Here is a 230686-nt window from a genome sequence, read left to right as displayed (position 1 = left end):
CAAGCCAAGCATGATATCCACGTTAGCAAGGCCTAAATCTGCATCCAGCAACAACACAGCTTTTTTCTTCTGTGCCAATGCAATTGCCAGGTTCACCGATACATTCGTTTTTCCAACGCCTCCTTTCCCTGCGGTTACAGCTATCACCATAACCGGCTTAGTTTGGACAAAACGGCTATATTCATTATCCTGGGTATTTATTTTTTGATCTTTTGGCATAAAAAATATCTCTGTCCTTATGATTGCTAATCTTTTATCTGCTCAGCTTTCTGCCTAATATATTTTAGAAGTACGCTTGGTGTCCCATCTGTCAACAAAAGCTCACCATAAGCAAATAAAACACCATTAACCAAGACATGCACAGGTTTATTGAACAATTCATCAAGTTTAACTACATCACCTTGATCTAATTGTAAAATATCCTGCATCCTCATCTCAGTACCTGCTGCTTTGATCGTAATGGGAACAGAACTTTTCGACAGCCATTCCTGTTTTTTTACATCTTTGCCAGATATTTTTTTTTGAAATGAATTTCTATATTTTTCTGGCTTTTTATTTTCCTTAACTGAAAAATTATTTGACTTTACTGGGCGAAGTAAAGCATCAATTTCATCCTGGGTGAGTATATCTTTGCTATTCATGGTTGATTTTTATTCCAACATTTAACATACTTTTTTTGATGCAAATGACATGCCAGATCTGAGATAAACTTACCCCTGAAATTATATGGACTGGTTAAGTATTGATTTATTAGCTTATGTTACGCAGCTTCGTCTTTTTTGTATCTTTGGACGCATTTTGGAATTTCAAATGCTCATTTACTCCATCCATGTAAACTGCGCTTTAAAATTCCAAAATGCGTCCAAGTCTTCTAAAAAATACTGTGCTGCGTAACATAAGTTATTGAGTCAAATTATTGACGTCAAGTTGGCCGCCAAATTTTTCCCGGCATTTGTCCTTAGCCATTTTTCTACATTTATCAGGACAATCCCGCTCTTCCGACGTCAGACATACTGAGGAAATACAATTATCCTGATATTGTTCAACACAAATCGTTTCATCATATTGCTCTGCTCCTAATATCGTTGTGGGAAGATTTGCAGCGTAAATAGTAGCAGTGAATAGCATTAGAACTGAAAAAAACACTAAGGGGCTAATAAAAAGAGTCATTTTGCTCTCCTTGTAAATTTATCCATATTACTAGCAGTATAGCCAAAGAATATGGCAGAATCTCAATCTTTAATCATTTTAAAGGACTGAAATGCGTAGCCAGAAACGCAGTTTCACAAGCTTTAGCAAGGCAACTCAATCACAAGGCCGAGGCCTCAGACCAGAAAGAGAAGATCAACTTGAGTCATGTTTTGACAAGAGAAGTGAGCATGGTTTTTTAGCCCGAGGCCAAGGCTTAAGTTATAATGATTGTTGCTTAAATAATCAGGGTTATCTTATAGAAACCAACCGCTTAAATCACTTTTTAAGTTTTGACACCGACACAGGGCTTGTCGTTTGTCAAGCTGCTGTCAGTTTTGCTGATTTATTTTCACTCCATCCTGGATTTATTCCCCCAGTTATTCCCGGAACAGTGCACGTAACTCTTGCAGGCGGCATAGCTAATGATGTTCATGGTAAAAATAATCCAGTTGCCGGTTGCTTTTCGGATCATGTAGAGTGGTTTAACCTTCAAACCGGCCATCAATCAAGACGTTGCAGTCGTGAAGAAAATTCTGAATTATTCTTTGCCACCATCGCAGGACTCGGATTAACAGGTATCATTACTCGCATCGGCGTAAAATTACGTCCTGGCTCACAATATGTGAATGTAAATAAAACCTCTTTTACCGAGCTTCCTTTCCTTCTTGAGCAAATGATAGAAGATAAAACACGGGTGGATTATCAGGCTGCGTGGGTTGATTTACTCAATACACCGCGTGCTTTGCTTTTCCAGGCTCAGGAAACACAGGATACATGCGAAGATAAGTTTAAAACCTTTTCCCTGCCCAAACTGCCGGTTCGACTTATCTACCCTTGGTTTATGAAACAATTCAACTGCTGGTATTTCAAAAGAAAAATCAAAAGAACATGCCAGACAGTAATTGAATACAATAATCCTCTTGATAAAATCAAACACTGGAACAGACTTTACGGTCAAAAAGGGTTTATTCAATTTCAAGGTGTATTTGATGAAAAAGATGCCTATAAAACCATCCAGCATCTATTGGAAATTATCCGTACCCATAAAGCCACCCCTACCCTTGCAGTTTTAAAATTACTGGATCGCCATGGCTCTGGACTATTATCCTTTTGTCAGCCTGGATTTACTTTGGCGATTGATTTCATTCATGATCAGTCAGCCAGAAATGCCATAACAGCGATGAATCAATTTTTATGCGATACTGGTGGAAAGGTTTATCTAGCTAAGGATTTATTATTAAATCCGGAGCAATTTCAACACATGTATCCGAAACATGAAGAGTTTTCCAACATTCTGAAAGAATATCGAAGTCCCATGCAATCCGATCTGGGAAGGCGTTTGGGAATTTTAAAGTGAGCCACCATAATGAAAAAACGTCAATGGATTATACTTGGAGCTACTTCTATTATTGCACAGAAGTTTGCTCATATTGCCGCACAGGAAAAACAGGCACTTCTTCTCATTGGTCGCAAGGAAAACCAATTGCAGATCATTGCCTCTGACATTCAATTACGTTACAAGATTCCTTGTGATATTTTAGTTCTTGATTTAAGCTCGGATATCGATCTTTTGCTTCACCTTTTGGAGAATGGCAAAAAAGAGTTTGATTTATTCATAGCTCATAGTGAAATAGATAATAACGATAATTTGACACCTGCCATCATTGAGCGAATGTTGAAAACCAATGTTTTAAGTACCTGTCAAATTATCCATAGTTATCTTAGTCGCCGTCAAAAAAAACACCGATTAATTTTTCTCAGCTCTGTAGCTGCTCATCGAGGTCGTATGAAAAACAGCCTCTATGGGGGAAGTAAAGCTGCGATAGAAGTCTATTTGGAAGGACTGCAACAGGGGGCAAAACCAAATCAATTCATCACCATTATCAGACTTGGGTTTATTGATACCCGACAAACCTATGGTCAGAAAGGTGTTTTTTATGCGGCAAAACCTGAAAATTGCGCAAAGGCTTGCTGGAAGGCCATGAATGCAGGCAAGAAATTCATTTATTATCCTCATTTCTGGCGGCTAATTATGACCATTATAGGAGGTCTTCCATTCTTTCTTTACCAAAGAATGAGAAAAATATGAATCGCAAGTGCTCAGGACTGAGCACTTGCCCCTTACCAATAAATAGCCCATACAAAGATCTTACCTATCCTATCTGCCTATCGAAAAATTTTTATTGTAGGGAATACAGGTTTAATTAAACCAAAAAATTGCAAAATATACACAATTAAAAGAATAACAACCAATATATTTAACAAACTTTTTATTGCCGGCGGCATCGGAATATAGGCATTAATCAACCACATCACGACCCCCACAATAACGATCAAGGCGATCAAATTAAGTAATTCAGCCATAGTTCGCTCCTTTTTAATGATCCGTCATTAAAAGCATAGCATTATAACTGTATAAAAATATAAACAACTGGAAACCAAAGCATTTTATCGAGACAAACCATTCAATGAGACGTCGCAATTTCCTAAAATTAGCAGCAAAGAGGCTATCATGAAAACAGCACTCAAACTTTCTGTTTTCCTTTAACCATGGATTTTATCTGTGCAAGTCGTATCTCAAGATCCTCAGGAACAGGTCCCCCTCCCTGCGCCATATCATCGCGCCCCCCGCCTTTACCGCAAAGATGTCTGACGAAATGAGCAGCGCTCGGCACCTGTCCCAAAACAGCTTTATTAATACCAGCAATAACATTGATTTTAGAATCATCAATGGAATATAAGATAATGACCGAAGAAGCCAGCTTAGACTTTAATTGATCAAGCAGAGCTCTCATTGCCTTCATGTCCATACCTTCCATATGTTTTACCAGTAATTCAATACCCTCTATTTTCTCTATTTCAGCCGTCAGATCTTCTCCGGATTTATGCGCTATTTTTTCTCTCAACTGAGATATTTCTTTTTCCATACGTTTATTGCTCTGAATAAGCTGAGTGACTTTCTGATGAGCTTGTGATGGCGATGTTTTCAACGAGCTGGCAATGTCTTCCAATACATCCTGCTGCTGATCGAACCATTGTAAGGCATAGCGGCCCGTTACCATTTCCAACCGTCTTATGCCGCTGGCAATACCGTACTCACTAATGATTTTAAAAAGCCCAATATCCCCTGTACGTCTTGCATGTGTACCGCCGCACAATTCCTTGGAAAATTCCCCCATGGTCAATACCCGCACTTCATCGCTGTATTTCTCACCAAATAAAGCTACCGCTCCGCTTTGTTTTGCATCCTCAATCTTCATGATTTCTGTTTGTACTTCTTCGTTATCGCGAATTTTCTCATTGACCAGATCTTCAATAGCACGAATTTGGCTCTTCGATAAGGTTTCAAAATGAGAAAAATCAAAGCGTGCCCGCTCAGCATCCACCAGTGAACCCTTTTGCTGTATATGTGGCCCAAGTATGTTTTTTAATGCGGCATGAAGTAAATGGGTTGCTGTATGATTTAATCGAATGGCATTACGCCGCTCGCTGTCTACTTGCGCATAAACATCCTGATGAAGCGTTAATTCACCTTCTACTACTTCTCCATGATGAACAATGGCCTGTCCTATATGTTGTGTATCTTCTACTCTAAAAGTCATATGATCATTGGAAATGTATCCCTTATCTCCTACCTGACCACCACTTTCAGCATAAAAAGGTGTGTGATCAAGAACAACGGCACCCTTACTGTTTTTGGGTAACTTATCGATGATTTTTCCATCAACAAGCAATGCGATAATTTTGGAGTGCAGGCTTTCTTTCTCATAACCATGAAAGGTTGAATCCTTCTCCAATTGAGGCGACTGGGAATAATCTACGTTAAACTGGCTTGCTGATTGAGACATCTTCCGTTGCTGCTGCATGCATTCGTTAAAGCCTTCCATATCAACTTCAAGACCCTGCTCACGTGCGATATCTGCCGTTAAATCAACTGGGAAACCATAAGTATCGTATAATTTAAAGGCCAACTGGCCTGGAATTTTTTTCCCGGAAAGCTCTTCAATTCCTTCCTGTAATAAACGCAAGCCTTGATCCAGAGTTCTATTAAACTGATTTTCTTCCTGATCCAAAATCCGCACAATCTGTGCTTTGTGCGTATTTAATTCAGGATAGGCATCCCCCATCACCTCGATTAAAGGCTCTAGCAACTGACTAAAAAAAGGAGAGGATATGCCCAGTTTATGACCATGACGAATCGCACGCCGGATAATACGTCTCAAGACATAACCTCGGCCCTCATTGCCTGGTATCACACCATCACAAATCAAAAAGGCACAAGCACGGATATGATCAGCAATGACTTTTAATGAAGGGTGCTCTAGGGAAACGCCGGGAGCTAAACGAGCAATGAACCTAATAATATGCTGGAACAAATCAATATGATAGTTATTGTGCACACCCTGTACAACTGCAGCAATACGCTCAAGCCCCATTCCGGTATCCACCGATGGTTTAGGTAAAGGATGCAGTTTACCTTCTTTATCCCGATTATATTGCATAAAAACCAGATTCCAGATTTCTATATAACGATCTCCATCTTCATCTTCACTCCCTGGAGGGCCGCCAGGTATCTCAGGCCCATGATCATAAAAAATTTCCGTGCAAGGACCACAGGGGCCTGTATCGCCCATGGACCAGAAATTATCTTTCTCGCCGCAACGGGAAAAACGTTCTGGAGAAACACCCATTTCCTTTAACCAAAGCTCGGCTGCCTCATCATCATCTTGATAAACCGTGACCCATAATCGCTCGGGTGGCAGCTTTAAAATCTTGGTTAAAAATTCCCAGGCATATTGAATGGCTTCTCGTTTAAAATAGTCGCCAAAACTGAAATTACCCAGCATTTCAAAAAAGGTATGGTGTCTTGCCGTATAGCCTACATTCTCCAAATCATTATGTTTTCCACCGGCACGTAAACAACGCTGGGAACTCACCGCACGCTTATAAGACTTTGACTCCAGACCTAAAAAAACCTCTTTAAACTGCACCATACCGGCATTAGTGAATAACAAGGTAGGATCATTTACGGGAACCAGGGAGCTGGAAGGCACTACCTGGTGTCCATGTTTTACAAAAAAATCAAAAAAGGCTTGTCTAATTTCAGAACTTTTCATAATGGCAACTTTCTAACTTATAAATATCAGGCTAAAAATCTAACTGGTCGGCTTAACTTCACAAACCACCTGTTGAATAATATCTGAAGGAAATCCACGGTAAAGCAAAAATCGCTTCATTTTTTGCAATTGAACAAAATCAAGTTCAATATCCTTGTTTTTTTTATACCAGACTTTCAGAGCACAGCCTAACCAATCCATCTCTTCATCAAGCAAAAGATCGTCAAGCAGCTCAGAGTCAACCTGCTTCGACTGCAATTCCTGCTTAATTTTTTGCGGGCCATATCCCTGACGCATTCTTAAATTCAAGACAGCTTCAATAAAACGCTTTTCATTTTGTAAACCCAAGTGCTGGCATTTAGCAAGTGCATCATCTGCCTCTTCTCGAGTATAGCCTTTCTGCATCAATTTATGGATTAACTCTTGTGCACCATGCTCACGCCTGGCTAACAGGCGCGCTGCATTATCAAAAGCCTTAATCATCCACTAACTCTGCGGACTCCTGAACAGTGGAAAGGGGTTTGGTCAGGAGTTGTTCGCGGATTTTCTGTTCAATGGTTGCCGTTATCTGCGGGTTCTCCTTAAGATAAACACGTACATTTTCCTTGCCCTGCCCAATTTTTTCCTGATTATAACTGTACCAGGCCCCGGCCTTTTCAATTAGGTTCAATTGTACACCTAAATTAATAATTTCACTCTCCCGGGAAATTCCTTCATTATAAAGAATATCAAAATCAGTGGTTTTGAAAGGAGGAGCCACTTTATTTTTCACCACTTTCACTCGCGTTTCATTACCATAAATTTCTTCGCCTTTTTTAATGGAGCCTGTTCGACGGATATCCAAACGTACGGAAGCATAAAATTTAAGTGCATTACCTCCCGTCGTGGTTTCAGGATTTCCAAACATTACACCAATTTTCATACGAATCTGGTTGATAAATACAACCAAAGTATTTGAGCGTTTAATATTTGCGGTCAGTTTGCGCAGAGCCTGAGACATTAAGCGTGCCTGCAAACCCACGTGAGCATCTCCCATTTCTCCTTCAATCTCGGCTTTGGGTGTCAAGGCGGCTACTGAATCAACGATCACCACATCCACAGCAGAAGAACGTACAAGCATATCGGTAATTTCCAAAGCCTGCTCTCCGGTGTCTGGCTGCGATACTAACAAATCATCTACATTCACACCAAGTTTTGCTGCATAACTAGGGTCCAGCGCATGCTCAGCATCCACAAAAGCAGCGGTACCCCCTTTCTTCTGACATTCTGCGATAACCTGCAAGGTTAACGTGGTTTTTCCTGAAGATTCAGGACCATAAATCTCAACGACTCTTCCTCTTGGCAATCCACCTATACCGAGAGCAATATCCAGACCTAGCGAGCCGGTAGAAATGGCTTCAATATCGCGACTGACCGTGCTGTCTCCCATACGCATCACAGAGCCTTTACCGAATTGTCGTTCTATTTGTGCGAGTGCGGCAGTTAAAGCTTTTTGTTTATTCTCTTCCATCATTTCAACCCAATCTGTTTTAATAAGAACAAAAAATTATCCCACAGATACAGGCAGGCAGCAAATTGAATTTATATAGTCTGCGACTTATGAAAAAAGCCAAGATCAAGGCATAAAATGTTTTCAGAAAAAGGGATATTTATACGAAATAAACGATTGAATTTAAAAATTTTTTTATAACCCCAGTTCGGAGTTTTATAAAAAAAGATTGGGTTTCGTAAGTTAGGGCCAGTTTTGCGATATATTCAAATTTAAAATTTCTGTAAAGCCAAGTTACGGTGTTTAAATTTACGGTATAATAATTATATCATATTGATCATCCTCCATAAGAGATATAGACTTGAAACTCAAGCAATTTGGCCACATATATGCTAGACTAAATTTATAAATAACCAGGAGTTAGCCAGAATGAACCGCAATAACATTACCATATTAAATCAACAAAAAGAGTCCGTGCTCGCAACCAATAAGGTTCTGCGCAACACCTATCTTTTATTGAGCATGACATTTTTCTTTTCTGCCTTTTGTGCTTATCTATCTTTTGCTTTCGCAGTAAAACCACTGAATCCATTGTTTATGATAGTTGGCGCTTATGGCTTGATGTTTTTAACACATGCCTTACGAAACAGTGCACTTGGATTAATCAGCGTATTTGCCTTTACAGGTTTTATGGGATACACCTTAGGGCCTTTACTCAGCTTTTACATTGCTAATTTTTCCAATGGCCCACAATTGATAACCACAGCGCTTGGCGGAACAGGCATGATTTTCTTTGCCTTATCCGGATACGCTTTAACAACAAGAAAAGATTTCAGTTTTTTGGGTGGTTTTCTTTTTGTAGGTGTAATGATCGCCTTGCTAGCCATGATCGCAGGTATATTCTTTAATATTCCTGCTCTCCATTTGGCAGTCTCTGCCGCTTTCGTGCTGATTTCCTCTGGATTAATTCTCTTTCAAACCAGTGAAATTATTCATGGTGGAGAAACCAACTACATTTCCGCTACGGTGACATTATTTGTATCCATCTATAATCTTTTTGTCAGCCTGCTGAATCTGTTAAGTGCATTTTCAGGACGTGACTAAAAACATTGTTCATTTTATATAATCCCGGCCATTGCCGGGATTTTTTTTATTTGTAAAAGTATTTCCAGAACTTTATATGTGTCGCTTTATACCCAACATGATAATATTTTGTTAATAACTACAAAATAAAATTCTTTATGTACGTAATTAAATCTTTTTTATTTGAGGGTATAAAAATGAAAGCAAAATTTGAAAATTTCTTCTTTAGCCGAAGGAAACCCAGTTCTTGCATTAAGATGCCAAAAATTAACACAGGCGCAATTAGTATAGAGCATGGTGGATGTTTTGGTGGAGTCGGTGTAAAAGTTACGAAGCCGCATCTTACTGTCAATGATGAAAAAATAGCTCAAGATATGGCTGAAAAAAATACTTATACTTTTAAAGTTTGAGTTGAATGAAGAGCGTCAAAGCTCACATAGTTCAGACTTAATTTAACGTATCTATGAAATTTTATATTCAATGACCTTACTGAAAAAATACAAAAGTCCGGACATTTCTCCTATACTGAAGGAATTTGTCATAAGTCGTATTTATTTCTGCTGCCAGCTGGCTTTCTTTCTGAACAAGGCTGGCAAATCCTCTAATGATTTATTTATCTTTCTGCTCAACTTAAAGGAAGGCTGCTCTGTTTGATAATAAATACCAAGAGGAACCGGGAAATCGGGAAAATGTAATTGAGATAGGCACATGGCTTTGTTCCAATCTGACCGATCATGCACGTCATTCTCTGTATCTTTCCTGGCGCCAATGTAAAATTGCCCGTTAATCCATTTCAGGCAGTGTTCATTATCTTCCCCAAAGGTAAAGGGTTTACCTTCTTCCAGAAGGATCGTATTAGCTGCTCGATTTGCTTTCACCGTAAAAGCATCAAAAATGCCCTTATTAAAAATATTACAATCCTGATAAATTTCAATAAAAGAACAGCCTTGGTGGGCATGCGCCTCCTTCAAGACAGAGGCCAAGTGATTGGGATCCTTATCCACTGCTCTTGCTATAAAAGTCGCTCCTGCTGCCAATGCTAAAGCTAATGGATGAACAGGTTGACTGCTTACTCCATAAGGAGAAGTCTTTGTAATTTGTCCCGGTTGGGAAGTCGGTGAAAACTGGCCTTTGGTCAATCCATACACCTGATTATTGAAAAGCAGAATTTTGATATTCACATTGCGACGCAAACAATGAATTAAATGATTGCCACCAATACTTAAAGCGTCACCATCACCGGTAATCACCCATACACTGAGATCATCCCGCATGGCCTTTAAACCTGTAGCCACAGCCGTAGCTCGCCCGTGAATGGTATGAAAACCATAAGCATTCATATAATAAGGTAAGCGTCCGGCACAGCCAATTCCGGAAACAAAGACATGCTGCTCGGGAGGTAAACCAATTTCGGGTAAAGCCTTTTGCAGTGCTGCTAAAATAGCGTAATCACCACAACCTGGACACCAGCGCACCTCATTGTCGTTACTGAAATCTTCTCGCTTATAACTGGCATTCATGTCCGACTTCCACTTTGATGGCATTGATTAAATAATTTATCGTAAAAGACTGGCCGTTGCATTGATTGATAGACTTTGCGTCGATAAGATATTCTGCTCTTAACAATTGACAAAGATGGCCGGAATTCAGTTCCGCAACAATAATCTTGCTATAACGGGATAAAACAACTCCCAAGTCATCAGGTAAAGGATTTAATTGTCTTAAATGTAAAAGAGCAATTGGCAAATCAGATGACAGACATTGTTCAACGGCAGCTTTCAGAGCACCATAGGTACTTCCCCAGCCGATAAGCAATATCGATGCTTTCTCGTCCCCCTCAATGATTAAAGGAGGATAATCTCGACTTATTCCTTTAATTTTACTTGCACGTAAAGAGACCATTTTCTGATGATTTTCAGCCTCATAACTGACTTTCCCATCTTCACCTTGTTTTTCCAGACCACCTAACTGATAAATAAAGCCGGGAGTACCGGGAACATTCCAGCTACGGCTTAACACCTCATCCCTCTGATAAGGTTTGTTAAAACGATTAAAATGAAGAACAGGCAGGTTTAAATCAGCCGTATCAGGGATTTTCCAAGGCTCAGCTGCATTAGCCAGATAAGCATCCAGTAAAACCACCACAGGTGTCATGTATTTAACTGCCATTGTAAAGGCTTCGAGAATAATATTAAAACAATCGGCAGGTGACTGTGCCGCTAATACAGGTAAAGGTGCTTCCCCATGCCTGCCATAAAGTGCCTGACGCAAGTCACTTTGACCTGTTTTGGTCGGCAGTCCAGTAGAAGCCCCTGCTCTTTGCACATCAACAAGGACCAAGGGCAATTCGCCGATCACAGCAAGTCCGAGACTCTCACTTTTTAAATCAAAGCCAGGCCCAGATGTGCAGGACAATGCCAGTTTACCCCCATAAGCAGCCCCTAAACATGAGCAAAGTGCGGCGATTTCATCTTCGGCTTGCAGCAATTGGACACCATATTCAGTCAATTTGGCACATTCCTGTAAAATAGCAGAAGCTGGAGTAATAGGATAACCTGAAACCAGCAATGAGGTCTGGCATCCGACAGCGACCGTAGCAGCGGCCAGTGCTACCGCTTCAACACCCGTGATTTGCCGATAATCTCCGGGAACGCGATTAACCTGCCCCAACATATAATTCTTGCGGCTTAGCTCAAGTGTAGCGGCATAATTATAACCGGCCATCATGGCCTGCTCATTCGCTTTGGCCATAACCGGCTTATCTTGAAATTTATGAGTTATAAAACTCAAACAATGTTCCGTGGGCAAATCAAATAACCACAATACCAAGCCAAGCACATAAAAATTTTTACATTTTTGCGCTTGCGATTTAGCCAATTCCAAACCAGAAACAGCCTGAGTTGAAAGGGTCATTAAAGGTAAAGAGATGATATGATAGTGTTCGGCATTTTTATTAAGGAAATCTTCATCAAGACCGGCCTTTTTCCAATCTTTAACCTTAAAACTGTCTTCATTGATCAAAAGCAATCCGCCTTGATCCAGATAAGCTAGGGAATGCTTTAATGCAGCCGGATTAAGAGCGACTAATACATCCAATGACTCACCAGCCGTAAAAATGGCCTTTTCAGACATGGCAAGTTGAAAACCGGAGACGCCAGCAACAGTACCTGCAGGCGCACGAATTTCTGCAGGAAAATCCGGCAAAGTACGCACATCATGGCCTGTAAGGGCAGCGGTGATGGTAAGTTGCTCACCAATGAGTTGCATACCATCGCCTGAGTCACCGGTAATACGAATAACAATCGCTTCAGTAGTCGCCATCATGTCTTGCTTCCAGCATCAATTGCCGCATGTCTTTCACGGCCTGTTTTAATCCACTGAACAATGCCCGCGCGATAATAGAATGGCCAATGTTCAATTCATGAAACACCGATATTGCAGCTATGGGTTTTACATTATGATAATGCAAGCCATGTCCTGCGTTGACAATTAATTTTTGAGCATGAGCGTATTCCGCCGCATTTTTTAAACGTTGTAATTCCTTGTTACGCTCTTCAGTAGTGGACGCTTCAGCATAACAACCGGTATGAAGTTCAATAACAGGCGCTCCAACCTCTTTAGCCGCATCGATCTGTTCTATCTCAGGATCAATAAACAATGAGACTTCACTCCCAATGGCCTGCAAACGTTGAACTGCTTTTCTGATGCTCTCTCGATGAGTTATCACATCCAGACCACCTTCTGTCGTTAATTCCTCTCGTTTTTCAGGAACCAGACAACTATGCTCAGGTTTTATATCTTCTGCAAATTCAAGCATAGCATTTGTTGCCGCTAATTCCAGGTTCATACGTGTTTGTAATATTGCTTTAATCAATCTTACATCACGAGGCTGGATATGGCGAAGATCTTCACGCATATGTAAAGTAATACCATCAGCACCGGCCTCTTCGGCTTCAATGGCTGCCTGTACAGGATCAGGATACTTTGTGCCTCGAGCCTGTCGCAGCGTTGCAATATGATCAATATTTACACCCAGTAAAATCTCTTTCATGTTTTCACCCAGCCAACAATGGAACAAATGTCAATAAAAGTCTACCTATGATTGAAACAAGGCTCGAGACTTAATTTCCCGGCCATCAAACAAATGAGAAATCGCCTTACGCATAATATATTTAGCAATTCTTAGCGTCTCAGCACACTCTAAGTTATTTTCCGCTAACGCCAAAAGATAACTCCCATCAATACCTTGGGCAGCAGGGTAAAATCCTTCTCCTGCGACATATTGATAAAAAGATCCTGGTTTTATGGCTTTTAGCGTACCAGCTTCTTCAGCAAAAGAGACAGCATAACCACAAGCTTCCAGTAGTATCCATTCAAATCGCCTTAACACGGCCTCTAAAGCCATTTTATCCTGAATACAAGTTAATGACATCAATGTTTGCTGATAGGCGTCATAAAGCTTTATAGCAGGATCTAAAGGTTTTAAGGCATGATAAAGCAACTCATTAACATAAAGCCCGGAAAATAAAGCTTGACCTTGTAATTCCAGAATTGGGCCTGAGAATTCAATGCGGCGGGCATAATACCATTCTCTACGCTCATCAATAGACAGCCATAATGGCACAAACGCTTGTAGTATGGATTTCTTCTTTGCTGCTCGCCATCCTTTGCAAAGGCAAGAAATCACGCCCTGCTCACGTGTAAAGAAAGTGGCCTGCACACTGCTATCGCCTGATGCGCGTTTAAAAAGAAGCCATCCGTTAAGCATTGCTAATGATCAAACCCTAACTGTTTCAGCATCCCTTTATCCTCAGTCCACCCTGATTTCACTTTACACCAGCATTGTAGAAAAACTTTTTTGTCCAGTAGTTTTTCCATATCTAGGCGGGCACTAGTTGCTATGTCTTTCAGCTTCTGACCTTTATCACCGATAATCATACGCTTGTGATTAGCCTTATCGACCAGAATTAAAGCATGGATTCGTATCAAATCCCCTTCATCTTTAAAAGATTCAATATCAACGGTTGTGGAATACGGTAATTCCTGGCCGCAAAGACGAAAGATTTTTTCACGCAACAATTCAGCGCAAAGAAATTTAACAGGACGGTCAGTAAACTGATCCTCAGCAAAAAAATGCGGCCCCTCAGGCAAATAGACTTTTAATTGTTCCTGCAATTTATCCACCTGGATGCCTGTTTTAGCCGATATTGGAATAATTGCATGAAAGTCGTGACATTGTTGCATTCTGTCCAGGAAAGGCAATAATTGAGATTTATCAGCGATTTTATCCACTTTATTTATCGCCAGAAAACAAGGAGCATCGGATTGCTTAATCAAGCGCAAGACATATTCGTCTTCTTCTGTCCAATGCGTGCCTTCCACAATAAAGACAATCACATCCACATCTTTTAAGGTGCTGATCGCCGATTTGTTCATTATGCGGTTCATGGCTTTTCTGGCATGCTGATGAATACCTGGTGTATCAACATACACATATTGGTAGGCTTCATCCGTATGAACACCAATAATGTTATGTCTTGTGGTTTGAGGTTTTTTAGAAGTAATGCTCAGTTTTTGCTGTAAAATGCGATTGAGCAGGGTTGATTTCCCGACATTTGGTCGGCCGACCAGAGCAATGTATCCACAATAACTTGTCATCACTTACCTTGTTTATTTTTCATACATATTAACATGCGCAGAAGCTCTCTTACAAAGAAAAATATCCATCTATTAAAAAAATAGCAAACCTGGACCCACATTATCCAGCACTTTATTGTATAAGACATACTTCTCCTTAGACCACCAGAGATCGTCAACGGATGTAAAGAAAAACTTGAATTGAAAAATATGTCCGCAACGCTTAATATAATTTAATAATTAAAGGATAACTTTTATGAAAACGAAAGGATTTTCTCTCATTGAACTATTGATTGTCATGGTTATTGCCGGTATTCTCGTCAGCATTGCTTACCCTGCTTATCGAGAATATATCACGCGGGCAAGGCGCAGTGACGGCCAAGCAGCGTTGCTTGATCTGGCCAGTCGTATGGAACGTTATTATTCTGAAGAAAACACCTATCAGACAGCGACGATAGGAACAGGAAATCCAACCGATGTTGCTGCCGATAACTTATCTCCTGAAGGTTGGTACACCTTGGTCATTAACGCTACTGCAAATACCTATACTCTTCAGGCTGTTCCTCGAAATGCTCAGGCAACCAATGATACTCGCTGTCAGACCTTAACATTGAATAACCAGGGTGTTAAAGGCATTGCCAATGGACCGTCAGGCGCGCCTACCGGAACCGCAGAGCAATGTTGGTGATAATATTGGCACAATATGAAACTAGATTAAACAACCCAGATCCTTTATAATAAATAAAAGGCATTATAAAAGGCAAATCATATGGCTCAAGAAGTTCTTCAATTAAAGACAGCCTCCAAAAAACAAGTTCAACTCAGTGCAGAACAGCTTTCCAATTGGACATCCACAGTCACTCTGGGTCGTTTTGGTTTGAGGAATGCAGAAGATGTGATTAAATTTTTAAATTCTCCAGCAGGAGAAACGGTAAAAGCCGAAATCGGTGCTGAATTAGCCCTTATTGCGGCAATTCAAGAGGAACGTCGGATAGAAATTCAGGATGAGCAACTTTTCCATCGCAGGCTCTTAGCCTTTTTGCTTCTCAGTTTGTTGGCTTATCGAGAAGCCAAGGCTCAAGCAGTCAATGAAGAAATCATGGAGCAACTCGATAAACGTCTGCATCAGACTCCTCACTCAGAAGCCAAATCAAGCTCTGCATATGATCAGGCTGTCAACGACATTCTTGAGGCTTATGAAGCGGAACTTAAATACTTGCAGGAAGAGCAGAAATTGTATGAAAAAGATGAGGAGGATTTAGCAAAAGATCTGGAAGAGCATCAGCTACAACTGTCTGATCTGCAAACTAAACATGATATTTATAATCAAGTCTTATCCGATCTGGAAACTGAGTTTTCTCAATTGGAAGCTGATTTGGCCATTGCTGCCCCTCTTCCGCTTACTCAAGAGCAAGATCGTGCAAAAAACGAGGCTATCACTAAACTTCAGGGTGAACTTGACAAGATCGCCACAGAAATTAGCAAAAAAACGAATCAAATTACGACGTTGATAGCAGAAGGAAAAGAAAAAGAGGTTAAAACAGCCCTGCACGAGCTGGATGGACTACATTTCAGAGAAGCTTTTCTGACGGATTTGTTAGATGTATCTCAATATAAAAAGCACTTATTTGACGCAAACGGAGAATTGACAAATTCTCTGACAAAGGCTGATTTTGTTCTGAAACGAGATAAGAAAATCGTAGAACATGAAGGTCAGTACTACCTCATCAACGCTGATCAGGATATTCATACTTTAAGCCAGGATGATAAAAAAGAAGCAGCAGAGGAATATCAAAAATCCAAGGGCGCGGATGTCAGCGTTAAAAAAATGGTCATTGAGAACATGGAGTTTGAGCGCGAACATTATGATAAAAAATCAGATTCATTGGAAGAACGCGGAAAACAGATTAATGAATATAAGACTCTGATTAACAATCAGCTAAACCAGGTTCAAGCCGCCCTCTCAATAGTCCGGCAAAGATTGGAGAATCCTGAAAGTTTAATGGACTCACCTTCTCCTGCCCTGTCCAGAAGGCCATCGGTTACTCCTGTACCTACAGTAGTACCCTCTCACTCTTACAGAAAGGTTACTGAGTTTTTACATGGTAATAATGCAAAAAAAATTACGCGTGATCAGCTCTATCAATTCAACAAAAATTTACCGCCAAAACAACAATATCTCATAAATAACGCGCTTACAGCAATCCCGATAAATGCACCTATCCCTCATATCACGATGATTATGATGTTGCGTCACCTTGAGCGATTTGGTGTTGACGCTACCCCTGTCATGACCAATATTTCTAACCCTCGGGAACAACAAGCATTGGCAGCATCAGAGCTACCGCAGGAAAAAGAAAAGAAAGCTCAACAACAGCAGGATTTAACGCCACAGGATGAGCCGAAGAAAGAATACCCAAACCCTTTTAAAATGACACCTTATAAACATTAGGCCACACTGTGGCATCTAAGATATTTTGACCGCTGGCTGCTGTTGAGTGATGCAATGGATTCCTCCACCGCCAGCAAAAATATCCAATGCATTGATCTGAGTAATCTTATATTCAGGATAAAATGCACTGAAAAACTCGAGTGCCGCTTGATCAAAGTCCTTGTAACCAAACTCAGGAATGACCAAGCCTTTATTGGCGTGATAAAAATTGATGTAGGAAAGCGTTAAACGCTCACCTTTCAGATAAGTAGCTGGCGGTTGTTGAATAGTATAAACTTCCAGGGAACGATCATTGGCATCTCTTGCTGACTTTAATATATTTAAATTTTCTTGCAATATCTCGTAATTAGGATCTGTCTTATCCTCTGTGATTAAACAGAGAACCTTTCCTGGCGCAAGAAAACAGGCAATCTCATCCACATGTCCATTGGTGTCGTCACCTATTAAGCCCTTATTCAGCCAAATGATTTTACTTACACTTAAATAATCTGATAAATATTGTTCAATTTCAGTCTGTGATAACTGAGAATTTCGATTTTTATTCAACAAGCATTCGCGAGTAGTTAATAACGTCCCTTCACCATCCACATGAAAAGACCCGCCTTCCATCACTAAAGGAGCACGAAAATAATCTGCCTGACTTTCTTTTATAACAGCCCTGGCAATTTGTTGATCAAGGTGATAATCGGAGTAATTTTCCCCCCAGGCATTATATATCCAATCTACTCCTGCCAGTTTATTCTTTTCATCGATTAAAAAAGTAGGTCCTGCGTCCCGCATCCAGGAATCGTTGATGGGGAGTGGAAAATACTGGACAGTATTTTTACAATACTTTTTGGCATTTTCTAAATCTTCTGGATTTACAATCATCCAAACAGGTTCATATTGAGCAATCGCTGAAGCAACATTTGCATAGGCCTTTCGAGCCGACTCCAAACCGATAGCTGCCCAGGTTTGCAAATGACAGGGCCAAGCCATCCAACAGCGTGTATGATGATGCCATTCTGCTGGCATTTTAAAGCCATGTTGATTGGGTCGCATTACAGGTATCCTTTATTTTGTTTACTGTCAAAATAGGTCTGCTGGGTAAAAATACTTCTTAATTCATTTAAATAGAATTGAATTTTATCGTTGGGCAAATCAGCATTAAGCAACTGTTTTTCATAAGATTGCAAAAGCCGCTTGCTGTCATAGTTAGCGAAACTTAATACATTCGTTATTGTATCACCACTGATGAGATCAGTGATTTCAAAATCATCCCCGCCCTTTAATTTCACATCCATGGAATTGGTATCGCCAAATAAATTATGTAAATTTCCTAAAATTTCCTGATAGGCACCAACCAGAAAAAAACCCAAATGGTAAGGCTTGTTTTCATCATAAACAGGCAGCCGTAATGTATTATTATAAACCGTGTTTCCAGTATATTGCTTAATTGTGCCGTCTGAATCACAGGTCAGATCCTGTAATATAGCGTGCATTTCAGGATTTGGAGTTAATTGAGAAATAGGGAGGACAGGAAAAATCTGTCCGATAGCCCAAGCATCGGGTATGGATTGAAAAAAAGAAAGATTACAAAAAATCTTAGTGGCCAATCGCTCATTAATGGCAGCAATAAGTTCATTGTCACCAGGATTGGACTCATCAAGCTTTTGCTGGATTTCCAAACAAATATTAGTGTACAACTGCTCTACTTTTGCCTTTTCCTTTAAATGAAGAAGGCCATGTTTAAACATTGAATATGCCTCTGTTAAGGAATGCGTGGCATAATGATAAATCTCACTGGCAGGGCTTTCTGCAAGTGCCTGGTAAGTATCCCAAATTTCATGGATAACATGCGAATCGTCCGGCTCAATACGTGGTAATTCTCTGGTTTTTTTCACAGCTTCCAAGTCAGTTATATTGGTTATTAAAACGGCATGGTGGGCTGTTAACGCTCGACCTGATTCCGAAATAATATCAGGTTCAGGCATGTCTGTTTCCTGGCACAGATAACGAAGTGCCAGAAGAATATGGGTTGCATATTCATGGATGCTGTAATTCATTGAACAATCCGTATTGGAATGTGTTCCTTCATAATCGACAGCAAGTCCACCCCCTACATCAATAGTGGAAATGGGTGCTCCAAGACATCTTAATTCAACGTAATAACGGGCCACTTCCTGCATACATTGGCGCAAGTCTTGTATATTGGCAATTTGTGAACCCAAGTGACAGTGCATTAATTGTAAATAATGAAGTGAATTTCTTTCTTTTAGTTGCTCGACAACATCAAGAACCTGAGCAGCATTCAAACCAAACTTGGATTTTACGCCCCCTGTGTTTTCCCACTTTCCTGCGCTTTTAGTGATCAAACGTACTCGAATGCCGATTTTAGGTTGTACGGCTAATTTTTCCGCCTCTTGTAAAAGGGTTTGCAATTCTGAATGCTTTTCAATAACGATAAACACCTCATGGCCCATTTGTTGGGCAATGAGTGCTGTCCGAATATAACTACTGTCTTTATAGCCATTACAAATGATGGTTGACTGTTTTTGTCCTAACAACCCTATAACAGCCATCAATTCAGGCTTGCTGCCCGCTTCAAGACCAATGGTATGTTCAGGTGCCCGCATCAGCTCTCTCAGTACGGACTGCTGCTGATTTACTTTAATAGGATAAACCAGTTTATATTTTCCCTTATATTCTGTCTCAACAATGGCCTTGTAAAAGGCTTCATATAAGCGAGAAACACGATCCTGCAAAATATCAGTGAAACGGATCAGAAGCGGTAATTGTAAGCCCGCTCGCCCTGCTGCATTCACAATTTTTTGCAATTCAACGCCTTTTGACGTTGAATTTGTCGAAACTTCAATATTGCCTTGTGGATTAATGGAAAAATAACCTTCACCCCAGTGACTTATATTGTATAAATCATTATCATTAACAGCATCAAAACTCATAAAAACAACCTAACTCAAATACGAACCAACTCATGATAAGTCTCTGGCTCTCGTTGTGAAGCAAAAGGGAAAAGACGTCCCCATAACTGTCGTTGACTAAAATCTAATTCTGTAACTAACACAGCGGGTTTATTTCGTGGAGCTTGTGCCAAAATTTCACCCATAGGATTGCTAATAAAACTTGAGCCATAAAACTCAAGTCCATCTTCGCAGCCAATACGGTTAACAGCAATAATGAAGGTATTGCTCATGATCCCTTGTGCCACCATAACCTTCTGCCACATAGGTTGACTGTCAAAACCCGGAGCAGTAGGTTCTGCACCTATAGCCGTTGGATAAACAATAACCTCAGCCCCCTTCAACCCATAAATTCTTGATAACTCCGGAAACCATTGATCATAACAGGTAGGTAAAGCGAATGAATACCCTGCTATTGTATGAACAGGATAATCTGAATTCCCTGGTTTAAAATAGCAGTCTTCATGATACTTTTCACCACTTGGTATATGTTGTTTACGTGTAACCGCTATCAGTTCTCCTGAGGGACTAAAAGCGACTGCCGTATTATACCCTGCTTTTTCAAACAGCGAAGCAGTGATGCATACCTTTGCTTCTTTAGCCATTTTACTGACAAACTTTGCCGTTGGTCCTGTTGCAACATCTTCCTTATAAAGAGATCCATCGACATCCGGTCTTGTACAAAAATAAGGACTTAAAGTTAATTCTTGTAAACAGACCAGTTCAGCCCCTTGTTGGCTTGCTGAAAGGATACCAGCAGCAAGTCTCTCTTGATGCTCGTCTTTATTTTCAGACCATTTTTCCTGTACTAAGCCCACCATCAATTTATTGTTAAGCATTAAAAACCTCAGCCAAAGGATAAATCAATTATAAAATTGCCTTTTACGACTTATTTACTAACAAATCAAGAGATTTTTAACCAATTTTTATTTCAGGTGATCAGGAACCATGAAATGCTATAGTCAAACCTGTCTCTTTGCCTCCATTTTTGTGAGAAATACAGAATCAAGTCAGGGAAATTTCAGTTTAAGAAAAATGAAGCATCCTTTGATAGAACCTTTGCTGGTATTGAAGTTTAATGATGTTTTTCTCTCGGGATAAATATCGGGGATAAATATAACTTGCGTCATTAAGCTAACTCTTCTAAGATTCATAATTAACGTCAGCTCGACGTTAGATTACTTCGTTTTGCATCACAAAAGGTATAAAATACCTGTAGTGTCACTCACGTTAATTAAAGCTTGGGAAGCAAACATGAGCATTGATAAATTTCTTAACTGTCCATCTGTCATTATTTCTCTGGATATTGATGATATATTGCTGGATCGATTGAAGCAAATCGCTAATGCCGGATTTTCAGCAGTGGAAATAAATTGCTCTGAACCTGGTATATTAAGCAAAGTGATCAAAACCTTCCCTGATTTACAAATCGGAGCAGGTAATATTGTAAATACACAACAGCTTGAAAACTGTTATCAAGCTGGCGTAAATTTTGCTACAAGCCCGGGTTTTTTACCAGCCATTGCACAGACAGCAAGTATATATTCTTTCAATTATCTTCCCGGTGTAGCCACTTTATCTGAAGCCATGCAAGTTATGGCTCTAGGTTATCGACAAGTCAGGCCCTTCCCAGCCGATCTTTCTTTTTGTAACTTGTTAAACAAATGCTTACCCGATATTCGTCAATATCCGGCTGAAATTGAATGGGAAGAAGCCGAGCATTTCTTTAATCTCCCTTCGGTCGCGGCCGTGAGTATTCATAACCCCGAACTCAAGCAACTCAATGTTTTATCGAGCAGTGTTTTTGCATAGGTCAATTAACAACAGCGCAGCACCAATACAAATAGCACTATCAGCAAGATTAAAAATGGGCCAATAGTAACTTTTATAATAGACCTGGATAAAGTCGATAACATAGCCTGAAAACGCCCGATCCAATAAATTACCCAAAGCTCCTCCCAGAATCAAACTAATAGCAGATAATTGTAACTGTGCAGATTTTGGCGTGCGCAAGATCCAAACCACCAATGCGATACTGACAATGGTACTGAATGCGGCAAAAAACCAACGGTGCCAATCACCCGCATCACTTAAAAAGCTAAATGCTGCTCCAGTATTAAAAGCTAAAGTTATATTCAAACCAGGAAAAATAGCCAAAGGATGGTATGGCATTAATGTGGTGGTAACAAAATATTTACTGGCCTGATCAAAAAAAATAACCATACCAACTAACAAAAACCAAGGCCATTTTTTCATGCGAATTGCCTCTGTTCATCATGCCCGCTGATATTACCGGCACAGCGTGTACATAATTCTGGATGCGCGGGATCCTGACCAATATCTGCTCTCCTGTGCCAACAGCGTGCACATTTCCCATGTTCGCTAGACATCACTTCGATCGCAATCCCATGCTCTTTAATCCACTCAAGTTCAGAAGGTTTTTGTTCCAGTGGTAACACATAAGCTTCAGAAGTCATTAGTAAAAACCGTAACTCATCTTTCAGCCCTGCGAGCTTTGGCAAAATTGTTGCATCTGCATATAGCCTTACTTTTGCTGCTAATGCCGAGCCTATCTTGCCTTCCTGTCGTTTTTGCTCTAAAGCTTTATTTACTACATCACGAATAGATTGCAATTGTTGCCAATACTCCATATCCACCTTTGGCAGATCAGGCCAATTCTGGTACCAACGCTCAAGAAAAACCGATTCAGATTTATCACCTGGTATAAACGACCAAATTTCTTCCGCCGTAAACGATAAAATGGGAGCCAACCAACGAGTTAAAGCTTGCGTAATATGATACATTGCTGTTTGACAGGAACGACGAGCCCTGGAATTTTCAGGTGTTGTATATTGTCTGTCTTTAATAATATCAAGATAAAAACTTCCCATATCCACGGCACAGAAATTATGGATTTTTTGGTAAATAATATGGAATTGATAATCTGCATAGGCTTGAAGAATTTCATCCTGCAGCATCTGACACCGCTTTATCGCCCAACAATCCAATTCAACAAGTTCGGAGCCCTTAAGAGCATTAACCTGAGGATTAAAATCAAACAAATTAGCCAGCAAAAACCGAGCCGTGTTACGGATACGACGGTAAGCATCGGCATTTCGTTTAATAATCTCGTCAGAAATACTAACCTCATGCCGATAATCGGTAGAAGATACCCATAAACGAAGAATATCCGCACCGTATTGATTAACCAGTTTATCCAAAGAAACATAGTTTCCTTTAGATTTGGATAATTTTTTTCCCTCCGCGTCAACAGTATAGCCATGAGTCAGCACTGTTTTATAAGGGGATTCATCATACATGGCGACTGAAGTGGTTAAAGATGAATTAAACCAGCCTCGGTGCTGATCCGAGCCTTCAAAATAAACATCAGCAGGGAAAGAAAGTCGGGGATTCTGTTTCAATACGCTGAAGTGTGAAACTCCTGAATCCAGCCATACATCCATCGTATCATTAATTTTTTCATAATGTTCAGCTTCTTCACTCATTAGCTCAGATGCATCAAGCTCAAACCAAGCATCAATACCTGACTGTTCTACTCGTTTCGCAATCTGTTCGATCAATTCCAGCGTATCCGGATGTAATTCTCTGGTTTTTTTATGAACAAACAATGGCATGGGTGTTCCCCAGGCTCTTTGTCTTGATATACACCAATCAGGCCTATTTTCCACCATAGAGAGAATACGTGCCTTACCCCACTCTGGAAGCCAGTTCACTTCATCAATTTTTTTTATTAATGATGTTCGTAATCCATTTTTATCCATGGCAATAAACCACTGGGGAGTTGCCAGAAAAATCATCGGCGTTTTGTGTCGCCAGCAATGTGGATAACTATGCTTTAAGGTTTCATAATGAAGTAGTACGTTATTAGCGGTCAATATATCAATGATTTGATCATTGGCCTTAAGAACGGGTATCCCTGCCAATTGAGGGACATCTTCAGCATAGCAGCCATTAACCAATACAGGATTGATTAGGGGTAACTGGTAAGCCTGGCCTACCAGATAATCATCCGGGCCATGTGCAGGTGCGGTATGCACGCAACCTGTTCCAGCTTCTGTGGTTACATGTGTACCCAGAACTACAGGAACTTGACGTTCAGCAAAAGGATGCTGTAGTTTTATATTTTCAAACACAGCACCCGTCGTTTCAGCTATAAAATTATATTGCAAAATACCATAACGACCCATCACTGTTTCCACCAGGTCGCTGGCAACCAGATAATAATGTGCTCCTGTATCAATCAAAGTATACTTAATTTCTGGATGCAGACAGACAGCCTCATTAGCTGGTAATGTCCAGGGTGTCGTTGTCCAAATGGGCAAAATAATGGGTTTAACTTTTGCTTCTATACTACAGGCATGAAGGAACTCCTGCGGATTGACAACTTGAAAAGCCACGTCAATGGAAGGTGATATTTTGTCTTCGTAATCCACTTCTGCTTCAGCCAATGCAGAGCCACACTCAATGCACCAATGGACAGGTTTAAATCCTTGATGAATATGACCTTTGTCAATCATCATGCCTAAGGCTCGAATGATATTCGCTTCATATTGATAGTCCATGGTTACATAAGGATTATACCAGTCACCAAAAACACCAAGGCGTTGAAATTCTTCACGCTGTATATCAATTTGGCTGGCCGCATATTCCCGACATTTCGCACGAAATTCTTTCGCACTGACCTTACCACCAGCCTTTCCTATTTTTTTTTCCACATTCAATTCAATAGGTAAACCATGACAATCCCATCCCGGAACAAAGGGAGCATCATAACCACTAAGGGATTTTGATTTAACAATGATATCTTTTAGAATTTTATTTAAAGCGTGTCCACAATGAAGATGCCCATTAGCGTACGGCGGACCATCATGTAAAATAAACTGTTCACAACCAGCCCTTAATTGACGAATTTGCTCGTAGATATTTTTCTTTTGCCAATCTGCCAGCATTTGTGGCTCACGATGAGCAAGATTTGCCTTCATAGGAAAAGCGGTTTTCGGTAAATTTAAAGTATCTTTATATTCTGTCATCAGTGTCTACTCTAATATCTTAATTAATACGATTCCAAACAATATTTGCATGCAACTCATTGCCAATTTTAAAAATAATTGCCTTAAGCTAGGGCATTATTTAATGCTGATGTGGCGGTGTAAAACATTACTCACTCATATTACGCAGCATCGTCATTTTTGCATCTTTGGACACATTTTGGAATTTCAAATACTCATTTACTCCATGTAAACTGCGCGCTTTAAAATTCCAAAATGCGTCATAAATCTTCTAAAAAATACTGTACTGCGTAACATGAGTTATTCATGAAAATAGTGTTTCGCTTCGGTAATATCCTTATGGATCTGTTGAATTAAGTCATCTATAGAATTGAATTTAACTTCATTGCGCAATTTGTGCAAGAAAAACACCTCTAATAATTCCCCATACAGCTCTTCGTCGAAATCCATTAAATGAATTTCAAGAATATTCTTTGTGCCATCTACTGTTGGCCTACTTCCTATATTAGCGACACCATTCAACCAGTGATGATTATTTTTGACTTTAACACAAAACACTCCTTTTAAAGGCAAAGAACGCCGATGCAAGGCAAGATTGGCGGTTGGAATTCCCCATTGCCGACCACGAGCATCACCTTTTATGACGCGACCGCACATACTGTAGGGACGGCCTAACAGCTGTCGGGCAATACCTAATTCTCCGGTTTTTAGCGCTTCTCTTATTTTGGTTGAGCTAACACGTAACTCATCAACTATAAAATCCGGAAATAAACTCACCGTACAAAAATATTCAACACCCAAATTTTTTAACAATGAAAAGTTACCTTCTCTCTGATAACCAAAACAGAAATCTTCCCCAGTTAATAAATATTTACAATTCAAGGCTTCAAACAAATAACGACGGGCAAATAATTCAGCTCTCATTTGTGCCAAATGTTTATCAAATTTAAGACAGCAAACAATATCCACTCCTGACTGAGTAAGAAAATGCAACTTTTCCCGTAAACTACTTAACCTTGCCGGCGCTTTTTCACCTTGAAAAAACTCTCCTGGCTGAGGCTCGAATAAAACCACGACAAGCGGAAGTTTCAGTTCATCGGCTTTTTGTCTCAATAAAGCAAGTAATGCCTGATGTCCTAGATGTACACCATCGAAATTACCAATTGTTACTACAGAACCTTTTGTCAGATTTGCTATATCCTTAACACCACGCAACAGTTTCATCTATATTTATAATATTAAAAAGTTAAAAAATTATACCGATTTTTAATGATAAATGCGAAAAAAAGTCCATATTAACAAGAGAGATATATTTTTTGCTCTCAGTGGCAGAAATCTTATATATGTCAGGTGATGGCAGGGATCTGTTGACATTTTGTTTTCGTAATGTCGCTCAAATGCCTACGTACCTCGACTTTACTATAGAGAAATTGCCAACAAGCTCTAATTCCATAGATTACTACCTTAAAAATTTAAACCGTTTTGGTGGACACCAAAATGACAAATATTTATCCCATCATGTAAAAAATCCTGGAACTCAGAACATCAGTCCTTTTTCATCAAAGTAAGTGACTACAGCATTTCCTTTTTAAATGCAATTTTGCTTTTGATTAACCATTCGTATTACTTGTTAATCTGCCACTTCATAACAATTTGGCTTCACAGATTTACTCTCTTTAACTCACTATAGGGGAAGTAAATTTCATGAAAATGGCTTATTTATTTATATCGGGTCGAACAATCAACACGTCACACTCAGCACCGTGTAAAATAGCATTTGCCGTTGAACCAAGTAATAAGGATAAGCCATGCTTCCCATGACTACCGGTTACGATTAAATCTACTTTTTGTTCTTTCGCGACCCGTAATACTTCATTTTTGGTAGAACCGAATTCCAACAGGCGATGTTTTTTATCCACACCCAGTTTATCAGCAAGCGCATTAAGTTCCTTTTCTGCCTGTTCCCGAATAGATATCTCTACTTCTGCAAAACCCGCAAAACCCGGATAGGCATAAGCAGGAATAGGTTCAACCACATGAACCAGCCATAACTCTGCGTGATTTTCATCCGCAATTTTTTTCGCTTTTGCTGCAGCCTTAACTCCTACTTCATCGAAGTCTGTGGCAAACAATACTTTTTTATACATCGTTATCTCCTTAACATTAAAAAACTAAAATCATCCTAAACGCTTAAGCTCTGAAAGAGGTCTAACCCACGGATGAAATTTTACAAGTGCATAAGGCAAGTGATGAATATCATTTTTAGCCTGATTTAAATTTTCGTATTCACCCAAAGTTAAAATATACCAATGGCCATTTTTATCTGTTCTTTGGTAAATTTTGGTTTTTTTCGACAAATGATATTTTTCTACAAAATTTTTAATCGTGGACCTTCGGATTGCCGCTACCAGCTGAATTGTGTATCGCTTATTTTGTCTGGCTTTAATTTTCTTTGTATTTTTTGAAGGAAAACTCGTAGCCGCACCTTTGCTCCCATGAAACAGAGGAGTTTTCGTCAGCGATGATAATTGGATTTTATTGCTTGAGCTCTTTTCCTGAGATGGTTTTTTGGCAATATTGATCTTAGGAATGTAGATGACTTTATCTACTAAAGCTGATTTTGGAACAAACTCATTTTCCTCGATACTGCTAATTGAACTTTGAAGAGGCGGCGCTGGAGTTAATGGCTGAAAAGATGCAAAGTCCTTCCAATAAGGCATCGCACTTTTTAATGGCTTTTGCAGGTTTTGTAGCTTCATTGAAGACTCATTCTCAACCACCAGTTCACCCGAGATAGGTTTTGAAAATATGTTTCTGAATGTTTCTGATAAATAGCTCCCATTGGTTAAAGTATAAGTAATGCCAAGGATAGCCAAGGCCAAACAGACAGCCAAACTGGTACGTGCCAATATTGTTTTATTCAAGGAGTTCTTCTGGATTCCGTTCATGTATTGATTTAAATGGCCATTAATTTTTGCAAAATCTCCAGCCGAGGATTTATAGATTTTTTGAAATACTTCTTCGGAAAACAGACTCTCATCAAAGCCTTCTCTCTGTGCTCTATGCAACACATAGGTTTTTGTTTCATTTTCATTTAGTCCTCCTAGTTCAATGGTATGAACCAGGTTATTAAATTCTTTATTGACCAAGTGGTTAAGGGAGGAAACAATAGAATAATCTGCTGCTAAACAAAGGTGAAAATAGCCATGATTTCCCTGATCTCTTATAGCGGCCAAAACTTCTGCCATCCAACTTTCAGGAAGATAATGTGCATTATCAATCATTAATACGACATGGGCTTTCTGTGCATTAATCTGGACCACAATGGAAGAAATGTCACCTTGTTTTAAATTAAACTCTCGGATCATTTCCTGCTTTAAATCTTCCATATCCATGGATACAGTGGCTTTTATCATCATAACGTGAAAATTATGATCAAAACTTAACTGTAATAAAGACAGAAAAGAAGATTTACCAGCCTCTTTTTCACCCAACACGACCATCAGAACATTGTTAAATAAAGTTAAATGGTGAATGAAATCTATTTTTGATAACCAGGACACAGGTTTAAACAGATGATTTGCTTTCATATGATTAGAATCATGTTTAAATGGTCCCTCATTCATACTCTATTCTCCTTGGACAGCGGCTTTTAATGCCTGATTTAACTGTTTTTCTGTGACCTCTGAAAATAAAAAACAGTTTCCTGGACTTTTCACTAATACAAACTGTAATTTATTGTATTTGATTTTTTTATCCAATGACATCATTTCACATAATTCAGTTAAATGAATGTCTTTGGGAATTTTATGTGGCAATCCAGCATTGATCAGCATATCCTCTAGCTGTTTTAAAAAATCATAAGTGGCATAACCTAATTGACAGGACAGCAGACTGGCACAGTACAGTCCAATTGCAACAGCTTCACCGTGTAACCAACGTTGATATTTTGTCTGAGCTTCCAAAGCATGGGCAAATGTGTGACCAAGATTTAACAATGCCCTTATTTCCCGTTCTTTCTCGTCCTGCTCCACAAACCTCACCTTAATTTTACAACACTCAGCTATCAAATTCCCCAGGGATTCCATGTTTTCTGTGGTTAATCCTTTTCTTAATAGCCGGCTTAAATCATCAAAAAATGCATCTCCCGATAGCAATGCATATTTTATGACCTCAGCAAGACCGGCTCTAAATTCTCTGGCCGGCAAAGTTTTTAAGGTCGCTATATCAATCAAAACGGCAGAGGGTTGATAAAAACTACCAATTAAATTTTTGCCCAAGGGGTGATTAATGGCAGTCTTTCCGCCAACGGATGCATCGACTTGTGCCAACAGGGTCGTAGGTATTTGTATAAAGAAAACACCCCTTTGATAAGTAGCGGCAGCAAAACCAGTAATATCACCAATGACACCTCCTCCCAGAGCAATCAATGTTGTATCACGATGATGTTTTTTCTCAATTAATGCATCGTAAATGATATTAAGACTTTGTTGGTTCTTATATTGCTCGCCATCCTTTAATATCACTACATCGCATTGAACATCAACCAATGCTTTTTGCAGCAAAGACAGATACAAAGGTGCAACCATTTCATTTGTTACAATTAAGGCTTGAGTGGAAACAACGTACTGACGTAACAAGTCAACATCCTGTAAGCCTTTAGTGGTAATCAGTATAGGGTAGCTGGACCCTTCAAGATCAACGTCAATACGATGAGTAATATCAAACTTCGCCATAAAGATATTTTATAATATTATTTGCTACAGCTTTAACGGTCAGCTTATCGGTTTCAAAACTGACATCCGCTAATTCTTCATAAAACGGTTCCCTCTCATCACGTAAATCTTCCAGGCGCTCCTCCAGATTCTCTGTTTGCAGTAAAGGCCTTTTCGTATCTCGTTTCGTCCGTTCAAATTGCTGCTGTATAGAGGTTTTCAAATAAATCACAGTCCCACGCCCTGCCAAGGCATTGCGGTTTTCAGGGGTCATAACGACTCCTCCTCCTGTAGCAAGAACAATATTGTTCTTCTGGGTAAGTTCGTCAATGACTTTCTGTTCACGTTTTCTAAATCCTTCTTCACCCTCAATATCAAAAATCCAGGATATGTCTGCTCCGGCTCGCTGCTCAATGACTTCATCAGAATCATAAAAATCCAGTTTGAGCTCTTTTGCCAAAGTACGGCCTATAGTACTTTTACCCGCACCCATTGGCCCAATAAGAAAGATATTTCGTACTTTAACTATGCTCATTTTTTACTACAACCCTCTATATATATGCCATCTGGAATCAGCAAGGCATTCTATTACATGTTCAAGACAGAAAACCTATTTTACATAGGTTCTCACCGGCTTTCCAAATTTATCCAGTTCTACGCGGCTGTGAGCCACATGTTGCTGCCCTTCAATACTGGTAATTGACAGAGCGTTGGTAATTATCTTAGGAGTAATGAAAATGAGCAACTCCTCATTAGACACAGAAGTTGATCGGCTCCTGAATAAATTACCCACTACAGGCAATTCGCCCAAGAACGGAACGCGTGTAATCGAGTTATTCTTGTCTCTCCTATAAATACCGCCAAGAACAATGGTCTGTCCGTTATTAACCAACACATTCGTTTCGATTGAACGAGTCAAAATAATAGGTACACCCTGAACTCGCCGCCCGGAATCTGAATCCTGGTTTATTTCAAGTTCCATCACCAGTTTATTATCCGGAGTAATTTGTGGCGTCACTTTTAAGCTTAACACAGCTTTCTTAAATGCGACTGCTGTAGCACCACTGGAAGTTGCTTCCTGATAGGGAATATCTTCCCCTGATTCAATAATAGCCGACTTCTGGTTAGTCGTCATTAATCGAGGACTGGCAACAATTTCAGCCCTTCCCTCACTTTCCAGGGCTGACAATTCCAGATCCAGTAAAATATTATCACCTAATTTAGCAAGCGCGATACCAATGGATGCCGGATTAGCATCGACTGGCAAGGCGGCTAGATCAACATTCAAACGACGATTAAGTGGCGTTACATCAGCAGGATCGATGCCCTGAGCTAGCTGGTTAGCGCCATCCAGTGTACCGCTTAAATGGGTCGGTCTGGATATGCCAAAGCGAATACCCAAATCCTGGGTACAGTCTTTAGTGACATTAACAATCCGAGCTTCAATCAAAACCTGCTTAACGGGGACATCCAGCTGAGCAATTAGCTCGCGAATACGTTCAATCTGAACAGCCGTCTCCTGAATTAAAATCGTATTGGTTCGCTCGTCAACACTTACCTTACCTCTTTCAGTAAGCAAAGAAGTCTCTTTATCCTTTAATAAAGTGGCAATCTCGGCCGCTTTTGCATACTTAATTTGAATCAGTTCTGAACGAAGCGGGGCTAATACCTGCAATTCTTTCTGGCTCTCCAACTCCGCCTTTTCTCTTTGCTCAAGCCTGGCTTTGGTGTCAATCAACATTACATTGCCTCTTTGACCGGTCTTGATTTGATTTTGTAGATATATCGATCCAGTTCTTCCCGATCATCATTGCAACCGTTGATAAATATCAACGAGCTTATCAATACGATAAGGCCTATAAATTTGAATTGAATACGGCTAATGATCATTGTGCTCGATACCGATAAATTTTGGCTGTCATTTCCATCACCAGCTCATTTCCCGAACCTTCTTTTTTATCTTTGGCAGAAGCGCTTTTCAGCACAAAATCATGCATAGTTACAATTCGTCCCATTTGTGCTACTCGACTTAAAAAGACGGCAATCTGATGATAGTTACCAACCACTTTTATTTTTATTGGTAATTCAACATAAAAATCATGTTCAATTTCCTCCTGAGGTGCAAACAACTCAAACTTTAAGCCCGCAGAAATTCCTGTCTTGGAGATATCTTCCAGTAAAGCAGGCATTTCATGCTTGGCTGGCAACCGCTTCAACATGTTTCCAAATTTTTCCTGCATTATTTTTAATTGATTTCGATATTGATGAAGACTTGCTGCCTGGTGTTGCTTTAGCTCAAATTTAGCTCTCAATGTTTTTTCTTCTTTAGTCAAAGTCTCATATTGTTCAAAATTGGCTTTCACAATAAGCCAGTATCCTAAAGCTACAACGATGATGATCACCAGACCTATCATACCGAATTTAACCGGCTTCGGCCATTGACCTATATTCTCCAGTGTCAATTCATTCAAGTTAATATTATTCATAACGATTTATATTATCCTGTCACCTTGTTATCAGGTTTTAATACAAAACTTAATCTAAACTCATTTTCCTGCACAATTTCCTGAGATTTTTGTTCAGCAGTTGGTTTTTTTATTTCAGTTAATATAGGATTTCGAATCCACTGATTGCGTTCAATATTCCTCATTAGTTCAGAAATGTTGGTGTTCGATTGGGCATAACCCCAAACAGTAACAATGTCTTCCTTTCGTTCCATTTGGGTAATATAAACACCTTCAGGCATAACTTTTATAAGTTCGTCAAATAAGTGAACAGTAAGAATACGGGTAGATTGAAGGTTTTGCACAATAAGCATGCGAGAAATAAGTGCTTCACGAATCTGCTTTAAATTTTTTATTTCTGCAATTTGTTTATCCAATCTGGTAATTTCATCTTTTAAACGCTGGTTACGCGAAATCTGGTTTTCTACAATAGACTTTGCATAATAATTCAAAATAAAAACAATAAATGCAGCAACCACCAGCCCTAACACCAGCATGGTAGTAAACCATTTCTTTTCCTGCTCTCTTTTAAGCTCCCGCCAGGGAAGTAAATTAATCTCTGTCATAATTCACTCTATTGACCTCAGTGCCAATCCACAAGCAACAAGCAATGCAGGCGCCTCCTTATTGAGGACTTCCGAGTTAAGCATTTTACCCAATTGCATATGTTTAAAGGGATTTGCAATGGTCGTAGGTACTCCTAATTGTTGCTGGATAAGATCAACCAGTCCTTCCTGCCGTGCCAATCCACCTGCAAGAAGAATATGATCCACAAAACCATGGTTGCTGGTAGAATAAAAAAACTGCAAGGTACGTTTAACCTGTAACAGCATCATTTCCTGAAAAGGCTCCAGTACCGTTTCCTTGTAATCTTCGAGCAGCTGATTTTGCATGTAGGCTTCCAGAGCCTGTTCATAGGTCATTTCATATCGCTGTGCCAATGATTCAATGAGAAGCCGGGCACCAAATTCCTCTTCACGGGAAAACACCGTTTTCATTCCATGCAAAACAAATAAATGCGTGTAGTTGGCTCCTACATCAATCACAGCAATAACTTTATCTACCCCTTCCGCCGGAAGATCAGGGGCTATTAACTGTACTGCCCGTTCGACAGCATAAGATTCAACATCAACTATTTTAGCCTCAAGACCTGCCTGGGTAAGTACCTCAGCTCGATTACTTACATTTTCCGCTCGGGATGCGACAATCAACACATCAAGCATGGTGGAATTTTTTGCTGAAGGCCCAAGGATTTCAAAATCAATATTAATTTCATCTATAGGGTAAGGGATATATTTATCAGCTTCCATGACGACCAGTTCTTCCATCTCCTCGTCATTTAAGCCTTCATTGATTTGTATTACCTTATTAATGACAGCGGAGTCAGGTACCGCTGCAGCCGCTAGTTTAGTGGAAAATTTTGCGCGAGAAGTTGCTCTTTTAATGCATCCAGCTACCGCATCAACATCCTTAATTACATTCGCTTCTACCGCTTTTTCGGGCAAAAGTTCGCTGGCATAAGCATTCAACTGATAATTCGGAGCCTCACCAGAAATCTCCAGGATCTTAACGGAAGTTGAGCTGACGTCTATACCCAATATTGATTTCTTTTTAGGCTTAAGCAATTTGAGCACGCCACTCGTCTCCTGTGTATTTAAAATCTATTTCTAATGATAACCCACTAATTTAACATATATTTTACAATAGTAACGTAAGCCACTTTAAAATGGAAATATTTTGTTAAAAACTCATGTTACGCAGCGCAGTATTTTTACATGATTTTGCCCTTGTTTCTCTGAGAGAAAGTATTGCACTGAAACCAATCTTTAAATATAGTCATTTATCAAGGTGTAAAATCTGATGTCATTTTTTTATTAAAAGGAGTTAAAAAATGTTGCCCAGTCTGTCAACCGTCTTAAATTCACTCGTTACCGTTATTATCCGATATCATGACAGCCAACGTGTCAAACCCTTGGTGCTTTCCCGAAAATCCGAAGATTTTCATGAAAAAGCCAATGAATTGCTTAAAGAACCTACAGACTCCTTAGTAGGTCTGTTAACGAATTATATCAATCAGTGCACCACTGATATCAACTATCCCGAACGCAAAGATTTTTTAATGTTTATTCTGTATCAAGTTGAATACCTGAATAATGTACTTACGAGTGAAGAAAGTTTTGATACGAAAAAACTTAAAGACACCCATGAACATCTGTCTCAATTACTTATTGATGCCCGCCAACTGCTTAATACCTCCAAAGGAACATCTTATACGGTAAGCTGGGGACATAATAAAACGCTGCTTGATGGATTATATGGTACTTACAGTTTTTGCAATTCAGGTACCATTTTAAAAGAAGAGTTATTGAAAAGATTACACTTACGCATAACGTCCGATGATGAAGAAATAAAACAAACCAGCCAAAGCTTATGCAATGATTTTAATAATATGTTAGTAGCAAAAGAAAAAAATGTTCTGGAAAAAAAGTTGAAGGAAAGCGAGGACAAAAATCAACAATTAACATTGGAAAATGAGAAACTGGAAGAGGAAAAATCACAGTCCGAAAAAAGAATGGAGGTCATAGAGAAAGAGTTAAAGGAAACCAAAGACAAAAATCAACAATTAACGTTGGAGAAAGAGAACCTGGAAGAAAGCATAAGCTCCCAAAAAAGTGAATCACGCAGGTTAAGTCATGAAAATCAGCAGTTGCGACAGGAAAATACTCGGCTTAAAAATGACGCGCCAAAAAATACCTCTTCTATTAATCCGCTTATGCCTAATCTTTTTTTAGGTAATCCCTGGAGCAAACCTTACTTCTTAGGCAGAGATATAGCACAACTTGAATTCGACTCAGATGAGGAAAAAAAAAGCCCTGAACAACTACTTGTTGACTAATAAATAATCTTTCTGTTCTCATGTTAATTATTTAAAGACCATAATGTACAAATAGCACGTATAGTGTATTGAAACAATAACTGTAAAATCCTGCGAGTTTTTCAGAAGGCCTGATTGGAAAAACTCGCAATATCTGAGAAAATCCTTGTATAATTGTTGATTAATTTAAATAAGGTCAGCCTGATTGATTATGAAAAAGCCAACGTACTTCTGGCGTAAGGGGATATGGGCTCTGCTGAGTCTTTTTTTTCTTTTTATCGTTTGTCTAAGTGGAATATATCTCTATCTGACAAGCCAATTGCCCGATGTGGAATCTTTAAAAACTGTCCAATTACAAGTTCCTTTACGAATATACACCAAAGACGGTTTGCTCATTCAGGAATATGGTGAAAAAAGACGTATTCCAGTCAGTTACGAAAACATCCCTCCCACACTAATACATGCAGTACTGGCTACAGAAGATCAGCGCTTTTTTGATCATCCCGGTGTTGATGTTTTAGGATTGGGACGAGCAGCCATTCGCATGTTGCAAACAGGAACTCGTTCTCAAGGGGGCAGCACCATTACCATGCAGGTGGCACGTAACTTCTTTCTGACGCGTAAAAAAACCTTTTTAAGAAAATTTAATGAAATTTTACTGGCTATTAAAATTGACAGGGAACTTAGCAAAGAAAAAATACTGGAACTTTATCTTAATAAAATCTATCTGGGTAACCGTGCTTATGGAGTAGGAGCCGCAGCCATGGTGTATTATGGCAAGGAACTCAATGATCTTAATCTTGCACAACTGGCCATGATTGCCGGACTACCCCAGGCCCCCTCAACACAAAACCCCATTGCCAACCCCCTGGCCGCCAAAAAACGCCGTGATCATGTGTTGGAGCGCTTATTGGAAGAAAAATATATCAGTGAAGAACAATATCATGAGGCCATAAACCAGCCTATTACCGCTAAATATCATGGCACGACAATTGATATTAATGCGCCCTATGTGGCTGAAATGATTCGTCAGTCTCTGGTGGATCATTTTGGAGAAGAAGCTTATACCAAGGGATATAAAGTTTACACCACCATCGATGGTAAGTTACAGGAAGCAGCCAACCAGGTTGTTGAAAATCATTTAATAGCCTATAGCCGACGCCATGGCTATAAAGGGCCGGTAGCCAATATTGGTGAAAAAGACAGCCGATCTGCAGAAACGCGCCATAAAATTCTGGCACAATATCCAATAATGAATCATTTAATACCGGCTATTATCACAGCCGTTGAGGATAAAACAACGACTGCGGCTATCGGTAATGGTGAAAGCATCATTATCCCTTGGAGTGGTTTATCCTGGGCAAAGCCTGCCTTAAAAAACGGCTGGGTAGGTCAGTCTCCAACCAAAGCCGAACAAATTGTTTCTGTGGGCGATGTCGTTTATGTCCGTAAAGTTGGTGATACTTGGGAATTGACACAGATTCCCCAGGTGGAAGCCGCCTTAGTTGCACTTGATCCTAAAAATGGTGCAATCAGAACATTGGTCGGGGGTTTTAATTTTCAAAAGAGTAAATTCAACCGAGCCACCCAAATGAATCGTCAACCTGGCTCCAGTATAAAACCCTTTATCTATGCCGCCGCCTTAAATAAAGGTTACACACTTGCCAGTCTAATCAATGATGCCCCTATCGTGGTGGACGATCCCAGCCAGGCAAACTTATGGCGGCCACATAATGCTAACCGAACATTCAACGGCCCTACTCGCCTGAAAGAAGGTTTAATTCGTTCACGCAATATGGTATCCATTCGAATTCTTGATGATATCGGTATTGATTATGTCATCGATTTTCTGACTCAGTTCGGCTTCCAAAAAGACACTCTTCCTCATTCTCTCTCTTTAGCCTTGGGTAGCTTGTCTGTCAGTCCAATGGATCTGACCGCGGCATATGCCATTTTTGCAAATGGAGGTTTTAAGGTGGAGCCTTATTTAATCGATCGTATCACTGACAGCGAAGATAAAGTCTTGCTGCAAGCTAAGCCGAGCATTGCCTGCGATCCTTGTGATGACAGTAATGATCCATCTTCACTGGCTCCACGAGTCATTCCTGAAAGTATTGCCTTTTTAATGAACACTGCTCTCAGAGATGTCATACAGCATGGTACAGGCCGAGGAGCAAAAGCGCTGAATCGCAACGACATTGCCGGAAAAACAGGGACTACCAATGATCAGGTGGACGCATGGTTTGCAGGTTTTAATCCAGATTTAGTGGTTACTGCCTGGGTTGGTTTCAATACACCGCAGTCCCTGCACGAATATGCCGCCAGTCTTGCCTTACCTCTTTGGGTTGATTATATGAAAATAGCTCTTAAGGATCTGCCGGAGAAAGAATTAAAGCAACCCGATGACGTGATTGCCGTTCGTATCGATCCTAAAAGTGGACTTTTAGCCAGACCGGAGCAGGAAAACGCGATAATTGAATATTTTCGCGAAGAAAATGTACCTGCTGAAGAAAATCTATCCTCAGCAAATTATAAAAATCCACAACAGGCAGGAGTTATTGAAAATTTATTTTAACCCGGCTTTTCCTGGCGTGTCGTCACGAAATTATTTGAGCAAAAATTTGGCTAATTTTGCAGCCAAAAAATCTCATAACGACACACTCTAGAGCACTGAATGATTTAAATATGTACAAATTAAATTTGATTATTGACGAATCAGAAATATTAATTCTGTCTCTAAGTTCTGCGGCATGTCCGCAGAATCCAGTGATGTTGAGAGATTTCTAGATCCCAAAGACGAACTACGGGACGTAGAAAGTGTATATCAATCAATGAAATTGACTCCTTCTAAGTCAAATATTGGCTATACACTTTTAAATCATTCGGTGTGCTCTAGTCAAGATTAAGTTTTTTTAATCGATAACGAAGTGTCCGAAAGCTTATCCCTAATAAACGAGCGGCTGCTGTACGATTCCATTTTGTTTTTTCCAATGCATTTAATATAATCTCTTTTTCCTGTTCAAGCAGAAAGCCATCCAGACTTTCTGCATCTTCAACCAGTGTAGGAGAAATTTGTGTGCTTTTTTTAGGTATATGCAAGTCTTCTTCATGAATGGTTTCACCTTCACACATAGCCAAAGCACGTTCCAAAATATTTTCCAACTCTCGCACATTTCTGGGATAGTTATACTGCTGTAATTTTTTAATACAGTTTTGTGCCAGTTTTACTGGCTTTCTATTTTGATTTTTACATAGCTTTTTCAATATATGCTCAGAAAGAGCAGGAATGTCAGATATTCTTTCCTGCAAAGTAGGTACACGAAGTTCGATGACATTAACTCGATAATATAAATCTTGGCGAAAACGTCCTGACTCAATCTCAGTCAGCAAATTTTTGTGGCTGGCACTGAGTATACGAACATCTACAGAAATTTCATTTAATTCCCCCACAGGTTTTATGGCTTTCTCCTGAATAGCGCGCAACAATTTAACTTGCATTGATAAAGGCAACTCTGCGATTTCATCAAGAAACAAAGTCCCTCCATGGGCTGCGACAAATAAACCTCGCTTATCACTGACTGCTCCTGTAAAACTTCCCTTTTTATGGCCAAAAAATTCTGATTCCATTAATTCAGTAGGTATGGCTCCACAGTTCACGGGAATAAAAGGCTTATCACTTCTAGGGCCATTGGCATGAATCAATTGGGCAACCAATTCTTTACCTACTCCCGACTCCCCCTGAATAAAAACAGGTGCCTGGCTGCGGGCTAACTTGCGTATATTATGGCGTAAATTCTGCATAACAGCGCTGTCACCCACCAATTTCCCACCATCCAGCACCTCGGTTTGATTTTTTTGCTGCATGGATAAAGCTGTTTTGACCAAATCTTTCAGCATAGGCAAATCAATAGGCTTTGAAACATAATCAAAGGCTCCTGCTTTAAGAGCATTCACAGCACCTTCAACATTCCCGTAAGCCGTGATAACAGCTGCAGGAATTTGCAGGTTATGCTTTTGAATGTGTTTGACAATTTCAATACCATCACCATCCGGTAAACGCATATCGGTAAGCACCAGGTCATAGTGAGGATTGTTATCGATAAAATTAATTCCTTGCTGATAATTTTCCGCACAATCACAGTCTAAGCCCATACGAGAAAGTGTAAGTGAAAGCAACTCACGCATATCGGGCTCATCATCTACAACCAGTATTTTGTTTTTTTTCATATTAACAACTCGTTATAATTATTCACAATTATAGCAAAACAGCATCCTTCCTCTATTCCATGAAGTAAGGTCAAGCGTGCCTGATTAATTTCACATAAATCTCTGGCAATAAATAACCCCATTCCCGTACCCGAACGTACTGTCGTAAAAAATGGTTCAAATATTTCATTTTCTATTTCTTTCGGTATACCAGAGCCTTTATCACATACAGACAGCATTGTTTCTCTTGCTGACTGGGAGACATTTATTTTAATCGTAACATTTCCTTCTTTGTCACGACCATGCTGCATGGCATTTTCACAGAGAATAACCAGTACTTGTTCCAGCTGACTTTTATCAAAAATTAAAACAGGCTTGTTGTTTTTTGGTGATTTGACAATAAATTGACACGCATTGTTCTGGGAAAAATTCCTCTTAAACTGAGGTAGAAAAGCATTTAAATTGATGGCTTGAGGCTTCGCCTGTTCTCTTCTTGATAACTGAAGAACATTTTTTATAACACCGTTCATTCTCTGACAATTATTAATAATCATCTGCTTTAAATGAACATCTTCGGAAGATAATTCACTGGTATCCCCTAATAATTGTATAGCGTGGGCTATTGTCCCCAGGGGATTACGTAATTCATGGGCAATACTGGCAGAAAACCGCCCCAAAGAGGCCAATTTAAGTTGTTGGGCTTCTTGAGCAACTTCCATCATATTGTCAAGAATAATTAATACCGCTGGATGATTTCCAATTGTGGTTGAAAAAAAATGAACTTTTAAATAAGGCTCTTTTAACGTGGTCTGTCCTATTTTTTCCTTGTGATCCGATTTTTTTAAAAAAAATGAAAATTTTTTATTCAGTTCTAAAGACAAGTCTTTCAGCATTCTGATGTCTTTTTCAGAAGGAATATTGAAAAATTCTTTGGCTGAAGAATTAATCAATTTAATATGACGGTTAATATCCACATAGATGATACCTGAGTGTAATCGCTCAACAATATACTCATTGATTCGTTGCAATCCTGCCAACTCATGGCTTCGATGTTGAGCCAGAGTCTCGCTGACACGAACCCAGTTTGCCAGATACCAAGCGGTCAGTGCTGTGGCAAAAAAGCCGGCACCATAAATACCGCTGTAAAAAAAAGTTTCCAGTTCCTTTTGAGGAGTATTTACATATTCAATCATGCTACCGAACAACAATATACAACTGGCCAGTGCAGCGAAATAAATTGCCCGCCTTCCAGGAACCAAAATACTTAATGCTGCAATGATGACATTTAATAAAATACCAAAACCCGATTGAATCACACCAAGAATGGTCAGCAAACAGGCTATGACAAGCACATCTACGGTACCAGACAACAGAACCTGGAATTCAAAACCTACAATTCTCTTAAGCCACAAGTAGAAAAAAACCAACCCGCAAAAAAAATAAAATCCCAGCAATACATAGTAAGCAAAAGGTAAGATATAAGCAGGAGAATGATAAAGAAAAATAGCCCAAAAAAGAATGATATTGATTAGTCGATAAATATTGTAAATCAATAGCATGCGCCATCGTCGGGTTAAACGATGTTGCTTTATAGGATGAAATGTCTTCATGTCATTTTTATTTTTCTGGTTCACTTTAACTTATTGTTTTTTTAATTTATTTTTACATCAATAAAGATGCATATTTCCCTCATCACTCTTTTTATTCATTCTAGAAAAACAGGCAATATTCAACTAAAATATAGGATAATAGTTGATCATTCGCCAATATACTCATGGCGATAAGGTTTTAGCCATGAACAGCAAACTGGATAAAATTGCCAATCCTCTTAATTTTTATAAAAATCCCATAGATGTTGACAAGGATAAAGAATTAACCATAGGTGAAAAGATAAAAGTCCTGCAAAATTGGCTGGATGATATTAATTTGCGCCAAATTGCTGAGGCCGAGAACATGCCTTCCTATCATCCTTCACGATATCATATGGCAGAAATTGAGCAATTGTTACGTCAATATCAAAATAAAGCATAAAATTATAGAGTATAAAATGACTCATGATACCGGAATCTCGGATGACGTACACAGAGGCTTTAGTTATACTATGCAGAAACCCCTGTGTGTAAAACTAAAATTAACTCATGCAAGCAAGTTTGTTATTTGAGCAATTAATCGCAAAGCATCATTTGTCCCCCACTCAAATGCAGAGCGTCATTCAATCCTGCATGTCAGGTGAATTAACCGATGTCCAGATTGCCACCTTTCTGGCTCTTATGCGCAGTAAAGGAGAGACTGTTGAAGAATTAACAGCCGCAGCAAGCGCAATGCGCTCATTTGCTCATTACCTTGAACTTGGTGATTATTTGATTGATATTGTAGGAACAGGAGGCGATCAGAAAAATACATTTAATGTATCCACAGCCTGTGGTTTTGTTGTGGCCGCATCCGGTGTAAAAGTTGCCAAGCACGGTAATCGTTCGGTCTCAAGCCAGAGCGGTAGCGCTGATCTTTTGGAAAGGGCAGGGTTTAAACTTCATTTGGATGACGAAGCCGTCAAAACATGCATTGCTCAGTGCAATATTGCTTTTCTCTATGGGCCACAGTACCATCCAGCCATGCAGAACGTGCGAACCGCTCGTCAACAACTGGGCATCAGAACCATATTCAATTTGTTAGGCCCCCTGCTTAACCCTGCTCAGGTCAAACGACAAATTCTGGGGGTTTATGCTCGAAAATGGATGCAGCCTCTTGCCGATGTCTTGGTGAATCTTGGCTCTGAAAGAATATTGGTTATTCATTCACAGGATGGAATGGATGAAATCAGTATAGCTGCAGAAACTGATGTTCTTGAATATCATAATGAACATTTTTATCAGTGGTCTTTAAATCCTGCCGACTATGACATTCGGCACCAAAATTTAGATGGTATTACTGTCCGTTCATCTTCTGAAAGCCTGGATATGATCTGGTCCGTTCTGAGTGGAAAAAAGAATGCCGCACGAGACATGGTATTACTGAATTCTGCCGCAGCAATATATTGTGCCCATGATCATCTGAGCTTTAAGGATGCGCTGGAAAAAGCCGCATTAGCTATTGACAGCGGCAAGGCCGCAGAACATTTCAAAAAACTTCAACAATTAACCGTGAAGCTAGCAAAATGAACAATCAATATCAAAGCATTTTACAGAATATTGCCAAACATAAAGCCATAGAAGTCAGTGAAGCAAAGAAAAAACATCCTGTTGCTATGCTAAAACAGCAAAAAATCAGCAAACCCAGGGATTTTTTAGCAGCCTTGAGTGATAAATCCACGCCTGCCATCATTGCAGAAATTAAACGTGCTTCACCCAGCAAAGGTCTTATTCGTGAAGATTTCAATGTTGGGCAAATAGCTGAAATTTATGAAGCCAATGGAGCAAGATGTCTTTCCGTCCTTACTGACATTGATTTTTTTCAAGGACATCCTGATTTTCTGGCTATTGCTAAATCACACTGTTCCCTGCCAATTTTACGCAAGGATTTTATCATTGACAGCTATCAAATCCATGAAAGCCTGTATCTGCAGGCTGATTGTATCCTGTTGATTGCTGCTATACTGGATAATGTTCAGTTACATGATTATTGTCAATTGGCTCAGGAACTCGGTCTTGCCGTGTTGGTCGAAAGTCATACAAAAGACGAACTCGAACGCGCTCTAAATTTACCTACCCCACTCATGGGCATTAATAATCGCAGCCTCCATCATTTCACTACGGATCTGAAACACAGTATCGAATTGAGTCAAATGATACCCAAAGACAAATTGATTATCGCTGAAAGTGGAATCAACAGTTATCGTGATGTACAACTGCTGCAACAGCATGGCATTCACATTTTTTTAATTGGTGAAAGTCTTATGAGAGCGGAGAATATTGGGAATCAACTGCAATGTTTCATTAAAGGAAGTCCGGAACCTCATACTCCCTAGCAAGTCTTTATTTGTTTATTCTTCGTTAAAAATGCACCACATTAAATACGGTTTTTTCTATATTACATCTTGCCCCGCCAGAAAAAATTTGTTTTAATCATACAGGTCTAACGACACTCGCATGGAAAACGCTTAAACAGCAAAATTGAATTTAGCAAGTACTATCTAATGGAATGAATGGATGATGTCAGGGGATTTGGCAATATTTTTTTCAAAACAAATGTTATGGCAGGCAATGCTGGTTTCACTACCTGTTGTCTCCGTCAGCTTAATTTGCGGTTTATTCATATCTGTTCTACAGGCCGCTACGCAAATTCAGGATTCCACCTTAAGTTTTATACCTAAACTTTTAGCTGCTGTGCTTATGTTAATGTTTTGCAGCGGATGGATGTTGCATCAGTTAACTGAATATGCTCGTCAAATGATCACTCATATCCCCGAGGTTCTGAGATGATCATACACTTAAGCTGGCTTATTACAATTTATCTGATTGCTATCAGACTCGGTACGGTCCTATTGTTTACCCCTATTCAGGCCATCAAAAGTTTACCGATACGTGCGCGACTTTTCCTGGTGTTTATTTTTGCTCTCTTTATCTCACTGCAAACTGAGGCGATCCACTATGATCCTGCAATGTCCATAGTGATCAGCGGATTATGCGAATTTGCCAATGGCCTTATTCTATCCCTTAGTATTTATGCCATTTTTTCCATTTTTCAGATGGCTGGCCAATTTATTGACAATCAAATGGGGCTCAATGCAGCCACCTTGTTTAATCCTTTGGAACATGGGCATGAATCCATTACAGCACGTTTATTATCCATGCTAGCAGTCTTGATATTTTTTACCACAGAAGGCCACCATCGATTAATGGAGGGATTGGTTTATTCCTTTAGAAAGATCCCTCCAGGACAAATGATCCTTTTTGATGGCTTCAAACCTGTGCTTCAGCAATTTAGCCTGATGTTTTCATTATCCTTTACCATTGCTTCTCCCGCTGCGCGCCATGGAAGGCTGAAAGCCGAGGCGCGTAGTCCGCGATAGGCTGCGATTTTTTTAAACAGCCCGAAGGGATGTTAAAAAAATCTTTCTGCAGCCGTTAAGTCATTGGTGAAGGCGTACGCTTTGCTCGTTCAGAGCAAACGTACCGTAAACAGGACGCTCGCGGCCCAAACACTTCGCGCGTTGGCGAGTCGATTTTGGGGACTTGGATGTCCCAAAATCTTTCATGAGGTAGCGCGACTCTTGTGTGGTTATTAGCCTTTTGGCGATCGAGCTTATTGGTTCAGTTTTAACACGCAGCATGCCGCAAATGAATGTTTATTTTCTAACCGTCCCTGTAAGAATTTTATTAGGCATCGTTTTGTTAATTTTACTACTTCAATTTTTTAGCCCTCTTTTATCAAATCTATTTAATCAATTGTTTCGACATTGGCAGGGAATTATCCAATGAGTGAAAAAACAGAAAAAGCTTCGCCATTTAAATTAAAAAAAGCAAAAGAACGGGGGCAAGTGGCTAAAAGCAATGAGTTGAATACTATTCTGACTCTTTTTATTTTCTGCCTTCTCTCTTTAGCTCTCTGGCAACAGTTGTTTAATGATTTATTAGCATTATTTAAAAAAATCATTATCTCCTCTTTCGATTTTCATTACTCCATTACCCATATACATGGCCTGTTTTATGCTTTGTATTCTTCTCTGCTCTCTCATTGGCTTCCTTTTGCTTTGGCAATTGCTCTTAGCATAATTCTGTCTACGATTGGCCAAACCGGATTCGTCTGGTCCGTCAAGCCCCTGGTACCTGATTTCAGACGACTCAACCCTGTCATGGGTATGAAACGTATTTTTTCAGTTCGCTTATTTTTTGATCTATCTAAAAATGTAACCCGGCTGCCTGTTGTGTTGATAACAGCCGTGATCATTTTATATTGCTCTTTATCGAAGCTTATCTATCTGATTTATCTATCTCCGCAAAAAGCCGCCCCGGAAATTCTACATTTAATACTAAAGATTCTGTTTCATATTTTACTGGGGCTTTCTGTCATTGCCTGTCTTGATGCTCTCTATACACATTGGAAATATCGACGTGATCAACGCATGAGCAAGCAGGAAATAAGAGATGAATACAAACAAAGGGAAGGCGATCCCAAAATCAAACGAAAAATAAAACAGTCGCAACAGCAAATGAGAGAAAAGATGATTTCCTTAAATCAGGTGAAACAGGCTGATGTGATTGTCACTAATCCTACATCCCTTGCGATTGCTCTAAAATACGAGCGGGGTCTTATGCCAGCACCTAAAGTGTTATGTAAAGGACAAGGGGAAATTGCGCTACAAATTAGAAAAATTGCTCTACAAAATCAAATACCCATTATTGAACATGTCTTACTAGCCCGAACTCTTTTTCGAGAGATCCACCTTAATCATAGCCTTAAGCCCATTCATTTTGCCATGGCAGCCGAAGTATTTCGTGAAGTCTATCGTTTAAAAGGAAAAACGTATGGCAACAAATCCTAAACCAATTCACAGTGAAGAATTTATCGTAATCGCAGCCATCGGTATTTTGCTTATTTTGTTTATACCCATACCTCCTGCTTTACTTGATGTCTTGTTAGTTATAAATTTCAGCTGGGCTTTGGCCATTTTACTTCTCACCTTTTACACAGATAAGCCTTTAAGCTTTTCCACTTTTCCAGCTTTATTGCTAATTTCAACGCTATTTCGTCTGGCTTTAAATATTTCAGCCACACGTCTTATTCTTTCAGATGGGCATGCGGGACAAATCATCCAATCCATTGGCCATTATGTCATCCATGACAATTATGTGATGGGATTAGTGGTGTTTTTAATTCTTATTATTGTTCAATTTATCGTAGTCACAAACGGTTCCCAGAGGGTTGCTGAAGTTGCTGCCCGTTTTATACTCGACAGCATGCCGGGAAAACAGATGAGCATTGATGCTGATCTGAATATGGGGCTGATACCACAGGAGGAAGCTAAAAAAAGACGTGCGCAACTGGAAAAAGAAGCCAATTTTTACGGTGCAATGGACGGTGCAAGTAAATTTGTCAAGGGCGATGCTATTGCAGGAATTCTAATTATACTGGTTGATATTATTGGAGGATTTGCTATTGGTATTGCACAAAAAGGACTGAGTCTGACTCAATCCATCCAGACTTATACTTTATTGACTGTGGGTGATGGTCTAATCACTCAAATTCCAGCCTTAATTATTTCAACAGCTACCGGTATTATTGTTACTCGAGCAGCAACCGATGCAGAGTTGGGCAGTGAAGTCATACGGCAAATTGCTGCCTATCCTAAAACCCTGGTTATGGTTTGCCTTGGCTTGTCTGGCCTTTTGTTTTTAAAAGGAATCCCCATCCTCCCCGTTATCAGTATTCTGGCTGTTCTTGCGCTGTTAACCTGGTATGCCTTTAGAGCAAAACATCAGGAAAATGATGAGCCGGCGGAAAAATCCATTTATGAAAAAATCAAAATTTATCCGGTCGAAATTGTATTAAATCCCGAATTATACAATCAATTACAGACTCAGGAATTTGAAATCCTGAGTCACATCAATGAAATGCGTGAACGGATTGCTTTTGATCTTGGTTTTGTGCTGCCTGAAATCAAATTTCGAGCAGATCCCAAAATAGGCTACCCTTTTTACGGTATTGCCATTGAAGGACATGTCTCCTCTCGATACCATCAATTACATGTGGACAAAAGACTCGCCTTAAATATTCACAATGGCTCAAATCAAAATCTCGTTAAAAGCGGTGGAATAGAAGTTCGGGATCCTGGTTATAGTCTTCCTGCGGTCTGGATTAGTGTAAATCAATGCACAAATGCAGAAAAAGAAGGCTTTAAACTCAATCACCCATTATCTGTCCTCATGACACATTTAAATGAAACCATCCTCCAACATATGGCTGAATTACTGAGCAGAGATGAAACTGAGCGTTTACTATCTCAGGTCGAGATTAAAAAAATGGCTGATGAATTGGTTCCCGGTTTATTGCCTTTGAGCCATGTCCAGCGTATCCTGCAAAATCTTCTTCAGGAAAAAGTATCAATTCGTTATATTCGCCAGATCCTTGAAGTATTACTTGAGCATGCAAAAAATCTTAATGATCTCACACAATTAACGGAGCTTGTGCGCTCAAGATTAGCATTGTCTATCTGCCAAAAACTCCTCTCAGCACAGAATAAACTTTATGTATTAACGCTTGAGTTATCTTTAGAACAAAAACTAAACCAGAGTATCCACCAGAATATCTTCAGTCCTGAACCAGAAATCACAGAGAAAATATTGACATCACTGATGCAACAGGTGGAACAAATGCTTAACGAACGTAAACGTCCTATCCTGCTTTGCTCTGCAATACTCAGAAAACATTTAAAAAATTTAACTCACCGAATTTTACCTCATCTTACAGTTTTAGGTATGAACGAAATCCCCGTCAATATACAAGTGGAATCATTTGGAATCATTAAATAAGGAATTGTTATGTTGAATGCAATCAGCGCGGCCCAGGTGGCCATGAATCAAGATCAGTTAAAAATGCAGGCAGTCAGTCAAAACATCAGTAATATGCAAACACCGGCATATCAAAGATTTATTCTTACCGAAAGTGGCTTTGATGAACACCTAGCTGCAAATATTGAGAATATATCAAAAAAAATGCGCCAAAATCATCTCCAGGAACAAGGCACATTAACACAGACTCACCGGCCTCTTGATGTTGCCATTTCCGGGAGAGGTTATTTTCAGGTTCAAACAGAAAACGGTGTCTTTTATACTCGAAGAGGTGATTTCCACATTAATGAACGTGGTGAATTAACCACCGCTTCTTCCGCTCTGGTATTGGGTAAAAATGGACCTGTTCACATTGATGAGGGTGATTTCATTATTGATCGAACGGGCCATCTATTTATCGATAAACAAAAAATTGATCAGCTAAACGTGGTTGATTTTAAAAATGATTCTTCATTGAGCTATGCCGGACATGGCCTTTATCAATGCAACACCGCACCAGAACCTGTAAACAGCGCTACTTATATTCTACAAGGCTTTGTTGAACAGTCTAATGTAAAATCCATAGATGAAATGACGGAAATGCTAAAAATTTCACGTCATTTTGAAGCATCTCAGAAAATCATGCGCATGGCTGATGCATTAATTTCCTCCGCTGTCAATCAACTGGGAGAGGGTAATGTCTGACGCTATATCTATTGCAGCAAGCGGTTTAAAAACCGAGTCTTATTTCATTGACAAAATTGCCAATGATATGGCTAATCTGAATACAGCTTCCTACAAGGCAACTCTATTGTCCTTTGAAGACATGGTCTATGAAAACATTCATGGAGATCATCCCCTGTTTACCAACACCCATAGCATCAAAATAGGTTTAGGCAGTGCGATAACGAAATCAGAAAAAGATTTTTCCATGGAACCATTAAAACCATCAAATAACTGGCATGATATAGCGATTAACGGCGCTGGTTTTTATCAGGTCATTACGCCTGAAGGGAACATGGCTTTTTCACGCCATTCAACGCTTACTATCGATGCTGATCGCTATTTATGCACTCACGATGGATTAAGATTAACAGATAACATTCAAATTCCTGAAGATTTTGAAAAAATCACCATTAAAGCCAACGGTGATGTTGAGGCCCAAGTGCCAGACGATTCAGAGCCGCAACATCTCGGCTCCATCAGGTTGGCTAAATTTATTAATCCGGAAGCTTTAACACCTGTCGGTGCAGGATTATACACCAAGCCTGAGGAAGTCGCTGAACCTATCATAGATGCCCCTGGCAGCAGTGGTATTGGTGAGTTGGCGCAACACCAGATTGAAAGTTCAAACGTGGATATGGTCAATTCACTCATGCAGCTTACCCTTGCTCAAAGAATTTATCAACTCAATGCCAAGGCAGTTCAGATTGCCGATGAACTGGAAAAACTGACCAATGAATTACGTGGCTAGAATTTTATTTTTTATGATTATGGTTCAGAGCGCTTTTTCACAGATTAACATGCGCTTTCGAGCACATATTCCCCCTCATGCCTCAACGCTAGGTGATCTTGTTCTCATTTCACCTCCGCATGAAAAAATGGCTAATCTCTCACTGGAAAGCCATCCTCAAGCAGGACAGATTTTAGACAAGAACACAATTTTAAAATGGATTCATCAAAAAAGCAGCGAACAACAGGTAAGATGGTTAGGAAAAACTACGATTCGGATTGGATGCAACATCAAAACCAAAGGTAAGCGCCTGGCTAAAATGGCTGAAAAGGCCTTAATACATCGTCTCAGTAATGCATCTTTTCACCACATTCAACTTAAACGTTTAAATGCAGTTTCAGATAGCGAACAAACCCTCGATTGCTTTAAAACTGTTATTCACTTAAGAAAGCTGCTGGCTAAAAAAATAGGCGTCTGGTTATACGGCAAAAATGAAAAACATCTTGTGTGGTTCCAGGTAAAAGCGCGGAAGGAAGCCTGGATTGCAAAACGCAGTATAAAAGCCAATGAAGTTCTTTCTTTAAAGGATTTTGATCGCCAGTCTATCAATATTGCTGGTTCAGATAGTTTTCCGGTGGACAAAATACCACAGGATTATTGGTTAACTCATAGCATTAATGCGCATGATGTATTGCTTGAAAAGCATATTGCACCTCTACCGCAAATCATTCAAGGAGAAAGTGTAAAAGTCCTTATCAAGAAACCCGGTTTAAACATTTACATGCAGGCTTTAGCTGAGCATAACGGCTACCTTGGTGAAATGATTAAGCTAAAAAACATAAAAAGCGATAAATCATTTTATGCCTATGTAACAGGCATAAAGCAAGTTGAGATCAGATTATGAAAAGACATCACTCATTTTGCAGGTTTCTAAATGCAACGGGACAAATAATTTTATTCAATGTCTTTATTCTTGCCACTCATCCAGCCAAGGCGATAAGTCTTTTTAATGATTATTATTATCGCTCTTTGATTGCAGATAAAAAAGCCAACATGCCTGGGGATTTACTCACAGTGATTGTTCTGGAAACCTCCAATGCACAAAGCAGCGCTGATCTTGCTTCTGGAAAAGACATCAAAGTAGCTCTTGAAGCCGGCTACAATCACAAAGAAGAAGAAATGAATTTCAGCTTATCAGGAAAAGGAAAAACAACAGCGAAAACCGGACGAAATGGAAAAATCAAAGCCTCACTTACGGTTCAAATCAAGCAAAACCTGGCAAACAATACCTATCTGGTCGAAGGAGTGCAAGCCATAAAAATCAATGGTGAATTACAGACCATTTTGCTTAGTGGTATTGTTCGCAAAGAAGACATCACGCCACAAAACACCATTCTATCTACACGATTGGCAAATGCTCATATTACTTACCAGGGACAAGGTTCTGTGTCTAATTCTCAAGACAGGAATTATATCTATAAAATACTTTCTTTTGCGGGGTTGGTTTGATGTTCAAATGTTGCCTCCCTTTTGTATTTTTATTGTTATTTTTTCCCCTTCATGCTGAGGTGCGACTAAAATCTTTGACTCATATTTCAGGGTTACAGGAAAATACGCTTACTGGATATGGATTGGTTATTGGATTGGCAGGCTCAGGAGATTCAAGGCGCAATAAAGACACCACTCAAGCTATTGCCAACTTGCTGCAATCTTTTGGTGTCAATCTGAGCCCCAGCGAAATTAATAGCCGTAATTCTGCTACAGTGATTGTGACCACAAAGCTTCCGCCCTTGGTTCATCAAGGGGATAAAATTGATGTGAATGTCAGCTCATTAGGTGACGCACGTAGTCTGTTAGGTGGTACATTACTGGTCACACCTCTTAAAGGAGCAGATGATCAGATTTATGCCTTGGCACAAGGTCCGATTTCCATCGGCGGCTTTAAATATGATCTATTTGGAAATGTTATTCAGAAAAATCATCCCACCACAGGAATGATTCCTGGTGGAGCTGTTGTCGAAAAATCTTTGTACACAGATTTAACGGACAAATCAGGTATTTTCCATCTAATCCTAAACCGCCCTGATTTCACGACTGCCGATTTAATTGAAGTCTCGATCAATCAAAAGTTTGGGATCAATACTGCTTTAGCTCGCAGTGCACAAGACATCGAGATCCATCCCCCACAGCAATACAGTAAACGTTTAATACGATTTATCAGTCAATTGGAAAATATTGTCCTGACACCCGATAACATTCCTACCATTGTGGTTAACGAACGAACTGGAGTCGTGATTGCGGGAGCCGATGTCAAGTTGGATGCAGTTACAATTTCTCATGGTAACTTACATATAGCCATTTCAACCGAATATAACGTTTCTCAGCCTACCCTGATTCGCAACGTAGGTCCGCAGGTTCATACAAGTATTACCCCATCAACCAATATTCAGGTGCGTGAGTCTAACGCCAATACTGTGCAATTGAAAAAAGAAGCTACGGTGGCTGATTTAATAGCGGCATTAAATAAGGTGAAAACTTCTACTCGAGACATTATTTCCATCCTGGAAAGCCTTCAGCGTGCCGGAGCACTACATGCTGAATTAATTATTCAATAAGGAGAAAGCGTTGGATACGGATAATACTGTTCAATTGATCAAATTGGCTCTTGATGCCTGTGATATGCGTCAAATTGCCTTAGCCAGTAATATGGCCAATATCCATACCCAGAACTATCAGGCTATAAGCGTCAATTTTGAAGAGCAATTAGACAAGGGTTCAGCACTTAAAAAGCTGGATTTATCGTCAATTAAACCTTTCTATCAGACAGAAGATATTAAGCTTTCTCCCGACTCTCTTTTGGCTGAGGGACTTAAAAACATGACACATTATCGTGCACTTATGCGAGGCCTTAATCAAAAATTATCCATATTGAAAATCGCTTTACACGGGAACAGTTCATCATGAGTTACAATCAGGTTTATCATATTGCTGCCGCGGGCATGGAGATCGAAAAACTGCGCTTTGAGATAGCTGCCCACAACATTAGTAATCAATACACTCTACGAAATATCGATGGCTCCTCTTTCCAACCGAAACAGCTTATTGTCTCGGCTCTTCCTTTCGATTCCATTTTAACGGAAAGCCTAAAAGGCAGCGTCGCCAAGGTAGACATCGTACCTGAAAATCTTCCTCCCAATAAAGTTTACCAACCCAATCATCCTGAAGCCGATCAAGAAGGCTACATTAACTATCCAGGATTAAGCACCGTGGATGAAATGACTACTCTTTTACGCGCCTCACGCACTTATGAGGCAAATATAAAAATCATGAACATGGCAAAAAGCATGTATATGCAAGCCTTAAGCATTGGAGAAGAGCGATGAATCTTAATGGTATTGAACCCGTGAATTTTTCTTCTGAAATAAAAACCATAGAATCAGTCCAGTATGAACAGGGGAATTTTGCTCAATGGTTAATCGATAAACTAGGAGAAACCAACCAACAACTTAAAGAAGCAGATAGTGCCTTACAGGAATTGGCTAGCGGAAAAAGTCAAAACATTCATCAAACCATGCTCACACTCGAGCAGGCCAAATTGTCCATGCAAATGATGGAACAAATTCGTAATCGAATCTTCTCTGCCTGGCAGGAATTTATGAAGGAGCAGATATAAGTGAAAGTACTCATCCATTGGTTTTTTCACCTGTCTTTGAAAGAACGCATTATTTTCAGCAGTTTTTTTATCATCATTCTTTTTTTTACACTCGCTTTGATAGGATGGACAATACATCAACCATACTCTGTATTATTTAAACAGTTAGATGCACAAGATGCGGCACAGATGATTGAGAAGTTAGAACAAGCCAATATTTCATACCAGCTAAGCAATGAAGGCCGTGATATCCTGGTGAAACAAAATGAGGTGAATCAAACTCGCCTGAAGTTAATGAGCGCTAACCTGCAAATTAAAGGAAATATTGGATTTGAGCTTTTTGATCAAAATGATTTTGGCATGACAGATTTTTCCAGAAAAATCAATTATCAACGCGCTTTGCAAGGTGAGCTGGAGCGTACCATTTCTTCTTTGGAAGAAGTTCGCCAGGCTCGTGTGCATTTGGTAATGCCAGAAGAACATCTTTTTCAGGAAGATACGAGAAAACCACAGGCAGCAGTCACATTAAAACTAGATCATGCCTTATCCCAACAACAAGTACTCAGCATTCAACGATTAATTGCCGCCAGCGTCCCGCAACTGAATCAACAGGATGTAATCATCGTTGATCAAAACAGCAACGATCTGACAGAGTTGGATGAAAAAGACACCAAAAATCATTTAATGTTGAAAAAAAGCCTTGAGCAATACCTGAATCAGAAAGTACAGAAACTACTTGTACGTATTTTTCCTGAACATCAAATTGCTGTTTCCGTAGATATAAGCATTAATTACGATGAGTTACAACGGGAATCCATCATTCCTCAACAGGAAGGGAGAATAACGCACGAAAAAGAAGTTCGCCATGCTATTCAGGATAAGATGAAAAAAAGCAAGTGGGATGAAGATATCAGCCTGGAAAAAAGTGTCCAGTTCGGAACACAAAAAGAATATTTCAAGCGAGCATCGGGCTCTATTGAATATATCAGTATCAGTGTCGCCCTTCCTGCAGACACAAAACCTCAAGAGATACAGCAGATAGAAAAATTAATTAAAAATACGATAGGCTTCAATAGCCAACGCGGAGACAGCATCAGTGTCGCAGCTCTCATTCCGCCACCCTCAACAAAGAGTAGAAATTTGCCAAGAAAAATAGTTGAGCACAAGAAAGAATCCCGAGAATTATTTCTCCCTATTTCGGGAAGTTTATTGCTTCTGTGTTTTATCGTCATTGTTTTGAGACAAATACAATATCGCAGAAACCGTCATTTGCTTCTCAAAGATTTAATATTATGGCTGCAAGAGAATTAAATCATGAAAAATCTTCTACTGGAAATAGCTCGATTACCTAAAAAACACCAATTATGGATTATTAAGCATTTGCCTGATGAATTACGTAAAGGATTGGTTAAAAAGAAAGGTTTATTACTTTTAAAGCAGGCAAGAAATTTTACCAAAATCAAAGCAAAACAGCAAGTTAGTTTACCTGTTTACAGCGGCTCCCGCCTAAGAAATTTTTAAAAAGCGGTATTAGCTCAGTTTTTATAGGGCAAGCGCAAGCGCTGAAATTAGATTCAGTCTAAAAAACAATCAATTTACAAGGTAGTTCAAATCCAATCCGGTATATAATAACAAAAAGATGCTTGCAGCATTATGATGAATTAGGCGCTAATGATGCCTTATGTCCAAACGCTAAAGCAGACCATAAGTCCTCAATACTATTGATAAAAAAATCAAAAAATAATGCTCGTTTTCTTTCCCATAACGAGCGCTTAGTATGCAATCTTGCAAGTGCTTTTTTAAATAGTTTACAGCCAAGCTGCTGCAGCTGATCAACAAAAAAAGCAAGCATCATCAAATGAGCAAATACGGTGCTCAAATGTTTATTACCATGACCAAAATTGTGCTCAAACTGATATCCTTGATTTTTTAATGTATTAAACGTTTCATTTTCTATCTTATGTCGTGCCCGTCCTCCTCTCATAATTTTGTAAGCATTCTTTTCAGTTAAGGGAATATTGGTTACCCAAACCCAACGCTGTTTTTTACCATTATCATGCACCTCCCAATACTCTAAAACGTTCACTATACAATCAAGGTGAGTATCATTAATTGCAATTTGATTTGACCAACTAAAACGATGAGTTATTTTGCCTTCTCTCACTTCATGAGTAGCTCGAGGCAATGCATTAAACTCTTCAAACAAATGTTTATGATCCCCTTCTTTGGCAACCAGGATGAACCAATGATCATCATCACATAAGCGTTTGATGAATGGAGCATTTGAAAACAGACCATCCCCTGTAAAAATTAGCTTTAAATGAGGGTGCTCGCGTTTCAGATCATTAAGAAAACGCAGGGCCGCATTACGTTCACAGTCGTTTTTATTGGCACCATCTGTTTTCATAATCGGCTCTGGGGCAAAAGGAATCACCACTTTATGGTCTGGATGAACTATGGCTGCTGATAGCATTTGATGGTAGTAACTAATTCGTCCATTTTTATGATGCCGCTGACAACAGTTATCACAGTGCACATCATCTGAATTGAAATAACCTGTTCCATCCAATGGCATCAAATAGCGGTTCTCATAGTATTTGAATAGCTCTAAATGCTTACTTCTCTGGCATTGCGCAAAGAGACGTCGATAAGTGGGTCGGAGTAAGGTTGGCTCAATTTCATCTAAACGCTTTCTCATCTGAGTATCTGAAGGCACTGCTTTAATACCAAAAATATGCTCGAGATTATGGCTAATCATATCCTCTCGATGGTGACGATCAAACTGTAACAGAGAGGGATATTTCAAACTGAATAAAGCATAGCCCGACATTAACGTATCAACTAAACTGATGGGTCTTTGGCGTTTTTTTACTTCTTTAATCGATGCGAAACTTGTTTTAACTGTTTCAACCAAATCTTTGCAACTCAACATCAGATGTCAACTTTAAAATTAAAAATGACATTTTAAATCATAGACTTCGCGAAAAATATCTTTTTAGACAATTAAAACAACTTATTTACAGCGGGTTCCGGCTTCGCCGGGAACCGCTGACCTGTTTACTTGCCAGAAATGTGTAAATCGTTAAACAAAACATCTGAGTTATTTACTGCCATTATACTTTATGAAGGTCAGTTTTCATGGGCTGAGGATTTTTTAAAACAGCACCCTCATCAGGAGGAACAAGTGAGAATCTATCTTGCCGGCAAAGTTAAGGACATTAAGCCAACTGTCCGGCAAACGGTTTTTCAACAGTGGACTAAAAAAACATCTTTTGCTGAGTTCATCGAGGTATCTCATGGCTAATGTACTCCATAATATTATTGTTGTTAGCTCTAAAGAAGATGTAAACCAACAAGCCATTGAAAAACGTCATGGAACCAAAGAAGAATGCAAATGCAAATCCGAATTAGCTCATCTGAAAAATGAATATTTTCAAATGGGATACGAACAGGGGCGAGAAAAAGGTATTACCGAAGGAATCTCATTAGAAAAACGCAATAAGCATGCAGAAAAAAACAACTTAACCACATTATTAAAATCTCTGATTAAGCAAGTACCTTCCGAAATTTCTTCTCTAAGAGAAGATTTAAGGCAGGATATTGCTCATATTGTGTTAAGCATTGTGCAGCCCATTTTTGTACAACGTCAGTTAGACAGAAGTTGGCTATTTAACAGATTAATCAAATACTTACTCAGTTAAATCATCGGCAAGAGGTTGAGCTTATTTTGCATCCTGAAGATATAGAACAATTACAAGCCCATAAAATTCATTTAAAAACAGCCCACCTCAGATCTTTAAAAATTTGTTCTGATGATCAGATCTTTTCAGGAGGCTGCCGTATTAAAACTCAGCATGGTCTGTTTGAAATAAGCATTGAGAAGCAGCTTCAGCAATTAAGAGAGAAACTCATGAACATTCAACCTGGGGAGTATAATGTCTGATGTATGCACGTCACTTCAGTCTGTCGAACGACTTGGAACGATAGAACAGGTGAATGGACTTCATTATGTAGCCAGTGGTCCACCACAAGTCTTTATTGGAGAATTATGTGAAATCACTAACCATCAACACCAACCTTTAATGACAGCCGAAGTGACTGGATTTAATCATGGCAAAGTCTATCTGATGCCTCATAGCCACCGGCCTGTTTGCATGGGCTATCCCGTACGCGCAATAGGTAAAGCTTTACAAATCAAGGTTAGCTCCGCTCTTTTAGGACGGATTGTCAACGCCTTTTGCCAACCTATCGATCATCAAGGCCTTATAAAATCCGGTGAATCAGTGGCTATTCACCGTCCGCCGATGAGCCCTTTGCACCGTTTGCCTGTATCAGAACAAGTAAAGACTGGAATTCATGCCATAGACAGCCTTATGCCAGTCGGACGAGGTCAGCGAATAGGTATTTTTGCAGGTAGCGGTGTTGGAAAAAGTTCACTTCTTACTATGATGATTCAACACATGCAAAACGACATCAATGTCATTACATTTATTGGTGAACGAGGACGGGAAGTCAACGATTTCATTTATCATCATTTATCCGTTGAAGAAACAGCCAAAAAAACCATTGTTGTTGCTGCCTGCAGCGATGAATCGGCTATAATCCGCCGCCAGGCTGTTTATACAGCAACAGCTATTGCTGAATATTTTTGCCAGAAAGGTAAAAACGTCGGTCTTTTTGTAGACTCAATGACTCGATTTGCAATGGCTCAGCGCGAAATTGGCTTAAGTTTAGGAGAACCTCCTACAGCAAGAGGTTACACGCCAAGCTGTTTTTCCAGCCTTCCAGGCCTTATAGAAAGAGCAGGACATTTTCAGGATCAAGGCAGTATTACTGGCATTTACACTGTTTTAGTTGAAGGAGATGATCTTAATGAACCTGTCGCAGACAACATGCGAGCTTTACTGGATGGACATATTGTCTTAAGTCGGCAATTGGCTCAACAAGGATGTTATCCCGCTATTTCCATTACCGAAAGTGTGTCGCGTCTGCAAAATCAGTTATTCAATCAAGAAGAAACAAAAATTGCACAAGATATTTTTTCAATATTCAGCTTATATCAGCAGCACCTTGAATTGATTGAGTTAGGAGCCTGGCAAAAAGGACAGAACTCCCGGCTGGATTATGCCATTGAACGTATAGAAGCTCTAAAAAGCATCATTCACCAGGGAAACAGTCTCCCTCTGCCCCACACTGACTTATGGAAGAAATTAATGGAAATTATATCATGAGCAAAAACATTCAGGCCATTCAATTTAAAATTGATTTTAAATTAAAAGATGTTCAACAAAAACAAATTACAATAATGAAGGAGATTGAAAATATTCATAAAACCATTGACAAAAAAACGGTAAAATTAAACAATACGGACAAGCTTTCCGCGACGATTGTCCCGGAAGTTGAAATTGCAAGAATGAGTTTTTTTGTCCAGCTTCAACAGGAAATAGCTGTATTAATAAAACAGCTACAGGAATTAAAAAAGGAAAAAGCAAGGCTCGATAACATGGAACTACGTTTAAAAACGGAACAGAAGTTAATTGAAAATTATGCCAATCGCCAATATCAGAAAGAACAACAGCAGCAAATTCGTCAGCAATATTTAGAACTTGATGAATGGATAGTTCAACAGGGGGCAACTTATGAAAGTTGAACTCTTACCTGTTCAGATTCAAGCCAAATCACTCGACGTAATCAAGGGTCAAGACTGTTTCTCTTCTTTCGAAAGCTTTTTAAAATCGCCGGCTGGTCAAATGACAGAAGATCAGTACCATCTAACCCAACAGGATTATCTGGAACAATCTTCCTTAAATTTTCAGTGGCAAAAACCATCTCAATATCATTATGATCAAAGACAAAATTTTATCGAAACAAAAGCGAACAAAGATGATTTTTTAGGAATCGATTTGGTTCAGGATTTAAAAAACGATATTTCCCTCAACTTTACAATAAAAGAAGTATCAAACCGCACTGAAGAATTTCAATCGCAGGAGCTACTTGGATTCATCAAAAAACAATTACCGACCATTTCTTTATTGAATTTAAGAACCAGCGAAATAAAGGAGAAAACACTTGTAAAACCAGAGCAATCAGCAGAACCTATAAAAAATTCAATAAAATTTCATCATCAAAAATTCCATCTTTATCTTTGCGAGAATACCGTTGAACTCAGCTTTCATTGTGAAAACATATCCAAAGAAGAACTTACTCATCTTATAGCCTCTATAAAATTCATCCTACTGAAAAAAGGATTACAACTCACGGTTTTAAAAATTAATGGAGTAAAACAATGACCGACGCCATTGAATCAACCAGCAGTACTTCCATCAATCAGGCTGACTATTTAAAGCTGTTTATGCAGGAGCTGACCTATCAGGATCCGTTAAAACCCGTGGATAATAAAGAGTTTATGGCTCAAATGGCTCAATTTTCCATGCTTCAGGAGGCACAAGCCAGTAAAGAGTTATTAAGCTAGCTCTTGGGCATGACCAGTGCAAATCAGGCATTAAATTTATTAGGAAAAAAAGTAAAAATAAAAAACAGTAATGAAGAAGGTTATGTCACTAATGTCCTTTTTTCAGATAACGATCCTCCCCGTCTCTCCATTGGCATGAAAGGAGCGAAGGTCGAGCAAGTCATTCTTAATGACATCGAAGAAGTGTTAAGCCAGGAAAGTTTCTTATGAACAGCATCTATTACACAAGTCTCACAGGCATGATGGCAGCAAGTTTCGGCTTGCAAAACACCTCTAATAACGTCTCCAACATACAAAGTCCAGGTTTCAAACGCAGCGATGTTTTCTACTCTTCCCTGGGATATGATGAACAATTTGGTGGTCTTGGCTCAGGTGTCACCATCGGCGGAAAGGCCATAAATTTCAGTGAGGGGAAATATCTTCCAACCAACAATGCCACTGATTTGGCCATCATTGGTCAGGGATTTTTTATTGTGCGTTTGAAAAACGGCGAGTTTCTTTATACGCGGGATGGAGAGTTTGTATTTAATGAGAGTGGCATTTTAATTGATCGTCACAGCGGAGGCATCGTTCAGGGCTATAATTCCGCTGGACATCTGACTCCCATTTATGCCAAGGGACCGGAAACTGCTGTAGGAAAAATCACCCATCATGTCTATTTGAAAGGTAAATGGGTTATTGAAAAACAGGATTCAAGTGAAAAAGGTGACAACGATCCAACGCCTCCGGATCCATCGGATTCCATGGAGGATAAAAATCAATACAAAAACATTAAATTTGATGTGACCAGCATTTACGATAAACAAGGCAACGCACATCAGGTTACGCTTGAATTTAAAGCCAGCGAATACCCTGCAGACGGTACTGAGTGGACACTGATTAGCGCCACTTGTAATGATGCCGAGATTTATTTTGAGCCCGAGCAGTTGATTCGCTTTTCCAGTAAAGATGATGGTAATGCACAGGAAGAATATTCCTCCTTAAGATTTACTTTAAATGGCAGCCAGACGATTAACGTTCACTTGGGAACATATATGAGTGGCGCTGACTCTTCTGTCATAACAAAAGATAAAACCATGGTTAACGTACCGGATGCAGATACCATTGAGGTAAACGAGCAGGATGGCTACGGTGCAGGCCAGCAAATCGATTTCTTTTTTGATGATAACGGACAAATCACCTATCAGTATGATAATGGAGAGAAACTTGAAGGGATATATATTGCCTTGGCACGTTTTGATGAGACGGAAACCACACTTATGCAAACAAGAGATAACTTATTCAAAGCAAAAAACAACAAAGGATTGCATATAGACAGACCAAATAAAAAAGGCCTGGGCAGTATTCAACAAAAACAACTGGAAACCTCCAACGTCGATCCCACCAATGAGTTTGCCAATATCGTGGTTCTGCAGCGAATGTTTCAGGCCTGCTCTCAAATCATGGATATTGACAAACAACTTATTGAAGAATTAAGCGGCCGAAAATGAATCCTTATCGATTGATCACTTCTGAGGAATTGTCTTATTTAAGCATGAATATTAAACAAAATATTCAGTGCTGGAATGACAGTTATGCCCTTTTGCCAGCTCAAGTTGAGTTTTCCCGCACGTGGCCAAAAAATGAGCTTTATTCGTATGCTTTTATAAAAGATGATGAATTGTGCCTGGCAGTGGCCACTGAATCATTTATCCCCATGATATCTGGAGCACTGTTTGACGCAAGGGAAACAGAATTTCAAAAAACGTCTGAATGTTTCAGTTTGAAGCTCATCCAGCACATCACTGGCTATGAAGTAAAATCTGCCAGAATCCCTGCAAATATTCCAGCCAGTTGGCAATATCATGGTCACTGCACTCTTGCTTTAAAACTTAGTTGTTTAGATCTCGAATCTATTCTTTTACTTAATCCAGAATGGGTGTATCAGCAACTGCCAAAAGGCAAATCCAGCGATAAAGTATTGTGGAAAATCAATGAGGCACTGAGTGAAGAACTGCTTGAGGGTGTAGTGCTGCTATCAAATTGTGTTTTACCTTTAAAAAAGCTCAAATCATTAAAACCCGGTGATCTGCTTCTTACCGATCACAAAAAAGAGCAACCTCTTCGCTTAATTCTAAAGAAGCAACCGATTGCTGAGGCTTTTTTGGGACAAAAACAAGGCAAGAAATCCATAAAAATTCGGAGTATTTTATGACAACTACAGCAATGAGATTTCAGTATGAAGAACAACAGAATTCGCAAGAAACTGTGCAAAAAGAACCTGATTTTGCTTCTTTTATTGACAGCATTAATGTTGAGTGTGAAATTCGCGTGGGAACTTTAAATATAAATGTTGGTGATTTAAAACATCTGGCCCAGGGGCAGATTCTTCAATTAAACGAAAAAACATCTGAGTCTGTCGATATCCTGCTTAATAAAAAAATCATAGCCCGAGGTGAGCTTGTCTGCTGTAATGAATATTTTGGTATTAAAATAACGGAAGTATCATGAAATCCAGTTTATTCTTTATGACTTTCGTAAATAAACCGCTAGCTATGGATTTGTCTGCAACAAAAGCGACGAGCCAACCAGCTATTTTTTCCTATCTGATCCTTATATTATTGTTTTGCTGCCCAATATCATACGCAGGAGCAAACGTCTCATCTTTTCCAATTCAATTCGATGAAAATTATATCGCTCCTGCCCTGCAAATTTTTGTCGGTCTTTCCGTACTGAGTCTCGCTCCCGGTATTTTAATGATGCTCACCTCCTTCACTCGTAACATTGTGGTGCTTTCCATATTACGAATGGCATTGGGATTGCAGCAAACGCCGCCTAATTCTGTTTTAATCAGTCTGGCTTTATTTCTCACGTTTTTTACGATGATGCCCATCATAAACACTATTTATCACAATGCCTGGCAACCTTTGCAAAATCAGCAAATGAGCATTGAAACAGCTATATACAAGGCAACTATTCCTCTTAAAAAATTCATGCTCAATCAAACCAGAGAAAAAGATTTAATCTTATTAAGTAAAATGGCACATGAGCCAACGCCAACCCAGAAAGAAGATGTAAAATTTTATACACTTGTTCCTGCCTTCATGCTGAGCGAACTGCAAACCGCTTTTCAAATCGGATTTATGATTTTTTTACCCTTTCTTCTAATTGACTTAATTGTATCTGGCATATTAATGACGCTCGGTATGATGATGGTGCCACCCATGAGTATTTCCTTGCCGGCCAAAATTCTTGTTTTTGTCCTTATTAATGGCTAGGATTTGGTAATTCAAGCTTTAGCAGGCAGTGTGCGTTTATAGGAATGAAATGAATAAATCAGTAGAGCAGACATTGGAGCGCTATTTGTGCTTTCTTCAACAAGATCCGGAAAACATCAATCTTCTGCTTGATATCATTAAATGTTATGTAAAGATAAAAAATTACACACAAGCACTATATTATTGCGAACAAATAAGGAAGAGTAAGCCCTTTTTAGCGCTTTTAACTGAAGGAAATATCTATTTTAAGCAAAAAAAATATCATATGGCTTATAGGCTTTATAAAGATGCCTTCAAGCTGGAGGATAATTTTTCCATTCGCTATCATTTAAGTCTGACATTCTTTCATTTACAAAAGCTGGATGAAGCTTTAAATATTTTGACGCCACTCATTCAGGAGCATCACACCGAAGCTCTCGTTCTGGCGGCAAGAATTTTTTATCAAAATAAACAACCCGCAGCAGCTCTTTTGCATCTTGATGAAATATTGACAAAAAACTCACGGAATGCTGATGCTCTGGCCTTTAAGGCTTTTATTCTATTTGAACAAGAACAAATGGATAAGGCAGGTGAATTGGCTGAACAAGCATTGAGACACAATCCTTATCTTTATGAAGCAAAACTGGTAAAACTACTATTGCATCAGAATCTCAGTCATGAACAATTAAACGATGTTCACTTCTTACTTGGTATGCATCCACATGAGCCTCGCTTATGGTTTATGCAGGGACTCATTTTCTTTTCACAATTTAAAATTAAAGAGGCTGAACATTCATTACAACAGGCGATAAATCTTTATCCAGAATATTACGACGCTCATATTTCATTATACTGGTGCCAATTATTACAGGATAAAAATAAGGATGCTTTTGTTTCTTGTCAAAAAGCCATTGAAATAATGCCGCAAGCTGCGGAAGGATGGGGTGCATTGGCTCTTTTTCATGCCCTTCAAGATAAATTTGATATGGCTAACCATTATCTTAAAAAATCACAGCAGCTCCTGGCGTCTAATTTAATGGTAGAAATGGCTGAGCTTATCATCCTGAAAAAGCACAATCCTCTCCTGGCACAAAAAAAATTCAATGAACTCTTTGCCAATGACATCCACAACTATAAAAAAATATTTGAATATTTATTATCAAAAGCCCCACAAGTCCATTAAATGAAGCTTAGAGAAATATGATAACGCGATTCCGCCAAGTATTCACAGAGTTATCCACAGAATTTGTGGGTAAAAACAGAAAATTTTTTAACCGAAGTAAGGTTTTGAGTCTTATTGATGCTGATGTTTTAGGAATGGCCTGTGCAAATCCGCGAGAACAAGTGTGAACGATAAATAAACTTATCCACAAGTAGAGCCCATTTAAATTTTGCAGGAAGCTAAGACACTATATCAGAAAATTCAATGAAAAACAGACTTGATTTTTATTTTTTTATTCATCCAAAATGAACCCAATCAAAATGATAAAAACATGATATCTTCAAAACATTCTTTTGCTTTAATAGTGGTATCTGCAACTTCCCCCAAAATAAGAAATATAAAATTTAATGATCGTTATAAAGATGCATATTTCTTTGGCTCAGGATTATTTTTCACGGAAAGTAAAGTTGATTTATTTTCAGGTAAATTTTGACGAACCTTCATTAGCGCAACAATTTCAATAGAGCAAAGCTTACCCGGTGGATGACCATGATTATACCATTCTTCAGGCTGTATCTGGCGCTTTTTAGGTATATCGATAGCTTCTAATGGAGCGGGTTTTTTATCCTCACATAAGGATTGAATGTTTTCCTTTACTCCTGTATTCAATAAATTTTGTTTTTCTCGATAAATGTTTTCTTTTTGCTTATTCATGGATTGGTGCATTTCCCCGAAAGCCAGATAATCCTGTTTGCGCTTTCTGTAATGATGAACAGCAAGACCTGCAGCTATCACTAGCCCCACTGCCAGAACAGCAGCTATAGCAAAAGGTCCTGCTGAAACAATAAGCGCACCCATGCCTACACCCATGACACCGGCAGCAATTTCCAGTCCTAAACCCGTAACACCCAATATGCCAGCATAAGCACATAAAAAACTGCCCATAGAACTTAAAGCAGTATACATTTTTTCTTTTTTAGTGATGTAATCGGCAGAGCTTGTCTCTGCCCCTTTTGCTTTTTGATACTGAGTCGGGTTATTTAATTCCTTTAGCATGACTTGCAGTTCATCTTTATCTTCCCTAGAAAGTTCTTTTTTCTTAGAAAGTTGTTCATGTCGTATTTCAATATTGCGAATATAGGCCAATTCAATTTGTAGATTTTCAAATTCTTCTCTGGCTTTTTTCTCAGCCTGATTTTTTTTGTAATTGGCATAAGCAATGATTCCAAAGCCAATTAAAGCAACTCCCGCAAAAGCAATATTAAGACCTAGTGCTACAGCCGCGCTGGCGCCTGTAGTTAAACCGGTATACGCAAAGGATTCTGAGATTTCCGCAACAGAAGCTGATGGGCAAAAAGACTCCAGCAAAGCACCAACAAAACTTTTTCTTTTCAAACGCGAGACATGGTTTTTACGAATAGATAAAGCCTGATCAAGATGTTTTTTTTGATAACCCGGTTTAAGTTTTAGCAATGCATTATAAATGGCATCATTTTTTAATTGAGCAGCCAGAATAAGAGGAGTTTCCTGAGCGTTATTTTCCTCATTAAGCAGTGTATGGGCTTTGGTTTGAGATTTTTTAAGGTTTTCTAATTTTTCAGTACGATCTTTATCTTTCCAGGTTTTTTTATTTTGCACTCTGTCTTTAGCGGCAGTCGAAATACCTAACATTTCATATACAAGTTCATAATAACCTTTTTTCACTGCCAGATGTAAAGCTGTATCACCGTCATTGTTCTTAAGTTCAATATCAATCCCTTTGGCAAGCAAATATTTAACAAGTTTTAAATCTCCCTTTATAACTGCATAATGCAGCAAGGAATAATTTGAATCATCCATATTATTTAACTCATCAAGCAATCCTTCAATATTTTTTAATGCATCAATATCATTATTTAAGATCGCTTTTTTTAAATCTGGTCAAGTCCAAAAAGTGCTGTAAATTCCCATTAATTCAGCCTATCAAGTTAGTACGTTATTTAGTCAAAGCATTCATCCCTACAACATTAGACTTTCCGGCTTCATTCTCAGCCAGCCAGTCATTAAATTCGTCCATATTAAGATAACGCCTTGATTGCCACTGCTCGTTTTGTTCAGCTAATAAAGCGCCAATCAGCCGCCATGCAGAATCATCATTAGGAAATATCCTTATCACTCGTTCTCGGCGCCTGATTTCCTCGTTAATTCGCTCTTGCATGTTGGTGGTGCGAAGTCGCTTCCTGTATTTCTCCGGCAACGCCATAACTACCATGGCATCGTCAAAAGCCTCCTCAAGGCAGGTAACTGATTTTGGTGCTTTTTTCTCAAAGGCATCAATAAAATCATCGCGTCTACGCCTGGCTTCTTCCATATCAGGTGCCTGAAAAACAAGCTTTGCCTTTTCAGCAACATCTTTGCGGTGTCTGACAGAGCAGTGCCCGAGGATGTTGCGCATCAAGTGAACTTGGCATCGTTGCCAGGTTGCACCTTGAAAGTGCTTTCTAGCCGCTTCCACAAGCCCTGCATGCTGGTCTGACACAACATACATCACGCCTTTTAGCCCACGAGATTTTAGCCATTTAAACGCTTCATCCCATGTAGCATAGCTCTCAGTGTCACCAATGCGAAGGCCCAGTATTTCACGGTAGCCATCACTTCTGATACCCGAGATGGTCAAGGCTGCTCGAGACACGACTCTGTCACCATCACGACACTTGATAAACATCGCATCAACCATGATAAATGGGTAGTTGTCACCATCAAACCGACGCTCGTTGAAGGCTCTGACTCTTGCATCAAGACCAGAACACAGTTGACTGACGGTTGACTTTGAAAAACTAGCACCGCAAAGTTCTTCAGTAATGTTATTAACTTTTCTGGTTGATACGCCATTAACAACCATTTCCATCAGAGCCAATACAAAAGCCTGCTCACTGCGTTGATAGCGCTTAAAAATATCGGTAGAAAAAGAGCCATCACGTGTCTGCGGCACTTGAAGAGTGACTGGTCCCACACGAGTGTATAGTTGTCTTGGACGGTAACCGTTACGATAGCCTATACGTTCACCTGAACGTTCATGCTTGTCTGCTCCCAGACTTTCTGACACCTGTGCCTCCAATACCTGATTCAATACACCTTTCAACAAGCTTTGCGAGCCCATCCTGGCTTGATAAAAGTTCTGGAAGCAATTCCTTTCCAACTGTAATATTGTAATCCGTCATCGCTAATCTCCTTCGATAGTTATTGTTTTTCACAACTCAATAGTACCGAATTTTAGCGATGACTCCACTCCTAAAAAGTCAACCTGAATTTACAGCAGTTTACGGACATAACCTTAAATCTTCCCTCATAAGGAATCCTTAATATCGAAACCAGTTAATAAAAAATTATAAAAAATAAGGATTAAGACAATATTAATAAGACTGATTTAAGTCGAATAAAATTTACACAGATCAATAGAAAAAACCATTCACTGCAAAAAAAGACCTAGCAGAAACTCTTCATCAAGTAAGCACTCTCTTTTGTTCTTTACAAAAAAGTAACATATCTTTACATTCTTAAGGTTTCCTTAAGTTTTAAGTGTTATCTTTTTAACAGTTTTAAGCTGATGGGAGATTTTTCATGGGAAAGCCTAATAAAAGTAATGACTGCCAACTTTACATACAATCCCGCATTCCGACGGAAAAGGATTCCCATTTACTGGAAAAGACCGATGCGGCTTATGTTGTGACACACGACTATAAACTGTTCTATGTCACAAAAGCTGATATTAAAAAATCTGGCACGGATAAGATAAACAAAAAAAATAAAGCTAAAATTGAAATTCAAGAAATAAATGACGCTGACACTCATCAAATTATAGAACAACTTAAGTATACATCTCATTTTGAGAAAGAAGAAACTACTCGTGCCTGCGATGGCTTAACAGCAAAACAATTAAGCACTATTTCAGCCAATAGCGAGCATGTTCATCGACCAGGTTATGTCAAACAATTGGTTCATTGTTTTAAAAAAGTACAGTTAAAGGATCAGTTTTCTGTAAAGGATAGAGAATTCTACATGGAAGCAATAAAATATTTTGGGGACTTTATTCAACATGTACAGAAAGATATTGTTGATCAAAATTTAGATATCTCTCATTTTTTAATGCCTGAAGATGCGGATGTCATTGTGAATGGATATGAGCAATTGCAGCGCTTACTGCCCACAAATGGCGAAAATGTTCGTTTTCGATCAGCAACATCTGGCATTACTTCGTTTTACAGTAAAATTCTTGATTTCAATAATGATTTTCGAACAAATAAAGCATGTAAACACATAATGGATGAAATTAAAACCAAAATGAACATCCAAGTAAAACCTGATCAAGGAACGCGCAGGCAGAAAATATTAATCGCTCATTTAAAATCTGAATGTGAGAAATACAAAAAACACTTAAATATAGAGATGCGCAGAACACCTGATGACAGCAATCCAAGGGATGAAGCTGTGGATACTTCTCTTGCTGCAAAAAAGTTTAATAAGGTACAAGGCTTAATTACTACTCTTAATGATAATACACAAAGTGCTACAGCCAGAATCACCAGATTTACAGATGATTTTAATACATATAAAGACCAATTTAAAAAACACAGGGACGGTCCTTTTATACGATTTATTAAAAACGTAGGTTTCGCGCTTTCCTCCTTCTTTTTTGGAGCAGGTTTATTCTATTCAAAATTCAGGAAAGGATCTTACGATTTTACTCAGTCCCATGGAGAAGTTCTTAACGAAAAATTACAGAATCAATTGGATAATTACAAAGAACCTGAATTTGTACAATTTTATTAATATTCTTACAGAGAGGCTGGAGTCATCCAGCTTCTCTGTGGAAGAAATTTATTGCCAAAGCTGTTCCACACCTTTATCGAGATAATAACGGCCAGCTAGCTACCGATTCATAAACCGACTCCTGGCCAGTATTTGTTGACTTCACTAAATGAAAATCCTTTACCTGCCATTCTACAGGTTCTATTTTTGTGGAAGTATGGTCATAATGACAGCGGCGCGCAACAGTGATATGAGGAATAAAAATACGCTTTTCCGATGTATATCCGATTTCCTTTAGTTTAAGTTTTAAGTGATTAAACAGTTGAATCAATTCCTTGGGAGCGTTTTCTGTGCCCAGCCAAAGTAAATGAGCATGACGCCATTGATTTAATCGGGAGATTTGCAGTTTGAAGGGTTTAATATGCAATTGATCCGCTATTTTTTGAGCTTGTTCTAAATACTTAGCGTCAACAGCTCCTAAGTAAATTAAAGTGATATGCAGCTTCGAAGCCTGAATAAATTTGCAATCTGCGATTTTAATAGCGTTAACGGCCGCTTTATACAGCCTCCCTGCTGTCTTATCATCTGGCCATAAGGCAAAAAAATATCGCGCAGATTTTTGTTCAGACATAGCACTTCCTTATTTTTAAATAACCTCAACTCAACGTAAGAATCATGCCTGAGCGAGAGGAGCAAATACCATTTATCGAAGTTTAGGCGTGAGGCTTACGTTGACTTAAGGTTAAACACATTCTATATTGTTTTCTTTTTCCTCGTTTTTCTCCATTAGTGTTTGAACCTGCTGATAAACTTTACTGTACAGCTCTGCTGTGGTTTGATGTCTGCCGCCTAATCCAAAAAAACAAGATCCTTTTGTAGCTTGGTTCTTATACCTCAGCTGATTCTGAGTATATTGTAAAATTTCATCACATTTTTCCTTTGAAGAAATGTACCTAAAATACTGTTTAATCTTTTCAACAATAAGCCCTGCACTTTCAGAGTATTTTTTACCATCCACTTTTTTCCCACCTCCGTGAAGAATATACTTAGGGTGTTCCTCCAAAGCAGATAATATTCTCAATAGATCCGTATCATATTCCTGATAATCTATTTGTTCACAGTTCTCCCGTAACACGTAGCCTTTTTTTATTACTGTTTTGTACTCTATTGCTGTTTGCTCTTTCCCAAGACATGCTTTAGCCTTATCGATCAATTGCTTATCTTTTAATTGATCATAAACTTCAAGTACATCTTTTAGATCCTTTCTATCTTTTGTATATACTGACACCACTTGAAAGTCATTATTGCTTGAAGATACCGTAATTTCTACCTTGTGAGAAATCCCCTGTTTAACCATTTCGACCAACAATGCCCAAGCCTCATCTATTTCCTTTGCGCCTTTAGGAAAATATAAGGTCCATTTACCTTCATTTTGCGTTTCATTCCTGTCATGTTGTTTCTCAATAGAGACATATCCCAGATGAATATCATCTTTATCACTTAATATAGAGGGTTTAACAGAGTTTATAAGCTCTTCTTCTGAAGTTATCCGGGTCTCAGAAACAATTGAAGCTTTAAAATTACCATCTTTATCGAAAGAAAAATGATAAGGTTTGGCCATGATTATAACTCCCAAAGAAAAGTTAAACAGAATAATATCGTTAAAATCAAGACATTATCGGTATGATGTTTTTTGCAACACTATATCATAAAAGAAAACATCACTGAATAAGTGAGAGAGGCTGATAACAGGAGTTTCAATAAATTTGGAGTACTTCCATATCTAACGGATTCGGCATTTATTAAACTATCATACCCACGCAAATACTTATTTTTAATACTCAGCCATAGATACTCAGTAATTTTTTGGCAAAAGAGTAAATACTCATCTACTTTTAAAAGGGTCATAGGAATTTTTATCTACATGATAGTTGACTTTCAATTTGTGCAAGGATGAGCCATGCAGTCACTTTATCTTAATCATATTTTTAATCCCTCCAGTATTGCCGTTATTGGTGCAAGCAGTAAGAAACAGTCCATTGGCTATCTGATCTTACGCAATTTAATAACGGAAAAATTTCAAGGCAAAATCTATGCAGTCAATCCAAGTCATGAACAAGTACAAAATAAAAAGTCATATCCTACAGTATTGGATATTGGAGAACCCGTTGATTTAGCCATTATCACTGCTCCAGCCAAGGCCATGCCGGAAATCATTAAACAATGTGGGGAGGCTCGCGTTAAAAGTGCCATTGTCATTTCGGCAGGTTTTAGTGAAACCGGTAAAGAGGGAAAAAAACTGGAAATGGAGATATTAGATATCGCCAAAAAATACAATGTCCGTATCCTTGGACCCAATTGTCTTGGAGTTATCTCGACACAACATGCCCTCAATGCCACTTTTTCCGAGCAGATGGCTAAAAAGGGAAATATCTCCTTTATCTCACAGTCCGGAGCCATTTTTGCCATCATTCTTGATTGGGCTTACTCACACGATATAGGATTTTCCAAACTTATCTCCCTGGGAAACGCTTCAGATATTGGTTTTGGCGAGTTACTGGATTATTTGTCTCTTGATCCGCAAACTGCGAGCATTTTACTTTATATTGAAGGGATACAGAACGCCAGACAATTTTTAAGCGGACTTCGAGTCGCAGCGCGATTAAAGCCGGTCATTGTGATTAAATCGGGACGTAAAAAAGCCGGCCAAAAAGCGGCTCAATCCCACACAGCGGCTATCGTCGGTAGTGACGATGTTTTCGACGCTGCCCTGCAGCGTGCCGGTGTCGTACGTGTATTTACCATCGAGCAGTTTTTTTCCGCCTCTCAATTATTATCGGCTAATCTGGAAATAAAAGGAAATCGGCTGGGGATCATTACCAATGGTGGAGGACCAGGAGTAATGGCCGCAGATCATGCCGCTACGCTTAATATTAAAATACCTTCCTTATCGGAAGATACTACAAATAAACTCAACCAACTGTTACCATCAAACTGGTCACATAACAATCCAATTGACGTTTTAGGAGATGCCACCCCTGAGCGTTTCGCTGATGTGTTATCAATTTGTCTTAAAGATAATAATTTCGACGGTTTGCTAACCATGTTAACACCTATTGCCATGTCCAAACCCGTAGATGTTGCAAGTGCCGTCATTCAAAGCATAGAAAAAAACAAAGCAGAAAAACCCGTTATTGCCGCATGGCTGGGAGAAAGAAAAGTTGCTCCGGCCTGGGAGCTGTTTTCCAAGCATAATATTCCTTATTTTCAAACGCCTGAGGCAGCCATCGAAGGATTTTCTTATCTTGCCCGCTATTATCAAAGCCAACAATTTCTATTGCAGGTTCCTGAAACTTTATCTTCAACAAAACACGTCGATATGGATGGAGCCCATTTAATCATTGAAACAGCGCTTTCACAAAATCGAAAACTGTTATCAAGTCTGGAATCAAAAGCCATCCTCTCTGCTTTTGATATTCCGGTCAATCCCACCTATTTAGCGCATGATCATAATGAAGCGCTTATTATAGCCGAAACCATTGGTTTACCAGTGGCCATGAAAATTCACTCTCCTGATATTACGCATAAAAAAGATGTTGATGGTGTTTTTCTCAATATAAAAAACGCTCAGGAGGTACGCAAGGTATTTCATCAACTCATTGAAAACATTAAACAAAATAAACCTGATGCTAAAATCGAAGGCATTACCATTGAGCCCATGAGCATAAGAGCAAATGCGCGTGAGTTACTGCTGGGTCTTCTTCATGATGAAACATTTGGTCCAGTCGTTACTTTTGGTGCCGGAGGAACATTTGTTGAGATTCTACAAGACAGAGCCATTGAATTACCGCCGGTAAATACCTTCATCTGCAAAAGATTAATTGAGAAAACTCGAGTATCAAAACTACTTGACGAATACCGAAACATGCCGGCCGTAGATAAAACTGCTCTCATGAAAGCCATTATACGGGTGTGTGACATAGCCTGTGAACTGCCTGAAATTAAAGAATTGGATATTAATCCTCTGATTTCTGATGAGAACGGTGTTCTTGTTCTCGATGCACGAATTGTAGTGGACTTTCCCAGAGTTTCCCGCAGAACTTACAATCATATGGCCATTCATCCTTATCCAAGACATTTGGTTCATGATTGGCAATTAGCAGATGGTACGGATGTCACTATTCGTCCCATTCGCCCTGAAGATGCAAAAATTGAACATGAATTTGTTCGTAACCTAGGTGAAGAATCCAAATATTTTCGCTTTTTTCAAATGTTACATGAATTGACTCCGGAAATGCTGATCCGCTTTACTCAGATTGATTATGATCGAGAAATGGCTTTTATTGCTGTTATTGAGCAAAATGAAAAAAGGGTTAATATCGGAGTGGCTCGTTATGTGATTTTATCGGACGGTATAACCTGCGAATATGCTATTGTCGTAGCTGATTCATGGCAAAATAAAGGTGTAGGAGGCTCCCATTTGATGAATCATTTGATAGAAGAAGCAACCAGCAAAGGACTCAAGCAAATGTACGGAGAGATTTTGAAAAAAAATGAAAACATGATAGAACTTGCCGAAAATTTAGGTTTCACCATAAAACCACATAAGGAGGACTGACGTGGTCAAGCAAATTGCGACACACCAGTTAAGCAACCATTTTTAACAACCTCATTTCCTTTTCGAATTGATTTGGGCTTTTATAACCAATTGTTGAGTGAAGCCGAAAATCATTATAAAAAACGGTGATGTAATTTAATACATCCCGGTGTGCCTCAGAACGCGTCTGATAATGTTTCCATTGCACTCGTTCTTGCTTCAAGCTACCAAAAAAGCTCTCTGCAACCGCATTATCCCAACAATCACCTTTTCTGCTCATGCTGCCAGTACACTTCCAGTCGTTGAGTAATTTACGGTACTCATTGCTGGCATATTGAGAGCCTCTATCTGAATGCACAATTAAGCCAGGTTTTGGTTTACGTTGCCATAAAGCCATTTTCAGGGCATCACAAACTAAATCTGCCTTCATCCTTGAACTCATACTCCAGCCAACAACTTTCCTGGAGAACAAATCAATAACCACTGTCAGATATAACCAACCCTCTTGTGTTGACAGGTAAGTAATATCCGATACATAAGCTCGGTCTGGCGCACTGGGCGAAAAATCACGGCTCAGAACATTTTCAAAAACCGGTTTTTTATGTCTGCTATTGGTCGTTATCTTATATTTTTTTCTGTACCGAACCATAACGCCCGCTTCTTTCATCAGGCTCTGAGTTTTACGCCGACCAACCGGATATCCTAGAGCATTTAGCGCTTTTCTCATGCGTCTACTGCCAAATGTATAAGTACTTTTCTCCGCGATGTCTTTCACAAAATCAATCATCTCCTGATGTAATGGATCGCTCGGTTTACCGTGTCGATTTCGACGGTATCGATAATATCCTGAACGCAAAACGCCCAGTAATAGACACATCTTGTCTATTGGCCAGACCTTCTCATGTTGGGCGATAAACGAATATTTCACTTCGTTTCCTGAGCAAAGAAGGCCGCCGCCTTTTTTAAAATCTCCTTTTCCATCTTCAGCCGACGGTTTTCTTCTCGTAGCTGGCGAATCTCAAGCTGTTCAGCCGTTAATTTCCCGTTACCCCTGAATGCATTCCCTTGATCTGATTCATGTTCTTTTATCCACCGACTAAGCATATTGGGATGAATTGATAAACTGCGAGAGGCCTCAGCTCGACTGTAACCTTGATCTTTTACAAGGCTTATCGCATCAAGTTTAAATTCTTGTGAAAATTTTCTTCTAATTGTCATCTTTTTTACTCCAGTTAAGCTTATTATCTCTTAACTGCTGTGTCCGAATCCATTAAACCACGTCAGACTCCTCTATTGTCATTTCAATAAAATCATTGAAATGATCAACAGGTAAACATCGAGGTTTGCCCACCCTTCTTACCTGTATATTTTTCGCAATTGCTCAATTAAATTCTTTGCGAAGGCTGGTCGGGAGAGAGCTCATGACTTTCTCAGCCAAATCAGGTCCTAATTTATGCTTTATAAATTTCATACAAGCTGTTACAGCTTCTTTGGTGTTGACATTCAACTGATTCAATTCCGTTGAAAATGGTTCAATAAATTCTTCCAATGCTTTCGCTTTGGAAATGGGATGAGAAGGATTCCAGCCTTCATAATATACGCCTTTTAAAACCAGCGGTAATTGTGAGGCAAGATGAGCTGAAATCTCTGGAGGTAATTCATCTCTTAAAGAATGTAAGACAACACGTAAAACGGAATAGCACTGTGACTCGTCTCTAAAATGCCCAAAATCTCTGCATTCATGTAACCATTCATAAGTTTTATTGACGGATGATGTTATAGATGAAATTTGCATGATACGTTCCTCCTGTTCACTTTCCTTAACGAGAGACAAAACATGCCTCATTTTTCCACATACACTTCTTGCTAATAAAATATAGTGCCTGTTTAAATTTTAATCCAAATTATTTGTAGAGATGGCAAAAATCAATAAATTCATATAAAAAAATTTAATCATTTAATACTCACTTAATATTAAAATTATACAATCCATCGTCAGATTAAAAAATTTTCATCCTTGAGGTAAGACATGACATATAAAACCATAGCAAGCGTAAATCAAAAGGGGCAATTAGAATTAAAAGATGGGAAACTGGAAAAAATTGGTGACCATATTTTTGCTTATCATGCCGTATTAGCTCTTTGTGATAAAAAGATAGTATCAGAAGTAAACAAGGATTTTTTTATTTCAGAATTACCTGGTTCGGGTTTTTACAGCCAATATAAAGTAACTTTCTCTGCCGATAAAACTCCTCAAGTTGCTGAAGAACTGGAAAAAATATTTCCGGGCATTGAAATTAGCGGAAAAGAAAAAATGAATATAGATAGCCACGTTAATTCTCAACTAGTGACCATTTAAAAAAGAGGATGAGTCCACTAGACAGGTTTTCCTGGGCCAACGAGTTCTTTTTCCCATTGTGCGCATTCTGACCCTGCCTTATAGGTTGATTGTAAAAACATATACAAGTCTTCTTCAGGGTTTTCAGATTTTTGCACATCAGCATAATCAAGGACAAATAAACCCATGGAACTGTCCCATCGTGCAGCGGAAGGTTTAATCAGACTCTGCTCAATTCCCTTTGGCTGGGGATAAGTAAATGAATAATATGCCGGACGAGGGTAGTTTTCATTTCCACTCCACCATCCCACTTCAATCTGGGTTTCATTCATTGCATTTCGACGAATATATTCGGCATTGATTCCTGTGGCAGGAACAGGAACTCCCTGGTAACGCGCATCTCGCAAATCAAAAGTGCCCCACATCAAACCAACAGGCGGCGTTTTGCCGCTAAATTTCGCATGATATCGTTGCATGACTCGATATGAACTTACCAGGATTCGCCACCATGCATTAGCAAGTGCCTGGCTGTAAGTCCTTTGTTTTACGTCTTTATTAAAAGGGATAGGATCAGAAACTTCCTGTGGCATAAGATTTATTTCTATTTTTATACCAGCTTCCGACAATAGCTTAAACAATGACTGGGTAAATTCAGCCACAGACATGGAGCACAGCTTAAATTCACTCATGGATTGCCAGCTGGTCGTACATATAATTTTATGGGCAATTAAATCAATATCCACTGCAAAGATTCCTGGGTCATATTGAATCGGGCCAGTTGTGAGGCCACGGCTGCTTATCCAAAGTGGAACATTTGCCCATTGCGGTTCAAAGGGAGTGGTTAATTTTAATTTCCCTATCAACTGCAAGCCCATATGCAATAAGTGTGCTGTTGGCAGAAAATCCTTATAAGACAGTTCCGGCCATGGTTCATAGTTAAATTCGTCCATGAGGGTCCTTCTGCAATACATTACTAGTAATATAGTCATACAATTAAAAATTGTAAAAGGTGCCCACACTCCGCAGTAGATCCTAAGCTGAAAATATACCCTACTTCGGAACATGGATAGCCATATTTCTTATCAAATTTCTTATTCAAATTTTTTCCTGATCCAAACTTGTTTTTTTGACTCAGATGTTTTAGCGTAAAAAATACGCTTTAGGACAGGGTATATTTCCTAAATGAAGGAAAGGACGTATTTACAATTAATCAATCATAAACCTCGGCAACTTTTGTTCAGAAAAACAAGGTTTTGTGGGTATGAATAAAAATGCACATGGATATGCCTGGTTTATATTTCTGCTTTCCGCGGCTTTTTGTGCTTATGAGTTTGTGTTAAGGGTTAAAATAAGTCCCTTATCTAATCAATTGCTAACTGAGTTTAATACCTCTGCGAATGCCTTGGGTTTATTATCGTCGGCCTTTTTTTATGGCTATGCCCCTGTTCAACTTCTATCGGGACCTTTGATTCAGCGGTATGGACCAAGAAAAATATTAATTTTATCATTAACCATTTGTACGGTATCTACACTTTTTTTTGCAATAGCCTATCATTTCGCAATTCTTTTTTTCTTACGCTTTCTGGTTGGCTTAGGAAGCGGTTTTGCTTTTGTTGGTGCCTATATATTGATTGCAAACTGGTTTCCTTCCCGCCAATGGCCTTTCCTATATGGCTTGCTGCAATTTATGAGTTGTCTTGGAGCGATGTATGGACAACAGCTACTGGCTTTTTTTTCGGTTGGTATGAGCTGGCGGAGACTAAGTCTTATCATTGGATATAGTGGTCTTGGGCTTATGCTTCTTTTTTACTTCTTTCTCAAAAATCATTCCAAATATCAAGAGTCTCCCTCTTTAAAAGCAGGGAATAAACTCCGATTTCTCTCCCAATTAAAGCGGGTAGCTCAAAATCCCAGCTCCTATCCCATTGCTCTATATGCTTTTTTTACCTGGGGACCTATTACCATCTCGGCCACATTATGGGGACCGGCTTTTCTGGCAGAAAAATTATTAATAAGCCTCACAGAAGCCAGTTATTTATTTTCTTATACCTGGTTAGGAATTGCCTTAGGCAGTCCATTTATCGGTTATTGGGCGACACGGGTCCCATATCCAAAATATCTCATGCTCAGTTGCTCAGCCTTAGGCTTTACTGCTTCCTTCTTTTTACTGAATCAATATATTTACAGTATCGGCTTGTACAAGTTCATTTTATTTTTTCTAGGTTTTTCAACTGCTGCTCAACCGATTAGTTTCGTTAAAATTCAACAAACAAATCCTGAGCATTGTCGGGGTACTTCCGTGGGATTTAATAATACAGCCGTGATCCTCTCAGGCGCTTTTTTACAGCCACTCTCCAGTTTTCTGATTGAACACTCACATCGTTTAAATCAGGCCAATTATTCATATAATTATACCTTAGATAACTATCATAACGGGCTTGTGCTGATGCCTGTCTGTTTTCTTATCAGTTTTATTCTCGCCGCCTGTTTTATCAAAGAACCACTACGCCTCAAAAACACAGTTGATCAGAGCCTCAAGCCTTAAATTTTCCTTGAAAAAAGATCTAAACTAAAAATCAAATTAAAGAAACTTGCAACATCTATAAGAGAGTGAGAAACTCCACAAAGATAAATCACTCATGAGTAAATCAGCAAGGAGCGATTATGGACTACTCTATATCAACAGAAAGTTTGTTGAAGGAACATAATATCACCATCAGGCAAACAGAATTGCTTATCAATGGAATATTTCAGCCATCTGTATCCGAAAAAACTTTTGATACATTATCACCTATTACCGGAGAGGTAATCACATCCGTGGCACTTGCTGAAAAAGAAGACGTTGATAAAGCAGTAAAAGCCGCAAGAGAAGCCCTGGAAAATGGCCCATGGAGTAAAATGGATGCCCGTCAACGAGGAAAGATTTTACTGAAATGGGCTGACCTGATTGAAAAACACCAGGAAGAACTGGCAAAACTTGAAGTCCTGGATAATGGTAAACCACTCAATGAAGCTGTAGGCTATGATATCCCTGCTGCAGCCAGCACCATTCGTTATTTTGCGGGATGGGCAGATAAAATTGAAGGCAAGACCATTCCTGTTTCAGGGAATTTTTTTACTTACACTCAAAAAGAACCTGTAGGCGTATGTGGTTTAATCATCCCATGGAATTTCCCTCTGGCAATGGCTGCATGGAAATTGGGCCCTTGTCTTGCTGCAGGATGTACCGCCCTCTTAAAGCCAGCAGAACAAACTCCTTTAACAGCTTTACGTGCGGGTGAACTGGCTCTGGAAGCCGGCCTTCCTGCGGGGGTATTGAACATATTACCGGGATTTGGAGGAGATAGCACCGGAGAAGCTATTGTTAAACATCCTGGAATTGACAAGCTGGCATTTACCGGGGAAGCCCGAACTGCACAACTTATCAAACAGGCCACTGCCCATTCGATGAAACGTCTTTCCTTTGAATTGGGAGGTAAAAGCCCAAACATTATTTTTGATGATGTCGATATCGATGAAGTTGTCGAAGGGGCGATTGGAGCCATTTTCCTGAACCAGGGACAAAATTGTTGTGCTGGAAGCCGCACTTTTGTTCAGAAAAATATTTACAATGATTTCGTCACCAAATTTGCGGAAAAAGCAAAAGAACGACGCATCGGTAATCCTTTTAAATCAACTATTGAACATGGCTCGCAAATCGATAAAGCGCAGTTTGACAGGATTATGCACTATATTCAATTAGGAAAAGAACAGGGTGCAAATTGCATTGCCGGTGGGCATCGCCATGGGGAAAAAGGTTATTTTATAGAGCCCACTGTTTTCAGTCATGTCAAAGATTCCATGGCCATCGCCCAAGAAGAAATTTTTGGCCCAGTTGCCAGCTTACTTTCTTTTGAAACCATGGATGAAGTCATCCAGCGAGCAAATAACACTTCTTTTGGACTTGCAGGTGCCGTTTGGACAAACAATATCGATATCGCTTATACAATTGCTCAAAAGGTTAAAGCAGGGACAGTATGGATCAATTGTTACAACATCGTTGATCCTGCCGCTCCTTTTGGAGGCTTTAAGCAGTCAGGAACAGGCCGTGAGCTTGGTGAGCAAGCGCTCGATTTATACACAGAAACAAAAACTGTTACCATGCTAAAAAGGATGATTTGATGCAACATTTTATCAGTGATAACGCTTCTCCTGCTCATCCGGAAGTTATGAACGCTTTAATGGAGGTGAATTCAGGTTATGAAGTGGCTTACGGGCAGGACCGTATCACAGAAAAGGCAAAACAGCTTTTTCGAAAGCATTTTGGTGAATGTCAGGTTTTTTTTATGTCAACAGGCACTGCTTGTAATGTCATTGCCCTAAAATCTATCCTTGAATCCCATGAGGCCGTGATATGCGCAGATAGTGCCCATCTCTATAAAGATGAATGTGGCGCTCCTGAAGCACTTCTGGGAGTTAAGCTGCTGACAGTAAAAACACCTCAAGGCAAATTAACTCCTGAGAATATTTCGCCTTTATTGCTGGATAGAAATATGGTTCACCGTGTACAGCCTAAAGCGGTTTCCATTTCTCAATGCACTGAATGGGGTACCGTATATTCCATTGAGGAATTAAACCGCTTATCTGAATTTTGCCATAAACATGGATTATTATTACATGTTGACGGAGCAAGGCTGGCTAATGCAGCTTGCCATTTAAACACTTCTTTAAGAGAGATATGCCTTAATGGAAAGATTGATTTATTATCTTTTGGCGGAACTAAAAATGGCTTGATGGGCGCTGAAGCACTGATTATATTTAATGCCAGCCTGGCTGGAAAAACACCCTTTATTCAAAAGCAGTTCATGCAGTTAAGCTCCAAAATGCGCTATCTTTCTGCACAGTTTATTGCCTTGCTTAACGATAATCTCTGGCAGAAAAATGCTGACAGAGCTAACCAAATGGCAACGTTGCTGGCTGAGCAGACTCATCATGATGTAGATATCATCATGCCAGTCGAAACCAATGTCATTTTTGCCCGGTTACCCAAAGAAGTTATTTCTCCTCTACAGACAGCTTTTCCTTTTGCTGTTTGGAATTCCGAAAAAAACATTGTACGCTGGATGACATCTTTTGATACACAAGAGCAAACTGTCATGGCATTTGCTAAAAAAATAAAAGAGGTCATAAATGACTACAGTTAAACAGGCCTATGCTGAATTATTAAAAGATTTAGTGTCCTTTGACTCCATATCAAATAAAAGCAATTTACCATGCATTGATTTTCTTAGTCATTATCTGAGCGAGCGACGATTTCGCACACAAATGTTTTTCAATGAGGATAAAACAAAAGCCAATCTTGTTGCTGCCATTGGTCCAGATATCAGCGGCGGACTTATGCTTGCCGGACATACCGATGTTGTACCTGTTGACCGCCAACGATGGGATTTTAATCCTTTCGAACTTATTGAAATGAAAGGAAGGCTCATTGGCCGAGGTACGTCCGACATGAAGGGTTTTATTGCTCTCGTCTGTGATGTGATTGACTCGGTTTCTCTGAATCAGCTAAAAAAACCCTTATATCTTGTTTTCACTTATGATGAAGAAGTAGGTTGTTTTGGTGCGAAATCACTACAGAAGGAATTGTTTAAATACGCGCAATATATAGACTTTGCCTTAATAGGCGAACCTACTAACTCATCACTGGTAAATACTCATAAAGGCATGCAGGCTACAAAAACACAATTTATGGGTAAACCCGCTCATTCCAGCGCCCCCCATTTAGGGAGCAACGCTATTATGGCAGCTTCTGCCTTTTTACAGCAGCTACCCTCATTCCTGCCTAAAGAGGAAAATTCTGCCTTTACACCAGCTTATACTACTTTTAATGCAGGAATGATTAAAGGAGGAAGCGCAGTTAATATTATTGCTGAACACTGTCAGCTTGATTGGGAATGCCGCCCTCTGCCCGGAATACAAGAGAAAGAAATTGCTCATATCATGGATAAGCTTACTGAAGAGGTTAGATCTTCGTCAAAAGTGGATGTTCATCATCACATCATATCTTTTGTACCAGGCTTGACCACCAAAAATAACCAACAAAGCATTGAGTTCGTAAAACAATTTTTACCTGAAAGTATAAAAGTGACCACTGCACCTTTTGTAACGGAAGCAGGGATATTTGAGCAAGCCTCCATTCCTACTATCGTCTTTGGTCCTGGTGAGCTTGAACAAGCTCACCAGCCTAATGAATCGGTTTCCATTGAGGCAATGGAAAATTATCGCCAGTTTTTGTTTGATTTGATTCAACATCATTGCCATTAACCATGTATTCAGGAGTAGAAAGTATGCGTTTTTTCAGTGATAAGGAGTTTGAAAACCGTTTAACTAAAGCAAGACAAGCCATTGAGTCAAAAGGTTTCGATGCCTGTATTATTACCAACCCGGAAAATATTTATTATTTGACTGGTCTTAATCATCAAGGTTATTTTGCTTATACCTCATTAATTTTACCCGTTAATCAAGAACCGGTGCTTATCATGCGTAGGATGGAAGAAAAGATCGTTAAAGACATGGTCATTCCAAGTGTCAGATTTTTTCCTTATAACGATGGTATTGATCCCCTACCGAAAGCCAGCAATACCGGGGAAGATCTAACCTTATCTGCTTATAAAGAAGGTGCAGAATCCGGTGGTTTGATGCCATCTAGTATGAGTCTTGGTATATCGGTTCGTGATGAAGATGAAAAAGACATGGATTACACCAATCCTGCGAAAGTCACCTGTAAGGCCTTAAAAGAGCTGAGACTTGAATCGTCAAGAGTGGCTTTTGAAAAAAACAGTTCCTTTCTTCCCTATCGAATTGCAGAAGGTTTTGTTCAGGACATGCCGAACATCACCTGGTTTGATGCTGAAAATTTAATTAATGATTGTCGTGCCGTTCTTTCAGCACAAGAAATTGAATGTGCAAAAGTTGCTGGTAAAATCTCAGATGCCATGATTTTAAGTGGCATTGCCATGGCTGGTGAAAACGTTCCCAATAAAAACGTTGCCGCTCAGGTCTTTTCTGCCATGGTTCAGCGCGGCGGTACTTATCCCGCCTTTGTCCCTCTTATCCGTTCCACACGTACGCTCAATCATGAGCACGGCACCTGGGATGACGATGTTTTACAATATGGCGATCATCTTTTTCTTGAAATGTCTGGCTGTCACTGGCGATACCATGCGCCTGTAGGCAGATTAATACACATTGGTAAAGCTTCTTCTGGTGCTGAAAAAGCGACTAAAGTATGTGTTGAAGCAGAATATAATGTTGTTGATACCATTAGGCCTGGCGTTACCGCGAATGAAGTCTACCAGGTATGGAAAAAGACCATCGACAAATATGGCTTTGAGCATTATCATCGCCATCACTGCGGCTACATGGTTGGTATTGGCTTCCCACCCAGTTGGTCGGGTTCCGGTGTTCCACGCAGCTTAAGAAATGGTTCAGACATGATCATTAAAGAAGGCATGGTGTTTCATTTACTTTCATGGCTGATGCGGACAGGAAAAGGCGATGCTTTCGTATCCGATTCCGTGGTAGTAACCAAAAACGGCTGTGAGTTTTTAACCAATGCTCCCAGAGAATTGATGATTAGATAACGTATTTGATATAAAAATATTTGTATTTTTTATGTTGTTAAGAAATCTTATCCCGTAAAAAATTTTTTACGGGATAAGATTAAAAATTTCACTCAATTATTCAAGTGTCGTGCTTCGTTTTCAGCCTGTTCCTCTTTTGTATCCAACATATTCCTTACCGTGTTCTATAAAACTTTTAATAATTGATAACACCATTTTCATATCTCTCGGTGAGAAGCTATAATATTCATATGTCTTATCTATAAATACAAACTCATGAAACTGAATGAAACATCCGTTAAAAAACTATGTGGTGAGGCAAAAGAAGCCGTCGTATTTGGCTTCGGCAAATATCAATATAAAGAATTATGTGAAGAAATTAATAAGCTCGGAATAAAAGCTGTTCATTCTGATGATTATGAATATAAACATGAAGTAGATAAAAACGCTCCATACAGTCCTTTTAGATATTTTAAGTTTATATTAAATGATCTGCTCATAGAAAACTACAAAAGACAACAAAAAGGCGAGCCTATTATTCCCTTATTTTTCGTTGTAGGGCTTAATGAGAATGAATACGATAAAAAACAAATTGCTGAAAGACAGGATCATTATGATAAATGGGTGACCCTTACAGAATTACGAAGATGTTATAAGCTTGTTTCTGAATTTGGAGATGAAATCACCGATATAGCCAAGAATACATTTCAATTTGTCAAACTGGTTTCCAAAGAAAACACATATCAATTACAGGCAGTAGATCCTTTCTGGCGAGATGAACAATGGAAAGCTGCGTGGGAAGAACGTAAAAAAAATCCGGATGTACCTAGAAATACACCACATAAACATATTTTTTGGCGAGAAACATTTGAAAAACTACTTAAAGAGTCTTCCCCAATAAAAGACTCTTCACCAAACGAGCCCTCACATTATAAAAAAACTTAAACATACTCCTTAAAACAATTCTTATGCTTTATCTGCTAATACAGTTAAAACCAAGTCAGTAACAGCATTATCAATAACCCAACGGCAAACAATAAAAACAATAACAGCTGCTTAGTTAATTTCTCCGAATGTAGCTGGGGAATTAAATCTGCAGCACCTATATATAAAAAATTACCAGCAGCAAAGGGCAATAATAAACTGACATTAACATTCCCGGAAAGTAGATAAGCCAATACAGCTCCAATTGGAAAAGTCAGCGCTGAAATCATATTGAACAGAAGTGCTTTTTTGCTGCTCCAGCCACTGTGGACCAATATGCCAAAATCACCCAGTTCCTGGGGTATTTCATGTGCTACGGCAATAAGCCAAATGATCATGCCAAACCTGGCATCAATCAAAAAAGCTGAACCAATGGTAAGACCACCAATAAAATTATGGAAACCGTCAGCAAAAAGAATAAGATAACTCACCGGTTGATGCTTTAAAGAAGAACGATGGCAGTGATGCCAGTTCAAGAACTGCTCTAAAATAAAAAAAAGAACAAACCCTGAAACCAGGGCAATATAGATGATTTTCTCATTTCCCAGCTTGTCAACAGCTTGCGGAAGCAGATGAAAAAATGCGCCGCCTATGAGCGTACCTGCGGCAAGACTCACCATAGGCTGTATGATCTTATGAAATAAATGCTCAGGTAAAATGAGAGCAAACCCTCCAACCAGAGCGATGACACTCATCATGAAACTGAAAATGAGAGTCAAAACCAGGGTTGACATTGGTTCCATCCGGTTATTTTTCCCATCTAGCTGGGAACGTTGGACGCACTGCCTAATTCCTCCATCTCTATTGTTATATTATTTGAAGCAGATGGATAGAGACAATGTCCTAAACTTCTGCCAATTTTAGGTGCACAACATATACCAAGGCAAGCGCCAACGAGCATTGAAGCAGGAATACTCACTAACCACCCCACTTCTGCTTCATTGGAAAGCGCAGCCGTGTTTTTTAAGATAAAATAAAGACCTACATGTAAACCCGTGAGCAGCATACTCGTCATGCAACCGGAAAATTTTGCATAAGGCTCTCGGCGAAAAGCGTCTTCACAATCATCTATGTTTTCTTTTCGTACCTTCATTTTTTCTTCATATTTTTGTGTTTCCTCGTTTATTTTTACTTGAAGTTTTGAATTTAAAAACTTCCTGACAATAGCAGCAACCTCCTCTGAACGAAAAAAATCTGGTGAGTTTAAGAACTGCGGAGGTAATTTAAAAAAAAGGTTGGGATTTGTTTCTTTTATTTTTTTAGCAGTCAGCACCTGCAGGCTCCGAATTTCCTCAGTGTTGCTTTTAGAAACAATTTTAGGCATATTTTTCTCACTTAAACATTACATTTACTCATAATGAACAGACTGTATTATTTTATAACTTAATCTGCCATTTGATCCGATAATTTTTGACTGATTTTTTGATGTATATGATCAAACCCACGATTGCTCATGATCAATACAGCATCGCCTTCTTCTGCCTCTTTGCAAACGGCTTCAGTAATTTCATCGGTGCTCGACAATAAATAGGAATTGCTCAGATCCTGAATAGACTCAGCAAAAGAAAATTCTGCCGGGCGCAGGATAAATGCCCGATCAACCAAAGCAAATACTTTAACTGTATCTGCTGCGTGAATGCCCGTGCGCATGGTGTAAGAAGCAAACTCCAATACCAACAGAATGCGTCGATGCCTTTTACTCGCTTTTAAGGCTTCAATGGTTTTAGTAATAGCGGTAGGATGATGAGCAAAATCGTCGTATACGGTAATTCCACGACAAGTGGCCTTAATTTCCAGACGCCGCTTAACTGGTGTGTAACTTTCCAATGCCCTTGCTGCTCTTTCTGGAGCCACTCCCGCACAAGCGCTGGCAGCGATGGCAGCCAGTGCATTTTCAACATTGAATCGACCAATCAAAGACCAGTTAATTTCAGTTACTTTTTTACCGTGATGAAAAACAGAAAAAGATTGTCCGGCCACATCCATGAGTTGAGCAGACCATTCAGCCTCTGTTGAATCACTCACACATTCTTCTATCCGGCAATAACGGCCTTTTTTAAGTACCTGGTTCAAGGCTTGATCGTCACGTGGTTTGATAAGCAGACCACTCGGCGGAATAGTGCGCATAAAATAATGAAATTGTTGCTGAATCGCAGCAAGATCAGCATAAATATCAGCATGATCAAACTCAAGATTGTTGATAATAGCAATTTGCGGCCTATAATGCATAAATTTTGGACGTTTATCAAAAAAAGCACTGTCATATTCATCCGCTTCTATGACAAACCATTGGCCAGAACCGAAACTGGCGCTGGTATTAAAATTAGCCGCCACACCACCAATTAAAAATCCTGGATTCATACCAGCATGATGTAATATCCAGGCTAACATGGCTGTGGTGGTTGTTTTCCCATGGGTTCCGGCTACCGCTATCACCTTATAACGCGTAAGAATATTTTCAGCTAACCATTGAGGGCCCGAAATATAATCTGCTCTTTGCTCTAAAATGGCTTCAAGAAGCGGCATCCCTCGCTTGATAGCATTGCCGATGATCACACGATCGGCTTTCAAAGCCACCTCGCTGACTTCATAACCTTCAATCCATTCGATACCTTTTGCAGCAAGCAAATCGCTGACTGGAGGATAACAGTTGGCATCACTGCCGGTTACTTTAAAGCCCGCTTCTTGGGCCAGCACGGCCAAGGCACTCATAAAAGTACCGCCTAATCCAAGAATATGCAAATGCGTCATGATGATCTTATCGCCATAAAGAAACAGTTAATATATTCAAAGCCAGTAATCCTACACTGGCTAAAAGAGATTGCATAGTCGAAATATTTAAAGAGTGTCGATAAATATGTGCTGTGATCATAAACTGCCAAACAGAAAGTCCAACCGTTGCAAACAAATAAACCGTACCTAACAATAAAACAAAAGGGTTTTGCATATTTGTTTTAGCTAAAAAAGGCATCAATATTAATAAAGGGATAGCAAAAATATGGATCATGAAATGGGTCGCCCATAAAGATGTGATGGTTTGCACCAACCGCTTAGGAAAAGAAAACAGCTTTAACAGGATATAAGTATAAATCAGATAGGACAACAACAGACTTACACCAGCCAATATTGTAATTAGAGGAGAAAATATAGGCTTTGCAGCAGCAAACTGCCACTGAAAAACGATTAGAATGAAGAACAGAAATCCTGTAAGCACCATTAAAAAGAATGAATATGGAGTATTTTCGGGTGATGTGCGAAACAAGCACAAATGCCAATAGCACCGAACGATTTTTGTTAACATAAAAAATCTCTGTTATTCATTGTGATGATTAGATTTTAGAACCAGTATAAACACATCACAAATCCTATTTACGGATTTATCCTGGCTTTCTTTTAATAATACTTACTTGTTGCACAACAGGTTTTTGCCATGGTCCAGAAATTTTATAAGTATAGGCGCTGATTTTCTGCATACCGTGCTTGATAATTTTATTGGCTATCCAAGCAGCAATACCTGCAACAGGACCTCCTGCGATAGTGGCAACCACCGGCAAACTGGCTGCAATATGAGGGGAAATTTTCAATTCAAGATCATATAAGCGCTTTTTCAAATCCAACTCACCTCTCATGCTGGCATAAGCCACAGGACCATCAATGTAGCTGTCTTTCGTTCGCATATTTCCGTTGGCTATAAGAAAATGTCCTTTAAAAACATCAAAACTATAACCTTTTTGAGATAAATCGCTGAAATCCAGTTTCAGGCGTCTTGGAATGGTTTGCAAGCTTAATATACTCAACAATTTCCCCAAGCCAAGTTTTTCCTCTGTTTCCTGACTGAGATTAGTAATACGACCATCTTTCAGATAAATACTCATCTGTCCTTTAATGGAGGCTAACGTAAAATCAAGCATGGAACCTGGCCAGGTTCCATTAAAATCGACTTCACCATGATCAGCTTCCACAACAGGATCGATTTTGAAGTGCTCCAGGGATCTTGCCAAATCAGAAATCAAAAGTTTGCCATTGACACTTGTCTGACTTTTACTGGAATTCTTCTCCCACTCGCCTGTCACATTCAACTGGTAGCCAGGGGCGGTAATTTTACCGTAATCAAGCAACCATTTTTTCTCAGTAGAATGACTTTTAATGGTTATATTTCCTAAATTGAGATCATCTAATAAAAAATCATCGATGCGTAAATTAAGATGGGGTATCTGGCTGGGATGAAGGTTTAATTTGGAGGCAGATGATGTTTTTAAACCCGGTGAAGCTAATTGCAAACGCTTAAAATAGCCTGACAAGAGGTAATCACGTGGCTGAAATCTTAAATCAGCCATTATTTTTGGCTGTTTAATAAAAATAGACCAGTCTTTTGCATTCAGTTTTGAAGCCTTAAAATACAATTGACTAAAGGTATTATCAAATAAAACGGCTTTTCCAACATGCAAATCGATAAAATTTAAATAAGGAAAAATCGTAAGATCAGTGTTTTTCTCCGATACTGAAGACAGCACTTTACTCCACTGCTCCAGATCCAAAACGGGTACACTGCCAAGAACACGAACACCCTGCTGACTTTGTTTCAGCGCATGTCCGCTCCCCAGACGCATCTCTCCTGAATACAGAGAAAGCCGTCCATTTTTTTCCTCAAACCACATGTCCGTGCTCAAACGGGCATCATAGTTCAGTCGCAAACGCATGGCCTTTTTGGGATTAAAGTCAACATCAACCATTAAAGGAGCATTTTTATCACTGGTTTTACCCAAAGGAGAGGGAAGATCAATGGCAAGCCCTTTCAGGGAGGATCTCATGTGAAGATGATCCAGATCATTTGGATCATCGGTCAATTTTAAATGCGTTGTTGCCGATATCCTTCCTTGTAAAAAATTTAATATAGGCAATTGATACTGTTTACGCAATTCTTTAGCGGTAATATGATTCTCTATCATCACTGAAGTGTAAGGCTTAGGCGTTTTAGTAGAGCGAATCGACATCTTGAACGGATAACCTAAAGCTTTTCCTTTAAAAGTGCTTTTGGTTACGCCTTCTTCATCAAAATCAAGTTGCCCAGATAAATTATTTAACTTAAGCTTTCCAAGCGAATGGTAAAAAGAAACTGAGTTATCTAAAAAATGGATGTTGCCGCGCGCTAAAATCTTATCATTTTCAGGATATAAAGGAATCTGTAATTTTAAATCCAGATTTAACAATCCATAAATCTTTAACATTTTCATCATGGACAACCTTTTCTGTAAGGGAGAGTTCATGACAAAATCAATCGTTTTTTGAGCCGACCCTTCTGTTTTTCCATGAATAAGCAGCATTTCTTTATCATGGCCAATATCATCAACGTTCAAGTTGATTTCCTTAACAGGCATGCCTTGTATATCCGCATTAATGATATCAGCCTCCAGTAAACGTTTATTGACTCTTAAATAAGCATCAATGTCATGAACAAAAGGCCATTTTGAATTAAAGCGTAGTTCCGCACCGCTTAAGTGACTTTGAATCTTAAATACGCCAGATTGATCATCAAAAGGAAAATCAGATGGCTTACCATGAAAAATTACCTGCCCACTTCCTTGTGCGATACGCTTAATATCCTTTTTTAACCAAGCGGCCAATTTTGGCTTAAGATGCTGTTCTGGCAAATAATGAAGCCATTTCTCTATATTTTTTGCCGAAAAATCTGTGACCAGATGAGCATATCCTAATGAATCGCTGGACAAATCATCCAGTACCCCCTGCATGCTCAATGTCAAGTCGGGTCGGTTTAGTACGAATCTCGCAATACTCAACCTTAAACCATGACTTAGATTTTTCCAGTCAAATTCCCCATTTAGAATGGAAAAAATCTGCCCTGGATATCCCTGAAAAGCAATTAAGGCATTTTCACTGTCAAGGGCTAAATGGCCACTGTCAGGCTGCCAATGAATCACTCCTGACAAATGATTTGAGCCCGGAACTGAGCCATGGGCATGCCAGCCCAGTTTCTCAAAATGACTTAAGAAATAGTTGACCTGATGATTTGCAAAATGGATCTGTGTGTCATGAAGCTCGCCATGTGTTTGTATTTTTGATAAAAAACGCAAGGACGGCCTCCAATGGGTAATTTCAGGTAACAGAGATTCTATGATCAGTGATTTAATATAAAACTGGTAGGATTGATTTTGATTATCATAAATCAACTGAAACTGATTTTCAGGCCAGCGAACTCCGGCATAACGCAATTGAAGATGATCAGCAGATAATTGCCAGCCTGAGTCTTTTGCCTTCCAGGCTATATTTCCTTTTATCGATTGAATAAGCTGCTGTTTGTTCTGATTTTTTAATTGCCAGGCCAGATGCCTAAAATGCAGTTGGCTTTGTATTGTGGCAATTTGGCCTCTGGCTATACTCATCCAGATATTGATATTACCCTTTCCTGCTTCAAAACGCTGAGCTGCCTTTGGAAAAATATCTTGCAATTGAGCAGGAAGTATATTTTTAAGGCTAACAAAAATCTCCCCCTTAGTGCGATGAATATGATTTGGATGAAAATACAGATCAGCTAAAAGTTTAAAATGGCTTTCTGATGTTTGCTCAAGTCTGGCTTGTCCTTCTGCCTTATAATGACCAGAATGATTCACGATTTTTAAATTAAAATCATCAATCGGAATTAATGTGCCATCAGAAAAATGCAGGGATAAAGAGACTTGTTTAATAACAAGTCTCTGCTGTAAAGCTAACAAGGAAATATAATGCTGAATAACTTCTGGTGTAAATTGATGAGTATTTAATTCGGAAGCAGACAAACCCTCAATACGCCATTTCCCTTTATCTTCATACAAAGCAAAATGAGCATCCTCTATATACAAAACACCTGGCTGAATTTGCCAATGCCATAATGAACTAAAAAGATTAATGCCAACAAATAATTTATCAAGCCGAGGCGACTCATCTTTTCCGCCGTTAACTACGACTTGTTTTAATTTGATCACTGGTTCAAACCAGTACCAGCCTGTTTCCATTTGACCAATTTTTACCGGTCGACCAATAACTGTGGACAGGCGCTGTTCTATTTGAGATTTATATTGGCTGGCCCATGGGGTCAAGGCACGAAAAATGCTTGAAAATACGGCAAGGATGATGATAGCACTTGCCAGAATTAGCCAGCTTCTTTTGATAATTTTATTCACCGGAAGTGATCGATGATGTTTCAATGCTCTTACTATACCATTGCTTTGGCCAATACTCATCATTTTCCTTATGTTTCCTGTGCTCTAACCGTTTTTCGAACATTTAAGTCCGCATTCTGATTAGAAACCGCATCCTGCGAGTCTTAGCATTAAACCAGAGACAGATAAGAAGTCTTTTTTACCATCCTTTTACAACCTGAATACCATAGATGTATTTAAGCCCTAGCTATAATTGATACTGATTTTCATTTAATTTTTTTTGCACATCTTCTTTTTTTATATTATTTCTTTGAAAAAAAGAAGACATACGTTTTAATCGATTCTCCTTTTTTTCAACACTTTTTTCCTCTGGTTTACAAGCATCAAATAATTTCCTGTATTTTTTTTGTGTCTCTTCGCTGACTAAAGATTCTAGTTTAGTGAGAGAATCAATGAGGTAAGGAGGCGCTTTTCTGTTTTTAATCAAATCATGATAATGCGTATCAATATCTTTCACAATGACTCTACCCACTTCCTGAATACATTTATCATTTAAAGAATTAGTAGCACTTTTACTTGCTGATACTATGTTTTCGATCAATTTCAATAACGCTGCTTGCAACAATTGCTCGTTTCCATCAAGCGCATGAAAATGCAAATTATCTCTAATACCTTGAATTGATTTTTTTAAATTGGGTGAAATATCTTTAATGGAAAGAAGTGTGACAGCAATAGGTCCTGTTTTACCAAAATTTTTTATCGCAAATTCAAAATCAGAAAGCCCAATGGCAATTATTTTTTCCGTTTTTTCAGCTTGTTTCTCACGTATTTGCCCTTTGACAGATGCATTAATCCACATTGTAAATGCAGAAAATTTATCCAAATTATTTGTTAACTTATCCTCATGCCGGTCAGACCATGCGCACTGCAGTTTATAGGTGACGGCAACAGCGATAAGATCCCGTACGATTTGCTGTTCTTCCGGAGTCAAATGAACACTTTGTTTTTTCCAGAATTCCTTCCAGGCAGGATTATTTTCAATAGGTGCAAAAAAAAACTCAATAACATCATTTTTCAGATATTGAATATTTTCCTTATTAACTACAGGCTGCCATTTTTCAAATTTTTTGCCAAACTCTTCCAGTAAAACAGGAGATTGAAAAATGTCTTCTAAACTTTTTGTCATATCCTTAGAGAAAAAAAGACGTGCTTTTTTTGTTTCAAAAACCTCACCGATATGTTTAAGATGATCGTTTTGTACAGTAGTTATCAACGCTTCGATAATTTTATCGCTGTTATTGACAAGAAATTCCTGGGCAGACATCGCATCTCCTTTTCCGTATTTCTCGACCATTATAACGACTTATGATTTTTTATCTATTCCATGAGGCAAAGAGAGCATATCATCCATGCCTATCTACAGGACAAAAAGTTTAATATATTTTTGATGTATTAAGATGTTCTTAAGACTGCACTGATATGCTTATAATATGATTTATTTCAGTAAAAGATAAACTCAATGTATGGTTTTTATAAAAAAAAGACAGAAGAAAGGGAGATAAACAATGAATTACATGAGGCTATATTAAACAGAGATGTCGCAACCTGCCTACAAATTATTCAATCTCCAGAAACCAGTGTTGATATCTTAAATCAGCAATCTCTCAATAACACACCTGCCATGCTTGCCTTAAAAACAGGGCTCATTGAAGTCGCTTGTGCCTTAATAGAAGATGAGCGCGTGGATATAGAATGCCAGGACAAAAGAGGCTTTTCACTATTGCATTTTGCTTGCTTTTTAAGAGAAGACGCCTTGATTATTGCCTTATTAAATCGAAACGCCTGGGGTGAGGCCATTGATGAAGAAAGCCCATGGCCAGACAAAAGCTTTAGTTTTAGAAAATCAGCTCTCAGAAATACTCATCCCTTTTATTTATATAAACTTGAGCAGGTAATTTACTATTTTCCTGAAGAAATTATCGACTCGGATGGCTTTAGCACCTTTCCATTGATTTTAACGGATCTTTTATTTCATGTGGACAAATTATGTCTTAATTATGCCATTAAAGAAAAAGAAGATTTTATCGAAGCAGATGAGATTCCAGCTACCTCATATCGTTTTGCCAAATATGCAGAAATAGGTTTACAAGATTTTTTTGCCATGAGAAATAGAAAGCCAGTTAACGAAGAAATACTGCAATCTTTACAGTCTTTACAGAAAGATAATCAGCTGACTCGGCGCCCAGTGTAATACTGGAGTCCTAATCTGAGGATGTGCTCAAGCCTCATAATCTTTCTTTTCGCTTCTGGCAAAAGTTTAAAAAATATGTCCATGGGATCTATAGTTTTTTCTCAGGTTTTTCCCTCAGTGTTTTTTCCTTTGATGGCAGAGAACTGTGGAAAAAAGTAGGTAATAAAGGGGCATGTTTTGATTTTTTGTTTTGAGCATCCATTGTTCTGGCAGCCTGATATTTTTGTATTTTGTAATTTTTTAACAATCGGGCACATTGCTCTTTTACTTTACTGCCGATGAAATGCTCCACTTTTCCTACAGAATTCATGAGAAAATCAGCCGTTTTTACATCTCTGAAACGAACAAGATGGTGTATATTTATATCCATTAATATGGCTTCCGACAATTTTTTAAGACAATATTTATCTACCTTTGATTTTGCCTGTTTACTTGAAAGAAGCATATCATCGACAAGCTTTACTAATCCCTCTTGTAATATTTCTTCACTTTCACTAATCGCTTTAAAATGGATATTTCTCCTGATACTCTGAAGCTGTTCCATTAATTTTGGATAGATTTCCTGTTTTGATAGCATGGATAATTTCTGATTTTCATCGCCTATATTCAGCAAGCCTGTTTTAAAATCAGTAAGAGCATTTTCAATCATTCTCCTGGTTTTTTGTAATTGTTTTTCTTTTATCTCATTATTTACTGTTCCATTAATCCACATAGTAAAGCAGGACACTTTATCAATCTGATTTCGATCTGACATTCTTACAGCATTCTCTATTGCCCATAAACATTGTATTTTATAAGCGACCCCTACTGCGATTAAATCCCGGATTTCCTTTTGCTGTTCTTTTGGAATAAGTTTTTTTTGCTCCTGCCAGAACTCTTGCCATTCCTCACTTTGTTCAAGAGGTTTGAAAAAATATTCAACTAACTTTTTTAGATACCTGATATTTTTTTTATTAACTACAGGTTCCCATTGATCAAATTTTTTTCAAAACCAGCAAGCACCTCATTATTTTGAAAGATTTTTGTCAATTCATCTGAAATAGCAATATCAAAAAACAAACGACCATAATGCCCTGTAAATACTTTACCAATATGTTCTAATTTTTTTCTTTCTACAGCCTCATTTAAAGAGTCTATGATTATATTGCTATGACTTTTAAGACGTTTCTGAGCATCATCCATTGCCTTCTCCTTTAATATCCCTTTTTCCTAATTCACATACAGATTGAATATTAATAATTCAATAAGAACAAATATTAAATTATAAGCTCAAATTTAAGTATAGTTTATTGTTCATTGTTCTCAGGGAAAGGAATTTATTGAAGCTCTCAAATGAGATAAATAATCCTAGCTGATATGACTTTTTCCATTAATTTGGCACACAAAGATGATGATCAGTGATTTGATGCGAGATGATATACTGAGGTTTACTCTTAATCTGAAGATTTATCTAGTTTGCGCAGAAAAGCCAGCTTTTCCGCAATTTTGCTTTCCATGCCTCGAGCAACCGGTTTATACCAGCCTGGCTCTTTTACTCCTTCAGGAAAATAATTTTCTCCGGCAGCATAACCATACGGCTCATCATGAGCATAGCGATAATTTTTTCCATAACCAAGCTTTTTCATAAGCTTTGTTGGAGCATTGCGTAAATGGATCGGAACCTCACGTGATTTATCTTTTCTCACAAAGGCCATGGCCTGATTAAATGCCATATAGCCAGCATTGCTTTTTGCGGCTACTGCCAGATAAATAACAGCTTGTGCTAATGCCAGTTCACCCTCTGGAGAACCAAGCCTGTCATAGGTCTCTGCGGCCTCGTTGGCAATCTGCATGGCACGCGGATCACTTAATCCAATATCCTCCCAAGCCATGCGGATAATACGTCTGGATAAATAATGAGGATCGACTCCGCCATCAAGCATGCGGCATAGCCAATAAAGAGCTGCATCAGGGTTTGATCCACGAACCGACTTATGCAAAGCGGAAATTTGATCATAAAATTGCTCTCCCCCTTTATCAAAGCGTCTGGCAGAACTGCTGAGAATGTTTTCCATAGCCTCATGGTTGATATGCCTTGTATTTAATGCCTCAGCAGCTATTGCCGTTTGTTCTATAAGATTTAAAAGCCTTCGCGCATCACCATCGGCAAAAGAAATCAGCACCTTTAGCGCATCAGTTTCGAAGCTCAAATGAGGCAGGTATGTTTGTTGAGCGCGGGTGAATAAGTTTAACAATTCATTATCAGTTAAAGGTTTTAATACATACACCTGAGCGCGTGACAGTAAGGCTGTATTGACTTCAAAAGAAGGATTTTCAGTTGTAGCGCCAATAAAAGTAATCAATCCTGATTCCGTGTAAGGAAGGAGTGCGTCCTGTTGTGCCTTATTAAAGCGATGGATTTCATCAATAAACAGGATCGTACCTTGTTGATGCTTGAGGTTCACCTTTGCTTTCTCAACCGCCGACCGAATATCCTTGACCCCGGAGAAAACAGCAGATAAAGCGATCCAGTCACAATCAAAAGCCTGAGCGGTAAGCCTTGCGAGTGTGGTTTTACCCACTCCGGGAGGCCCCCACAAGATCATTGAATGAAGTTTTCCAGTCTGGAATGCTACGCGCAAAGGTTTACCTTCGGCAAGTAAATGTTGCTGGCCGATTACATCTTCAAGAGATGACGGTCTTAGTGCTTCTGCCAAAGGCTCTTCCGGCAGATTATTGATTAGGCTCATTGTTTAATGACATCCACCCCTTTAGGTGGTTTAAATTTAAATAATTTTTGTGCCAGCTGCGGATTAATTTTAACGCCATTAAAACGTACCTTAGTAATCTGGCCTAACTGATCGTACAAATCCAGCCTCTGTAAGCTCTCTCCCTTGAAAATCATTTTCACGCGTTGAAAGCCGTTTCCAGGTTGTTTTGCTTTCATATCAAAATGTTGCGTTTTTTCTTTTTCATTCAGCTTCACGTCAAAATCACGGGCAACGGTATCATCATAACCGCTTAAAAATAATGCAGCCGTTCCCCCAAGGCTTTTTTTCTGCTTTTTCACCGTGACTTGTTCCAGATCAACATCATAAACCCACATTCGCTCCCCATCCGCGACAACCAGCTGTGGCATAGGAGATTTTGTATCCCAGCGAAAACGGCCGGGGCGGGATAAGGCCATTGTTCCTGAGGACTGAGATACCTGACGATTTTTAGCATTAACAACTTGGCTGAATGAAGCAGTCATTGTACGAATATCGTTTAATTTTTTTTGCAAAATATCCGCTGCAGTTTCACTATAACCACATTTAACAGCAGCAAGAAAGAAAATGATGATCCATTTTTTCATGATTAATCCTCAGTTACCGATGACACTAAAATTTCTCTGACACCTCCTTCCAGAGGCCCTACAATTCCAGTACGTTCCATTTCTTCGACTAAACGTGCAGCGCGATTATACCCTATTTTCAACCGACGCTGGACCGCAGATATACTGGCTTTTCGAGATTGAAGCACAAATTCAACGGCTTCATCATAGAGAGGATCGGCATCTTCTGTGGCTTGCCCTCCTTCTTCTTCAAAACCACTCTCAAAACCGTCGGTTTGCATCTGAGTAATTTCTTCCATATAGTCAGGCTCGCCTCTGGCACGCCAGTCATCAGCAATACGATGCACTTCTTTATCATCCACAAAAGCGCCATGCACTCTTAAAGGCGCACCACTTCCAGGAGCCAGATACAGCATGTCCCCGTGTCCAAGTAATTGTTCTGCTCCTTGTTGATCCAGTATAGTACGTGAATCAATTTTTGAGGACACCTGAAAAGACATCCGTGTAGGGATATTGGATTTGATTAAACCCGTTAAAACATCTACCGAGGGTCTTTGCGTGGCCAGAATAAGATGAATACCAGCAGCTCTGGCCTTCTGTGCAATACGGGCAATAAGCTGTTCCACTTTCTTGCCTACCACCATCATCATATCGGCAAGCTCATCAATAATAACCACAATATAAGGCAGTTTTTCCAGAAGCGGTACGCTTTCATTCATGGATGTACCTGCTTTCCACAAGGGATCGGTGAGTGGCTCACCCTGTGCTATTGCTTCACCGATTTTGGCATTAAATCCTGACAGATTTCTCACCCCCAAGGCTGCCATTAAACGATATCGCCGCTCCATCTCACCCACACACCAACGCAAAGCACTGGCCGCTTCTTTCATATCCGTCACTACAGGCGTTAACAGATGAGGAATACCATCATAAACCGATAACTCCAGCATTTTTGGATCAACCATGATTAAGCGAACCTGTTCGGGTGTTGCCTTAAACAGTAGACTCAGAATCATGGCATTTATTCCTACTGATTTTCCGGAACCCGTGGTTCCCGCTACCAGTAAATGAGGCATTTTGGCCAGATCCACTACCATGGGATGTCCGGCAATATCAACACCCAAGGCCAAACTTATCGGGGAATGGGCCTGTTGATACACGTCGGCAGACAATACATCCGATAAACGAACGATCTCACGATGTTGGTTAGGCAGCTCAAGCCCAACCACCGTTTTGCCTGGGATCACTTCAACAACTCGCACTGAAACTACAGACATGGAACGAGCCAGGTCTTTTGAAAGATTAGTTAATTTACTGACCTTTACGCCTGCCGCCAGCTGTAATTCAAAACGGGTAATTACAGGGCCAGGATGAACAGCTACTACATCCGCCTGTATGCCGAAATCAATCAAATGCTGCTCAAGTTCACGCGATAAACTTTCCAGTTCCTGATGCGTATAACCACCCATCGGTTTCCCGGGAGTTCCTTTATCAAGCAGGTTTAAACTGGGCATTATGCCCGAAGCCGAAGCTTTTTTTACAGCCTTTTTTTCCTTAGGTAGCTTCTGCTCTATTTTTGATTCATCAACAATGGAAACAGATGATTTCTTTTCCTTTCTCTTTTTTTCTCGTTTTTGAGACACATTCATGGGAGAGATGGATTTTTCTCTTTTTTTCATGTATTGAGCAAAAGAGCGTATTTTTAACAAGCCATAAGTCAGTCCTTTCAGCATAAAACGTAAAATTCGTAAAAAATAAAATCCAGTCAATTCAACTAAACGCACCCAGGATAAGCCGGTCAACCAGGTGACTCCCACAAGCAGCATAGCCATTAATAATAAATTTGCACCCTCAAAATTAAAGGCATGCGTTAACCCTTCTGACATTTTTAAACCGACAATACCTCCGGCACTGTGAATTTCATTGACATCCTTTACCTGCGGCTCCAGACCTAATAAGCCACATCCTCCGAGCATAAGCATGATAAAGCCGAAAAACCGCAACGTAAGAACCAGTTTGTTGATGATTTTCAGACGTCGATGATCCTTAAGGATAACCCAGGCCATGTATGCAAAGCAGACAGGAATCAGATAAGCCAGAAAACCAAACATAAAAAATAAAGTATCAGCAATGTATGAACCAACCTGCCCACCGGCATTCGTTATACTTGATGAGCGACTGATATGAGTCCATCCAGGATCACTGACTTTGTAAGTGGTAAGTGATAATAAAACAAAAAGAGCGCAGGTCAGAATGAAGATAAAACCACCCTCAATAAGACGCTTGATCAAAAAGTTCGGCAAGGCATTTTTGGGGCTGCCCGCCTGATTGCCCGAATGTTGTTTTCCCATAAGACTGTTAAAAATGTTAATTTTGTCATAATATTTGCCATCATATTAACATAAAATATAAGGAAGGCAGATACAATGAGCAAAAGCAATCATCACCGCTTAATTATTTTAGGCTCAGGCCCTGCTGGTTATACGGCGGCAGTATATGCTGCACGCGCCAATTTAAATCCAGTCGTCATCACCGGTATGCAGCCAGGTGGGCAATTAACCACCACCACAGACGTTGATAACTGGCCGGGAGATGTTGAAGGCTTACAAGGTCCTGCATTAATGGAGCGCATGCAGCAACACGCAGAGCGTTTTCAAACCAAGGTTATTTTTGATCATATTAATCATGCTGACCTCAGTGTCCGTCCTTTTAAATTGGAGGGGGATAATGAAAATTATACCTGCGATGCTCTGATCATCGCCACTGGAGCCTCGGCACGCTACCTCGGCCTTGAGTCAGAAAAAGCCTATCAAGGAAGAGGCGTTTCCGCCTGCGCCACCTGTGACGGCTTTTTTTATAGAAACAAAAAAGTCTGTGTGATTGGAGGAGGAAATACGGCAGTAGAAGAAGCGCTTTATCTTTCCAATTTAGCCTCAGAGGTAACTCTTATTCACCGTCGAGATAGTTTACGCGCAGAAAAAATTCTACAGGACAAATTATTTGAAAAGGAACGTAACGGCAACATTAATATCATATGGGATCATACGCTTCAGGAAGTTTTAGGCGATGAAATGAAAGTGACTGGCGCAGTTATTCGCCATACAAAAAGCGATGAAACTCAAACACTCAATGTTGACGGTGTTTTTATTGCCATTGGCCACACTCCCAATACAGAATTATTTAAAAATCAACTGGATATGAATGACGGCTATATCAAAATTCGTTCAGGCTTAAACGGCATGGCTACCGCTACCAACGTTCCTGGCGTATTCGCATGCGGTGATGTCGCTGATCATGTCTACAGGCAAGCGGTTACTTCAGCTGGATTTGGCTGCATGGCTGCCCTTGATGCTGAAAAATATCTGGATGAAACGGCAAAATAGTTTTTTTCTCATATAAAAATATGATGTGTTTATACATATGTAAAACTTAGTAATAAATGACAGGAGACCACCATCAAAAACCCTGTTTTACTGAGCGCAGAGAATTATACCTTTCCTGATCCTGAATACTATGATAAACAGGGATTGCTTGCTATTGGCGGAGATTTATCACCTCAACGGTTAATTCAAGCCTATTCACAGGGTATTTTTCCCTGGTTTGAACCTGGAAGTCCGATTCTCTGGTGGTCTCCTGATCCCCGCCTGATTTTATGGCCCAATAATTTCCGCATCTCACGAAGCCTCAGACAAACACTAAAAAAACCTTTTCAACTCACAGTCGATAATGCTTTTAAAGAAGTCATCATCGCCTGCGCCACCAATAAGGAACGGTTGAACAATACCTGGATAACACCAGCTATGATTGAAGCTTACGAGAAGTTACATCAAATGGGTTATGCGCATTCTTTTGAAGTCTGGTTAAATGATGAGCTTGTCGGCGGATTATACGGGGTAAGCTTAGGTCATGCTTTTTTTGGCGAATCCATGTTTCATAAAGAAAGAGACGCCTCAAAAGTCGCTATGTATTTTTTATGTTCTGTCATGAAAAGCTGGCAATTTGATTTTATTGATTGTCAATTGCCAACTGCTCATTTGCAACGCATGGGAGCAGAAACCGTCCCAAGAAAACAGTTTCTTGATTTATTACGGCGAACCTTGCGATATCCGAACAAACAGGAAAAATGGGTTTATTCATCACACAACACAATCCCACGGTAAGTATTTTCCAATATGTCAAGATAGAATGAAGTTTTTAAGCTGAAAAGAGCATTTATCGGGAAAATGTGGACCACAGTGTTTTCAGCAAAAAAGACACGAGCCCTGTACATATCAGCTGGAGCAATTGCCATTTACCTCATTTTAGTGCAATATAAGCAGCAATTTTCTATAATAAACATATTTTTAATCTATTCCCTTTTTGAGAGACCTATGGCAAAAGAAGATCATATTGAAATGCAAGGTACAGTTATTGAAACACTGCCTAATACCATGTTTCGTGTAGAGCTGGAGAATGGCCACATTGTTACTGCTCATATTTCTGGTCGCATGCGCAAAAATTACATTCGAATTCTTACCGGTGATAAGGTTAAGGTAGAGCTTACACCGTATGATTTAACCAAAGGCCGTATTACCTTCCGTGATAAGGGTTAATCTTGGTTTATATGCAATCCGCCATTTTTTAGCAAAAGTTTTTTTCCATATCTTTGAACAGTTGCATTGAAAGTTTTTCAAGTTTAAGGCCATCAAGGAAGATGGTACACCTGTAACTCTTTACTCATGTTAAGCAACTTCGCCTTTTTTGCATCTTTGTACGCATTTTGAAATTCAAATACTCTTTTTCTCCATGTAAACTGCGCTTTAAGATTCCAAAATGCATACAAATTTTCTAAAAAATACTATGCTGCGAAATATGAACTCTTTATCAAGCTTGCTCATTCACTGTAGCTATTATCTCTATCTAACGGTTGTACGTTTTGAGCGGCTATCTCTTTTGAAATATGGAGTAAAAATTGACTATCTTTTTATAAAATGATGACAAAACTCCTCAGCTGTCTCCTCAGAATCTCTACATTTTAATAAGGATAAAGGATCATTATGTCCAAACCCAAATAAACGGTTGGAAGAAATGACTTTTCTATTCTTCCAATGGTTAACCCTTTCCACAGACCTTTTTTCCTTTTTAAGAGAGTAATGCAATGATGCCTTTTCCGGAATCACACCATCAAGAACTTCATTACTATCTTTACTGTGCTTTGAAGGCTTTATCACAATGTATTCTTTATATTTATCAGGAATCTCAATGAAATAAGGCGCAACCTCTAACTCAAAATTAGAAAGATATAATTTAAGTGAAGTCCATTTTTGTTTCTTCGTTTCCCTTTCTCGCTCTAACTGATAATGTTTAAGATTAGAGAAACTCGAAAAAGAACGTCCATTGAATATTTTAATCGGCATCCCCTGTTTAAAATATAAATAACTGATTAAAGTTAAGACAGCCGCACCTAATGAATGCCCAACCAGAGATATATTTTTCTCGGAAACTCCCATATTTCTTAAACGTTCAACCTGAGCAATAGCATCGTACACAAGATCAATCTGGCTTTTTAATGCGCCGGAACTTCTGATAACGTTCCTAAAATTAAAGGCAACCACATTTTGCTTAAGTTTTCGAGAGTGACGAACCAAATCTTTATACAAATCTTGCATGCACATGTCATTGCCTACGGCAAAAATAACAAATTTTTGTTGGTCAATTGGCTGTCGCTGTTGTTCGATATGTAAAAACTCTGCCGTTTCTAAAAGGGCTCCGTCAAAATTTTCTATTTCGTGATGTTGGAATGAGATATCCGAAGCCTTGCTTAATTCATTTTTTATTGCCGCTTCAATCGCATAAGTTTCCTCTAAGAAAAAAAAATCATTTTTGAGGTTTTGTGCAGGTAATACCTGCTTACTGACAGTAGAACCCATAAAAAAACAAAACATTTCGCGCAACCATGTTTTTGGGTTGCGCTTGCTTCCGAAACCGAAATAATATTCAGCAGCCTCGTGTATCGTGTTTTTTTTAACAATATATTTCATAACAACTAACCTGTTAAATTAATCGCATATATACAAAAACGCATATTATACACAAATTAACTACAAAATTTCTTCCATAGCGTATTCCTATTTATTTAAAGCCAGGTTTATCTCTTTACCGATCTTTTGAAATTACCAATGTATTTCCTATAATTTAAACAAATAGATTTATTTTTTTTCAACAATGACCAAGTCCAAGCAAGAAACCATTAGTAACCTCGAGGATGAACTTTGGGATGTGGAAACGGTAACCGCAGTAGCTGAAGCCAGGAAAGCTAAGCGAGAAATGAAAGGTGATTCAATGAACCTTTTCATATTGAAAGTTGATCATCCTGAAAGTGACAATGAACTGGCGGCATTTATCAATGAACTGAAAAATAAAATCACGGACATTCCAAATGGAACACGCATTCAGTTAGCAGTACAAAGTGGTGAACACTGGTATCCGGTGGATATAGAAATTAATAACCAAAATTTAAGTGTACTTATACCTGAAGCAGGATTTTCACCTAGCACAGCAAATGCCACCAGTCTGATTTTAGATGCTTTCCCTAAAGCTGATATTTATCGTTTCTACCCTGAAACAGAAACTCATTTAGGCAGGCAAAGAACTTATATGATTCAAGCTGATGGCGAAAGCTGTTCCAAGTATGCATTACAACAGCTTTTTTCTTTAAATAAAAATAAAGATCTCCACCATCAATTAATGCAAAATCAAGGTTTGTTTGAAATAGAAAGCCTTTATCCCAAAGCTGAAAATCCTAAACAGCATTATAAATTTAGCTTTTCTAATTGTTCCCCTGAATTGGCAGTCATATTTAAAGCCACCCAATCGACCTCAGCATTTGAGAGGTTAAGTGATTCCATAAAAAAAGAGCCCGTTAATACAAAAGGAGAAACATTACAAGAATATTTCCGCAGGCATGTCAGATCAGAATCAACTGAAAGACCGCAAAGTCGGGGTGTTTTTGATTTTAAAGCAAAGCAAATTTCAGAAACAAAACATTTTCTTAAGAGTCTAAAGAAGGATGGTTATAAGGAAATAATGAAAACTTCTGCTCGGACTGGAATTGATTTTTTAACACAAGAAAAATTCAATTTAAAATCGGAACCAATGGGAAAACGCAGCTTGATTGAACATAAACAAACTCGTGATTTATTTTTACAAAAATTAAATCAGTATTTTAGAGAAACAAGCACGGCTCTTCATCAAGTTATGCACTCTCCTGAAAAAATGCAAAAAGCAATAGAGCTGCAAGGAAAACTTGAATCATTAAGAGAACGATTTATGGCGGTTACACCTTCTTCATATAAAAAATCACTAGACAGCTTATACAAAACTCATATGGAAGAGCTTATGCAATTAAGTGATGAAATTAATGCAAATGCTGGGTTGTTGGAAACTGATGCAATGAAAACAATGGATAGGCAGCTTAAAGAAATTCAAGAAATAGCCAGGAGTTCATATCCAACTTCAAAAATATCCAGTCGTTTTCGTGAAAAATTAAAAATTATAGTTTCCGATCGTAAAGAGCTTGTTGAAATGCTGGATAAGTTAGGTCATAAGGAAGATAACAAAGCAATAAAGCAACAAATTAATTTAATCAGAAAGCGTGCAATTAATGGTGCAGAAATGCATTCAATTCAAGACGCGTTAATTGCACTAAAAGAGAAGAATGAAGTAAAAGCTCCTCATTTGCTTCAGAATGTATTAGAGAAACTGGATTCAGACATCCCCAAAAAAAGTATGTCAAGCTAGAACCAAATTATAGACTATTTTCTATAATTTTTAATAACTTAACTTCCTGCTACCGTCATTTCTTCGATCAAGACCGATCCACAACGGGTGGCGATATTAGGATTAATATCTGTACCTACTGCTCGAATTTGTTGAAACATTGTTTTAAGATTGCCAGCAATGGTCACTTCTTCCACAGGGAACTGTATTTTTCCATCCTCAACCCAGAATCCACTAGCTCCCCGGGAATAATCACTAGTCAAAATATTCACTCCCTGCCCCATTAATTCAGTCACCAATAGCCCCCTGCCCATGATTTTAAGAATGTCTTCGAGTTCACCGGCATTGGGGGAAATTGTTAAATTATGTACACCATCACTATTTGCGGTTGTTTGCAATCCTAATCGACGGGCGGCATAACTTCCTAAGACATACTGGCAAAGTTGACCTTCTTTGACAAATTCATTTCTACGGGTAGGCACACCCTCACTATCAAATGATGCACTACCGAGACCCCAGGGTAAATGAGGTTGTTCATAAATCGATATAAAAGATGGAAAAATTCTCTGACCACAGGCATTAAGAAGAAAAGAGTTTTTGCGATATAAGTTAGAACCGCTGATAGCAGAAATAAAGCTTGAGAATAATCCACTTGAGACCCGGGAAGAAAACACAACCGGAATCTTTTGCGTTTTTATCTGTTTTGCTCCAAGACGGCTTAATGCACGATCAACCGCACTCTTTGCTAATTTTTTCGCAGGGAGCAAATCCTCTGCCCTTCTTGCAGTTGTGTAGTCATAATCTCGTTGCATTTCATCCTTTAACTTGGCAATGAGCGAACAACTTATGCCATGTCTTGTGCCATGAACAATACCCTCAGCACCTTTCGTATTTGCATAGCCGTAATGCACTGAAGAAGTAGAGACACTCACTCCATCGGAATTTACAATCCGCTTATCTGCTGCCAAAGCATCTGATTCACAGGCTAAAGCCATTTCTATCGCTTCCGCAGGAGTTATGTTCCAATCATGATATAACTCTAATTGTGGATAATCGTTTGTCAGTAACTCTTTATTAGCCAGGCCAAAACAAGGATCTTCTGCACTTATCCTGGCAATGTCGCAGGCTGCTTTTACCAAAGCATCTATGGCTTCTGAAGAGGTATCGGTACTGCTGGCACTTCCCTTTCGATGACCGTAATAAACCGTCAATCCTATTCCTTTATCCTCGCCAAAAGCAACCGTCTCCACTTGCCCCATCCGTACGTCTGTCGAAAATCCCTGATCATGATTCACCGACACAGCGGCTTCCGTAGCGCCTTGTTGAAGCGCACGTGACAGCACTTCCTGCATCAGGGTTTTTAACTGCTTAGTTGACTGTACAAGGTCAGTATTGTTATGTTCTGTTATAAGTTGCATAAGCATTTCTCAAAATAAACGGTTGTTCACAAGGATACAATAACATGAGTTTGCAAACCAAGGTTTATCCCATCAAATTCATTCGTTGGATAGGCCTCATTCCACTTTTTTTTCTCTTATCTCCTAACACAACGGCCAAAGTCAACACAGGCTGGCTACAAATAAAAGAGGGAATTGAATACAGGGATCTAGGAGATAGTTTATTAAAACCCTGGTCTCATATCCATATCTTTCGCATTGACCTGCGGAAGAATCAATTGGGCTTGATTACAGCCAACGCCCTGTCCCAGAAGAATGCGCCAGTAAGTGTATATGCACACTTCAGTCAAGCTTTGCTGGCTGTCAATGGTGGCTTTTTTGATCGCGAATATCGACCCCTGGGATTGCGTATTTCGAATAAACAGCAAAAAAATCCTTTAAAACGCATCAGCTGGTGGGGCATTTTTTACGTGAAAAAAAATAGGCCTTACATCAGTAATGTTTATCATTTTTATCGAGATAAAGCTATTGATTTCGCCATTCAAAGTGGGCCGCGTCTCATTATTAACAACAAGATACCTTCACTTAAGCCAGGTATTGCTGAGCGAACAGCCTTAGGCATTACAAAAGATAAAAAAATTATCATCTTAGTCACAGATAATGCTACCATGACAACTACGGAATTAGCAGAAATCATGAAATCTCCCCCTCTTTCATGCACAGATGCATTAAATCTTGACGGTGGAAAATCCACTCAACTCTATGCCAATATAGATAGTTTTCAACTTTCCGTACAGGGATACTCAAATGTCAGCGATGCGGTTATTGTGAAGGAGAAATAACGTCTTTGTTATTTCTGTCCTCTGAAAAATGATCACAACTTATCCACAGCATACCCTCATACTTATTCTATTGACCTTAAGACAAAACCACATTATATTGTATTTATGCCCATGAAACACCCTATATCTTGGGTTTCTGAACTATAATTACAACAATAACGAATAAGTGTCACGCAATGTGTTGACATCCTGTTCCCTGGAGGAAACATGTCTGAAATTCTTGAGCCTGTAAAAAATACACGAGCAAGTCAAATGGAGTTGGATGCCAATATGCCCGGTGTACTAAAAACCATTAAACGTAACGGTAAAATTGTCCGTTATGATGAAAACAAGATTAAAATAGCCATTACCAAGGCTTATATCGCTGTAGAAGGTTCCAATGCAGCCGCATCCGACCGTATTCATCAGCAGATTGAGCAATTAACCCGGCAAATAACTCAGGCCTTCAAGCGCCGCTTGCCTGATCATGACACCATTCATATCGAAGATATACAGGATCAGGTTGAATTGGCTTTAATGCGCAATGGTCAGTATAAAATTGCCAGAGCCTATGTTCTTTATCGGGAAGAACATCGCAGAGCTCGTGAAGAAGAACTCAAAAAACAGGCTGATGAGAATAAAACCATTCTCATTACTCTATCTGACGGCGAATTAAAACCTCTGGATATGGACAGGGTCAATACAATTGTTGAGGAAGCCTGTCGAGAATTAATTAATATTCAGCCAGAGCCCGTTATTAAGGATGCAATGCGCAATCTTTACAATGAGGCGAAACTGGAGGATGTGCATAAGGCATTGATTATGGCTGCCCGCACATTGATAGAAAAAGAGCCTAATTATACTTATGTTTCTGCTCGCCTTTTATTAGACAGCTTACGCAGCGAGGCTCTGAACAAACTGGCCATAGCCACAGACGCTACTTTCGATGAAATGAGTCGTCTGTACCCTTCCTATTTTAAATCCTACATCGCTTATGGCATTGAACAGGGTATCCTTGATCACAAATTGCAGGACTTCGACCTGGACAAGCTTTCGAAGGCTTTATTGCCTGAACGTGACATGAAATTCACCTATCTGAGTCTACAAACCTTATATGATCGTTATTTTATTCATGACCAGGGAGCTCGTTATGAATTACCTCAGGCGTTCTTTATGCGTGTAGCCATGGGTCTTGCCATTCGTGAGGAGAAAAAAGAAGAGAAAGCCATTGAGTTTTATCAATTGTTATCTTCTTTTGATTATATGTCCTCAACTCCGACGCTTTTTAATTCAGGAACAGTACGGCCGCAGTTATCGAGCTGCTATCTCACCACAGTCCCCGATGATCTGGATGGCATCTACAGCGCTATAAAAGACAATGCTTTGTTATCCAAATTTGCCGGCGGACTTGGAAATGACTGGACTCCTGTACGAGCGATGGGTTCTTATATCAAAGGCACCAACGGTAAATCCCAGGGGGTGGTGCCTTTTCTTAACGTTGCTGATGCCACGGCCGTTGCAGTCAACCAGGGTGGTAAGCGCAAAGGAGCTGTCTGTGCTTATCTTGAGTGCTGGCATCGTGATGTTGAAGAGTTTCTTGAACTACGTAAAAACACCGGTGATGACCGCAGACGTACGCATGATATGAATACGGCTTTGTGGATACCGGATTTGTTCATGAAACGTGTGGATGAAAAAGGAGAATGGACACTGTTTTCTCCCGATGAGGTACCTGAATTACACGATCTGTACGGTAAAGCATTCGAGCAGGCTTATCTCGCCTATGAGCAAAAAGCACGAGAAGGAAAAATCAAAAACGTTAAAACCCTTTCGGCTGTTAAATTATGGAGACGCATGCTGTCTATGCTGTTTGAAACAGGACATCCCTGGTTAACCTTTAAAGATGCCTGTAATCTACGCTCTCCCCAGCAACATGCCGGTGTAATACACAGTTCAAATTTATGCACTGAAATTACCTTAAATACTTCCCGGGATGAAATTGCCGTTTGTAATCTTGGAAGCATTAATCTGCCGGCGCATATCGAAAATGGTAAGCTGAATGAGGAAAAATTAAAGCGCACAGTAAGCACCGCCATTCGTATGCTCGATAACGTGATTGATATCAATTACTATTCGGTACCGCAGGCGCGAAACTCCAACTTAAAGCATAGACCGATTGGTCTGGGCTTAATGGGATTTCAGGATGCCCTGTATGAATTAAAATTGAATTATACCTCCAAAGAAGCCATTGAATTCGCTGATTCCTCCATGGAATTGATCAGCTATTATGCCATTGAAGCCTCCTGTGAGTTGGCCAAAGAGCGAGGCAGTTATTCCAGTTATGAAGGGTCTTTATGGAGCAAAGGAATTCTGCCGATTGATTCGATTAACCTGCTGCAACAAAATCGCGGGACATATCTGGATCAGGATCGTTCCCAATGGCTTGACTGGGAGTCTTTAAGGGTTAAAATCCGCACTCAAGGTATGAGAAACTCCAATGTCATGGCGATTGCTCCGACAGCCACCATCTCAAATATTTGCGGGGTTTCCCAATCCATCGAACCTACTTACCAGAACCTGTACGTCAAATCGAATCTTTCTGGGGAATTTACAGTCATCAATCCTTATCTGGTTGCTGATTTGAAAGCCTTAAATCTCTGGGATGAAGTGATGGTTAATGATCTGAAATATTTCAATGGTAGTGTACAACCCATTAACCGTATACCGGATAATATTAAAGCCCGCTATGCTACCTGTTTTGAAATCGATCCACACTGGCTTGTTGAAGCCGCCTCAAGGCGTCAGAAATGGATTGATCAAGCACAGTCTTTAAATATCTATATGGCAAAACCTTCCGGTAAAAAGCTGGATGAGCTCTATCGTCATGCCTGGTTACGTGGATTAAAAACCACCTATTATTTACGTAGTTTGGGAGCAAGCAATGCGGAAAAATCAACGGTGACGGATGGCGCTCTAAATGCAGTTAAAATTGAAGAGCCTAAAGTATGCTCAATACTTGATCCCGATTGTGAAGCCTGTCAATAAAAGGAGAACATCTAACCATGTCTACTATAATAAACGAACAGCCTACTCCTGAAATGTCCACGGGCATGACAGGACTTGAAACTCCAGAAATGGGCGCAGGCCGAATTCATGTAGATGATAAACAAATCATCAATTGTCGTGCAGATCTAAACCAACTGGTTCCTTTTAAATACACCTGGGCTTGGGATAAATATTTAACGGCCTGCGCCAATCACTGGATGCCCAATGAAATTAGCATGAGTGCTGACGTAGCCTTATGGAGGGATCCAAATGGCTTGACTGAAGATGAGCGCCTCATCATTAAAAGAAATCTCGGATTCTTTTCCACAGCCGACTCTCTGGTGGCCAATAATCTGGTACTTGCCGTTTACCGACATATCACCAATCCAGAATGTCGTCAGTATTTATTGCGCCAGGCCTTTGAAGAAGCCTTACATACCCATGCTTATCAATACATTATTGAAAGCCTTGGGCTGGATGAGGCTGAAGTCTTTAACATGTACAGGGAAATACCTTCCGTATCCACCAAAGCCGCATGGGCATTACCCTTCACCCAAAGCTTGGGTGACCCGAATTTTAAAACAGGAACTCCTGAAAATGATCAGCGCTTACTACGTGACTTGATTGCTTTTTATGTCGTTTTCGAAGGCATTTTCTTCTATGTCGGTTTTACTCAGATATTATCTATGGGACGTCGTAATAAAATGACAGGAACTTCAGAGCAATTCCAATATATTCTGCGTGATGAGTCCATGCACATGAATTTTGGCATTGACGTTATCAATCAGATTAAAATTGAAAATCCTCATTTATGGACGGAATCTTTCAAAAAAGAAATAATTCAACTTATCAAGGAGGGCGTGGAGTTGGAATACCAATATGCTAAAGACACCATGCCTAATGGTATTCTCGGCATGAATGCGCCGATGTTTAAAGAGTACCTACACTACATCGCCAACCGTCGTTTTGTTCAAATTGGCCTGCCGGAACAGTATCCCGGCGCTGAAAACCCATTCCCCTGGATGAGTGAAATGATGGATTTAAAGAAAGAGAAAAATTTCTTTGAAACACGCGTTATCGAATATCAGGCCGGAGGAACATTAAGTTGGGATGATGACGAAGACTAAATTCTAAAATGTGATAGTCCACAGACGTGGACTATCAATACCAAGAAAACTATTCACACAAATTGATAAAAAACGCACGGTAATGTATTTTCATTGAGCATCTATAATTGCTCTGCTACAATGCCTCTCCTTCTTTATCAACGAATAAAAAATCATGACCTATTATTTCAATACCCATATTCAAAAACAAGCTGATGCCGCCTATGAAGAAGGCAATTTTAAAGAGGCTCTGCAATATTATGAGTCAGCTATTGGTTTACTTAATCAACGAAGAAGCAGCAGAGAACATATCTTTGAACACCATTTCAATTATGCTTATGCCTATGTATTATCAGAAATTCTCTATACCCGACATGTTTTAATCTCTTTAGCCATTGAGGACGGAGATCCTTTTGAAGAACAATTAAACATAATGCAGGGACAATATAAAGAATTGAAACTTTTGTTAACAAATCCCCTTGCCCCGGAAAGCAAACTAGCAATAGAAGAACGCTGTAATGATCTTAAAAAGAAAATTGGAAAAATTTATGAAAAACTAAGTGACTATAGTTACGATAAGCATTCACAACGACAGGAACTGCTACCGTTGTTAAAAGCCATCGAATATATGGAAAATGCTCTTACATACTACCAACCTGATTTTAAAATCAAGCATCTGTATGGCTATTTCAATTTACTTGAACAGGCTTTTCTAGATACAAAAGAACCGGCCTATCTGCATAAAATGCAGCAATATTTGCCAGCGATCAATGATATGGAACATCTGACCGCTGCACAAAGAATCGAAGGCTACTCATATTGGTATTTACTTAAAAGTAACCACGCTGATTCCAAACAGGATTTGGCTTTTATCCAATACCAAATCAATCGATGTTATGAATCTTTATCTGAAGAAGAAAAGCTCAATGAAGAGCTTATAAAATGTTGGCGAGAAATAAATAACCACCATCGTACTGAAGAAGAAACTTTAGTGTCTCGATTAGAAAAAGACAACGAATCAGGTATAATGGCCTCAGTGGAACTAACAGCAACAGAAAAAAAAGAGACTGAGACAGAACCCAATGAAGATATCAGCATCTCAAAGAAGAGAAAAATAGAAAATACCCAAAAAGAACCTGTTAAAAAGAGAAACAAGCCTGATATTGAAAGACCACGGGCAGTCACTTTTTTTGCATCCACGACCATAGTCTATGAAAACGATGAACAAGAAACATTTGCACTGAATGCTCAAAAATTTATTAATTTTATTCATCAAGTACAGAAAGCGCCGGGGAAAATGGATGCTACTTTTCTTGCTAATGTGCTTCTGGTGATATCGGATGCGCTCACCCAAATACCACAATCTTTAGTCCCTAAGAAACTGTGTGTCCCATTAATACAATATACATTGACACTGGAATCAATGGAATTTAAAGAAACATTCAGAGCAAAACAAGAGTTGATTAAATTAGAAAATAATAGGTGGGTCCAGGACAACAGGCATTTTGTTTCTCGTACTCTGCAACAAAAAAATCCTTTAAAAGAAGAACTCATCCGCTCTTTGGAAAATTTTGTTAATGAAATCAGCACGTACCAACAAGATACGCAATCATTAAACCACTTTTTCCATTTCCTCATGTCTGAAGTGATTGAGATATTTGAAAAACATGCGCTATTTGGACCTAATACTGCTCAGTATATCGATAAACTAAGAAAGTATGTAAACGAGCAGATGATAGAGCCCTCTGCATCATCCATAGTAAACTCAACTTCTATATAACTTGACTTTGTGAATTTTTGCTGCTTACAAATTACCGCCGCATCAACCTGCGGTGTTGCTCCATACGAAGCTCTGTTTAGCCCCGCTATCAAGTAGCGGGGATTCGATGGAAAAAATGGCTTTGAAAGAAGACAATCCCACGAATTACCACGGCATTGACCGCAGTATTGTAAGTTAAAAAAATTATATAATGGCCATTAAGAGAGTAGCCCCTTATTGTAAAAATAAAGGGCACGGGGATTCGTAAGTCGAGTATAAAGGATACCGTTACCTGCAATAAATTTAAATTTATTGCAGGTTTATCTTGCACACTTAAGGCAGGCTACCCTCTCGCACCCGCGTCTAAATCATGCTAGCATCAGCTATTTTTAAGCAATAGGATGAAAGATGTGGTTTAACAATGCAATTATTTATCAGTATCAATTAGAGGAGCATATTGATTTGACAGAGTCTTTGGCTGAAGAAGCTTTAAAACCCTGTCCTCCTCATGCTCGCTTTATTTATGGTTGGCTTCCAGCTTATGCGGATGAACTGGTTCAGGATGTCGCAGGCAGTAGTTTGATTTGTCTGGGCAAGGAAGAAAGAATACTCCCTCGTGGCGTCATAAATAAAATGCTGGCTGAAAAAATACAAATCATCGAAAATCAGCAAGGTCGAAATGTAAAAAGAGCTGAAAAAGCCCAAATTGCAGAGGATCTTGAGTTTGAACTATTGCCAAAATCCTTTTGTGTGCAAAAAAGACTTCCCGCTATTTTAGATCATGCCAGTCAGCGCCTGATAGTTAATGCAGCAAGCAATAATCAGGCTTCGCAATTGACTTCTTTATTGCGTAAATCACTACCCGGCATCAAAATTGAACCGCTTAAATATAATGAAAATCTGGCCATGCGTTTTGCCGAATGGATAGCAAACTCATCTACTCTCCCAACCTCTTTTGAGCTGGCTTCAGACTGTCTACTCTATTCATTAGACGATGAAAAAAAACGGGTCAACTGTAAAGGCTATGAATTGCCGGCAGAAGAAATTCAAACCTTATTATCACAAGGGCTTGCAGCTGCAGAAATTTCATTGATCTGGAATGAAAGGATACAATTTACCTTGACCCAGGATTTAACCTTCAAGCGATTAAAATGTCTTGATTATCTTATTGACGAATTCAATGACATAAGAAAACTGGAGGAAGACTACCAGCAACAGGATGCCGCTTTAACACTTTTGGCCGGAGAGTTGCGCTCTTTATGCGATGATGTGATAAAAGCGGTTGAAACACAGAACACACCAATTGAAACAAGTGCTGTTCCTGCCTGATATGTAAATATCTGCCAGGATTTTAGGTTCTGTGCGCTTATCTTTTATCGTAGCGAAAGTTGGATGGTTTTGCTCAAATTTCAGCTCGAATAAGGCGAATAGCCGGTTCTATTTAACAAACTCAAGCTGAAATTTGAGAAAATCAGCCGAATTTGCAGCCGGTAAAAGATAAGTGCATAGAACTTAAGCTTGGCAGTATTAAATAACAGTACTTTAAAAACCAAAAGAATGGGTCAAAGATGATTTAAACTCTTCTTTAATACCATGAAAAATGAATTAAAAATAATTTTTTAACTGGGTTTTTTTATACTTTCTTTTCAAGTTTAGTAATTTTGTTTTCAATTAATTTATCAGCCGGAACACGATGAATACGCCCATGTTTTTCTGCTGCCTGAGGCTGCTCCTCAAATCGATAGTGGACAGGTGGCTCCTTAAAAAACACCGGAGTTTTTTTGTAGTCTTTTTTACCTTGAGAGGACAAATCAGGCACAAATAAATCCCTGATATCATCGACAGAGTTGAATTGAGAAACATGAACATAACGATCGCAAAGAGACTGCGTTTCTCCAATCGTATCAGTAAAGAAAATACGTTTTTGCCGCAATGCATTTTCTAAAAATTTTTTTTCCTTTTCTCTTTCATTAGGATCACTTGAGAGTGTGAATTGAACCAAATCATTCAAAAGGCTAATATGGATCATGATCAAAACAAAAAAAATCACAACTTGTTTTAAGTATAGCCAATTGTTTTTAACCTGGAACTGTTGTCAATTTCACTGCCAGCTAGATGCGACGACTTGTTCCTGTGAGATAGATACAAAAAAACAGCTTTGTCAACACATTAATTTGCATCACAATCAAATTCATTTTTTATAACTTTTAATAATTCATTGGAGTTATTTACTATCATAGTAGGTTCCAGAAACCTCAGGATTTGATGGATATTATCAATCGGTTTCAGAAGAAATGGGTAATTGGCTTCAGTGTCATGTCCAATTTTAGCGTATGTAGCCCGGCTGCTGGCAGCCGGGACTATGAAGCAAAAATCAAGTAACAACCTTACTTGCTGCTTCAGGTTTTTTATGATAAGTCGCCTCATAGACGGCCACAGCTTCTTCTGCTGCTTTATTTAATCCTAGTGCCAAATTGGCATCACGCATGATTAACAATGCTTTTTGCGCACTTGGGGCCTGAGGGTAGTTTTTGACAAGAAATCCCGCTCGTTCAGCTGCAGCCACATACATTTTTCTCTCAAAATAATAAGTTGCGGCGTTCAATTCTCTTTGAGCAAACATGTTTCTTAAATAAATCATACGTTGCAGAGCATTTGCTTTATAACGACTATTTGGAAATTTTTGAATCAAGGTGCCAAAATCAGAATAAGCCAAGGATTGAGTGCCTGGATCACGTTCAGACTCATCCATCGGCAACCATTTGGCAAAAGTGCCTCGTGACTGCTGAAAATTGGCCAGGCCTTTCATATAATAAGCATAATCCACGTTTTTCGCGCGAGGATATAAGTGAATAAAACGTTCTGCAGTTGCCGCAGCGGAGGGATAATCCTCATTTTGATAATAAGCATATATCAAATTCAACTGTGCTTTTTCAGCGTAATCACTGAAAGGATACATTGACTCCAAAGCTTCGAGGCGTTTGGAGGCAGTGGCGTATTGACCGGCTTTAAGAGCCTGTTCGGATTCAATAAATAATTGTTTTGCTGTCATGCCCCGAAATGGATTATTTAGCTCATCATCCTTCTCCCACCATTTAGCACAGGACGCCAGTAAGCCCATTAAAACCAGAATCATTAACATCAAAGCTCGCTTCATAAATCTACCTCTTAAACCGCTTAGTGGTGAAAGCCATAATGGAAGCCATTATACCGATCCTCAAAGCATTTGCGAACTTTCTTCAGCAAATTCTCAGGGCAAACGTATCTAATTTTTGATCACAAAAGCCCCTCTTTTTCCTACCTGCTGTGCTTTATGCACAGCATCCATATAATCTCATATCAAGCGCCGTGTTGTATTCCGCGTATAATATAGGCATATTGATTTTATATCGCGCTATTAGATACGTTTCCCCTGAGCAAAACGAAGCAATGATGTCTTATTGTTTATGCTTTAAGTGGTATGTTCTTGCCCTCTATAAGGCAAAAAATAATTTGCATTAAAAATCATGTTAAGATAATATTCTCGGCTGTCGGAGAGGTGGCTGAGCGGTCGAAAGCGGCGGTCTTGAAAACCGTTGAAGGGCAACCTTCCCAGGGTTCGAATCCCTGCCTCTCCGCCATCCTTGGCAGAGATGGAAATTTACTATATCGTTAACTCCCCTGCTTTCTTAAAAATCGTATCTATTTCCTTTAAGCAAACCAATAATTCCTTCATTTTTGCTAAAGGCCAACTGTTTGGACCATCGCTTAATGCCTTATCCGGGTCAGGGTGTGTTTCCATAAACAAACCTGAAATACCGGCAGCAACTGCAGCTCTTGCTAATATGGGTACGAATTCCCTCTGCCCACCGGATGCGCCATTATTCCCCCCGGGAAGCTGGACAGAGTGTGTGGCATCATAAACCACAGGACAAGATGTCTCACGCATAATAGCAAGTGAACGCATGTCAGACACTAAATTGTTATAACCAAAGCTGACTCCTCTTTCGCAAGCCATGATCTGCTCATTACCACAAGCTTTGGCTTTTGCAATTACATGTTGCATTTCCCAGGGGGCTAGAAACTGTCCTTTTTTAATGTTAACCGGTTTGTTCATACTGGCAACTCTTTGAATAAAGTTGGTCTGTCGGCATAAAAAGGCAGGGGTTTGTAAAACATCCACAACAGCAGACACTTCCACTAAGGGCGTATCTTCATGCACATCTGTAAGCACAGGAATACCAATTTGTTGCTTCACTTTTTCAAGAATCATTAACCCCTTCTCGAAACCAGGCCCGCGATAACTCTTTAACGAAGATCGGTTAGCTTTGTCAAAAGAAGATTTATAAATAAAAGGCATGGATAATTGCTGACAGATTTCCTTTAAATAGCCGGCTGTTTCCAAAGCCATTTCTTCACTTTCAATGACACAGGGACCCGCAATTAAAAATAAAGGTTTATTTATACCGACTTCAAATCCACATAATTTCATTTCTTATCCTTTTTTTGATGTTCGGTTCTCGCCGCTTTAATAAAATCGATAAATAAAGGGTGTCCATCTCGGGGAGTAGAAGTAAATTCCGGATGAAACTGACAGGCAAAAAACCAGGGGTGATCAGCCAGTTCAATCACTTCTACCAGCATGCTATCTGCAGAACGTCCCGAGATAATCATTCCATGTTCCAGAAAAACATCCGTGTATTTATCGTTAAATTCATATCGATGTCTATGGCGCTCCACAATTTTTGATTTTTGATAAATTTTATGTGCCAGTGTATGTTCTTCCAGAAAACAAAATTGAGCTCCAAGTCGCATTGTACCGCCCAGATCGGTATTTTCATCGCGTAATTGCCGTTTTCCATCCGCATCCAGCCACTCATTGATTAATCCAATCACAGGGTAAGCTGTATTTTTATCAAACTCCGTGGAATTGGCTCCAGCAAGAGCTATGACATGCCGAGCAAATTCAATAACAGCAGTCTGCATTCCAAGACAGATACCTAAAAATGGAATTTTCTGCTCACGTGCATATTGAATGGCTTTAATCTTTCCCTCAATACCCCGTTCACCAAAGCCTCCAGGTACTAAAACAGCATCTACTGCATCCAAAACCGAGTGGCCATATTTTTCAATTAATTCAGCATCCACATAGACAATTTCGACTTTTGTCTGAGTATGAATACCGGCATGAATCAAAGCTTCGTTAACTGATTTATAGGCATCATTTAACTCTGTATACTTGCCCACCATAGCCACTTTTACGTTCATCGTCTGTATTTTCTGCGCTTCAACCACCTTCTGCCATTCACTCAAATCAGCTGAATTCAAGGATAAGGCTAATTTTTTAACGACAATTTCATCAAGACCTTGCTCATGAAGTATCAAGGGAATCTGATAAATGCTTTTAGCATCCTGCAAAGAAAAAACACCTTCTTTATCCACATTGGTGAATAAGGCAATTTTTGCTCTATCAGCCAGAGATAAGGGTTTTTCTGAACGACAAATCAAAATATCAGGCTGAATACCTATGGAACGCAGTTCCTTAACTGAATGTTGCGTTGGTTTGGTTTTCGTTTCTCCCGAAGTGGCAATATAGGGAACAAGAGTCAGATGAATAAACAAAGCCCTTTGAGCGCCTACTTCAATACGCATCTGCCGTATAGCCTCTAAAAAAGGCAGGGATTCTATATCACCCACTGTACCACCAATTTCAATCATGGCCACATCAAAGCCTTCCGCGCCCTGTTTAATACAACGCTTGATTTCATTGGTAATATGAGGAATCACCTGCACTGTGCCACCAAGATAATCACCACGCCGCTCTTTTTTGATAACATTCTCATAGATTTTGCCGGAGGTGAAATTATTACGCTTTGTCATTGTAGTACGAACAAAACGCTCATAATGTCCCAGGTCAAGATCTGTTTCAGCACCATCCTGTGTGACAAAAACTTCACCGTGCTGAAATGGGCTCATGGTGCCAGGATCAACATTAATATAAGGATCCAGCTTAATAAGAGTTACGCTAAGGCCGCGCGCTTCCAGAATTGCTGCCAAAGAGGCTGCTGCAATGCCTTTCCCTAGTGAAGAAACAACTCCACCGGTAATAAAAATATAATTTGTCATAAGAAAAGCCCGTTATAGATGCAAGGAAACCGCCAAACAGACGGAAAAAGATTATACGCATATAAACGGGATTTAATTTTAACTGAATTTATCAATTTGAACAAGGAATTAGCACTAATTCCTTAACTATCGTCTTGCAAGGGAAAGTGATATACCAACACCTTCTTTTATACTCATGTTACGCAGCACAGTATTTTTTAGAACATTTGGACGCAATTTGGAATTTTAAAGCGCAGTTTACATGGAGTAAATGAGCATTTGAAATTCCAAATTGCGTCCAAAGATGCAAAAAAGACGAAGCTGCGATACATGAGTTATAAATTCATAGTGTAAGATAGTCCTATGCTATACTTGAATCATCCTTCATTATTTTTAGGTTTACTGGCATGCTTATTTCTGTGATAAATGGTTTTGATGCCTTAGACACAGTAAAACCTGATCAAGATGGCATCTATTTTGCTCCCTTAATTGATAAAGGTAATATGGGATTTGCCATTGAGTCCATTCCGCCAGGTAAAGAGGTCACTCGTCATTACCATAAAGAGGGCTTGGATTTTTTTATGATTGTTTCTGGTAAAGGGATTTTACACACTGCTGAGTTGGACAGTGACGGCAAAACAGTTAAAAATGAACAACAGCAAGCCATTAAAGCCGGCGATATTTTTGCTGTGGATCCCGGCATTATTCATGGTATGGAAAATAAGTCATCCGAGCCTTTAGTCGTTGCTAATTGCGCGCCAGCAACTCATGTAACGACGGATAAATATTGGGTTGATTAGGGCAAATAGAAGGTTTCATACACTTGCTCAGCAAACAGGGTTTGCTAATTTGAACAAGCCATGGATAACGCTTTAGCGTTACCCACAGTTTGACCGTAAATCATTTGTCAAAGGTCCTTTTTTGCTAAAAATCATTATATTCCCGACGCTGCCGAGACCTCATGCAAATTCTTTCTCTTCATAAAGAGGAACAACATCCCGTCTTGCTAAAAAATCCGGTCTCCTTTTTTGGGAAGGATAATGATCTTCTAAAGGTTGATTATTCAGGCTGTTATATACAAAGAAAAGATTTGTCCTATCGAAAGGAGAAATATTATCAGGTGAACCATGCATGAGATTACATTCATGAAAAACAACTGTGCCGGGCGGGCCATAGACTCCTTTGATGCCATGTTCTTTGACTAACTCCTGCATTGTTTCTTTACCTGGAACCCCTAACACCTGTTTGCGCAAAGATCGTTTGTAATTGTCATCAGGCGTTGCTCCAACACAACTGATGAATTTTTTATGTGACCCTGGTATAACAAATAAAGAACCGTTATATTCATTGTTTTCAGTAAGAAAAACCCAACCTGTTAACATTCGCATTCCTGGAATAGCATCCTCAGTATGCCAGGTTTCAAAATCCGAATGCCAGGTAAAGGATTTTCCATCGAATCCGGATTTAATATTTATACGGGAATGATGGATATAAACATCATCGTTTAAGATTTGCTTAGCGCTGCTTAGTAGAGGCCTGCTACAAGCCAGTTTAAAATAAAGCTCACTATACTTATCCGGAGAAAATATCGAGCGTACAACTTCAGTGTCTGGCTCTAAAATAAGCTCTTCCTGCCCTTTAAGAGCGTGCTTAAGTTTTGGAAGCTCATTAAGTAAGTCCTGCACTTTATCTTTTAACAAACCTTCCAGTATTAAATAACCGTTTTCATCAAAAAATTGAAGCTGTTCCTTGCTTAAATAACCTTCTTCATCAAATGCACTGTAAACGACAGGCTCTTGTCTTTGCAAAATACGCTCAGCATCTTGTGTCCTACTGGGATATCTGTCATCAATCATGATAAGCTCCTTTATCTTTAAACGATACTACACAGGACTATTTTGAAGAACTCCTGCGGCAAACTTTGCTTTTTTACGGGAAGCCTTTTTTTCAAATCTTGTAAAAACTCGACTTTGTGAAAAATTTACGAATCGCCGTGGCTTGACGGCGTCCATAAAAAAAGCCAATCCCATTTATCAAAGTCTTGGAAAACACTGGATTTTGATAAATATACGGGTGAATGGACACCACGGTCGATGCCACGGTGATTCGTAAGTGGAAAAGTTCACAAAGTCGAGGTAAAAGATACATGTAAAATCCGTTTAAATCTTCCAACAGCAAAACTAATGTTAATTTATTTAGAGCATGCCCTCAATGAGTTTTAGGCTGATTTACGCAAAAATTCATTAAGAAAACGAGCCAAAGTATCATCAACTTTGCCGCTAAAGATTTAATGGCCTATTTTCAAAACTGGGTTATTACAATCTTAACTGAGTAAATATTATTCAACCTGGCTCATAATAGAGACCATCTCTAAAGCACAATCAACAGCATCAACACCTTTATGTCCATGTATACCCCCTGCTCTTTCCTGAGCCTGTTCTTCATTTTCAGTGGTCAATATTCCAAAGATGACGGGGATTTCATAATCAAGCATCACCCGCTGACAACCTTCACTCACTTGTGAGCAAACATAGTCATAATGTGAAGTTTCTCCACGTATCACTGCACCTAATGCGATAATGGCCTTGATTTCATTTTGTTGTGCCAGTTTTTTTGCCACCAAGGGAATTTCCACCGCTCCCGGCACTTCGATGAGAATGATATCCTCAGAATGAATTCCTTTTTCTGACAAGCGTTGAAGCGCGCCTTGTTTTAAAGCCTCGGTGACGGGCTGGTTAAAACGACTGACAATCACGGCAATGGGGAATGATGTGTTTTGTATATGACTGATTCCTTTAATATGTTTCATAATGTATCCTGTTAAATTGGCGGTTCATTTTTGTTTAGCTATTGATGAACAACTTCTACCTGTTCCTTTTCCAGCCAACATCCCGAGCTATCAATCTATGGCCAATAAATGCCCTAATTTATCGCGTTTTGTTTTCATGTAAGTCATATTTTCATGGTTTGGCTTTATTTCCAAAGGAATACGCTCACTCACTTTCATTCCGAAATACTCAAGATCAGCTACTTTTTTAGGGTTATTTGTTAACAGCCTTACCACTTCTATGCCAAAATATTTAAGAATTTGATAGGCAATGGCATAATCACGATTATCAATCGGCAAGCCCAGCTTAACATTAGCTTCTACTGTATCCAAGCCTTGTTCCTGAAGATTGTATGCTTTGATTTTATTGGCCAAACCTATACCGCGTCCTTCTTGACGTAAATACACCAGCACGCCTCCCTGAGCTGCAATGAGTGAGAGGGAGTGTTGCAGTTGCACTCCGCAATCACATTTACAGGACCCAAAGACATCTCCGGTGATGCATTCAGAATGAATTCGAACCAAGGGGACTTGATTGGCAAATACAGGAGGACGTACAAGAGCAAAATGATCGTCATCATCCAGCAGATTGTCAAACACAGTCATGTCAAACTCGCCGTATTTCTGCATAGGAATTCTTGCATTGGCCGAGGCAGTCACCAACATCTCTTTACAAATACGATAATGTATTAAATCTTTTATCGTCACTAAAGGGATTTTATGTTGTTGGGAAAATCGGCCCAGTTCCTCTCGTCGACTCATCGTGCCGTCTTCATTAATAATTTCACAAATTACAGCGGCCGGAGTTAAACCCGCAAGTTTCGCCAAATCAACACTACCTTCTGTTTGCCCGATTCTTTCAAGAACACCCCTGTCTTTTGCCCGCAAAGGAAACACATGACCTGGGGAAATAATATCTTCAGGGCGGCTTTGCGGATTCGCAGCCACCTGAATAGTTCGAGCACGATCCTTAGCCGAAATACCGGTAGTCACACCTTTCGCTGCCTCGATAGAAACAGTAAAAGCCGTTCCATAGGGTGAACCATTATGTTGAGTCATCATTGGCAAGTTCAATTTGTCCACGATGGAACCCGCCATAGAAAGACAAATTAAACCGCGTCCAAAACGCGACATAAAATTAATTGCCTCGGGTGTCACATGATCCGCTGCAAGAACCAAATCGCCTTCATTTTCCCTGTCTTCGTCGTCCATTAAAATAACCATTCGTCCGGCTTTCAATGCATCAAGCGCTTCATCGATGGTAGCAAAAGATGTTGTCATGGACTTACCTCTCGTTCGTCAGATGCCCTGCATGTTGAAGCTGATGGGCAACAATGCGGGTCAAATAATCAAATTCTATATTTACTTGCTGGCCTGGATACAAATCGCCCAGATTGGTTAACGATAAGGTATGAGGAACCAACATTAGTTCAATACTGTTATTGAGCACTCTGTTAATCGTCAGGCTGACTCCATTTATACTGATACTTCCTTTGGGTAATAGAAATTTCATTTCATCCGCCTGAAAGCCTGAAATGGTCAGCTCAATATATTCATTCATAACCTTTTTTTCTTTTACAATGGCTAGGCCATCTACGTGGCCGCTGACATAATGGCCACCAAATCTTGAGTGAGCCGACATGGCCCGTTCAAGATTAACTGAACTTCCGCTTGTAAGTTGGGCTAAATTCGTCTTAGCGAGCGTTTCTGGTGATATGTCAAAACCAAGTACGTTTTTTTCAATTGAAGCTAAAGTCAGGCAAACGCCATTGACGGCGATACTCTCACCGATAGATAAAGAGTCAAAATCAGAAGTTAATGTAAGATAATGGGCTTGTTTTTGACCAATATTCTCCATCACCTTGCCCTGTTGCTCTATTATGCCTGTAAACATGAATCCTCCATCCAGTCCATACATACTATCATATTATTCCCCATTTCCTGCCAGCTAATCTGATGAGCCAGGCCAAAAACATGATCCAGCTGGTAAGCTGATGTGGCCTCTTTCTGCAGAGTTATCGGAACAATATAAATATAGGTGCGGTTAACCAGACCTGACTTGTGTAAAGAGCTAAATATCTTGCCACCAGCCTCCACAAAGACATCATGATAACCCATCCCACCTAATTGAAGGATCACATCTTCCAAGTCAAGATAATCATTGTTTATAGAAGTTGGATAATAATTTCTCCCCGGACTCTCTTGGGGGCTTATGGAATCCCTGGAATAAAAAATATGGCAATGTTTTGCGCACTTCAGGGCTCTTGCTTGCGGATTCAAAGAAAGATCTCTATCCAGTATAGCCAATGGTTTTGATGTGATTTGACCATTTAATCTCACATTCAATTGTGGATCATCCCGATTAATCGTTTGGGCACTGGTTAAGATGATGTCTGCTTGCGAACGCAGCTCATGAGTAAACTTATGGCATAATGAATTGGATAACATGACACGCTCGCCACGTATGCCGGCAATTTTTCCGTCCAATGATTGTGCCATTTTCACAGTTACCCATGGTTTTCCTGTCTTAATCCAGTATTTATAGCTTTGATAAAAGCGATTAATTTCCGGTAGAGAAAAAAAGGTACAGTTTACACCGTTATCGTTTAATGTTTTAGGGGTGTTGTTTCTTGCAACCAGAGGATTGGGATCATGGCATCCATAAATCACCTCTTTAATACCGTGACGAATAATGGCATCCGTACAAGGGGGGGTTTTACCCCAGTGATTACAAGGCTCCAGAGTCACATACATACTGATATCAGGAGTTCCTGCAGGAAATTGTTCCATTAAAACCTGTTCAGCATGTGGATGTCCTGCACCACGATGCCATGCTTGTGCTATAATCGTTCCATTCTGCACAGCTACAGCTCCCACACTGGGGTTGGGTGCACATAAACCGCGACCAAGTTTAGCCTGCTCCAGGGCAGCAAGCAGAAATTGTTTGTGCATTCGTTAACGCATCCGTTAAAAGTGCGCAGATGATAACAAATTATTCAATTTTTGAGTAGCCTAATGCAACTTTTAAAAATAAAACTTTGGCCTTTTCTTTTTAGCAAATTTAAACCGTGGAGGCTCCTTTTTTTCTTAGTCCTTCAAACCGTCTCCACATCCCTTTTCGCATTTTCTGCCTATTCCACTGATGAGCTGGAAGAGTTGGAAAAAGAATTTGTACGTTTAATCAATCAATCTGAGACGGTTGAAAGAAACCCCTTAGCGGTCGAGTATATCAACCACATTGGAAAAAAACTCGCCACTTCTGCACAAATTCTTCCCCCTTATTTTTTCATTGTCAAATCATCAGAAATTAATGCATTCGCAGGTCCTGGAGGCTATATCGGCATTAATACTCAGCTGATACTGGCCACTGAAAATGAAAATGAACTGGCCGCTGTGATGGCTCATGAAATGGCTCATGTTCGTCTTCATCACCTCTATTACATGCTCCAACATCAAAAACAAATGCGCATTCCCATGCTGGCTTCCATGTTGGCTTCCATTGCTTTAGGGGCGATCAATCCAACGTTGGGAAGTGGTGCAATGATGGCTTCACTAACCGGTTTTGCGCAGGACAACATTAATTTTGTTCGCTCCAATGAAAAAGCTGCCGACCGTATCGGTATTGACATGCTTAAAAAAGCTGGATTTGATCCAAAAGGAATGGCTGGTTTCTTTAAAAAAATGCAGGCAAATTCTCGTTATTATTTTTCAGATAATCTTCCCGCCATTTTACGTACCCATCCTCTCGATCATGACAGAATTGCCGAAGCCGAAAATCGAAGTTCCTATCGTCGTGATAAAAAATTCATAGATAATCCGAGTTATTATTTATTTAAAGAATTGATAAGAACCTTGGTTGCCAATGACAGCAAGCAATTGATCGAATATTATCAACATCAATGTCGAAACAGTGGGCATTCAGATGCCTGCCAGTATGGCTACAGCCTTGCGCTATTAAATATTCACCGCTACCATGAAGCTAAAAATCACCTGTCCCCACTGATTAAAAAAAATCCTGAAAATTTATATTACCAGATCGCCATGGCAAAAAGTGAAATTGGATTAAAAAACCATTCAAATGCCTTACAAAAACTAAATAAATTGTATACAAATTACCCTGATAATTATTCGGCAATCATGTCTTATGCCAAAGGATTATTAGAAGTCGGAAAGTCTGAAAAGGCGGCTCGCCTTTTATTAAAGGGGAGTCGCCAGTTTAAAAAAGATTTACCCTTATGCAGAATGCTGGCACGTGCACAAGGAGAGTCAAAACAAGAAGGTTATGCTTATTTCACTCAATCTCAATGCCTGTTGTTAGAAGGAAGGCATCGCGAAGCTGTGAGACAATTAAAGGTTGCGCAAAAATTAGCTCAAAATGACCCCTACTTGCGAGAACGAATCCTGGCAATGATCGATGAGATTAAATTTATGGCAGAGAGAACGTAGATAAGCTGTCTATTAGAGCATTTTCAAAAGCAATTTTCATTCAAGACGCATGGGTCAAATACGCTTTTTCGTTGAAAAAAACTCAAATACCTATATTTACCCAAAAATTCAGATTTTTTTTAACTTTATCTTAAGCACCAGGATAAAAAAGATATGAGAGTGTAAATAGATTTTGGTGAGTGTATCAGAAGAAAACTCATGTTCATGATTGGCCCAGGGTCATATGATTTAAATTTAAGCAATATTTCTCTATGCTGAATTTCCTCTCCTGAGCTTTATCCGGGAGCAGGAATTCAAATCTGGTTTATGATTAAGGACCAATTGTCAACAAGCCCTAATCTATTTGACCAGAGCATGCGCTCCAGAAAATATAGACGGGCAATGTTTCCTTAATTCAGCTTAAGACAATGCATCCGTGGCCGTGACATACTCATATCCTAAGTCTCTGGCAACGGCTTCATGTGTAATCATACCTTTATGTACATTTAAACCATTTAACAGATGGCCGTCACTGAGCAATGCAAGTTTTACCCCTTTGGTCACCAGACTGATAATAAATGGCAGAGTTGCATTATTCAGGGCAAAAGTCGATGTTCTTGGCACTGCACCTGGCATGTTGGCGACACAATAATGAACCACATTTTCTACCACATAAGTAGGCTCATGATGAGTTGTAGGACGACTGGTTTCAAAACAACCACCCTGATCAATAGCGACATCAACCACAACCGAACCGGGACGCATGGCTTTTAACATTTCACGGGTAACCAGTTTAGGGGCAGCCGAACCAGGTACCAATACTGCACCTATTACCAGATCTGCATTCGTTACATAATGTTCGATGGAGTCCACAGTAGCATAAATTGTGTTCAACTTGGAACCAAATTGAAAATCCAATTCGCGTAATCGAGGCAAGGATTTATCCAATACAGTCACATGGGCTTCCATCCCCATGGCCATGCGAACTGCGTTAGTACCTACGACACCGCCACCTATAACCACTACATTAGCCGAAGCCACACCAGGAACCCCTCCCAGTAAAACACCACTACCCCCTTGAGCCATTTCCAGGCAATGAGCCCCTGCCTGAATGGACATGCGCCCGGCAACCTGTGACATAGGTGTTAATAAAGGTAAGCCACCGTCATTCTGGGTCACAGTTTCATAGGCAATTGCCGTTACTCCAGACTCTTTTAACAAACGTGTCTGTTGTGGATCAGGCGCCAAATGCAAATAAGTAAATATTGTTTGTCCTTCCCGAAGGCTTTTGCATTCAACAGGCTGAGGTTCCTTGACTTTTATGATGAGATCAGCCCGGGCAAAAATTTCCTCTGCTGTATCTACAATTTCAGCACCGGCTACACGAAAATCCTCATCACTGATGCCTATACCAAGACCTGCTTCTTTTTCAATAACAACTGAACTACCTGCTCGAACAATCTCTCGCACGCTAGAGGGCACAAGACCAACTCGATTTTCCTGTGATTTTATTTCTTTAGGTACACCAACCAACATATCTTTTTCTCCACATTACATTGAAGCCCAGAGCCTGTTGACAATTACTCTATAGTACCTACGTACTGTAGTTTCCGCGGTATCCGGATCTCATGGATGCCGGGGATAAACCATGGCGCGTAAGCATTTAAGCGAGAGCACGAAAACAAATGTCAACAGCTCCTAGTACCTCATCCTGAAAATAGATTGATCATTCTGCAGCAACATAATGCCTTGACTTCCCGCGGTGACTACGGTAAGTCAAGGATGAATGATCTTATGATTTACAGGATAAGGTACTAGCATTGTTTTAATTCTTCTATAAGCTGCGGTACAAGTTCAAACAAATCCCCAACCAGACCATAATCGGCAATTTGAAAAATAGGTGCATCTTCGTCTTTATTGATAGCAACAATCACCTTGGAATCTTTCATTCCTGCCAAATGCTGTATAGCACCTGAAATACCTATCGCTATATATAAACTGGGAGCCACGACTTTTCCGGTCTGACCAACCTGATAATCATTAGGGACAAAACCAGCATCAACAGCTGCTCGCGAAGCACCAACAGCAGCACCTAATACATCAGCGAGTTCTTCCACCAATTTAAAATTTTCAGCATTTTGCAAGCCTCGTCCTCCTGAGACTACAATCCTGGCACTGCCCAAATCCGGCCGAACAGACTCACTCAAATCATGACGGACAAATTCAGACTTGGATGATGGATATACTTTATCCAATTTTTCTATGCAACAGGGGGGTTGGTTTTCAGTCACCGGCTCAAATGCTGTTGTGCGTACAGTCAATACCTTTATGTTATCCAATACACGTACAGTCTCGAGGGCATTTCCTGCATATACAGGATGTTCGAAAACATTTCGTTCTATAATGCGCGTGACATCTGATACCTGAGTGACATCCAGCTTTGCTGCCAAACGGGGAAAAATATTTTTACCAAAAGTACTGGCAGGTGCAATAAAATAATCAAACGAAGAAGCAACAGACAGAATCAACTCACAGATTTGTTCCGCCAGCGGATGTTCATAGCATGATGCATCATCAACCATCCATACTGCCTCCACACCGGCAAGGCTCGCAGCTTGTTCGGCAACCGGGTGACATTGGCTGCCTATCACCAACAATATTGGTTTTTCTTTCAGTTGCAAGGCTGCTGCAAGGGTATTTCGCGTGGCTGGATGCATGGATTGATTATCATGCTCAACAAGAATTAATAGGCTCATTTTTCCCTCCTTGTTAAAGCACTTTGGCTTCGTGTTGTAATTTATCCACCAATTCAGCCACTGATTCAACTTTTTTACCGGCTGTTCTAGCTAAAGGGGCCGTCACTTTTATAACCTCAGAATGTTTTTCAAGATTTAAGCCCAAAGACTCTATTTCGATAATATCTAAAGGTTTACGTTTCGCTTTCATAATATTAGGCAGGCTGGCATAACGAGGTTCATTTAATCGTAAATCCGTACTAATCACTGCCGGCAATTGAATTTTTATTGTTTCCAGACCACCATCAATTTCTCTTGTGATCTCAGCGAAATTATCATTTATTGCTATTTTGGATGCAAACGTTGCCTGAGGCCAATCCAGTAAAGCCGCCAACATTTGTGGAGTTTGATTATTATCGCCATCAATGGACTGTTTACCCATTAATATGATTCCAGGCTGCTCTTTTACAACAATCTGCTGCAATATTTTAGCAATATTCAGACTTTCAAAGGACTGTTCGGTTTTGAGCAGAATTGCCCTGTCTGCACCAAGAGCCAAAGCATGCCGTAATGTTTCCTGAGACGAGTCGCTGCCAATCGATACAGCCACTACTTCTGAGGCTTGATTGCTCTCTCTCAGTCGAAGCGCTTCCTCAATGGCAATTTCATCAAAAGGATTCATTGACATTTTCACGTTTTGTGTTTCAACACTTGACTGATCAGGTTTAACTCGGATTTTTACATAAGGATCAATGACCCGCTTCACTGCTACCAGAATTTTCATGGTTCCTCACTGAACATTGAACTTAAAACAAGATGCATCTTGCCAGATATAATGGTAAGAATTCAAGATAAATCAGGAAACTTCATAATACCGGTTTCCGCCTGTTTCAATTTGTCCATATGCCATACAAAAATATAAACATTGAAAAAGAAGTATTGGGGCAAGCCGCGTGCCCTCATTAAATCTCAAACAATTCCAATGCTCCTGTCTTAGATTCCACCTCTACAATACAATTCACCTCTTCTTTCTCTTCTTTTTTCGAGTTTGACTCATACCACTTAAGGGTTAATAAAGCATTATCGACAGCTAAAGGAGCATTTACGCCACTGCCGTAAAGCCAGGATTGCTCTTTTAAGGATTGAATGATTGTTCTCGCCGAGGTAATTTTCTCCGTAAGACTTAACTTATGATTTCTGTCTATTTCTTTTAAACCCATTAAAGCTGATTTAAAGCTTTCTCTTTTTTGCCACCCTGTGCGAAACTGTATAAACCATTGTTGTTCATTGAGCGCCAAATAACTTTCAATATGACTGGCAACCATTTTTAATTGAGGAGTTTCAAAATAACATCCCTTATTCTTTTCTTTATTGGCAAGCATCAAAGCATTCTCCATTTTTTCACTTGTTGCGGCTGAAAATTCAGGAGGCTCTGTGATCATTGGTCTTAAAAGTGTAGCGGCAATACTTGAGGCGGTATGATAACTCTGATTAGTCAGCCAGAAACTCATCTCAATCACTCTGGCCAGCAAAGACGTGGTGTATATACTAGCTGTAGAGCTGATTTCCTGCATTTTCTGACCAAAATGCCTTAAATGTTGTGATTGACTTCGTTCGAGATACTGGCCTAATTTCAGAGAAATAAAACAAACTCCATACACAGCAATAAGTTCATCAGCAAAAATAAAGACACAATATCCTGCCATAAAAACAGGCAGTTGCAGAAGCAATGCTCTCATGAAATTCTGCTTGATAACCTGGGTATCCTTGGAATGAACATGCATTTGTTCAACCATTTTTATCAAAGCATCGTACAAGTCAGTTTGTGTCCTTGTTTCTGAATTCTCTTTTTGTTTCATTAACCATTGCTTAAAATCCTCCATATTATTGATGTGATCAAATGAAATATTTTTTTTCTTATTTTCAGGATTTAAGCGCGCATAACAAAAATTAAGACATTTAAAACAAGCCCCTCGATTGTTATTTTCTGACAAAATTTGCTCAAGGCAGTAAATGAGGGAGTTTGTATTTTGTTTAATCTTATCTTGATGAAACAATAAGCTTAGTGATTTGTAACGCTTTTTAATTTCATCAAACGCCGGTGATCCGGCTGTCAATTCCTGAGAAATGAGCCGGATAAAATCAGCTTCAAGACGAGACATCAATTCGTTATTTATTTCAAGTTCAGGGTGAATTTCGTGTCTTTGTGTATGGCTGTTGTATTCCACATACGGCTTTAGTAAATCAGCAAGCTTTTCCTTGAATTCTTCCTTAAATGTATCCATTCCCTACTCCCAGCAGTTTAGATTTTTAATGCATGCTTTTGATTTAAAAAATATTTGAGCAAGCCAACTTCAATCACCGTTAAATATAACGTCGACAATACATCACTTAAATAATGATGGTACAATAAAATACGTGTGGATACGATACAAAGGCCAGCAATAAAAAATAACCATAAGTAACGAGGAAAGATAATGGACAATCCCGCCACCAGGCTGAAGATCGTGGTTGTGTGTCCGGAGGGAAATGACCAATAAGGGCGATGAAATTTGAACCAGTAAAAACCATATAAATGTGCATCAATCCAAAGATCCGGACGTGCCCTTCCCAACACCAGTTTTAATACGGAGGCAAGAATATTGGTTATAATAACGCATAAAAACAGAAACCAGCTTCTGTTTTTCCAAACAGATTTCGGCCGAAAAAAATGAAAATACAACGCAATAATGAACAGGAGAAAACTGGCAATCTGCCATTTACCCAATAAACTGACTACCGACAACCAAGCGAATTGGCGTAAGTCCATCTGATAAAAATAAACAGCTATCACTTTATCAAAATAGATATAACAAAGGACCAGTGCAACTACATAAAGAACAATCACTACCGGATGTATCATCCAGCTAAACACTCGTTCAGGTTTATACATCGCTTTTCCACCTAGTAAAAATTAGTGTAGCAAGCATCATATAAGAAGAACGGCGTTTCCTCAAATGTTAGGTTCTGCTCACCAGGACAAACACAGAGCTTCATGTCAATACCGCAGTCAATGCCGTAGTAATTCCTGGGGATGTATTTTTTCAAAGCCATTTTTCCATCGAATCCCCGCTACTTGATAGCGGGGTCTAAACAGAGCTTCGTATGGGTATGAATCAACACCGCAGTGATTCGTAAGTGGAAAAAATTCACAAAGCCGAGTTTTCATAAAGCGATTAAACTGTTCATTTAAGCACAGAAAGAATATAATATAAACAATGCATAATTTTGGCCTGTTATTTTTTTAAATAACTTGATGTCATTCAATCAGATTGGTTAATATGTCTGATTTCTCCACCATCGTGGATAAATAGACTATGCCTCAGCTGAGCCTTATTCAACAGATTGCTGTCTGGGCAATCCCCGTTTTATTTGCCATCACTCTTCATGAAGCCTCACATGCTTTTGTTGCACATCGCCTGGGTGACTCCACAGCCAAAGCATTAGGTCGGTTAACTCTCAATCCATTTAAACATGTTGATTTAGTTGGAACGATTATTTTACCGTTACTTGTTGCTGTATTAAGTAATTTTAATTTTGTATTTGGTTACGCTAAACCTGTTCCAGTCAATTGGAGACAATTGCATAATCCCCGTCGTGATGCTGCATTGGTAACCATCGCAGGCCCTTTGTCAAATTTTATAATGGCTTTTCTATGGGCAGCCTGTTTTAAGCTATCTATTATGCTTAATCCACAATCATCTAATCTTGTCTTGTTTCTCCTACTAATGGCTCAGGCAGGAATCATCATTAATCTTGTTCTTGCTTTTCTGAATTTAATTCCCATCCCGCCTCTTGATGGCAGTCGAGTAGTTAACAGTCTGCTACCCCCCAAGTATTCTGATTATTATCTCAAACTTGAACCTTTTGGTTTTTTGATTTTAATCCTGTTATTGTTTACAGGGCTTCTTGGTGCCATATTGCTACCCTTGCTAAAATTGGGATTGAACGTCATTCGGGCTATTTTTAATCTATGAAGATCATTGCTGACGCTACCTTACCGGCTTTATCTCAAGCTTTTCCCAAGCCATTCCAGCTTTGTGTCTATCATGACAGGAAAGAATTACAACAAAGAATAAAAAATCAGGATATTTTACTGTGTCGTTCCACTTTAAAAGTGGATGCTATGCTCTTGGACAACTGCCCGGTTAAATGTATTGCTACAGCAAGCTCCGGTATCGATCATATAGATATTGATTATTTACATGAAAAAAAGATTTCTCTATTGAGTGCGAAAGGTTCCAACGCCACTGCTGTAGCAGACTATGTCATGTCATCTGTTGCCTATCTTAAAAAGAACAAATGGCCTGGCGGAAAAACTGCAGCGGTCATTGGCGTTGGCGAGGTAGGTAGACGAGTTTCTCAACGTTTATCGGCAGCGGGTTTTAATGTTTTACAATACGACCCCCCCAAAGCGCTTTCCAATTTTTCATTTCAAACTGTTGCTATGGAAGAATTATTTCAATGTGATCTTATCTGTGTTCATGCTCATTTGCATAACGAACCTCCCTATCCCAGTCAAAACTTATTGAACAAAGCTTTTTTTGATCAATTAAACACAGGTACAGTGATAATCAATGCTTCCCGGGGACGTATCGTTAATGAACGTGACCTTTTACAAAATCAAAGGGAATTGATTTATTGTGTCGATGTCTATGAAAATGAGCCTGACATTAATAAAGACATTGTCTTTTATGCCAGTTTATGTACCCCACATATTGCCGGTCATAGTCTTGAAGCAAAATTTGAAGCTGTTGCCTCAATCAGCCGTCAACTGCATCAAAAAGCAGGATTAACGCCTCCCGTGTATGATTATCCTCAAATTCCACCGGTAAAATCATTTGCCAGTGATTTATCCTGGGAAGATATCGTGCTCTCTCTATATGATCCTTCAAGAGAAACACAGGAGTTAAAACAGGCTGTGAATTTGAAAGAACCCTTTCTTCAATTAAGAAAAAATCATCATTTTCGTCATAATTTTAATGTTTATTCATTCCATGGATTGAATTCCCAATGCAAAAGTATTTTAGGAGTAAAAGAAAGAGACTAACCGCGCTAAGCATAACTGCGGGAATAGAACCTAATAACACTTCAAAAACTCTCTGACCGTTTGCTGGTCAGAAAAAGGATATTTCACCTGACCAATTTGTTGATAAGCTTCATGTCCTTTACCGGCAATTAAAATAATGTCATCCTTATTCGCCCGATAAATGGCTTCTTGAATAGCCCTATTGCGATCGACTTCTTTATAGGTATCGATTTTTGTTGTAATTCCTTCAGCTATCTCCTCTACAATCGCTAAGGGATTTTCACCGCGAGGATTATCACTTGTAATAATGATCTTATCAGCATGCTGGCTTGCCACTCTTCCCATAACAGGTCGTTTTGTTTTATCCCTGTCGCCGCCACAACCAAAAACCACCCACAATTTTCCTCTTTTTAATTGCTTCAATGTGATTAAAACATTTTCAAGTGCATCAGGCGTATGGGCATAATCCACAATGATCAACGGATCAGTAGCAACCACTTCCATGCGTCCTGGCGCTGGTTTAAGCAGTGACATAACCTCAACAACCTGATTTACAGAATAATTGCTCGCCAGCAAGCTGGAAAAAATAGCTAATGCATTGTACATATTGAACTTTCCCAATGCATTTATTCTGAAATGATGGGCTCCCCAAGGAGAAGATACCTCCAATTGTGTCCCAGTCATATCCATGTTCCAATGGCTTAATTTAATATTACTATCCTGGGACATTCCATAAGTTAGAATTTCTGCTGTTTTTGCAAGTGAAGTCAGCATCTTTACAGCATACTTGTCATCCTTGTTCAAAATGGCCCACTGTAAACCTGGAATGGAGAAGAGTCGGGCTTTGGCAGCAGCATAATCTTCCATTGTATGATGGTAATCCAGATGATCATGCGATAAATTGGTAAAAATCGCCTGGGTGAAGGGAATATCGGCAACTCTATATTGGCTTAATGCGTGCGAAGACACTTCCATACAGACGTGCTTAACTTGATTTTCCTGATAATTAAAGAGTAACTTCTGCAAACATAAAGCATCTGGCGTTGTATTATTTAAGGACTGCAAAGCACCAACCTGACCTTCACCAAGCGTGCCAATATAAGCTGCCTTTTGTTCTAATAAGGCATGAGCCTGCGCCAATTGATAGGCAATGGTTGTCTTCCCATTTGTTCCAGTCACACCAGTCAGTAAAAGCTTTTTTCCTGGGTGATCATAGAACCGACCAGCTATAGAAGAAAGCTTTATTGTTAAATGCTCTAATGCAATCAATGGAATCGATAATGATAAATTAGAGGGTGTAAATCCACCTGTAGGATCATAAATAACCGCTGCAGCTCCAGCCGTGCAAGCCATTTTGATATAATCTCGACCATCCGTAACAGCCCCAGGATAGGCTATAAACAAATCTCCTTTTTGCACCTGCCGACTATCATTTTGCAAGCCTGTAATTTCACATTCCGGTAATACGTCTTTTATCCATGGTTTTAGTAAATACTCTAATTTCATGATCGATCTCGAAATTGGATTGAAGTTCTGCATCATCTATATTCTTTGCTTTTAATGATACCAGTAAACTGAAGTCTTATATTCTCGACTATAGCCATTTTTTAGGGTTCGAATCCTCTCTAGTTGATAGCGGGCCCATAAGGAGCTTCGCATGGATACCACGGTCTATGCCGCGGTAATTCGTGCCATTCTATTTTCTCAAGTCATCGATTTAAAACGGCTTTGATAGTGCGCTTCTATGGTCTTTAATCTATTGCATTCCTTTACTTGAAAATGGCTAAAGTCTTATATTATTGTTCATCAGGTTGAATATCATATAAATGTAAAGCTGCTTTCATCACTTTGGCAAATAAGGGTGCAGCTACGGACGATCCATAATAATTTCGATGTGTAGGCTCGTGTATAACCACTACAACCACAAAGCGAGGATTAGAAACAGGGGCAATGCCGGCAAAGCTTGCAATATGACGGTTCGCTTCATAGCCATTTTTACCCGCAATGCGTGATGTCCCTGTTTTGCCTGCCACTCGATAACCCGCTATACGTGCATTACGCCCCGTACCATATTTACTGACGACTGCTTCCATCATGGTTAAAACCTGTTGCGCTGTTTTTTTCTTAATGACTTGTATAGCTGGAGAAGAATTGACATTATGCAGCAGACTTACAGGCATCAGTTTACCTTCGTTAGCAAAAATTAAATAGGCTTTTGCCAATTGCAAAGCAGTTACTGAAATTCCATAGCCAAATGCAAGCGTGGCATGAACAAATGGATTCGCATCTCTTGCACGTACCATCGAGCCACTGCTTTCACCTGGGAAAGCTGTTTCCGTGCGTTGTCCAAAACCGCAAGCAGAGAACAAATTTAAAAGATTTTCAGGCGGACTCGCAAGCACCAGTTTTGTTACACCAACATTACTTGAATGCTGTAAAATGCCAGTAACATCCAGTACACCGTAATTTCGACCATCTCTTACAGGGTGTCCATGAACCATGATCCAACTTGGATTGGTATCAATAATGGTGTCGGGTGTGAATAAACCTGATTCAAGGGCGCTGGCTATACTGAAGGGTTTAATCACAGAACCTGGCTCAAATGTATCTGTAGCCGCACGATTTCGATACTGGTCCTGGTCATAACGAGATCTGGAATTTGGATTATACGAAGGAACATTCACCATAGCCAATATTTCCCCGCTCTGGCTGTCCAATACTATAACTGATCCAGATTTAGCCGCAAACTCATTTACTGTTTTTGTCAACTCATTGTAAGCAAGGTATTGGAGCCTTCTATCTATACTCAATGGTAAATCATGCCCTGGACGAGGTTCTTTAATCACATCAAGCTCTTCAATAATTCGTCCTATACGATCTTTCAATACCCTTTTTTTCCCCATAATTCCCATAAGCCAATCTTGATAGGCCAGCTCTATACCTTCCAGCCCCTGATCATCAACATTGGTAAAACCAATCACATGCGCAACACTTTCTCCTTCCGGGTAATACCGCTTAAATTCATGTTGAAAATTTACACCGGCAATATTTAAATTTGAAATTTTTTTAGTTAATGTGGGCGGAATTTGTCGCGTCAGATAAATAAATTCTCTTGAACTCAGTTGCTTAACCTTGTCCATAAGTACTTGTGGGTTAATGTTCAGTAAATGCTTTAATTGTTTGAGTTGATGAGAATCAGGTGAAAATTCCTGGGGATTAATCCATACGGATTTAACGGATGTGCTTACTGCAAGAGGCGCTCCATTGCGATCGGTAATCATTCCTCGGTATGCAGGAATATCAAGTGTTCTTATGCTTCGGGCATTTCCCTGACCTTGTAAAAATTTTCGATCCAATACCATTAAGTCAATCATTCGCCATATCAATACCAACAACAGTATGCTAAAAAACAGCAAAATAATAACAAGTCGGGCAAAATGATGATTTTTTTTCATTGTATTTGTAAAATAAACTTTTTATCAGGGGGTGGCAGAATCATCCCCAGTTTATTATGAGCAAGTTGCTCTACGCGAGAAGAAGTTGCAAGGCTTGCCTGCTCGAGCAATAATTGTCCCCATTGCATTTGTAAGCGATGCTTCTGCTGTTCCGCCTGCTCAACCTGATTAAATTTTATTCGATAAGCATTGGTAGTATAAATAACTGCCATGGCGCTTAACAAAACAGCAAATGATAACACAATCACGAAAAAAAGTGACTTTGATAGGCGTAAATCTGTAAATTGGCCATTGAATAAGTTACTTTGATTAATCACCTTTGCTGCTGCGTTCATTGTTGTTTCTCCCCTATTCTCAATACAGCGCTTCTGGCTCTCAAATTGTCTTTAATTTCTGCTTCATCAGGTTTAATGGCTTTATTGATACGTTTAAAACGAATTTGAATCTCTTCATGTTTTAGCGGTATTTCTCGAGGTAAGGATGCCCCTTGTTCTTTGAACCGCATAAATTGTTTTACGATTCGATCTTCCAGAGAATGAAAGCTAATCACTACCAAACGTCCGCCGGGTGCCAACACGTCAAAACTTTGTTCAAGACAGCTTTTCAACTCGGCAAGCTCCTGATTAATGTAAATTCTGATGGCTTGAAATACTCGGGTTGCCGGATGTTTATGTTTTTCCCACTTTGGGTTGGCTGCTTTTACGATTTCCGCCAGTTGCATGGTCGTGGTAATGGGTGCCTTTTCTCTGGCTTCTACAATGGCTCGTGCAATACGCCTGGCGAAGCGTTCTTCACCATAGTCTTTAAATATCTGGGCCATTTCCTCCATTTCTGACGTATTGATAAAGGTTGCAGCATCCATGTTTTGAGTTGTATCCATCCGCATATCCAGAGGACCTTGATGGATAAAACTGAAGCCGCGTTCGGGATTATCAATCTGGGGTGATGACATGCCCAAATCAAGTAAAATCCCATTTACCTTTCCATAAACACCTGTTTGTTTTGCTATCTCTGAAAGTTGTGCGTAAGACGCATGAAAAATAGAGAATCGTTTATCATTAGCAAATATCTTACGAGCATGATCAATGGCTTCGGGATCTTTATCAATTGCGATCAAATATCCGCTATCACCCAGAGCCTTTAAGATTTCCCGACTGTGTCCCCCACGCCCAAACGTTCCATCGATATAAATGCCCTGGCTTTTTATCGCCAGTCCCTCGATGGATTCATGTAATAAAACAGATTGATGGGTGGTCATATCAGTTCTCACTATAATGAAATATCTCTCAGTTCTTCCGGCAACCCCTCTTTTTTTGAAGCCTCTTCAGCTAACCATTGCTCACGCCTAGATTGCCATAATTGTTCATCCCAAACTTCAAATTTATTTCCCTGGCCTATCATGACAACTTTTTTTTCAAGCTTTGCATATTCGCGCAACACTGGTGGCACTAATACCCGACCATTCGCATCAAGCTCGACATCGGTCGCATGCCCAATCAACAGACGTTGTATACGACGAGCAGTCGCATTAAAACTGGGTAATTTCTGTAACTTGTCCTCAATGAGTTGCCATTGAGAAGCCGGATAAAGCAGAAGACAGGTTTCTTCCGTGTCAATAGTGATAACCAAGGATTTTCTCTCACCTTCGCCCAAAGCGTCTCGATACCGCGTTGGCATGGCAAGGCGACCTTTCGTATCAATGGTGATGGCATTTATTCCACGGAACATGTTCTTCTTTTGTAGGGTTACCCACAAATCTCCACTTTTTTATTATTTTAACCCACTTTTCTACACTATAGAAACAGATTTTCACTCGCGTCAAGAAAAAACAGATTTTTTTGATAAATTTTTGATAAAACTGGCAGGATTGATAAAGGCGTTTCTAGTTAGACCATTAAATGAAAATTATCAGGAATAATGCAGCATATATGAGAGGAGAACAGCAAAATATGAGAATCAACCGCTCAATTATTTTTACCGACTGCAAATTTAGGGCATGTTCTAGCGAAAATCGTTCATTAGCGCCGAAAGCCTTACCCCTTGTAAGACCAGATCAGGGACATGCACATCAAATAAATCTTGATTTTCAAACAAAGAAGCAAATCCCCCTGTTGCAAGTACAAGAACTTCCTCATTTGCAAAAGCTTCTGATTTAAGCCTCTGTATTAATTCCCGTCCTGCACCCAGAGCACCGTAATACACGCCAGATTGAATGCTTTCAATGGTGGAACGACCAATCACTTGCTGGGTTTTCACAATTTCTACTGGCGGGAGTTTTGCAGTATTCGTTGATAAAGAATCCACAGACAAACGTATCCCTGAAAGAATAACACCGCCAAGATAGGATTTTTGAGCGTTGATCACACAGAAAGTGGTGGCTGTACCGAAATCGATGATAATTATGTTCTGATTAGGGTAAAAATGAACAGCAGCAATGGAGTTTGCAATGCGATCGGCACCAATTTCCAAAGGATTTCGATATTTGAGATTTAAGCCGGTTTTCACGCCAGCCTGAAGAAAAAAAGGCTCAATTGAAAAATATTTAAGGCAGGCAGAGCGCAATGAATAATCAATCTGAGGCACAACCGAACAAATGGCAATTTGATGAATAGCTTCTGGAGAGCAATTATTTTCACGCAGCACGCTCTTTAAAAAAATTCCTAATTCATCTGAGGTAATAACTTTGGAAGTATGACGAAAACGCACACGAATGTCGTCTCCTGCAAATACACCGCCATAGATATGCGAATTTCCTACATCAAGACAGAGAATCATAGTAAAACATGAAGGACTGAAAAAAAGAGATAGTATGATTAGTCATGGTGTTAATCAAGTGTTTCTTAGGTTCCATGAACAAAATTTTTTGCTTCAATGGATGAAATGAGGACATCTAGCTTGCTTTCACCTGATACATTGTTGCCACCCCAAATACAGTGGGATGGCCTCACGCAAACAGAGTTAATCGAAAAATTCTTTTTTAATATGGTTTAACGATAACCGTAGTGCCTATATCAACAAAACTTTCATTTAACCATTTTGCAGCACTTGGCAATACCCGAATACAACCATGGCTGGCGTTATAATTAGGCACTTCATAGGCTCCATGGATAGAATAACCACCATTAAAGTGCATACAATGAGGCATGCGTGCCCCGCCATTCGTCTCAATAGGGTATTTACTGGATGTACATTCCTCCCCTTTCTTCGAATAAACTCTGAATCGTCCTACTACGGTTCGGCAACTTCTGCCGATATCTTCACAGAAATCCTTACCGCCTGATGCACGACCTGTTTTTATCCTATTACCTTGAGCATCATAGGCAGCCCAGGATGTCACGCGAGGATCAAATATAAACACCTTACGGCCTGTAGCTTTTCGTTTTTCAGGAAAATGGTATGTACCTTTATTATCAAAACTGTGGTGCATGGTGTAATGGACATTTCCGCCATCATCAACCACAGAAACTGAGCGATCCATCGAGGCGCAAGATGTCAGTAAAACAAACGCTGGTACGATTGCTAATTGTCTTTTCACGATGTTTCTCCCTCTTTTTTTAAAATTATCGGGAGAATTTGAAATTAGTTTAGTAATTTTTATAAAAAAATTTTACTATTTGTTTTTTTTAAGCTCTAACAGCTCGTTTTTCATATCTTTTTTTATTTTTTCAGGTAACATTTCAAGAATTGCCAGTACCAATTGTTTATCAGAGCATTCAAAACATCCTCCTCGTGGAGGCATGGCATTAAAACCTTCCGACGCACGTTGGAATAAACGATCTGCCCCCTGCCTGACACGCGCCTCCCAATCGTCTATATTTTGCTTACGAGGAGCACCTATTGGGATCAGAGGTTTTGATGCATGACAGCTAATACAAAAATGTTTCACAATCTGCTCACCCTCATTATTTGATCCGGCAATTTGATTTAAAAAATCTTGTGGGTGGTGGCTATTTGCATATACCGTCATTGATAAAAAAACAGGTATAACTCGTTGAATGGCTTTAAACACATACATCTCAGTAAAATTAAACTTTCATTGATTTTGACGGTGGATTAAACCATAGAGATAAGCCATGAGTAAAGAAATCAAATTTGAATTAATGCCATACATAACATTTATAATATAAGGAAATTGATCTTTGCTCATGAACAAAATAAATTGTACGAGAGGTATCCAAAAAATTGGACATTCTTAAATATTTGTCTATTCTATATATCTATGGGCCATATCCGAACGGCTTGAAAGCTGAAGAGTTTTTCACTGCCGATAATAAGCCTGAAACGGTTAAAAAATCAGTCGATTTTTATTAAGGATTTTGTAAAAGGAGCCGATAATATGGAAAATGTTATTGAGAGAAATCCAATGGTTGATGAAGTTGATGAAACGACTATATTTAAATCCTTTCATTCAAAAAAGCAAATTAATTTTGCCCAAAAAACCATGCCCAATATGCAAATAAAAGAAGAAAATACATCGACTGAGAATGCATCCGGACAAATAGAAGCACTTAAAGCCTATATTTTAAATGCCCTCGAGGTCGACCATATCAAAGTCTCTCATTTTAAAACAGAAATTCAATCAGGCCGATATAAGATCAATAGCGATACAATAGCTTCTCAATTACTTACAACCATGGAGTTTGCTTAGAGCATGTCATCTTGAGATTTTTTGGCTGCCAATAATGTCGTGATGACACGCTTTAGCGCTTTAGCTGAGTGATTTAAATTTAATTGTAGATATTAGCCGCACTTTTTGTAGCCAGGAAACGAAAGAAGACACCTAACATTACCGCCATTAACGCATTATTTTCGCCATTATAATCATCAGAAATAAAAAAAATTAACAAAATTGCAAGTTTCTTGTAAAAAATGCTTTTTTATTCTGATTATGATCATTTTTTATCCTATATTTTATAACAGGGATGTATTATTTCTGTGGTGAACTATGGCTCTTAAAAATGGCAGCGGTCAAATTGCAGCAGTAAATGGTCTGTTGCTTCGAAAAAATATCAATGGCGAGATATCTATAGCAAAGCAGGGTGCAATCCTTAATGATGGTGATATTCTTACCCTTATAACAGGCAATGCCTATGCTAAATTTTTAAATGGATTTCCAACAATTTTGCAAATCAGCAAACCGATCATCCTTGACGGCATAAGCCCACTACTAAAAGCAGCAACTAAAGAAACCCTTCTGGAACATATTATAGAAGAAGCCATTAAAAAGGGTATCGATCCTAGTGTCATTCTGGAAGCTCTCGAAGAAACCGCCGCTGGAGAAGGGGGCAGCCTGGAAATGAATGAAGGAAGTGATTTTATTATCCTGAATCCTTTATACAGCCTCGGTGGTGTGGCAGCAGGTTACCCCACAAAACCAATCAATCAATCTTTTAATGAAAATATAGAAAGCAGTTTTCTTTTTAAACCAAATGACTCGAATCATGCTGGTTTCAATATCTTAGCTGAACCCGACCAAACAGAGTCCAATCCACCAGAACCACCAGAACCTGCATTAATAAATAATTTGGTTATCAATGTTCATGATGATGCCCTAGCATCTGGTATCACTGAAAATCAAACACAAACTTCAACTCAGACCGTATCTTTGACTTCGCTTTTCAATCCTTCCTCAAACATAAATTTTGAATGGAGCGGCAACATTAATTCATTACCAAAATTTACTGTGCAAGGAAACGATGTTCTGTTCTCTGTCAAAGGAGATACTTTATCAGCGGAAGTTAATATTAAGGGGCAAATCCAGACAGTCTTTACATTTACACTGAACGATGATGGAACCCTGACGAAAAATCTTTTAATGGCAATCGATCATCCAAATGCCAATAATGATGACTCTGAGATATTCAGCTTTGATTTATCTCCACTGATACGTGCCATTTTTAATGGTGGAGATTCAATAATACTTCCCCCCAGTACGGTTTTAGTAAACATTGAGGATGATGTACCGATAGCCATTCCAAAACCTGGTACAGTTACAACGTCTTTAGATGAATCAGCTCTAATGCCTGAAGGTGATGGTGTGCACATTGCTACCATTCCAGCAAACAAGATTTCGGATCTGTTTGAAACACCAAAATTCGGCGCCGATGAAAATGGAACAGTAACTTACAGCCTTAAGGCTGTTGATGATGCCCCCACGGGGCTCTGGTTTACAGGCGAATCTGCGATTACTGAAGAAATTCGCCTGATCAAAGTATCGGATGATCAATACGAAGGACGCAGAGGCGGAGATGGCGGAAAACTTGCCTTCACCGTTCAAATTAACAATACAACAGGGGAAGTTACCATTACTCTGGCAAATGACGTAGCACTTCATCATCCTGATGCCTCTAATCACGACGATGCATTAACCTTAGCTAACAGTGCAGCCATTCATGTCGTACAAACCGTCACCGATGGAGATGGGGACAGCACCTCCGCCACCAGCACCAATCCTCTCCAGATTTCCTTTGATGACGACGGCCCTGCCCTTGATATCACCGCCAGCGACAATGTCCTGCTGCTTGATGAAAGCACAGGAGGAGCGCCTAATGAAAACGATGAAACACTATCGACTGACCCCAATGACATCGGCTATGCCAAACTCAGTGCCAGTGAACTGTTCACCCTCAGCACCAATGCCGGTGCGGATGGAGAGCAATCCTTAAGTTTCCAACTGGTGGTGAATGACAGTGATTCAGGCCTCACCGAAACTGCCACCGGCGATGCCATTGTCCTCTCTGCCAATGAAAACGGTACCGAAGTCTATGGACAAAACAGCAGCGATGGCCTCGTCTTTAAAATCGTCATCGACCCCAACACAGGCAATGTCGAAGTCTTTCAGTACAGTGCCATTGTGCATGATAACCCAAGCGATCCTGATGAAGCCGATACCCCCAAAACCCTGGCTCAAGATGCCCTCTCACTCAAAACCACCCTTATCGATGGGGACGGCGACATCGCCGAAGACAGCTTCGACCTGGGACAACTTATCCACTTCGAAGACGATGGACCGGTCGCTCAACTTGAATTAAATGGTAATACCGTCACTCTCGATGAATCCATCGGCATCGATAACAATGACCCCAATGCCCATACCGACGATGACATCAGTAATAACCCTTTCCCCGCCGCTTACGGAACACCCATTGGATTGATCAGTGATGTGGCGCTGGTTGAAGGCAGTGCTCTTTTTGGCTCTGATGGACCGGCAATCACTCCAACAACCGATACCGGCTCAGAAGAAGCTCCTTCTGTCGGTGATGAAACAGCAGCTGATGAAGCCCCTGCTACTGCCCCCAGAGCCGGAGCAGAAGCTGAAGATGCTGCTTCCGCTGCCCGCGACACTCGAACAGAGGCCGATGAAGCCGCTTCCGCTGCCCTCGATGATAGAATAGAGATTGAAGATACTGCTTCTGCTGTCGACGGTGTTGAAGTGGAGGCGGAAGAAGTCGATTCTACGCTCGGCGATGTTAGAGCAGAAGTTGAAGATGCCTTGTCTGCTGTAGACAGAGTTGAAGCAGAAGCTGAAGAAGTCGTTGAGGCAGGCACTGAAGCAGAAGCTGAAGAAACCGTTGAGGCAGGCGCTGAAGCAGAAGCTGAGGAAACCGCTGAGGCAGACGCTGAAGCAGAAGCGGAGGATGAAAACAATGATTCATTACCTGACAGCGGTGGTACGGCTACCGACAGCATCCCAAGTATCCAATATGCTTTAAACCTCACCCAGGGAGAAGGAAGTGATTCTGGATTGAAAACCACCACCGGTACCAGCATCCATCTTTATCTCGAAGACAACGGTGATGTGACCGGACGTGCCGGCTCATCCACAGACTCCGTAGCTTTTGCCATTCGCATCGATGAAACGACAGGAAAAGTAACGGTCGCGCAGTATTTATCTCTTCAGCATCCGGATGCGCCAGAAAATGACGATGAAGCCATAAACCTCTCAGGCAAACTCGATATCGTCATCACCGCCACTGACGGCGATGGTGACCAGAACAGCAACAGCATCGATATCGGTGCCAATATACGCTTCGAAGACGATGGACCGGCCATTTCGGTGGCGGTGAATGATGGTAATTCCATCGTATTGAACACACAGGACGCTGATACCATAGGTAACGCCTCCGATACCGCCACCGCTTCCTTTGCTGCCGCTTTTTCCATCGACAGTTCCTCTTATGGAAGCGATGGAGCCGGAAGCATTGACTGGAATTATCAGCTTAACCTGATGGCAGATGCCCCTCTTAACTCCACAATGACCAGTGGAGGTCAGGCCATTTACCTGTACGAGGTCGATGGAGACATCATCGGCTCAACAGCCAGCGACCAAAACGACATCAATACAGCCAATACCATCTTCTCCCTCAGCGTCGATGCCGGTACAGGAGACGTCACACTAACGCAAATGCAGGAAATCGACCACCCGCTTCCAGGCGATAATGCCAATTACAGCCAACAAAGCCTAGTGCTTAACACCGGCTTAATCGCCTTAACGGCCGAAGCCATCATCACCGACGGCGATAACGACACCGCCATCGACTCACAGCAACTGGACTTAGGTGGAAATCTTATCTTTGATGACGACGGCCCTGCCCTTGATATCACCGCCAGCGACAATGTCCTGCTGCTTGATGAAAGCACAGGAGGAGCGCCTAATGAAAACGATGAAACACTATCGACTGACCCCAATGACATCGGCTATGCCAAACTCAGTGCCAGTGAACTGTTCACCCTCAGCACCAATGCCGGTGCGGATGGAGAGCAATCCTTAAGTTTCCAACTGGCGGTGAATGACAGTGATTCAGGCCTCACCGAAACTGCCACCGGCGATGCCATTGTCCTCTCTGCCAATGAAAACGGTACCGAAGTCTATGGACAAAACAGCAGCGATGGCCTCGTCTTTAAAATCGTCATCGACCCCAACACAGGCAATGTCGAAGTCTTTCAGTACAGTGCCATTGTGCATGATAACCCAAGCGATCCTGATGAAGCCGATACCCCCAAAACCCTGGCTCAAGATGCCCTCTCACTCAAAACCACCCTTATCGATGGGGACGGCGACATCGCCGAAGACAACTTCGACCTGGGACAACTTATCCACTTCGAAGACGATGGGCCTGTTATTAATGCTGATCCACCGGACAACTTTGAACCATGGCAAAGCCCGGATATATCACATATCACCTTATATTGGCGACAAGCCGATGATGGGCATCTGGAAGATACACGAGGCAACGGCAAAGACCCGGATGGATGGTTTACCGTCAAAATTGATAATTATCGAGGAAGCCCTGATTTAGATGACGAAATTGGCCGAATTCTTGATTTTTTAGTATCAGAAGAAGTGATTGAAGAATCCGATAAAGATAGTTTGGTTGGGGTTGCCATAAAAGGAGGTCAACAGGAATTATGGTATGATTACGATACAGCAAACTCTGATCCAAATTCTGATTCACATCCAAACGATATTCCCGATTTTCCGATAGAGAAAAACGAACTTGATATGACCTATGCTTGGGGTGATGTGCTAGCATCAGGTATTCCTCCTTCTAATACCTCATCCCAACAAACCATTACTCTGGATGAAAATGACTTATCGGAGGAAAATTCATTAGTATCCTCTGGCCAGATAGATATTTCATATGGCTCTGATGGTGTGGGTGGTCTTACGCTTTCAGACAGTGGAGCGCCAGACGGTTATACTTATACACTAAACCAAAATGCTACGGTTCTTACAGTCCGTGATCATGAAACTAACACCGATGTAATGAAAATCAGTATTATTAATGCGGCTACAGGAGAATATGAAGTCGAATTATTATCCCCGTTAACACATCCAACTTCAGAAGATATTTTGTCATTTAATATTGGCTTTACAGCCACTGACGGCGATGGTGATGCTGTAACAGGTTCATTTGGCATTAATGTCATTAACGATGGTCATCCTGTTGCCTATGATAACAAAGCGAAAGTAGACGAGCTCTCAGATTATCTTAATATTTATTTTGTATTGGATGTTTCTGGAAGTATGGGTTGGAAAATTGACCCAGTTACCGGTGAAACAATATACAGTTGGTGGGGGCCTATTGAAGGCTCTCCAAATCGATTGGAATTAGCCAAGGAAGCTTTAGTCAATTTAACAGAACAATATTCAAACATTAATGGAGAAGCCTTGATAACTGTCGTACCCTTTTCATCCGGCAGAGGAGACAACGGCGCTTTTGCTTCTCAAACTTTTAATGTTCTCACACCGGCAGGCCTGCAAGCTGCCAAAGATTTTATTAATGAGCTTGACGTGGGTGAAGGATCACTTGGAACAGGAACGGAATACAATGATGCTTTAAATATTACACGGGAGCAATTAGAAGCTGATCTGGCAAACTCTGCTTTGGATAATTATGAAAATAAAGTGTATTTCTTATCCGATGGCATGCCCAGCCCTAATGCAGAAGCTCCAGCAAGCTGGCAGGGATTTGTTGATGGCAATAATATTGATGTTATTCCTGTAGGCATTGGTGATTTTGATACAGGTGGCTTAGTTGCGGTCGGTAATTCAGGAGATGAGATTATTCAGGTCATTAATCCAAATGAGTTATCCGCTATTTTGGAAAATCAAATTTCTCATATTGCAACTGGAAATGTTGTTACTGACTTAAACAGTCATGGAGAAATTGACACTTATGGTGAAGATGGTCATGCTGCAGGCACACCGCTGGTTATCTCCATTGAACATAACGGTGTAACTTATCAATTTGGGGATTACTCGCAAAATACTGATGGGCATTATGTTGCTACGATAGAAACAGAATTAGGCGGGCAATTAATATTTAATTTCTCAACGGGAGATTATCAATATACAGCTCCGGTTGTTTCTGGAGATAATGAGGAAAGATTTGAATATACGATTCAGGATGCCGATGGTGATACGGCGAGTGCCTTTTTGACCATCTGCATACATGACACCTCACCGCCTGAATTTATTGTCGGCACCAATGTAGATGATCAAGATACCAGCGATACAGCCTATGCCGTTGGAGATGGTAAAGGTACGATCACAGGTGATGGAGCAGGGGATATTCTGGTAGGCGATACAGGGGGACAGGAGCAAACAGGCAAAGTGGCGAATCTTGCATTTGTTCTCGATGTTTCCGGCAGTATGAATGATAATTTAGGAGACAGTAATCAAAGTAAGCTCGACGTTTTAAAAACAACCATGAGCAATTTTCTAACACAATTATCCGAAACTGAAAATGCTGCCATAAGGGTACATATCGTACCTTTTGCCAGCATTGCCCTCGCTCCACAAACCTTTGATATCAGCAGCGGCGAATTAACCAGTGCCTTAAACTATATTGAGGCATTAGAAGCTAATGGCGGTACCAACTATGAAGCGGCTTTAGGTACAGCAAATAATTGGTTTAGTGATCCAAGCCATTTGTTAGCTAATGCAGATTTTCAGCAAACGATATTTTTAACCGATGGCCTGCCTACTTTATATACTGATGGTGATTCGACCGATTATACCAATGAAAACAAAGTATTTGGTCACGGGCAGCATGTTGAAAAAGTATTGATAGAAAATCTCTATGGAAATCATGAGGGAGAAGAAGTTACACGCGATATATTAAACAACATCGGCGAAACTGATAGCAGAGATCTGGACGGTCGTCAGGATTATGTTTATGACCAAGATGATGATGGTGACTTTGAAACCATTCCTACTACAAGTGATTTCATTGAAAGTGTTCCAGATACGTACAGTGAAGTGGACGCATTAAAAGCTCACGGTCCTCTGCGAGCCATATCTCTGGAAAATTCCGAAGCCACCACTTATTTGAACAACATTGACAGCGAAGGTCAGGCCTATCAAGTTGGTTCACAGGAATTATTGCAGGAGATTTTAAATGACCTCAGTCCATTAAACAGCTTAAACGCAGCAGGTGATGATCGAATTATTGGTGCCGGTGGAGATGATATCATTTTTGGTGATTCTTTATATACCGATCTTCTAGCTGATAATGAGGGTTTAAATATGCCCGACGGTTCTGGGTGGGCTGTATTTGAGGAATTAGAAAATAATCATGCCGATTGGGATCGGCAGGATACTATCGATTATATTAATAATCATTCAGATGAACTGGCACAACAAACTGTTCTTCCCAATGGTAGTGGTAGAGCAGGCGGCAATGATTACATTGAAGGAGGCGCTGGAAATGATCATATCTACAGCCAGGAAGGAGCAGATACCGTGGACGGTGGGTCAGGAAATAACACCATTGATCTGGGTATCGATTCAGACGCCGATGCACTTATCTTCAATATTGAAACCTTAGATGGAAATAATACCATTATTAATTTTGACAAAAACGTAGATTACCTGCACTTTGAGAATGTTCTTACAGAAAATAGCGGTGGCAATATTGATGACTTAGACAGCTTACTTGACCCAGAAAATGCTTTTGAAAACACAGGACTAAATAATGAAGATTTGACTGTGAACTTTCAAAATGGCGCATCTATTACTTTCGTTGGCGTGGGTCTTGATGCCTCAACCATGAATTCCATGCAGGATATTACTCCGAATATTGTTGTTAATGAAATAAGTATTTAACAAGGAATGTGTAATGATAACTCCATACATCCATACCTCGCAGGAAATCCCAAGACCTGATGAGATACCGCAACCTCCTGATGAGGTCCCATCAAAACCAGATTATCCTGAACCACCTCCTGCGGACTTGCCAGAACCTGAGCCGGCAGATATACCGGAACCTGAACCCGACGATTCACCCGAGCCTTTGCCGGATCATCCGGATTGGCGTTGAACTGGCACAACACCTACCTGGCTTGCATACGCAAAGCACCATCAAGCCGAATCACTTCTCCATTGATCATAGCATTCTCTATAATATGCTGTACCAGCGCCGCAAACTCTTCCGGTTTGCCTAATCGTTTAGGAAATGTTACGGTAGCCGCAAGATTGTCCTGCACTTCCTGCGGCATATTTAATAATAGTGGTGTAGCAATTAATCCTGGAGCAATGGCATTTACCCTTATGGCAAATTGTGCCAATTCCCTTGCAGCAGGCAAAGTCATAGAGACAATGCCACCTTTTGAGGCACTATAAGCTAATTGGCCAATCTGTCCCTCATAAGCCGCAATTGAGGCTGTATTAATAATAACACCACGCTCATTAGACCCGCTGTCCACATCCAACCGAGTCATCACCTCTGATGCCACGCGCATAACATTAAAAGTTCCTACCAGATTTACATCAATCACTTTCCTGAAATCTGCTAAAGGCATGGCGCCTTCTTTTCCTACCATACGCTTTGCTGGAGCTATCCCCGCACAGTTAATACAAACTCTCGGCGTACCCACTTCTTCAATCGTTTGCTGCATGGCTTTTTCAACCGATTGCTCATCACTGACATCACAACAAATGGAAAGCTTTGCGGAAGACTCAGTTATTTCCTGTTGGTCCCAGGCAATAACACGCATACCACATTGACTTAACCATTCTACACACGTCTTTCCCATGCCCGAAGCACCACCTGTGACCAAAGCAATATGATTATCTAAATTCATTTTACCGTCCTATTGAAGAAATTCTTTACTTAGGGACTTAAACTCTGGAGTTCCTGCTTTTTTCACCCATTCGAAAAAAACCATTTCCGTTGTAATCAGATGGATTCCGGCTTGCTTCATCCGCTTTAGTCCATATTTTAAATCCACTTCGTGCCGACTGCTTACTGCATCTACCACAACAAATACTTCATAGCCAGCTTCCTTCATTTCCATCGCTGTTTGTAAAACACAAACATGGGCTTCAATGCCTGCCAATATCAGCTGAGTTTTTTCAAGTTGATTTAAGCGTTCAGTATATACGGCCTCCTGCATACAGGAGAAAGAAACCTTGGAAATAAAATCTTTGGTATTTATCATTGAGCGAAGCGACTCTACCGTTCCACCTAATCCTTGGGGGTATTGTTCACTGACCAAAATGGGAACCTGCATTTTAATGGCCAGTTTTTCAAGCCACTGGCAACGTAGAATCATTGAAGAAGAATTTAAAACCAAAGGCGATAATTTTTCCTGAACGTCGATAATGAGTAGAGCTGATTTATTTTTATTGAGTAACATTGATAAATCCTTTTAGCGAAAGAAAAAAACATTAAAAACCAAAATGGAGTATCTAGGTTCTGTGAACTTAAAATTCCAAGTGATTTAAATAACCTCATCTCGACTTTAGCCATTTTTCCGGACTCCGTGGCTTAACCACGGGGTCCATAAAGGAGGTAATTTGTATTTATCAAAGTCTTGTAAAATAGCTTTGATAAATACATTGACCATGGACACCGCGGTCGAGGCCGCGGTGATTTTGCTGCGAACATGGCTGAAGTCGAGCTCATATAACTTAAATGAAGTGCGAATTCCTGTGTTTGCCCACCAGATCCAGCAATATATACAGGCTTCATTGGTTTCGTGGCCAAACCGGGAGTTCGAAATTCATGAAATTATTCATATTAATAAGCAGCGATGTCAATGGTTCTGATCTTATGGGTGATTTTTTTACCACTTCTGAGAACGGTAATACTGATTTCATCCCCTACGTTTATTTTGGTCAATAAATTATATAAAGCATCATAATTTTTTATTGGATGACCATTCACTGCTACGATAACATCGCCAAGAACAAGATGTCCCCAGTTGTTTCTATAAGTTCCCCGCAATCCTGCTTTATCAGCTGGAGTATGCGGAATAACTTCTGCAATTAATATCCCTTCTTTTACTCCCAGACGGGCAGCAATGTTAGGCTCAACGCGCTGAATGCCGATGCCGGCAAGAACGATGCGGCCATATTTAATGATTTGATTGACGATACGATGAATTTCATCTGCAGGTACAGCAAATCCAATCCCGGCCGAAGCACCGGAATTGGAATAAATCATTGTATTTAAACCAATTAAACGGCCAGCGCTGTCCAGTAAGGGGCCGCCCGAGTTACCGGGATTTACGGATGCATCTGTTTGAATCATGTCTCTGATGGTCACACCACCTATACCTGGAACCTGCCGTCCCAACGCCGAAATAACGCCTGTAGTTAAAGTATGATCCAGACCAAAAGGATTTCCTATGGCTATCGCCTTTTGTCCTACCAATAAATCACTGGTATGCGTTAACTCAAAAGGTTTAATGTCTTTTATTTTTGCCAATACTTTAGGTGATTTGATTTTTAAAACGGCAATATCTTTACGAGGCTCAACCCCAAGAACTTTTACAGGTACAGTGATGTTGTCTATGGTTACAGCGAGATTATCCGTACCCCGCACCACATGAAAATTTGTAACAATATGCCCTTCATTATCCCAAAGGATTCCTGAACCTGCCCCATCTGAAACATGTGTGACTTCAAAAGAACGATTGACGACCGTAGCAATGCGATGAACGAAAACGACTTTTGATGCAGATTTTTGAAAAATTTCAATGGTATTACGTTCATTGGGCAGTAAACTATCGAGGTTAACGCCAAAGGCTGAAGTACAAGTTAAAAAACTTATTAAAAAAAGGCTAAGATATTGTCTCATCATTGTCATCATTATCAAACTCCATGCCTGAGGCACCAGACAAATACTTGCGGACATTTTGACGTTTTAATAATTTTTCAATCACCGGAGCAGGAAAATCAGTTATAGTTATAATATTTTTTTCAATCAATATATCAATTAAATCTTCGAGTACGCGGATAAATTGAATATCTGATATTAAAAAATTAAACTCTTCTGATTTATCACTATGAATGAAAAAATCAAGCAGTTCTGGATTATCAAGGCTTATTTCTTCTAAACCTGCTCTTTTTGTATTAAAAAGAGCATAAATTTTACCATTTTTATCCCGTTTTACATAGACCACGAGTGCTTCCTGAATATTTTATTTTTTTCTGATAATCACAAGTAAAATTTTTTGTGAGCATTTTATACAATGTAATTGTAGCGCAAAATCCTCTGGAACAAAAAAACAGACTGCATTCCAGCAAGTAAAAATATTTGCTGAAGTATAATGACCATAAGCAGTAATTAGTACAAAGTCATCTACAGATCTTTTAAATTAAAAATTCAGCTTCTTTATCGAGATCAATATCTTCGTCAGTAACTTCATCCTCATCATAGTCATTTTCTTCGCCGTTAATGTCTTTTTCTATCTCACTCACATCTTCTCGGTGTTCTTTTTCCTTCGTAACCTGATCAAGAGAAATACCGTTGGACAGTTTAAAGAATTGTAATAAAAACTGTACAGGAGCCATTATCAGCATTTTAAAAGTCGAAGTGCCTGCTTTTATGCTTTCTCGGGTAATATTTTCGCTGTCATCAATATGGCGGATGAAAATTTTCTCAAGCATGCCGGTTTGTTTACGATAGAGTTCGTCAAGCTGTTTATTACGACTCATTTCCTGGTCGATTAAATGTTCTTGCAATTGTGTATGTGTATCCCAAAGAGTTGAGCGTCTTTTCTGCAATTCTTTTAATTCATTGTCATAAAAACTGATCTCTTTATCGATTTCTTTTTTTAATCGATCACAAGTTTCCATTCTTTCCTTGATAATTCCTTTATCAATAATGCCTGCGGACTCTTTGAGAGTGACTTGGCTATATCGCTCAATCAATTGGAATTTTTTTTGCAGAATTTCTTCAATTTTATTATCGAGATAAACAATTGCATCCTTGTTGGAGCCAAGAACCTTATAGTGGGAATCAAAACGTTTATTGGTCTCCATTTGTAAACGCATTTTTTCCAATTCTTTGACTTCCTTCGCAAGTGCTCTCTGTTGAGCCTTATCGTTTAGATGCTTGTCACGACTTAACAGTAGCTGCCTTATAAAAGCAACTAAAGCAACTGCGCCCCCAAAGGAAACAGCACATATAACTGCTATAGTAACCGGTTCCATAGTCACCCTCCTTAGTGATGCAAATGTATCAGCTGGGTATGTACTTCGATAGCAAAATAACGGTTGAACTTGTCAAAGGAATCAACTACGGGCCATTGCTCAGAGTTATCACACATACGACTCATTTCGGTTTCGAATACAGGCATGTAATAATATTTAAGAAAAGGTTTAATTTCCCTTAAATCAGCAAAATTTTTAATGACAACTGTGGCATTCTCTGCCAAATGAGATAACTCAACTCTTTCGAGCACATCAGATAACTCTCCATCATTTTCCACGGCTGATTGCATCCATTTTAATAATACGGAGCGTGGCTTTATCCTTAAGAGATGTTTTCCTTCTTTTATAGAAGGCTCCATCAAGACAATCTGTGAGTGCAATTCGAATTTAAAACAACATAAAAAATCCAGGAAACTGGCTTCTATTTCATTACAAGCTTCATCACCCAACCAACGCTGGATTTCATGTCTAAACATCGTCACAAAATGAGATTCAATCTCATCAAGTGTTGCCTCATCATTGTCTTGCTTGCGAATAACATAAGCTGTCTTATCCGTTTGCAATGTCTTGAAATCCGGCAAATTTTCTTCACCAATCTGCGATGCTAGAAAAGATAAAAAAACCTTGGTGGGCTTTAGAATGACAACTTCCCATTGACTTGGTTGCATAGTGCTCTCCTTGATCATATTGACTCATCCTGAGTAAATTTTGAAAAGCCACATCTATTTTATACATGAACGTATAAATTTTCAGTTGTTCTAATAAAAACAACAGCCTATCCAAAGGCCGTAACCGCAAAGCAAGACAATTTAAGAGTTGTTTTTTATAAGAGGTATCAATCATAATATCATTAATGAATTTAAAAATACAAGATTTTTTCAGTATTTTTTACTCATGTTAAGCAGCTTCGTCTTTTGCTAAAAAATACTGGAGCCTATTGACAATTGCTCTATAGTTCCTACATACCACGGCCATATCATTACCCATAAGTATGTCCAAAAGCGCGTGTAAATACTTCACGCGCTTTAATATATTCATAAAGGGTTCGTAAACCTTTCCACATCACAATAGGACCGGGCTCACCGTCATGCTTTCGTCCGAGAAAACCTCCTAATTGGGCAATCATTCTCAGAGTATCTTTCAGGGTTGGGGGTTCATTTGGAGGGGGTTTTTCATAGATCATAACATAGGCGGTTTGCCATTCTATGGGCTCAAATAGACATTCACTGCTTAATGATGGGGAAGCACGACCAACCATGGTCATGAACAAAATACGCCAAGCAACAATAAGATACAGAGCGAGGCAAGGGTCAAATCGTTGCTTGTTGCTTAACTGCAATTTTTCAATAGCGCATCCGCTTTTCAATACCTTGAAAAAAATTTCGATCTGCCAGCGACATAAGTACCATTGAATTACTTGTAACGCTGCTTCCAAGTTGGATATAGGTACACTGGTTAAAAGTGTCCACTCGATTGCTTTCTCTCCAGGCGGTGGGTTTGTCTCTGTGGCAATGATTGTTGTTATTTTAACGGGGGTAAAACCTTCTTTTGCTTTATCCCGAGGAGGGAGCAAAGTCACTTCTTTTGCATAAATATCTTGTGCTACTTCTCGTTTTTTTCTATTTCCAAATGAGGACGTAGTAAATGTTATTTTTCCAATACTGGAAGAGGCTTTTACGCTTGTTTTTAATTTATTGCGTTTTTTAGGTTGATTCTCATCCAAAATAGAACGATCGAATGTTGCTCTAATCACCCAATCGGCAGTTCCTTTAGCGAAAGCTGTATTCGCTTCATGATAGATATCATAAATATCACCTTCTCTATCAGCAATATAAACAAATTGAGTATCGGGCATTGCCTTAGCAAGTTTTGTGGCTTTTTTATAACCTCTGACCCACCGGTAACTTTCCTTGTCTTTTATTGCTTTTGAATCACGTTCAGCTCTTCGTTCTTCTGAGCTTCGATGCGTAAATTTTTCCCGTGACCACTGTTCATAGTCAACTACTCCTAAACATTCGCGGTTGGGCGTTACCGCAAGAGTGGGATGAAGAAAAAGACCCCGCACGTTATCTTGTTGAATAGGGCCAATATCTTCACGTTCTTTTTGACCGCTATAGTTAAGCGTTGTTGTGTCTTGAAGCAATAAGATAATCGGATGTTCTTTAATTCGCTTAAGGGTGGCTATGCGATGAGGTTTTATAATTTTTTTTGCGGTAACCGTATTATTCTCAAAAAATCGATAGGCTGCTTTGGTTTCCGACCAACCTTTACAACTTTCAGGTATACTTGATGTTGGTTTATCACTAAACCTTTTTAATAACTCTTTTGCTCGTTTATTTAAACGTTGATCGCCGATATTCACGGAACCATACTCATGGTCGATCCAATCCATGGATAATACTGCCTTTAAAAAGGCAGCATTATCTCAAAAGTAAGGAAAAATTAATATAGCATTACTTATGGGTAACGATATGACCACGGCTTGTCTGAGGTACCCAGAGATCTCATGGCGGATAAACCTCGGCACATAGTCATTTGAGCAAGAGCATAAAAAAGAAATGTCAACAGATCCTAAGATGAGAAACATTGGATGGACTTTAGGCCATTTTTAGTGAAGAAAAGCAATAGATTAAAGGCTTTGGAAGTACATCGTTATATTTTATCAGAGACCCTGCAAACCGATGACTTAGAAAAATATAAGCTTTACGTATTCCCGCGGCATCGACCGCGGATTAGATGAAGCTGTGTTTGGACCCCCGCTATCAAGTAGCGGCGATTCGATTTAAAAAATGGCTAAAGTCCAGGTCGGATGTATGTTTTTAATTTCACAAAAAGACAACAACTAGCTAAACATTTTAACCAATAATCTTGACAGAACCAAAGTAATCTATATGCTTACAGTTCTTAATTTTCTTTCGTTCTTCTAACATGAAATTCTTAAAAAAACTCGTTTTAATTTTTTTTCTCCTCACTATTATAACCGCTGGAACATTATGGGTTTTAACGAAAACTCTCAAACCTGAAACTGTAAAACAATTCGTCAATTCTCAATTAACCTCTATGACTCATAAATCGAGTAAGATTAAAGGTACAATTGCCTGGCAGTTATTTCCTCGACCTGGTATAAAAGTGACCCAAATAGAAGTGGGCAATCCAGATGAACTCAAGGATTATTCACTCACTATTGATAACTTGCTACTTAACCTTAAAATCACCCCCCTACTTCGCGGGCAGCTTGTATTTAGCGATATTAACATCAATGGGCTTAAGCTTTTAACAAATCCTGATGAAAACAACAATAATTCATCCACCCATAAAGTCAGTGTTAAATCCCAGAAAACATTAACAACGACAAACCAGACAGGAAAATTTGCCATTGAGCGTTTTATGCTTACCAATGGACAAATTATTATCCAGCAAAAAAATAACAATGTTAATTTGAAGAATATTCAGTTGGGTATTGAACAGTTTAATCTGCAGAAAACAACCTTTCCGTTACAATTAAAAGCAAAATTATCAGCCGAATCAGGTAAAAACAGACTTCGTACCAATATCAATTTTAAAGGACGCTTGAACCTGGGACCGGATATTATTCAGCCCAGTGATGAAGCGATTAAAGAAATGACGGTTAATGGTCAATTATTGCTTCAAGATATTTTTTTCAATCAACTCAAGATTGATAAGCTAAATGCCAATTTGAAAAAAGAAAAAAACGAACTCATTTTAAACCCCCTCACTCTGTCGCTATATCATGGCGAAGCTATTGGAGATTTAAGATATCAACTCAATAATCATCAACTAACCGTAAATCAAACTGCTACTAATCTTAGCGGGAAAAATCTAATATCCAGCATGATTGATAAAGATCTTATCAGTGGAAGTCTGGATTACTCATTTCATATGAACATTCCTTTAAGCGGTTCAATGGATAAGTGGTCTGGCAAAGGAAATCTTACTGTTAAGGATGGTGAACTGAAAGGTATTGATCTAAACCAACTGACCAATCAGTTGATAGAAAAAATAGACGCACTTATTGAAACAAAAAAATTCAATCTCGGAAATTCACTTGAATTACTCCAGCCTGGTGATTATTCAATTAGCCAGGGGAATACACCTTTCCAATTGGCACGCATTCAATTCCATATTGCAGGAGATAACCTGGTTACTGACTCTCTGATCATTCAGAGTGAGAGACTGCATGTCAGAGGTTCAGGCTCATTTAATCTGCAGCAACGTGAAATAAACAGCAATCTGCAAGCCACTATCATAGATAATAATGAAAACAGTAAGGTCTATAAGGTTCAAAATTTCCTGGGCGGTGCATTCCCCATCCATATTACCGGCAAACTCGAAGAACTTGTTGTTTTGCCTGATGTTAAAAATATTCAGCGTTCTTTAAGCCATAATTTGATCAAAAATGCATTGGATAAACCCGTCAAGGAAATCGAAAAAAAATTAAAGTCATTTTTTCATTAAAAAACAATGACGGAAAATAAAAGCACAGGGGATTCCTTCGGCCAACGCTTATTGAACTGGTTTGATCAAAACGGGCGAAAAAATCTCCCTTGGCAGAATCCGCGCGAGCCCTATAAAGTATGGCTGTCGGAGATCATGCTGCAACAAACCCAGGTAAAAACCGTTATCCCCTATTTTAACCGTTTCCTTGAGCAATATCCCTCGCTGGAAAAGCTGGCAAAAGCATCTCTTGATGAGGTGTTATCATTGTGGTCGGGATTAGGCTATTATAGCCGCGGCAGAAATCTTCATAAAACGGCAAAAATTATTATTGAGCATTATCATGGTCAATTTCCTGCAACCGAAAACGAATTAGTGCAACTTCCTGGTATTGGTCCTTCCACAGCTGCAGCAATTGCTGCACAGGCTTTTAATCAGCCCGCAGCCATTCTTGACGGCAACGTTAAACGAGTTTTAAGCCGTTATTTTCAAATAGAAGGATGGCCCCAACGTGCCGACACTCATCAAAAATTATTGAGCATAGCAAAACAATGCCTGCCATCAAAACGTTTTGCAGATTATACACAGGCCATTATGGACTTAGGAGCCATGTGTTGTACACCCAAAAAGCCGGCTTGTTCTCACTGTCCATTACAATCAGACTGCCTGGCTTATCAAAATAATGTCGTTAATAATTACCCCAATAAAAAACCAAGAAAAAAACGACCAATCCGCTATCAACAGTTTTTACTTCTATATAACGGGGAGAGGCAAATTTATCTGGAAAAAAAACCTCCTGCGGGATTATGGGGAGGTTTGTGGTGTTTACCAAGTATTGAGGCAAAAGACTGCCCAATAACCTTTATTTTAAAAAATTATAACTTTACAAGTCATCATCAAGCTCATTCCCTGATGGAGCTTAAACACAGTTTTAGTCATTTTGATCTTAAGATCAGTGTAAAAACCATCCAGATTAATCATAGTGAATTCCACATCAATGAAAGACCCGGTTCATGGTTTTCACAAGATCAGCTTAGACGTATCGGACTGGCCAAACCCATCAGTTTGATTCTAGAGCACTGGTATTCATCGATTGCGATTTAAAAAGCATAATGATCATAATAAATCCCGCCATAGTTAACAGTATAAGTTCGGCACGATACAGCATTTTTAGCGGTAGATTCTGCCAATGGGCTAACAAATAATAAAAAGCAAGAATCATGATACCAGAAAAGCTGTTAAACAATGATTGTACCCGTCCTTGATAGTTTAATGCTGTCATCTCCTGAGCCAGGGTAATCAATAAAGCCCAGACGGAAAGAGATAAACCGAGCAGAAAATGGAAGAAATAAGCCCAGTGAATATCAATACTATGACTAAATAAATAAAAAGCAGCGATACCAAGTCCCGTCAATGACAAAATAACAGATTGAATACCATAGCGGCTTGCAAAATACGGACTGAGAAACCCACCCAGAATAATACCAACCGATAATGTGGCTTCCAGTATACCGAATTGCATCACGTCTGCGTGAAGTATTGACTTGGCAAAAGGTGCCAAAAGCACCGGCACAGTCATATAAGCGATAAAGAATAAAGCCTGCACCAGATAAATCATGACTAAAATAAAGCGAGTGCGTAAATAACTCCATCCCTGAGATAACTGAACGAAAAAACGCTCCTTTTCTTTCGTGATATCCTCATTTTTCTTATAAGAAATGCTTTTAATTAAAAACATGGCCAATAAATAACAAATGCCATTTATGGCAAAACAAGCAGGAACAGAAGTTAATGCTAAGATCAATCCCGCTCCTCCCATTCCTAAAACAGCGCCCATCTCGTAGGCTATATCGACCAATGAGTTCGCATAAAGCATTTGCTCCGCTGGCATGATCTCGCGAATAAAGGTCATGGCTGCCGGAATATAAGCAGCCAGAATGCAGCCCACAAATATGGCCAAAAAATAAATGCTTAACGGTGAAAGATAATATTGGCTGGCAAAAGCGAAGATAAAAAGAAGTGAGGCTCTTAAACCATTTGATATTAGCAGTAATCGTTTGCGGCTGATACGATCGGCGAGCACGCCGAAAAAAGGGCTCAATAAGACATTAGGTAGCCAAAAACAAGTCATAAGGATGACTGTTGAACCTATATTGCTATTAAACTGCATTAACACCCAGACCATGATGATATAAGTTAGTCCATTACCAAACATGGCCAACATGCAGCTGAAAAAATAAGTACGGAAGGCTTTATTTTTAAATATCTCATATTGTTGCGAAAACATATCCATAACCTTTAATTGGCACGCTTGAGAAAAAGTACTTTTAAACTGATCAAAAGAACAAACTCATTACGACAGGACTTTAGCCATTTTTTAAATCGAATCCCCGCTACTTGATAGCGGGGTCCAGACACAGCTTCATCTAATCCGCGGTCGATGCCACGGGAATACGTAAAGCTTATATTTTTCTAAGCCATCGATTTGCAGGGCTCTCTGATAAAATATAACGATGTACTTCCAAAGTCTTTAATCTATTGCTTTTCTTGACTAAAAAATGGTTAAAGTCGAGTGCGAAATTTTTTTAGATCATCAAAGAAATCAGATATTCATTTATATACAGACTTGCTGTGCACGTTTTTAACATCATAAAAACAAAATGTCAATATTTTGATCTTTTTTTATATAAAAAAGACGGATATTATTGATCTGTTGACATTTCACTAGCTTGAGTTAAAACGGTTTGACTTCTGGCACCATAGGTACCCAGGAAATCAAACCGTTTTGACCAAGATAGTAGAAATGTATCAGGAAACCCTAAATTATTTTTAAAAACTGTCGATATAAGCTATAAATTCTTTTTAAATCTTAATCAGTTAAACAAGGATAAAAAATGAATAAAAACATCTTGCTCTTACTGATTTTAATTTTCGGATGTACAACAGGCATCTGGGCTGCGCAACTACGTGAAATAGCCATTACCATAGACGATTTACCTTTTGTCGGTACTACATATAATAAGCCAGGTAACCTTCGCCGCGAACAGGAGCGATTTTTAAATATCATGAATGCATTAATTAGAAACGATACTCCAGCCACAGGATTTGTTATTGGGGGATCAATTGAAAAAGACCAATGGCAACTCCTCCAGTTGTTTCATGATGAAGGTTTCACCATTGCGAATCATACCTATTCACATGCCAATTTAAATCATACCAACGCGGAAAAATATATTCAGGATATCAAACGTGCTGATGAAATACTTACGCCTTTAATGACAGAAACAAAATATTTTCGTTATCCTTATTTAGCTGACGGGAAAGGAAGTAAAAAAGAACAGGTTATGAATTATCTCGCTGAAAATAACTACATTATTGCTCCCGTTACGATTGATTCCAAGGATTTTAAGTTTAATGCCCAACTGTTAGCTATTCACTGGCGATCAAGGTCAAAACATCTTGATAGTATAAAAAATCGCTATTTATCTTACATCTGGCAGCAGACATTAAGAGCCGAACGAATTAGTGAAAAAAAATACGGAAAACCTATGCCTCAAATTCTGCTCATTCATGCGAACCTTTTAAACAGCCATGTTATGGATGATATTATTCAAATGTATAAAAAGAATGGTTATACATTTGTAAGTCTGGACAAAGCCATGAATGAATATAAACAGATAGAATCCAGGCAAAAAGACTCATCTCAACAAGAAGAAGCAGAGAGTATTGAAAACACCGATGTTGAGATAGAAAACTGGACTGAATTTTAACCAACAATTCCTTTCAGCTTTCTTTCGACAGAAGAAAGTGAACTAAAAAATGACAGTATGGGAGTTCAACTTTAAAGGGAAAGCTGATTGACTACAGAACGTGGTAAAAGTAACCAATAATATCCCTTATTCTTCATACGACCTGCTACATTGGTTGCTTTTTTTCCTGCCCCCCAGTAGACATCCCCTCTAACTGGTCCACGGATTGCACCGCCAACATCCTGAGCAATCATTAAACGTTGTAACCTGTTTTCCGAATCAGACTGTGTGCCTGGACTGGTTGTATTTAGCCATATAGGTGTACCTAAAGGTACCCATTTACGATCTACAGCTAAAGAATAGCCTGGGGTTAAAGCAACTCCTTGGGCTCCATATGCTGCATCTCGACCAAGCTTCTGGAAAAAAACAAATGATTTATTCTGATTGAGAATCTTGTTTTTTTCTTCAGGATGAGATTTAAGATAACGCTTAATTCCCTGCATGGATGCGTTATCTTTGGTCATTACGCCTTTATCAATGAGAATACGGGCTAATGGCGTAAAGGAGGCACCATTTTCTCCTGCATATCCTACATATATTCGTTGCCCGTCTTCCAATTCAACGACACCTGAACCTTGAATTTCCAGAAACTGACGATCAATAGCATCATCAACCCAAACAATAACTTCTGCAGTATCTTTAATGGCACCCTTATTAATTTCCTTTCGTGTATAAAAAGGGACAAGTTTGCCATTTTCCACTCGGCCATTGATACGACGATGGCGCAGAGTTTCATCAAAAAGTTCCAGGTTGACATTGACTAAATTGGAAGGCAAGCCATACAAAGGAACCGAATATTCTTCTGACTGAATTAAACTGCCTTTGAGTAATGGAGAATAGTAGCCTGTAAAAAGCCCTTCAACGGGTTTATCCTCATAAAACTCCACAGGAGTAAACCATCGTTGAAAAAACAAGCGCGCATTTTTATTAGTAACCGGAGAAACATCCATTGCAGAACGACAAACTTGCTGCCAGTCCTTAACCTGCATAGGTATCTGTGAGCTACCTGCTTTACGATCGGGATTCTGTTTCAGAAATGCCTTGCAAGAAGTCTTAAAAGCAATCAGGGATTTTTTTAATTTGGCAGCCCGCCAACCTGGCAATTGATCAAAAGACACGGTATGCAAAACCATCTCAGGTTTAGTGGATGGTGTCATTGGTTGCCAAAACCAGAAAATACCAACGACTACAACACACAAAAGCAGTGGTAGGATGTAAAATAAATGCTTTTTCATAACTGGAAGATTTTTACACAAAAATAAGTTTATTGCAATCGATTTTTATCAAACCGGCAGAACAAAGTCATACCTTGTGACACAAAATAAGGCATAATGTAACCTCAACTCGACGTAAGCAGCACAGTATCTAAAAGTCTGATGCATTCTTTTTTTCTTTCACGTATGATAAAAAAACTGGCATTTTCCCGGGATAAAGCATGTTGCTTACAACACTGACTTTAATCATCAGTCTTTTTTTTCTCTTATGGTCGGCTCATCACTTAGTCATCGGTTCATCGGGGATTGCACAGTATTATCGCATTCCTCCTCTGTTTATAGGTCTTACTATTGTTGCTATAGGAACGACTGCGCCGGAAATCATGGTTTCTATTACTGCGGCCATACATGGTAAAAGCGATATAGCGCTGGGGAATGCAATAGGTTCAAACATTGCCAATATTGGGCTTATTATCGGGATAATTACTCTTATTCGACCTTTAAAAACACAATCCAGACTACTTCAAAGAGAATATCCAATACTTTTCATTATCATGTTGTTTGCTTATATACTTTTTATAGACAACTACTTAAGCCGAATAGACGGCTTGTTATTGCTGCTAGGATCTGTCATCCTGATGATCTATTTTGCTTATGCGTCCCAAAAAATAAAAAAAGAAGACCCTCTCATAGCAGAATTTAAAGAAATTCTTTCTTCCTCTCGTTCTCTAAAAACAAATATTTTTAGTATTATTTTGGGTATTATTATACTACCTGTCAGTGCCAGGTTTTTAGTAAACAGCGCCTCCGAAATCGCAGCCTGGATGGGCATCAGTGAACTGATTATTGGGCTGACTATTTTAGCCATTGGGACCAGCCTGCCAGAATTAGCTACATCGGCAGTTGCAGCGATTAAGCATGAAGATGATATTTCAATTGGAAATATACTTGGCTCAAATATGTTTAATATCCTTTTAGTGATAGCTTTTCCGGGCATCATTAATCCGAATACTATCCCTTATTCAGTGATATGGAGGGATATACCGGTCATGTTTGTCCTCACCGCGGCACTTTTGATCTTTAATATTTTTGGTAAAAAGCAGTTGCGCTATTGGCACGGTGGACTTTTGTTGCTAATTTATCTTTTTTATTTTATTACTATTGTTTTAAATGCGACTCTTTAAACTCAGCCACACTTACATAAAACACTCATTACGCAGCACAGTATTTTTTAGAAGATTTGGACACTTAAAGCGCTGTTTACATGGAGTAAATGGGCATTTGAAATTTCAAAATGCGTTCAAAGAGGCAAAAAGACGAAGCTACGTAGCATGAGTTATTTACCCGGGCATAACAGTTTTAAAGCTTCTATTGCATCAGGCTGACCTGCTTTTGCCGCACATTTAATCCAGTACAAGGCTTTTTGTTTATCTTCCGCGACCCCCTGCCCATAATAATACATATACCCAACGGCATATTGTGCATCAGGCTGACCTTTTTCTGCCTCGGGCTTTAAACGAATAAAGGCGCTTCGATAATCCTGTACTTTAAAGCAGGAAATTCCTTCTTTTAAATTGAATGATCCGAAAACACAGGAGGTTAGCAGAAAAATCAATGAGGCCATCATGAACCATCGACGGAAATATAACATAGCATTCATTCCTCAATTAAAGGTCTGGCCACGGGCTCAAAGCTCAAATCCTGCTTGGGCAAATTTAATCGCTCCAATGAACCATTATGTTCAACCAGTATACCATCAACCATTATTCTTTTAATTACCGCGCCACCCGAAATAGAATCGCCAATTCGATAATTTCGTTCTTCTCCCCCCGCATCGCGAATGATTACCTGAGAATCTTCAATTTTGTCAGCAAACAAAATACCAACCAATTCAACATTAAGCATGGATTGTTTAATGTCCGCTTCATTCAAATCCGTGGGGACATAATCTCCAAACAAAGATGAATAAATGATTTTATCATTCGATTGGCTCTGAACTTTCAAGGGTGGCACATCAGGGCTTGCCTCAATTTTATCACGAAGCATAAACAGACTGGATATCTCAAAGAGAATCAATGAAAAAAATAATATACAAGCAGAAATGATTATCCACCGAGCATACTTACCAGACCATATAAAGCTAATATCAAACTTCATTCATCGTCAAATTATTACAGAGATATAAAAATCATAAACATGATCAGCTATAAAGTCCACGTTCCGCCGCGCTATTTAACCTCAACTCGACGTAAGTATTATGCCTAAGCGAGAGAGATTGTATCCTGCGAGACAAAAGAAGGTCAAAAACGCAGGACTTATATAAACTGCATTGAATCCAGATGCTGCGCGGTTCAGTTCCAGCTATCACGATTTTGGGGCTGTTGAAAATAAAGAAGACATGAAAATTCCTGCCGGATCATATTGTTTTTTTAATTTAAGCCATTGCGCGTAAGAGGAGCCAAAATGTGAGCGCCAATAACTTTCATCCAAACCTTCTCCCAAATAACCTGATAAATAACGCTTACCGCCTTGCGATAAAAGCAGCCGATCCAACTCTCTAATGGCTTGTAAACAACTGTCTTTTAAAGGGTCAACAATCCCTGGATTTAAAATCATTAGTTCATAAAAAGATTCCGACTCCGGAAACATAGTAAAACCAACACGACGGTTGGCAATAGGAACCACATGAACCAGATTGGCATAGTGAAGAGGCAATGAGTATAAAATAGAGACAAGATGTTCTCTTAACCATTGAGCTGGAACAAAGCATTCATACCAAGGATGAGCTAAATCCCATTGGCCAGTCAGCTTCATCATTTTAAATCGGGAATCATGACGAAGCATATAGGAATGAATGCTTTCTTCCTGTTCGTGAATGACTTTCCAGGGTTTCAATGCCAAAAGTACAGGAGGTTTTTTCTCGTACTCATAGCTGATATGCATACCATAAAGCCACTGTGCTATGGGTTTCCTCTGTTCACCAAACAAGCCGGCGCCTTGTACAGAAGGAGAGCAAAACAATTCCAGATAATCAGCTTCCTTTCTTGCTTGTTCTATGTCTTCAAACCATTGGCCAACATCATTGTAGACTAAAAAGAAAGTTTTAACATTCGGGGCAGCGGTACGAAGCTTTAGACAAGCTTTGGCAATCACTCCACACCGCCCTTGCCCGCCGAGACAGGCTTGATACAAGGGAGAACCTTCTGATACCACATGTAAATCCCCTGTTCCGTCAATAACTTCCAAGGCCTCAACGTGCGTAGTGATAGTCCCTTGTTTGAAAGAAGCCGCACCTATTCCGCCGGCAGAAAGCACCCCGCCAATCGATAAGTTACAATTGTATGGCAAGGCATAAGGAGCGAGACGATGACTTAATGTTTTGTTCAAAACATCTGCCCAACTGGCATTGGCATCCACCCAGATTGTATGATCGCTTAACTCATATGTCTGTGTAAAATGCTGCATGGAAAGACTAACCCCTCCCTCAATAGCCAAAGATTGTCCTCCCTGACTTAAACCTTTACCTCGAATCGTAGTCGGAAGAAAATGATTTGACGCATAATGAAGAAAGGATTTAAGCTCTTTGGTGGTTTGAGGTTGGAAAACAGCGGCAGGTTTTGTGTGAATAATTTTACCAAAATCCTTTCCAAACAAAACAAGCGTTTGCTCATCACTGAGCAACGCCTGTCTTAAGTTAAGAGGATTATCCTGCTTGAGTCGCTCTATATTCCACTGCATTTGCTGCATATTGTTCATCCCTTTGTTTAGCCAATTCAAGTCGTTTATTACAGGCATCAATTAATCCATCGAACATTTGATTAAATGCTTCATAACAACGATCGATCATTTTTAAAGCTTCCCTGCGCACCTGAACAGATACAGGACGCTCAAATAATTTACGTTCCATTTCTTCTTCAAATATGGCGTGGGCCATTTCAACTTCAAGATGAGAGCTGGAAAAATATTTCAGATTCTTGTCTTCTCCAGTCTTTTTAACTTGCTTGACCACTTTTTCGAAAAAGACATGGCCGGATGATTCAAGAGTTAACAACAGTGCAATATTAATGAGTTCATCCTCAGCCTTGTATATCTCTGACATGATGGCATAAGCCGCGTCTCTTGTCAGTTGTGAGTCCTTTCCATACAGCCAGGCCACATTGTCTTTATCACAGGATTCATCCTCGCAAAACGAGCTCATGTATTTTTTATCATGTAAAAACCATTTTTCATGACCTGCATCTTCCAATCGGTGATGGCGAGCGATTTTTTTCAAATATGGATCTTTGACACGCTCTTCATTAAGGCGAAGAATATCCTGAAATGTCATGGCCCAAAATGTCAGTTCTGGAACAAAATAACTTATTTCTTCAAGACTATTTAATTGTTCAAGCACTTTAAAAAAAGGATGGTTCATAAATTCACTTTGTTTGGAATCAATATAAGCTTGGATAGTTTTCATGACTGCCTCCGGGCAATTTATTTAAAAGACATCAATTATCTTGCAGTCATCATGCCAAAAATTAGTCCATATAGTTCTTTTTTATTTCAAAAAACAGGCTTATTTTTCTTTATTTCGAACAGATTCCTCAGAAAGCGACAATAATTTGTCTCTGATTTCTCCCTCACTGACAAAAAAATGACCCTCTTATCGCTTAATATATAAGCCATTTTTTATTAAAGGCTAATATTCGCCAATTTTTTGTCGTATTGAATCATTAATTGATTAACTTTTTGCCAATTAACCTCCTCAAAAGAATTTATATCGGAACAAATTTTTCGTAAAAGCTCATCTTGCACCTCCCCGTAAGCCTTAGCCAAAGCATAGGGGGTATTGGTAAACATCACCAATACATGTTTTGAAATATACTGTTCAGGATATCGTTTCATTAATTCATGCTCGATCTGTTTGCGTAAATTAAATTTGCTATCAATAATATCGGTTTGAATCTCATGATAATTATCCATAGACATTGCAGCGACAGCTTCCGTATTTATTTTTCGCTCCTGATAAAATGCAGGAATGGCTTTTGACCAATCATCCGCATAATTATCCAACAATAAATCAAAAATACGGCAATCTTCAAAAGCGCAATTCATTCCCTGGCCAAAAAAAGGCACGATTCCATGGGCCGCATCCCCTATCAGCAAACACTCATCTTTATAATACCAGGGCGCACACTTAATCGTACTTAAATGCCCTATGGGATGATTAAAAAACTCTTCAACCAAATGGGGCATTGCTTCATAGATATCCGAAAATTCTTTTTTAAAAAAACGGTTCACGCACTCTTCAGTGTTTAATGACTCGAAGCTCTTTTCACCATGGTTAGCAAGAAACAGACTTCCTGTTATGGAATCATCAAGATTTGGATTTCCTAATAACATAAATGAATTTCGCGGCCAAATATGCAAATGCTCTCTGGCCATATTTACGCCATGTGTGGTACTAATCGATAATTCTTTATAGCCATGAGGCAAAAATTCACGGCTTGCTTCTATCATTCCTTCTTGCTTTAAGGTCTCTCGAACCATAGACGCAGCCCCATCTGCAGCAACCAAATGATCATAGTGATGGTTAAAACCTGTAGCATTTTTATCAAAAAAATAAAGATTTTTACCGTGTATATCAATTTTTGAAATCTCCACGTCAAAAGAGAGGTTTATCAATGGAGACTCCTCTGCTTTATTAAGTAATAAAGCATTTAAGTCCGTACGTTGAATCGCATTGATGTATTCATTTTCATGACGACCAAAGGGTTGGTATTTAATCTCACCATTTTCTTCATGAATAGCACGGGCACGCATCGGCACCATGATCTTTTCTACATCGTTCATAAGATCCATGGCATTTAGCCCTGTTATCCCACGACAGGAAAGCGCAAGATTGATCGAGCGACCATAATCCTTTGAACTGACTCGCAAATCAGGTCTGGATTCAAATAAATCAACCTGGTATCCTCGCCGGGCAAGAAAGAGAGACATTAATGTCCCGGCCAGACCCGCACCTAATAAGGTTATCCTTTTCATCTTTTCTCCTGCGCTCTATTCATCAAGTTTACTCAATCTTTCTAATCTTTTATGCCTTTTCAATATCGGCAGCTTCACATCCAAAGCATTAAAAATTCAGAAACAGTCAGCAAACTTAAAACATTATTCCATCTACCTGTTTATATCTTCATAACTCATCAGTTCATAATTTATCCTTTTATAAACAATACATTATAGAAGATAATCCTATACGCGGATTTTATTTTTTTGCAGCAAGAAACATGCCTTAATCAATAAATTAAAAATAGATCGGCTACAGAATATATAATTTGAACTCAGCTTAAATTGAATAGATTAGGAAGAAGCGCGAGAATAAACAAACTTAAACATGTTAAACATTAGGAAAATTAACAAGGAAATTAAGCAGATTTTCAGGTTTTTGAGGGGCTGTAAAATAATAGCCTTGCGCATAGTCGCAGCCATTAGCCGTTACAAAATTTTTCTGAAACTCGTTTTCAATACCTTCTGCAAGAACTTCCAGATTTAAACTATGTCCCAAATTAATAATGGCTTTGGCAATCGCTGCATCATTATCATCGCTGATCATCTCGTTAATAAATGAGCGGTCAATTTTTAATTTATCCACCGGGAATTGCTTAAGATAGGATAAACTGGAATATCCTGTACCAAAATCATCAATCACCAATTTGACACCCATATCTTTCAGAATGTGCATTGCATCAACGACATGCTCAATATCTTCAATAAGCAAAGTCTCCGTCATCTCCAGTTCAAGATACTTTGCTTCAAGCTCGGTTTTTTCCAATACTTTCTGGACAGTCTCAAAAAGTTTATCCTGCCTGAACTGACGGCCGGATATATTAACGGCCATCGTCAAATCCTTCAATCCCAGATTATGCCAGCGCTTTAACTGTTTACAGGCTTCTTCCATTACCCATACACCGATTTCAATAATCTGGCCATTTTCCTCTGCCATGGGAATAAAATCGACCGGTGCAACCTGGCCTAAAGTTTTACTTTTCCATCGCAGTAAAGCTTCGACACCTACAATTTTTTCATTTTTTAAATCAATAAGCGGCTGATAAGCAAGATAAAATTCATTATTTTTCAAAGCGTCCCGTAAGGCCGTATCCAATTGCATGGTATTAATGATACGGCGGTTCATTTCCTGCTCAAATACTCTATAAGTGTTACGGCCTGAGTCTTTGGCGTGATACATGGACAGATCAGCCGTTTTCATTAAAGATTCATAATCTTTACCGTCTCGTGGATAATAACTGATCCCTATGCTGGCTGTAATTTTTAAACTGTGCTGCTCAATCTGAACAGGTTTTTCAACGAGACTTAAAATTTCCCTGGCTTTTTTTTCTGCCTCATGATGGTCAGGGATTTCAGATAACAAAACCACAAACTCATCACCCCCCAGTCTGGCAACAGTATCATAATCATCAGTCGCGATAAGCAGGCGATTCGCCACGACTTGTAAAAGTTTATCACCCATGCCGTGACCCAGAGTGTCATTGGTCATTTTAAAGCGATCTAAATCAAGAAATAAAAAGGCCAAAGTCGACTTTTTCTTTTTGGCCTGCAAAATAGCCTGTTCAACACGATCCATCAACAAAACACGATTGGGCAGCTCTGTAAGGGAATCATGTGTAGCCTGTCTGAGAAGTTGTTTCTCCATTTCACGCCGCTCAGTAACATCATTGACAATACACACATAATGCCTTACCTGATCAAATGAATCCTTGACCGGAGCCACGCTTAATTCGCACCAAAATACTTCCCCGTCTCTTCTTAAGCTTTCCACTTCTACGGTCTCTTCCCTTAATTCCTTAATGGCAAGAGCAAGCCTTTTATAGTTCAGATCATCGGAACTTCGACCAAGTAAACTGGCAAGGTTTTTACCCAATGCCTGTTTTTCCGTATAGCCGGTTATTTTTTGAAAAGCCTTATTTATATAAATCACTGGATGTTCCACTTTCAGAACATCAATAATCACAACGCCATGGGTGGAAGCTTCCACAGCTCGATCGCGAATTCGCAATTCATCTTCGGCCAATCGTTTTTGAGTGACATCACGAAAACTGTATACACGACCGACAATTTCATTTCCGACACGTTGTGGTTGAGTGAATCGCTCAAAAATACGCCCATCCTTGAAATGCAGCTCAGGTAACTCCCCTTCCCAGGAAGGATTTTGATAAAGATATTGAACATCGGAAATCAGAGCAGCGGGATCTATCAACTGATCAAGAATATATTCAAAACTGATGCGTTCCGTTCCTGCTTCCATCATGTAAGGAGGAATCCGCCACATATCAACAAATTTTTGGTTCCAATCAACCACCTGCCCTTTTCCATTGACCATCATAATGCCGTCGGCAGTAGATTCTAAGGTAGCACGTAAAAGTGATAGGGACTTTTCCAGTTCGATGTTTTTTTCAACGATATTACTGGCTTCAATTTTTATATTTTCAGTTAAAGGAGCATTGATTTTTCTCTTGAATTCAGGCTGATTATGGTACCATTGTTCCAAGAACTCCGTTAACTTTGGAGTAATATTCATAATCCCAAGTTCTTTACAGACATCTGTTAAGGAGGGTTCAATGCCACGCTTTTTGATGGATTCGGCAACTTTGGCAACTTTTTCATAATCAATTTCTTGCCTGCTCATTCAATCCTCTCTAGAATGACATAATTTTTTATTGTCCTGTTTTCCTGGCTTGCTTGCACTATTTTTAACTCAAAATGATGGTGCTAATACTTATGCTAAAGTATAGTCAAAAATTCATTGATTATGTTGAATAAAATATTTCAATGTGAGACAGATGAGCTTCAATAGTAAGGAAAGCCACTATTTATAGAAGAGCGGCCATTTGAAAAGGTAAAGATATGAATAATAACAAACATTTTGATACACGCGCCATTCATGCCGGCCAATATCCTTGTGAAAGCACAGGAGCCGTGATGACTCCCATCTATGCAACCTCAACTTACCGACAATCTGCTCCTGGCGAACATCAGGGATATGAATATTCGAGAACACAAAACCCGACGCGAAAGGCTTATGAAGATTGTATCGCCAGCCTGGAATCAGGTCAGCGGGGATTTGCTTTTGCCTCCGGAATGGCTGCGGTCAATACAGTCATTGATTTACTGGATGCCGGAGCTCACATCATTGCGACCGATGATCTTTACGGAGGCAGCTTTCGCCTGTTTGACAAAGTCAAAACCCGAACGTCACATCTGAGTTTTTCTTTTGTAGACATGACTAATCCCGCCAATATTGAATCAGCCATTACCCCAAAAACTCAAATGATTTGGGTTGAGACGCCTTCAAATCCCATGCTGAAGCTGGCCGATTTACCTCAGATTGCCCAACTTGCCGAGAAACATAAACTCATTTCCGTAGCTGACAATACCTTTGCCACACCCTGGTTGCAAAGACCTTTGGAAATGGGTTTTGATATCGTTCTTCACTCAGCCACTAAATATCTGAACGGACATTCTGATGTTGTCAACGGTGTCGTTGTGGTTGGCGACAAACCTGAGCTTAGTGAAAAAATCGCTTTTCTGCAGAATTCATGTGGAGCGATTTCCAGCCCTTTTGACAGCTTTCTTGTTTTACGCAGTTTAAAAACTCTATCATTACGAATGGAACGTCATTGCGAGAACGCTCAACATTTGGCCAAATGGCTCAGTCATCATGACAAAGTAAGGCAGGTCATTTATCCAGGACTTGACACGCATCCTCAACATCAGCTGGCTTGTGAGCAAATGGCTGATTTTGGCGGCATGATTTCCCTGGTGATTAAAGGAGGACTTGATGAAGCGAAGCGTTTTCTATCGCGCTGCGAACTGTTTACTCTTGCAGAAAGTCTTGGTGGTGTGGAAAGTCTAATTGAACATCCTGCCATTATGACGCACGCCTCCATTCCTCCTGAAAAACGCCGCGCCTTAGGTATTGAAGATGGGTTTATAAGGCTTTCTGTAGGTATTGAACATTACAAAGATCTTCAGGCAGATCTTGATTATGCCTTAAGTTAGGTTCTGTAAACAAAATCAAATAAATTCATAAAGGACAGACATGAGCAGCACATTACAAAACATTATAGAATCTGCATTTGAAGAACGGCACAACCTAAACATTCATCAAGCGCCAAGTGGCCTGCTTTCAGCATTGGATGAAATATTATCAGGTTTAGACAATGGTCGGTTCAGGGTAGCAGAAAAACAGAACCATCAGTGGGTCGTGCATGAATGGTTAAAAAAAGCCATTCTATTATCCTTTAAGCTCTATTCCAATCACGCGATAGATGCAGGATTTTGTCAGTTTTATGATAAAGTGTCATTAAAATATACCGATTACAGTGAGAGTGAATTTGCAAAGGCCGGTGTTCGAGTCGTGCCTCATGCCATGGTAAGACGCGGTGCCTTTATCGGTAAAAACACGGTATTAATGCCTTCTTATGTAAATATAGGTGCCTATATTGATGAAGGCGTGATGGTTGATACCTGGGCAACCGTTGGCTCTTGTGCTCAAATTGGAAAAAACGTTCACATCTCTGGAGGAGCTGGCATCGGCGGTGTATTGGAACCCTTGCAAGCCAATCCTACTATTATTGAAGATAACTGTTTTATTGGAGCCCGCTCAGAAGTTGTGGAAGGTGTAATTGTGGAAGAAAACTCTGTATTGTCGATGGGAGTTTATCTGGGGCAGAGCACAAAAATTTACAATCGTATGACAGGAGAAGTCACCTATGGCCGTATCCCCGCAGGCTCTGTAGTTGTTCCCGGAAATCTTCCAGATGAAAAAGGTCAGTACAGTCTGTATTGTGCGGTAATAGTTAAACAAGTTGACGAAAAAACCCGAAACAAAGTCAGTATTAATGAACTGTTAAGAGACTCGACTTTGTGAAAAATTTACGAATCCTTGTGGCTTGACCACAGGGTCCATAAAAATGGCTAATCCTATTTATCAAAGTCTTGGAAAACACTGGATTTTGATAAATATACTGGTGATGGAGACACCGCGGTTGCCGTAGTGATTCGTAAGCGGAAAAACTCACAAAGTCGAGAAGAGAGCAAGTGCACAAAAACCCAATTCCTATACATTACAGTAAAAAAATAACCAACATCAGGACCGTTTGTCATGGATAATCTTCAATCGATACTTACCAAACTGGTCAGCTTCCCATCTTTAACTCCAGAAGATGCCGGTTGCCAGAATTATATGATAGATTATTTGAAAAAACTGGGGTTTGAATGCATTCAACTGAATAATCCACCTGTCTCCAATTTTTTTGCAAGAATCGGTCAGGATTCTCCTCTTTTAGTCTTTGCAGGTCATACCGATGTTGTACCTGTAGGCGATCCTCGCCAATGGCATAGTGATCCTTTTATATTACACCATAAAGCAGGAATATTGTATGGACGTGGTGTGGCGGATATGAAAGGCAGCCTCGCTTGCATGATGATGATGGCTAAACAGTTTGTCCGGGAACATTCATCCTTTAATGGCAGTCTGGGTTTTTTAATCACCAGCGGTGAAGAAGGTGATCATTTTCATTTAGGCACCCCCTATGTTATGGAGCAATTAAAACAGCTAAACATTCATCCTGATTTTTGTATTGTCGGCGAGCCGTCCAGTTCCCAAAGCATTGCCGATGTCATAAAAATTGGACGTCGAGGATCTTTAACGGCGAAAATCCTCATTCAGGGAATACAAGGTCATGTTGCCTATCCCCACCTGGCAGAAAATCCTATTCACTCCGTCAGTCCAGCTCTTTCAGAGTTAACATCGACTGAATGGGATCAAGGGAACGCTTTTTTCCCCCCTACCTCCATGCAAATTACTTTCATTAATGCCGGCGGGCATGCCGGTAATATTATACCGGGCACGTTGGAAATGAGATTAAATTTTCGCTTCTCCACGGAACAAACGGAGGCCCTCCTGAAACAAAGGGTAGTGGATTGCTTTACCAAATATGGATTGGATCCTTTTATTGAATGGCGCTTAAACGGAAACCCTTTTCTAACCTCTCACGGGTGTTTACTGGAAAAAACTCGTCGGGCTGTTATGATGCATACAGAACAAGATCCAGAATTATCTACCAGCGGCGGCACATCCGATGGGCGATTTATTGCCCCTTATGGCGTTGAAGTCATTGAGCTTGGGCCACTCAATACCACGATTCATCAGGTGAATGAATCGGTATCTTTAAACGAGCTTGAAATCCTGACTAAAATATATTACTCCATCTGTGAACAACTTTTAATATAAGTGCTCAGCCTGGTCGAAAACGGTCATATCGACTTAAAGTCTCATGTTAAAGATTAATATCGCGGGAAATAATATTAATCTCACCTTTATCTCGATGAGCAAAAATGAGTGTATATTCCGGCACTTCCAGCCAGGTGGTGGTATCTTCGGTTAACGGTTCCGAAGCTATAATGATGCTGAGTTTTTTTTTGCCACCTTTCATTTTATATTCGTCATCATAAAATCCATAGCTTTCACCGTAGGTATACCAGAGGGAATGATAGGCATAATAATGAGTGGAAGAAGAGGCATCATCCGGCTGCCAACCGTAATCCAGAACAAAACGAGTGGCTGCAATAAACTCTCCATTGGTAATAAACAGATTGACCGGTGAATTAATGGCAATATTATGTTGTCGTCTGACTTCTTTAATGATTTTCAGGGTGGAGATAACAGCATTGATGATATTTGTTGCGTCATATTTATCGTTGGATAACTGAGACAAAAAGACAGCATATATCCATTCGCTGTCAGTTGTGCCTTTTATATATTTTTTATACTCATCCTTTATAAATTCCAATAGATCGTAACGCATCGCATCAAAATCATACAGTGCTCCATTATGGGCGAGAGCAATATTCACACTGGGAAAAACAAAGGGATGAACATTTTGACTGGTCACCACTTGTCTTTCATGATAAGACACTCCGCGCAAATGAGCTAAAAGACAATGGGGAGATATTTTTGCAGCCAAATTACGTAAATTTTCATCATAAAAAGGTAACTGCGGTGTTTTATATAGATATGGAATATGAGGATTGAATGAACCTTGATCCCACACAGCCATACCAAAACCCGCAAGATTAAGCAAATAAGGCATGTATTTCGGATGATAACTTTGCTTAATAAAAGAATTATCTGGCTTATAGAGCAGCTCTTCAACTACTGTTGGTTTACCAAGATAAGACAATATCCTACACATATCGCTTCACCTATTATACATTTCTATGTGCAATCGAATATCCAGTTTATTAATGGATTTTCCAAGTGCTATGATGGATTCGCAAATTAAATTAAATAATTTAAACCATAATAATGGTTTATTTTTTTGCAAAAACCTTAGTTTTTCCTCTGAAATTTTCAGTAATAACGCTGATTCACAAGTCATAAAGGTAATGGTGAATTCCGATTTATCATCCACACAGGCAATACTGGCAAATAATGTCCCAGGTCCAATGACGGATAACTTGGCCATTTTATTATCCTGCATAATGCTGGATTGGACAGCCCCGTGAATAACAATAAAACAGGAAGGATTTTTTTCTCCTTCGTGAATTAAAATGCAGTTTTTAGGCGCCTCTAAAGGTTGCATAAGCGCAAATAGTTCATCCATTTCTATTTCTGTAAACCTCTGAAACAAAACTTTTTTTCTTAAAGGTGTGTAATCAATAGAATGAGCTAATGGCTTTGGATGAGTAAATGAATGAACAACCCGACCAAAAAGAGACAATGCAATCATATCAGTATGTGCAATAAAATCAGCTGCCTTATCGTGTATGTGTTTTAAACGTCGACATACTTGTATACTGATTTTTCGTAAAATTTTATATTTTGTTTCAGGAGAGTAGCTAGCAAGCAGCTCAAAATAAATTGAAGTTATATGCAAGCATTTAACTTGTTTCTCAGTAATTGCCGAAGTCAGTGAAGGATCATTTTCGATAAAAGAAATCTCGCCCAGAAAATCTCCAGGACCTAACACTTCTATTTTTTTTATTCCTTCACCCAAAGTACGGGCATACACATTTACATTACCTTTCACAATAAGATAAAAGCCTTCAACACATTTACCCTGATGAAAAATAATTTGCTTAGGCAAAAATGAAACTATTTTGCAATGGCTAAGCATGGTTTCAATTTCCTGCGAACTCAGATAGCTACTGAGACGAGTTTCCTTTAATTGCTTTACCTGCTCTGCTATATCAACTTGTTTTCTCATCATATTTTCCTCAATGCTCTCTCCACCACTGGCATTGTTCAGCAACCACTTTAGGAAAGGAACCAAGATGATTAAATTGGTCTCTTAAACGTATTGCATCGCTCTTATTGTTCATCACCAGGTTCTTCAACTCAGCAATGTATTCGCTGCTGCCAATTTGACGGGCATATTTTTCTATTTTTTTAATCGTTGCCAGAATATCATCAGCAATTAGAATCCGTTGTGATATAAAAGGATTGACAAATTCACCCTCAAAACCATATCGACTGGCCTGAAAACGGTTATAATTGTAGAGATAATATAAATCAGATGACCATGGTATGGATTTTTCTTCCAGTAAATATAAGGCCAATGCCTGAACATAAGCGACAATTAAAGCGGTTTTTCTAAGCATAAGAGGAGTATCAAATACACGTATTTCTACCGTACCCAGCTCAGGTTTTGGCCTAACATCCCAGTAGACATCCTTCATACTGTCAATGACTCCCCAATCACGCATTTTATAGAAATAACTTGAAAATTCCTGCCAATCCTTAAGAGCAGGAATACAACCTCCTAAAGGAAAGGCATTAAAAACATTTGAGCGAGAAGAGAAAAAACCGGTATCAATACCCTGATAAAAAGGAGAAGAAGCGCTGAGAGCAATGAATTGAGGAACATAGCGAGCAAACGCATGGGTAAGATAAATAGCATCATCGCCATTGGCACAACCAATATGAATATGTTGACCAAAAACAGTGGCTCTCTTGGCTAGATAAACGTGAATTCGATATAACTGGTCAAACGACAGCCACGAATGTTTTTTCAATATTCAAGGAAGGTTTCTTTGGCTTAAGTGCATAAGCTGCCAAACCAGCCAAGATATTGACCATAAAATTAAAGACAGAACGATGCCTTGAGTGTTCGATATTTGAAATATTTTTTAATTGGTCAATAACAGATTCAACAATGGCTCTTTTTCTCAACAGGACTTTGTCAAAGGCATCGAGCACTTTTTGCTTCATATTTTTTCTGACTTTGGTCAGTAGTTGCAAGCCTCTTTCAGCAAGTTTCTCGGTCAGATTTTGGGAAATATATCCCTTATCTCCAATCATTTTACCCAACAGATTTTTACTTAAATCGGGCACAACCGTTCGGTCATCTGTTCGGCTTGAGGTTATTTTAAAAGCCATTAGCTCACCTTTATCATTGGCCACCAAATGAAGTTTAAAACCAAAATACCATCCCATAGTTGATTTGGACTTCTCCGCTAACCCCTTAAATGTTTTATTCTGTTGCGCTCTTTTAACGTGGCAGACCTCAATAGGGGTTGAGTCTACGAAATAAATGCCAGTTAGAGTCTTTGATTGATTGTGGCAAAATGCCGTTAATGGCACTATACAAGATGGCATCAGCTCAGTCATTCTGCTATAGCTGACCAGTTTTGGGAAATAGGGACGTAAATCTTTCTGCAAAACATAAGAATAATAGCTTTTGAAGTTTCGATAATTGGATTGGTGGTAGTGTATCACTATCGTCATTATTTCGGACATAGACAGGCTACAGGGTTTCTTCCTGACTTTGCCTGAAATATTTATAAGTTGCTGCTCAAAGATTGGTAAAAACTTTTGACAAAAATCATCGACAATACAGAATAATTCGACTAACTTATCCATTCCAGGCCTCTTGTATCCTATTACTGTTCTTAGAAAAAACAAATAAGATCACAAAAGGTCTGGGTTTTCAATATATTTTCTCTTTGCAGGATAATCCTTAAACAGTTACATCGAATTCACGTTAGATAACGAAACGTATGTGATATTTTTTTGTATCGTTGGGTCGGGAAAATTTTTTGCATTGTCCATTTTTGAAATGGATGTGTTCCTCCCCCACAAAAATTAACCTTCGCACCGGCAGCTATTGCTAATAAAATGGCTTGTAATTCAAACAACTCCTTTAATAAAGTCATTGGTGAATCATGAATAGACGTGTTAATCTCAATCATACTTTGGGTAATTTCAGGTTTTATAAGCTTTTGATAATGGGTTTCTTTTAATGCTCTGATAAGGTCTTTTGCCCGCGAGGCAAGAATATATGAATTCGTATCTATAATTTGAAATTCCAGCTCCACACCTATGGATGCAATATGTGATGCTTTAAAAGGTAATAATTTCATATCTTTCCTGATCTTATAAACATTCCCTTACAATTTCGATTTTGTACATCTATTTTTATAACAGGCGCATAGTTATTTTTACCTGCTTAAATTATAGTTGATGGATTGAAACCTTCTTTTGAACCGTAAGAATTATGAAAAAATATCTTATAAAAACAAAAAATCTTGGTATGCGATTTATTCAAAAATCTGATATTCAACTTTTAGAAGATTTAGAAAAGGATCCGGAAGTGAAAAAATTTTTTCCTTCAGGCACCTTGGATCGCGATGAAATTCAGGAAATGATCAATGATTGTCTTTTCGAATGCAACAAAAGGAATCTACCTTGTTTTGCCATTTTTGAACTTGAAACGGGAGAGTTTGTTGGCAGAGCCTATTTTGATAAATTTAAAACCGGCGAAACTAAAATAGGTTATCTTTTTCACAAAAAATTCTGGGATAAAGGCTATGCCACTGAAGTATTGCAAGCCTTATTAGACTGGGCAAAACAACATATTAATGCGGATTATATCATTGCCTATGCCGATAAAGAACACACCGCTTCTTTTCGCGTCATGGAAAAGTGCGGCATGGAATATTACAGGGATGGAAGTTATAAAGGGATGGAAAGTAAATTTTATCGTATAAAAAACCAATAGCTTTCTTTCAAAACTCTCTCTTAGAGAAGAACGTCCGCGGTATGAACCTCGAATTCGCATATACCGTCGTGTATGCTTGATTCTGCATCTTGTCTTCTCACACTTCAAAAAAATCCAAAAGCAATCGTCAGGTTTATTTTACGCAGAAAAAATGAATGATATTACGTAGCACATTTTCACAAAGATTTAATTGTTCAACCGTTATAAACTCATTGGCACGATGTGCCTGATCGATATCACCCGGACCACAAATAATGGTAGGAATTGACGCTCGCTGAAATATGCCGGCTTCAGTAGAATAGGATACTTTTTTAGGTGATTTTATGCCGATTATCTTGCGTATTAAATCAGTGATTGGTTCATCTTCCGAGACAGAGAAGCCTGGAGCATCGGAAATAATGTCAATAAAAATATCTGCTTCCGAATATGTTTTACGCATTTCTGGTAATAACTCTTCATTGATGTAATTTTCAACCTGACTGCGAAGACTTTCTTTTGAAAAATCAGGAATGTAGCGGATTTCAAAAATAAATTCGCAATTGGCCGGAATCACATTACGAGCATAGCCACCACTAATAATATTGGTTGACAAAGTCGTAAAAGGCACATCGAAATCTTTATCAAATGGACCTTCTTTCTGGAAAAAAAGAGCCAATTGTCGGATATAGGTAATCAAGCGACTGGCATATTCAACTGCATTGCAACCACGCGGTGCCAAAGAGGAATGAGCGGCAAGTCCTTTAACCTGACAATGAAAAACCTGTCTCCCTTTATATCCTGTAATGGGCTGCATTCTTGATGGTTCACCGACAATACACGCTTGTGGAAAAATCTTGCTTTCTTTTATATATTGCACAATATAAGGTACGCCAAGGCAACCGATTTCTTCATCACAGCTAAATGAAAAATAGATGGGTTTATTTAATTTCATTTTGCAAATATCCGGAACAAGGGAAAGCACTACAGCAATAAAGCCTTTCATATCACAAGTCCCTCGACCATATATTTTTCCATTGCGTTCAATGACTATGAATGGATCGCTATTCCATATTTGCCCATCCACGGGAACAACATCTGTATGTCCCGAAAAAACAATACCGCCTTTGGTCTCACCATTGCTTGCAGGTATCATCGCGAATAAATTGGCTTTAGATTTATCAGAGCCATAAATCATCTTGAAAAAAATACGATATTGATTTAACCAATCTCCTATTGTGTCAACCAGGGCAAGATTAGAGTTTTGCGAGGTGGTATCAAAGCGAACAAGATTTGCAAGCCATTGTAGCTTATCCATGCCTGGCTCCTTCCTGTTGTATTTAACTTTACTTTAGCACAGGAAAAAGCCAGCATGTGTAAATCTATATAGCTTAACTTACAGGATAAGAAGTTCCTGTCACTGCAGGTAACAATTCTTCGGCGTCTGCCGTGTTATTGACCACTTTCGTCACACAAACATCAGACCAGACATTCAGGGCCGTTTCCAACATATCAATTAAGCTGTAAAAAGGTAAAATAATACCCATTAAGGTAATAGGTACATTCATGCTGACCAATAAACTGGCACTCAGAAAAAAACAGCCCATAGGAACACCAGCATTTCCTATTGCAGCAATAGTAGAGACCAGAACCCATAATGCCATCATAGGAAGAGAAATATGGATACCTTGATTTTGCATAAGGTAAATCACTGTGACAAAAATAAAGGCAGCACAGCCGTTCATATTGATACTGGTGCACAAAGGTAGTACAAAACGACTGATTTCGGGCTTAACCTTCAGATTTTTCTCAATCGTATTCATGGTGACAGGCAAGCTACCCACTGAAGATTTGGAGAAAAAGGCCAATGAAAGAGCTGGCATCATACCCATAAACGCAGGAAACGGTTTGACACCTTTCATCTTCAGCCAGATCGGTAAAACCACGAGTCCCTGAATTAGATTGGCCAGTACAATGATCAGTAAATATTCACCAAGCCCTTTAAACACCATGCCACTACGAAGTTGTACCATGGTTGTGGTAATGAAACCAAATAATCCCAGCGGTATCACGGCAACGACCCAGCGGGTAATCACCAGAAATAAACCATGAGCCCCCCGGAAAAACTGGATGAGAATACGTCGTGATTCTTTATCGGGAATTTGCCTTATAGCAAACCCAAAGACCAGGCTGACTAACAGAACGGACATAACCTCATGTTCAATAAACGGAGCAAACACATTTGATGGAACAATATTTGCAAGATGCGCAAGATATCCTTGCTGATGGGCTTTTGCCGTATAGTGCCCAGTACTTCCTGATACCATTGCCGGTTGAATAAAAATATATAAAAGGCAACTTATGGTTGCAGCAATGATTGTGGTGGTAAAAGTGTAACGAATCGTCCGCCGCCAGATGTTTTTCATTAATTTATCTGAACTGTAGTTAATTAAGGTAACAATCAATGAGAGAGAAATAATAGGCAAACTCACGCACTTAAAGATTTGAATGAATAAATCTGACAGGAAAAAACCTACCTGATGAAAAAGCTCAACATCGGATAAGCCATTTAAGATGGCTAAAAAAATAACGATTAAATATACTACGGGATTATTAAATCGAAACTTATGAAATAAAGATTGGGTTATATTCATCTCTGGTTGTCCTTAGAAGAAATCAAAACAAAATTTAAAATTTTTTTCTAACGACAACAACAACAAAAAGACCGCAATTGAGAAAGCTCGGAAAACAGGAAAACAACCATTTTTTGATAAGGGAATAATGACATGGCGATCTTTTATGTAAAATAATTAAACATTCAGGAATGTATTTTAACATTATAAGTGATCATGTCAAGCATAAACTTTAAAAACCCTAAGAGTATCATGTTAACTTCCGTTCAGTTTGACATAAAAACAATCCTGTGTTTTGTTCTTTAACGAACGTTATCCTGAATTCGGCTGATTTGCTCAAATTTATGCGATAAAATTTTAAACCTAAAATAACAGGGCTTTTTTTAGACAAACAATTCTTGTATAAGCTTCATCAATACGTTCAATGGCAATCCTTCCTTGATGAATCAAACCCTCAATGCAATCAATAACTTCACTGGCAGATATTGAGCTAAACTGATTAGCAAAAATTAACATGTCCGTTCCTGCGTTAATGGCTAAAGTCAGGCTGTCGGATAATGAAAAATACTTTGCAATGGCCGGCATTTGCAAATCATCACTTATAACAACACCTTCAAAACCATATTCTTTTCTCAATAATTCAGTAATCAGCTTGTGGGATAAACTAGCCGGAAGACCGCTTTCATCTAACAGCCGATTAATTACATGGGCTGTCATTATCATTACAGAGACATTGCCATCAGGAATTAATTGTTGATAGGGAATCAGTTCCTTTGATAAGAAAGTATGAGTGACATCTACCGCATCTTCATGACTGTCTTCTTTTGCGCTGCCATGTCCTGGAAAATGCTTGTAAGCACAGACGATCCCCTCTCGGTTAAATATATTTACAAAATGTCTGGCCAGCCTTGTAACTGTCTCGGGATCATCTGAGAAACTCCGCTCCAGACGGCCAATCACTCCTGAGTCGCAATTGAGATTCAAATCAACCACAGGAGCAAAGTTCAGATTGATGCCTAATGATTTTAAGCCAGTGGCCATTTGTTGGATCTCTTCAGTAAATGTTTCATCCGAGAGCATGGCTTGTTTAGAAGCGGACATGGTATCCATCATATCCTCAATATGACTCAGGCGATCAACAGCGCCTCCTTCGTAGTCAATGGCTGTTAAAAGTGGCAAAGCCTCAGTGTAGCTGGAAACAGCTTTGGAATAATGATTCAGTTGATAAAGCAAGTGACGTATTTGAGATGTATTAACAAGATTTTTTCCATATTGTTTTGATTGACTATCAAAATCAAACAGCAATACACCTCCCAAACCATCCTTTTGCAGCCAGTCTACAACGGGACTTTGTTCATTCAGTTCCGTACCTGAGAATCCCATTATCAGCATTTGACCGATTTTATTGCGCAAGCTAATCAACATTAACTCCTGATAAATTTTGTGCATGAAGTATATACAACACATATGTCATACACAATGACCATAAAATAACGTGAATCTGACATTAAAGACAGAAAGCAAGGGCTAAATGGCCGTTAGTCGGCATCACTGGCTTTGATTGAAGGAAGACTTTTAAAATCGCATTTACAGTTTCCTTCAGCATCAGGAGGAAAAGGTACTCCTGAAAAATCACTTGGATAACAGACAGACACATTCCAGGCAACATCCGTTGCCTTAATACTCGAAGGCAATACCCAGTATCTTATAGCCATATACGACTTACCTTTCTCACTTTGCCAAAATACAGGCGTAAACGTTGCCTTGTACATTAACCTTTGACTTGGCTCACAGGTAAATTGCTGGCGATTCCAGGATTTGCCCGCCGGAACCTCGATTGTCAGTATAGTTTTATTTTCTCCTGCATCAATCACATCGACCGTCACATTGTAGTTTGTCCAACAACTGTCCTTAACCAGCGTTAAATAACAGTTAAAGGCCATGACTTGTGCATAAAAAAACAAACCGATAAGTACAAATATCAAACGCATAGACATATCATCACCTATAAATCCATTATCCCTTTTTCTAATTATAAACCGACATGACGCAGCACAGTATTTTTTAGACAAAAATGAGCAAATTTGGAGCAGAAAAATCAGTTTACTGATAAAAAATGATCTTTTGTTAGGCAAGTATTTGCGGTTTTTTGGCAAAAAAACAAGTCTTTTGCCAATAATTTATCTTAGAGTCGCATTACAAGTTGATTTTAATTGCAACTCCATATATCCTTGCCTGCGAGGAGAGATGGCCGAGCGGTCGAAGGCGCACGCCTGGAAAGTGTGTATACGGAAACGTATCGAGGGTTCGAATCCCTCTCTCTCCGCCAAAAGCCTGAGAAGATGCAAAAATTTATCACTATTATATAGCTATATATTCAATCGAACCTCATTTTTGTATAACATACAGGCATCCATTCTTTTGAATCATTTAATTTCACAGTCACCATGCCGCAGTCTTTTGTCTGCAGCAAAGGTACACCAAATGCCTTATAACGTTGCACAACTTCAGCATGAGGAAAATGAAAGCGATTATTTTGTCCTAAAGAAACAATGGCGTATTTTGGCTTCACTTTGCGTAGAAAATTGTCTGATGATGAAGTTTTACTGCCATGATGCGGAACAAGCAAAACGTCTGATTGTAATTCCTGCCCATATCGAGAAAACAAATAATCCTCTGCTTTTTTTTCAATGTCCCCTGTGAATAATATCCGGCCATTAGGATGACTGATCTGCAAAATGCAAGAGCGATTATTTTTTTCTTTAAAGCGTTTTTTGATGGGAAAAAAACGAAAATCAACCCCGTCCCACCTCCATGATGGATAATGATGACAGGACAGGCCTCGATGATAATATTTACGATCATTGACAATCAACTCCTGCACAGGCATGGCGGACTCCAATGACTTTAAGCCGCCCCTATGATCCTTGTCAGGATGACTGATTACTATTTTATCAACAGACGTCACCTGCTGTGATTTTAAAAAAGGCAGTATGGCGAGTTTTGCCATGTCACTTCCCTGATAGAATTGATCTCCAGTATCATAGATCAATACATGATTCTGCGTTTGAATAACCGCAGCTAATCCCTGAGAGACATCGAGAATATTGACCAATAATTCACCGGATTTAATCTTTTGATAAGGCAAAAACAACGCCGATAATATCAATATAAAAGCCAATATCTTATAGGAACTTATTGGCAAAAGCACAAAACAAAATATTGCTGCCATCAAAGAAAGAGGAATAATAATCTGATTAAAAGACAGAGAAACATTAAAAACAGATAACCAGTCCACCCAATATAATATTTTAAGGAGAAGAGCAATTAAGACAGTCAAAGCTTGCATGAATAACCCGTGAGCCGCAAAAGGCAGGAACAACAGCATAACCAAAGCCAGTGGAACAATGAAAAATCCAACGAGTGGAATAGCAAATACATTGGCAATGAAACCTGTGACAGAACCATAGGAAAACCAATAAATCGTCAATGGCATTAAACCAATTAAACAAACAAGCTGAGCTAAAATAATTTTTTTAATTCCATGAACCGGCCATCTTTGATGGGCAATGATGAGGACAGCCACTGCCACAAAAGACAAATAAAATCCAGGCATCAGCACAGAGTGAGGTTCAAATAATAAAACGAACAACAAAGCATAACGCCAGATCTGCCAAATTCCGTATTTTTGGCCACCAAGATACTGAAGACTAAAAAAGAAACAACCAATACATGCGCGTTGTGCAGGTACAGCAAAACCGGCCAGCAAGGCATACATTAATGCAGAAAAAAGACTGGTAATGCTTGCTGCTCTTACCGCTGGCCAGCGCAAACAAAGAAAAAAATTCCTCCGCCATAGCCATTTTGTCAAGACAAAAATCATACCGGCAATCAATCCAATATGCGCACCGGAAATCACCATGAGATGTGTGGTTCCGGTTCTTCGGAACAAATCCCAAAGTTGTGGCTCAATCTCTTTTGTCAAACCAACCGTAAGTGCTTGCAAAATTCCAGCAGTCTGAAGGTTGGGTGCCGCCTTACGAATGTGTTTCGCAATATTTTCCCGGATATTGAAGGGCCAATCCTTGTCTTTGCCGGTAGACAATAGTATCCCCGAATGATTTTTTACATATCCAGTCCATTGTAAATGACGAGAAGAGAGCCATTGAACATAATTAAATGCGCCAGGATTACCCAGATTATGAGGTTTTTTTAATTTAACCTGAAACTGCCATTGTTCCCCGATATTCAAGGCAGATGGATGATGATACCAGGATAATAATAAGCTGGTTTTTATTTTTTTACCGTTAATTTCTTCTGTTTTAAAATAAAACTGTTTTTTCTCAGGAGTCTGAAAAGAAATAGAATGAATACGTCCTATCACTTTAGCCTGCAAGACATCAGAATTCAGCGGCAGTGTTGATGAAACCCACCATTGATGGGCCAACGCATAAAGACAGGCAAGAAAAAACAGGAAAACTCCGGATAAGCGCCATTGAATGATGCAAACAAATGCTATAAAGACAAATAAATAATAATGGCCTGTGTATGCAAACAATACACCAGCCAACAGGCAAAATATTTCCATTAAAGTTTAAAGTTGGACTCCGTTACGAGGCTAACATTACTTGAAAATATTAAAGCTTGCAAGTTGTTATGAAATTACAATAGGATAACTTTAATCCCGCATTCTGCAACAGAGGATATTTTTTCGTTTGGTTGGGACAAAATGAGACAAGCAACTCAATAAACGAATAATGGGGAATCATTAAAACAAAAACAGACCTCTGCGGAGCGTATGTTGCAATAACTCAGCACAAACGGACAGATTTGGGCTGACCGTAGGTTTAACTCAGGTAATAAGGATATTAGCATGATTATCGCAGCTTTAAATGAAACTGATAACGAAACCCGTGTCGCCATTACCCCCTCATCTGTAAAGCATTTTATCAATCTTGGTTTTAAACCACATATTGAGCAAGGCGCTGGTTTGAAAGCTGGATTTAAAGATCATGATTATGAACAGGTTGGCGCTACAATTATCAACAACAGAATGACCTTGCTACAAAATACCGGTATTCTTCTTTGTGTCGGAGAGCCGGATCAAAAAGATATAGTCCATTTAACGACTGGTTCTTTGATTATAGGCCATTTTGATAAAGATAAAGAAAACGCCGTCGTACGTGGATGCCTGAATAAGAACCTGAGCCTATTGTCCATGAATTTTATTCCTCGCATTAGTCGCGCGCAATCCATGGACAGCTTATCTTCACAGGCTAATCTGGCAGGATATCGGGCCATATTGGAAGCCATCTGTCATTTTAAGCGAGCTATCCCCATGATGATGACGGCCGCTGGCATGATTCATCCGGCCAAAATTCTCATTATTGGAGCAGGTGTTGCAGGACTGCAGGCAATAGCCACAGCAAAACGATTAGGCGCTGTAGTCTATGCTTTTGATGTACGTAAAGCAGCCAAAGAACAGGTGGAAAGTCTAGGCGCTGAGTTCATTGAAGTCAGCACTGATGAAAATATGGAAACATCGGGGGGATATGCCAGTGAAACCAGTGAAGAATATAAAAAACAGCAGGCCGCACTGATTAATGAATATGCCAGAAAAGTAGATATTATCATTACCACTGCATTAATTCCTGGAAAAAAAGCACCGTTATTGCTTAATAAACAGACGGTAGAAGAAATGAAAGCCGGTTCTGTGATTGTCGATTTAGCTACTTCCCGAGGTGGAAACTGCGAGGTCAGTGTACAAGACAAGATCATTCAATACAATGAAATCACCATTATCGGAATAAGCAACATGGCAGGATTAGTACCAGCGACTGCCAGTGAATTGTATGCTAATAATCTTCTGCAACTTATCAAGATGCTTGCTTCTTCACCCGGGGAAATTCACTTTGATTCTGAAGATGAAATTATTCAGCAGGCCTTAATTTGCCATAAAGCCCAATTTATGCCTTTTCAACTGGTCATGGAGAATGAAAAATGAATGAATTTAATACATTAGCCAATCCTTATATTGCCATTTTTACTATTTTTGTGCTCGCCTGCTTTGTTGGATATTATGTGGTATGGAAAGTAACACCTGCCCTGCACACTCCTCTTATGTCAGTAACAAACGCAATCTCCAGCATCATTATCCTAGGTGCCTTAATTGCTGCTGGCCGCCAGTTTACAGGTAGCCTGACCTGGCTTGGAGGTATCGCTGTATTTCTGACGGCAATCAACATCTTCGGTGGTTTTGTGGTGACGCAACGTATGCTGCGCATGTATAAAAAATAACAAGGATGCAACCATGTCAATTTTAATTTCATTCCTATACTTATTTTCGGCGATATGTTTTATACTTGCCCTGAAAGGTCTCGCCAGTCCGTCATCAGCACGCCAAGGAAACTTACTGGGGATCATAGGGATGGCTGTCGCCGTCATTGCTACCTTGCTCATGCCAGATCTTTATCATCATGCTCTGTTGATCATGCTTATTGCCGCAGGTGGTATAGTGGGTACAGTCATTGCTTTGAAAATCAAGATGACAGCCATACCCCAGCTTGTAGCCGGTTTTCATTCACTGGTTGGGATGGCAGCTGTTCTCGTTGCCTTCTGTGCTTTTTTATCACCTTCTTCATTTCACATTGGTTCACCAGGAGCCATTGCCAATACCAGTCTTGTGGAAATGAGCCTTGGATTAATTATTGGCGCTATCACCTTTTCCGGCTCCGTTATTGCTTTTTTAAAACTGCAGGGTCTTATGTCTGGCGTGCCTGTTCGCTTCACAGGCCAAGCTTGGCTTAATTTGCTCATTGGAATTGCTATTATTGCCTTTTTTATTAGCTTTGTCATGAGCCAATCATTTCATCTGTTTCTGATTCTTGCAGGATTATCATTTTTAATCGGTATTCTATTGATTATCCCGATTGGTGGAGCTGACATGCCAGTTGTGATTTCCATGTTAAACTCCTATTCAGGATGGGCTGCCGCAGGTATTGGTTTTACTTTAAGCAACCATCTTTTGGTGATTACCGGGGCTCTGGTTGGAGCCAGCGGTGCTATTCTCAGTTATATCATGTGTGTAGGGATGAATCGTTCGCTGATCAATGTCATTTTTGGCGACTTACAAGGCTCAGATAATCTGACGGACAAAAGCAGTGCTGACAAGCAGCAAGTAAATCAAGCCAATGGGGAAGATGCCGCCTTTCTGTTGGGCAATGCAAGGGATGTCATTATTGTTCCTGGCTACGGTATGGCTGTAGCTCATGCACAGCACGTCGTGAAAGAACTGACGGATGCGCTTGAAGAACGTTCCATCAAAGTGCGCTTTGCCATTCATCCTGTAGCTGGCCGTATGCCAGGGCACATGAACGTTTTACTTGCTGAAGCGGGTATCCCCTATGATCGAGTCTTTGAACAAAGCGAAATCAACCGCGATTTTGCCACCACTGATGTGGCTTTTGTTATTGGAGCCAACGACATCACTAATCCGGCAGCAAAAACTGATCCTAGCTCCCCTATCTACGGCATGCCCGTTTTGGATGTGGAAAAAGCAAAAACCGTTTTATTTGTGAAAAGAGGCATGTCGCCAGGCTATGCAGGGATAGAAAATGATCTTTTCTATCATGACAATACTTATATGCTATTTGGTGATGCAAAAGGCATGACTGAATCCATTGTCAAAGCTTTAGAACAAATGTAATCATTTATAATGGATGGATAAATGGTGTCCATCCATCTTTCCGTATGGTTCTTATTCTTTATTAAAAAAGCAAAACTCTTAAAAATCTCAGTTAATAATAGGTTAATTTTTTTACTGTAGAATTTAGAATTCCAAATTACAGAAATTATAAAATTCCTATGCAGATTCTTTATATTCCTTTCCCTGAATCGGAGGTAGGGGAATTACGTCAGATGGCAGAACAATGGAAAAAAAATTTAAAAACCAACTTCAATGAAAGCATTCAGATTTTATGCTATCAAGAGGAGTTTGACGAGGGCAGTTTGCAAGAGTTGCAAATCTATATTCTTGGACATGGATTTACAGATAGTCCTGATTTACGGATAACCAATATTTCAAATGTAAGTTCACCTCTGTGCAAAATCATTGATCCTGAAACTGTGGCTTCTCGCTTTCAGGAAGATTTTATGATAGTTAACTCCCAAATTAAAACGGTTCACTTATATGTTTGCGGTACAGAAAGCAAAAATAAACAGTTAGCAGAAACCTTTCAAAAATATTTATGCCGCCAGGATTTTCCCAGCATTCATTTTTATTCAGGTTCTGTAAGTATTCCGGATGATCATGGAAATGCCTGGTCATTTTCCAATGGAAATCCCTCTCCTCTTTTTACCAAAGCAAATTTAATACGTAAAACTTTAACCACTGAAACGCACGATCATGAAGATCACAAAAAACCGGTTAAACAAAAATTAACCACTGAAGATTTCAGGAAGAAAAATCTCCATCGGTTTTGGAAAATAAACAAAGAAAACAGAGCAAAGGCCATTCTCAAAATACGAGAAGAAAATTCTTTATATCACGCTCTAACTCAATAAAGCTGAGCCTCATTTTATCTTCGAGAAAAGCCAGGTACTTTGAGCCTGGCAAAATTAAATTTTTCTTAGTATCATGATTTTAGATTTTCAATACAAGCTTCAATTTACAGGACGTTAAAGCCACATACAACAACCTGATAATATATTAGCTGCTAAGTTGTCAAATTTAATTCGGAGATAAAGGATGCTTAATAAAATAGGTTGTTCCTTCTTATTGTGTGCCATTTTATTCAGTGTAAATGCATATGCAGAAACTCATATCTTAGTGGAAGGAATGACTGTAGAGTATGATTTCCCACCGAATGTCCCACAGACATTGACCAACTCCCTGTTTTGGACCGTTAAAGCCACCTGCAAAATTGACACGCCGGATGTGATTGATGAACTCTTTGCTCTTGGACTAAAAAAGAAAGGTACCGTCAACGGTATAAAACTTTCTGAAAATCAGACCTTAGCCCTTTCTGTTCATTCAGGAGATAAACTAAAAATCAGCGCAGATTCAGGTGCCAGTGTACAAATTACCAATCGAGGGAAAAGCCGTCTAAAGGCCACCTGCAAAACTTGACAGGTAAATTCAAGGATATCATTGCAAGTTTAACAAGATGCCGTAAAAACTCAGCTGCCGGCATTGTCCAATGTGATTTCAGGTTCCGTGAACAATGTTTTTCACGGAGCCTGGATTGATATCATATCTTAATGTTCTCTGGTAGCAGAAAACTGAATTTTTGGGTATCTTTCTTCTGCCATGGTCAGGTTGACTCGTGTCGGCGCTAGATAAATCAACATATCACCACCGTCAATGGCTAGATAATCATAGGCTTTCGTACGAAATTCACTCATTGCCTTTTCATCATCGGAATGTACCCAGCGCGCGCAATTTACATTTACAGACTCATAAACACAATCAACTTTATACTCATGTTTAAGTCTGTGAGTCACAACATCAAACTGCAAAACACCAACTGCTCCAAGAATTAACTGATTACTGTTTAAAGGTCTGAATATCTGAGTAGCCCCCTCTTCCGATAATTCGATAAGTCCTTTTAATAAGGCTTTGCTTTTAAGAGGGTCTTTTAAACGAACCAGACGGAATAATTCTGGCGCAAAATTAGGTATCCCGGTAAATTTCAAAAACTCACCTTGAGTAAAAGTATCCCCAATACGGATTGTACCGTGATTATGTAGACCAATAATATCGCCAGGCAGTGCTTCATCTGCATGTGAACGATCTCCTGCCATAAACGTCAAAGCGCTGGAAATTTGTATTTCCTTACCTAACCGTAAATGATTCAATTTCATACCTTTATTAAAACGGCCAGAGCAAATGCGCATAAAAGCGATACGATCACGGTGCTTGGGATCCATATTTGCCTGAATTTTAAAAACAAATCCAGAAAATTGATTTTCTTCTGGATAAACGCTTCGTTCCTGAGCCTCCCTGGCTTTTGGACCCGGTGCGTGCTCGGCATAATCATCCAATAATTCCTTTATACCAAAATTATTAATGGCTGAGCCGAAATACACCGGGGTTAACTGACCTGTTAAATACTCATCAAGATTAAAGGCATGAGATGCACCTTTCACTAATTCAATTTCTTCACGTAAATCAGAGGCGCTATCACCAATAAGTTCATCTAATTGTGGATTATCCAATCCTTCAATTTTTACAGCATCCTGTTTTTGGCTGTTCTTACCAGGCTGGTAGAGGTAAACAGCATCCTGATGAAGATGATAAATTCCCTTAAATCGTTTTCCCATTCCCACAGGCCAGGTAACAGGGGCACAACGTATGCCTAAAACTGTTTCCACCTCATCAAGCAGTTCTATCGGCTCACGGCCTTCTCTGTCCAGTTTATTAATAAACGTCATGATTGGCGTATCACGCAGACGGCAAACCTCCATTAATTTGACAGTCCTTTCTTCCACACCTTTAGCCACATCAATGACCATAAGTGCTGAATCTACTGCCGTTAACGTTCGATAAGTATCTTCTGAAAAATCCTCATGGCCGGGAGTATCAAGCAAATTCATCACCCGCTGATTATGGGTGAACTGCATAACAGAGGTGGTGACTGAAATGCCTCTTTCCTTTTCCATTTCCATCCAGTCAGAAGTGGCGTGCCGATCGGCTTTACGACCTTTAACGGTTCCAGCCAGTTGTATGGCTCCTCCGAATAATAATAATTTCTCTGTAACGGTTGTTTTACCTGCATCTGGATGGGAGATGATAGCAAAGGTGCGTCTTTTGGAAAAATCCTGATGAAAATCTGACATGAAAACGGCTCTTTAATAAAAAATCAGTATTTTAAGGCAAATAAAACCGACAGACAATTTAACCTTTTGATTGTACAATAAAAGTTAATTTTGTTCAATATCAGCCATCTCACCACTGTATTATTTAGATAAAATAGAGCAAATATAGCGGAAGCGCAAAAAAACCACTGATTTAAAAATAATATTTTCATGTTTTTGCAAAAAAATTGAAAAAACATTTTGTTTATTTTATAGGCAATAAATTATGAACTATAGTTAACTTAATTATGGCATAACCCTTTTTACCAAATCATGTATGATAAAAAAAATCCGGCAAACAATGAATCCTATGCTACCGAGCAAGCCTCAAGCGAGGTACGATTTGATCAACATCTGGTTGAGCAAAACATACTCCATAGATTAATTTTTCTGAATAACAATGATCAACTCAACCTTAAAGCACTATGTGAACAAGCCTTATTGTTCATTCTTTCTCATCCTTTTTTTTCCAATTCTTCTGCTGTTATCTGGCATAAAAAAGGCTCAAACATTGATGTTCTTGCGGAAAATGATTTGCAATCCAGGCTTGAATCATCCTTAAATGATATACAACCGCCAAAAAATAATCGCTTAATTCTGGTTAAAATTCAGTGGGATGAAAATCTCTTAAGTCCTCATGCAAAGAACAGACTCGATATTTTTTTTAACTTATCTGAGGCGTGTTTTTTTTGCTGCAGTATTTGGGTTAATTATTCTCAAAACATCATTAACACTGCATACAGTTTCCTAAACAGTTTTTTTGGTGTGTTTGATCTTTTGCTAGAAAGACTGAAGACATTAAAAGAAAACAGATTATTAAACACGATACTGGAAAAAACAAGTGAGTCCATTGAAATTACAGATCAAAATGCCATCATTCAATATGTCAATCCCGCTTTTGAATATATTACGCAATATAGCGCCAAAGAAGCTATAGGAAACTCGGTTGCCTCTCTTTTACGGGTAAAAGAGGCCAGCCCGGTTTTTTTTGATGATATCAGAAAACAATTAGACAGTGGCAAAACATGGAAGGGTGAAATTCGTTCAAGAAAAAAAGATGGCAGCTTATGGATAGCACAAGCCACCATTGTCCCTCTTATCGATGAAGAAACCCATAAAATTACTCACCATATCGCCATTAAGCAAGACATTTCTGAAGAAATAAAACGAATACATCAATTAAAAATTAATGAACAACGTTATAAAAACATTATGAATGCCGCCTCAGATGCTATTTTTGTCAACGATATCAATGGTGTCATTCTTGAAGCCAATGAAGCTGCCTGCTGTTCTCTCGGTTATACCCATGAAGAGATCAAACGTTTACGTGTCTGGGATATAGAAATTGGTGTCACTTTAGAGCAAATGAATGAGATGTGGGATAACTTACCCGATGAACCTCTAACCCTTGAGGGTATCCATCGAAGAAAAGATGGTTCCACCTTCCCTGTTGAGGTCAGAATTGGAATATTTAATACCTTATATCAGAAAATGGTCATTGCTATTGCAAGAGATATTTCCGAACGCAAAAAAGCCGAGAACAAAATCAGACATCTGGCTTTGGCTATTGAACAAAGCCCTGTACTGATATTAATTACTGATACACTTGGCACGATCGAATATGCATCTGGGAAGCTCACAGAGTTAACAGGCTACACATCCGATGAAATCATCGGTAAGAAGGCTGATGTCCTGAAATCAGGAATGACGCATAAAAATGTTTACAGGAAACTTTGGAACAGTTTGCTTTTAGGTAAAGAATGGCGAGGAGAGCTATTAAATAAAAATAAAATTGGCGATTTGTTCTGGGTATCTGCCATTATCTCACCGTTAAGAAATAATTCAGGCACCATTACCCATTATCTGGCCATTATGGAAGACATCACTCAGCAAAAAAGCTATGAAGAAATGCTTAAACATCAGGCCACTTACGATACCATGACAAACCTACCCAACCGAATCACCGGTCATACAAAACTTGAGCAATCTATCCTCTCGGCAAAAAACAATAAGTCAAAATTAGCTATATTGTTTATTGATCTTGATGAATTCAAACCGATCAACGATTCTTTTGGCCATGCCATCGGTGATTTGCTGTTGCAACAACTTTCGTCCCGTATATTGAATTGTGTTCGCCGTGCAGATACGGTCGCACGACTGGGTGGGGATGAATTTATGATTATTTTAGACAACATTCAACATCCAAAAGACGCTGAGGGCATTGCTAAAAAATGTCTTAAAAGCTGTAGCGAGCCCATTGTTATTGAAGCAAATCAACTCAGTGTGACCGCGAGTATAGGTATTGCCATCTATCCTGATCACGGGAAGGATGCCAAACAGCTCATGCGACATGCCGATACAGCCATGTATAAGGCAAAGGCCGATGGGAAAAACAATTTGCAAATATACAACAACAAAATGGCGGATATGGTTATTAATGAGACATATTTGAAATATGAATTGCAAAATGCCATTCAAAAAAACGAACTTTGTCTGCATTATCAACCCGTCATTGAAGTCAATAATCACACCGTTATCGCCGCTGAAGCTTTATTAAGATGGCATAATCATCATCTTGGATATATTTCTCCCATCCAACTGATTCCATTGGCTGAAGAAACGGATCTCATCATGCCTTTAGGCAACTGGATTCTTGAAACAGCTTGCAGGCACGCCAAATCATGGCAAAAAGCAGGAAAACCTGTAAAAATTGCAGTTAATATTTCTTATTTACAATTAAAACATCCCTCTTTTATTACCCAGATTAAACAGGTATTAAATCGCACGCAATTGAATGCCGAAGATTTAATCCTGGAAATTGCAGAATCTTCTTTAATTGATAATTCACCACAGATTTTAAAACAGCTAAAAAAATTAAATGAAATGAAAGTGAACTGTACTATTGATGACTTCTGTATAGGCTATTCTTCACTGAGTTACATACGTTCTTACCCCTTCAAGGGTTTGAAAATTGATAGATCTTACATTCAAAGTCTCCAGCAAACTTCAAAAAATGATTTCAGTTTAATTCACAGCATTGTATCCATGTCCCGCCAGCTCAAACTGAAAGTCATTGCTAAAGGAGTAGAAACCCTGGAGCAATATCAACTCATACGTGACTTAAATTGTGATTTGGTCCAAGGTTATTATGTAAGCAAAGCCTTAAATGATACCCAGTTTTTGAAATGGCTCAAGATAAATAAATAATAACAACGATTCCATATAAAAATTCCTATAATTCCAAATCAGGAACAATGGTCTCAAAATATTCCGCAACTTTCGCATTTGATGTCTGAGAGAGTTCAGCTGGTTGCCATTTTGGCGATTTGTCTTTATCAATCAGCAAAGCTCTTATACCTTCGTAAAAATCATGATCCCGCATAAAATGATGCACTAAAACATAATCCATTTTCAGGCATTCCGCCAAAGTTAAATCTTTTGCCCGATGAATTTGTTCTAAGGTGACTTTTAAACTTAAAGGCGCTTTTTGCAATAAATCCTGATAAATTCGCTCTGCCTCTTTTGTTCCCGCTTCCCCTAAGGCACTTAAAATTAATTCTACCGTTGCCTTTGAAAAACAAGTATTGATCAAGGACCATTCTTCTTTATTTAAGGTCTTATTTTCCTGAGAAGCAAAAGAAGATTTCAGGCAATCGCTCACCTGCTGGTGTGCATTCATGGATAAATCGCACTGAGCGAGGGTATCCACAAGTAAAGGCATTTGCCTGGAATTAATGACAAATTTTACAAGACCCGCCCCTAAAGCTTGTTTGGCATTAAGCCTATGCCCGGTCAATCCAAGATATACACCCAGATTGTTCGGACAACGCGCCAAAAGATAACTCGCCCCAATATCAGGGAAGAATCCAATCCCTGTTTCCGGCATGGCAAAAACAAAATTTTCACTGGCCACAGGATGAGAGCCATGTAAAGAAATCCCGACTCCACCGCCCATTGTTATTCCATCCATTAGGGAAATATAAGGCTTGGGAAAATGATGGATAAAATGGTTTAAACGGTATTCATGCTCAAAAAATCTCATTTGTTCCGGATGATTCGCCATACCAGCTTCATATAGCCAGCGGACATCTCCTCCTGCACAAAAAGCCTTGCCTGGCTTTGCCTGTAAAACCACAGCTTTAATATCCGGCTCCTGCTGCCAATGTTGCAGTTGTTCCTGCATTAATTTTATCATTGGCAAACTTAAAGCATTTAAAGAAGCCGGCCGATTTAAAGTAATCAGTCCTAATGGCCCTTTTTGTGAAAACAACACATCCTCTGTCATTCTTATTGTCCTTTAAACTCTGCGGAACGTTTCGTTAAAAAAGCCGATACACCCTCATCTTTATCTTTGCTGGCGCAGACCTTGGCAAAATGAACTGCTTCTAAATGCAAAGCCTCCGTGAGAGATAAATCGTAGCCATAATCGATGGATTCCATCACAGCCTGCACAGCTAAAGGAGCCATGGATAATACACCTTTTAATGTTTTTTTGGCTTGGGATAACAAGGTCTCCGGCTCGACAACTTCCGTTACCAATCCCCAGTTTAAAGCCGTTTCAGCATTGATAAAACGAGCAGTAAGGCAAAGATCCAATGCCCGCCCTTTACCAATAAGACGAGCCAAACGTTGTGTTCCTCCATAACCTGGGATCACCCCGAGTTTAACTTCCGGCTGGCCAAACTGAGCAGACGTAGAGGCAATACGCAAGGTAGCTGAAATCGCCAATTCACAACCACCGCCAAAAGCAAAACCATTTACCGCTGCAAGTGATGGTTTACCAAGTGTTTCCAAGTCTCTAAAAACCTGTTGCCCATAACGAGCAAACTCATAACCTGTCTGGGCATTACATTCTGCAAGCCGGTTAATGTCAGCTCCAGCACAAAATGCCTTACCTTGGCCAGTTAAAATCAAACCTTTTACCTCAACGTTTTCTTTTGCTTGCTGAAGAATATGAGTCAATGAATCTAGAACCTCCATATTTAAAGCATTTAATTTCTCGGGGCGATCCAGCGTTAAAGTCAGGATACCGTCGCTATCTAACTCCTGGGTAATATAGGTCATTATCTAACTCCTTATAATATGTCGTATTTTTCATCCAATGTAGCTTTAGCAATAATTTCACGCATAATTTCGTTCGTACCTTCGAGAATTTGATGAACCCTTAGATCCCGGAATATGCGTTCTATTTGATAATCACGCAAATAACCATAGCCACCATGCAGTTGTAATGCTTTATCACTGATTTGAAAAGCTACATCCGTGGCTAAACGTTTAGCCATTGCACAGTATACTGGGGAATGGGGATCAAAATTATCCATTGCCACCGCCGCCCTATAAACCATTAGACGCGCCGCTTCATAGTCGGTCAGCATATCGGCAAAATAAAAACGCAATGCCTGCTTTTCCTTCAACGGCTCTCCAAACTGACAACGGTCACCAAGATAAGACTGGGTTAATTTCAAACACTTAGCAGCGCCCCCTAATGAACAGGCTGCAATATTAACTCGACCTCCGTTTAAGGCATTAAGAGCAATTTTAAAACCCATGCCCTCTTCCCCAATAAGGTTTTCCACAGGAACGCGGCAATTTTCAAAATAAACCATGCATGTGGGTTGACTGTGCCATCCCATTTTTTTTTCTAGCTTACCAAAACTTAAACCCGGTGTGTTTTTCTCTACCAGCAAACAACTAATGCCCTGATATGTTTCATCACCGGTTCGCACCATACATACATACACATCGCTAACACCACCTCCTGAAATAAACGCTTTAGCTCCATTAATGACATATTCATCACCCTCGCGTTTAGCCTGTGATTTTAAAGAGGCGGCATCGGAGCCGGATTCAGGCTCTGTCAGGCAGTAACTGGCAAAGACTTCCATTGAAGTCAGTTTTTTGCCCCATTTCTGACGTAAAGACTCATGGGCATAGCGATCGATAATGGAAGTTACCATGTTATGAATAGAAAGATAAGCGCTTGTACTGACGCAACCGGTAGCAAGTTGTTCAAATATTAAAGAAGAATCAAGACGAGTCAGTTGTGAGCCGCCAATATCTTCACGAGCAACAATTCCAGCCATTCCTAATTCGGCTGCCTCACGTAATACTTCAATGGGGAAATAGCTATTTTCATCCCATTGATCAGCCATTGGAGCCAGTTTATCCCGAGCAAAATTTGCTGCCATTTCACGAAAGGCAATGCTTTCTTCACTGAATTTAAATTCCATGCTTTATCCTTAAAAAGCTTTATTGGGTAAGAACAGCATATAATGTTCAAGAAATCAATAATTAATCATGTCGTTAGCGAATATTATTACAAATGCGCAGCATTTGTACAGATTTAAAAAAAAACAGGCTCCATTAAAAATATTGTTTACGGAGGAATGCCTGGACTCTGGCCTAAAAAATGATATTATTGCGGGTTTCAGGGTGCCTGTGAAAACAAAAACAAGAATAATCACATGGAAACCATTGTGCAATCGGAAACCAAATCACAGAAAGCGCTTGCCATTTTAAAAGAATTTTATGGTTTTGACAGCTTTCGAGCACCGCAAGAAGATATTATTAATGATTTAGTCAATGGACGGGATTTACTGGTTCTCATGCCTACAGGTGGAGGAAAATCCCTTTGCTATCAAATACCGGCATTGATCCTAGAGGGTGTAGCTATTGTTGTTTCACCTTTAATTGCCTTAATGGAAGATCAGGTCACTGCCTTAACCTTACAGGGCATACGTGCAGCCTATTATAATTCCTCATTAAGCAGCGAAGAAGCCAGGAACGTACTTTCCCAGCTCCATAACCACCAGCTGGATTTGCTTTACATTGCGCCGGAACGATTAATGAGCCAGGCTTTTCTTGAGCGATTGGAGAACTGCTGCATTTCTTTATTTGCTATTGATGAAGCTCATTGTATTTCACAATGGGGACATGATTTTCGGCCAGAATATGCTGCACTGGGCAGATTAAAATCCTCTTTTCCTGATGTGCCTGTTATTGCTTTGACAGCCACTGCTGATCAACAGACTCGCCAGGATATTATTCTCAAATTAAATTATCATCCTGTCCGATACGTTGCCTCATTCAACCGTCCCAATATTCATTATCGAGTGATTCTCAAAGCAAATCCTTTCAAACAATTAAACCAGTTTTTACAGCATCAGAACGAGCAATCAGGTATTATATATTGCGGTACGCGAAACACTGTTGAACGTTTGGCAGAAAAACTTCAAAACTCAGGATATAAAGCACGCGCATACCATGCGGGCCTTAGCCATGAAGAACGTCGTGAGGTGCAATCTTTATTCAGGCATGATCACATTGATATTGTCGTTGCAACGCTTGCCTTTGGCATGGGTATTGATAAATCAAATGTGCGTTTTATTGTTCATTATGACTTGCCTAAGAACATTGAAAGCTATTACCAGGAAACCGGACGTGCCGGGCGGGATGGGTTACCTGCGCAGAGCTTACTTCTTTACGACCCGGCAGATAGTGCCAGGTTACGTGCATGGATAACCCAAATTCCGCAAGATGAGCAAAGGCGCATTGAAATCGGTAAATTAAATCATATGATTGCCTTTGCAGAAGCATCCTATTGTCGAAGACAAATATTACTGAGTTATTTTGGTGAAGCAGAGAAGCAAAATTGTAAAAACTGCGATGTTTGCGACCATCCACCGGACACCACAGACGTAACAGAAGAAGCAAGAAAACTACTGTCATGTATTTATAGGCTTCGTCAGAATTATGGCCTAATTTACACCATTGAGGTGTTAAGAGGCAGTACTTCTGATAAAATCATACGAGCAAAACATGATCGCTTAAGCACTTATGGCATTGGAAAGGATAAATCCGTCAAATACTGGAAGCATCTTGCCTGGCAATTGATTCATAAAGAATACTGCATACAGGATTTCAATCAATATCAGGTATTAAAACTAACGCCCAAAGCCATTCCTCTGCTAAAAGGTGAAGAAAAGATTGCTTTAACCATACCAAACAGCGATATAACAAAAGATAAACCCAATAGTAAACAGAAAAAGTCTTTGACATCTTCAGATATGACGCTATTTGAAATCCTGCGCAAGTTGAGGCGTAAACTTGCCGATGAGGAAAATAAACCCTCCTTTATGATTTTCAGCGACGCAAGCTTACATGAAATGGCAAGAGAAAAGCCCACAACGACAACCGCTCTTTTAGCTGTATCCGGAGTTGGTCAACATAAACTAAGCCGTTACGGCCATCATTTTTTAAAGGCCTTAAAAGACTATAGAAGCGAAGAGCAATAGCAATAAAGGTGAATGCTCAGCCCTTCTCGGGAGTAATAGATGATTTATCTAACGGTCGTATTTGAGTTTAGATTGGGCAAAAATAAGACTGGAAAAGCGCCGCATAGATAGCTCTGGACTTCAGCCATTTTTCAAGTAAAGGAAAGCAATAGATTAAAGACCATAGAAGCGCACCGTTATATTTATCAAAGTCGCTGTAAATGACTTAAGAAAATAGAATGGCACGAATTACCGCGGCATCGACCGCGGTATTGTAAGTTACAAAAAATTATATAATGGCCATTAAGAGAGTAGCCCCTTATTGTAAAAATAAAGGGCACGGGCGTGAGCGACCGTCGCGGAATAGGTTTTAACAACCGTCTGGATCAAGGTACTCTAGCCCTGCTCTCGAAACGTTTGAATAGTTGAAAGGACTCTGATTAAAGAACGTCCGCTTACAATCCTAAACAATAAAATTTCGAGGCGCGCATGTCATTATACAGTAATTATATTGGTATCGATATTGGAAAAATTTCTTTTGTTGTAGCGATGTATGGCTCAAAAAAGATATACGAATATGAAAATAATCCGACAGGTATTAAAGCGTTTATAAACGATTTCAAGAGTAAATTAAAATATGCTTTAACTGTATTAGAAACGACAGGCGGTTATGAGATGCAATTATTGCTCACTTTGTGTGAGTCAGGGTTTGCAGTACATCGAGCTAATACACGTAAGGTCAAACGATTTATTCAATCTTATGGCAATGAGGCAAAGACGGATAAACTGGATGCCCTCTCATTGGCTTTATATGGGTATGAGCGAGCACAACGACTAGAACTATTTACTCCTCAATCAACAAAAGCCCTTGCCTTATTTGAGTTGGTGCAGCGTCGTAATGATTTAAAACAAATGCTTGTTGCAGAAAAGAATAGATTAAAAGCTCCTCGCGCGGACATCATCAAAGCGAGCTGTAATGCAATGCTCGAGGTGCTTAATAATCAAATCAAGACCATTACAGATGAAATAAATACCTTGATAGAGGCTGACTCTGTGTTAAGAGAAAAAAAAGCTATTCTAAAAACTATTCCCGGCATAGGGGATATCATTGCTAATGAGCTTCTTGTCTTATTACCAGAATTAGGTTCCTTAACGCGACGTAAAATTGCTTCGCTTGCTGGCCTTGCACCAAAGGCAAATGATAGCGGGCAGTTTAGCGGTTATCGGTGTATTGGTTATGGCAGATGTGGAATTAAGCCCATATTATTCTTAGCTGCCATGGCTGCAAGAAATTCAAATTCTAGCTTAAAATCTTTCTACAATCAGTTAATTTCTTCCGGAAAGAAAAAGATGGTAGCTTTAACTGCTTTAATGCGAAAAATCATTGTTATTGCAAATGCCAGAATAAGAGATTTTAATTCGGGATTATTTTGTGCATGATGATAGATTAATTAAATTTAAAAAACGGTTAAGACATAGTTGATCTATGCGAAACCCCATATGGACCCCGCTATCAAGTAGCGGGGATTCGATCCTTAAAAATAGCTAAAGTCGAGAGATAGCTATGTAAGCATTTTTAAGGCTTATTTTATCCCAACCTGAACCAAATCCGACCATTCAAGGCAGGAGGTTGATCTCTTACTCTCGGGAATCGGCCGTTTGTACTACCGTTAAAGGGGCTGAGCACTTATAATAAAGAAACAAGAAAGAAGTTTCAGCCTCAAATCTTTTCGAAACAACCTATCTTTAAACGAACCTGGTAATATTTAACACTATTAGCATCGATAAATCCGCGTGTCTCAATAACTTCAAACCAATCCAGTTTCTGATGTGTTTCTGCGGCTTTGCTTAAAGCATTGTTAATAGCTGCTTCAATACTTTCTTCAGAGGTGCCTACCAGCTCCAGGATGTTATATACTCTGTTTGTCATAATGATTTCCTTTCTCCAGTTGTTTCTGTGCACGTGCTATAGCCTTTCTCAAGGCAACAGCTTCTTCCGATTGAGGAGGAGCCAGCTTTAACAAACGCTCCCAGTAATCAATCGCACGTTCATAATCATGGCTCAAGAATGAATCCATCGCAAGCATGGCTAAAGCATCAGGCTGCTCGGGATTTTTTTTCAAAATATTATAATAAAGCTCGCGTATTTGCATCGTAAATTGCTGCTGATTCAATCGCCAGAGTCCTTGTGCATAATAAATGGTATAAGAGATCTCCTCAGGCATTAAACGATGAGCTTTAGCGTAGGAATCGACAGCTTCCTGCCATTTACCCTGGGTATCATAAAGACGTCCAAGCAAATACCACCCTTTAGCACTTTCTGGTTTATCGTTTAATTTTGCTTTTAGTTTCTCAGCCAATTGTTCCGGAGTTTTTAAAGTTTGTAGCATTTTTGTGGCCACTTTCTGTTGCTCAGTTTGATAAACATACTGACGCCATTGAGTGAATGATCCCCAGGACCAATAGGCAAACGCAACTGCAAGAGCCATTACCAGCGACAAACACCCACTGAATAGAGGTTGCTTACGCAAAGGATACAGAGCAAGGAACATTGCTGAAATAAAAACAACAACTAAAATTGTAATAGCTAACCACTCACTCATGAGAAATTTCGTCCAGAACAACTGCGCCAGAAAATCAGGAAACCTGACAACAGAAATATCAAGGGTCCAAACCACAATATGGCAGTTACAGGCTTGACCGGGGGCTTAAATAAAATAAAATCACCATAACGCTCGGTTAAATACCCGGTAATCTCACTATCGGTTTTCCCTTTTTTTACCATTTCATAAACTTGTTGGCGCAGATCCTTTGCTAAATCTGCATTGGAATCTGCTAAATCCTGATTCTGACATACCAAACAACGCAAATCCTTAAGTAAATGATGAAACTGTGCTTCTTTTTGAGCAGAATCTAAAGGATATAAATCATTTGTATAGCCAACCTGAGTCTTGAAAAACAAAAAAAATAACAAAAGAAAATTCATAAACTGTCGTATGAGTTTTAACTTCATGAAACCCGCTCCAATTGCCTCATACGTGGCAAAATATCTTTTTTCCAATCTTCTTCAGTCAGTATGCCCACATGTCTGTATTGAATAATGCCTTCTTTATCCACTAAAAATGTTTCAGGAGCTCCATAAACACCTAAGTCGATAGCTAACTTTCCGTCTTTATCCTGAGCCACAATCTCATACGGATTACCCCAGTTTGCAAGCCAGCGTCTGGCATTTTCAGCCTTGTCTTTATAATTTATACCGTATATCGGCACGCCCTCTCTGGAAAGCTTAAGCATAAATACTTGTTCTTCAATACAAGCCGCACACCAACTGGCCCAGACATTCAAAAGAGCCACTTTTTTTTTCAGACTGTCCGGAGTCATTCTTTTGTCGGCATCAAAAAGGAGTGGCAAATTAAAATTCGGTAAAGGTTTTCCTATCTTTGCAGAAGGCAAATATTGAGGGTCTAAAGATAAACCGCGCAAAAAAAACAAACCAAGAGCAATAAACAAAAACAACGGCAAAATACGCCAACCAAATGTTCTCATGCTTCAACCTCTTGATAGTTGCCGCCTTTTACTGAACGTTGAATAAAATATCGCCTGTCAGCAAAAGCTAAAAAGCCTCCGGCCAGAATTAAAAATCCTCCACCCCATATCCATCGCACAAAAGGTTTATAATATATTCTGACTGACCATGATTCTTCCCCTACCGGCTCCCCCAGAGCCACATAAATATCTCTAAAAGGATTCACATCTATAGCAGATTCGGTCATTGGCATCTGCCCTACCGTATAAATTCTTTTCTGCGGATATATCCATTTATATCGGTTTTTATAGTTGACTCGAAAGACAGCCTCTGTACCGGTATAATTAGGGCCTATAAGCTCTTTTTGCTGCTCAAATTTAAGTGTGTAATCTTGTAACTGAACATCGCCGCCAGGCGCTATCACCACATCCTGCTGAACACCGTAACCTGTAGAGACAGCAATACCAATCACCGTTACAGCCACCCCACAATGCGCAATCACCATCCCCCAATAAGCCTGAGAGATGGAGCTTAAACCACCCCTTTGCTGGATACGGCTATAAACTGCTTTTAAAGTCGTTAAAACAATCCAGGCAGCCAATATCAATCCCAGCAGCACGGAAGAATTAAAAGAAGCTGAAGTCAACCACAACAACATTACAGGTATCAGTAAACTGAAAAAGGCCACCCAGTTTAATTCCACCGCCAGTCTTTGCAAGCGATCTTTTTTCCAACGTAAGTTCACACCTAAACCCATGACAAGAAGCATGGGAACCATGAGAGGTACAAAAACAGCGTTAAAATATGGCGCACCTACTGATAATTTTCCTAAGCCCAATCCATCCACCACCAAAGGATAAACAGTGCCCATAAGGATGGTCAGCATCATGACCACCAAAAACACATTATTTAATAGTAAGGCACTTTCTCGAGAAACAAAGGCCGGCTTTTCCACCGTTTGCAAGGATTGAGCTCTCAAGGTAAACAATAATAGTGAACCACCAATAACAACCAGTAAAAAAGCGAGGATAAACAGCCCCCGCTGAGGATCCACAGCAAATGCGTGAACTGAAGTTAACACCCCGGAGCGTACCAGGAAAGTGCCGATTAAACTTAATGAAAAGGCAGCTATAGCCAACAACATGGTCCACGCTTTAAATTGCTGGCGTTGTTCCGTTACAGCTAAAGAATGAATCAATGCAGTACCGGTTAACCATGGCATAAAAGAGGCATTTTCAACCGGATCCCAAAACCACCATCCTCCCCAACCTAATTCCCGATATGCCCACCAACTGCCTAACGTAATACCAGCGGTTAAACAACACCAGGCAGCCAGTGTCCAAGGTCTTGTCCACTTTGCCCAGGAAGCTTCGATTTTGCCTGTCCACAAAGCAGCAATTGCAAAGGCAAAAGCAATGGAAAAGCCCACATAACCCATGTACAGCATAGGAGGATGAAACAAAAAACCAGGGTCTTGCAGAAGAGGATTTAAATCTCGTCCCTGGGCATTTAAAGTCACAAATTGCCTGAGAAACGGATTGGAGGTCAATAATAAAAACAAAAGAAAGCCAATACTTAACCAGCCTAACACCACTAAAACTCGAATACGAATAGCAATGTCTAAAGAAAAACTGCAGAAATTCGCCAAAAGTATCCAGAAACTTAAAATCACTACCCATAACAGCATGGAACCTTCGTGACCGCCCCAAACGGCACAAAGCTTATAAAACCAAGGTAAAGATATACTGGAATTAGCAAGAACATAGTTGACTGAAAAGTCATCCGTTAAAAAACAAAAAGTCAGCGAGCAGTAGGCCAATCCTGTGAAAAAAAACAGGCCAATCACGTACAGAGATGAAGCATTTATCCAGTCTGCTTTTCCCCTGTGTAAGCCGATAAGAGGAACAGAAACCAATAAAACAGCAAACATTAATGCCAGGATTAAGGAAAACAAACCTACTTCAGCTACCATCACTTACCTTTATTCATTAATGCGTCCTTAACTTCCGGTGGCATATAATTTTCATCATGCTTGGCAAGGACTTCTGTTGCCTGGAATTCAGTTTGATTCAATAAGACACCTTCAGCCACAATGCCTTGTCCCTCACGAAAAAGATCCGGCAAAATGCCAATGTAGCGAACATGAAGACTTTTCTTAAAATCGGTGACATCAAATTGTACCTGTAGATCTTTTCCCGAACGAATGACCGTGCCTTTCTGTACCATGCCTCCTACACGAATTTTATGATGGTAAGGCGCTTCACCGGCTGCTATCTGAGAAGGCGTATAAAACAAACTGATATTTTGTCTTAAAGCATACAAAACCAAAGCAGAAACGATGGATATGATAAATGCAATAAACAAAAGCAATGATAACTTACGCTTTCTGACGGCCAGCATATTTTACTGTCTCTTGAACCAATTTTGCAATTTTTTGCGTGTCTGTTTTTTCTGCCATTTTATACCCAGCAAATTCATTACTAGAACGACACAAACCAATCCATAAGCCGGCCAAATATATATGGAGTAACCTCCCATTGCTAACCATTGAAAAAGTTGGCTCATTTTAATCCTCCCTCATAGGTAATTTTTACCCAGGATTGTCGCCTTTCTCGAAACAACAGCTCACAGCGAGCTTTCTGTAAAATAATCCACATACAATATAAAATAAATCCCGTCAGATTTAATAATAATGGATATAACATACTGGCAGCTATCTTCGGCTTGGCAAAAATAGATAATGTAGCACCCTGATGAAGTGTGTTCCACCAATAGACTGAATAATGAATAATCGGTAAATCAATCAAACCCACCAAGGCTAGAATAGCGACCATTTTTTCGGCAGCTTCCTTATTTTTTATCGTCTGATAGGCTGCCAATATGGCTGCATAAAGAAAAAAAAGCACCAGTTCAGAGGTTAACCGAGCATCCCAGACCCACCAGCTTCCCCACATGGGTTTTCCCCAGATACTTCCTGTCACCAGTGCTAAAAAAGCCATGCATAATCCAACCTTTGCCATTTGAATGAGCAAAAGCCCCGCTATTTTTATGCGCCATACCAGCAGAAGAACTGCCAGAAAACCCATCCAAGCATACAAAGCAACAGACAAAAAAGCACTCGGCACATGGATATAAATAATTCGATAAGCGTCACCCTGCTGATAATCGGGAGGTGCGAAGAACAGCCCCCACAACATACCAGAAATAAGGGTTACCAATGCGCCAAAAGCCAACCAGGGACTTGCGCGTCCAGAAATGGAATAAAAGGATTTAGGGGATGCCAATTGATATAAAATCTTCCACATAGGAAACAGCGCGCGATAAAAAAAAGAAATTTTAACATGCATTCATTATTCATGACAATTTATCACGTCTTTTTCAGGGCTGATGCACCTAATTTTTGATCATAAAAGCCCTTCTTTTGCCCACCTGCTGTACTTTATGCACAGCATCCATGCGATGGTGGAGATATTATGGAAGGTCAAACTCCGTTAAATAGCGAGCGAGAGTCATGGGAGGCTTTTGGACTGTTTAAAGCAAGGCATGGTCATTTTCCATTTTTCCTGTCAGCTAATTCCTGCTAATCTGCAAGTCCCACCCGCATCACAGAGGCGATAGCAAAAGGCAAAAATCCTGCTGCAAGCAAGGAAATAGCCGTTAAAATAGCCAGATAAGCAAGAATATCTAATCCTTGCATGGCCATGGTCAATGCCGCACTGCCAAAAATCATCAGTGGTAAGGTCAAAGGCAATAAAATCAAAACAATCAACGCACTGCGCTGGTTTACACCGATACCAAAAACCGAAGCCAAAGCGCAAAGAAATAAAATAGCTGGCGTACCGCAGATAAGACTCAACGCCAAAATGAGCATTTCCTTTAATGACAAGGAAAACAAAACAGCAACCAAAGGGGACAAAAGCAATAAAGGCAGTACATTTATCAACCAATGCACAAGTATTTTTGCCGCTATCAAAAGAGGCAGATTTTCACCAGAAATAAGCCACTGTTCAATAACCCCTTGTTCATAATCCTCCTGAAATATCCTCTCAGAGGAAAGCAAAAAAGATAAAAGCACCGCTATCCATATGATTCCTGGAACAACAGTACGCAGAATAGCTGGCTCTGGTGGTAAGGTTAAAGGAAAAAAAACGATTAACATGACAAAAAACAAACAAACATTAAGGAGTGTTTTTAATTGGCGCAAATGTAACAAAATTTCTCGATGAAACTGTCTTATGAAAAGCTGTATCGAAGTGATCAAATTCTATACTCCTGATAACGGCCAATTTTATCCGGCAACATTTGATGAGAAGTTAAAATCACGATTCCTCCCCGGTCACGATGCTGCCCAATTGCATTCACTAAACAATCAATACCTTGTACATCAAGAGCAACCAAAGGTTCATCAAGCAACCAGATTGCACCTGTGGAAAAAAATAATCTTAACAAACTGACACGGCGTTTTTGTCCTGCAGATAATTGTTCACAAAGCTGGTGGGCATAAGGCTCAAGAGACATCAAAGACAACCATTTATTGAGCGACTGACATCCGGGATTATATTTTAAGTCAAAATATATATTTTCTTTTACCGTTAACAGCGGATTAATGCCTGACTTATGACCAACAAGGCATATATTTTTCTGATACTGCTCAAGCATAGGATGAATGGATTTTCCCCGATAACGAATTTCTCCTTTTATTGGATAGAACAATCCTGCCAAAAGCCGAAGCAAGGTCGTTTTACCCGCCCCGTTTGCACCTCTCAAATGCAGAAGGTCACCGGGTTGGACAGTGAAAGAGACATCTTTCAACAGGGGCATGTCACAATATTCAAATTCAAGCCCTTCAACTTCCAACATGACCATCATCACTTAATAAAAGGGTATTTATTCGTCATAATTTCAAAATCTCAGAACTGACTACGTTCGTAAAAAGCACACAGACTAGCCTGTATCCATAAATAAGACAAGGGTCAAGAGGCTTTCAGGAAAAAATACATTCGCCTTTTTCACTTGCGAAAGGAAGAACTCAAGTTCATAATCATGCTTTTTAAATGATATAGCGGGATAAGTATGGAGTTTCTCAGTCAATACAGCTTGTTTCTTTTGAAATCCATTACCATAGTGATTGCTGTTTTAGCGGTTGTTGGCGGAATTTTTTCCATGAGTCGCAAAAAGAGTAAACAGGATTTGCAGGTTATTAATTTAAGCGAAAAATATGAAAATAACAAACAAAGTTTAGCTAAAGAAATTCATGGTCATAAAGCTAAAAAAAAGAAAGATAAAAGCAAGCGCCATCGTACTCTCTATGTCATTGAATTCTCAGGGGATATCAAGGCTTCTCAAGTTGAGCAACTAAGAGATGAGATCAGCGCGGTTTTATCGGTGGCATGCTCTGATGACGAAGTCGTGATTAAACTTGACAGTCCGGGAGGCGCTGTAAATGGGTATGGATTGGCGGCTTCACAACTTCAGCGCATTCGTGATAAAAACATACCGCTTACTGTCTGCATCGATAAAATGGCTGCCAGCGGGGGCTATCTTATGGCCTGTGTTGCCGATCAAATTGTTGCTGCCCCTTTCGCCATTATCGGTTCCATTGGTGTCGTGGCTCAGATTCCCAATTTTTATCGCTGGCTGCAGAAAAACCATATAGATATTGAGCTCATGACAGCCGGTGAATACAAACGTACGCTAACACTGTTTGCTGAAAATACAGAGAAAGGTCGTAAGAAGTTTCAGGAGGAACTGGAGCAAATCCATCAAACATTCAGAGATTATGTCCATCATCACCGCGAACAATTGGATATTGATAAAGTATCCACAGGTGAGCACTGGCTGGCTAAAGATGCTTTTCAGCTAAGTCTGGTGGATAAGTTATCCACAAGTGATGATTATATCATTCAGAAAATGGATGAATTTAAGGCTTTTGAGATAAAAATAGAAGCAAAACCAAGTTTGATCAATAAGTTGTTAAAGCCAGCGATGAATTTATTACATCCATGGGGATAGTCAATATCCATACCACAGTATTTTTTTAGATAAAGATTGCTGTCGGAAAATTTTGCATAAAAGGTATATAATTAAACACATGAAATTCGTAAGGCAGGGAGAGAAGAATGAGTGATCAAAAATCGAAATTACCTGATTTCAAAGAACTAACTTCAATGACATCCAAATTGTTCAATGATTTAAAAACAAGTGTGAAGGAAATTATTCACGATTATAAAGCAAAGCGTCAGGATGTCAGTGAGCCTGAAGAGTCCGCTGAAAAATCGACGGCAAAAAAAGCAGCGGAACCTAAGGCCGAAGCGCATGAATCAGAAATCCAGACCAGTGTTGATGTTGAGGAAAAACCAGAGGAAAAAACAAAACAAAAAGCAGCCAGCCAGAAATCGGATAAATCTGAAGAATAAACTCTTATTCTGGTTACTCATGTTACACAGTACAATATTTTTTAGAAGCTGAGGCAGGTCATCTTTCCATTTTTATTCAGTGCTTATAACATAAGCACTTATGCTTTTTTTTGCTCAAACAAATGACTTAAATTAATGGAGAACAGCTTCTGTATCTGCTCATCATTCTTTGATAAAACCGGTATCCAATTAGAGGCATAAGATGTTTTTAAGTTCTGTAATTCTTCCACAGAAGGTAAGCGATAGGGTAATAGCTGGCTTAATTGGTAAAGACTGATTTGATTTAAATCCCGGCTCAGCATGTAAACATCTTCTTCAGTCGAGTGAATTATTTTTTTCTCGGTTAATTTTTTTATCATCTCATCTACTTTAATCTCATAAGGCTGCTGACTGGCATCTATCAATTGAGAAACTTCCAATCCTTTTCCTTCCTGCTGAGCCTCCCATAGAAGATTGAGCCATAATAAAGCATGAGAAAAGCCATCAATCGGTTTTCCAGTTCTTCTCTGATAGTGTACAGACAAGGCATAACTGATTTCAGCTCCCAGTAAAGTAATGATCCAAACCCAATAAACCCATACAAAAAAAATGGGCACAGAGGCAAAAGCACCATACAATAATTGATAAGTATTGTATTGAGTCAGGTAATAGGCAAAGCCAAGTTTTGCTGTTTCAAACAAAACAGCAGCCACCAGTGCTCCGCAAAAACCATGTATGATTTTCACTTTACAATTCGGTACAATAACGTATAAAAAAGTAAAAGCAAATAAGGAAAGAAAGAAGGGAATAGAGTTGATTAAAATAGATGGGGCTTGCTGATCTTTTACGATAGGAATGGACACCACGTAAGAAGTGGCTGCAAGACTCAATCCTAACAGTACAGGAGCCAGTGACAGGATTGCCCAATACAATAAAAAAGCCGTGACGCCATGTCTTGGTGTGGTCACTCGCCAGATTTTATTCATCGCTCTTTCAATAGTCACCATTAACAATATGGCTGTGACAAAAAGAAACGCCACACCAACAATCGATAACCTGGACACTTGAGCGGTAAAAAGTTGTAAATATTCCTGAATAACTTTTCCTGTGGCTGGTACGAAATTCTGAAAAATAAAGTCTTGTATTGGATCTGATAAATCCTGAAATACAGGAAAGGAAGCAAGAATGGAAAGACTCACTGACATCAAAGGCACAATAGCAAGCAAACTGGTAAAAGCAAGGGCTGAGGCTCGGTAAGTGCAATCATCCTCAAAAAAATGATCATAAACAAAACGCATAAAACGCTTACTATCATTAAATGTCTGAGAAACCTTATCTTGCCATTTCATAATGATGTTCCTGGTTTTTAAAGATTTAAAAAACATATCTGGTTAGCGCATACCTAATATTTTTTAACTCTGGCGCGTCAAATTTGTAGAAGTCAGAGCAAATTTGCGGCCAGAAAGTGTAAGATGACCTATCCAAAACTGGCTCGTATAAAAGCTTTTTTCGTTTAGCGGTCATTATTTAACCGTTCTTTCACGTAAACCGGTAGCAATAGGGCTGACACCAATGTTTGGATTAACACCACAATCATCAAGGATTTTAAGCAGATTATTTCCCTTACGCGTTAAGCGCTTGACACAATACTCCTCAAGGTAACTGTCCAAAACATATTTATAATCCGGTAAGGTCAGAATACTTAAAATCTTCTCGGCTCGCAGCATATGATGAGGGTTTCCATAATCACAGGATTGAAACAAAACAGCACCAAGCATCGCTGCATAACTTGCTTTACGAATGTCATTCAACACATAAAAGCGCTGAATACATTCATCCAGTGCACGATCCTGATCCCATTCGACCCATTCATCATATAAATTTAAAGCCGCCTGCGGATTAAATTCCTCAATGTTTTGAATCTCCTGGATTGCATAAGCCACAGGTACGACAGCCTGCACATTTGCCCAGGAACAATTGCCGGTAATTTGTGATGTCATGGGTATTTTTTCCATCGGCAACAATCCCAATTGTTGATTAATCACATGATGGAAATAACGTCGACTTTGTTTCTTATATAAGAAATCCTGCAAAAAATTAACGTTCAGAACGTCAGGACGCGTTATACGATAGATGTTTACCGAGCCTTCCGTTAAACTGTTTTCCCCCCTGTCAATCTTCGCCCACCATTGATGATAACGCACAAAACAAAAAGCATGTCCCCTGCTTGCTGCTGGAAAAATTAGTAATGGTGAGCGCAGCAATTGCTCCAGGCGTTTAATTTCCTTATCCGTAAATATTGAAACATGCTGAAGTTGCAGAAATTCAGCAGCAATGGCAAAAGCATCCATAATTTCATAGACAAGTGGAAAAGCATGGCGCAAATGACGAGTAGAATAACTGCTGGTAAACCGTCTTAAGGAATCTTTTATGACTGCAACTGTGAATTCCAGTATAAAACCTTCGTAATCGAGTTCAATGAATTCACCTTCCGCATTAACGATATCAACATCTCCCTGAAGTTCATAACGATGCCCTAACAGCTTTCCCTGGATGAAATCAAGGGCAAAATCCAATTTTGCTCCATGTTGATACAATAAATGTTTTAATTGATCCTGTCCCCGCAACACTGGATAAACCAAAACGGACAAACCGGCTCTTGTATAAGCATTGGGATTTGCTCCATGTTTCAACAATAATTTGCACAAAGTCATATCGTGATTATCAACAGCCCAATGCAAAGGTGTACGTCCTGCAACATCGGTTTTGTTTACATCAACGCCTAATTTAAGCAATTCTTCTGCAATATCCGGCTGCCTTGTAATGGCACATTCAATTAAAGGGGTAAATCCATATTCATCAATATCGTCCAGAGATTCACCTTGCCTAATATAACGATCAAAATCAGGCATTCGGCGACCGATAATGTCATTTGCAATGGTCATTATGGACCTCTAGGCTTGGGCGCAGTCGTGAATTTAGGCATATTGCCCAGACGCAATTGTTTTTCCATTTCCTGTTCTCTTCTTTGATTATCAAATTCACGACGAGCTTCGGTATTAAGAGGCGGCTCGGGATTCACAGAAGGATCATAACCATCATAAGTCTGCTTATCTAAATAAGGATGTTGTAACGGACTATTTTCCACATCAGCATCCAGATCTTGCTGACTCTGCTCCTCATTACCATGTTCACGAGCATTAACGCGAGCTCTTTTGCGATGACCTTCCTGCTCCATCAAACGTCTTTGACGTTCCATTGATTTGGTTTCATCCACCAAATAAGATGCATCGCCATGGCCTGGGGGCAGGCGGTCAGGAATACCAGTACCACCCTCACTATCATCAGTGGTTTCAGTGCCACTGTCAGTAGTATCGATGTCACTGTCAAGGATATCAGAGCCGGGATTAATTATATCGTTACCGGAACGCTTTCTTCTCTTCTTCATATCTAAAAGTATAATTTATATAATGGCAGTATTCCAAAATATTAAGAACAACGGACTTAGCTGGCAAGATGATAGCTGAAGAAAAAATCATGCCGAAAAAATTCGTCTTGTCTTTGATTCAGAAGAAAGATAGATGCCAACTTCATCGGCAATGAGTAATTATTTAAGCGATGACAAATTATAAATAGTCCTGATATAAAATTTCGGCAATCTGTACAGCATTTGTAGCCGCACCTTTGCGAATATTATCTGCAACGACCCATAAATCAAGTCCACAGGGATGAGAAATATCCTGACGAATGCGCCCTACGTATACCTCATCATGGCCCGCAGCATTTTTTATGGGTGTTGGATAACCGTTTTTTGCAGGATTATCAACCAGCTTCACACCGGGGGCACCCTGTAAAATTTTACGCGCTTTGGCAACAGTCAAAGGTGATCTCAGTTCAAGATGTATCGCCTCAGAATGACCATAAAGCACAGGTACCCGTACCGCTGTAGGGTTCACTAAAATGGTATCATCTTCCATGATCTTATGGGTTTCCCATACCATTTTCATCTCTTCGCGAGTGTAACCGTTCTCTTCAAATTGATCGATATGAGGTAAGACATTAAAAGCAATTTGCTCAGGATAAACTTCCGCCTTAATGGGTCTGCCATTTAAAAGTTCCCCAAGCTGGTGAATCAGTTCACTGATGGCTTTATTACCTGTCCCTGAAACAGCCTGATAAGTAGCTACATTGATACGATGAATTCCTGCGGCATCATGCAAGGGCTTTAAGGCAACCAACATTTGAATCGTTGAGCAATTGGGGTTTGCAATGATATTGCGATGGGTAAATTCTGCAATTTTATGAGCATTCACTTCCGGCACGACTAAAGGAACATCATCATCGTAGCGAAAACAGGAGGTATTATCGATTACTACACATCCTGCAGCTGCAGCTTTCGGCGCGTACTCTTTTGAAACTGAACCACCGGCAGAAAATAAAGCAATATCTACTCCGCTAAAATCAAAATCGGCCAGATCCAATACATCCAGCTCCTGACCATAGAACATGACTGTTTTTTCTACTGAGCGTGCACTGGCTAAAGGATATAACGTTTCAACAGGAAACTGTCGTTCCTGCAGTACTGTCAGCAAAGTCTGGCCAACGGCACCGGTGACACCCGCAATAGCAACATTCAAACGTCTGTTCATTCTTAGCCTCAATTCTGATTTCCAGAGTTCCAATAAATAACTCATATTACGCAGCTTTGTCCTTGGACGGATTTGAAATTCCAAAATGCGTCCAAGTCTTCTAAAAAATACTGTGCTACATAATATGGGGGAATAAAACAACCAATATTTTCAACGATTACCGTGCTCTATAGTAATTATCTTTAATACATTAAACAACAGGTCAGCAAAACATCTATAAATTTTGTGCCTTATGGCGCAAATAAAGGTCCATAAGCACAAGTGCCATCATCGCTTCAGCAATGGGAACAGCCCTGATTCCCACACAAGGGTCATGCCGCCCCTTAGTGATAATCGTTTCATTCTCACCTTTAATATTGACGGTTTGTCCAGGTATGGTAATGCTTGAAGTTGGTTTTAAGGCAATACTGACTTCAATATCTTGGCCTGTAGATATGCCTCCTAAAATACCACCGGCATGATTTGATAAAAATCCTTTTTCACTTGTCATTTCATCTCGGTGCTTACTACCCAATTGGCTGACTGAATCAAAACCAGCGCCAATTTCTACACCTTTGACAGCATTAATGGACATCATGGCATAGGCCAGTAAGGCATCCAGTTTGTCAAAAACCGGATCACCCAATCCAACCGGAACATTTTTGGCAATGACTTTCAGACGAGCGCCTACCGAGTCACCTTTTCGCCGCAATTGATCAATATATTGAGCGCATTCTGCAGGTTGATAGCTGTTAGGACAAAAAAAAGCGTTCTTGTTTATCTCTTCTTCATTTTCAAAATTCAATAGTAAATCACCGATTTGCTGCAAATAAGCAAAAATATCAATCTGCAAGATCTGTTTAAGATACAATTGGGCGATGGCACCGGCAGCCACGCGAGCCGCCGTTTCACGAGCGGAAGACCGTCCCCCACCCCTGTAATCACGAACTCCGTACTTGTGGTGATAAGTGAAATCCGCATGGCCTGGTCTGAATAAGTCTTTAATATTCTCATAATCTCTGGAACGCTGATCACTGTTGTGTATTAACAAAGCAATGGGAGTCCCCGTCGTTTTTCCTTCAAAAACCCCTGAAAGGATTTCTACTTTATCATCTTCCCTTCTTTGTGTGGTGTATTTTGACTGGCCAGGTTTCCGTTTATCAAGAAATGGCTGTATATCTTCTGCATCTAGACGCAAACCAGGAGGACAGCCATCAACTATGCAACCTATAGCTGGCCCATGACTTTCTCCAAAAGAGGTCACTGTAAATAATTTACCAAAGGTATTTCCCGCCATTAACGACTCGTAAAATAATCAGTTAACTGTTGAGAGCTTAGTACAAAGACACCATGCCCGCCATGTTCAAATTCAAGCCAGGTAAAGGGTATATTTGGAAAAGTCCGTTGTACAAGCTCATCGCTATTTCCAACTTCTATAACCAATATCCCTTTTTCACTCAGGTAACGGCTGGCATTTTGTAAAAGGTTTTCTACAATAGCCAATCCATTGTTTTCTGCTTGTAATGCCATGGTCGGCTCATAAGTATATTCTTTCGGCAAAGATGCCATTTCAGCACGTCCGACATATGGAGGATTACTGACAATGATGTCATATTTTACTTCTGGCACATTCTCAAAACAATTTGATTTTATCAGGCTTAGCTGCTCTTCGAGAGCATGATATTCCATATTAAGCTGCGCCACATCCAAAGCATCAGATGAAATATCTACTGCATCAACAGTGGCTTTTGGAAAAGCATAGCAGCAGGCAACAGCAATACAACCGCTTCCTGTGCACATGTCCAAAATGCGATGAACATTTTCTGCAGCAATCCAGGGAGAAAATTGATGTGTGATTAATTCAGCAATTGGAGAACGCGGAATCAATACCCGCTCGTCTACATAAAAAGGTAATTCACAAAAATAAGCCTGACGAATTAAATAAGGAACCGGAATGCGTTGATTAATGCGCTTTTCCATTTGCGTATATAACTGTTTTTTTTCTTTCGTCACTAAACTGGTATTTAACAAAGATGGATCAATATCATATGGCAGGCATAAACTACCAAGAATCAATTGCCGTATATCATCCCAGGCATTATCTGTACCATGACCATAAAATAATTCTTTCTGGTTCGCCCAGGAATATCCAAAACGCAAGAAATCATTAATGGTTTTGAGTTCCAGGCAATCCTTTTCTATAAAATCAGTCATTCGCTTCTCTTATTGTCTATATTTGAAATCTTATAAACTAAAATTTTCACCAAGATAAATGTTTCTTACCTGCTGATTTGCCAGAATATCTTTCGGTGAACCTTCGCAAAGGATTTTACCCTGACTGACAATATAGGCTCGCTGACAAATATCCAGTGTTTCCCTGACATTATGATCCGTAATCAAAATTCCAATACCTTTATTACATAAATGAGAAATAATTTTCTTGATATCAATCACAGAAATAGGATCAACACCGGCAAAAGGTTCGTCGAGAAGAATAAATGCCGGTTCAATGGCCAATGCCCTGGCAATTTCCACTCGCCGCCTTTCACCACCTGATAAAGACATACCCAGGCTATCAACAATATGGCTGATGTTAAATTCATGCAATAGTTGTTCGAGCTTCTCAGTTCTCTGTTGGGGGGTCAGTTTTTTTCTCAATTGTAGAATGGCAAGAATATTCTCCTTTACCGTCAATTTACGAAAAACGGAGGCTTCCTGAGGTAAATATCCTATACCCATCCGGGCTCTTACATCCATGGGCTGTTGAGTGATATCCTGTTCTCCTATGAGAATTTGTCCTTCGTCACAGGACTGCAAACCAACGATCATGTAAAAGCAGGTGGTTTTGCCTGCTCCGTTAGGCCCTAGTAAACCAATACAGTCCCCCTGCCGTACCCTGAGGCTGATATCATTAACTACGGCACGTTTTTTGAATGATTTTTTAAGATGTCTTGCTTCTAACGCTATCATAGTGCGGCTTTCATTTTCTTGTCTGGATAAATAACAATGGTTGTCCTTGTCTGCCCGTCGCTTTCTGAGACAACGCGCTGCTTTAAAGTATCGTAACTTATGGTTGCTGCTGAAAAAGAATTTTTCCCCTGTACAATGCGAGCATGGCCTGTCAAGGTAATCAGATGCTTTAAAGGATAATAATAAATGGTGTCGGCATAGGCATGCAGCTGTGGCTTGGCAGGATCCGTGAGGGTCCAATAATGTGCCTGGTTTTTTTCATCCCCTTTTGCAATAGCAACTATTAACTGGTTTTTTTCATTTCCCTGGGTAATGGCCTGTGCTGCATGTAAATGCGTAGTTCCCTGTACAAATTGCACATGTCCATTAAATTCTCCCTTATGTTCCTGCTGGTTAAGATTAGCTGAGTCAGCTACAACGTTCATGACTTTTTCACGATCAGAGGGCAGCCCATAAAGTGCATGGCTTATACTGAGCAGAATCATCATTTTAACCACGTGCCGGAGCATATTGTCCTCGAGCCTGATGTAATAATTCTACTCTTTTTTCAGCTAAATAAGCATTCATTCCAATGGATTGAATCAGAGTACCTGGCTGTTCAAACGTTACCAATAAAGAAGTCGTGGCTTTTTTACTTTCTGGAAAATAAGTTATCTCTTCTGTTCTTAAGGTGCTTTCCTGCGCATGCTTGTCCCTATTTTGATGAATAATCACGTTATTGCTGAAAGTAATTTGTTTACCACGATTTAAGGCAACCGCTTTTTCAGATTGAATGTACCAGGCCGGTTGATTGATTTGAGTAATCACAATGTCAGGCTTTTCCAGAAAATGAGTGTCATTTTGGGGAATATGGCTTAGTAACGGTGTTTGCAGCTGATTAACCAATTGGCCATTTTCACCAAACTGCCGTACAGTTAATTGATGAATAACCGCATCAGGTATTGTAGCCAATGCATGATCATCCAGTTTATGAGTAATATTTGTACGAGCAAAATACCAGCCTGAATAAGCCAATAAAGCGAGTAACAGAAATAACCATGTGGCCTGCTTTGCTGCATTCATTGTTTCAAGTACTCATTAAGGGCGGAATCCATTTTACCTTGTGCATTTAAAATTAAATCACAAACCTCTCGTACCGCACCTTTTCCCCCGCATTGTTCCGTCTGCCAATCCGCAAATTCCTTAAGTTGTCTGACGGCATTTGCAACTGCCACACCCAGCCCGACTTGTTGAATAATCGGAAGATCAGGTAAATCATCACCAATATAAGCAAACTGCTGATCGGCCAAATGAAGCGTTTCTTTGATTTTTTGATAAGCTTCTCGTTTATCAACCTGACCGGTATAATATAGTTTAATTCCCAACTGCTTCATCCGATGATCGATAACGGTATTGCGAGAAGTAGTAATAACAGCCACTTCTATTCCGGCAGCCATCAACAACTTCAACCCCATACCGTCCTGAACTTGGAAGGCCTTCAGTTCATTACCAAAATTATCAATAAACAAAAGACCATCCGTTAACACGCCGTCTACATCAGATATCAGGCATTTGATTTGTCTTGCTTTTTCTATTAACTCATTCATATCAGTTCCAATCTAAAAAACCCCAGCCCGTAATAAATCATGTAAATGCAATACACCATAAGGACGATTTTCCATATCCACGATCACTAATGAGGTAATATTGTGTTTCTGCATAAGGGAAACGGCTTCAGCAGCCAGAGCACCTTTTTCAATCGTATAGCAACTTGGCTTTATGACCTCTTTTAATAGAGTGGTGTTAATATTGATTTGCTGTGTTAATGTGCGCCGCACATCTCCATCTGTATACACCCCTACTAAAAAGCCATGTTTGTCAACGACACAGGTCATGCCCAGTTTTTTGGCTGTTACTTCAATAAGGGCATCGCTGATTGTAGAATCTTCTCTGACAATGGGTAATTCATCGCCGGTATGATACAGTTCATCAATGCGCAGTAACAAACGCTTGCCCAGTGCCCCGCCAGGGTGGGATAAAGCAAAATCCTCAGCACTGAATCCGCGTGCCTGTAACAGCGAAATAGCGAGGGCATCACCCATTACAAGGGCAACCGTTGTACTGGTCGTTGGGGCTAAACCTAAAGGACAGGCTTCCTGTTTTATACTAACGTCCAGGTGCACATCGGAAGATTTCGCTAATATAGAATCCTTATTTCCTGTCAATGAAATCAAGGGAACTTCCAGACGTTTTAAAATGGGGAGAAGCGTAATTAACTCTTGTGTATTTCCCGAATTAGAGAGTGCAAGAACCACATCCTGTCGGGTAATCATGCCCAAATCTCCGTGGCTGGCTTCACCAGGATGCATAAAAAAAGCAGGGCTTCCTGTGCTGGATAGTGTGGCGGCAATTTTATTGGCTATATGGCCGGACTTCCCCATACCGGTAACCACGATACGCCCTTTACAAGTCAGTAATAACTTACAGGCTGCCTCGAAACGAGCATCGATACGTTGAGTTAATTCGAAAACAGCTTGTGCTTCCGTTTCAATAACCGCAAGTCCAAGAGTGCAGAAATTCATAGGCATTAATGACTATTCGCAAAATACACAAGTTTATCATAATACTAACATGAATGTCGCTAATTGAATAATTCCTTTTCATTATTTATCATTCCCTCATTCATTGAATTTTCTTTGCTGCGGATCATTTTTGCACTTCAAATTTCACAATTTTTTTAGAACCGGTATATACTTCAAATTCTAATGTCTAAATGTCTAATGGAAACTATTTTATGCCAGAAAACTGGGTTGAAATACGCAATCTAACCTTTAATAGAGGTTCGCAGACGATTTTTGATAATATCAATATGTCGTTTGCGAAAGGCAAAATTACTGCCATTATGGGACCCAGCGGCAGCGGTAAAACTACTTTACTACGATTAATCGGTGCGCAATTATACCCTGACTTTGGACATATACTGGTTAATCATAAGAACATCCATCAATTATCACGTGGAGAACTTTATACTATCCGGCAAAAAATGGGACTCTTATTTCAAAACAGCGCCTTATTCACCCATTTATCGGTATTCGAAAACATAGCCTTTCCCTTACGTGAACACAGCAACCTCAATGAGTCCATGCTGCGCGATATAGTATTGATGAAACTTGAAGCCGTAGGTCTGCGCGGTGCGGCCCATCTCATGCCAGATGAACTTTCAGGAGGCATGGCAAGACGAGTTGCCTTGGCTCGGGCGATTGCTCTTGATCCAGAACTTATCATGTACGATGAACCTTTTACAGGCCAGGATCCGATTTCCATGGGTGTGTTAGTCCGGTTAATAAAACGGCTAAATCAGCTACTGGGAATCACTACCATTATTGTGTCTCATGATGTCAATGAAACCTGCAGTATCGCCGATTACATTTATCTGATAGCCGGAGGAAAGATCATTGGTGAGGGAAGACCTGAAGAACTTATACAATCAGAAGAACCGCAAGTGAAACAATTTATGCATGGCGAATCGGATGGTGTTGTTCCCTTCCACTATCCAGCAAGACCCTATATAGAGGAGTTAATGGATGCTTGATATAATTGCTCGTTTTGGCCAATGGGGTTTTAATCTTCTCCAGAACATCGGTCATTCCGGAATGTTTCTTCTTCTCATGCTTCTCAGAAAACCTAAAATTAAAAAATTATGGCCTGAGATATGCAGACAATTGCATTTTGTTGGTGTACTGTCATGTCTCATCATTGTAGTATCTGCGCTTTTCATTGGAATGGTTGTTGGTTTGCAGGGTTACAATACACTGCAAAAATTCGGCGCAGACAGTCAGCTCGGACAGTTACTGGCGTTAAGTATTACCAGAGAACTGGGGCCTGTGATCAGTGCCTTATTATTCGCCGGCAGAGCGGGATCTGCACTTACCGCCGAGATTGGTTTAATGAAAGCGACAGAACAGTTATCCAGCATGGATATGATGGGTGTTGATCCGTTATCCCGTGTGATTTACCCCCGTTTTATGGCCGGATTGATCGCATTGCCGGTTTTAACTTTAATTTTTTCCGCAATAGCAGTGTATGGTGGTTATTTTATAGGAGTGCAATGGCTTGGTGTTGATGCCGGAAGTTTCTGGTCTAATATGCAAGCTGCAGTAAATTTTCGTATTGATGTATTAAGCGGTATCATAAAAAGCCTTGTGTTTGCATTTGTGGTAACCTGGATCGCAGTATATCAAGGTTTCGAGTGTATACCCACGGCTGAAGGAATAAGTCAATCAACGACCAAAACAGTGGTTTATTCCTCACTGGCCATTTTGGGACTTGATTTCTTGTTGACGGCTATGATGATTGGAGGTTGGTAAAATGAAAAAGCAGCGCTATTTTGATATCAGCGTGGGGCTATTTATGCTGCTCGGGTTATTGTCCTTATTGATTATGGCTATGAAAGTCAGCGGTATTTCAAATCTGATATCCACTGATCATTATACGGTAACGGCTGATTTTACAGATATTGGTGGATTAAGGGTACGAGCGCCTGTTACCATTGCGGGTGTAAAAATTGGTGAAGTCACAAACATTGAATTGCAGCCAGAAGAATTAAATGCGAAAGTTAGCATGTCACTGAGAAAAGACAAAAAAATACCCTACGAAGATGTTTCGGCACGTATTTTGACTGAAGGGTTACTTGGCTCCAATTATATCAGTATCGTTCCGGGTTTTGAGGAAAATAACAACGATCATCCCTATCTCAGAGATGGGGACGTCATAGCCAAAACTCAGCAAGCGATTATTTTAGAAAATTTAATCGGTCAACTCATATTTAATATAAAAAAATAGGTGAAATTATGAAACCATTAAAATCCATAGTTCTGCTTCTATGCTTAACGTTTACATCATTGGGATGGTCACAAACATCACCTTTACCAATGTTAGAAAATGCGGCGAACCAAATCATCAACACTCTCAAAAAAAACAAAATTGGATTAAAATCCAATTCAGATATTATATACCAGGCTGTTCGTGCACATTTGTTGCCTATTGTAGATGTGCAAGGTATGTCTCGCTCGGTCCTTGGCCGCCAAGCATGGAGAAAAGCAACCACCGCTGAAAAAAAAGAATTTGCCAAAGAGTTCACTCAATTAGTCATTCGCACTTATGCCAGCCCTCTTGCTGAGTACACGGATGAGTCTGTAAAATTTTTGCCCATAAGAGGCAATCTTAATCATCGTTTTCTGCGGGTTAATTCCATTATTATTCGTTCAAATGGCCAGAATATTCCGTTAAATTACAGCCTCGTCTCTAAAAATGGTCAATGGAAAATTTATGATATGAGTGTGGAAGGCGTCAGTCTCTTACAAAGTTTTCGTTCCCAATTTGCCCAAGCCTTACAATACTCCAGTATCAAGGCACTTATTCAGGAAATGAAGCAGCATAATCAAAAGGCTGGATGATGAATAACCCAGCTTACAAACTGACTACTGCCTTGACTTTTGAGACCGTCGTTGCTGTCCGTGAGAATTTATTTCAGCATATTCTTTCTCACCACAACAATGCAATCTACCTTGATCTAAGCGGGGTAAAACATTGTGACAGCGCAGGTCTTGCCTTGCTTATTGATGTCAAAAAATTTTGTCAAAAACATGATAGACAGTTGATGCTAACCGGTGTTTCAAAAGAAACACAAAGCCTGGCAGAATTTTGTGGCATCCATGATCTGTTGATATAACACCAAACTGATCTATATTTTAGTAGTGAGCCTTAAATATGTTAAGTAATGAAGAACTGGAAAACCAGCTGAACAAATTAGATGAAGTACATAAGGCTATTGTAGAAGGTGATGGCTATCATTACCATCTCACGATTATTTCCAACGCTTTTGTTGGAAAGTCGCGCGTTGCAAGACAACAATGGGTCTATGCGCAATTAAAGGATTACATAACCACTGGCAGCCTGCATGCTATTAGCATGAAGACACTGACCGAAGAAGAATGGAGAGAGCAACATGGATAAGTTACTCATTAATGGTGGCAGGGCACTGCACGGTGAAGTGGTTATCTCCGGCGCGAAAAATGCAGCACTCCCTATCATGGCAGCCACATTATTGTCCACGGATAACGTCACTATTGCCAATGTCCCTCATCTTAAAGACGTTACGACTATGATGGAGCTTTTAGGACAATTTGGCGCGCAACTTGTGGTCGATGAAAAAATGAATGTTCAGATCGACACAAGTCAAGTGAATGAATTTGTTGCTCCCTACGAATTGGTTAAAACCATGCGGGCTTCTATTCTTGTACTTGGTCCTATGCTCAGCCGGTTCGGCCAGGCAGATGTATCATTACCAGGCGGATGTGCTATAGGAACACGGCCGGTCGATTTGCATTTAAAAGCACTTAAACTGATGGGAGCTGATATTACCGTAAAAAACGGCTATATCAAAGCAAGATGTAAAAAAGGTCGACTGCAAGGCAAAACCATCATGTTTGATACCGTAACCGTCACAGGAACCGAGAATATTCTGATGGCTGCTGTGCTTGCTCAGGGTAAAACCATCATTAAAAATGCTGCTCGTGAGCCTGAAGTGGTCGATCTTGCCAATTTCCTTATCCAAATGGGTGCGAATATCACAGGCGCAGGCTCAACAACCATTGAAATTGAAGGCGTAGACACACTTCGAAGCTGCAATTATACCGTTATGCCAGACCGCATAGAAGCCGGGACATACCTGACCGCTGGCGCTTTAACTCGTGGCCATGTAACGGTTCGGAAAGTAAAACCGGATTCTCTGCTGTCTTTACTGTGTAAATTTGAAGAAGCTGGAGCTGATCTGACCATAGGTGAAGACTGGATCAGCTTGAACATGCACAACACAAGGCCAGAACCTGTGAATATATCCACTGCTCCCTATCCGGGATTTCCTACGGATATGCAAGCACAATTTATGGCCATGAATTCTATTGCCAACGGTTCATCGACAATCACGGAAACCATTTTCGAAAACCGCTTTATGCATGTCCAGGAATTACAGCGCATGGGAGCACAAATCAAATTAAACGGCAACACAGCATTCATTAACGGTACTGAGAAGCTCACGGGAGCTCCTGTGATGGCAACCGACTTACGTGCATCAGCCGGCCTGATTCTTGCCGGTCTTGCCGCAGAATGCGAAACAGTCGTTGAGCGCGTTTATCATGTGGACCGTGGCTATGAAAGAATTGAAGAAAAATTGTCCATGCTAAACGCTGATATCAAAAGGATTTCCGTATAGTGATAGACAGAGACGTACTGAAAAACTATCTGCATACCCTGCTCTGCTGTGAAGATTTTGCCGATTATTCTCCAAACGGCATGCAAATAGAAGGTAAACCACAGATTAACAAAATCTGCACAGCAGTTACTGCATCCAAAGAAGTAATTGCTCAGGCTATTGAGGAAAGTGCGGATGCAATTATTGTCCATCATGGCTATTTCTGGAAAGGAGAAGAGCTCGTCATTACTGGGATGAAGTATCAAAGAATCAAGGCCATCATGAATCATAACATTAGCCTTTTTGCATATCATTTACCTCTTGATTGTCATCCGGAATACGGAAATAATGTCCGTCTTGGCAGGCTCTTGAATATTTATGAATGTCAACAACACAATGCCGGCAAAATCAGGAATCTTTTATGGTCGGGTGTTTTATCGGAGGCTATCAATACAGAGCAATTCCGAAAACAACTAAACCAGAAACTGCAGCGAGAACCTCTGCACGTCACCGCTCACGATAAACCCATTCGACGAATTGCATGGTGTACGGGTGCTGCACAGGACTTTATTATCGATGCCGCTCAGTTAGGGGCTGATGCCTACATCAGTGGAGAAATATCGGAAAGAACCTATTATCAGGCGCTCGAGCTTGGAATTCATTATTTTTCCTGTGGTCATCATGCCACCGAACGATATGGTGTACAAGCCCTTGGCCAGCATCTTGCTGAAAGCTTTGCCCTTGAGCATCAGTATATAGAAACGAACAATCCAGTATAAGAATTTGGATCAATAAATCATAATGATTTAACATAAGAAAATTGAAGTCAATGGATTATAATCATGATCAATATCCGCGCTTTTATCATTATTAAGCTTGTATTTTGTTTACTCCTGAATCAAGCTTTTGCTGTTTCAAACAAGCAAATAGCCACACGAAACTTCTGGCATCCCATGTATCATGGCGGACGGTTAGCCTATTGCATGTTGAACCAAACCTGCTGTGGAAAGCCTGTTGCCGATCGGTATTGTAAATCCATGGGCTACGATTATGCCAGCCAACAGATCATTGCTCACAATATAGGTTTAACCCACTACATTTCCACAAAAGCACGCTGCAAAGGATGGCGATGCAACGGTTTTGTAACTATAGCTTGCGTTAAAAAAATCCCCCATACGCCCGATCAAACCTACCATTACAGTAAGAAAAAGTTTGTCTATCCTCGCTATAATAATTATCGAGTTGACTGGTGTTACGGCGAACATACAGGTTGCGGGCTAAAAGCCGCCAAATCTTTTTGTAGACGGCTAGGATATATGGAAGCAAGGCAATTTAAACGTGAAAAAGCCATCCATGCCAGCAAAACCATTGGCTCGCAAAAATTGTGTTTTGGCCCGTCCTGTGATGGTTTTAAGTATATTGTATGCAGTCGCTAACATTTTAATGCCCAATGAGCATTTATCTGATCGAGAAAAGGCAGCCTGTTTAATTCATTTTCACATTTTTCTCACCTTTTTTGACTGATTTATGACAGCTCATAAAGTGTTTTGTCATGAATTTGACAGTCCGCAGATCATTGGTCGATACTTTAAGGTAAGTAAGTTCACTTATGGATAAGTAATGGGCGTTAAGCGTTTTATTTATATTATCGACAATGACATACAACGTGCTGAAAAATTACGTACAATATGTCGTTTTATTGGTGAAAATACAGAGGTCAGCCGTTATTCAGATGAGCTGGAGCAAAAAAATAAAAAACCAGAAGTCTTAATCTTGGGTGCTGACAAATCCCAAAGTGCCACACTTGATGAGCTCGAACTGACCATAAAGCAATATCCCGAAACTCCTGTTATTTTAATCGATGACAATTTAAGCACGACAGCCTCGGCAAAATACAATATTGTATTCTCGTTGAGCTTCCCCTTTACCTACGTTCAAATGCTTGAAGCCTTACATCAATGCCAAATGGCCAGAACCTCTAGAAAAGCCGTTATAGAGAATCAGAAAAAAACCCCCTTATTTCGCAGTCTGGTCGGTATGAGCGATGCTATATGTGAGGTAAGGACACTTATAGAGCAAGTGGCTGATACAAACGCCAGTGTATTGGTGCTAGGAGAATCTGGCACAGGAAAAGAAGTGATTGCCAGAAACATCCATGCTTTGTCTTCTCGATCAGCCAAGCCTTTTATCCCAATCAATTGCGGAGCTATACCTGCAGAGCTACTTGAAAGTGAGCTATTTGGACATGAAAAAGGCGCTTTTACGGGCGCCATCACCTCCCGGCAAGGGCGATTTGAACTGGCGAATGGTGGAACCTTGTTTCTAGATGAAATCGGTGATATGCCCTTATTCATGCAGGTTAAATTATTAAGAGTACTGCAAGAGCATTGCTTTGAACGGGTAGGCAGCAATAAAAGTATAGAGGTTAATGTCCGTATCATTGCTGCAACACACCGTAATTTGGAGGAGGCCATCAAAGAAGGTAAATTTAGAGAAGATCTATATTATCGACTGAATGTCTTTCCTATCAGAATGCCTCCACTTCGCGAAAGAAAAAAAGACATTCCCTTATTATTTAATGAGCTCATTTCAAGACTTGAAGGGAATGGACGACCCATTGTCCATTTAATGCCCAAAGCATTTGATGCGCTTTCTGAATATCATTGGCCAGGTAATGTCCGGGAATTAGCCAACCTTGTGGAGCGATTATCTATTCTCCATCCGAATGGTATTATTGATGAATCAGATCTACCCAAACGTTTCAGAAGCAAATACTCAAGCGCTTATAAAAAAGAAAATATACAGCCCGAAAATGAGCATGAAGAGTTGCTCAAAATGATCAGCCAAGAGTTAGATACAACTTCGGAAGGAATTGATTTAAAAGAACATTTAATTAAAACAGAGCTGGCCTTAATTAATCAGGCACTTGATGAATCCGATTGGGTTGTAGCTCATGCTGCTAATTTCCTCAACATGAGGCGTACAACATTGGTAGAGAAAATGCGCAAATATGGCCTGTCTCGGCCAGAAAGAGCTTAGAGCTTGCACAAGAAAATTAGGTATAAAAGCGTTCGCAAAAATGAAACATTCTGCTTAAAATACTTATTTTCTATCCTCTTTATTTTTTCATGATAGTGTTAATCGATAATTATGACTCTTTTACTTATAATCTGGTGCAATATTTCCAGTGCCTTGGGCAAAAAATTACCGTATATAAAAACGATGCCATCAGTAATAAAGATATTGAACAGCTTAATCCACAGTATATCGTTATTTCTCCAGGCCCTAAAACACCTGATGATGCAGGTATATCTCTCGATGTCATCAAAACCTTCCATAACAAAATACCTATACTGGGGATCTGTTTAGGTCATCAGTGCCTGGCACAGGCATTCGGTGGAAAAATCATTCAGGCACCTGAAATTATTCATGGAAAGACATCGAGCATTCAACATAATTATCAAAAATTGTTTCACGGTATCCCT

Annotated in this window: 213 protein-coding genes, 2 tRNA genes and 3 pseudogenes (2 of these 218 only partly in view); 97 read left to right on the top strand and 121 right to left on the bottom strand. The window is 39.5% G+C overall.

Translation table 11 applies throughout. The features are described 5' to 3' along the window. The 3 genes from E4T55_RS14400 to E4T55_RS14390 all read right to left on the bottom strand — a co-directional run. On the bottom strand, positions 1 to 219 hold the start of the coding sequence (locus E4T55_RS14400) for a MinD/ParA family protein (protein WP_058501725.1). It extends 645 nt beyond the left edge of the window; the window shows 219 of its 864 coding nt (coding positions 1–219); the start codon lies at positions 217 to 219; its stop codon lies beyond the left edge, outside the window. A gap of 26 nt (positions 220 to 245) precedes the next feature. Then, the gene (locus E4T55_RS14395; protein ID WP_058501726.1) at positions 246 to 641 is read right to left on the bottom strand and encodes a FliM/FliN family flagellar motor switch protein; all 396 of its coding nucleotides are present in this window, start codon (positions 639 to 641) and stop codon (positions 246 to 248) included. Between the two features lie 259 nt (positions 642 to 900). After that, positions 901 to 1170 (bottom strand): hypothetical protein, encoded by a 270-nt coding sequence (locus E4T55_RS14390; protein ID WP_058501727.1) that lies wholly within the window; start codon positions 1168 to 1170, stop codon positions 901 to 903. A 91-nt stretch (positions 1171 to 1261) separates the two neighbouring features. On the opposite strand from E4T55_RS14390, the gene E4T55_RS14385 reads away from it, so the two are divergent. Continuing rightward, entirely contained in the window at positions 1262 to 2548 is a 1287-nt protein-coding gene (locus E4T55_RS14385) for an FAD-binding protein (RefSeq protein ID WP_058501728.1), read from the top strand. A gap of 9 nt (positions 2549 to 2557) precedes the next feature. Beyond that, positions 2558 to 3280, top strand: coding sequence for an SDR family NAD(P)-dependent oxidoreductase (locus E4T55_RS14380; protein ID WP_058501729.1), 723 nt, complete (start codon positions 2558 to 2560; stop codon positions 3278 to 3280). A gap of 77 nt (positions 3281 to 3357) precedes the next feature. Here E4T55_RS14380 and E4T55_RS14375 read toward each other — a convergent pair whose 3' ends face one another. The 4 genes from E4T55_RS14375 to recA all read right to left on the bottom strand — a co-directional run bounded on the left by E4T55_RS14375 (position 3358) and on the right by recA (position 7818). Then, entirely contained in the window at positions 3358 to 3555 is a 198-nt protein-coding gene (locus E4T55_RS14375) for a Thivi_2564 family membrane protein (RefSeq protein ID WP_058501730.1), read from the bottom strand. Between the two features lie 161 nt (positions 3556 to 3716). Continuing rightward, complete coding sequence (gene alaS / locus E4T55_RS14370; RefSeq protein WP_058501731.1) at positions 3717 to 6308, bottom strand: alanine--tRNA ligase; 2592 nt, start codon at positions 6306 to 6308, stop codon at positions 3717 to 3719. 39 nt (positions 6309 to 6347) lie between these two features. Continuing rightward, entirely contained in the window at positions 6348 to 6791 is a 444-nt protein-coding gene (gene recX / locus E4T55_RS14365; RefSeq protein WP_058501732.1) for a recombination regulator RecX, read from the bottom strand. Further along, positions 6784 to 7818, bottom strand: a complete 1035-nt coding sequence (gene recA, locus E4T55_RS14360; protein ID WP_058501767.1) for a recombinase RecA — start codon at positions 7816 to 7818, stop codon at positions 6784 to 6786. Before recA ends, recX begins: the two co-directional genes overlap by 8 nt. 408 nt (positions 7819 to 8226) lie before the next feature. On the opposite strand from recA, the gene E4T55_RS14355 reads away from it, so the two are divergent. Together E4T55_RS14355 and E4T55_RS14350 are read left to right on the top strand one after the other, a co-directional pair. Continuing rightward, positions 8227 to 8901 carry a Bax inhibitor-1/YccA family protein gene (locus E4T55_RS14355; RefSeq protein WP_058501733.1) on the top strand — a complete coding sequence of 225 codons (675 nt, stop codon included), beginning with the start codon at positions 8227 to 8229 and terminating at the stop codon, positions 8899 to 8901. 176 nt (positions 8902 to 9077) lie between these two features. Beyond that, positions 9078 to 9290, top strand: a complete 213-nt coding sequence (locus E4T55_RS14350) for a hypothetical protein (RefSeq protein WP_058501734.1) — start codon at positions 9078 to 9080, stop codon at positions 9288 to 9290. 141 nt (positions 9291 to 9431) lie between these two features. Here the strand turns inward: E4T55_RS14350 and E4T55_RS14345 are convergent, their stop codons facing one another. From E4T55_RS14345 to era, 5 genes are read right to left on the bottom strand one after another with little or no spacing between them, the layout of a single operon-like run. Next, entirely contained in the window at positions 9432 to 10400 is a 969-nt protein-coding gene (locus E4T55_RS14345; RefSeq protein WP_058501735.1) for a 2-oxoacid:ferredoxin oxidoreductase subunit beta, read from the bottom strand. Further along, positions 10384 to 12201: a 2-oxoacid:acceptor oxidoreductase subunit alpha gene (locus tag E4T55_RS14340; protein ID WP_058501768.1), complete on the bottom strand. Its 1818-nt coding sequence runs from the start codon at positions 12199 to 12201 to the stop codon at positions 10384 to 10386. Before E4T55_RS14340 ends, E4T55_RS14345 begins: the two co-directional genes overlap by 17 nt. Continuing rightward, entirely contained in the window at positions 12188 to 12931 is a 744-nt protein-coding gene (gene pdxJ, locus E4T55_RS14335; protein WP_058501736.1) for a pyridoxine 5'-phosphate synthase, read from the bottom strand. Before pdxJ ends, E4T55_RS14340 begins: the two co-directional genes overlap by 14 nt. A 45-nt stretch (positions 12932 to 12976) precedes the next feature. Then, positions 12977 to 13648 carry a DNA repair protein RecO gene (gene recO, locus E4T55_RS14330; protein ID WP_058501737.1) on the bottom strand — a complete coding sequence of 224 codons (672 nt, stop codon included), beginning with the start codon at positions 13646 to 13648 and terminating at the stop codon, positions 12977 to 12979. 2 nt (positions 13649 to 13650) lie between these two features. Next, positions 13651 to 14538, bottom strand: a complete 888-nt coding sequence (era, locus tag E4T55_RS14325; protein WP_058501738.1) for a GTPase Era — start codon at positions 14536 to 14538, stop codon at positions 13651 to 13653. Between the two features lie 235 nt (positions 14539 to 14773). On the opposite strand from era, the gene E4T55_RS14320 reads away from it, so the two are divergent. Both E4T55_RS14320 and E4T55_RS14315 read left to right on the top strand, forming a co-directional pair. After that, a complete protein-coding gene (locus E4T55_RS14320) occupies positions 14774 to 15205 on the top strand; it encodes a type IV pilin protein (RefSeq protein ID WP_058501739.1) in 432 nt (143 codons plus the stop codon). A gap of 81 nt (positions 15206 to 15286) precedes the next feature. After that, positions 15287 to 16969 carry a hypothetical protein gene (locus E4T55_RS14315; RefSeq protein WP_058501740.1) on the top strand — a complete coding sequence of 561 codons (1683 nt, stop codon included), beginning with the start codon at positions 15287 to 15289 and terminating at the stop codon, positions 16967 to 16969. Positions 16970 to 16984: 15 nt separating this feature from the next. Here the strand turns inward: E4T55_RS14315 and E4T55_RS14310 are convergent, their stop codons facing one another. Genes E4T55_RS14310 through E4T55_RS14300 form a run of 3 tightly spaced genes read right to left on the bottom strand, consistent with a single transcriptional unit; the run spans position 16985 to position 20768 of the window. Next, entirely contained in the window at positions 16985 to 18010 is a 1026-nt protein-coding gene (locus tag E4T55_RS14310; protein ID WP_058501741.1) for an agmatine deiminase family protein, read from the bottom strand. Continuing rightward, on the bottom strand, positions 18010 to 19911 hold the full coding sequence (gene speA / locus E4T55_RS14305; RefSeq protein ID WP_058501742.1) for a biosynthetic arginine decarboxylase: 1902 nt from the start codon (positions 19909 to 19911) through the stop codon (positions 18010 to 18012). The genes E4T55_RS14310 and speA overlap by 1 nt, the downstream gene beginning before the upstream one ends. A 14-nt stretch (positions 19912 to 19925) precedes the next feature. Beyond that, entirely contained in the window at positions 19926 to 20768 is an 843-nt protein-coding gene (locus tag E4T55_RS14300) for a carbon-nitrogen hydrolase (protein WP_058501743.1), read from the bottom strand. Positions 20769 to 21183: 415 nt separating this feature from the next. Here E4T55_RS14300 and E4T55_RS14295 point away from each other — a divergent pair, with 415 nt between their 5' ends. Then, complete coding sequence (locus E4T55_RS14295) at positions 21184 to 21741, top strand: bifunctional 4-hydroxy-2-oxoglutarate aldolase/2-dehydro-3-deoxy-phosphogluconate aldolase (RefSeq protein ID WP_058501744.1); 558 nt, start codon at positions 21184 to 21186, stop codon at positions 21739 to 21741. On the opposite strand, the gene lspA is transcribed toward E4T55_RS14295, so the two are convergent. The 11 genes and pseudogenes from lspA to pilM form a co-directional block, all read right to left on the bottom strand. Further along, a complete protein-coding gene (gene lspA, locus E4T55_RS14290) occupies positions 21718 to 22185 on the bottom strand; it encodes a signal peptidase II (protein ID WP_058501745.1) in 468 nt (155 codons plus the stop codon). The two genes, E4T55_RS14295 and lspA, sit on opposite strands and share 24 nt — an antisense overlap. Further along, positions 22182 to 24980: an isoleucine--tRNA ligase gene (ileS, locus tag E4T55_RS14285; RefSeq protein WP_058501746.1), complete on the bottom strand. Its 2799-nt coding sequence runs from the start codon at positions 24978 to 24980 to the stop codon at positions 22182 to 22184. Before ileS ends, lspA begins: the two co-directional genes overlap by 4 nt. A 279-nt stretch (positions 24981 to 25259) precedes the next feature. Next, positions 25260 to 26183, bottom strand: coding sequence for a bifunctional riboflavin kinase/FAD synthetase (ribF, locus tag E4T55_RS14280; RefSeq protein ID WP_058501747.1), 924 nt, complete (start codon positions 26181 to 26183; stop codon positions 25260 to 25262). Positions 26184 to 26674: 491 nt separating this feature from the next. After that, the gene (locus E4T55_RS14275) at positions 26675 to 27106 is read right to left on the bottom strand and encodes a universal stress protein (protein ID WP_058501748.1); all 432 of its coding nucleotides are present in this window, start codon (positions 27104 to 27106) and stop codon (positions 26675 to 26677) included. A gap of 30 nt (positions 27107 to 27136) precedes the next feature. After that, positions 27137 to 28585 (bottom strand): AAA family ATPase, encoded by a 1449-nt coding sequence (locus E4T55_RS14270; protein ID WP_058501749.1) that lies wholly within the window; start codon positions 28583 to 28585, stop codon positions 27137 to 27139. A 3-nt stretch (positions 28586 to 28588) separates the two neighbouring features. After that, positions 28589 to 29695 carry a 3-dehydroquinate synthase gene (gene aroB / locus E4T55_RS14265; RefSeq protein WP_058501750.1) on the bottom strand — a complete coding sequence of 369 codons (1107 nt, stop codon included), beginning with the start codon at positions 29693 to 29695 and terminating at the stop codon, positions 28589 to 28591. Then, the gene (gene aroK, locus E4T55_RS14260; RefSeq protein ID WP_058501751.1) at positions 29682 to 30209 is read right to left on the bottom strand and encodes a shikimate kinase AroK; all 528 of its coding nucleotides are present in this window, start codon (positions 30207 to 30209) and stop codon (positions 29682 to 29684) included. Before aroK ends, aroB begins: the two co-directional genes overlap by 14 nt. Before the next feature lie 75 nt (positions 30210 to 30284). Further along, a pseudogene (locus E4T55_RS14255) lies at positions 30285 to 31430 on the bottom strand (type IV pilus secretin PilQ); the annotation flags it as partial. A gap of 130 nt (positions 31431 to 31560) precedes the next feature. Further along, positions 31561 to 32160: a type IV pilus inner membrane component PilO gene (locus E4T55_RS14250; RefSeq protein ID WP_058501752.1), complete on the bottom strand. Its 600-nt coding sequence runs from the start codon at positions 32158 to 32160 to the stop codon at positions 31561 to 31563. Positions 32161 to 32171: 11 nt separating this feature from the next. Next, positions 32172 to 32744 carry a PilN domain-containing protein gene (locus E4T55_RS14245; RefSeq protein ID WP_058501753.1) on the bottom strand — a complete coding sequence of 191 codons (573 nt, stop codon included), beginning with the start codon at positions 32742 to 32744 and terminating at the stop codon, positions 32172 to 32174. Positions 32745 to 32747: 3 nt separating this feature from the next. Further along, positions 32748 to 33812, bottom strand: coding sequence for a type IV pilus assembly protein PilM (pilM, locus tag E4T55_RS14240; protein WP_058501754.1), 1065 nt, complete (start codon positions 33810 to 33812; stop codon positions 32748 to 32750). Between the two features lie 257 nt (positions 33813 to 34069). Here pilM and E4T55_RS14235 point away from each other — a divergent pair, with 257 nt between their 5' ends. Together E4T55_RS14235 and E4T55_RS14230 are read left to right on the top strand one after the other, a co-directional pair. Further along, positions 34070 to 35074 carry a hypothetical protein gene (locus tag E4T55_RS14235; RefSeq protein ID WP_058501755.1) on the top strand — a complete coding sequence of 335 codons (1005 nt, stop codon included), beginning with the start codon at positions 34070 to 34072 and terminating at the stop codon, positions 35072 to 35074. A 190-nt stretch (positions 35075 to 35264) separates the two neighbouring features. Beyond that, positions 35265 to 37628: a penicillin-binding protein 1A gene (locus E4T55_RS14230; protein WP_058501756.1), complete on the top strand. Its 2364-nt coding sequence runs from the start codon at positions 35265 to 35267 to the stop codon at positions 37626 to 37628. A gap of 317 nt (positions 37629 to 37945) precedes the next feature. On the opposite strand, the gene E4T55_RS14225 is transcribed toward E4T55_RS14230, so the two are convergent. Together E4T55_RS14225 and E4T55_RS14220 are read right to left on the bottom strand one after the other, a co-directional pair. Beyond that, positions 37946 to 39280 (bottom strand): sigma-54-dependent transcriptional regulator, encoded by a 1335-nt coding sequence (locus E4T55_RS14225; RefSeq protein ID WP_058501757.1) that lies wholly within the window; start codon positions 39278 to 39280, stop codon positions 37946 to 37948. Further along, the gene (locus E4T55_RS14220; protein ID WP_058501769.1) at positions 39277 to 40869 is read right to left on the bottom strand and encodes a sensor histidine kinase; all 1593 of its coding nucleotides are present in this window, start codon (positions 40867 to 40869) and stop codon (positions 39277 to 39279) included. The genes E4T55_RS14225 and E4T55_RS14220 overlap by 4 nt, the downstream gene beginning before the upstream one ends. A 184-nt stretch (positions 40870 to 41053) precedes the next feature. Between E4T55_RS14220 and E4T55_RS14215 the strand changes: the two genes are divergently transcribed. The 18 genes from E4T55_RS14215 to E4T55_RS14130 all read left to right on the top strand — a co-directional run bounded on the left by E4T55_RS14215 (position 41054) and on the right by E4T55_RS14130 (position 54371). Continuing rightward, positions 41054 to 41290, top strand: coding sequence for a hypothetical protein (locus E4T55_RS14215; protein ID WP_131780714.1), 237 nt, complete (start codon positions 41054 to 41056; stop codon positions 41288 to 41290). 107 nt (positions 41291 to 41397) lie between these two features. Then, positions 41398 to 42417: an anthranilate phosphoribosyltransferase gene (gene trpD, locus E4T55_RS14210; protein WP_058501759.1), complete on the top strand. Its 1020-nt coding sequence runs from the start codon at positions 41398 to 41400 to the stop codon at positions 42415 to 42417. Further along, complete coding sequence (gene trpC / locus E4T55_RS14205) at positions 42414 to 43223, top strand: indole-3-glycerol phosphate synthase TrpC (RefSeq protein ID WP_058501760.1); 810 nt, start codon at positions 42414 to 42416, stop codon at positions 43221 to 43223. The genes trpD and trpC overlap by 4 nt, the downstream gene beginning before the upstream one ends. A gap of 181 nt (positions 43224 to 43404) precedes the next feature. Continuing rightward, the gene (gene fliQ / locus E4T55_RS14200) at positions 43405 to 43677 is read left to right on the top strand and encodes a flagellar biosynthesis protein FliQ (protein WP_223168243.1); all 273 of its coding nucleotides are present in this window, start codon (positions 43405 to 43407) and stop codon (positions 43675 to 43677) included. Continuing rightward, a complete protein-coding gene (locus tag E4T55_RS14195) occupies positions 43674 to 44267 on the top strand; it encodes a flagellar biosynthetic protein FliR (protein ID WP_058501762.1) in 594 nt (197 codons plus the stop codon). The genes fliQ and E4T55_RS14195 overlap by 4 nt, the downstream gene beginning before the upstream one ends. A 259-nt stretch (positions 44268 to 44526) precedes the next feature. Next, positions 44527 to 44676 (top strand): flagellar biosynthetic protein FliR, encoded by a 150-nt coding sequence (locus tag E4T55_RS15680; RefSeq protein WP_425339866.1) that lies wholly within the window; start codon positions 44527 to 44529, stop codon positions 44674 to 44676. Next, positions 44673 to 45740 carry an EscU/YscU/HrcU family type III secretion system export apparatus switch protein gene (locus E4T55_RS14185; protein WP_058501642.1) on the top strand — a complete coding sequence of 356 codons (1068 nt, stop codon included), beginning with the start codon at positions 44673 to 44675 and terminating at the stop codon, positions 45738 to 45740. Before E4T55_RS15680 ends, E4T55_RS14185 begins: the two co-directional genes overlap by 4 nt. Beyond that, a complete protein-coding gene (locus E4T55_RS14180; RefSeq protein WP_058501643.1) occupies positions 45724 to 47727 on the top strand; it encodes a flagellar biosynthesis protein FlhA in 2004 nt (667 codons plus the stop codon). Before E4T55_RS14185 ends, E4T55_RS14180 begins: the two co-directional genes overlap by 17 nt. Positions 47728 to 47736: 9 nt before the next feature. Continuing rightward, complete coding sequence (locus E4T55_RS14175; protein ID WP_058501644.1) at positions 47737 to 48450, top strand: flagellar hook-basal body protein; 714 nt, start codon at positions 47737 to 47739, stop codon at positions 48448 to 48450. Then, positions 48443 to 49219: a flagellar hook-basal body protein gene (locus tag E4T55_RS14170; RefSeq protein WP_058501645.1), complete on the top strand. Its 777-nt coding sequence runs from the start codon at positions 48443 to 48445 to the stop codon at positions 49217 to 49219. The genes E4T55_RS14175 and E4T55_RS14170 overlap by 8 nt, the downstream gene beginning before the upstream one ends. After that, a complete protein-coding gene (gene flgA / locus E4T55_RS14165; protein ID WP_162262324.1) occupies positions 49212 to 50102 on the top strand; it encodes a flagellar basal body P-ring formation chaperone FlgA in 891 nt (296 codons plus the stop codon). The genes E4T55_RS14170 and flgA overlap by 8 nt, the downstream gene beginning before the upstream one ends. After that, complete coding sequence (locus tag E4T55_RS14160) at positions 50099 to 50707, top strand: flagellar basal body L-ring protein FlgH (RefSeq protein ID WP_058501647.1); 609 nt, start codon at positions 50099 to 50101, stop codon at positions 50705 to 50707. Before flgA ends, E4T55_RS14160 begins: the two co-directional genes overlap by 4 nt. After that, positions 50707 to 51813, top strand: coding sequence for a flagellar basal body P-ring protein FlgI (locus E4T55_RS14155; RefSeq protein WP_058501648.1), 1107 nt, complete (start codon positions 50707 to 50709; stop codon positions 51811 to 51813). Before E4T55_RS14160 ends, E4T55_RS14155 begins: the two co-directional genes overlap by 1 nt. A gap of 10 nt (positions 51814 to 51823) precedes the next feature. Next, positions 51824 to 52162, top strand: coding sequence for a flagellar basal body rod protein FlgB (locus tag E4T55_RS14150; RefSeq protein ID WP_058501649.1), 339 nt, complete (start codon positions 51824 to 51826; stop codon positions 52160 to 52162). After that, positions 52159 to 52581 (top strand): flagellar basal body rod protein FlgC, encoded by a 423-nt coding sequence (flgC, locus tag E4T55_RS14145; RefSeq protein WP_058501650.1) that lies wholly within the window; start codon positions 52159 to 52161, stop codon positions 52579 to 52581. Before E4T55_RS14150 ends, flgC begins: the two co-directional genes overlap by 4 nt. Continuing rightward, the gene (gene fliE / locus E4T55_RS14140; RefSeq protein WP_058501651.1) at positions 52578 to 52871 is read left to right on the top strand and encodes a flagellar hook-basal body complex protein FliE; all 294 of its coding nucleotides are present in this window, start codon (positions 52578 to 52580) and stop codon (positions 52869 to 52871) included. Before flgC ends, fliE begins: the two co-directional genes overlap by 4 nt. Continuing rightward, a complete protein-coding gene (fliF, locus tag E4T55_RS14135) occupies positions 52872 to 54161 on the top strand; it encodes a flagellar basal-body MS-ring/collar protein FliF (RefSeq protein ID WP_058501652.1) in 1290 nt (429 codons plus the stop codon). It begins immediately after the preceding gene. Between the two features lie 3 nt (positions 54162 to 54164). After that, positions 54165 to 54371, top strand: coding sequence for a hypothetical protein (locus E4T55_RS14130; RefSeq protein WP_058501653.1), 207 nt, complete (start codon positions 54165 to 54167; stop codon positions 54369 to 54371). A 130-nt stretch (positions 54372 to 54501) separates the two neighbouring features. Here E4T55_RS14130 and E4T55_RS14125 read toward each other — a convergent pair whose 3' ends face one another. Further along, positions 54502 to 55782, bottom strand: a complete 1281-nt coding sequence (locus E4T55_RS14125) for a hypothetical protein (RefSeq protein ID WP_058501406.1) — start codon at positions 55780 to 55782, stop codon at positions 54502 to 54504. A 138-nt stretch (positions 55783 to 55920) separates the two neighbouring features. On the opposite strand from E4T55_RS14125, the gene E4T55_RS14120 reads away from it, so the two are divergent. The 13 genes from E4T55_RS14120 to E4T55_RS14060 are packed head-to-tail and all read left to right on the top strand — an operon-like array spanning position 55921 to position 63741. Beyond that, positions 55921 to 56154 carry a hypothetical protein gene (locus E4T55_RS14120; RefSeq protein ID WP_058501405.1) on the top strand — a complete coding sequence of 78 codons (234 nt, stop codon included), beginning with the start codon at positions 55921 to 55923 and terminating at the stop codon, positions 56152 to 56154. After that, positions 56147 to 56551, top strand: a complete 405-nt coding sequence (locus E4T55_RS14115; RefSeq protein ID WP_058501404.1) for a FliH/SctL family protein — start codon at positions 56147 to 56149, stop codon at positions 56549 to 56551. Before E4T55_RS14120 ends, E4T55_RS14115 begins: the two co-directional genes overlap by 8 nt. 26 nt (positions 56552 to 56577) lie before the next feature. Next, the gene (locus E4T55_RS15675; RefSeq protein ID WP_058501403.1) at positions 56578 to 56793 is read left to right on the top strand and encodes a FliH/SctL family protein; all 216 of its coding nucleotides are present in this window, start codon (positions 56578 to 56580) and stop codon (positions 56791 to 56793) included. Then, positions 56786 to 58081, top strand: coding sequence for a FliI/YscN family ATPase (locus E4T55_RS14105; protein WP_058501402.1), 1296 nt, complete (start codon positions 56786 to 56788; stop codon positions 58079 to 58081). Before E4T55_RS15675 ends, E4T55_RS14105 begins: the two co-directional genes overlap by 8 nt. After that, positions 58078 to 58500, top strand: coding sequence for a hypothetical protein (locus E4T55_RS14100; protein WP_131780768.1), 423 nt, complete (start codon positions 58078 to 58080; stop codon positions 58498 to 58500). The genes E4T55_RS14105 and E4T55_RS14100 overlap by 4 nt, the downstream gene beginning before the upstream one ends. Continuing rightward, positions 58490 to 59140, top strand: a complete 651-nt coding sequence (locus tag E4T55_RS14095) for a hypothetical protein (RefSeq protein WP_058501400.1) — start codon at positions 58490 to 58492, stop codon at positions 59138 to 59140. The genes E4T55_RS14100 and E4T55_RS14095 overlap by 11 nt, the downstream gene beginning before the upstream one ends. After that, positions 59137 to 59322, top strand: coding sequence for a flagellar hook capping FlgD N-terminal domain-containing protein (locus E4T55_RS14090; protein ID WP_058501399.1), 186 nt, complete (start codon positions 59137 to 59139; stop codon positions 59320 to 59322). The genes E4T55_RS14095 and E4T55_RS14090 overlap by 4 nt, the downstream gene beginning before the upstream one ends. 9 nt (positions 59323 to 59331) lie before the next feature. Beyond that, a complete protein-coding gene (locus E4T55_RS14085) occupies positions 59332 to 59532 on the top strand; it encodes a hypothetical protein (RefSeq protein ID WP_115325231.1) in 201 nt (66 codons plus the stop codon). After that, on the top strand, positions 59529 to 60812 hold the full coding sequence (locus E4T55_RS14080) for a flagellar hook-basal body complex protein (protein ID WP_058501397.1): 1284 nt from the start codon (positions 59529 to 59531) through the stop codon (positions 60810 to 60812). The genes E4T55_RS14085 and E4T55_RS14080 overlap by 4 nt, the downstream gene beginning before the upstream one ends. Then, entirely contained in the window at positions 60809 to 61516 is a 708-nt protein-coding gene (locus tag E4T55_RS14075) for a FliM/FliN family flagellar motor switch protein (RefSeq protein ID WP_058501396.1), read from the top strand. The genes E4T55_RS14080 and E4T55_RS14075 overlap by 4 nt, the downstream gene beginning before the upstream one ends. Then, complete coding sequence (locus E4T55_RS14070) at positions 61513 to 61812, top strand: FliM/FliN family flagellar motor switch protein (protein ID WP_058501395.1); 300 nt, start codon at positions 61513 to 61515, stop codon at positions 61810 to 61812. The genes E4T55_RS14075 and E4T55_RS14070 overlap by 4 nt, the downstream gene beginning before the upstream one ends. Continuing rightward, positions 61809 to 62579 carry a flagellar type III secretion system pore protein FliP gene (fliP, locus tag E4T55_RS14065; protein WP_223168334.1) on the top strand — a complete coding sequence of 257 codons (771 nt, stop codon included), beginning with the start codon at positions 61809 to 61811 and terminating at the stop codon, positions 62577 to 62579. Before E4T55_RS14070 ends, fliP begins: the two co-directional genes overlap by 4 nt. 49 nt (positions 62580 to 62628) lie before the next feature. After that, complete coding sequence (locus tag E4T55_RS14060; RefSeq protein WP_058501394.1) at positions 62629 to 63741, top strand: tetratricopeptide repeat protein; 1113 nt, start codon at positions 62629 to 62631, stop codon at positions 63739 to 63741. 393 nt (positions 63742 to 64134) lie between these two features. On the opposite strand, the gene E4T55_RS14055 is transcribed toward E4T55_RS14060, so the two are convergent. Continuing rightward, on the bottom strand, positions 64135 to 65622 hold the full coding sequence (locus tag E4T55_RS14055) for an ankyrin repeat domain-containing protein (RefSeq protein WP_058501393.1): 1488 nt from the start codon (positions 65620 to 65622) through the stop codon (positions 64135 to 64137). Positions 65623 to 65695: 73 nt separating this feature from the next. Further along, positions 65696 to 66920 (bottom strand): annotated as a pseudogene (locus E4T55_RS14050) (IS256 family transposase). A 400-nt stretch (positions 66921 to 67320) separates the two neighbouring features. Between E4T55_RS14050 and E4T55_RS14045 the strand changes: the two are divergent. Next, positions 67321 to 68529, top strand: a complete 1209-nt coding sequence (locus E4T55_RS14045; RefSeq protein ID WP_058501543.1) for a hypothetical protein — start codon at positions 67321 to 67323, stop codon at positions 68527 to 68529. A gap of 73 nt (positions 68530 to 68602) precedes the next feature. Here E4T55_RS14045 and thpR read toward each other — a convergent pair whose 3' ends face one another. Both thpR and E4T55_RS14035 read right to left on the bottom strand, forming a co-directional pair. Further along, the gene (gene thpR, locus E4T55_RS14040; protein ID WP_058501544.1) at positions 68603 to 69139 is read right to left on the bottom strand and encodes an RNA 2',3'-cyclic phosphodiesterase; all 537 of its coding nucleotides are present in this window, start codon (positions 69137 to 69139) and stop codon (positions 68603 to 68605) included. A 111-nt stretch (positions 69140 to 69250) separates the two neighbouring features. Next, complete coding sequence (locus E4T55_RS14035; RefSeq protein WP_058501545.1) at positions 69251 to 70129, bottom strand: putative phosphothreonine lyase domain-containing protein; 879 nt, start codon at positions 70127 to 70129, stop codon at positions 69251 to 69253. A gap of 339 nt (positions 70130 to 70468) precedes the next feature. Between E4T55_RS14035 and E4T55_RS14030 the strand changes: the two genes are divergently transcribed. Beyond that, on the top strand, positions 70469 to 73126 hold the full coding sequence (locus E4T55_RS14030) for a bifunctional acetate--CoA ligase family protein/GNAT family N-acetyltransferase (protein WP_058501546.1): 2658 nt from the start codon (positions 70469 to 70471) through the stop codon (positions 73124 to 73126). A gap of 28 nt (positions 73127 to 73154) precedes the next feature. Here the strand turns inward: E4T55_RS14030 and E4T55_RS14025 are convergent. Beyond that, a protein-coding gene (locus E4T55_RS14025; RefSeq protein ID WP_115325230.1) for an IS3 family transposase occupies positions 73155 to 74323 on the bottom strand; the annotation gives its coding sequence in 2 pieces (ribosomal slippage) (positions 73155 to 74059 and positions 74059 to 74323; 1170 coding nt in all). 163 nt (positions 74324 to 74486) lie between these two features. Continuing rightward, a complete protein-coding gene (locus E4T55_RS14020; RefSeq protein WP_058502048.1) occupies positions 74487 to 74939 on the bottom strand; it encodes a DUF2267 domain-containing protein in 453 nt (150 codons plus the stop codon). Positions 74940 to 75134: 195 nt separating this feature from the next. On the opposite strand from E4T55_RS14020, the gene E4T55_RS14015 reads away from it, so the two are divergent. Beyond that, positions 75135 to 75464 (top strand): hypothetical protein, encoded by a 330-nt coding sequence (locus E4T55_RS14015; RefSeq protein ID WP_058502049.1) that lies wholly within the window; start codon positions 75135 to 75137, stop codon positions 75462 to 75464. Positions 75465 to 75481: 17 nt separating this feature from the next. Here E4T55_RS14015 and E4T55_RS14010 read toward each other — a convergent pair whose 3' ends face one another. Then, the gene (locus E4T55_RS14010) at positions 75482 to 76393 is read right to left on the bottom strand and encodes a DUF5996 family protein (protein WP_058502050.1); all 912 of its coding nucleotides are present in this window, start codon (positions 76391 to 76393) and stop codon (positions 75482 to 75484) included. A 311-nt stretch (positions 76394 to 76704) separates the two neighbouring features. Here E4T55_RS14010 and E4T55_RS14005 point away from each other — a divergent pair, with 311 nt between their 5' ends. From E4T55_RS14005 to E4T55_RS13980, 6 genes are all read left to right on the top strand, one after another. After that, positions 76705 to 77988 (top strand): MFS transporter, encoded by a 1284-nt coding sequence (locus E4T55_RS14005; protein ID WP_058502051.1) that lies wholly within the window; start codon positions 76705 to 76707, stop codon positions 77986 to 77988. A gap of 119 nt (positions 77989 to 78107) precedes the next feature. Next, positions 78108 to 79604 (top strand): aldehyde dehydrogenase family protein, encoded by a 1497-nt coding sequence (locus tag E4T55_RS14000; RefSeq protein WP_058502052.1) that lies wholly within the window; start codon positions 78108 to 78110, stop codon positions 79602 to 79604. After that, entirely contained in the window at positions 79604 to 80626 is a 1023-nt protein-coding gene (locus tag E4T55_RS13995; protein WP_058502053.1) for a threonine aldolase family protein, read from the top strand. Before E4T55_RS14000 ends, E4T55_RS13995 begins: the two co-directional genes overlap by 1 nt. After that, entirely contained in the window at positions 80613 to 81746 is a 1134-nt protein-coding gene (argE, locus tag E4T55_RS13990) for an acetylornithine deacetylase (protein ID WP_058502054.1), read from the top strand. The genes E4T55_RS13995 and argE (E4T55_RS13990) overlap by 14 nt, the downstream gene beginning before the upstream one ends. 23 nt (positions 81747 to 81769) lie before the next feature. After that, positions 81770 to 83065, top strand: a complete 1296-nt coding sequence (locus E4T55_RS13985; RefSeq protein ID WP_058502055.1) for a M24 family metallopeptidase — start codon at positions 81770 to 81772, stop codon at positions 83063 to 83065. A 255-nt stretch (positions 83066 to 83320) separates the two neighbouring features. Then, positions 83321 to 83989 carry a hypothetical protein gene (locus E4T55_RS13980; protein WP_058502056.1) on the top strand — a complete coding sequence of 223 codons (669 nt, stop codon included), beginning with the start codon at positions 83321 to 83323 and terminating at the stop codon, positions 83987 to 83989. Positions 83990 to 84033: 44 nt separating this feature from the next. Here E4T55_RS13980 and E4T55_RS13975 read toward each other — a convergent pair whose 3' ends face one another. The 6 genes from E4T55_RS13975 to E4T55_RS13950 all read right to left on the bottom strand — a co-directional run bounded on the left by E4T55_RS13975 (position 84034) and on the right by E4T55_RS13950 (position 92509). After that, positions 84034 to 84762, bottom strand: a complete 729-nt coding sequence (locus E4T55_RS13975; protein ID WP_065236001.1) for a ZIP family metal transporter — start codon at positions 84760 to 84762, stop codon at positions 84034 to 84036. Positions 84763 to 84788: 26 nt separating this feature from the next. Further along, entirely contained in the window at positions 84789 to 85352 is a 564-nt protein-coding gene (locus E4T55_RS13970; protein WP_058502057.1) for a hypothetical protein, read from the bottom strand. Positions 85353 to 85411: 59 nt separating this feature from the next. Then, positions 85412 to 86782 (bottom strand): UDP-N-acetylmuramate:L-alanyl-gamma-D-glutamyl-meso-diaminopimelate ligase, encoded by a 1371-nt coding sequence (mpl, locus tag E4T55_RS13965; RefSeq protein WP_172460998.1) that lies wholly within the window; start codon positions 86780 to 86782, stop codon positions 85412 to 85414. Positions 86783 to 86786: 4 nt separating this feature from the next. After that, entirely contained in the window at positions 86787 to 87329 is a 543-nt protein-coding gene (locus E4T55_RS13960; protein ID WP_058502059.1) for a hypothetical protein, read from the bottom strand. A gap of 76 nt (positions 87330 to 87405) precedes the next feature. Then, complete coding sequence (locus E4T55_RS13955) at positions 87406 to 91269, bottom strand: YhdP family protein (protein WP_082636542.1); 3864 nt, start codon at positions 91267 to 91269, stop codon at positions 87406 to 87408. Between the two features lie 163 nt (positions 91270 to 91432). Further along, entirely contained in the window at positions 91433 to 92509 is a 1077-nt protein-coding gene (locus tag E4T55_RS13950) for a hypothetical protein (protein ID WP_058502061.1), read from the bottom strand. A 195-nt stretch (positions 92510 to 92704) separates the two neighbouring features. Between E4T55_RS13950 and E4T55_RS13945 the strand changes: the two genes are divergently transcribed. Then, a complete protein-coding gene (locus E4T55_RS13945) occupies positions 92705 to 93436 on the top strand; it encodes an ankyrin repeat domain-containing protein (RefSeq protein WP_058502062.1) in 732 nt (243 codons plus the stop codon). A gap of 88 nt (positions 93437 to 93524) precedes the next feature. Here the strand turns inward: E4T55_RS13945 and E4T55_RS13940 are convergent, their stop codons facing one another. The 5 genes from E4T55_RS13940 to E4T55_RS13920 all read right to left on the bottom strand — a co-directional run bounded on the left by E4T55_RS13940 (position 93525) and on the right by E4T55_RS13920 (position 99100). After that, positions 93525 to 94190, bottom strand: coding sequence for a hypothetical protein (locus tag E4T55_RS13940; RefSeq protein WP_058502063.1), 666 nt, complete (start codon positions 94188 to 94190; stop codon positions 93525 to 93527). Between the two features lie 203 nt (positions 94191 to 94393). Beyond that, positions 94394 to 94618 carry a hypothetical protein gene (locus E4T55_RS13935; protein WP_058502064.1) on the bottom strand — a complete coding sequence of 75 codons (225 nt, stop codon included), beginning with the start codon at positions 94616 to 94618 and terminating at the stop codon, positions 94394 to 94396. 251 nt (positions 94619 to 94869) lie between these two features. Beyond that, a complete protein-coding gene (locus E4T55_RS13930) occupies positions 94870 to 96165 on the bottom strand; it encodes a replication-associated recombination protein A (protein WP_058502065.1) in 1296 nt (431 codons plus the stop codon). Beyond that, a complete protein-coding gene (gene lolA / locus E4T55_RS13925) occupies positions 96162 to 96770 on the bottom strand; it encodes an outer membrane lipoprotein periplasmic chaperone LolA (protein WP_058502066.1) in 609 nt (202 codons plus the stop codon). The genes E4T55_RS13930 and lolA overlap by 4 nt, the downstream gene beginning before the upstream one ends. A 2-nt stretch (positions 96771 to 96772) precedes the next feature. Next, positions 96773 to 99100: a DNA translocase FtsK gene (locus E4T55_RS13920; protein ID WP_058502067.1), complete on the bottom strand. Its 2328-nt coding sequence runs from the start codon at positions 99098 to 99100 to the stop codon at positions 96773 to 96775. Between the two features lie 75 nt (positions 99101 to 99175). Between E4T55_RS13920 and trxB the strand changes: the two genes are divergently transcribed. The 3 genes from trxB (at position 99176) to infA (ending at position 101341) form a co-directional block, all read left to right on the top strand. Continuing rightward, positions 99176 to 100132, top strand: coding sequence for a thioredoxin-disulfide reductase (gene trxB, locus E4T55_RS13915; protein ID WP_058502068.1), 957 nt, complete (start codon positions 99176 to 99178; stop codon positions 100130 to 100132). Positions 100133 to 100222: 90 nt separating this feature from the next. Next, a complete protein-coding gene (aat, locus tag E4T55_RS13910) occupies positions 100223 to 100909 on the top strand; it encodes a leucyl/phenylalanyl-tRNA--protein transferase (protein WP_058502069.1) in 687 nt (228 codons plus the stop codon). Between the two features lie 210 nt (positions 100910 to 101119). After that, positions 101120 to 101341, top strand: coding sequence for a translation initiation factor IF-1 (infA, locus tag E4T55_RS13905; RefSeq protein ID WP_058502115.1), 222 nt, complete (start codon positions 101120 to 101122; stop codon positions 101339 to 101341). Positions 101342 to 101704: 363 nt separating this feature from the next. Here infA and E4T55_RS13900 read toward each other — a convergent pair whose 3' ends face one another. Further along, the gene (locus tag E4T55_RS13900) at positions 101705 to 102673 is read right to left on the bottom strand and encodes a hypothetical protein (protein ID WP_131780718.1); all 969 of its coding nucleotides are present in this window, start codon (positions 102671 to 102673) and stop codon (positions 101705 to 101707) included. A 334-nt stretch (positions 102674 to 103007) separates the two neighbouring features. Between E4T55_RS13900 and E4T55_RS13895 the strand changes: the two genes are divergently transcribed. Next, positions 103008 to 104528 (top strand): hypothetical protein, encoded by a 1521-nt coding sequence (locus E4T55_RS13895; protein ID WP_131780719.1) that lies wholly within the window; start codon positions 103008 to 103010, stop codon positions 104526 to 104528. 38 nt (positions 104529 to 104566) lie between these two features. Here E4T55_RS13895 and pmbA read toward each other — a convergent pair whose 3' ends face one another. Next, positions 104567 to 105925, bottom strand: a complete 1359-nt coding sequence (pmbA, locus tag E4T55_RS13890) for a metalloprotease PmbA (RefSeq protein WP_058502072.1) — start codon at positions 105923 to 105925, stop codon at positions 104567 to 104569. 44 nt (positions 105926 to 105969) lie between these two features. On the opposite strand from pmbA, the gene E4T55_RS13885 reads away from it, so the two are divergent. From E4T55_RS13885 to E4T55_RS13865, 5 genes are all read left to right on the top strand, one after another. After that, positions 105970 to 106746 (top strand): phosphodiester glycosidase family protein, encoded by a 777-nt coding sequence (locus E4T55_RS13885; RefSeq protein WP_058502073.1) that lies wholly within the window; start codon positions 105970 to 105972, stop codon positions 106744 to 106746. 207 nt (positions 106747 to 106953) lie between these two features. Then, the gene (locus tag E4T55_RS13880; RefSeq protein ID WP_058502074.1) at positions 106954 to 109770 is read left to right on the top strand and encodes a ribonucleoside-diphosphate reductase subunit alpha; all 2817 of its coding nucleotides are present in this window, start codon (positions 106954 to 106956) and stop codon (positions 109768 to 109770) included. Positions 109771 to 109787: 17 nt separating this feature from the next. Then, complete coding sequence (locus E4T55_RS13875) at positions 109788 to 110897, top strand: ribonucleotide-diphosphate reductase subunit beta (RefSeq protein ID WP_058502075.1); 1110 nt, start codon at positions 109788 to 109790, stop codon at positions 110895 to 110897. 154 nt (positions 110898 to 111051) lie between these two features. Continuing rightward, the gene (locus tag E4T55_RS13870; protein WP_058502076.1) at positions 111052 to 112656 is read left to right on the top strand and encodes a synaptonemal complex protein 1; all 1605 of its coding nucleotides are present in this window, start codon (positions 111052 to 111054) and stop codon (positions 112654 to 112656) included. 387 nt (positions 112657 to 113043) lie between these two features. Next, positions 113044 to 113964, top strand: a complete 921-nt coding sequence (locus tag E4T55_RS13865; RefSeq protein ID WP_058502077.1) for a recombination-associated protein RdgC — start codon at positions 113044 to 113046, stop codon at positions 113962 to 113964. A 304-nt stretch (positions 113965 to 114268) separates the two neighbouring features. On the opposite strand, the gene E4T55_RS13860 is transcribed toward E4T55_RS13865, so the two are convergent. Next, positions 114269 to 114664 carry a hypothetical protein gene (locus E4T55_RS13860; protein WP_131780720.1) on the bottom strand — a complete coding sequence of 132 codons (396 nt, stop codon included), beginning with the start codon at positions 114662 to 114664 and terminating at the stop codon, positions 114269 to 114271. Between the two features lie 345 nt (positions 114665 to 115009). Then, a complete protein-coding gene (locus E4T55_RS13855; protein ID WP_058502080.1) occupies positions 115010 to 115792 on the bottom strand; it encodes an outer membrane protein assembly factor BamD in 783 nt (260 codons plus the stop codon). A gap of 375 nt (positions 115793 to 116167) precedes the next feature. Here E4T55_RS13855 and E4T55_RS13850 point away from each other — a divergent pair. Next, a tRNA-Ser gene (locus E4T55_RS13850) sits at positions 116168 to 116255 on the top strand. A gap of 23 nt (positions 116256 to 116278) precedes the next feature. On the opposite strand, the gene kdsA is transcribed toward E4T55_RS13850, so the two are convergent. Both kdsA and E4T55_RS13840 read right to left on the bottom strand, forming a co-directional pair. Continuing rightward, on the bottom strand, positions 116279 to 117106 hold the full coding sequence (gene kdsA, locus E4T55_RS13845; protein WP_058502081.1) for a 3-deoxy-8-phosphooctulonate synthase: 828 nt from the start codon (positions 117104 to 117106) through the stop codon (positions 116279 to 116281). Next, the gene (locus E4T55_RS13840; RefSeq protein WP_058502082.1) at positions 117103 to 118740 is read right to left on the bottom strand and encodes a CTP synthase; all 1638 of its coding nucleotides are present in this window, start codon (positions 118738 to 118740) and stop codon (positions 117103 to 117105) included. Before E4T55_RS13840 ends, kdsA begins: the two co-directional genes overlap by 4 nt. Positions 118741 to 119126: 386 nt before the next feature. On the opposite strand from E4T55_RS13840, the gene E4T55_RS13835 reads away from it, so the two are divergent. After that, complete coding sequence (locus E4T55_RS13835) at positions 119127 to 119519, top strand: cupin domain-containing protein (RefSeq protein WP_058502083.1); 393 nt, start codon at positions 119127 to 119129, stop codon at positions 119517 to 119519. Between the two features lie 159 nt (positions 119520 to 119678). On the opposite strand, the gene E4T55_RS13830 is transcribed toward E4T55_RS13835, so the two are convergent. The 5 genes from E4T55_RS13830 to ribD form a co-directional block, all read right to left on the bottom strand. Next, positions 119679 to 120575, bottom strand: a complete 897-nt coding sequence (locus E4T55_RS13830) for a phytanoyl-CoA dioxygenase family protein (RefSeq protein WP_058502084.1) — start codon at positions 120573 to 120575, stop codon at positions 119679 to 119681. Between the two features lie 482 nt (positions 120576 to 121057). Next, the gene (gene ribH / locus E4T55_RS13825) at positions 121058 to 121501 is read right to left on the bottom strand and encodes a 6,7-dimethyl-8-ribityllumazine synthase (protein WP_272482619.1); all 444 of its coding nucleotides are present in this window, start codon (positions 121499 to 121501) and stop codon (positions 121058 to 121060) included. Positions 121502 to 121618: 117 nt separating this feature from the next. Next, complete coding sequence (gene ribB, locus E4T55_RS13820; RefSeq protein WP_058502086.1) at positions 121619 to 122827, bottom strand: 3,4-dihydroxy-2-butanone-4-phosphate synthase; 1209 nt, start codon at positions 122825 to 122827, stop codon at positions 121619 to 121621. A gap of 4 nt (positions 122828 to 122831) precedes the next feature. Then, positions 122832 to 123440 (bottom strand): riboflavin synthase, encoded by a 609-nt coding sequence (locus tag E4T55_RS13815; protein ID WP_058502087.1) that lies wholly within the window; start codon positions 123438 to 123440, stop codon positions 122832 to 122834. Beyond that, positions 123425 to 124498, bottom strand: coding sequence for a bifunctional diaminohydroxyphosphoribosylaminopyrimidine deaminase/5-amino-6-(5-phosphoribosylamino)uracil reductase RibD (gene ribD, locus E4T55_RS13810; protein WP_058502088.1), 1074 nt, complete (start codon positions 124496 to 124498; stop codon positions 123425 to 123427). The genes E4T55_RS13815 and ribD overlap by 16 nt, the downstream gene beginning before the upstream one ends. A 63-nt stretch (positions 124499 to 124561) precedes the next feature. Here ribD and E4T55_RS13805 point away from each other — a divergent pair, with 63 nt between their 5' ends. Beyond that, the gene (locus E4T55_RS13805; RefSeq protein WP_058502089.1) at positions 124562 to 125992 is read left to right on the top strand and encodes a M48 family metalloprotease; all 1431 of its coding nucleotides are present in this window, start codon (positions 124562 to 124564) and stop codon (positions 125990 to 125992) included. 399 nt (positions 125993 to 126391) lie between these two features. Here E4T55_RS13805 and ald read toward each other — a convergent pair whose 3' ends face one another. From ald to E4T55_RS13780, 5 genes are all read right to left on the bottom strand, one after another. Next, entirely contained in the window at positions 126392 to 127507 is a 1116-nt protein-coding gene (gene ald, locus E4T55_RS13800) for an alanine dehydrogenase (protein ID WP_058502090.1), read from the bottom strand. Between the two features lie 278 nt (positions 127508 to 127785). Beyond that, a complete protein-coding gene (locus tag E4T55_RS13795) occupies positions 127786 to 128727 on the bottom strand; it encodes an electron transfer flavoprotein subunit alpha/FixB family protein (protein WP_058502091.1) in 942 nt (313 codons plus the stop codon). Positions 128728 to 128740: 13 nt separating this feature from the next. Then, positions 128741 to 129490, bottom strand: a complete 750-nt coding sequence (locus E4T55_RS13790; RefSeq protein WP_058502092.1) for an electron transfer flavoprotein subunit beta/FixA family protein — start codon at positions 129488 to 129490, stop codon at positions 128741 to 128743. 178 nt (positions 129491 to 129668) lie between these two features. Further along, complete coding sequence (locus tag E4T55_RS13785) at positions 129669 to 130991, bottom strand: hypothetical protein (RefSeq protein WP_058502093.1); 1323 nt, start codon at positions 130989 to 130991, stop codon at positions 129669 to 129671. A gap of 17 nt (positions 130992 to 131008) precedes the next feature. Further along, positions 131009 to 131638 carry a phosphatase PAP2 family protein gene (locus E4T55_RS13780; RefSeq protein WP_058502094.1) on the bottom strand — a complete coding sequence of 210 codons (630 nt, stop codon included), beginning with the start codon at positions 131636 to 131638 and terminating at the stop codon, positions 131009 to 131011. A 424-nt stretch (positions 131639 to 132062) separates the two neighbouring features. Here E4T55_RS13780 and E4T55_RS13775 point away from each other — a divergent pair, with 424 nt between their 5' ends. Further along, the gene (locus E4T55_RS13775) at positions 132063 to 132722 is read left to right on the top strand and encodes a site-2 protease family protein (protein ID WP_058502095.1); all 660 of its coding nucleotides are present in this window, start codon (positions 132063 to 132065) and stop codon (positions 132720 to 132722) included. Continuing rightward, positions 132719 to 133795, top strand: coding sequence for a 4-phosphoerythronate dehydrogenase (locus E4T55_RS13770; protein WP_058502096.1), 1077 nt, complete (start codon positions 132719 to 132721; stop codon positions 133793 to 133795). Before E4T55_RS13775 ends, E4T55_RS13770 begins: the two co-directional genes overlap by 4 nt. A 30-nt stretch (positions 133796 to 133825) precedes the next feature. Here the strand turns inward: E4T55_RS13770 and E4T55_RS13765 are convergent, their stop codons facing one another. The 8 genes from E4T55_RS13765 to E4T55_RS13730 form a co-directional block, all read right to left on the bottom strand. After that, a complete protein-coding gene (locus E4T55_RS13765; protein ID WP_058502097.1) occupies positions 133826 to 135280 on the bottom strand; it encodes a UDP-N-acetylmuramoyl-L-alanyl-D-glutamate--2,6-diaminopimelate ligase in 1455 nt (484 codons plus the stop codon). Positions 135281 to 135570: 290 nt separating this feature from the next. Next, positions 135571 to 137229: a peptidoglycan D,D-transpeptidase FtsI family protein gene (locus E4T55_RS13760; RefSeq protein WP_058502098.1), complete on the bottom strand. Its 1659-nt coding sequence runs from the start codon at positions 137227 to 137229 to the stop codon at positions 135571 to 135573. After that, positions 137226 to 137564, bottom strand: coding sequence for a cell division protein FtsL (ftsL, locus tag E4T55_RS13755; RefSeq protein WP_058502099.1), 339 nt, complete (start codon positions 137562 to 137564; stop codon positions 137226 to 137228). The genes E4T55_RS13760 and ftsL overlap by 4 nt, the downstream gene beginning before the upstream one ends. Then, positions 137561 to 138487, bottom strand: a complete 927-nt coding sequence (gene rsmH / locus E4T55_RS13750; RefSeq protein WP_058502100.1) for a 16S rRNA (cytosine(1402)-N(4))-methyltransferase RsmH — start codon at positions 138485 to 138487, stop codon at positions 137561 to 137563. The genes ftsL and rsmH overlap by 4 nt, the downstream gene beginning before the upstream one ends. A gap of 11 nt (positions 138488 to 138498) precedes the next feature. Beyond that, positions 138499 to 138957, bottom strand: a complete 459-nt coding sequence (gene mraZ, locus E4T55_RS13745; RefSeq protein WP_058502101.1) for a division/cell wall cluster transcriptional repressor MraZ — start codon at positions 138955 to 138957, stop codon at positions 138499 to 138501. Positions 138958 to 139230: 273 nt separating this feature from the next. Then, positions 139231 to 140004 carry a type III pantothenate kinase gene (locus E4T55_RS13740; RefSeq protein ID WP_058502103.1) on the bottom strand — a complete coding sequence of 258 codons (774 nt, stop codon included), beginning with the start codon at positions 140002 to 140004 and terminating at the stop codon, positions 139231 to 139233. A gap of 202 nt (positions 140005 to 140206) precedes the next feature. After that, positions 140207 to 140707, bottom strand: coding sequence for a L,D-transpeptidase (locus tag E4T55_RS13735; protein ID WP_394367481.1), 501 nt, complete (start codon positions 140705 to 140707; stop codon positions 140207 to 140209). 132 nt (positions 140708 to 140839) lie between these two features. Beyond that, positions 140840 to 141244: a c-type cytochrome gene (locus tag E4T55_RS13730; RefSeq protein ID WP_058502105.1), complete on the bottom strand. Its 405-nt coding sequence runs from the start codon at positions 141242 to 141244 to the stop codon at positions 140840 to 140842. 321 nt (positions 141245 to 141565) lie between these two features. On the opposite strand from E4T55_RS13730, the gene E4T55_RS13725 reads away from it, so the two are divergent. The 3 genes from E4T55_RS13725 (at position 141566) to E4T55_RS13715 (ending at position 150053) form a co-directional block, all read left to right on the top strand. Next, complete coding sequence (locus tag E4T55_RS13725) at positions 141566 to 141877, top strand: flagellar biosynthesis anti-sigma factor FlgM (protein WP_058502106.1); 312 nt, start codon at positions 141566 to 141568, stop codon at positions 141875 to 141877. A 297-nt stretch (positions 141878 to 142174) separates the two neighbouring features. Further along, positions 142175 to 149839 (top strand): DUF5801 repeats-in-toxin domain-containing protein, encoded by a 7665-nt coding sequence (locus E4T55_RS13720; RefSeq protein WP_115325229.1) that lies wholly within the window; start codon positions 142175 to 142177, stop codon positions 149837 to 149839. Between the two features lie 13 nt (positions 149840 to 149852). Further along, positions 149853 to 150053, top strand: coding sequence for a hypothetical protein (locus E4T55_RS13715; protein WP_058502108.1), 201 nt, complete (start codon positions 149853 to 149855; stop codon positions 150051 to 150053). Positions 150054 to 150066: 13 nt separating this feature from the next. Here E4T55_RS13715 and E4T55_RS13710 read toward each other — a convergent pair whose 3' ends face one another. The 7 genes from E4T55_RS13710 to E4T55_RS13680 form a co-directional block, all read right to left on the bottom strand. Then, complete coding sequence (locus tag E4T55_RS13710) at positions 150067 to 150816, bottom strand: SDR family oxidoreductase (protein ID WP_058502109.1); 750 nt, start codon at positions 150814 to 150816, stop codon at positions 150067 to 150069. A 9-nt stretch (positions 150817 to 150825) separates the two neighbouring features. Then, positions 150826 to 151371: a hydrolase gene (locus E4T55_RS13705; RefSeq protein WP_058502110.1), complete on the bottom strand. Its 546-nt coding sequence runs from the start codon at positions 151369 to 151371 to the stop codon at positions 150826 to 150828. Positions 151372 to 151754: 383 nt separating this feature from the next. Beyond that, positions 151755 to 152825, bottom strand: a complete 1071-nt coding sequence (locus E4T55_RS13700; protein WP_115325302.1) for a S1C family serine protease — start codon at positions 152823 to 152825, stop codon at positions 151755 to 151757. Beyond that, positions 152800 to 153141 (bottom strand): hypothetical protein, encoded by a 342-nt coding sequence (locus tag E4T55_RS13695; protein WP_058502111.1) that lies wholly within the window; start codon positions 153139 to 153141, stop codon positions 152800 to 152802. Before E4T55_RS13695 ends, E4T55_RS13700 begins: the two co-directional genes overlap by 26 nt. 190 nt (positions 153142 to 153331) lie before the next feature. Beyond that, complete coding sequence (locus E4T55_RS13690; RefSeq protein WP_058502112.1) at positions 153332 to 154174, bottom strand: hypothetical protein; 843 nt, start codon at positions 154172 to 154174, stop codon at positions 153332 to 153334. 11 nt (positions 154175 to 154185) lie between these two features. After that, positions 154186 to 154842 carry a hypothetical protein gene (locus E4T55_RS13685; protein ID WP_058502113.1) on the bottom strand — a complete coding sequence of 219 codons (657 nt, stop codon included), beginning with the start codon at positions 154840 to 154842 and terminating at the stop codon, positions 154186 to 154188. Positions 154843 to 155153: 311 nt separating this feature from the next. Then, on the bottom strand, positions 155154 to 156566 hold the full coding sequence (locus tag E4T55_RS13680) for an IS4 family transposase (RefSeq protein ID WP_058500493.1): 1413 nt from the start codon (positions 156564 to 156566) through the stop codon (positions 155154 to 155156). Between the two features lie 536 nt (positions 156567 to 157102). Between E4T55_RS13680 and E4T55_RS13675 the strand changes: the two genes are divergently transcribed. Further along, on the top strand, positions 157103 to 158650 hold the full coding sequence (locus E4T55_RS13675) for an AsmA family protein (RefSeq protein ID WP_058501523.1): 1548 nt from the start codon (positions 157103 to 157105) through the stop codon (positions 158648 to 158650). Positions 158651 to 158656: 6 nt separating this feature from the next. Beyond that, positions 158657 to 159733 carry an A/G-specific adenine glycosylase gene (mutY, locus tag E4T55_RS13670; protein ID WP_058501522.1) on the top strand — a complete coding sequence of 359 codons (1077 nt, stop codon included), beginning with the start codon at positions 158657 to 158659 and terminating at the stop codon, positions 159731 to 159733. Here mutY and E4T55_RS13665 read toward each other — a convergent pair. Next, positions 159690 to 160922, bottom strand: a complete 1233-nt coding sequence (locus tag E4T55_RS13665; protein ID WP_082636511.1) for an MFS transporter — start codon at positions 160920 to 160922, stop codon at positions 159690 to 159692. The genes mutY and E4T55_RS13665 overlap by 44 nt on opposite strands. A gap of 601 nt (positions 160923 to 161523) precedes the next feature. Between E4T55_RS13665 and E4T55_RS13660 the strand changes: the two genes are divergently transcribed. Beyond that, the gene (locus E4T55_RS13660) at positions 161524 to 162399 is read left to right on the top strand and encodes a polysaccharide deacetylase family protein (RefSeq protein WP_058501520.1); all 876 of its coding nucleotides are present in this window, start codon (positions 161524 to 161526) and stop codon (positions 162397 to 162399) included. 71 nt (positions 162400 to 162470) lie between these two features. On the opposite strand, the gene mltA is transcribed toward E4T55_RS13660, so the two are convergent. Further along, complete coding sequence (gene mltA / locus E4T55_RS13655) at positions 162471 to 163673, bottom strand: murein transglycosylase A (protein WP_058501519.1); 1203 nt, start codon at positions 163671 to 163673, stop codon at positions 162471 to 162473. A gap of 200 nt (positions 163674 to 163873) precedes the next feature. Here mltA and E4T55_RS13650 point away from each other — a divergent pair, with 200 nt between their 5' ends. Further along, a complete protein-coding gene (locus E4T55_RS13650) occupies positions 163874 to 164836 on the top strand; it encodes a calcium/sodium antiporter (protein ID WP_058501518.1) in 963 nt (320 codons plus the stop codon). A 152-nt stretch (positions 164837 to 164988) separates the two neighbouring features. Here the strand turns inward: E4T55_RS13650 and E4T55_RS13645 are convergent, their stop codons facing one another. From E4T55_RS13645 to E4T55_RS13620, 6 genes are all read right to left on the bottom strand, one after another. Then, the gene (locus tag E4T55_RS13645; protein WP_394367494.1) at positions 164989 to 165279 is read right to left on the bottom strand and encodes a tetratricopeptide repeat protein; all 291 of its coding nucleotides are present in this window, start codon (positions 165277 to 165279) and stop codon (positions 164989 to 164991) included. A gap of 29 nt (positions 165280 to 165308) precedes the next feature. After that, a complete protein-coding gene (locus E4T55_RS13640; RefSeq protein WP_058501517.1) occupies positions 165309 to 165809 on the bottom strand; it encodes a type II secretion system protein N in 501 nt (166 codons plus the stop codon). Positions 165810 to 166016: 207 nt separating this feature from the next. After that, positions 166017 to 167399, bottom strand: a complete 1383-nt coding sequence (locus E4T55_RS13635) for an FAD-binding oxidoreductase (RefSeq protein ID WP_058501516.1) — start codon at positions 167397 to 167399, stop codon at positions 166017 to 166019. After that, positions 167356 to 168111: a hypothetical protein gene (locus tag E4T55_RS13630; RefSeq protein WP_058501515.1), complete on the bottom strand. Its 756-nt coding sequence runs from the start codon at positions 168109 to 168111 to the stop codon at positions 167356 to 167358. Before E4T55_RS13630 ends, E4T55_RS13635 begins: the two co-directional genes overlap by 44 nt. Before the next feature lie 215 nt (positions 168112 to 168326). Further along, positions 168327 to 169679: an FAD-dependent oxidoreductase gene (locus E4T55_RS13625; RefSeq protein ID WP_058501514.1), complete on the bottom strand. Its 1353-nt coding sequence runs from the start codon at positions 169677 to 169679 to the stop codon at positions 168327 to 168329. A gap of 352 nt (positions 169680 to 170031) precedes the next feature. Next, entirely contained in the window at positions 170032 to 172338 is a 2307-nt protein-coding gene (locus tag E4T55_RS13620) for a sensor domain-containing protein (RefSeq protein WP_058501513.1), read from the bottom strand. Positions 172339 to 172556: 218 nt separating this feature from the next. Here E4T55_RS13620 and E4T55_RS13615 point away from each other — a divergent pair, with 218 nt between their 5' ends. The 3 genes from E4T55_RS13615 (at position 172557) to dapE (ending at position 175947) form a co-directional block, all read left to right on the top strand. Next, a complete protein-coding gene (locus tag E4T55_RS13615) occupies positions 172557 to 173711 on the top strand; it encodes a trans-sulfuration enzyme family protein (protein ID WP_058501512.1) in 1155 nt (384 codons plus the stop codon). Positions 173712 to 173751: 40 nt separating this feature from the next. After that, entirely contained in the window at positions 173752 to 174582 is an 831-nt protein-coding gene (dapD, locus tag E4T55_RS13610; protein ID WP_058501511.1) for a 2,3,4,5-tetrahydropyridine-2,6-dicarboxylate N-succinyltransferase, read from the top strand. A 234-nt stretch (positions 174583 to 174816) separates the two neighbouring features. Next, positions 174817 to 175947: a succinyl-diaminopimelate desuccinylase gene (dapE, locus tag E4T55_RS13605; RefSeq protein ID WP_058501510.1), complete on the top strand. Its 1131-nt coding sequence runs from the start codon at positions 174817 to 174819 to the stop codon at positions 175945 to 175947. 46 nt (positions 175948 to 175993) lie between these two features. On the opposite strand, the gene E4T55_RS13600 is transcribed toward dapE, so the two are convergent. The 5 genes from E4T55_RS13600 to E4T55_RS13580 form a co-directional block, all read right to left on the bottom strand. Continuing rightward, on the bottom strand, positions 175994 to 176908 hold the full coding sequence (locus tag E4T55_RS13600) for a class II glutamine amidotransferase (RefSeq protein ID WP_058501509.1): 915 nt from the start codon (positions 176906 to 176908) through the stop codon (positions 175994 to 175996). 6 nt (positions 176909 to 176914) lie between these two features. Next, positions 176915 to 177925: a cyclic nucleotide-binding domain-containing protein gene (locus E4T55_RS13595; RefSeq protein WP_058501508.1), complete on the bottom strand. Its 1011-nt coding sequence runs from the start codon at positions 177923 to 177925 to the stop codon at positions 176915 to 176917. A 7-nt stretch (positions 177926 to 177932) separates the two neighbouring features. Continuing rightward, positions 177933 to 178730 carry a YbdK family carboxylate-amine ligase gene (locus E4T55_RS13590; RefSeq protein WP_058501507.1) on the bottom strand — a complete coding sequence of 266 codons (798 nt, stop codon included), beginning with the start codon at positions 178728 to 178730 and terminating at the stop codon, positions 177933 to 177935. Then, positions 178702 to 179577, bottom strand: a complete 876-nt coding sequence (locus E4T55_RS13585; protein WP_115325218.1) for an IS982 family transposase — start codon at positions 179575 to 179577, stop codon at positions 178702 to 178704. Before E4T55_RS13585 ends, E4T55_RS13590 begins: the two co-directional genes overlap by 29 nt. 116 nt (positions 179578 to 179693) lie before the next feature. After that, complete coding sequence (locus E4T55_RS13580; RefSeq protein WP_058501083.1) at positions 179694 to 180077, bottom strand: glutamate-cysteine ligase family protein; 384 nt, start codon at positions 180075 to 180077, stop codon at positions 179694 to 179696. Between the two features lie 134 nt (positions 180078 to 180211). Here E4T55_RS13580 and E4T55_RS13575 point away from each other — a divergent pair, with 134 nt between their 5' ends. Beyond that, a complete protein-coding gene (locus tag E4T55_RS13575; RefSeq protein WP_058501082.1) occupies positions 180212 to 180715 on the top strand; it encodes a GNAT family N-acetyltransferase in 504 nt (167 codons plus the stop codon). Positions 180716 to 180848: 133 nt separating this feature from the next. Here the strand turns inward: E4T55_RS13575 and argE (E4T55_RS13570) are convergent, their stop codons facing one another. From argE (E4T55_RS13570) to E4T55_RS13555, 4 genes are all read right to left on the bottom strand, one after another. Further along, complete coding sequence (argE, locus tag E4T55_RS13570; protein WP_058501081.1) at positions 180849 to 182009, bottom strand: acetylornithine deacetylase; 1161 nt, start codon at positions 182007 to 182009, stop codon at positions 180849 to 180851. Between the two features lie 73 nt (positions 182010 to 182082). Next, positions 182083 to 183345 (bottom strand): dicarboxylate/amino acid:cation symporter, encoded by a 1263-nt coding sequence (locus E4T55_RS13565; protein WP_058501080.1) that lies wholly within the window; start codon positions 183343 to 183345, stop codon positions 182083 to 182085. Positions 183346 to 183687: 342 nt separating this feature from the next. After that, on the bottom strand, positions 183688 to 184746 hold the full coding sequence (locus E4T55_RS13560; RefSeq protein WP_058501085.1) for a glycoside hydrolase family 3 N-terminal domain-containing protein: 1059 nt from the start codon (positions 184744 to 184746) through the stop codon (positions 183688 to 183690). 116 nt (positions 184747 to 184862) lie between these two features. Next, the gene (locus E4T55_RS13555; RefSeq protein WP_058501079.1) at positions 184863 to 185321 is read right to left on the bottom strand and encodes a hypothetical protein; all 459 of its coding nucleotides are present in this window, start codon (positions 185319 to 185321) and stop codon (positions 184863 to 184865) included. Between the two features lie 244 nt (positions 185322 to 185565). Between E4T55_RS13555 and E4T55_RS13550 the strand changes: the two genes are divergently transcribed. Then, positions 185566 to 185653, top strand: a tRNA-Ser gene (locus E4T55_RS13550). Between the two features lie 48 nt (positions 185654 to 185701). Here E4T55_RS13550 and E4T55_RS13545 read toward each other — a convergent pair. Next, on the bottom strand, positions 185702 to 187912 hold the full coding sequence (locus tag E4T55_RS13545) for a DNA internalization-related competence protein ComEC/Rec2 (RefSeq protein ID WP_058501078.1): 2211 nt from the start codon (positions 187910 to 187912) through the stop codon (positions 185702 to 185704). Positions 187913 to 188197: 285 nt separating this feature from the next. On the opposite strand from E4T55_RS13545, the gene E4T55_RS13540 reads away from it, so the two are divergent. The 5 genes from E4T55_RS13540 to E4T55_RS13520 all read left to right on the top strand — a co-directional run bounded on the left by E4T55_RS13540 (position 188198) and on the right by E4T55_RS13520 (position 192451). After that, a complete protein-coding gene (locus tag E4T55_RS13540; RefSeq protein WP_058501077.1) occupies positions 188198 to 189328 on the top strand; it encodes a Re/Si-specific NAD(P)(+) transhydrogenase subunit alpha in 1131 nt (376 codons plus the stop codon). After that, entirely contained in the window at positions 189325 to 189621 is a 297-nt protein-coding gene (locus tag E4T55_RS13535; RefSeq protein WP_058501076.1) for a proton-translocating transhydrogenase family protein, read from the top strand. The genes E4T55_RS13540 and E4T55_RS13535 overlap by 4 nt, the downstream gene beginning before the upstream one ends. A 13-nt stretch (positions 189622 to 189634) precedes the next feature. Further along, positions 189635 to 191029 (top strand): NAD(P)(+) transhydrogenase (Re/Si-specific) subunit beta, encoded by a 1395-nt coding sequence (locus tag E4T55_RS13530; protein ID WP_058501075.1) that lies wholly within the window; start codon positions 189635 to 189637, stop codon positions 191027 to 191029. A 158-nt stretch (positions 191030 to 191187) separates the two neighbouring features. Then, positions 191188 to 191886, top strand: coding sequence for a hypothetical protein (locus E4T55_RS13525; RefSeq protein ID WP_058501074.1), 699 nt, complete (start codon positions 191188 to 191190; stop codon positions 191884 to 191886). A gap of 184 nt (positions 191887 to 192070) precedes the next feature. After that, a complete protein-coding gene (locus E4T55_RS13520) occupies positions 192071 to 192451 on the top strand; it encodes a hypothetical protein (protein ID WP_058501073.1) in 381 nt (126 codons plus the stop codon). Positions 192452 to 192579: 128 nt separating this feature from the next. Here the strand turns inward: E4T55_RS13520 and E4T55_RS13515 are convergent, their stop codons facing one another. Further along, positions 192580 to 194160 carry a peptide chain release factor 3 gene (locus E4T55_RS13515; protein ID WP_058501072.1) on the bottom strand — a complete coding sequence of 527 codons (1581 nt, stop codon included), beginning with the start codon at positions 194158 to 194160 and terminating at the stop codon, positions 192580 to 192582. Positions 194161 to 194451: 291 nt separating this feature from the next. Between E4T55_RS13515 and E4T55_RS13510 the strand changes: the two genes are divergently transcribed. Further along, positions 194452 to 197385 carry a sensor domain-containing protein gene (locus E4T55_RS13510; RefSeq protein WP_082636481.1) on the top strand — a complete coding sequence of 978 codons (2934 nt, stop codon included), beginning with the start codon at positions 194452 to 194454 and terminating at the stop codon, positions 197383 to 197385. A gap of 25 nt (positions 197386 to 197410) precedes the next feature. On the opposite strand, the gene E4T55_RS13505 is transcribed toward E4T55_RS13510, so the two are convergent. The 3 genes from E4T55_RS13505 to E4T55_RS13495 are packed head-to-tail and all read right to left on the bottom strand — an operon-like array spanning position 197411 to position 200408. Beyond that, positions 197411 to 198463 (bottom strand): enoyl-CoA hydratase/isomerase family protein, encoded by a 1053-nt coding sequence (locus E4T55_RS13505; protein ID WP_058501071.1) that lies wholly within the window; start codon positions 198461 to 198463, stop codon positions 197411 to 197413. 2 nt (positions 198464 to 198465) lie between these two features. Next, the gene (locus E4T55_RS13500) at positions 198466 to 199242 is read right to left on the bottom strand and encodes an enoyl-CoA hydratase/isomerase family protein (RefSeq protein WP_058501070.1); all 777 of its coding nucleotides are present in this window, start codon (positions 199240 to 199242) and stop codon (positions 198466 to 198468) included. An 11-nt stretch (positions 199243 to 199253) separates the two neighbouring features. Beyond that, the gene (locus E4T55_RS13495; RefSeq protein ID WP_058501069.1) at positions 199254 to 200408 is read right to left on the bottom strand and encodes an acyl-CoA dehydrogenase family protein; all 1155 of its coding nucleotides are present in this window, start codon (positions 200406 to 200408) and stop codon (positions 199254 to 199256) included. Between the two features lie 234 nt (positions 200409 to 200642). Here E4T55_RS13495 and recQ point away from each other — a divergent pair, with 234 nt between their 5' ends. Beyond that, entirely contained in the window at positions 200643 to 202472 is a 1830-nt protein-coding gene (recQ, locus tag E4T55_RS13490) for a DNA helicase RecQ (RefSeq protein WP_058501068.1), read from the top strand. 468 nt (positions 202473 to 202940) lie between these two features. After that, entirely contained in the window at positions 202941 to 203891 is a 951-nt protein-coding gene (locus E4T55_RS13485; RefSeq protein WP_115325220.1) for an IS110 family RNA-guided transposase, read from the top strand. A gap of 280 nt (positions 203892 to 204171) precedes the next feature. Here E4T55_RS13485 and E4T55_RS13480 read toward each other — a convergent pair whose 3' ends face one another. The 10 genes from E4T55_RS13480 to ccmA all read right to left on the bottom strand — a co-directional run bounded on the left by E4T55_RS13480 (position 204172) and on the right by ccmA (position 210837). After that, positions 204172 to 204381 (bottom strand): dodecin, encoded by a 210-nt coding sequence (locus tag E4T55_RS13480; RefSeq protein WP_058500922.1) that lies wholly within the window; start codon positions 204379 to 204381, stop codon positions 204172 to 204174. Continuing rightward, a complete protein-coding gene (locus E4T55_RS13475) occupies positions 204362 to 205054 on the bottom strand; it encodes a tetratricopeptide repeat protein (RefSeq protein ID WP_058500923.1) in 693 nt (230 codons plus the stop codon). The genes E4T55_RS13480 and E4T55_RS13475 overlap by 20 nt, the downstream gene beginning before the upstream one ends. Next, positions 205051 to 205437, bottom strand: a complete 387-nt coding sequence (locus E4T55_RS13470) for a cytochrome c-type biogenesis protein (protein ID WP_058500952.1) — start codon at positions 205435 to 205437, stop codon at positions 205051 to 205053. Before E4T55_RS13470 ends, E4T55_RS13475 begins: the two co-directional genes overlap by 4 nt. Positions 205438 to 205460: 23 nt before the next feature. After that, on the bottom strand, positions 205461 to 205997 hold the full coding sequence (locus E4T55_RS13465) for a DsbE family thiol:disulfide interchange protein (RefSeq protein WP_058500924.1): 537 nt from the start codon (positions 205995 to 205997) through the stop codon (positions 205461 to 205463). Beyond that, the gene (locus E4T55_RS13460; protein WP_058500925.1) at positions 205994 to 207949 is read right to left on the bottom strand and encodes a heme lyase CcmF/NrfE family subunit; all 1956 of its coding nucleotides are present in this window, start codon (positions 207947 to 207949) and stop codon (positions 205994 to 205996) included. The genes E4T55_RS13465 and E4T55_RS13460 overlap by 4 nt, the downstream gene beginning before the upstream one ends. Then, entirely contained in the window at positions 207949 to 208377 is a 429-nt protein-coding gene (gene ccmE, locus E4T55_RS13455) for a cytochrome c maturation protein CcmE (protein WP_058500926.1), read from the bottom strand. The genes E4T55_RS13460 and ccmE overlap by 1 nt, the downstream gene beginning before the upstream one ends. A 3-nt stretch (positions 208378 to 208380) precedes the next feature. Continuing rightward, on the bottom strand, positions 208381 to 208542 hold the full coding sequence (ccmD, locus tag E4T55_RS13450) for a heme exporter protein CcmD (RefSeq protein ID WP_058500927.1): 162 nt from the start codon (positions 208540 to 208542) through the stop codon (positions 208381 to 208383). Next, on the bottom strand, positions 208539 to 209282 hold the full coding sequence (gene ccmC / locus E4T55_RS13445) for a heme ABC transporter permease CcmC (RefSeq protein WP_058500953.1): 744 nt from the start codon (positions 209280 to 209282) through the stop codon (positions 208539 to 208541). Before ccmC ends, ccmD begins: the two co-directional genes overlap by 4 nt. 275 nt (positions 209283 to 209557) lie before the next feature. Next, positions 209558 to 210238, bottom strand: coding sequence for a heme exporter protein CcmB (gene ccmB / locus E4T55_RS13440; protein WP_058500928.1), 681 nt, complete (start codon positions 210236 to 210238; stop codon positions 209558 to 209560). After that, the gene (gene ccmA / locus E4T55_RS13435) at positions 210235 to 210837 is read right to left on the bottom strand and encodes a cytochrome c biogenesis heme-transporting ATPase CcmA (protein WP_058500929.1); all 603 of its coding nucleotides are present in this window, start codon (positions 210835 to 210837) and stop codon (positions 210235 to 210237) included. The genes ccmB and ccmA overlap by 4 nt, the downstream gene beginning before the upstream one ends. Before the next feature lie 213 nt (positions 210838 to 211050). Between ccmA and sohB the strand changes: the two genes are divergently transcribed. Together sohB and E4T55_RS13425 are read left to right on the top strand one after the other, a co-directional pair. Then, the gene (gene sohB / locus E4T55_RS13430; RefSeq protein WP_058500930.1) at positions 211051 to 211989 is read left to right on the top strand and encodes a protease SohB; all 939 of its coding nucleotides are present in this window, start codon (positions 211051 to 211053) and stop codon (positions 211987 to 211989) included. A gap of 107 nt (positions 211990 to 212096) precedes the next feature. Next, positions 212097 to 212393: a hypothetical protein gene (locus tag E4T55_RS13425; RefSeq protein ID WP_058500931.1), complete on the top strand. Its 297-nt coding sequence runs from the start codon at positions 212097 to 212099 to the stop codon at positions 212391 to 212393. 98 nt (positions 212394 to 212491) lie between these two features. On the opposite strand, the gene E4T55_RS13420 is transcribed toward E4T55_RS13425, so the two are convergent. The 11 genes and pseudogenes from E4T55_RS13420 to E4T55_RS13370 all read right to left on the bottom strand — a co-directional run bounded on the left by E4T55_RS13420 (position 212492) and on the right by E4T55_RS13370 (position 222531). Further along, positions 212492 to 213721 (bottom strand): virulence factor BrkB family protein, encoded by a 1230-nt coding sequence (locus E4T55_RS13420; protein WP_058500932.1) that lies wholly within the window; start codon positions 213719 to 213721, stop codon positions 212492 to 212494. Positions 213722 to 213895: 174 nt separating this feature from the next. Further along, on the bottom strand, positions 213896 to 215317 hold the full coding sequence (ankH, locus tag E4T55_RS13415) for a Dot/Icm T4SS effector AnkH/LegA3 (protein WP_058500933.1): 1422 nt from the start codon (positions 215315 to 215317) through the stop codon (positions 213896 to 213898). After that, a pseudogene (locus E4T55_RS13410) lies at positions 215317 to 215694 on the bottom strand (Smr/MutS family protein); the annotation flags it as partial. The pseudogene E4T55_RS13410 and the gene ankH, both read right to left, overlap by 1 nt. 304 nt (positions 215695 to 215998) lie before the next feature. Then, on the bottom strand, positions 215999 to 217021 hold the full coding sequence (locus E4T55_RS13405; protein ID WP_058500935.1) for an aspartate-semialdehyde dehydrogenase: 1023 nt from the start codon (positions 217019 to 217021) through the stop codon (positions 215999 to 216001). Between the two features lie 214 nt (positions 217022 to 217235). Beyond that, entirely contained in the window at positions 217236 to 218297 is a 1062-nt protein-coding gene (gene aroC / locus E4T55_RS13400; protein ID WP_058500936.1) for a chorismate synthase, read from the bottom strand. Next, positions 218297 to 219214 (bottom strand): 50S ribosomal protein L3 N(5)-glutamine methyltransferase, encoded by a 918-nt coding sequence (gene prmB, locus E4T55_RS13395; protein WP_058500937.1) that lies wholly within the window; start codon positions 219212 to 219214, stop codon positions 218297 to 218299. The genes aroC and prmB overlap by 1 nt, the downstream gene beginning before the upstream one ends. 30 nt (positions 219215 to 219244) lie before the next feature. Beyond that, complete coding sequence (gene lptB, locus E4T55_RS13390; RefSeq protein WP_058500938.1) at positions 219245 to 219970, bottom strand: LPS export ABC transporter ATP-binding protein; 726 nt, start codon at positions 219968 to 219970, stop codon at positions 219245 to 219247. Then, positions 219967 to 220458, bottom strand: a complete 492-nt coding sequence (lptA, locus tag E4T55_RS13385) for a lipopolysaccharide transport periplasmic protein LptA (RefSeq protein ID WP_394367492.1) — start codon at positions 220456 to 220458, stop codon at positions 219967 to 219969. The genes lptB and lptA overlap by 4 nt, the downstream gene beginning before the upstream one ends. Position 220459: 1 nt before the next feature. Next, positions 220460 to 221032, bottom strand: a complete 573-nt coding sequence (gene lptC / locus E4T55_RS13380) for an LPS export ABC transporter periplasmic protein LptC (protein ID WP_058500940.1) — start codon at positions 221030 to 221032, stop codon at positions 220460 to 220462. Beyond that, positions 221029 to 221556, bottom strand: coding sequence for a KdsC family phosphatase (locus E4T55_RS13375; protein WP_058500941.1), 528 nt, complete (start codon positions 221554 to 221556; stop codon positions 221029 to 221031). Before E4T55_RS13375 ends, lptC begins: the two co-directional genes overlap by 4 nt. A 12-nt stretch (positions 221557 to 221568) precedes the next feature. Beyond that, positions 221569 to 222531, bottom strand: a complete 963-nt coding sequence (locus E4T55_RS13370; RefSeq protein ID WP_058500954.1) for a KpsF/GutQ family sugar-phosphate isomerase — start codon at positions 222529 to 222531, stop codon at positions 221569 to 221571. Positions 222532 to 222743: 212 nt separating this feature from the next. On the opposite strand from E4T55_RS13370, the gene E4T55_RS13365 reads away from it, so the two are divergent. The 11 genes from E4T55_RS13365 to E4T55_RS13315 form a co-directional block, all read left to right on the top strand. Further along, on the top strand, positions 222744 to 223541 hold the full coding sequence (locus tag E4T55_RS13365; RefSeq protein WP_058500942.1) for an ATP-binding cassette domain-containing protein: 798 nt from the start codon (positions 222744 to 222746) through the stop codon (positions 223539 to 223541). Further along, on the top strand, positions 223534 to 224316 hold the full coding sequence (mlaE, locus tag E4T55_RS13360) for a lipid asymmetry maintenance ABC transporter permease subunit MlaE (RefSeq protein ID WP_058500943.1): 783 nt from the start codon (positions 223534 to 223536) through the stop codon (positions 224314 to 224316). The genes E4T55_RS13365 and mlaE overlap by 8 nt, the downstream gene beginning before the upstream one ends. Before the next feature lies 1 nt (position 224317). Next, positions 224318 to 224791: an outer membrane lipid asymmetry maintenance protein MlaD gene (mlaD, locus tag E4T55_RS13355; protein WP_058500944.1), complete on the top strand. Its 474-nt coding sequence runs from the start codon at positions 224318 to 224320 to the stop codon at positions 224789 to 224791. 8 nt (positions 224792 to 224799) lie between these two features. Next, positions 224800 to 225405 (top strand): MlaC/ttg2D family ABC transporter substrate-binding protein, encoded by a 606-nt coding sequence (locus E4T55_RS13350; protein WP_058500945.1) that lies wholly within the window; start codon positions 224800 to 224802, stop codon positions 225403 to 225405. Continuing rightward, positions 225402 to 225680 (top strand): STAS domain-containing protein, encoded by a 279-nt coding sequence (locus E4T55_RS13345; protein WP_082636471.1) that lies wholly within the window; start codon positions 225402 to 225404, stop codon positions 225678 to 225680. Before E4T55_RS13350 ends, E4T55_RS13345 begins: the two co-directional genes overlap by 4 nt. Before the next feature lie 38 nt (positions 225681 to 225718). Continuing rightward, the gene (locus E4T55_RS13340) at positions 225719 to 225964 is read left to right on the top strand and encodes a BolA family protein (RefSeq protein ID WP_058500946.1); all 246 of its coding nucleotides are present in this window, start codon (positions 225719 to 225721) and stop codon (positions 225962 to 225964) included. Continuing rightward, positions 225957 to 227222: a UDP-N-acetylglucosamine 1-carboxyvinyltransferase gene (murA, locus tag E4T55_RS13335; RefSeq protein WP_058500947.1), complete on the top strand. Its 1266-nt coding sequence runs from the start codon at positions 225957 to 225959 to the stop codon at positions 227220 to 227222. Before E4T55_RS13340 ends, murA begins: the two co-directional genes overlap by 8 nt. Then, the gene (locus E4T55_RS13330; protein WP_082636472.1) at positions 227222 to 227980 is read left to right on the top strand and encodes a Nif3-like dinuclear metal center hexameric protein; all 759 of its coding nucleotides are present in this window, start codon (positions 227222 to 227224) and stop codon (positions 227978 to 227980) included. The genes murA and E4T55_RS13330 overlap by 1 nt, the downstream gene beginning before the upstream one ends. A 63-nt stretch (positions 227981 to 228043) precedes the next feature. Then, entirely contained in the window at positions 228044 to 228637 is a 594-nt protein-coding gene (locus tag E4T55_RS13325; RefSeq protein WP_058500948.1) for a hypothetical protein, read from the top strand. Between the two features lie 184 nt (positions 228638 to 228821). Beyond that, a complete protein-coding gene (locus tag E4T55_RS13320) occupies positions 228822 to 230240 on the top strand; it encodes a sigma-54 dependent transcriptional regulator (RefSeq protein WP_058500949.1) in 1419 nt (472 codons plus the stop codon). 89 nt (positions 230241 to 230329) lie between these two features. Next, positions 230330 to 230686: the 5' portion of an anthranilate synthase component II gene (locus E4T55_RS13315; protein ID WP_058500950.1), read on the top strand. It continues 243 nt past the right edge of the window; 357 of the gene's 600 nt are visible here — the first part of the coding sequence; its start codon is at positions 230330 to 230332; its stop codon lies beyond the right edge, outside the window.

The organism is Legionella israelensis (genome assembly GCF_004571175.1).
Lineage (GTDB): Bacteria > Pseudomonadota > Gammaproteobacteria > Legionellales > Legionellaceae > Legionella_D > Legionella_D israelensis.
This window is presented reverse-complemented; position numbering and strand designations above follow the sequence as displayed.

Coding starts and splice junctions, on each gene's coding strand:
- E4T55_RS14395 (WP_058501726.1), bottom strand. CDS start 641: ATGAATAGCAAAGATATACTCACCCAGGATGAAATTGATGCTTTACTT.
- E4T55_RS14390 (WP_058501727.1), bottom strand. CDS start 1,170: ATGACTCTTTTTATTAGCCCCTTAGTGTTTTTTTCAGTTCTAATGCTA.
- E4T55_RS14385 (WP_058501728.1), top strand. CDS start 1,262: ATGCGTAGCCAGAAACGCAGTTTCACAAGCTTTAGCAAGGCAACTCAA.
- E4T55_RS14380 (WP_058501729.1), top strand. CDS start 2,558: ATGAAAAAACGTCAATGGATTATACTTGGAGCTACTTCTATTATTGCA.
- E4T55_RS14375 (WP_058501730.1), bottom strand. CDS start 3,555: ATGGCTGAATTACTTAATTTGATCGCCTTGATCGTTATTGTGGGGGTC.
- alaS (WP_058501731.1), bottom strand. CDS start 6,308: ATGAAAAGTTCTGAAATTAGACAAGCCTTTTTTGATTTTTTTGTAAAA.
- recX (WP_058501732.1), bottom strand. CDS start 6,791: ATGATTAAGGCTTTTGATAATGCAGCGCGCCTGTTAGCCAGGCGTGAG.
- recA (WP_058501767.1), bottom strand. CDS start 7,818: ATGGAAGAGAATAAACAAAAAGCTTTAACTGCCGCACTCGCACAAATA.
- E4T55_RS14355 (WP_058501733.1), top strand. CDS start 8,227: ATGAACCGCAATAACATTACCATATTAAATCAACAAAAAGAGTCCGTG.
- E4T55_RS14350 (WP_058501734.1), top strand. CDS start 9,078: ATGAAAGCAAAATTTGAAAATTTCTTCTTTAGCCGAAGGAAACCCAGT.
- E4T55_RS14345 (WP_058501735.1), bottom strand. CDS start 10,400: ATGAATGCCAGTTATAAGCGAGAAGATTTCAGTAACGACAATGAGGTG.
- E4T55_RS14340 (WP_058501768.1), bottom strand. CDS start 12,201: ATGGCGACTACTGAAGCGATTGTTATTCGTATTACCGGTGACTCAGGC.
- pdxJ (WP_058501736.1), bottom strand. CDS start 12,931: ATGAAAGAGATTTTACTGGGTGTAAATATTGATCATATTGCAACGCTG.
- recO (WP_058501737.1), bottom strand. CDS start 13,648: ATGCTTAACGGATGGCTTCTTTTTAAACGCGCATCAGGCGATAGCAGT.
- era (WP_058501738.1), bottom strand. CDS start 14,538: ATGACAAGTTATTGTGGATACATTGCTCTGGTCGGCCGACCAAATGTC.
- E4T55_RS14320 (WP_058501739.1), top strand. CDS start 14,774: ATGAAAACGAAAGGATTTTCTCTCATTGAACTATTGATTGTCATGGTT.
- E4T55_RS14315 (WP_058501740.1), top strand. CDS start 15,287: ATGGCTCAAGAAGTTCTTCAATTAAAGACAGCCTCCAAAAAACAAGTT.
- E4T55_RS14310 (WP_058501741.1), bottom strand. CDS start 18,010: ATGCGACCCAATCAACATGGCTTTAAAATGCCAGCAGAATGGCATCAT.
- speA (WP_058501742.1), bottom strand. CDS start 19,911: ATGAGTTTTGATGCTGTTAATGATAATGATTTATACAATATAAGTCAC.
- E4T55_RS14300 (WP_058501743.1), bottom strand. CDS start 20,768: ATGCTTAACAATAAATTGATGGTGGGCTTAGTACAGGAAAAATGGTCT.
- E4T55_RS14295 (WP_058501744.1), top strand. CDS start 21,184: ATGAGCATTGATAAATTTCTTAACTGTCCATCTGTCATTATTTCTCTG.
- lspA (WP_058501745.1), bottom strand. CDS start 22,185: ATGAAAAAATGGCCTTGGTTTTTGTTAGTTGGTATGGTTATTTTTTTT.
- ileS (WP_058501746.1), bottom strand. CDS start 24,980: ATGACAGAATATAAAGATACTTTAAATTTACCGAAAACCGCTTTTCCT.
- ribF (WP_058501747.1), bottom strand. CDS start 26,183: ATGAAACTGTTGCGTGGTGTTAAGGATATAGCAAATCTGACAAAAGGT.
- E4T55_RS14275 (WP_058501748.1), bottom strand. CDS start 27,106: ATGTATAAAAAAGTATTGTTTGCCACAGACTTCGATGAAGTAGGAGTT.
- E4T55_RS14270 (WP_058501749.1), bottom strand. CDS start 28,585: ATGAATGAGGGACCATTTAAACATGATTCTAATCATATGAAAGCAAAT.
- aroB (WP_058501750.1), bottom strand. CDS start 29,695: ATGGCGAAGTTTGATATTACTCATCGTATTGACGTTGATCTTGAAGGG.
- aroK (WP_058501751.1), bottom strand. CDS start 30,209: ATGAGCATAGTTAAAGTACGAAATATCTTTCTTATTGGGCCAATGGGT.
- E4T55_RS14250 (WP_058501752.1), bottom strand. CDS start 32,160: ATGAATAATATTAACTTGAATGAATTGACACTGGAGAATATAGGTCAA.
- E4T55_RS14245 (WP_058501753.1), bottom strand. CDS start 32,744: ATGACAGAGATTAATTTACTTCCCTGGCGGGAGCTTAAAAGAGAGCAG.
- E4T55_RS14235 (WP_058501755.1), top strand. CDS start 34,070: ATGTTGCCCAGTCTGTCAACCGTCTTAAATTCACTCGTTACCGTTATT.
- E4T55_RS14230 (WP_058501756.1), top strand. CDS start 35,265: ATGAAAAAGCCAACGTACTTCTGGCGTAAGGGGATATGGGCTCTGCTG.
- E4T55_RS14225 (WP_058501757.1), bottom strand. CDS start 39,280: ATGAAAAAAAACAAAATACTGGTTGTAGATGATGAGCCCGATATGCGT.
- E4T55_RS14220 (WP_058501769.1), bottom strand. CDS start 40,869: ATGAAGACATTTCATCCTATAAAGCAACATCGTTTAACCCGACGATGG.
- E4T55_RS14215 (WP_131780714.1), top strand. CDS start 41,054: ATGAACAGCAAACTGGATAAAATTGCCAATCCTCTTAATTTTTATAAA.
- trpD (WP_058501759.1), top strand. CDS start 41,398: ATGCAAGCAAGTTTGTTATTTGAGCAATTAATCGCAAAGCATCATTTG.
- trpC (WP_058501760.1), top strand. CDS start 42,414: ATGAACAATCAATATCAAAGCATTTTACAGAATATTGCCAAACATAAA.
- fliQ (WP_223168243.1), top strand. CDS start 43,405: ATGATGTCAGGGGATTTGGCAATATTTTTTTCAAAACAAATGTTATGG.
- E4T55_RS14195 (WP_058501762.1), top strand. CDS start 43,674: ATGATCATACACTTAAGCTGGCTTATTACAATTTATCTGATTGCTATC.
- E4T55_RS15680 (WP_425339866.1), top strand. CDS start 44,527: ATGCCGCAAATGAATGTTTATTTTCTAACCGTCCCTGTAAGAATTTTA.
- E4T55_RS14185 (WP_058501642.1), top strand. CDS start 44,673: ATGAGTGAAAAAACAGAAAAAGCTTCGCCATTTAAATTAAAAAAAGCA.
- E4T55_RS14180 (WP_058501643.1), top strand. CDS start 45,724: ATGGCAACAAATCCTAAACCAATTCACAGTGAAGAATTTATCGTAATC.
- E4T55_RS14175 (WP_058501644.1), top strand. CDS start 47,737: ATGTTGAATGCAATCAGCGCGGCCCAGGTGGCCATGAATCAAGATCAG.
- E4T55_RS14170 (WP_058501645.1), top strand. CDS start 48,443: ATGTCTGACGCTATATCTATTGCAGCAAGCGGTTTAAAAACCGAGTCT.
- E4T55_RS14160 (WP_058501647.1), top strand. CDS start 50,099: ATGAAAAGACATCACTCATTTTGCAGGTTTCTAAATGCAACGGGACAA.
- E4T55_RS14155 (WP_058501648.1), top strand. CDS start 50,707: ATGTTCAAATGTTGCCTCCCTTTTGTATTTTTATTGTTATTTTTTCCC.
- flgC (WP_058501650.1), top strand. CDS start 52,159: ATGAGTTACAATCAGGTTTATCATATTGCTGCCGCGGGCATGGAGATC.
- fliE (WP_058501651.1), top strand. CDS start 52,578: ATGAATCTTAATGGTATTGAACCCGTGAATTTTTCTTCTGAAATAAAA.
- E4T55_RS14130 (WP_058501653.1), top strand. CDS start 54,165: ATGAAAAATCTTCTACTGGAAATAGCTCGATTACCTAAAAAACACCAA.
- E4T55_RS14125 (WP_058501406.1), bottom strand. CDS start 55,782: ATGTTGAGTTGCAAAGATTTGGTTGAAACAGTTAAAACAAGTTTCGCA.
- E4T55_RS14120 (WP_058501405.1), top strand. CDS start 55,921: ATGTGTAAATCGTTAAACAAAACATCTGAGTTATTTACTGCCATTATA.
- E4T55_RS14115 (WP_058501404.1), top strand. CDS start 56,147: ATGGCTAATGTACTCCATAATATTATTGTTGTTAGCTCTAAAGAAGAT.
- E4T55_RS14105 (WP_058501402.1), top strand. CDS start 56,786: ATGTCTGATGTATGCACGTCACTTCAGTCTGTCGAACGACTTGGAACG.
- E4T55_RS14100 (WP_131780768.1), top strand. CDS start 58,078: ATGAGCAAAAACATTCAGGCCATTCAATTTAAAATTGATTTTAAATTA.
- E4T55_RS14095 (WP_058501400.1), top strand. CDS start 58,490: ATGAAAGTTGAACTCTTACCTGTTCAGATTCAAGCCAAATCACTCGAC.
- E4T55_RS14090 (WP_058501399.1), top strand. CDS start 59,137: ATGACCGACGCCATTGAATCAACCAGCAGTACTTCCATCAATCAGGCT.
- E4T55_RS14085 (WP_115325231.1), top strand. CDS start 59,332: ATGACCAGTGCAAATCAGGCATTAAATTTATTAGGAAAAAAAGTAAAA.
- E4T55_RS14080 (WP_058501397.1), top strand. CDS start 59,529: ATGAACAGCATCTATTACACAAGTCTCACAGGCATGATGGCAGCAAGT.
- E4T55_RS14075 (WP_058501396.1), top strand. CDS start 60,809: ATGAATCCTTATCGATTGATCACTTCTGAGGAATTGTCTTATTTAAGC.
- E4T55_RS14070 (WP_058501395.1), top strand. CDS start 61,513: ATGACAACTACAGCAATGAGATTTCAGTATGAAGAACAACAGAATTCG.
- fliP (WP_223168334.1), top strand. CDS start 61,809: ATGAAATCCAGTTTATTCTTTATGACTTTCGTAAATAAACCGCTAGCT.
- E4T55_RS14060 (WP_058501394.1), top strand. CDS start 62,629: ATGAATAAATCAGTAGAGCAGACATTGGAGCGCTATTTGTGCTTTCTT.
- E4T55_RS14045 (WP_058501543.1), top strand. CDS start 67,321: ATGGGAAAGCCTAATAAAAGTAATGACTGCCAACTTTACATACAATCC.
- thpR (WP_058501544.1), bottom strand. CDS start 69,139: ATGTCTGAACAAAAATCTGCGCGATATTTTTTTGCCTTATGGCCAGAT.
- E4T55_RS14035 (WP_058501545.1), bottom strand. CDS start 70,129: ATGGCCAAACCTTATCATTTTTCTTTCGATAAAGATGGTAATTTTAAA.
- E4T55_RS14030 (WP_058501546.1), top strand. CDS start 70,469: ATGCAGTCACTTTATCTTAATCATATTTTTAATCCCTCCAGTATTGCC.
- E4T55_RS14015 (WP_058502049.1), top strand. CDS start 75,135: ATGACATATAAAACCATAGCAAGCGTAAATCAAAAGGGGCAATTAGAA.
- E4T55_RS14010 (WP_058502050.1), bottom strand. CDS start 76,393: ATGGACGAATTTAACTATGAACCATGGCCGGAACTGTCTTATAAGGAT.
- E4T55_RS14005 (WP_058502051.1), top strand. CDS start 76,705: ATGAATAAAAATGCACATGGATATGCCTGGTTTATATTTCTGCTTTCC.
- E4T55_RS14000 (WP_058502052.1), top strand. CDS start 78,108: ATGGACTACTCTATATCAACAGAAAGTTTGTTGAAGGAACATAATATC.
- E4T55_RS13995 (WP_058502053.1), top strand. CDS start 79,604: ATGCAACATTTTATCAGTGATAACGCTTCTCCTGCTCATCCGGAAGTT.
- argE (WP_058502054.1), top strand. CDS start 80,613: ATGACTACAGTTAAACAGGCCTATGCTGAATTATTAAAAGATTTAGTG.
- E4T55_RS13985 (WP_058502055.1), top strand. CDS start 81,770: ATGCGTTTTTTCAGTGATAAGGAGTTTGAAAACCGTTTAACTAAAGCA.
- E4T55_RS13980 (WP_058502056.1), top strand. CDS start 83,321: ATGAAACTGAATGAAACATCCGTTAAAAAACTATGTGGTGAGGCAAAA.
- E4T55_RS13975 (WP_065236001.1), bottom strand. CDS start 84,762: ATGTCAACCCTGGTTTTGACTCTCATTTTCAGTTTCATGATGAGTGTC.
- E4T55_RS13970 (WP_058502057.1), bottom strand. CDS start 85,352: ATGCCTAAAATTGTTTCTAAAAGCAACACTGAGGAAATTCGGAGCCTG.
- E4T55_RS13960 (WP_058502059.1), bottom strand. CDS start 87,329: ATGTTAACAAAAATCGTTCGGTGCTATTGGCATTTGTGCTTGTTTCGC.
- E4T55_RS13955 (WP_082636542.1), bottom strand. CDS start 91,269: ATGATGAGTATTGGCCAAAGCAATGGTATAGTAAGAGCATTGAAACAT.
- E4T55_RS13950 (WP_058502061.1), bottom strand. CDS start 92,509: ATGTCTGCCCAGGAATTTCTTGTCAATAACAGCGATAAAATTATCGAA.
- E4T55_RS13945 (WP_058502062.1), top strand. CDS start 92,705: ATGTATGGTTTTTATAAAAAAAAGACAGAAGAAAGGGAGATAAACAAT.
- E4T55_RS13940 (WP_058502063.1), bottom strand. CDS start 94,190: ATGTCAGATCGAAATCAGATTGATAAAGTGTCCTGCTTTACTATGTGG.
- E4T55_RS13935 (WP_058502064.1), bottom strand. CDS start 94,618: ATGGATGATGCTCAGAAACGTCTTAAAAGTCATAGCAATATAATCATA.
- E4T55_RS13930 (WP_058502065.1), bottom strand. CDS start 96,165: ATGAGCCTAATCAATAATCTGCCGGAAGAGCCTTTGGCAGAAGCACTA.
- lolA (WP_058502066.1), bottom strand. CDS start 96,770: ATGAAAAAATGGATCATCATTTTCTTTCTTGCTGCTGTTAAATGTGGT.
- E4T55_RS13920 (WP_058502067.1), bottom strand. CDS start 99,100: ATGGGAAAACAACATTCGGGCAATCAGGCGGGCAGCCCCAAAAATGCC.
- trxB (WP_058502068.1), top strand. CDS start 99,176: ATGAGCAAAAGCAATCATCACCGCTTAATTATTTTAGGCTCAGGCCCT.
- infA (WP_058502115.1), top strand. CDS start 101,120: ATGGCAAAAGAAGATCATATTGAAATGCAAGGTACAGTTATTGAAACA.
- E4T55_RS13900 (WP_131780718.1), bottom strand. CDS start 102,673: ATGTTTTGTTTTTTTATGGGTTCTACTGTCAGTAAGCAGGTATTACCT.
- pmbA (WP_058502072.1), bottom strand. CDS start 105,925: ATGCAACTTATAACAGAACATAACAATACTGACCTTGTACAGTCAACT.
- E4T55_RS13885 (WP_058502073.1), top strand. CDS start 105,970: ATGAGTTTGCAAACCAAGGTTTATCCCATCAAATTCATTCGTTGGATA.
- E4T55_RS13880 (WP_058502074.1), top strand. CDS start 106,954: ATGTCTGAAATTCTTGAGCCTGTAAAAAATACACGAGCAAGTCAAATG.
- E4T55_RS13875 (WP_058502075.1), top strand. CDS start 109,788: ATGTCTACTATAATAAACGAACAGCCTACTCCTGAAATGTCCACGGGC.
- E4T55_RS13870 (WP_058502076.1), top strand. CDS start 111,052: ATGACCTATTATTTCAATACCCATATTCAAAAACAAGCTGATGCCGCC.
- E4T55_RS13865 (WP_058502077.1), top strand. CDS start 113,044: ATGTGGTTTAACAATGCAATTATTTATCAGTATCAATTAGAGGAGCAT.
- E4T55_RS13860 (WP_131780720.1), bottom strand. CDS start 114,664: ATGATCCATATTAGCCTTTTGAATGATTTGGTTCAATTCACACTCTCA.
- E4T55_RS13855 (WP_058502080.1), bottom strand. CDS start 115,792: ATGAAGCGAGCTTTGATGTTAATGATTCTGGTTTTAATGGGCTTACTG.
- kdsA (WP_058502081.1), bottom strand. CDS start 117,106: ATGAAATTATGTGGATTTGAAGTCGGTATAAATAAACCTTTATTTTTA.
- E4T55_RS13840 (WP_058502082.1), bottom strand. CDS start 118,740: ATGACAAATTATATTTTTATTACCGGTGGAGTTGTTTCTTCACTAGGG.
- E4T55_RS13835 (WP_058502083.1), top strand. CDS start 119,127: ATGCTTATTTCTGTGATAAATGGTTTTGATGCCTTAGACACAGTAAAA.
- E4T55_RS13830 (WP_058502084.1), bottom strand. CDS start 120,575: ATGATTGATGACAGATATCCCAGTAGGACACAAGATGCTGAGCGTATT.
- ribB (WP_058502086.1), bottom strand. CDS start 122,827: ATGACAACATCTTTTGCTACCATCGATGAAGCGCTTGATGCATTGAAA.
- E4T55_RS13815 (WP_058502087.1), bottom strand. CDS start 123,440: ATGTTTACAGGCATAATAGAGCAACAGGGCAAGGTGATGGAGAATATT.
- ribD (WP_058502088.1), bottom strand. CDS start 124,498: ATGCACAAACAATTTCTGCTTGCTGCCCTGGAGCAGGCTAAACTTGGT.
- E4T55_RS13805 (WP_058502089.1), top strand. CDS start 124,562: ATGCAACTTTTAAAAATAAAACTTTGGCCTTTTCTTTTTAGCAAATTT.
- ald (WP_058502090.1), bottom strand. CDS start 127,507: ATGTTGGTTGGTGTACCTAAAGAAATAAAATCACAGGAAAATCGAGTT.
- E4T55_RS13795 (WP_058502091.1), bottom strand. CDS start 128,727: ATGAGCCTATTAATTCTTGTTGAGCATGATAATCAATCCATGCATCCA.
- E4T55_RS13790 (WP_058502092.1), bottom strand. CDS start 129,490: ATGAAAATTCTGGTAGCAGTGAAGCGGGTCATTGATCCTTATGTAAAA.
- E4T55_RS13785 (WP_058502093.1), bottom strand. CDS start 130,991: ATGGATACATTTAAGGAAGAATTCAAGGAAAAGCTTGCTGATTTACTA.
- E4T55_RS13780 (WP_058502094.1), bottom strand. CDS start 131,638: ATGTATAAACCTGAACGAGTGTTTAGCTGGATGATACATCCGGTAGTG.
- E4T55_RS13775 (WP_058502095.1), top strand. CDS start 132,063: ATGCCTCAGCTGAGCCTTATTCAACAGATTGCTGTCTGGGCAATCCCC.
- E4T55_RS13770 (WP_058502096.1), top strand. CDS start 132,719: ATGAAGATCATTGCTGACGCTACCTTACCGGCTTTATCTCAAGCTTTT.
- E4T55_RS13765 (WP_058502097.1), bottom strand. CDS start 135,280: ATGAAATTAGAGTATTTACTAAAACCATGGATAAAAGACGTATTACCG.
- E4T55_RS13760 (WP_058502098.1), bottom strand. CDS start 137,229: ATGAAAAAAAATCATCATTTTGCCCGACTTGTTATTATTTTGCTGTTT.
- ftsL (WP_058502099.1), bottom strand. CDS start 137,564: ATGAACGCAGCAGCAAAGGTGATTAATCAAAGTAACTTATTCAATGGC.
- rsmH (WP_058502100.1), bottom strand. CDS start 138,487: ATGACCACCCATCAATCTGTTTTATTACATGAATCCATCGAGGGACTG.
- mraZ (WP_058502101.1), bottom strand. CDS start 138,957: ATGTTCCGTGGAATAAATGCCATCACCATTGATACGAAAGGTCGCCTT.
- E4T55_RS13740 (WP_058502103.1), bottom strand. CDS start 140,004: ATGATTCTCTGTCTTGATGTAGGAAATTCGCATATCTATGGCGGTGTA.
- E4T55_RS13735 (WP_394367481.1), bottom strand. CDS start 140,707: ATGGATCGCTCAGTTTCTGTGGTTGATGATGGCGGAAATGTCCATTAC.
- E4T55_RS13730 (WP_058502105.1), bottom strand. CDS start 141,244: ATGTATGTGTTTAAAGCCATTCAACGAGTTATACCTGTTTTTTTATCA.
- E4T55_RS13725 (WP_058502106.1), top strand. CDS start 141,566: ATGGAAAATGTTATTGAGAGAAATCCAATGGTTGATGAAGTTGATGAA.
- E4T55_RS13720 (WP_115325229.1), top strand. CDS start 142,175: ATGGCTCTTAAAAATGGCAGCGGTCAAATTGCAGCAGTAAATGGTCTG.
- E4T55_RS13715 (WP_058502108.1), top strand. CDS start 149,853: ATGATAACTCCATACATCCATACCTCGCAGGAAATCCCAAGACCTGAT.
- E4T55_RS13710 (WP_058502109.1), bottom strand. CDS start 150,816: ATGAATTTAGATAATCATATTGCTTTGGTCACAGGTGGTGCTTCGGGC.
- E4T55_RS13705 (WP_058502110.1), bottom strand. CDS start 151,371: ATGTTACTCAATAAAAATAAATCAGCTCTACTCATTATCGACGTTCAG.
- E4T55_RS13700 (WP_115325302.1), bottom strand. CDS start 152,825: ATGACAATGATGAGACAATATCTTAGCCTTTTTTTAATAAGTTTTTTA.
- E4T55_RS13690 (WP_058502112.1), bottom strand. CDS start 154,174: ATGGAACCGGTTACTATAGCAGTTATATGTGCTGTTTCCTTTGGGGGC.
- E4T55_RS13685 (WP_058502113.1), bottom strand. CDS start 154,842: ATGCAACCAAGTCAATGGGAAGTTGTCATTCTAAAGCCCACCAAGGTT.
- E4T55_RS13680 (WP_058500493.1), bottom strand. CDS start 156,566: ATGGATTGGATCGACCATGAGTATGGTTCCGTGAATATCGGCGATCAA.
- E4T55_RS13675 (WP_058501523.1), top strand. CDS start 157,103: ATGAAATTCTTAAAAAAACTCGTTTTAATTTTTTTTCTCCTCACTATT.
- mutY (WP_058501522.1), top strand. CDS start 158,657: ATGACGGAAAATAAAAGCACAGGGGATTCCTTCGGCCAACGCTTATTG.
- E4T55_RS13665 (WP_082636511.1), bottom strand. CDS start 160,922: ATGGATATGTTTTCGCAACAATATGAGATATTTAAAAATAAAGCCTTC.
- E4T55_RS13660 (WP_058501520.1), top strand. CDS start 161,524: ATGAATAAAAACATCTTGCTCTTACTGATTTTAATTTTCGGATGTACA.
- mltA (WP_058501519.1), bottom strand. CDS start 163,673: ATGAAAAAGCATTTATTTTACATCCTACCACTGCTTTTGTGTGTTGTA.
- E4T55_RS13650 (WP_058501518.1), top strand. CDS start 163,874: ATGTTGCTTACAACACTGACTTTAATCATCAGTCTTTTTTTTCTCTTA.
- E4T55_RS13645 (WP_394367494.1), bottom strand. CDS start 165,279: ATGATGGCCTCATTGATTTTTCTGCTAACCTCCTGTGTTTTCGGATCA.
- E4T55_RS13640 (WP_058501517.1), bottom strand. CDS start 165,809: ATGAAGTTTGATATTAGCTTTATATGGTCTGGTAAGTATGCTCGGTGG.
- E4T55_RS13635 (WP_058501516.1), bottom strand. CDS start 167,399: ATGCAGCAAATGCAGTGGAATATAGAGCGACTCAAGCAGGATAATCCT.
- E4T55_RS13630 (WP_058501515.1), bottom strand. CDS start 168,111: ATGAAAACTATCCAAGCTTATATTGATTCCAAACAAAGTGAATTTATG.
- E4T55_RS13625 (WP_058501514.1), bottom strand. CDS start 169,679: ATGAAAAGGATAACCTTATTAGGTGCGGGTCTGGCCGGGACATTAATG.
- E4T55_RS13620 (WP_058501513.1), bottom strand. CDS start 172,338: ATGAGCAGGCAAGAAATTGATTATGAAAAAGTTGCCAAAGTTGCCGAA.
- E4T55_RS13615 (WP_058501512.1), top strand. CDS start 172,557: ATGAATAATAACAAACATTTTGATACACGCGCCATTCATGCCGGCCAA.
- dapD (WP_058501511.1), top strand. CDS start 173,752: ATGAGCAGCACATTACAAAACATTATAGAATCTGCATTTGAAGAACGG.
- dapE (WP_058501510.1), top strand. CDS start 174,817: ATGGATAATCTTCAATCGATACTTACCAAACTGGTCAGCTTCCCATCT.
- E4T55_RS13600 (WP_058501509.1), bottom strand. CDS start 176,908: ATGTGTAGGATATTGTCTTATCTTGGTAAACCAACAGTAGTTGAAGAG.
- E4T55_RS13595 (WP_058501508.1), bottom strand. CDS start 177,925: ATGATGAGAAAACAAGTTGATATAGCAGAGCAGGTAAAGCAATTAAAG.
- E4T55_RS13585 (WP_115325218.1), bottom strand. CDS start 179,577: ATGGATAAGTTAGTCGAATTATTCTGTATTGTCGATGATTTTTGTCAA.
- E4T55_RS13580 (WP_058501083.1), bottom strand. CDS start 180,077: ATGAAATTATTACCTTTTAAAGCATCACATATTGCATCCATAGGTGTG.
- E4T55_RS13575 (WP_058501082.1), top strand. CDS start 180,212: ATGAAAAAATATCTTATAAAAACAAAAAATCTTGGTATGCGATTTATT.
- argE (WP_058501081.1), bottom strand. CDS start 182,009: ATGGATAAGCTACAATGGCTTGCAAATCTTGTTCGCTTTGATACCACC.
- E4T55_RS13565 (WP_058501080.1), bottom strand. CDS start 183,345: ATGAATATAACCCAATCTTTATTTCATAAGTTTCGATTTAATAATCCC.
- E4T55_RS13555 (WP_058501079.1), bottom strand. CDS start 185,321: ATGTCTATGCGTTTGATATTTGTACTTATCGGTTTGTTTTTTTATGCA.
- E4T55_RS13545 (WP_058501078.1), bottom strand. CDS start 187,912: ATGGAAATATTTTGCCTGTTGGCTGGTGTATTGTTTGCATACACAGGC.
- E4T55_RS13540 (WP_058501077.1), top strand. CDS start 188,198: ATGATTATCGCAGCTTTAAATGAAACTGATAACGAAACCCGTGTCGCC.
- E4T55_RS13535 (WP_058501076.1), top strand. CDS start 189,325: ATGAATGAATTTAATACATTAGCCAATCCTTATATTGCCATTTTTACT.
- E4T55_RS13530 (WP_058501075.1), top strand. CDS start 189,635: ATGTCAATTTTAATTTCATTCCTATACTTATTTTCGGCGATATGTTTT.
- E4T55_RS13525 (WP_058501074.1), top strand. CDS start 191,188: ATGCAGATTCTTTATATTCCTTTCCCTGAATCGGAGGTAGGGGAATTA.
- E4T55_RS13520 (WP_058501073.1), top strand. CDS start 192,071: ATGCTTAATAAAATAGGTTGTTCCTTCTTATTGTGTGCCATTTTATTC.
- E4T55_RS13515 (WP_058501072.1), bottom strand. CDS start 194,160: ATGTCAGATTTTCATCAGGATTTTTCCAAAAGACGCACCTTTGCTATC.
- E4T55_RS13510 (WP_082636481.1), top strand. CDS start 194,452: ATGTATGATAAAAAAAATCCGGCAAACAATGAATCCTATGCTACCGAG.
- E4T55_RS13505 (WP_058501071.1), bottom strand. CDS start 198,463: ATGACAGAGGATGTGTTGTTTTCACAAAAAGGGCCATTAGGACTGATT.
- E4T55_RS13500 (WP_058501070.1), bottom strand. CDS start 199,242: ATGACCTATATTACCCAGGAGTTAGATAGCGACGGTATCCTGACTTTA.
- E4T55_RS13495 (WP_058501069.1), bottom strand. CDS start 200,408: ATGGAATTTAAATTCAGTGAAGAAAGCATTGCCTTTCGTGAAATGGCA.
- recQ (WP_058501068.1), top strand. CDS start 200,643: ATGGAAACCATTGTGCAATCGGAAACCAAATCACAGAAAGCGCTTGCC.
- E4T55_RS13485 (WP_115325220.1), top strand. CDS start 202,941: ATGTCATTATACAGTAATTATATTGGTATCGATATTGGAAAAATTTCT.
- E4T55_RS13480 (WP_058500922.1), bottom strand. CDS start 204,381: ATGACAAACAGAGTATATAACATCCTGGAGCTGGTAGGCACCTCTGAA.
- E4T55_RS13475 (WP_058500923.1), bottom strand. CDS start 205,054: ATGAGTGAGTGGTTAGCTATTACAATTTTAGTTGTTGTTTTTATTTCA.
- E4T55_RS13470 (WP_058500952.1), bottom strand. CDS start 205,437: ATGAATTTTCTTTTGTTATTTTTTTTGTTTTTCAAGACTCAGGTTGGC.
- E4T55_RS13465 (WP_058500924.1), bottom strand. CDS start 205,997: ATGAGAACATTTGGTTGGCGTATTTTGCCGTTGTTTTTGTTTATTGCT.
- E4T55_RS13460 (WP_058500925.1), bottom strand. CDS start 207,949: ATGGTAGCTGAAGTAGGTTTGTTTTCCTTAATCCTGGCATTAATGTTT.
- ccmE (WP_058500926.1), bottom strand. CDS start 208,377: ATGCTGGCCGTCAGAAAGCGTAAGTTATCATTGCTTTTGTTTATTGCA.
- ccmD (WP_058500927.1), bottom strand. CDS start 208,542: ATGAGCCAACTTTTTCAATGGTTAGCAATGGGAGGTTACTCCATATAT.
- ccmC (WP_058500953.1), bottom strand. CDS start 209,282: ATGTGGAAGATTTTATATCAATTGGCATCCCCTAAATCCTTTTATTCC.
- ccmA (WP_058500929.1), bottom strand. CDS start 210,837: ATGTTGGAAGTTGAAGGGCTTGAATTTGAATATTGTGACATGCCCCTG.
- sohB (WP_058500930.1), top strand. CDS start 211,051: ATGGAGTTTCTCAGTCAATACAGCTTGTTTCTTTTGAAATCCATTACC.
- E4T55_RS13425 (WP_058500931.1), top strand. CDS start 212,097: ATGAGTGATCAAAAATCGAAATTACCTGATTTCAAAGAACTAACTTCA.
- E4T55_RS13420 (WP_058500932.1), bottom strand. CDS start 213,721: ATGAAATGGCAAGATAAGGTTTCTCAGACATTTAATGATAGTAAGCGT.
- ankH (WP_058500933.1), bottom strand. CDS start 215,317: ATGACCATTGCAAATGACATTATCGGTCGCCGAATGCCTGATTTTGAT.
- E4T55_RS13405 (WP_058500935.1), bottom strand. CDS start 217,021: ATGAACAGACGTTTGAATGTTGCTATTGCGGGTGTCACCGGTGCCGTT.
- aroC (WP_058500936.1), bottom strand. CDS start 218,297: ATGGCGGGAAATACCTTTGGTAAATTATTTACAGTGACCTCTTTTGGA.
- prmB (WP_058500937.1), bottom strand. CDS start 219,214: ATGACTGATTTTATAGAAAAGGATTGCCTGGAACTCAAAACCATTAAT.
- lptB (WP_058500938.1), bottom strand. CDS start 219,970: ATGATAGCGTTAGAAGCAAGACATCTTAAAAAATCATTCAAAAAACGT.
- lptA (WP_394367492.1), bottom strand. CDS start 220,458: ATGATGATTCTGCTCAGTATAAGCCATGCACTTTATGGGCTGCCCTCT.
- lptC (WP_058500940.1), bottom strand. CDS start 221,032: ATGAATGCAGCAAAGCAGGCCACATGGTTATTTCTGTTACTCGCTTTA.
- E4T55_RS13375 (WP_058500941.1), bottom strand. CDS start 221,556: ATGAATGAGTTAATAGAAAAAGCAAGACAAATCAAATGCCTGATATCT.
- E4T55_RS13370 (WP_058500954.1), bottom strand. CDS start 222,531: ATGAATTTCTGCACTCTTGGACTTGCGGTTATTGAAACGGAAGCACAA.
- E4T55_RS13365 (WP_058500942.1), top strand. CDS start 222,744: ATGCCAGAAAACTGGGTTGAAATACGCAATCTAACCTTTAATAGAGGT.
- mlaE (WP_058500943.1), top strand. CDS start 223,534: ATGCTTGATATAATTGCTCGTTTTGGCCAATGGGGTTTTAATCTTCTC.
- mlaD (WP_058500944.1), top strand. CDS start 224,318: ATGAAAAAGCAGCGCTATTTTGATATCAGCGTGGGGCTATTTATGCTG.
- E4T55_RS13350 (WP_058500945.1), top strand. CDS start 224,800: ATGAAACCATTAAAATCCATAGTTCTGCTTCTATGCTTAACGTTTACA.
- E4T55_RS13345 (WP_082636471.1), top strand. CDS start 225,402: ATGATGAATAACCCAGCTTACAAACTGACTACTGCCTTGACTTTTGAG.
- E4T55_RS13340 (WP_058500946.1), top strand. CDS start 225,719: ATGTTAAGTAATGAAGAACTGGAAAACCAGCTGAACAAATTAGATGAA.
- murA (WP_058500947.1), top strand. CDS start 225,957: ATGGATAAGTTACTCATTAATGGTGGCAGGGCACTGCACGGTGAAGTG.
- E4T55_RS13325 (WP_058500948.1), top strand. CDS start 228,044: ATGATCAATATCCGCGCTTTTATCATTATTAAGCTTGTATTTTGTTTA.
- E4T55_RS13320 (WP_058500949.1), top strand. CDS start 228,822: ATGGGCGTTAAGCGTTTTATTTATATTATCGACAATGACATACAACGT.